A 170,645-nucleotide genomic window follows, 5' to 3' on the forward strand; every position below is an offset into this window, starting at 1 on the left:
ACCGCGGCAAGTTTCACTGGGCTGAATCCTGGCGCGCCCCGCAACTGACGCTCAGCGATGAGCAGCTCAGTGCGCTGGTTCAGGGTCTGCCCTGGCAGCGAGTCGGTGAAGCAGGCGTCATCAGTCTCCTGTAAGTTGTATCGAATCATAACCTTGCGGTAAATGCTATCACCCATTAAGCGTATCAAAGTCAGCGCGGGTCAGTGGCATACTGACGGCATGACTCAAGTTGATCTGAACAAACTCGATGCCGAACAGCTGCGCAACCTGGTTGCCCAACTGATGGGCAGTGCGGCGGACCAGAAGCAGCAGTTGCAGACATTTCAGCAGCGCACTGTGACCGCCGAGCAGCGCAACCGACACCTGGAAGCGGTCAACGCCAAGCTCTCGCACGAGTTGTTGCTGCTGCGTCGTTTGAAGTTCGGCAAACACAGCGAGAAGCTCAGCCCTCTGCAGCAAAGCCTGTTAGAAGACATCATCGATGCCGATACCAGTGCCATCGAGCAGGAGTGGGCTGATCAGATAGAAGATGAACCCATCAGCAACAAACCCAAAGCGCAGCCCAAGCGTGTGGCATTGCCGGCGGAGCTGCCTCGTACAAAGATACGGCATGAACCGGACAACACCCAATGCCAGTGCGGCTGCCAGTTAAAGCGCATCGGTGAAGACGTCAGCGAGAAACTGGACTACACCCCGGGCGTGTTCAGTGTTGAGCAGCACATCCGTGGCAAGTGGGTGTGCACCGAGTGTGAAACACTGACCCAGGCGGCGATACCGGCGCATGTGATCGACAAAGGCCTGCCCACCACCGGCCTGCTGGCTCATGTACTGGTAGCCAAGTACGCCGATCATCTGCCGCTGTACCGCCAGGAGCAGATCTTTGGTCGGGCCGGTTACCCGTTGGCTCGTTCCACATTGGCTGACTGGGTCGGCCGCTGCGGCCAGGCCTTACAACCGTTGGCTGATGCACTGCGAGACACCATCCTGAGTCACCCGGTGGTGCACGCCGATGAAACACCGGTACCGGTGCTGGAGCCGGGCAAGAAAAAGACTCACCGTGCGTACATCTGGGCCTACTGCACCACCCCTTATGCCGATACCAAAGCGGTGGTCTATGACTTTGCACCCGGACGCGCCGGTGAACATGCTCGGCGCTTCCTTGATGGCTGGCAGGGCAAACTGATCTGCGACGACTACAGTGGTTACAAAGCCAGCTTCGGTCAGGGCATCACCGAGATCGGTTGTATGGCTCATGCCCGTCGCAAGTTCTTTGAACTGCACGAAACGAACAAAAGTACATTGGCAGCCACTGCGTTGGAGCAGATCGGCAGGCTCTATGAGGTCGAGCGTCAGGCCAAACCCCTGGATCCCCAGCAGCGGTACTTACTACGACAACAAAAAGGTAAACCCCTGGCCGATGATTTGCACACCTGGCTGATCGCCCATCGGCAGAAGGTGCCCGATGGCACTGCTACAGCCAAGGCCATCGATTACAGTTTAAAACGCTGGAGCGCGCTGACCCGTTATCTGGATGATGGGGCCGTGCCCATCGACAACAATCAGGTTGAGAACCAGATCCGCCCCTGGGCGCTGGGTCGCAGCAACTGGCTGTTTGCCGGCTCGCTTCGCAGTGGGCGACGCGCCGCTGCGGTGATGAGCCTGATACAATCAGCCAGACTGAATGGGCAAGATCCGTACGCCTATCTCAAAGATGTATTGGCCAGGCTGCCAACACACAAGGCCAGTGCCATTAGTGAACTACTGCCACACAACTGGCAGCCGGAAGCCGCTGTTAAATTTTGATGGCCGGAGTGTTACGAAAACGGACTCCATGATTAAGGTCAAATTGACACACGTCGGTAGCTCGTTGGGTATTGAGTTGCCCAGGGAAGTGCTTGACAAGCTCATTGTTGGTCGTGGAGACATCCTTTATCTGGTTGAAGGTCCGCATAGCTACACCCTAACCGCTTCCGACCCTGCCTGCTTACCATATCAATTCCCCGGAAATAAATACCCTTACGAGATTTTCATTCAAGAGTTAAGGCAACAATTCTGGATGAGCTGCCGGGCGTGCTAATAGCCATCACCAGATACTGCTTGCCATTGTGCATGTACGTCATAGGGACACCTGTTACGGTGCCGGGCATTTCTATTTCGGCTACAATAGACCCCGTAGTTTTGTCCAACGCCCAAAGGACCGGGCTCCCGCCTACACCTTCGCCGGCAAACAAGAGTGATTTGGTCAACACCAGACCTGACCGGGTGGGTTTGCCGGTACGTCCAATGTCGATGCCTTGAAGCAAGGGATGATTTGCGATTTCATCTGGCGTGTCGCCATTCGCAACCTGCCAAACATGTTCACCCGTGACCATATTAATTGCAGTGATCCGCCCATAAGGTGGTTTCACCAGTGGGATTCCTTCGACGTTGGGGGGCGTGCCACCACCATGGATATACGCCACGCTGGAGGCTGCAGGATCGTTGACCAGTGCCATCACGCTTGTTGCCGTTCTGGATGGAACATAGATTATGCCCGTATCTGGGTCATAGGCAGCGCCCTCCCAATTCGATCCCCCAGTAGCAGAGGGCAGGAGCAAGGTTCCAAGCGTGCCATCTGGCCCTTTAAAAACAGAGGGCGGCGTGAATGGAGACTCGCTCATTCGATAATCAGACGCTATCTCCATCGCTTTCGCGTGTATCTCTGGGGTGAAATCGACAAGGTCGTCTTCTTGAAAGCCCTGACGGTCGTAAGGAGCAGGAAGTAAGGGGAATGGCTGTGTTGCGGCGGTCCACTCGCCTGGCACATCAGTTTGTGGTACTGGGCGCTCTTCGACAGGAAACAGTGGCTCACCGGTTTTTCGATCGAACATGAACAGGTGCGATTGTTTTAGCGTCTGGATTGCCGCGCGAGTGCCATCCGGCAAATCGACCAGCAGTGGCGCCGAAGGCGTATCCCAGTCCCAGATGTCGTGATGGGTAGTTTGGAAGTACCACTTCATTTCGCCCGTCTTGTAATCTACTGCGACCGTCGAGCTGGAGAAAAGATTATTGCCAGGCCGGTCTCCGCCATATCGATCGCCCGTTGCAGATTCTACGGGCAAGTAGACCAGCCCCAGCTCTTTATCGGCAGACATGGGCGCCCACACTCCGGCGTTACCTGTAAAATCTGCACCGGAAATCCAGGACTCATAGCCAATATCGCCAGGCTCGGGAATGGTTTTGAATGTCCACAAAAGCTCCCCGGTCGAGACATCAAATCCACGGATATCTCCCTTTACGTTCTCGCGGGCAATTGGGCGCATGCCCACAAGATGTGCTGCGCCAGTGATCACAACCCCATCTATTGCCAGTGGCATAAAGGACATACCGATATCTATATCGTCACGACCTGGGCCAAGACGCAGGCCCTGCTGCAAATCCACCCACCCATCGGAGCCGAACGATTCTATTGGGCGGCCCGTCTGAGCGTCCAAAGCAACAAGAAAATACCCTGGTGTAATAGTAAAAATAATTTCTTGGCCATTATTATTGTAATAGGTCAGACCTTTGCCAGACCCTTTGCGAGGAGCATCTTCAAAGCGTTGTCCTTCCTGCGGATTCCACGTCCATTTGATTTGCCCGGAACCTGCATCCAACGCAACCACATTTCGAGTTGCGCCTGCCGTCGCGTAAAGCGTCCCATTAACCATCAGCGGCGTCGTGACACTAACTGTCTCTGGCCGTGGGCCGAAGGGACCGGTGTCAAATGTCCACGCGATCTTCAATGAGTCTACATTGGAAGAGTTAATCTGGTCCAGCGGAGAGTAGCGAATTGAGCGTTCATCACCATTGTAATGAGTCCACGGCTGGCTGCCAGTTTGAGCCACCTCAGCCGCTCCAGGGTTAATTCGAAGTTCCGCTAGAGCATTGGCCGAAATCTGGCCATTAGGGATCTGGATATTGCCCGACTGGAGAATAAATGCGGTCAGATCAAGATACTGAGTATTGGTCAATGAGCCCGGGGTCTCTGCTGGCATGGTCGTTCGGATTTGATTGAACAACTCGTCACCCGTACGACCTATCCAGCGTGCTCGAAGCCGGCCATCCATCTCGGCGGGAACATGGCACCTGGAACATTCCGACTCGAATATTGTTTGGCCGCGCTCGACATTCCCATCCTGTCCCTGAGCTGCGCTGATCGCGAAGAGGCTGACAAGCAGCGCTGCTGATAATCTAAACATACATAATCCTCGTAACGAGTTAGGCTTAAAGTAAGACTTTTCCAGATTGAATCATAGATATTATTGGCACACGACCCCTAATACGCCATACTGATTTTTGCCTGAACATTGCGGTCACGACGCTCCACGCAGGAGGTCAGATTTCTCTTCATGTCTTCTCGGCATCGATACCATATATCGAAGACTGCGTTTCGGCCAAATGATCATTCGTATCACGCCCCATAGCTGGGAGTTGGAAGTTAAAGGTCCGGGCGGCGGCTGTTTGACGAAAGGTCGATGCGCAGATCCGTCGCATATTGCACTCCGCCTTGAATCTCTTCGGTCGCAACAACCCCCGTGGAAAACAGGAGGCAGATCACTAAAGCTACAGGGCAATGGTAGAATCTCGGGCTGTACTGGGTCTTCGGGATCGTCTCCGCATGCAAGCATTTATCTTCACATGCTACTGCACATTCACCAGGTCTAGGGCCGACTTAAGCCCCCTTGCCAGCGCTTCCGGTGCGCCCACTCCCCAGAAATGCATAAAAAACAGCCGGGGTTCCTCCTCAAGCATGTGATTATGCAGCGCGGTAACCTCGATATCGTTGTCACGCAAAGCTCGCAGAACTGGATTGACTTCGTCCGCTGTCAGAACAAAGTCGCCGGTAGTTGCAGCCTCGTCGCCGCCGGCAGACTGGAAATTTATAGCAATCTCAGCACCCATTCCTGCGGGCAGGGCCATGCCATCCTCACTGATAGGCGCTGCACGGGGAATGCTGACTTTATAAACACCGCCGTCGGCACTTCCTTCATGCTCCAGCACCTGTGCGATGATTTCGCTGTTGAAATCCAGGCCTTGCTCTGCGCTGTTTGCTGTAGGACTGTTCATGGGCGTTTCACTAAGGGCAATGGCATCCCTGAAGGTTTTGGCCAGTTCTATGGGATCACCATGTGCCTCCACATGCATGTACATCGGGAATGGCTGGGCGCGCAGCAAATGGTTATGGATAGCTGTCACTTCCACCCCCCCTTCGGCGAGCCGCTTCATCACAGGGTTTACCTCCTCCTCAAGCAGAACAAGATCTCCCATCACCATGACCTGATCATCATCGGTGGGGTGGAAAGCGAGCCATGTGCCCAGTGCGAGTCCCGGCATGACATTAGTGCCGTCTAAAACCACCTCGAGATCCGTGCGTGGGAAACCGAAACGGTGGACTTCCCCAGCCTGGCCGCTCACAGGCCGAGCCAAGATTTCGCCCACCTCAGGCCAGTCAACCTGTGCGCTTGCAGGATTGGTGGCAAGTCCTAGAACTGAAATGAGAGCTGTAGTGCATAGCGTTCGCATTGGATTGCTCCTTACATATGCTTATGAGATCTTGGAGGATAAACTCATCATTTCGATGATACAAGTGTTGCTTACGGCCATGACTGAAGATACATTCTACATATGAGCGAAAAAATCTCCGAAAATCAGGCGGCCAGCCGTGAAAAATGGCTTTTATTGATATTCCAGCTACCTTCGAAACCGGCTTATTTGAGGGTCAAAATCTGGCGAAGACTGCAGGGCATAGGTGCGATTGCTGTCAAAAGCTCCGTCTATGCCCTGCCCGCGAACGAAGAGTCTTTGGAGGACTATGAGTGGTTACTGCGCGAGATCGAGGAAGGCAGCGGTGAAGGCCTGATTTGTGAAACGCAGTTTGTGGATGGTTTGACTGATGCCCAGGTTCGTCAACTGTTTGATCAGGCCAGAGATGCGGACTACGACGCTGTGGCAACAGAGGCTCGCGCGCTTGACGAAGCAATCAAGAACGATAAAGAGCAGGAAACGGGGGATGTGCGCAATCAAATTGTTCGCCTTCGCAAGAAACTAATAGAAATTGAGGCAATCGACTTCTTTGGGGCAAATGGCCGTGAAGCGGCCGAGGGGTTGCTTTCGGCTCTCGAAGATAATCTCAAGAATGCCACTGAGAAAGTAGATAACGAGGTTAAAAAAACCGCGTCTTCAGCCATTCCACAAGGTAGCGTTTGGGTGACACGCAAAGGCGTACATGTAGACCGAATTGCATCTGCTTGGTTAATACGACGCTTTATCGATCCGGAGATGCAACTCAAATTCGTGGCGGCCACAGGATACATCCCTGAGGATGGCGAGTTGCGATTCGATATGTTTGAAGCCGAATTCACTCATGAAGGTGATAACTGCACATTTGAGGTACTCCTGTTGCGAGCCGGCTTGGAGGTGCCTGCCCTGCAGAAAATCGCTGAAATTGTTCATGATATAGACATTAAGGACGGCAAGTTCGCCCGAGAAGAAGTCGCCGGCATAAGAACCTTGATCACCAGCATCTGCCTGTCGACTTCTGATGACGACGAGCGTATTCGACGGGGCTCAGTCGTGTTCGCCGATCTCTATAGGTATTTCAAAAGGAAGGGTTTGCAATGACGGACACTCGCAACGTGAAAGCCGAAGATAACGCTCCGGAAACCGGCGGGCATAACATACCTTTTTCGGAAGCATTGTGGGTTTGGATGCGGGTCGCTGCACTGTCCTTTGGCGGCCCCGCCGGTCAGATCGCCGTGATGCACCGGATTCTGGTGGAGGAGAAAAAATGGATCGGCGAAAACCGATTCCTGCATGCGCTGAACTACTGCATGCTCCTGCCGGGACCAGAGGCGCAGCAGCTCGCGATATATATCGGCTGGTTGCTGCACAAGACAAAAGGGGGGCTCGCTGCCGGCATTCTGTTCGTGCTGCCAGGATTCCTTTCAATTATGGCGCTCAGTTATATCTATGTGCTCTATGGCAACATCAGCGCAGTTGAAGGCTTATTCTTTGGCCTCAAGACCGCCGTGTTGGCCATTGTACTGCAGGCCGTCGTGCGAATCGGCTCCCGTGCACTGAAGAATAATGTCATGCTGGGTCTGGCAGCTGCCGCGTTCGTGGCTATTTTCTTCCTCGGCATACCGTTCCCACTCATTATTCTCTCGGCAGCGCTAATAGGTTACTTCGGTGGCCGTACCGGAATGCCTGCCTTTGTCATTGATACCAGCCATGGCAAGCAGGGAGAGGGTCTGTCCGATGAGGACTCAGCATTAGGCGCCACCATACCGGCGCATGCCAAACCCACCGTCTCTTGGTCCATCCGAATATCACTGATTCTGCTGATTCTATGGTTCGGACCGATTGTGTTATTAATCCAGACGGTGGGGATGGAAAATGTCTTTTCCCAGATAGCCATATTCTTCAGCAAGATGGCGATGGCGACCTTTGGGGGCGCGTACGCTGTTCTCGCTTACGTGAGCCAGGCGGCCGTGGAAAACTTTGGATGGCTGACCCCAGAAGAGATGCTTGACGGTCTGGGCATGGCGGAAACAACCCCCGGACCGCTGATTCAGGTGGTCCAGTTTGTCGGTTTTTTGGCGGCTTTCCGGGATCCAGGGACTATGAACCCCTATACAGTTGCGACATTCGCCGCTGTACTGACTACCTGGGTAACATTTGTGCCCTGTTTCTTATGGATTTTTCTGGGCGCCCCCTTCATTGAAACCTTACGCGGCCATAAGGCACTCTCAGCAGCCCTCGCGGCAATCACGGCGGCAGTGGCGGGTGTCATCCTTAATCTTGCACTCTGGTTCGCGATGCACGTGCTATTCGAAGTGCGTGAAATCCATGCCTATGGGTTGACGGTAGATGTGCCTGTGCTGAACACGATCGATATACCCTCTTTACTAATGACTATCGCTGCGCTACTGGCGGTATTCTACCTCAAGATTGGGATGATAAAGGTTCTCGGGCTTAGCGCTTTGGTTGGGATGGCTTTCTATTCTTTATGACGTCATTGCGGCCTCGGTAGGGGTGGCAGTTATCCGCCACCCTCCGCACAGGGCCGTGAGTGCGAAACTATCGCATTCAGATATGTGTGGAAGAATAGGTAAATGAATACGCGACGCAACTGAAACTTTGGGCGCGCAGACCCACTACTTGGATGACGGGGCTGTATCTATCGGCAACAACCAAGCGTAATAGCAGATCCTCTGCCTCTCGAAGATTCTTCGCATTAATTGGCACACATAAACAGCTTACAGGTTGCTATGACCGTACTGTTACAATCCGGCGCACCTCAGATCAAGATGTGATGGCCGGACGCTTACGTCGAACACATCAGCACGCGCCATTTCTCGTGTTTTGTAGATGCGCTTCTTTATGCGCTCCTTTTTCAGGCTGCTAAAAAAGGATTCGGCAACTGCGTTGTCCCAGCAATTGGCACGCCTGCTCATGCTCGGCTCAAGCTTGTTTGATTTGCAAAACCTTACCCAATCATCACTACCATACTGTGAGCCCTGGTCTGAGTGGATGATCACCGGCTTTACCGGCTTTCGTCGCCACACGGCCATCATCAACGCGTCAAGCACCAGCTCTCTATGAATCGTGGGCTTCATCGACCAACCGATGACTTTGCGGGAGAACAGATCCAGCACAACGGCCAGATAAAGCCACCCCTGCCAAGTACGTATATAGGTAATGTCGGTTACCCAGGCCGTATCCGGTGCTGCGACCGTAAACTCCCGGTTCAGCGCATTGGCAGCAATAAGAGCGGGCCTGCCGCCTTGCGCCCTGGGTGCCTTGTAGCCTCTAAGGGCCTTGATCTTGTTGCACTTCATGATTCGGGCGACACGATTTTTACCGCAACCCTCGCCAACCTCTCGCAGATCCTGGTACACGCGTGGCGCGCCATATACGCCACCGCTGCCCTCGTAGGACGCACGGATCAGCCCCAGTAATCGCTGATCCTCGATTGTCCGATCCGATAAGGGCTTGTGCAGCCATTGGTAGTATCCGGCTCGGGCCACTTTCAGCACACGACACATGGTCTGTATGCCAAACTCGTTGCGATGCTCGAGCATGAAACGGTACTTTACTCGGGCTCCTTGGCAAAGTACCGCGCGGCCTTTTTTAGAATATCACGCTCCTCCTCGGTGCGACGAAGTTGCGCTTTAAGAGTGAGAACTTCACTTTTTGCTGCCACCAATTCGGCAGCCTGCTGATCGGATTTGTCTGGCTTGATCGCTTTGATCCACTTGTACAGGCTGTGCGCAGAGACACCCAATCGTTCTGAAACTTCGGCCACGGTATAACCACGTTCGACTATTTGACGAACGGCTTCTTGTTTGAATTCCGGGGTAAATCGTGCATTGCTCATATGACTTCCTCCTATGCTAATATCATAGCCCGGAAGTGTCTACGGGACTGGGGTAAGTCCAATCATAGCCCGGAAGTGTCTACGGGACTGGGGTAAGTCCAACAGACTGCGTTTTCAGTACAGCAAATCAGGCCCCCAATTATGGCTCATCAACTAACGCCGGCAGGTGTAACCCATGGACACTAAACAACTACAGCAGGGTCTGCATCAGGCATTTTTCACCGAACAGCACCGTATCGTGTTCTGGTACGATGCCGAGCAAAGTTTCCGTGAAGAACTCGACCAGCTTGAACTGCCGGGCATCCAGGTGCTGGACATGGCGCAGGAGGCCAGCCTGGCACTGAAGTTTCGTTTAGAGCTGGACGATCCGAAAGGCAAGTACCTGCTCTATTACCCCAGTGCAGAACCCGACATCAAAGAAGACTGGCTACTGGACATCAAACTCTATTCTCGCAGCTTCTACGCCGACCGTATTTCGTTGATATTTAACGAGCTGGGCCTAAGTCAACAAAGCTTGCGTAAACATCTGGCGAACCGGCAGCGCTTTCTAGCCAACAAAAATCGAATTGCGGCGCTTAAGAGAGTGGTCGCCGTCGATGCTGACTCGGAACAGCTTGACCTGACAATGATTGCCGTCACGCTCAGCGCACCTGGCTCTGACATTGCCACCTTGTTGTTTACGCTAGGTGAACAAGCTGCTGCTCATGATCTGGGTTTGGAAACGAACCCGCCCGCTATTGAGGACTTGATTAAATACGACCTGCTCCCGGCTCTGCTCAGAGCGCTGCAAAATGAAGTAGGGTATCCAGTGAGCGCAGAAGAGCTCAGTGGAGAGCATACCTTCAGTCTGGGGCAACTGATGATTCGCCTTCTCACCACCGGGTTTTGTGAAAGTGTTGGTGATATACCTGCCTGGGCGAAGAGCATCGCCATTCCCTCTGCGGGAGCACGAGCAACATCACGTGCTTTGCTCTCCAGGTGGAGAGACAGCTCACGGTTTTATCCCGCTTACGACGCGATTTCACACTGGGTGGGGAGCGCCCTGCGTATACAGCAGAAGCTCAGCGAACTACCCCTGCCGACATTATCGAACATTGCCACCTTTGAGGCTGCAGAAAAGCAGATTGTGGTTGAGCTGTGTCATGCGATCCCGCAAGCCGGCGCAATCGACCTGGCGACCCTGGAGCAAATCATCAGAAATCGCCTGGACGGTTACTGGGCTTCGCGCCACAAAGACGATCAAACCCGGAAAAAATATCGACTTATTTATGCCGCTCTAAGCGCGGCGATCGATCTGTTTGGCCTACGCCACAGTCACGCTGCAGGGTTTCACTATCCCAGTTGCGAAGCTATCTATAAGGCGTACGAGAAAGAGCTGTATCGCTTTGATACTGCTTACCGGCATTATATGACAGCCGCACGTAAAGCGCATATCGATTTGCTACGTGAGCTCGATTCTGCAGTGGAAGCGTGTTACGCGGATTGGTACATTGCTCAGTTATCGCGTAGTTGGAGCGATAAACTTGAAGCAGAGAATCGTCTGGCCCACTGGCACATGCCTGGCACTCCCGGCCAGCAGCAATTTTACCGCCACTGGGTGCAACCGCAGTTTGATGGCTCGCGCAATAAACGTGTCGCCGTCATCATCAGTGATGCCTTTCGTTATGAAGCCGCCGTTGAGCTGCGCGAGCGCATTGACGCTAAAAGGTACAGCCAGGCCAAACTGTCCAGCCAGTTAGGTGTATTGCCCAGCTATACGACGCTGGGCATGGCGTCACTGCTGCCACACAAGAGCTTGGATTACCGGGAAGGCGCAGGAGACGAGGTATTGGCCGACGGTCAGTCCACGAAAGGCACGGCTGCACGGAATAAGGTCCTGACTGCTCATGGTGGCATAGCAGTCAGCGCTGAAGATGTAAAAACCTGGTCTCGCGAAGCTGGCCGGGAGGCTTTAAAGGACCAACAACTGGTTTATGTCTACCACAACATAGTTGACGCTCGTGGCGACAGCGCCGCCACAGAGGCAGAGACCTTTGACGCAGTAGAACAAGCCATAGAAGAATTGGACGAGATGGCTCGTAAAATACTGATGCATTTTAACACCAGCACAGTGATCATCACCGCGGATCACGGTTTCCTGTTTCAACAAAGTAAGCCCAACAGCGTAGACAAAACCGAGCTTACCGATGTACCGGGGAATATTATCAAGAGCAAAAAACGCTATGTGATTGGTCCTTCATTGCCCCACAACAAGGAAGTATGGCACGGCAATACAAAACACACGGCCAGCACCAGCAGTGACACTGAGTTCTGGATCCCTAAGGGAGCCAACCGCTTTCATTTTGTTGGCGGAGCCCGTTTTGTGCACGGCGGCGCCATGCCTCAAGAAATTGTGGTGCCGGTGCTGACAGTGAACCAGCTCCGCGGTGAAAAGGCCGAGCGACGCTCGATGCGCAAAGTGGAAGTTATCTCTGCCCGCTCTAGCCTCAAGATGGTAAACAACATCCAACGCTTTGATTTGCTGCAAACCGAGGCAGTCAGTGACAGAGTCATGCCCGTAACGCTGTCAGTGGGTATCTACGACGGCGACCAGTTGATCTCCAGTGAGGAGACCGTGACATTCGATTGCAGTACCGACTCCATGAGCGAGCGCACTAAGCAGGTACGGCTGTCGCTGCAAGGCAGCGACTTTGATCGCAAACGCGATTACTTCCTGGTGCTGAAGGACAAAGATCTGAAAACCGAAACCGAGCGCTACCGGGTCATTATTGATCTAGCCATTACCAACGACTTTTAAGATGAGATTGACACCATGGACAACTTGCCCACAAAAGACCTGGACCAACTGCTTAACGAGCATTTCGCCGGACGTGTGGTTCGCAAAGACCTGACCAAGCTGATCAAGGAAGGGGCTAACGTACCGGTATACGTACTCGAGTATCTGTTAGGTATGTATTGTGCTACCGACGATCAGGAAGTGATCGACGAAGGGCTCAGGAATGTTAAAACCATTCTGGCAGAGAACTATGTCCGCCCCGATGAGGCCGAGAAGATCAAATCGCTGGCCAGAGAGCGCGGCACGTATAGGGTGATTGACCGAGTCACAGTCCGCCTGAATGAAAAGAAAGACCGTTATGAAGCGGCGTTCAGCAATCTGGGCATTAAAGACGCTGAAATATCAGCAGGTATCGTAAAGGAGAATGAAAAGCTGCTGGTAGGCGGAATCTGGGTCATTGCGACACTAAGTTACTTCCACGATGAAGGGCAACCGGGCTCTCCGTTCAGTGTCACTTTGTTAAAGCCTATACAGATGCCCAACATGAATATGGCCGAGCTGTTTGACGGCAGACGACAGTTGAACACCGATCAATGGCGCGAAACGCTTATGCGCTCTATTGGCATGGAGCCTTCCACACTGGAAACAGACGTTCAGTGGCACCTGCTGGCCCGAATGATTCCGTTTGTGGAAAACAACTATAATGTCTGCGAACTCGGCCCTCGTGGCACCGGTAAAAGTCATATCTACAAGGAGTGTTCTCCCAACAGCATATTGGTGTCTGGCGGCCAGACAACGGTCGCTAACCTGTTCTACAACATGAGCACCCGGCGCATAGGGCTGGTAGGTTTATGGGATGTTGTCGCCTTTGATGAGGTGGCTGGCATCAAGTTCTCCGACCGCGATGGTGTGCAGATCATGAAGGACTTTATGGCTTCAGGATCCTTCGCGCGTGGCCGGGAGCAAATGGAAGCCTCAGCCTCCATGGTATTTGTCGGCAATATCAATCACAGCGTCGAGAGTCTGGTCAAAACCAGTCACCTACTGGCCCCCTTCCCTGACGCCATGATCGATTCAGCATTCTTTGACCGCTTTCACGCTTACATACCCGGCTGGGAAATACCCAAAATGCGGCCCGAGTTTTTTACCAACCGCTACGGCCTGATTACGGACTATCTTGCAGAGTTTTTTAGGGAGATGCGGAAGCGTGGATTTGCCGACGCTATTGATAAATACTTCAAGCTTGGAAACAATCTCAACCAGCGCGATGTGATAGCAGTACGCAAGACTGTCTCTGGCCTTTTAAAACTTCTTCATCCCCATGGTGAGTTCGAAAAAGACGATGTACGCCCGTGCCTGGAGTACGCATTACAAGTTCGTCGGCGTGTCAAAGAACAGCTCAAAAAAATTGGCGGCATGGAGTTTTACGATGTGCATTTTAGCTACATCGATAATGAAACCATGGAAGAGCATTTTGTTTCTGTCAAAGAACAGGGAGGCGGGAAACTGATACCAGAAGGCCCAGGGAAACCGGGAATCGTGCACACGATTGGGCTTGGTTACAGGGATATGCCCGGCGTCTACAGAATAGAGCTGCAGGTTACCAAAGGTTCTGGGAAACTGGCGACTTCGGGCCTTTGGAATCTGAATCCGGCGAAGGAGCAGGTACGGATAGCCTTTGATTACTTCAAGGCGAATGCGACAAGGATCAGCGGCAGCGCCAAGGTTATGGATCATGACTTTCATTTGCATGTTGTTGACCTGCAAAGCACTGGCCCCTTGATACCACTTGCGCTATCCAGCCTGGTTGCATTCTCTTCCGGACTGCTTGGCCGCCCCGTGCAGAACCAACTTGTGGTATTGGGCGAGATGTCTCTGGGCGGCTCTGTCACACCCGTGGAAAGCCTCGCCGAGTGTATGCAGGTAGCATTTGATGCCGGCGCCAAGCGGGTCGCCATGCCAATGGCTAGCGCCAAGGATTTGCCAACTATACCTGCAGAGCTTTTTACCAAGTTCCAGACCAGTTTCTATGGGGACCCGGTCGAGGCTGTGTTTAAGGCGCTGGGGGTAGATTGAGAGACGTGAGCAGATCTCCAGTTAGGTAGCATACCTTTTTACTGCTACGGCGAAGGCCATCGATTACAGTTTAAAACGCTGGAGCGCTCTGATGTCAACGGCAATCTAATTTTGACCCACCAGGCGGCAATGTAAAATGTATGCGTCCGGCCATGAAGCTAGGTGATAAACATTCAAACTTAATACTCTCCGTCATTGGTAAATCTCTTGCAACCCATAAACACCATTGACACCTAATGACTGAATCATAAAAGCGAAAAATAAAAGAAAGAATAGCCCCAAAATAAACATTAAACCACAGCATTTCGCCTGTGCAATTGGAATTCAGATAAGCTAAACGACATTATTTGCAGGAGAACTAATGACAGCCAATACATAGCTACTGGATTTATGAAGCTAAAAAATGTATCTGAGTCGACTATTCTATTGCTTTTGATGTTGTTCGGGACAATGCTTTGGTTGTGAAAAAATCGATTGCGTATATGAATAATAAAACTACCCATATCACAATAATTTATAGATATTTTTTCGAATTCAGTTGTATCCTCGTGCAGTATTCCCAGATCTATAGCTTCCTTTACAGACCTAAACATTTGCTGCCTCACTAAATCATTAGCTACGTCAAATTTTATATCGACGGAAGTCTGAGCGATACTATCCCCTTCGTATAACGTTACTGCAAATTTTTTAAAGAACCCAAGCTCTTTCTTTTCACTGTCTCCGGTCATGAGATTCCTTAATTGGTTGAATGAACGCATGAAATCTTGGGTTTTAGATGCGTATATTAGCGGAAAAGCGTAAGATACTTTTTCTAGTATCCGATACAAAAATATAAATGCAGAAGTATGAGATGCTTTTCTTTCCTGCAGCAAAAAATGCGATATTTCTGACAATATCGCTTCATAGAATTTATTGTTGGTAAACTTAGTATTATTAATGAATATTGCAAGATCTTCGGCGGTTGTATCCTCGGACAGCAGCCTGGGGAAATCTCTTCCCCAATTTCTAAAGCGAGATAAATCACTATGAAAGTAATTCTTCCTGCTTTTAATTATCGTGTCCGAGTAGTTATGAGTAAGTATTACGTTGCCAGATAAAAGACGCAGTATTAGTAGTAATTCTGGATTTCTACTTTCTTTAATCTTAAGAAATTCCGGAATCCTTTCCTTTATTCTGCTGGGGAGATTGTCTGAGTAGCTGAAAGTTAGATAATCAGCCATTAAGAGGTAGTCTCCATAAATACCTCAGTCAGTTCCAGCTCATCTAGATTTGAATACTTGAAATAGTTCTCTATGTAAACCTGGGATAGCTCTCGTCTATATTTACCTAAATTAACTTTTGAAGGATTAATATTCCTAAACGCTGACTCGAATAAATCAATGGACCTTTCAAAGTCTTCGATCGTTGATTCAGATATTTCGCGATATGAACTTTTAATTCCTACTGAAAAACCAATTAGGTTATTTCCCACTTTCAGCCACTTTTTAACTCTTTGGCTTTCGCTCAAGCGGTCTATTTCACGGACTACGTCTTTGAAGTCAATGTCATCGAACTTAGGTTGCTTATCCATGATTCGACCAACGATAATCTGGTCCATTTTCTCACCGATAATTTTATTGTTATCGTTGTTAACTGTCCCAGTCAGAAATGCGAGGTATGCCTTAGACAAATCGCCCAAATCAAAGGATCCCTTAACTAGATTTTCGGCACGCTCTCTCTCTGACTGAACCGTTATACTGACATCCGAGAAATCGAATAACTCATGAGTTAATATCTCGATCTGATGTCGTGGAGTCATAGGCTTTTGGCCATTGTTAAGTGTTATCATCCTATATAGAAGCTTATCCTCCGAAGGCGATATGATTACATTAATATACAAAGGCTGAGTGCCATCAAATCTCGCATCCTCGCTTGCCCGCCGCAGGGTGTTGAGTCTTTGAATTCCATCAAGGATATAGCCCGAATCGATATTGTCCATTATATATTTTGAGATTTCTGCATTTTCTGTAAGTGAGAATCCTTTCTCAACAAACGCAATTGTGATTGGTGGCATTAGACAGTGATCTAAGATGTCCCGTTCAAGACGTGCGTAGAATTTTCTATCTTGAATTTTACGCTGTCCTGAAAATCGATCAATGAGTGGGAAAAGGTTCTCTATTGCATACTGATAGGTAGTTTTACCAGTCGCAACAACGCTGCCTATAACGTTATCATTGGCCGTATCGAAAATTATTACGCTCAAGAATATTTCCTCTGTATTCCCAACATAGAATACTTATATAATATTTCTATTAAATGAACTTTACTTACACGCTTACAAAACGAGCTTATTGCAATTTTCATTCGCCAATCGAGGGCTCAGTAAAGCGCTAATTCTTCCAGACATCTTAGACAAGCGATATTTCGCGGTTTTTCTACCCGCCCCACCATCGCCAATGCACGAATTCTACGAGAATAGTAAAATTCTATCTAGCCTGACAGATACTAGCGGAACTGTTTAGCAAAGCCAGAATTGACCATTACTCCCTGTACTGAAAAGAGGATAATTCGACGTGCAATCTTCGCTAAGCGCACTATAGGGTTCCTTCCAAGCTTGCTTGATATTCGTTAACCAACTGAAATACATTACCAAAAACCTTCGCCTATCCAACTGGTCGGATTGAGCGGGTAGAAACGTTTAATCTAATTGATAAATAAAGAAAATGCCACTAAACACATCAAAAGTCTGTATCGCAAGCCACGGCGGGGGATGGCCTGATATGGCCTCACGATTGGGCTTAATATAATCTTGTCCACGCTACGCACTTCAATCTCTAAAATTTATAGACCTTTTTTTGTATATGCCGTTCACGATTTAGGATCGAGCTTATGTATCGCTTGTTTCCCGCACATCTAGGTGCACAGGTGTGAGAGAAACTTTTTGAAGCAAATCGTATCAGTTTTGTGATACGATTTGCTTCGTTTTGTTACGGTTTGTGGGGTGGGTGTGGATAGGAAAATTCGAGTTAGGCTCAGTGCTTTTGCTGAGCGATTGTCTGGCCCTCTAGGCAATGTGCCTCTGGATCGGGCAATCAGAGCTGATTTGGGGCTATTTCGGGATTTGCGCGAATCTGGCGCAACATGGCCGCAGATCGCCAATGCGTTGGCGGCAGCAGGTGCCCGGCGTCCCGACGGCAGTGCCATCCCCACCGACCATGTGCGGAGCGCGGTGAGCCGTCAGCTAAAGCGTAACCCACCACCGACTGAAACACGGCAGGAACGCCCCACACCATCAAACAGGCAGCGATCCCCGCGCGTATCGCAGATATCACCTAAAGTTGTCGGGATAAGCTCTCGGCATCGCGTGGAAGGAACGAAACCAACTATTCGGCCAGAGAACAATGACCAACCTGGAAAAGACAGCGTCACAGAAGCCTCAGCACTTTCATCTGGCCGAAGCAATCAGTCGATCTTGGATAAATTGGCGAGGACTCGCAAACTGCGCGAGTCCTGACGCATCCTTGTGAGCGGATTAGATGTTGTGAAATACATGAGCTTTTTCGAAACCAACCTCGATTACTAATAGATCTCCGTTCATTCTCATATCCCGTCCCATTGCTTCATAATCTATATATGGTGCTAAATGCTCAGGAACATCACCGCACTGCTCTGTCAATTCCTGTGCGTAGTCAGCCAAGGATGCATAAAAACCGCAATAACCCTCCTCAGCGATTAGCCGCGCTTGCTCTAAATCTCCAATTACGTTTAGCAGCTGACCGCCGAACTCTGAAAAATCAGACATAAATTCAGCAACCTCGCACAAAATCTCAATACTTTCATACTCAGCCACGGTATATCCGTTAAAACCCTCGTAATCGTGAATTGCATGTTCTTCAGCCCCTGGCATTGGTGACGCTCTAAGCATTTCCTGAATTTGATCTCGAATGCACCCTGCACCTTCTAAAACCTCAATCCACCGACCGTGCAATACACCACTGTTGTAGGCGGATAGGTCTGCGACATAGATTCGGGGAGTGTTAGTCATTGTCAAATCCTCATTAGGCCTTATGGGTATGTGTTCGCGGTTGCGCACATACCCTCTGCCGACAGAGGGCGACTCGGGCGGGGGTGAAAAAATCAACAAAAATCGCGGAGGCTCCGCCGCGTGGATACCGTCTATTTTTGTTGATTTTGAGGGGTGAAGGACCCCTGCATGAAAATAGCGCTGAAAAATAGAGGCTTGTGACCTCTGACAGTATTTCGACCGCTTTCGTAATTTAAATCTTGGAGTAGAATATACGGGCGACTCCAATTTATGCGTAAGCACGTCTTATCCTGCGATCCGCTAAACAAGCAAAAGGCCGGATGCTACGCGCCGCTGTTTTGAGCATTATGAGCGCGACGTTGCCAAGCAATGAGGAGAGAAGGAATGCATTTTTTCAAGATAACCTATTGTTTGATCGCCGGATTAATGATGGCTGGCTGCGAAACAGCTCGACCAATACACGTCGAGCGATACGTTTCTAACCCATCAACGCTACAAGCGCTCCTAAAAAGTCCGGCCACAAGCGTCTCAGTTGGTAAAATAGAAAATGGTGTAGGTATTGAAACAACACTTGACTGTCTCAACGAGGGCATTCCCTTCCCTGACTTGGCCACAGCTGGGGACTATATCCGATCTGGCCTGATCGCTGAGCTTAGCAATGCAGATCAATTCGAAGTCAATGCAACCAATTCGATAGCAGGTAGTGTGGTCGTGGCAGAGTTGACTTTCGAAAGAAAGATCATGTTAGCTGCTCATGGTGGCACTTGGAATTTTGAAGTAAACCTGACTTCAACAAATGGCCAATCTATGACCGTCAAGTCCAGTCATAGCTACCATACAGGCTATGCCCCTATCAGGTGCAACATAGCAGCAGATTACCTGATGCCAGCTATCCAAACTCTTATTTATGACATCGTTAGAACTCCAGATTTCCAAAAACTATTCTGAAGCCGCTGTTCAATGGTACACCCGGTCACAGTTACGCTCCCAATTCCAGATCCTGGCGTTTATCGAGTGGTCTCAGTTGAAGCGCCGCTCGCTTGCAGGCCTCGTACTCCAGCAAATCTACAGTCGACTCTTTTATGTTTGATCGGGACAGACGTGCTGCCAGCCATCGTATTCGCTCCGCTTGTGACGGCTCTGTATCGCGATCGATAAACGGAGCAGACTGCCCGAGGCGGATGCTTTTGTTGACGATATTTTTATTAACCACAAGTTGTGTGCTGTCACGCGCGCGACTGGCCGCTACGTATGTATCATGTTTGTCATAGGCAGGGCTAAGCAGCACAATCGCGTTATCGACAGTCAGGCCTTGCGCTCCGTAAATAGTCGATGCGTAGGCGTGGCTGATTGGCAATCGATTTTTATCATCAGCCAGTGTGGACAGTGGGAAACTTAAGCGGCGGCCGTGGATGCTGACATCTACGACTTGAGTCTCTAGATCAGCATTCTCCGTTCGACCCGCAACGTGCAAGACAGTTGCTGTCGTGCCGTTGATTACACCCAACCCGTCGTCCCGTTTCAGGAACCGTATCTCATCTCCGGCGGCCAAATTAATTTTGGCCGTGTGACCCGAAGGTGTAATCGTACTCAGTGGTATTTCCGGGCCGTAAACGACTCCTTCGGCTTTTAATCGAGACCTGATTTGCTCATTAATGGCTCGAACTTCCGCATTCGTTTTGGCTATGAGCAGCATAGATTTAGCAGGATTTGACCGACGGAGTTGTGCCCAGCGATCACCAATCTCTCTGATTGATGCAGCGTCTCCTTCAGCTTCTATGAGGAGGCCGCGCTCGGCAAAAGCCCCGAGCGCGGCCCCAGCATCTCCGTTTCCAAGCGCTGTCACTGCGTCGCGTGCCCACGCCTCGTGCTGTCTAACAATAGTGGATACACTACTGTTTTCTACTGCCCTGGCTACCAATGGGAGCCCACCAGCTCCCCCTATGGCCTGCAGCTGATCCCGATCACCAACAAGTACAACTTTGGCTCCAGATTTCTCGACAGCCTGGAGCAGCTTGTGGGTATCCTCCGAGCTCATGAGTCCAGCTTCATCAACGATCAACAAAGTGCGATGATCGAGGAATCGATGGTTATGATGAGCGACCTCGAGCCACGACGCCAGCGCGCGGGTTTCTATCTGAAGGTCGACTTTCAATTCATTGGCAATGCGCCAGGCTGATGCGGCGCCAATTACTCGCAACCCAGCGTTTTTATACGCCTCAACGATCGGTGCCAGTGTAGTAGTTTTTCCAGACCCTGGACTGCCTTCAATACAAGCGATTCGAGCGGTGCTGCAAGCGGCGAGAGCTGCTGCTGATTGTTCCACACTTAATCCGTGCTGCTGGAAGCGCTCCGTTATGTCTGCTGGATCAATCTCGTGCCAGTTCTCCTGGGCCATGTTGGATGCGATGTGGACCACATTCTTTTCAATCTTGATGCGATCTGGCGTTGAGTATCGAAGCGCACCTATAACGTCGGTACCCAGAGCTACAAAATCATCGTCTTTGACGAGACCCTCAATTCGATTGGCAATCTGCTCAGGTGTCAGCCCTGAGCCGACCAGTTCAGCTGTTCCCGCTCGAATCAGGTCGCGCCGATCAACTACACTGCGTGTTTCCATCAACTCGCAGATTACGTCCGATCGGTAATCTGGAAGGATATCAGCGGATAGCGTCGCTAGGTCTCGACCATTTGCAGCCTCCAATGCCAGCCTATGGAGGTCAGAAATGTCGAAACCGTTGGCAAGTGCTGCTTCTCTCCAGATCTGGTCGCTATCAAGATCGTGGCTCGGCAGCTTTGCAGATCGGGTTGATTTGGATACAGATGCAGCCAGTTCTGGAGATTCTTTACCTGTTGTACCTGCTTCAGATAGCTCGTCGACAATCTCATTGTGTCTCGCACTGAAGTATCCGATAATCTCGTCATCAATTCCCGCAATCTCGAAAGTACCATTGTGACCAATTCGATCTATCGTGTATCCCAGTTTTTGTAGTTCGAAGGCAAGTGCAGCGTGATATGTGGCGCCTGCCGCCATTTTCCAGTCGCGTAGTACAGTGGAATGAAGCGCACCGATAGTGCCATCTGCTCGAACTGCCAAGTTCGGTATCACACAGTGGGTGTGAAGGTTTGGGTCACCAAACTCCCGCCCATCACTATGTCGTGCAGGGCGGCTGTCTCCGTGCTGAAAACACGCGGCTGTCAGGGCGACCTTTTCGTAAAAAAGACCGCCTTTACCTCGCCGGCCGTAACTAGCCTCCCGCTCCAAGACACTCAGAGCTGCGCGGACTGCTTTGGCCTGCGCGTGCTCAATCGCTAATTTAGTTTCAGGGCCTCCGCCGGCCCACAGGAGCGACACGGACCGAGAGGCTGACATTGTGTAATCGAAAGCCGGTATACGGTCAGTACGCCTACCGGAAGCAGGCAAAAGAGACTCGCCATTAGTATCAATACCGGCGAATAGGTTTTCAAATTCTCTAATATCAACTTGACTACCGTCATAAATGTCGAGTTGACCCGAAGGACAGTACCAGACCGAAGGAATATGATTGCCCTCCAAGTAATACTGAGTTTGAGTTGTGTAGTAACTGCTGCTTGCTGCGGGATTCCACGTGGCCACCATTTCTAACTACCTCAATCGATTAGTTGACGGGTACTTTTCTCATGGATCCACATGTCAAAATTAGATTTTGAATAAAAATAGGAAAAAATGGCCGTTTTAGTTACAAACGGCCTTCGCAATAGCTGCTGGCGGACTAAGAAAGAGGTTTGTGTCGATTGACGTTCCTTTTCTTGCGATGTATTTTTTGAACAGGGACATGTGACGGCCTTCGTTCAATCCAAGATGTGAAAGGAATGTTTACTATAGCTGGCACACCCAGCCCAAAAATTGCTGTTCTGACCTGAAGCTGACCATTGATTTTTCGAACGCCTAAATCATCTGATAGTTGATGAGCCTCAATGACTGATATTTTCGACTCTCGGCGCGTCGAAGGGTGATCTTTTCTGGCCGGATCCCATGTAACAACCGTACGACTACCAGCATACTTTTCCACGACACGGCCCCGAGTTTCACTTATACCAAGCTGACAAACGACTTTTATTCTGAAGCGAGCTTCAAGTGTCTTAGCATCTTCGTCTCCATAATTCTTTATAACTTGCTCCCAATCCTGTGCTGCGGCAATGCATCGCACGCCTTTTTCGCGGCCCACATTGAGTAACTCTGGCAATCGGTGCAGTTTTTTTAGCACAGGAAGCTCATCTAAAATCATGTATAACCACGGCGACGAACGCTTGGGCATCTTTGCTGAAAGAATTTTTCCGGCAATGACCTCAACCAATAGTCCATTTATAGCTGTTGACAGATTCGGGTGTTCCGAGGAGTTTTGGAGGACCAATTTGCCTGGTAGGTTAGAGTCTACTGACAGCCACTCTGAAATGCTGAACCGTCGTGATTTTGGTGTGCGTCTAGAGAGCTCTACAAACGGTAGGATATTTGTTAGCGCCGCGATCCACAAGGTCAAGAGAATGGATTGAGTTGTCCGATTTATTTGCCCATCGGTCTCCACAACGATCAGCACCGAATCTGGAGAACCGTTCTTTTCCAAGGTTTCCTTTAGATCCTTAGCAGATTGAAATATCTGCCCGTTTAAGTGCTCCCAGGTCCAATTGACGCCATGCTGCTTTCGTAGGCATTCGATTAGGCCGGTTAGCACTCTCCTGGCCGAATTCGGCCAGACGCTATCTCCGGTATCTGCAGATTGAATAAATTTTGCGGAGAACTCCGCTGAATCCTGGCTGTTTCTAATATCACGACCGGGCTCCCAACACCAACTTCGTCCGTCATTGATGGCACTGAGTATGAAATTATCCTCAGGTAACTCGGCTGTGAAGTCGCCTTTGGCGCAATGAATTACGAGACGATAGTCGTGTTGAAGGATTTGTTCTAGCCACCCTCTAAGAATTCCTGTTTTGCCAGATCCATGATCGCCCAATAGGATCGTATAAAACGACTCTGCTGCGCGCGTCAGTTGCACATACGGCATCAACCATAGGCAATCCTTGTCAGGCTTCCCGTCACGCTTAAGTTTTGCTCTGATTGATCCTCTGCCATCGGAGTCATATAGGAGTCGGGTGCCCTGAATCGTTTGTGCAGTTTCTCGTAGGGGTATGTGCCTGATTTTATAAAAAAACGCAACTGATCCTCCGGTAACGCCTGCGAGCACGATCACAATCAGCTGCCATTTTATGGCAGGAATCTCCAATAGTGATTTCGTGTTTTGTAGGCGGCAACCAATATCGATGCCGCAGCCACTCCCCTGAGCTATGAAGCCGACAGACCAAACGTATTCCCAAACATCTGACAGGTTAACCTGCAGGCTTGTAAAATCCCTGTCCCACCAGTGTATAGTTGCCACACCAAAAACGAGTGTCATTGTCAAAAGGGCAATTGTGACTGACGTCAATAGCGGTTTCCGTGTATACATTTCAATAGCTCCCCAAATTGATCATTTTTAATGCGGTGTTGCATAGAGCCAGCATTATTAAACCCGCTGACAGGCCATAGATTAATGCTCGGATTGTCCACAAAGGCTCGGATCGACGCTGTTTCTTCCAGCCAAACGATTCCCCAATCTGCTTTGATGGTTCGATCGTTTCTTTGGACCGCTTTTTGATGCTGCACTCAGCTAATAAAGATGTCTGATCAATGGAGGACAAGAAATGCCGTAAACCAGAGCTGCCAAGTTTTTGCAGGACACGGGGATCGAAATCTCCACTTTTGGTTAGGAATTCCTTAGCTTGTGATCTTGCTATGTCAGCACGGGCCTCCGATCCATCGTAAATTGCAGACTGAGCCTGCTTACGGAACTGTTCCTTATTCATGTTCGGGCCTCGTTGATGGTAAACGTTTTATCGAGTTGATCGAACACAGACACCAGCCACTGGCTGATGTCGCCACGGGCGATTTTGGATTCCGCACGTGGAAGCCCAGTCAATGCCATGGTCTCAGCTGTGGTCATGTCGACAACGTCTATGAACCGGCAATTAGCGGATTCGAATGAGCGCCAGGATCCGGCTGGTATTGCGGGCAGTGTTATCCTCCCTGATTTTTTAAACCACGGATTAAGGTACTTCTTGGCCGCTTCAGCGGCGGAAGACTGAGAGTTTTTCTGGGATAGCATGCCATCTCGGCGATTCTCCACGAGATAGAATGATGCGCTGGGAAGCGTTTTTTGTAGTCGTTCGGCGGTCCATGCGGCTTGCCGGATCGACTCGGCTTCAGCGAGGAAAGGGATAAGGATGTGGCATTGGATATCCCAATCCAAAAGATCTTCCTCAAGATCAACCAGGGAGGCCCAAGTGGCGAACCTGTCACACTCGCCCGCACCGACATCGATTAGAACTGGGGATGTTGAATGTGTTTGTTCAATTCTTTCAAGCAACGGGCTGAATCTCTGGACCTCAATTTCAGGATTAACCCTGGCAGCCGCTGGGTCAGACGCAATGGTTAACACATCCCCACCCAGAGCATCTGCCAGGCGACGCTGACGGTCTATCTGTATGACTGATGGTGGGTTGCCTGCGAGAGACAGCCAGTCGCACACGCCCAGCGATAGTAGGGATTTTCCGACACCTCCCTTTTCGCTAGCGGCTAGGATTAGATGGTGTTGTGGTAGAGCTAATTGTGCAGTCATGATTTCCTCCTGCGTGGCTAATCTGAGGCTTCAATCTAGCCCCGCAAGAGGCTCATAAACTGGATTTCGAATCAATTTAGCTTCATATACTTCCGGTTACTCGGTGCGTGTAATTGCTTGTACCATAATGGCAGAGGCATAGAGGCTGTAAGCGCTTTGTGCCAGAATGCAGCCTCCTTAGTTTGATTTGTATCTCCTTCCCAACTCGGCTGCCGGTAACGCTCAACGATATCCAGCATATCGTCTAGGATTTGAAATTCATTTATGGTGAATTTAACGCTTTTCCTACCTCTGGCTAATTGCCCGAGTTTTTGCAGGATTTCAAAGTGACCACTGTTTCCACCATGAACCTGAAATATTTCCATCGGATTGAAATCACCGGCGAATGCGGCGGGGAGCAGATCTAGCACATCTAAATGAATGTCGTCGCGGGTGCCAGCTATTTCGATTAGTTTCGATGGGCTTACGGCTTCACCTTTAGAGACAGCTTTCGCTTCATCACCTCTAGCAAGTCTGAGCTGCTTTGCACGTTTTTTACAACGTAAGAGGCTGATTATTTGCAAGATCTCAAAATCTATTTTTCCCTGTTGCTCAACTTTCGATAAGTTCAGAAAATCGGAGGCTAAACCTTCAATCGCAGCTTCCAAGTTCTCTGTATTGTAATAAGCATTAGGGCCAATTTTAGACGCATCTGAGTGGAAGGTAGTCAGTAAGGAAATGCAGTCTTTCGATTCTGAAGATACGTCAGAATACGATTCTATCAATTTATCAGCGAGATACTTGACGACGTTTTCTCTTCGGACCTCAGCAGTGAGCTTTTTCCTTCCTTCTCGAGCTTTCTCACATTCGAACAGTTGCTCAGTTATCGAATAAATGACATTTTCCAGGACTGATCGAATATGTACCTCTATCATTCCAAGTTCCTGCCCACCCCGAGTTCTCTTGTCTATGGTTAGATACGCCTTGGCCGAGAAAAGAATCGGCTTCCCGCGCTGGAAATCTTTTTTTTGCGAATCGATAGCTACAAAATTAAGTGGCAACGTTAGCAGTGAGTCACATATGATGATGTCATAAGCAAGACCATTTCTTTTGAGATAGGCTAATAATTCCGGCGGAATCTCCAGGCTATCCGGGCTATTGAAGGCTGAGTTGAAAACGATTACGGCTACCTCATCATCAGGCAGATTATTCTGTTTGCAGTAAGCTCTTAATTCGTAAATTCTCTCTGCCAGTCTTGGGTCATTAAACATTATGGTTTATCTCCTATTACAGTTTTACAATGAACTTTTTTTGTCCGATGTCTTGATATTGCACTTGGTGTTGTAAATACAGGGTCTTTAGACCTTGCCCCTTGAAAGTGAGTATGTTGGTCGAACTGTGCACATTGATCATATTGGTCAAACTCAGTACCGGCGTGGCTTTCAGGACTTTCACGCCTCAGTATTTCAAGCTGTCCCCATCCTAAAAGTGTCAAAAAACACAGTTTCCCGGGGACTAGCTTTTTCACGCCAAGTGATAGAACTTTGTATTGCGCTCGAGCCCTCTTTCGACCTTCCAAAGCGGTGTTTCACCCCCTGCGTAATGCTTCAGGCACGCCACTACCTTGCGTTTCGAAACACCATGCTCCGCACAAAACTCGATGATGTCGCACTGCTTAATCCGATTGGCCTCTATCGCCTCGGTGATGCGTTCAATGGCCTCCTGGTCCAACTCCATACGAAGTCGTAACGCTCTGCGCTGTGCAACGTCCTCGAACTCCTCCAGGCGGGTCACTTGTCGATCAGGGGAAATGCGAAATGTCATCCTCTCGATCTGGGCCCGAGTTTTGTCAGGCTCAACTGAAACGGTCATGCTTCCGTCCGGATGCTTTTCAGGGATCAGGTAGATCAATTCATCAACATCACTGCGAAGATCACCTGTGCCCTCGTAGATCGGCTTACCGTCAGAGTCATTATATTTGTTGGTGTGAGCCAGCAGGATAACGGTGCCGCCCTTCGCGGTCATACTACGCAACAGACCCAACAGCGATTTCGCTGACCGCTTGTTGATAACGTCACACATCTTTTTGAACGTATCGAATACGAAAACATGTTTAGACAGATCCACGGCTGTGTTATTCATCCTCTCCAAATTTGAGACAATGTCCCTCATCGATTTACCGACCTTCATATCAGGCAGAAGCAGTTTGATGCCCGCCTCGTCTGCAGTTTCTATGAAGCCCTTGGCATCGCCTGCCGATATGTCTGCGTTGATGTAAATCACCTGATATTTGCGCTTTACCATATCCGCGCTGAGATCGAGAAAGATGGTGGTTTTCCCGCCGTTTGGCGGTGCGGGAACGACAATCAGATGACCGGCGACAATCAGGCCAGGAATAATAAATTCAGGGTCAGATAACTCACTGGCCTCTTCAAGCGACATTGTGAAATCTTCCATCCAGTCAAAAGGGTTTGTTGGTTCAGGGGCTGCAAACTGGCGCTCAACGAGGGTATTCAGATTGATCGGCATATCATCCATGCTGTTGTAACCTCGCCAATCCATGTACGCGGCGAGCTACTGCCAGCATCATGGCTTTATCCGCTGGCGTCAGGGGCTTGCCCGCAGACAGAGCGGATATGCAAGCAACACACTGATACAGATCGGCGTCAAGTTCGCGGAGTATTTCCCCTAGAGCCTCTGTGAGAATCTCGATTTGCAGATCTTTTTGGGATGAGTCCTGATTTGCTTTGGCGGCGTTTGGGGTATTTTCTCGCTTGTTCATGCCTCCTCCATACACTGAATAAGCACAAAGGCTGAATCAACGATTTGCCAGGGTTCGCAATCTAGACCAACAGCCTGGGGCTGGCTACGAATCTTTATCAGTGCATCTATACCGTCAACCTCGACGGCAGCGATGTATAGAGCGTGGTGGATGGTCGCTTCACTGGGAATGCCCTCCCTCCCGATCGAATGCTGGCTATTGTTACGGGTAGTCACCTCACACCCCCTGCTTAGACTTGGTTTCTAGCCATGCATCGAGATCATTTTTGATCCATCCGACACAACGGGCGCTTAAGCGGATTTTCCGGGGGAAATCAGGGTCATGCTCAGAGAGGAAGTGGAGCTTCGTTCGACCGATGCCAAGATAATGCATTGCATCGGAAGGGCGCAAAAAAGCCTGATTCAGCTTTTTCCGCTGATTGTTGTTTTGCGTTGTTTCTATAGACACTTTGAACACCTACGTTGTTTGTCGGTGTTTCAAATACTATGGCAGATGATACTGCTTAGGTGGGAAAAGCTCGGCGCTCAGTTTTTCCTACGGGTGTGTTTGGACTGAATCCTGTAAAGAAGCCTCCGCTCATCCCAGATCTTTCTGACGCCCTCATAGCTCGGCAAACCATACCGTGTGTATTCAGGTAAGGACGCCATGGCCTCTTGCACAATGTCGCAGCCGCTATTGTTGTTCCTGCCGTTACGAGTTGGACTTATCTTTCCTTCCTGGCAAACCGTATAAACACTTATTTGAATGGCTTCGTCCCTGAGAGCCAACTTACGGTTACCCTTCCTCGGTCGGGAAGGCTTTTGTAGGTGGTTTCGCAGCATCTCGGCCAGCTCTGGTGTTAATCCGCGCTCCAGATTCGAGGTAGCGATGTACAAGCACGCGTCGTAAGCTGCGCTATCGTACTTTGCAAGATCCACCAATTGTGAAAAATCCGTGCCAACAAATTCCAGCAGCCCAAGTTGTAGGGCCAACAAACAGTCAGAGAAATTATTGGTCCCATAGTTAAAGTCATCCCCCGACAACGGCCACGGCCGATCTTCTTCGTCTCGTAATTCCACCCCGGTGGAAAAAGCAAATGACAACATAGCAACAGCGTTACCATCATTATATCCAATGGTTGTATCTATGTTTTGAATGAGAAGAGTGCGTGCCAACTCCAACAATTCGCCTCTGTCCATCATCGCAAAACCGCCCCGCCTGGGATTGATGAGCCGCACGCAATCGTGCTTGCCACAATATCCAAAGCCTCAACTGCCTGATCAGGACAAAGGTGTCCGTAGTGCTGCAGGATCATTTCGACGCCCTTATGGCCGGCCAGCTTCGCCACGGTGAAGACCGGGACACCGGCAGCGAGCATCGCGCTGATAAAATGGTGCCTGAATGCATAGAAGTTAAGTTCGTCGGCCAATCCGCCCAATAGTTTAACGTGGGTCCATGGCCTTCTGTGAGCCTGCACGTCCAATTGCCTGCCCGTTTTCGGCGATGGAAATACCAGACCTGTGCTCGGCTTGCCCTGATCCGCCCACCACGCTACCAAGACCGCCTTAATCGTTGTGTTCAGTCTCATATCGACCACTGCCGGCTTCTTCTCCCGGCGGATTGCATGAGAGGTTTTTTCACACACCTTTGTCAACCTGCTGGAGCTCAGATTTAACTCCTGCCAGGTAATGGAATACAGATCGCCCGGGCGCAGCCCAGTATGGAGTCCCAAATGGCAAAAAGGGATAAACCAGTGAGGGTAGTTCACGTCATCAAGATCGGACAGTTCAGGTTTACCGTGAGCACGACTGCTTCGCCTTTGCCGACGCAACTCCTCCGCGAAGGCGTCAAGACCAGTCAATACACCGTGAATCTCCTCGTTGCTCAGCAGGCGCCGCTCAGACTTGCCCGGATCAGCCCGAGTGCTGTGCTGGTCTTTCAGGGTGGGTTCCAGCAATTTATGATTTGCCAAGGGGTCTGAATCGAGGACGCCATCTTTCACTGCTCGGCGGATCATTGTTTTCAGAGCCCCGAAATTGCGTCGGACAGTGCTGTATGCTCTGCCATTCTTTTCAGTTTCAAGCTGCCATTTGTTGATATCGATCTTGTCGATCGTGGCCATATCCCGATCAAGCAAGTCAGCGAAGTGACCGGCGATCCTGTTATAGTTGGCTTTCGCGTTATCAGCCTTCCAGCTTCGCTCCATGTGCGGGCGATAGTAGTTATCCAGGTAATGACGCAGCGTTCTGGCTTCTGCTTCCCTGGCGGCGTCTTGAGCCTTTATTCGACGCACTTGTTTGTTCTGCAGCGGGTCCACATCGTTGCTTTGCAGGTCCAGCACGGTTTGTGCAGCCGCCACTGGTTTCATGTTGTTATAACTGCCCAATGTCGCTACCCGGCGCTTTCCTGTCGGATCAGTATAACGCCAGCGCCATGATCCGCCCTTCTTCAGTTTGATCAGGCTCAGACCGGGAATTCGCTTGCATGACAAAACATCGCGTTCCCCGGCCTCTTTCAGGAACTGGTGAGCAGCAGCGTCAGAAATGGACGTGATTTTTGCTTGCGCCTTAGCCATCATTCTCTCCTAGGCAGAGGACAGAGGTTCAATTTTGTGCGACCAATATGTAACCATAATGGCAACACAAACACAAACAATAAGACACATCAAAAAACATATATTGTTTTTATTCATATGCTTAAGAAAGTATAGACACGTGATGCAAGGGGTATTTTTGCCCTCCTAAGGGGCAGGTCGCAGGTTCGAATCCTGCCCGGGGCACCACTACAAATAAACTGCCCCCCGATTCAAGGGGTGGGCAATACCCCCAACACCGGCTAATCTATAGTCCAAATCAATAACACGGGGGCTGACACGTGCGCTACGGACTGATTGTCGAGGATCTGCCCGAGGCCCGTGCCTGGCTGACGACAGCACTGGGTGAAGCATTTCCCGGAATACAGATCGCCACCGCCGGTTCGCTGGCCGACGCCCGCCACGCCCTGACCTCGCAACTGCCCGATATAGCCCTGATTGATATTGGTCTGCCCGACGGTTCCGGCATCGACCTGATCAATGAACTGAACATCAAACACCGCAGTGTCATGTCGATCGTGACCAGCGTATTTGATGACGATACCCACCTGTTTTCGGCGCTGGGCGCCGGCGCTTCCGGTTATCTTTTGAAGGATCAGAGCCGTGACGAGCTGACCGGTATGCTCAAACACATTGTCGACGGGCAGCCGCCGCTGTCACCTGCCATCGCACGGCGCCTGCTGGGTTTCTTCAATCCACGCGAAGACGTCGCCCCCGCTCACCTGACTGCGCGCGAAAAAGAAGTGCTGATCCTGATCGCAAAGGGTTACAGCACACCCAAAGTCGCCGGCCTGTTGGGCATCACCAGTAATACGGCAGCCGGTTACGTCAAATCCATCTACGCCAAACTCAACATATCCAGTCGCGCCGAAGCCACCATGGAAGCCTCCCGCCGCGGCCTGGTGACGCAGAGCATGTTTTAACCGGACAGCGACTGTTGTGCAGAATCCGGTGGCGTCGCCGCCGTGACAGGTAACGGTATACATACACTCATGCCTTGGCCAGCGCCGGTGTGCACTTGACTGACGGCATCCAGGGCACGCAGCCGTTTGTGCAGCAGCGGAGGCACACCAGCCGGATCATCCGCCGCACTCCCCTCGATAGTCACCTCAACCTGCAATACCCTGCCGTCAATACCCACGCTGTTGTCGTCCACCAGACTGACCGTCAGAGTCAGGGAGCGGGTTTCCGGCATCCGCAACCAGAAACCACTGAGCTCCCGAAGCAGCAGGCGCAGCTTCAGCATTCTGCGATTGCTACACGAGATACCGTCAAGCATGTCATTGACATGCCAGCTAAACGTTTTTTGCAGGGACGAGGCCCGGCTTTCGTTTTCGGCCATGCAATCTGCCAGCACCGCGGCAAGCTGATGTTCTTCATGCATAACCAACCTGACAATATCCCGCAGGTCCTGCAGTGCACTTCGTGCCAGATCCCGCGCCTTGCCCTGCTCTACTTTAAACACCAGCGACAGCAGGCGCGCCCCCATATCATCATGCAGATCGCGATACACCTGCTCGCGCTCCGATGCCAGATGATTGTCGCGCTGCAATTTCACCTGCTGACTGAACACCTCGCGCAGGTTCTTTTCCGCTTCCGCCAGACGATGCAGCAACTGTCTGTTGATATCGTCAAGCCTGGTCACACTGTCCAGGTAAGCCCTGACACCGTGCCAGGTAACAATAATCATCATCACCGGCTGGGTGATATATGACACAAACATGTCCCAGCGCCAACGTTCCATGCTGTTGCTGATCGCCAGTGAAACATCATGACCTGCCGCCATCAGCATGATCACAAGGCCTGCGATGATGCTATAGACTTCAGTGTTACGCAGAGACCTGACCCTTAATAGCTGAATGATCAGTATGACAAAAAGCAGTTGCGCAAAAAGCTGACCGATGCTGCCGGCAAAAACGACCTGCCGATCAGGCACCGCCAGCAGGATCACGCCGTGTACCAGCGACACCGCCAGCAGCCAGCGCAGTCTGTTCACTGCCACCCGCAAATAGTACGAATAGATAAAAGCAAGCAAACACAAAGCGCCGGCCACTGTTCCCCAGTGGGAAAGGCGCAGGAAATCAAACTCGCCCGGCAGCACCGTTGGCACCGTCGGCAACAGAATATAGAGCAGCGGAAACGACCAGCTGATGCTCATCAAAGCAATCAGCAGCCAGTGTCCCTGCCGGATTCGCGCCCACACAAACGCACCCAGGCAGGCAATGAACACCATCGCCAACAAGCTGATTTTGACCAGGTCGATCTGCAAAAAGTAGTTGAGCCGGTAACGGTTGGTAACTGTTGCCTCATCGCCCAGAATCATCGGGCTCATGACACCAAAATTTGGCGCCGAATGTAGCCGGACATACAGCATCTGCGGCGCACCGGTAACCAGTGCTTCGGGTAACGTCCATGTCACCGGTCGGTTCCAGTTGCGTTGTAGCTGACCCGAAGCGAGAGGACCGGCGCTGCCCAGATAATGCTCATCCAGCCACACTTCCATGTTCATCATGTGGCGCAGCAGCAACAGGTGTCGCCAATTGTTGTCATGCGCCTGTGGTGGCAGCGGCAGCCGGTACCAGGCCTGGGTCTCTGTTGCCGGCTGCAGACTGTCCGCAGACCAGGAACGGGGCAAGGGGGTTGGCCGCCAGGCATCATCGCCGAGATACCACGGCGGGCTGGATTGCTGCGGCGACACAAGGCCACTGCTTGCTGCCTGCGCCGAAGTCAGGAACAGTGAGCCGCGAGCAGAATCGGGCTGTCCACCCGACAACATCGTCACCAGTGCCAGCGCGGCCATGACCAGCACGACCACAACACCCACGATTATCTGCCACAGGCGCAAGCTCATACTGTGTTCCCGGCCAGCTCACCATCAGCCGCTGGCGCGCCCTCTGCCGCCGCACGCAACGGCAGCATGAATTCGAGTGTCGTACCCCCCTCCGGAGCAGACGACTGCCTCAGCGTACCGCCCAGTTCTTTAACCCGGCTATGCATGTTGATCAGGCCACGTCCCGGCGAAAATTGCGCCGCGATGCCCTTGCCATTGTCACCGATACTGTAAAACAGGCGACTATCTGATACCCGCACGCTGACAGTCGCGGTGCTGGCCCGGGCATGTTTTAACAGGTTACTGAACGCTTCCCGCACCGTTCGGCCAAGTGCCGAGTGCTGGCGGGCATTAAGCGAGGCCTCAGCCAGCGCTCCATCCTGCTGCCAGTTCAAGGCAATGCCTGCCTGATCACAACGACTCTGGGCTTCGCTGCGAATATCCGCCAGCACCTCAGTCAGTGGCCGGCAGTGATCCGGCAGCAGACTGCGCGAGTCGCGTAACTCGGCCAGTGCAGAGCGAGCAAGATCCATCGTGTCACGGTCGCCGGCGGAATACATCAGCTGCAATAACTTGTCGCCGAGATCTTCGTGGATGGATTGGTAAATAACGCTTCGCTCGTTCATGCGCGCGGCCTCCAGCGCATCGCGTGTGAGCTGTCGGTAACGCTGCTGCAGCTCGGCAGTGGCCTCGGCCACCCTTTGATCCAGCGACGCGTTGAGTATCGTCAGTTCGGCTCGCATCTCAGCGTGTCGGCTGGTCAGAAAATACAATGCCGCCAGCACCCCGGCCAATTGACCGACCGGTACCAGCTGCGGTGTCATACCGGGATGATTTGCCAGCTCGAGGCCTGCAATCAATACTACGCTGTCGACACCAATAAGCAGCAGGAGGCTCAACACCGCCACCCTGAACACTGCCTGCGGCAGCCGGGTGCCACTTCCTGACAGCGCTGACACGGATGTTTGCAGCATGCGCAAAAAGATCAGTATGGCAATAAAATACAGTACGTTGACAGTGAGCTGCACTGCCGCCGGCAGCGACAACAGCATGGGCAGATAATACAGGTTGCCCGCAAACGCCAGACTGAACAGCCACCTGAGCAGCGGCAGCGCGGTTTTTCTCAGTAACACCAGCAGCAGTATCAGTGCGACCAGCAGATTGACGACACCCGTCCACACCGGAATCTGCCAGAACAATAAATCACGTTGCTGCAGGATTTGTTGCAAATGAGCATAGGTACCCGGGAGGACCGGCACCCCGTCAGCCTGTAACTCACGGATCAGGCCGACAGCCGCGCGCCCGCCGGCGACATCCGATTCAGCAACAACCGGTCCGGGCAACAGAATCAGACTGCCGGTGCGACCGGATTGCACCGGCAAATCCGCCACTGTGACCGGTGTGGAGGTCAGCAATGCAGGACGCGCAGGTGCTTGAGCCAGCAAAGACGTTGACAGCAACACCAGGCAAATGCCCGACAATATCCTGATGAATAATTTCAGTAAGAAACTCATGCACCTGCAGTCTTCAGATGGACCCGGAACAGTCTAGCACACTGTCTGGCCGGGCCAGCAACCAAGTGTCGGTTTACTGAAAGGCACGTATCAGGGTATTTGTGCTAGGCTTCCCCGATGGATTCCCAGCCGCTAACCCGACGATGCATCGCATTCAATGACCCAGATAACTGAACAGAAGCCCCTGCAAACCGAACTGACGCGAATTGTGCTGTCCGGTGGTGCCGGGTTGCTGCTTTTTGCAGGGCTGCTCTGCGCGTTGACCACCGTCAATGCAGCACTGCTGTTTCTGACCGCCGCTGTTGCCTTGTGGCTGCTGGGCTGGCAACAGACCCGCAAGCGTCTGCCGCTCAACCGCGCCAACCCATCCGCCCCGCTCTACCCGACACTGGGCTGGGCCAACCGGATGACACTCGGGCGCGGCTGGCTGATTGCGGTTACCGGCGGTTTCCTGCTCATTCCCGGGGTACTGATCACGCACCCTGTACTGCTGTGGACGGCGGCCGCGCTGTATTCGATTGCGGCAATCCTGGATCGCGCCGATGGTTTTGTCGCCCGCCGCAGCAAACAGACCAGCCTGCTGGGCGGCGAACTTGATACTGTGTTTGACGCCCTGGGTTTGCTGGTGGCGCCACTGCTGGCCCTGCAGCATGGCAAAATTCACGCCGCTTATCTGCTGGTAAGCGTTGCCTATTATCTGTTTGTCATCGGCATCAGGATCCGTCAACAGCACAACAAACCGGTTTACCCGCTGCCACCCAGTCCTCTGCGCCGAACTCTGGCGGGTTTCCAGATGGGCTATGTCGCCGTGGTGTTGTGGCCGCCTTTCCAGGCCCAGATCACGGTGCTGGCCGGGTTTGGTTTCATGGTGCCGCTGCTGACCGGTTTCTGGGTGGACTGGCTACTGGTCAGTGGTCGGCTCCGGCCCCAAGCGCATGGCACGGGCAACCGCTTCCGGCAACTGCACCAGCTCACCCAACGCTGGCTGCTGCCAGCCATGCGTGTGGCGGTGGTGCTCAGCGCGTATCTGATTTTCGTCCGGCCGGCCATGACGCTGACACCTGCGGAAATTGTGGTCGCCGCATTGATCGCACTGGCCGTCCTGCTGATGGCACTGGGATTGGCCGGACGCGCCGGCGCCGTCCTGTTATTGATGCTGCTGGCCTGGACCGTGCCTGCACCCATTGACTCTGGCCCACTGCTTGTCTGCCTGTTCGCCACCGTCGCCATTCTGCTGCTGGGCTGCGGCCGGTTCAGTCTGTGGCAGGCCGACGACGACTGGGTTAATCGACAGGATGGTGCCTGATGCCACAATCACGCTGGATTGCCCTGCTGTTATGGCCCGTTGCACTGGTACTGGTGACATGGACGCTCAGTCAAATGCCTCTGGCCGGCATCGGCGACACTCTGGGTAAGCTGAGCTGGCAGCAGTGGCTGGTGTGGACGCTGGTCAACCTGCTGGTGATCATGGTCAGCACCGAACGCTGGCGCCGCCTGGGCTGCATGCTGGGCAAAGCGCCCGGGTTCCTGCAAATGCTGCTGATCCGCCAGGCCGGGCAAACCGTCAGTTTCATCACCCCGGCGCCGCATTTTGGTGGCGAACCATTTCAGATCTACTGGCTGTACAAACGCGCGGGCATGGCGGTTCATCGTGCGGTGCTGTCGCTGGCACTGGACCGGTTCTATGAGCTGTGGATCAATTTCATGATGTTACTGCTGGGTGTCAGCCTGTTGCTGCTCGCGCCACAGTCGGGCATGCAGGCAGGCAGTCAAAACAGCGACTGGCAAATGATCCTGCTGTTGATGATGACCCTGCTGGCGGTGTTGTCCGCCATCGCCTGGCTCCTGGTACGGCAGCCGGCCCTGCTGTCCGCGCGGCTGGAAAAAGCCGGTGCCCGCTGGCTCAGCAGTCCGCGACTGAAAACATTGGGTGAGCACTGGCATTTGATGGGCAGCGACCTGAAAGCCGTGGTCAGGTCGCAAAAGCCGGCGTTGCTCACTGCGCTGGTTCTATCATTGCTGGGGTGGGCGTTGATGATTTTTGAAGTGTGGCTGGTGCTGGCCTTCTTTGACATCAGGCTCAATGCTGTTGAACTGGCGCTGATTCTGGTTGCCATGCGGCTGGCGCTACTGCTGCCTCTGCCGGGCGGCATCGGTACGCTTGAAGCCGCCGTATTCTGGACGTTCCAAAGTCTGGCCCTGCCAGTGGAATCAGCACTGGGGCTGATTGCCCTGATGCGCCTGCGCGATGTGGTGGTGCTGCTCTCTGGCCTGTTATGCCTGCGCGCGCTGCAAACCGCCCGTCCCGCACCGACTCAACCGGCCTGATCCTGACACATAGGTCAGAATGCTTTTTTATACGCCGCCCAGCAGGTCGCGTTTTCCCACAGCTTGACGTTCAATGAACCTGCACCTGGCGGCTTTATTGTGTCCAGCATGCGCTCACAAATAATGCGGCTGAAATGTTCGATGCTGGGATTGAGTCCGGCAAACTCGGGCTTTTCATTGAGCATGCTGTCGCGGAAATCATCAACGATACTGTCAAGCGCGGCTTCAATCTCCACGATATCCACCAGATAGCCGTGTTTATCGAGCTCGGCTGCCTCGATGCTGATCTCGGCAACATAGTGATGGGCGTGGGGGAAATTTTCACTGCCCCAGTCACCACCGATCAGAAAATGGTTGGCAATAAAGTCTTTGGTCACGGCAACGGTATACATGTTTCTTCCTTTCAGATTGGGTTTGGCAAAATTTACGCCATGCTAGTCATAAACAAAAACGGCCTGCAGCACATCGGCGTGGCCTTCGTGCAGCAGTTGATAAAGTGACCCGGCATCGTTCAACGCCCTGCGGTGGCTGATCAGTGTTTGAGGCTGCAGGCGTCGGATCATCTGCCAGGCCAGCTCAAAGCGACGCGTTTTGTCCCAGCGACCGGACAGCGCTGATGCCAGTGTACTGACCTGACTGGTAGTGATCTTCAAACGGTTGCGATGCGCCTGCGCACCCAGCGCGATGGCAGCGGACTTGTTACCGTACCAGCTGCCAATGACAATGCGACTGTCGAAACCACTGAGCGTGATCGCCAGATTGAGCGCATCGGGCACACCACTGACTTCATAGATCAGATCGGCGCCTTTGCCTTGCAGGGACTGCGATTGCAGCTCGCTCAGATCAGCCAGCGGACTCAGGCTGGCGCGGGCACCCAGGGCAAGTGACTGCTGCTGACGTTTCTCCAGAGTGTCAAAGGTGTATAGCGCCGACAGAGGATGCAGCGCCAGCACACCGGTCAGCAGCAGGCCCACAACGCCCTGCCCGACAACAATCACCTGTTCACCGAGCATCGGCGCGCCGTCCTGCACCAGGTTGACGGCGGTTTCCATATTGGGCAAAAACACCGCCGATTCGGTGGCCACGTCATCAGGCACCGGGGTCAGCTGCTCTGCTGTGGCCACAAAGTGCGACGCATGCGGTTGAAACGAAAACACCCGCTGACCCACCCAGGCCGAGTCGACACCCTCGCCCGTATCAACAACTTCACCGACACAGGCATAACCGTATTGCAGCGGATAGGTAGCCGCCGATTGCAGTGTCTGCAAACTGGCGTCAAGTGACATTTCTTCAGGAAGCTGACCACGGTACACAAGCATTTCGGAGCCGGCACTGATCGCCGAACACAGGGTTTTCACCCGCAGCTGCCCCGGCCCGGGCGGCGCCAGCGGCACAGACCTGACTTCCAGTTGTTCCGGCCCGGTGAACCACAGCTGCTGTGCCGTGATGCTGTCAACATTTTTTATCGGGCCGTTCATCTGGCGTGTCCTTCGCTGGTCGCTTCTGTCTGTTTATATTGCACCTGCCCCCACATGATAAGATCGGTACCCAGGGTGTCGGTAAATAGCGGAGCAATGTGCGGCAACGACGAGCGCTCAGCAAACGCCAGGTCGCCCACCGCCTTGTAGCCCCCCACCAGTCTGGGCGCTACGGTCAACACAATCGCATCGACCAGCTTCTGCTTCAGAAAGCCGGTGATCACATTGGCGCCACCTTCCACCATCAGGCTATTGATGCCGCGTCGCTTCAGCTCACGCAAGGCTTCGTGCAGGCATACCTGTCCGTCTTCATTTCCCGGCAAACGGATAATTTCCAACGCCGAGTCCTCCGGACATGTTGCATCAGCACTGGTCAACACCCAGCAGCGTTTCTCTGACAGGTGACACAAACGGGCGGCAGGTGGCATTCGAAAGCGCGCGTCCAGCACAATCGGCTGTGGGTCGGGTCCGTCCCACTGGCGCACATTAAGCCTGGGGTCATCCGATAATACCGTGCCGATGCCCACCAGTATGCCATCATGCAGACTGCGCAGGTGATGCGTCAACTGCATGGCCGGGTCCCCGCTCAAAGCCAGGGGTTCACCTGATTGCAAGGTAATACTGCCATCCCAGCTCTGCGCATAACTCAAGGTAACGAACGGGCGGTCGCCGACATCGGACTGCTCACGCTGAGACAGCAACCAGTCCTCAATTTGCTGATTGAGGTTCATTCTCTTCCTGGCTGGTTTCTCTGGCCCTGGCAGGCATCACCAACATGTGATCCATACGCTTGGCCTTGGTCAGCAGATAGGCTTCATTGTCAGTGTTGACCGGCGCTTCCAGCGACACCCGCGAACTGACATTGATACCGGACGCCTGCAATGCGGAAATTTTTAACGGGTTGTTTGTCATCAATTGCACAGACGCCACACCAAGGTCTTCCAGTATACAGGAGGCCAGCGAGTATTCGCGCTCATCGGCACCATGACCCAACATCAGGTTGGCATCAACGGTATCATAACCCTGATCCTGCAGATTGTAGGCGTCCAGCTTGGCCATCAGACCAATACCCCGGCCCTCCTGGCGCAGATAGACAATCACGCCCCTGCCTTTGGCGGCCACCATGGCCATGGAGCGCTGCAGTTGCTCGCCGCAGTCACAACGGCGCGAACCCATGACATCGCCGGTGAAACACTCCGAGTGCACACGGGTCAGTATATCCTCACCTGACACATCGCCCATGCAAAATGCCAGGTGCTCTTTGTTATCCACTGAATTGGTGTAATAAACCAGCTGGAAGTCACCGTGTTCAGTCGGTATACGTCCGGAGGTGATCCGGGTCACCGTGGGTTTGGCGCTGCCTGCTTTAACTGCCCTGAGGTTCATCATAATTGGAAATACTACGGTGCGGCCATGCATTAGGCAAGCTACCGCCTTCAGTTGGTTGAACTGCGTTGTTCTGTAGTCTACGCTCGCCGACACGATCCGGTTTTCTGCCCCCGCGTATTGGCAATACGAATGCTGTTTGGTAAGCGTGCGGCATTTGCATACAATGGAGCCCCGATTACGCTGGACGGATGTCTTTTGAAGCCAGAACTGTATTTTGTCATTCCCGGAGAGTTGCAGACGCTGACCGGCGGTTATGCCTACGATCGCGAATTGATCCGGGCCCTGCAAGCCGCCGGCATCAGGGTTCACCACGTTGTCCTGTCATCCCGCTTTCCCGCGCCTGACGCTGCGGCGCTGACCGATGCGGGCGCAAAAATGGCCGCCATTCCCGATCATGCCCTGGTAATGATCGACGGACTGGCCTATGGCGTCATGGATGCGATTGCTGAACAAGAGCACCAACGCCTCAATATCATCGCCCTGTGCCATCATCCGCTGGCCCTTGAGTCCGGGCTTGACGCCGATCTGGCGAACACATTGTTCCGGTCGGAGAAAAAAGCACTGGCGCTGGCGTGCGCTGTGGTAGTCACCAGCCCGGCCACTGCGGCCCTGTTAAAAAACCGCTTTGACATTGCTCCGGAAAACATTACCGTTGCCCTGCCCGGCACCCGCAAACGCAGCTTTGCGCCGTGCCGGGGCAATCCGCCGCGCCTGCTGACGGTGGCCACACTGACCCGGCGCAAGGCCCATGATGTGTTGATAACGGCATTGTCGCAGATACAGGACCTGGCCTGGAGCGCACGTATCGTTGGCGGCGATCACTTTGACCCGGCCTGGTCGGGTTTTGTTAAAAACAAAAGCATTACTCTGGGTCTGGATCATCGTGTTCACTTTACTGGTAGCATCGACGACCTGAATGCGGAGTATACGGCAGCCGATATTTTCGTGTTGCCGTCCCGGTTTGAAGGTTATGGCATGGTGTTCGCCGAAGCACTGTCGTTTGGCCTGCCGGTGGTGGCGGCACATGCCGGTGCCGTTCCCGATGTTGTGCCGGCCAGCGCGGGCATGCTGGTGCCTGTCGACGATGCCGACGCACTGGCAGCCGCGCTACGCAGCATTCTTAGCCAACCGGAGCGCTTGCAGGCGTTACGGCAAGGCGCCCAGGCGGCAGCGGCCGAGCTGCCAGACTGGCAGGACACCGCTGCCCGGGTCATCCGTGTATTGCAGACAGTGGCAAGTACCACAGAACATCAACACAGACATTATGAGGCATAACCCATGAGCGGATTTTCCGTCAACTGGCTCGATCTGCGCGAACCGGCCGACCAGGCCGCACGCCATAAAGGACTGGCCACGACCCTGGTCAACTTTCTGCAGGCCGACGCAGACATTTCCCCGATCATCGTTGACCTGGGCTCTGGCACCGGTTCCACCCTGCGCGCGCTGACCGGGCTGGGAGCACAGCAATGCGTCTGGCGGCTCGTCGATCACGACCCGGCCCTGCTCAACGAAGCTCTGCGCCGACACAGCCAGGGCGAGATTGTGGAAGACTATCAGGCCGATCTGCAGGAGGTTGATGCCTTGCCTCTGGGAGGCGCCGCACTGCTGTCGGCGTCCGCGTTATTCGACCTGGTATCTGAGGAGCTGGTTGATGCCCTGATCGCCAGATTGCGCACACAACCTACCGCCATTTATGCCGCACTGAACTACGATGGCCGGACTGAATGGACGCCGGTGCATCCGCTGGATGAAGCCGTGCTCATGGCATTCAATCAGGATCAGCGCCGGGACAAAGGCATGGGGCCAGCACTGGGGCCGGACGCAGCCGGGTATATGCAATCGATGCTGGAAAACGCCGGCTATCGCGTGCTTACCGGTGACAGTGCCTGGCTGCTGGGGCCAGATCAACAGGCGCTGGTTGCAGATCTGATCCGGGGTATTCGTACTGCGGTCGCCGACGATGACGCTCTGTCTGCGGCAGCGCTCGACGAGTGGCAGGCGTTCCGCTTGTCCCATGCCGCCAGCGGCCATGGCCTGATCGGCCACATTGACGTACTGGCGTTTCCGCCGACAGACTGACGCCGCCTGTCACGACATGGACAGGACTTGCCTGCAAGCGTCATTCAAGTGATCATGACGTAATTGCTGCTTCCGTTACTCTGGCTGACATTATGGCTTTTTTGCCGCACTCACATCACCGACCCGCCAACGTCGGCCCCGTTCACCATCAGACGCGCCTGGTGTATGCGATCCTGATTATCATGGCGCTGTACTTTACGGTGATCGGCAGCATTAACGTTTTCGTTTTTGCCAGCTACAAAGTGGCCGCCCTGGATTACACCGGTACTGTCGGGGTTGCCCTGGCGCTGCTGTATTTTCACCGCTCCGGTCACTTGCTGATAGCATCGTGGCTGGTCGTGGTCGTTCTGATTGGCGTGCTTTTGAGTTTTATTCATATGGCAGAGGGACGCAATTATTCCATCATCTGGGTCACCATCCTGCCGCCGGTGGCATTTTTCCTGCTGGGCCGACGCGCCGGCGCCTGGCTCACCGGACTGGTGTTCAGCTATGTCATCGGCTTTGTTTATCTGCGCCTGCCCGACTGGCCACAGACGGCGGTAACACTAGGTGCGTGGTTGAACATTGTTGAAGTGTTGCTGGCTCACTGGTTTCTGTTTCGCCTGTATGAGCGATCGCGGGCGGAGGCGTTTGCGGAATTGGAACATCTGTCGGTGACAGACAAGTTGACGGGGTTGTCCAATAGAAGCCATCTGGACACGTTGTTACAGCAGGAAATCGAGCGCCATCGCCGCAGCGGCAAACCCATGACGCTGGTCTTGTGCGACATCGACTTTTTCAAACGCATCAATGACGAACATGGCCACCTGACCGGGGACAAAATATTGCAGGAAGTTGCTGAGGTGCTGACCCGTAATATGCGCGCCAGCGATCTCTGCGGACGCTGGGGCGGTGAAGAGTTCCTCATCATCTGCCCTGACACCGCCAGTGATTCGGCAGCAGCCATCACCACCAAGTTGGGCGCTGCGCTGGCAAAGGCCCCCTTCAGCCTGGGGCTGCGTGTCAGTCTCAGTTTCGGCATTGCCTGCCAGGACAACAGCGAGCAACAATCGGATCAACTGCTGCGGCGCGCTGACGACGCCCTGTATGAAGCCAAGCGGCGTGGCCGCGACCGTGCCGTCATTGCCACGAGCAATTCCACTTATGAACCGGCACTAACACCACAGGGGTTTTGTCCATGACGATCGAGTACGGCATAGACCGCTTTGACGTTCATGTGCAACTGGTCAGCTGGCAAGAGATACCTGTCGACCCCTTTCAATAGATACACAGACCGAATCCACTGCTGAGCGGATAGCCAGCAAATGTGCCCACTATTTGATTGAAGAATGGTCCAAATGGATCCCGACCTTCTGAACAGTATCGGCCTGCCCCCATCCGGCCCTGTTTCTGAAAACTCCACAGGGCAATGCACGCCCGGATTTCCAGATTATTTTATTTGTGTGGTATCGCACTGAGTACACCGGGAGACCTGCCAGGCTGTTTGCCAGTGTTAGAACTGCCGAGTCTCACCGCACCCACATCATGCAGCGACAGAATATTCACAATGTTGCCAATCTCGTGCGTTACGCGATTCGCCGTGGCATGATCAACGCCTGACTCGTTGCCTGATTGGCTAGCGGCATAGCCACTCCGGTGACAAGGCCATACGATAACCCACGTGACGGATGATGATAAGGGACACGATAGTTCGATATCAGCAAATAAGCACCCCATTTTCGCTCGTTCAGAGATATGCATTGATATGATCAGACTAAGCTTTTCAATCACACTGGGCTATCAGGTGTTAAGTTCACCCTGCGATTTCATTTTCAATTTTCACCCGGCAATCACTGACAGGCAACGCGTGCTTGAGGAGTCATTAACGATCAGACAGGATGTCATTGCAAAAAAATTGAGCCAGGATAGCCATGGCAGCCGTTACCTCAGACTGCAGGCATGGCCTGGTGAATTGACGTTAGACTACCAGGGTATAGTCGAAATCAACCATCTTCATGCAAACCCTGACACGCTACATGAAATGCCAGTGTCTGAATTGCCGCTGGATGTGTTGACGTATATTTATCCCAGCCGCTACTGCCAGTCAGATAAGTTTGCATCACTGGCCAATTACGAGTTCGGTTCCATGACACCCGGTTATCATCGTGTCATGGCCATTCGTGACTGGGTGACACGACGGACACGTTTCGTCAGCGGCAGCTCGGGCAGCGCCACCTCAGCCCTGGAAACACTGCTTGATCATAAGGGGGTTTGTCGCGATTTTGCACACCTGATGATTGCCATGTGTCGGGCGCTGAATATTCCGGCCAGATTTGCCTCGGGTATTGATTACGGCGCCGATCCCAGCCTGGGGCCCACCGACTTTCATGCCTACGTCGAAGTCATGCTCAGCGGGCGCTGGTACCTGTTCGATCCCAGCGGAGTAACTGAGCCGATGGGACTGGTCAGACTGGGGACAGGACGCGATGCGGCTGATGTCGCTTTTGCCAACGTGTTTGGTAACGTCTCGGCAACGGCGCCACTTATCGCTATTACCGCTATCGTGGATTCAGCACAGGGGTTGGATCTGCCGGCATATACACGTGATGCCTTGTCCAGTACAGATCAGCATTGCACTGCCTGATTGTGTCCGTCCTCTCCAGCGAGTGCCTGATCAGCTCAACGGCTGCGGCTCAGAAACGGTCCCGGTCAGCGGCCATGATGGCGTAGCACGCGCATGACTCTGCCTCCAGCCCTGTTCTGTCCAGTATCGTGATCAGGCCACGGGAATAACTGATCAGTTTTTTATTCTGCAGAAAACTGGCTGCGATACTGATGGCACTGCGCTGAACGCCCAGGATTTCCGACAGGTGTTGCTGGGTCAGTAACCAAGTGGCAGTCATTGGTCAACAATAACCAGCGCGCCAGGCGGCTGCTGACCCGGTGAAACTGATTACAGCCCGTTGTTCTGTTGGCTTGCGACATCAACCCGAACAGATAGCGTTTGACGGTCACCTGCAGAGGCGAACTGTTCTGCAGCAAGTCCCTGAATGTCGGCCGGGTCAGTTTTATGGCATAACCTTCTTCTCGCACAATCTCACGCATGGCTGCTTCATTGACGTCCAGAACCTCATGGGCGCCCAGCATGCCGTCAGCGCCGATCATGGCCAATTTGAATGGCGCATGATCGTCAATGCAGATCACCAGAGATAGCTGGCAGCTCAGGGGAAAATAGACATGCTGAGGTTCTTCACCGTATTCGCACAACAGCTCGCCAAAGTTGAGTTTAACGTTATCGCTGTTATCCAGAATCCGCTGCTTTACCGCAGCGGGCAGTGAGTCCAGCAAACGATTGACTGAGACAGCGGAGCGCTTTGCAGACATAATTGCATCCGGCAACTGCAGCGCGCCACTTCCGGGCGCGGATAAATACGCTGCAATATCTTAACCGCACTGGAGTGTATGCAACCCTCCCCTGGCCTGTCTGTTCGGCAGCGTATATAACAGCGCCGACAATTAGCGTGCCGCTGAGAGTCCCGCTGCATGCTTCAGTTCTACGAACAGCCGGTCGGTCTCTTTTTTTAACACCGTGTAACATTCACAAGTCAAGCGTTCCAGTTGTGGTCTGTCCAGCACTGCTATCTTACCGCGGCTATAGGTAATGACGCCCAGCCTCTGCAGTTTACCGGCAGCAAATGCCGACCAGGCCTTCATTACCCACCACCGAAATTTCCGCGGACGAACCATTCTCCATGACATACAACAGCGACACGATGCAATTTGTCGGAAAATACACATAACCCATTTTGTCGCCCGACTCGGACAGCACCTGCCCCAGTTTAAGTTCAACCAGTGACAGCTCCCCTGTCAACCGTGCTTTAGCCTCCGCGTCCAGAAGCGATAGCAGCACATTCTGTCCCGGGGCCGACTCAGCCGGGTCGACTTGTATTGCCGCGCTGGTGGCTAATCTTGTAGTCAAAATTTATCTCCTTGGCGAACGCAGGACAGTGACCAAACCCAATATTGGGCAGAACCAACGTCCGGACGGCGTAACCCATTCTACAGGGATTGCACACAACCGTATGTTCGGTACGTAACATATGGCATAAGTCTCAAACCACTGAATGACCACCACTTTACCGTCGGCCTGCGATATGTTTACCTGTAGTCTTCGACCAATATGAGGAGTAAAAACCATGAAAAAGCATGCTTCGGCCCACTGGGAAGGCAATCTGAAACAGGGTAAAGGCACCATCAGCAGCGAAAGCGGGGCGCTGAAAGACAATCCCTATGGCTTTAACACACGCTTTGAAGACACGCCTGGCACCAACCCCGAAGAATTGATCGGGGCAGCGCATGCCGGCTGTTTCTCGATGGCGTTTTCCATGCTGCTGGGCGAGGCCGGCTTCACGCCCGACAGCATTGACACCAAAGCCACGGTGACACTGGATAAAGTCGATGACGGTTTTGCGGTGACGGCGGTGCATCTGGTCATGCGAGCGAAGATCGCAAAAATTGACCAGGCCGGCTTCGAGTCCATCGCCAACAAGGCCAAAGCCGGCTGTCCTGTCTCCAAACTGCTGAAGGCTGATATCACGATGGATGCCACGCTCGACGCGTAACCAGCCAGTCGATTGTGCACAAGGTGCTGAATCGGGGTGTTTGGCTATCACGGGCAAGCCGTGAGAGAATTAAATGCCTGAAAAAGCCAATGCAGGAGGCAACATCATGAAATTCGACGATATGTTACTTGATCCGGCCAGCGCCTTTGATTCACCTGACCAGGTCGTGAGCGACGCCCAGCTCAGTGCGCAACAGAAAATTCAGCTTCTGCGCCGCTGGGACGACGACGCCCGGCAATTGCTGACCGCACAGTCGGAAGGCATGAATTCAGGTGACAGTGCTTCAGATATCCTGAAACAGGTTCAGGAGGCACTGGCTACGCTGGGCGCCGGGGCCTCGGATACCTGATGCCCCGGGCCGAACCTTGCCAATATCAGCACCAGCAGCGCCGGTAAAAACGTCACTGTCACGATTGCTGCGCCAACCAGACCAAACAGGACAATGGCGCCGACACCACGATAAAGTTCGGTGCCCTCCCCCGGCAGCAGCACCAGCGGTGCCAGACCACAAAGCGTGGTCAGTGTAGTCATGGCAATCGGGCGCAGACGCGAGTCGACCGCTGCCGCCACCGCATCAACAACCGCCACATGCTTTTCTGCCAGATTTCTGCGTGCCTGGTCTACCACCAGAATCGGGTTGTTCACCACCGTTCCCATCAGGATCAGGAAACCCAGCATGGTAATCATGTCGAAGGGCTGGCTGATCGGCTGTAGCCCCATCAGGGGGAGCAGGCCACCGACCAGGTTCATCAGCGCAAGCCCGACGATGCCGCCGGCCACACCCAGCGGAATCGTGGTCATGATCAACAACGGATAACCCCAATGGGAAAAGATTGCGACCAGCAACAGATAAACAATCAGCACCGCAATCAGGAAATTGCCCATCAGGGCATCACGCGTTGCGTTAAGCTGATCACTGGCGCCTGACAGACTGACATCTACCCCTGTCGGCCAGTGCCCCTCATTCTGCAAGGCCTGAATCAACTCTGTACGCACCATCTCCACGCCCGTCTCCAGCGCAATATCATCGGGCGGGATGATATTCAGGGTTACCGTTCGGCGCCCGTTGACCCGGCGCACGGTACTGGTATCGACGGTTTCCTCGATGGTGGCCAGTGACGACAATGGCAGGCTGCGGCCGTCGCCCGTGCGCAGCAACAGCCCGGGCAGATCGGCCAGCATTGCTGCCTGATCGGCGCCGCGATCGCCGTAAAGGTAGAGATCTACCTTGTCATCATCGAGGAAAAAATCATCGACGTAAGCCCCTTCGGTCAGCGCAGCCACGGTGAAACCGATGGCATCGCCGGACAATCCCAGTTCGGCAACACGCTGCCAGTCAGGCCGGATCTGCACCAGAGGTTGCGCCAGATTCAGGGCTGACGGCTGGGACTGGATTCTGGGGTTGTCAAATACCTCGCGCGCCCGGTCATATGCCAGGTTGGCAGCGGTGTAGACAGATACCAGGTCGGGGCCGGAAATATCCATGTTGATGCTGCGGGTTCCGCCATCATTACTGGAAATAATCGAGCCTTTGGCAGCAAATGCACGCATGCCGGGAAAGGTCTCGTAGTAATCGGTCAGGGCCGTCATCAGCGCCTCGATATGGCGTGGATTAACCGTCTCCGCAATAATGCGGATACCGGTGGCCGTTATCGACAGATTCAGTGAGGTGATGGGCGGGATTTCGGTTTCACCGCGCTCGAATGCACCCGGATCAGCATTGACGTGCGGCAGCATGTGTTGGCGAACCTGCTCACCGATCTCGGCCATGGCTGCCAGGTTATAACCCGGCGGTGCACTCATGGAGGCAAACGTCTTCGCCTCCTCGCCTTCGGGCAAATACTCTGCCGGCGGTGTCAGTACCAGAATAATAAAGCCGCAGGCAAACACCGTGCTGCCAATGACCAGCAATCGCCGCACCGGTCGCTCTATCAGGCCGCGTATGGCGTTGCTGGCAAACGATAGTGTGGCCCCCGGCGCAGATCTGTCGGTAGCCCCTGTCTGCTGCCGGCGACGGAAAGACGTGGGAGAGAAATCCAGCCGTGCACTCAAGGTCGGAATCACGAAGATGGCAACAGCCATCGACACCAGGATGGCACTGGAGATTGCAATGGCCACATCGGAATACAGTTGCCCCGCCTCCTCCTCAATGAACAGAATCGGCAGAAACACCAGCACGGTGGTCATGGTGGATGCCAGCACCGCGGGCCACACTTCACGGACACCTTCGATAGCCGACGCAAATCTGTCCAGCCCCTTGCGTCGAAACCTTTCAATATTTTCCAGCACCACAATACTGTTATCAATGGTCATGCCGATGGCAAACGCAATGCCTGCCAGCGAAATCACGTTGATGGTGCGCCCCGTCAACATCAACCCCAGAAACGCCGCCACCGCGCACAACGGTATGCCAATGACACCAACAAACGTGGCATTGACCGAGCGCAAAAACAGAAACATGACCAGCGTCGCGAATATTGCGCCGATACCAAGATTGGTCCACACATTGCCGATTGATGCCTCGACATATCGGGTATCATCTGTGCTCAGTTGCAGTATCAGGCCCGCCGGTGCCAGGACGTCCCGATTTATCAACTCAACCTCGTCCATCATGGCACGCTTGATCGCCAGCACATTGGAACCGCTTTGACGACGCACCTGCATACCCAGCACCGGTTCGCCATCGTAAGTCGATATTTCCCTGCGTCGCGCCTGTCCCTGACTGATGCTGGCGACATCTGCCAGGCGCACAACTGCATCGCCCTGCCGCAAAAGCACCACGTCACCCAATTCATCCCGGGACTCGAAGCGACCAACTGTGCGCAGCAGATAACGCCGCTTGCCGGCCGTCAGTTCGCCACCGGAAATATCCTGATTACGGGCCAGAATTGCATCACGCACATCCAGTACACTCAATCCTCGCTGCGCCAGCGCAGAGCCATCCACATCCACCTGTATCTGACGATCCGTACCACCGCCCACCGACACTTCCGAGACACCCGCCACGCTTTCCATCAGAGGACGCACCCGATCTTCGATAAAATCCTGCATCCGTTCGATATCAATGTCTGCCGGGTTGCCGGGCAAGGTCCCGACGCGGAAGTACATGAAAGCATTGGACGAGAATGACGCCGCCACGATACGTGGCTGGTCAACATTGCGGGGATAGGAGGAAACCTGACTCAGGGCGTTATTGACCTGAATCATGGACTCGACAACATCGGTGCCAAAGGGGAATTCCAGCTCAATCTGTGCCGAGCCACTGCCCGCCGAGGCCACCAGCCGGCTCAGATTGGGCACATTGCGCAGAAACCGCTCCTGCTCGATCAGGATATCTTTTTCGATATCCTGCGGCGTGGCGCCGGGCCAGCGCGTTTCCACGCTGATGGTGCGCAGTTCCACATCGGGAATCATCTGCACCGGGATACGGGTCGCAGCAACGACGCCGATGACAGTGATGATCAAGGTGATGACGGTCACCAGGATGGCACGATTGACAACGCTGACAAACATCAGCGCTGCGCCCCGCCGACGCGCTCCACATCGATCCCCTGGCGCAACGACTCGTTGCCACGCGATACAATCAATTCATCGCCGCCCAGGCCCGATTCGATGTACACGCGGTTACCGGCGGTACCGGCCAACATCACGCGTTGCTCGCTGACGCTGTAGGTGTCACCGTCACCCCCGGATTCCGCTACCCAGACGGTCACCCGACCATCGGGATAACGATTAAGCGCATCACGGGGTACCGACAGCGCGTCGCTGTCCCGCTGAACAGTCAGCGTACCCTCCAGGCTCATGCCCGGATTCAGGTTGAACCCCGGTTCCGGCCGGGCTCGCAGCAGGAAGGTTCTCGCCTCGCCGCTGTTCACCGGCAGCCAATTGACAATAGCAGCCGGCCTGGCGTTGTCGCGTGTCGCACCAGCAGCGCTGACATGGAGTACGCTGCTGTCATTCAGCTTGGGGAATGCCTGTTGTGGAACCTGAAAGTCCAACGCCAGCGTATCGGTATCAATCAGCGTAAACACCGGCGTGCCTGGTTGCACCCACTCACCAGCATCTGCCCGGCGACTGCTGATGACGCCGGCGAAAGGTGCGGTAATGCGATGTCGGCGCAACCGCGCCTGCTCAATGGCCAGCGCGGCCTGTGCGCCAGCCAGCGCGGCTTCAGCAGTTGCCACTTCGCTCTGGCGACGGTTGACTTCGGTGGTAGCGATATTGGTGCCTGCGCCTACCGATCGGGCTTCATCAAGCACACGACGCGCTTCGGACAGCTCGCTTTCTGCCTGCTGTTGCTGCGCCCGCGCCTGCATCAGTGCCAGCTCTGACAGCTCCGCGTCGAGGGTCAGCAAGGTATCACCGGCAGCGACACGGTCACCCACATCAACCTGGCGCGTAAGCACCAGTCCGGCAATGGAGACCGAAATATCTGATCGGCGAAGGGCCGTGACGGAACCGGTTAGCGGTACTTCTTCAAGCATCGGGCCCCGAGTCACAGCCGAGAGTTCAACCCGGGGCAGATTCTGGGCGCTGGCCTGGCTCGCCATTGCCCATATAAGCAATGGCACCAGCCAGCGCCCGACAACTGAATGCATTTCATGCTCCTGTATCGAGTAAAGCAGGCTTGGCTGCGTTTATCGAGTCTACGAACCTGAAGCGCAATCGGACTAGTCAGTCATGGTCAGCCATCCAGCGTTCTGGCACCACCAAAGACATCAAACAAAGCGCTGAACAAGCCGGACAGGGTCAGCGTCATGACGGCAAAATCCTGGTCAAACTGCTGTGCCGCTGTTTCTGCATCCGCTTCCTGTGCTTTCTCCAGTACCATGTCTTCAAAGCGCAACCGACTGATCGTCAGATCGTCAGCAATGACGCAGCTGAGACTCTGATTCCACACCACACCGAGTTTCTTGACCTGCTTGCCCGCCTCCAGATGCACCCTGATCTCATCAGAGGTGAGATCCTGACCGGAACAGCGTATCGAGTTGCCATCTTCCGCCGGATTGAACAGCTCGCAGTTCTCGCTGATGTCGAACTGTCCCTCAGCCACCTGCGCCTCTAACCATCGTGTCATCACGGAGCCCGGTGCCTGCTGCACATCGGCGGGCACCACCGGCATCGAACCCAGGCTCTCGCGCAGCCCGGAGATCAGCTCCTCAGCGGCACTGGCACTACTGGTATTGATAACCAGCAATCCGGCCTGGCTATCGATATAGGCAAACACTTTGCGGGTGCGGGAGAACGCCTGCGGCAACAGCGCGGCAGTGACGTCATCCTTGATCTGCAATTTCTCCTTGCGATAAACCTTGCGGCTTTGCCGGGCTTCCAGTTCTTCGACTTTTTCATTGACGACATCGTTCACCACCGAGGCCGGCAGCAATTTCTCATCCTTGCGGGCACACACCATTATGAAGTGTCCCATACTGTGGGTCAGCGCCTCTTCCTCTTTGCCCAGCGGACTGATCCAGCCAAAGCGGCTGCGCTCAAAACTGCTACAGGGTTGAAACACAAACCCGGACAGTTTCTTGTCCAGCTCGTCGGCAGACAACTCAAACGGCCGGGTAAATTGATACAGGCGGACATTCTTAAACCACATGAAACTACTCCCTTCGATATATCAGCGCTGCATTGTACCGAATCAAATCGAATGACGAAGCGGTAATTTTCATATTTTTTTTATTACCCATATTGACTTTCAGAATAATAGGCATAAAATTCCCCTCCCTCGCGACTGACCAAACGTCAGGTTGCGAAGATAAATCTTTTTTCAGGCACGGTCTCATGATTATTTCACCAGACACAATGCGACATCGCTATGCGCTGTCCACCACCAAACCGGTTTCCACACCGGTGGTGCTGTGCTGGGCGTCATTCACAGGTATGCCTGTGCGTAGCCAGCGCATTGCGCGCAACGGTGAAATGGAGCAGGAGGTCTGCCAAACGTAGTTTGTAATTAGTGTCAGCTTTACAAATAAAGTTTAACGAAGGCCTCTGAGTTTCCAAAAATTCAGAGGCCTTTTTCTTTGTCTGAAAAAAGCCATAGCCAGACCCGGCGGTAACGCCGGGAACAACAAAAAGGGATAGTAGTGCGGGCCTCAGGGGCCAGCGAAGGAGTGTATTGTGGTTAATAAACTGCAAAGAAATATCAATATTGTTTACGCATTGGCGTTCTTTCACATGTTTTTGCTAATTGTGCCGGTGCTGGTGCCATTTTTTCAGTCCAAAGGCCTGAGTCTGTCGGAGATCTTCTACCTGCAGGCGATTTACGCAGGTGCGATTGTGGTACTGGAAGCCCCGTCGGGCTATTTCGCCGACATCATGGGACGCCGGCTGGCGCTGCTGATCGGGGCACTGGCGCACGGCCTGGGGTTTTTATGGCTGAACTTTGCTGACGGCTTCTGGGGCCTGGTGATTTTCGAGCTGATACTGGGCCTTGCTGTCAGTATGCTGTCAGGCGCTGATCTGGCGTTGCTGTATGACAGTGAACGAGCGTTGGCCAATGACGAGGGCGAACACGCGCAAAGCCTGTCGCAACTTGGCTTTACCAAGTCGCTGGCGGAAGGACTTGGCGCCCTGTTCGGCGGTTTGTTGGCGATGTGGTCGTTCGACGCCATGGTGTTGATACAGTCATTGACTGCCTGGGTCTGTCTGTGGATGGCATTTCTTGTTGTTGAACCCCCGGTTGACAACGCCGCCGAGCCCGGCGATCGTGTCGTCAGCCTGAGGGATATTTACCAGCATGTCGCCAAAGGTGATCGTATCCTGCGCATGGTATTCATCGCACTGCCGGTATACAACCTCGCCACGGTGCATGTGGCATGGCTGATACAGCCATACTGGGACAACATGGGGTTGTCGCTCGCCCTGTTCGGAGCGTTGTGGTTCGCGCAAAGCCTGACCGTAGCATTGGCCAGCAAATGCGGGTATGTTCTGGAGAAAACCAGAGGCGCGGTATTTGCTCTGGTGGTGATCGGGGTACTACCGGTGATCGGCATCTTCGGCATGGCCTGGCTGGGTGGCTGGGCCGGCGTGGCACTGTGTTTTATGCTGTTCTTTTGCCGCGGTCTGTACCAGGTGATTCTGGCCAACGCTTTGAACCGGCGGATTCCCGGGCGTTTCCGCGCCACCGTGAATTCGCTGAACAGCCTGTTGTTCCGATTCGGGTTTATCCTGACCGGCCCGTTTGTCGGCTATCTCGCCGACATGCATGGCATCAGTACCGCGCTGAACCTGTTGGGAGTCTGGTCAGTGCTTGCCTTCGCTGTGATCATGTGGCCGCTGATTCGTGCGGTCAAGTTGCTGGAGGCGAACAAGGTCGGCGTTCAGCGCAGCTAACGCGTTTAGCTGCTTGCAAACCACATTTAAGCCCGGGGTTGTCCTGGCTTCAGTGTGGTTTGCGGGATGCCATAACTATGAATACTGTTCAAGTGGATTGACTATAACAGTGGGTTGACTACAACAGAGGGTTGACTAACCCGCCAAGGTGACAAAATGATGCGTGTTCTGAGACCAAGCATGGCGGATCCGCGGCTGTCGAAAATTCGCGGGCACCAGCCGTGAGCCATCGCATTCACAGTTTCGCGCCGGTTGCTGGTGATGATGCCCGGGTGTTGATTCTGGGCTCCATGCCGGGCGTGGCATCATTGCGTGCGCAGCAATACTATGCGCATCCACGCAACGGCTTCTGGACAATTCTCAGTCGGCTATTGAATCTACCGGACAACTTACCCTACGCATCCAGGCTGGTGGCGTTGCAGGAAAATCATATCGCGTTGTGGGATGTGTTGCAGACCTGTACCCGATCCGGGAGCCTGGATTCTGACATAATTACATCATCCATCGTTGCAAACGATTTTGCCGGCTTCCTCAGCCAACATGACAGGGTCAAAAGAATATATTTCAATGGCGCCAAAGCGGAAACGGTGTTTTTGCGATATGTTCTGCCCACCCTGCCAGCAGAACGAGAGCACATACAGCTGCAACGGTTGCCCTCAACCAGCCCGGCGCATGCGGCCATGTCGCTTGCCGACAAAACCGACGCCTGGTCCGACATCATAAAGTAGCGTGGTTAACACAGCACCGCAGAGTTTTCAGCTGGCAGGTGGTTTTCCGGTCGGGCCCGGCTTAACGGGTTTTGCCGACTGCCCCAGTCCCGATCGGGTCATTTCGCCCCAGTTTTTTTTCTTGCGGATGAATTCCCACCAGCCCTGTGCGCGCCAGATATTATTGAGCTGGCGATAACCAAAGTTCTCAATAAGAACAATGGCTATCAATTTAAGCAGGTCTTTGGCCCTCGGAATCCGATGCAAGGCCACCTCTTCCAGTATCAGCGCGCCGGCGCTGACAAAAATGCCGAAGAAAAATGTCAATGCCAAAAAGGCGAGTGCGAACGCCGGGTTCAGCATGCCGCTGAACCACAACAATGGTACCAGCACATAACCCAGCACCTCGACCAGCGGCGCAATCACATCAATCAGCAATGAGAACGGCATACCGATGACACCAATCCGACCATAACGTGGATTCATCAGTAGTTTGCGGTGTTTGAAAAACGTCTCCAACGCTCCGCGCTGCCAACGCCTGCGTTGTCGCGACAGAATTGTCAGGTTCTCGGGCACTTCAGTCCAGCATACGGGTTCTGCTACCGATACCACTTCGTAAGGGATCCTGTTTTCCCGGTGGTAACGATGCAGGCGCAGCACCAGCTCGTAATCTTCACCGACAGTATTGACATCATAGCCGCCGGCAGCGAGCGTGGATGAGCGGCGGAAAATACCGAAAGCTCCGGAGATCATGATCAGCACTTTCAGCTCACTCATGGCAACCCGGGCAACCAGAAATGCGCGGGTATACTCCACGGTCTGCAGCAATGGAATCAGCTTATTGGACAACCCTACCCGGGTCACCCTGCCACCACGGATATCACAGCCATTGGCAACACGAATGGTGCCGCCCACCGCAATCACCTCCGTCGGGTTACTCAGGAAAGGCTGCACAGCATGCAACAACGCGTCGGATTCAAGCATGGAGTCAGCATCGACGGCACAAAACAGTGGGCTGCGCGAGACATTGATGCCTACGTTAAGCGCATCGGCCTTGCCGCCGTTTTCCTTGTCAACAACAACCAGGTTGTTATACCGGCCCGACTGATAAACGCGACGGATGGGTTGGTGCGGTGCCAGATTATCGTATGCCCGAAGGCTCGGCCGGAGATCAAAATTATCGATGAGTTTCTGCAGCGTATCATCCTTCGAGCCATCGTTGACCACAATGACCTCAAAATGCGGGTAACGGATACTGAGCAGTGATCGGGTACTTTCAACAATATTCATGCTCTCGTTGTACGCCGGCGCAATCAGCGATATCGGAGGCGCCCCCGGTGCCCGTTGTTGCCACAAGGTTTCACGGTTTTGCGTCTGATCCTCGCGGCGCATGCTACCACTGGCTATCAGTAACTGAATCAGTACTACCAGGTTTTGTGCCAGACCGACCGCAATAACAAAACCCACCACCCATTCGGCGCTGCCGTTAAGTGCACGCAGAAACAGCGTCGTGATCTGTTCAAGCATTCAACACCTCCTGCGCCTCAGTGTACTGGCGCAGTCCGTTTTCATCCAGAATCAGCGCCGCCATTCTTGCACCGCGACCGAATCCGCCACAGCCGGTATAGGTGGCCCGTACCTGCAGCACGACGATGCCGTCGTCACCCAGTTTGAACAATGCTTCAGCGGCACGAAAACGAACCCACCAGTTGCGATCATCCACCAGAAAATTCAGCGCCGACAGACACTCCTGCATACCAATGCGGCCAGCCGCCTTGGCTGCGACCGCGCGCACCTGCCAGCTCATATCAGACAGGCCGCGCCGGACTGCGTCGCCAGCGGCAGGATGCTGCAGGGCAGACAATGCGCGCAAGGCGGCTGCTCTCACTTCTGCATCTGCATCCCCGGCATAACGCAACAGCACGCCCAGCACCTGGTAATCGCGGGCGTCGACCATGGCTTCTGCAATAAGCAACTTTTCGGTAATGCCAAGGTTACTGTGCGCAGCCAGAGATATCAGGTGAGCAGGCGAGACCCTGGCAATGTCACGGAACAACGTGCGCACATCACGTGATTTTGCCGCGATGGAGAATTTGAGTTTCTCCATCAGAACATCCAGATCTGGCAGTGCATCAATGACCAGCAAGGAATCGGCTGCGGCGATGCGGGTTTCTTCATCCGGGTCATTCAGCGCTTTCAACAAGGCTTTTTCAGTTTTTTTATCGGGGAACATTTGCAGGGCGGCAGCGGCCAGGTGGCGCTGGCGACTGCGGCCCCGGGCCAGATCCTTTACGCACTCTTTTCTGAAGCTGATTCTGCGCAACAACTCCGCCAATCGGGTGCGCTCTTTACCGCGCACCAGATGAAACAGGTCAATTGCAAGTTTGCGCAATACCGGCTTGTCACGACGGCGAAAGTCGAGCAGATTCTGCAGGTCAGCCTGATCCGGCTCGCTGTCATCCAGCATGTAACGAAACAGGATCTGCTGAATAGCTTTCCTGACCTCACTGTAACGTTTGGTCCTGTACTCATCTATGGCACGTCGAGCCACCAGCACCAGCAATATCAGCAGAGAAGCGCCAGCCAGCGCCCATGTCGCCAGCCATATCAGCTCCAGCAGGTACATAACACCTCCCGCCTGCTGCTTACGGCAGCCCAGGTGAGCCCATCAGACCAAAGGCGAACATGCATGTTATTAATACCGGTAGGAGACACTGAGCCCGTAGTTTTCGCGGGAATACGAATTGCGCCTGTCATAACGGCCAGCGTTAAAGCGCAGCGCGACACCCGGCGTCGCTTGCCAAAGTACATAGGCATTGCGCGAGCGGGTGTCAGTGGTAATACGATTTTCGGTCTCTGCACCGTCGGCAATACTGGCACCAACCCTGAAACGGCCGCTGAGTTGCCAGTTGAGGCCCAGCATCCAGCTGACGCTGGTGTCGCTGTCTTCGTCACGCACCAGGCCCAACCCGGGTGTCAGCCAAAGCGCAGTGCCGGCGACGTAGTGCTCCAGATCAACACCCAGCCGCGACACCGTCCCGGTCCTGTAATCAGCTACTTGCAGCGATGGGGTGAGCAAAGTGGGTCCTACGTAGTCATTGCCTTCATTCAGGCGAACAGATACAGCACCGCGAAGCCGGTAGCGGGCAGAAAATTCACTGTCACCACTGATTGCTGCGGAGAGTTGCCAGGGCAGCGCACCCTGCTGGTTACCCAGCCATCCCGCCTCGAATACGGTATCCCGGTTATCAAACCGGCGGTTGTTTTCCGCCCTGAGATAATACGTACTGTTGAGACTGCGCTGACGTCGGTACTCAATGAACTGATCCCGCCAGTGACTCAGCGCAACATCCCGAAAGCGGCTATTGTCAAAACCAACAATCAATTCGTTAACCGGACCGGGCGGGCTCAGCGTACGTTCAACCCGCAGCCTGACATCAACATGGTCCGGTGCCAGCTGCGCCGCAGCCGCCAGCGCCTGCCGGGCCAGCTCATCCTGGCCCTGAGCGGCCCTGGCATCATAAAGCCCGATCCACGACTCCAGATCATTGTCATCAAGCATTCCTGCACGCTCAAAATACGTCACTGCCTGCCCCGGCCGCTGTTGATACAGCGCAATCCGGCCGGCCAGGTTCAAGGCCTCTATATTGTCCGGATGCTGCTGCAGTACCTCTGCCGTCTGCTCTGCGCCTTCGGCGAACAGGCCTTGAAAAGCACGCACCCTGGCACGGGCCAGGCGCAAACCTGTATCTTCGGGGTTTTGCGCCAGGGCCTCTTCCAGCAAGTCCAGCGCTTCGCTGTAGCGCGCCTGAAACGCGATCACCATGGCCAGCAGTGTCGCCACTTCGGTTTTATCCGGCGGAATCGGGTAAGCGACACGCAGAGTTTGTTCGGCGGCCTCAAGCTCTCCGGCGTTGCGTTGCGTGACAGCCTGCTGAATGAGTTGGTCATAGTCCTGCGCCTGCAGGCTTGCTGACCCCAGACAGGCAAGCACAATGAGTAGCCATCGCGCCACAGGCACCGATACCTTGCTTTGGCAGCAGGTGCCCGCAGGCGTGGCGGCCAATTCTGATTGCATGGTCATTTCTTCAGTGCCCGTTCAATACGAAATAATAATTCATCTGGCGAAAATGGCTTGATCACGTAGTCGGTGATGCCCTGTTGCAAGGCCTCGATAACATCCTCCTCGCTCCATTGCGAAGCCAATACCAGAATGGGGATATCGCGACAGACGGCATCCTGCTTCAGGACTTTCACGATTTCATGAGCATTACGCCCCGGCATCTGATAATCCAGAATCACAAGGTCGGGCGGTGACGCCAGGATCTGCTCCAGCGCCTCTTCGCCATCGTTAGTGCTGCGCACGAGGTAAGACTTCCGCTCCAGACGGAACCGCAACAAATCAATCAGCAAAGGATCGTCATCGGCAATATAAACGTTAACCATCAAGCTGCTCCTGAACACTCAAATCCCTGACTGTTTATTGTAACCGCCAGCGTCAGTCGATGATACCGCCCGGGTCTGCTAAACTCGATCGTACCGTCGTCCCAATCGCACAGTGACCCTAGTCGAGAGTAGCGCCCATTGTCCACTCCTGCCCCCGAAGCAAGCAGTATCCCGCATGCGCTGCCCTCCCGCCCATCAATTTTGCTGCTCAGTGGCCTGGGCATACTTTGCACGATGGTCACCGTGGTTTTTGCCCGCCTCGCCTACGGCCTGGTATTGCCTGCCATGCGCGAGGATCTGGGGCTAAGCTACACACAGGCTGCCAACCTTGGCACGGTAACAGCCATGGGGTACCTGACACTGCTACTGTACGCCGGCGTTTTTGCCGGGCGTTTCGGCGGCAAGCGGGCGATAATGACCGGGCTGAGCCTGGCCGCCACCGGTTTTTTGCTGTTAAGTCTGGTATCGGCCTATGGCTGGCTACTGTTAGCCATGACCCTGCTGGGTTTTGGCACCGCCTTTGCGTTTACCCCGCTGATATCGCTGCTGGGCAGCTGGTACCCTGACCGGCGCGGCACCGTTATCGGCTTCGCCAACAGTGGCGTAGGGCTGGGCATTCTGATCAGCGGAGCGCTGGTTCCCGCGTTGACCAATGCCGCCGGCCCCACAGCATGGCGCCTCGTCTGGGGCATCTTCTTTATCAGCGCCATGCTGACGCTGGCGTTGACTGCCACTCTGCTACGTGAGCCGCCGCGGCACGCTGAAGCCGTTAGCGTCCGACATGGCCTGGCCAGCGTATACCGTAATCGACATGTTGTGGTGATTGGCGCGGTTTACGGTATCCTCGGCGCTACCTATATCGTACAAACCCTGTTCATGTTCAGCTTCGCACTGGAATCGGGCGTTACTCCGATCACCGCGGGCAGACTGGTTGCGCTGATGGGCCTGCTTTCGGTAGTCGCCGGCCCGGCCTGGGGCTGGGCCGCCGACCATATCGGCCATGCCAATGCCTTGCTGATTTGCATGCTGTTATCTTGCGTGGCTACAATAATGCCTGTCCTGCACGCTGAGACACCCGTCTTTGTATTGCACTATGTGTTGATGGGGGCATCGGTCAGTGGTTTGTTCACTTCGATACTGGCCGCCTCAACCAGCACCGTGAAGCAGCAGCATGCCGCCATGGCAGTCAGCTTCGTGACGGTGTTCTTTGCCCTCGGCCAATTGCTGGGACCGGCCATTGCAGGATTGCTGATCGACTGGCAACAGGATTTCAGACTGACCTTCAGCCTGAGCAGTATGCTGCTGATTTTTGGCGCCATACTGGGCCGTTACAGCCGGAAATTTGTCACGCGGTAACTTGAACGTAATATTAGCTATGGCAGTTCTGCAGTAAAGTTTCAACGTGATATGCTCTTTTTAACAAATAGAGACAATGTGGATATGCGAGGTTGTATTGCAAACCATCAAATTACATAACGCTGAGCCGCAGGAGCTGGGATGCAGCGGATGCCGGGACAACGATGATAACCAGTTTGACCTGAGCTTTGCCTTTCAGCCCATCGTTCGCGCCAGTACCCGCGAAGTTGTATCGTATGAAGCCCTTGCCCGTGGCCCTGAAGGTCAGGGTTTTGCTTATGTGCGCGACCAGATCAACAACGACAATCTGTATAACTTCGACCAGACCTGCCGGGTCAGGGCGATTGAGCTGGCGACCAAACTCAACATCAAAGTAGCCCTCAATATCAATTTCACGCCCAATGCCGTTTATCGCCCAGAGCTTTGCATTCGCACCACATTGGCAGCCGCCAGGGAATTCGGCTTTCCTGCGGAGAAGATTCACTTTGAAGTGACCGAAAGCGAGGAAGTCAGGGAAAAAATGCACCTGGTCAACATTTTTGAAACCTACAAAAAGCTGGGCTTCACTACCGTGATCGACGACTTTGGTGCCGGGTTCTCGGGTCTGAACCTGTTAGCCGAATTTCAGCCCGATTACATCAAGATCGACCGCGTACTGATTGACTATGTTGACCAGCGACCCGCACGCCAGGCCATTATTCAGGGCGTGGTGCTGACCTGTCGGAAACTGAATATCGATGTGCTTGCGGAGGGCGTGGAGCGCGAAGAAGAGTATCGCTGGCTGGCCGGAGAAGGCATTGATCTGTTCCAGGGGTATTACTTTGCTTATCCGGGTTTCGAAACACTGCCGGAAGTGCCTGACGACTTATTTTAATTCGACAAAGCCATCGAATAAAAACACTGGATAGAAAGCATTAAATAAAAGCAAGAGGGGGCAGGTTGCCAGCAACCTGCCCCCTCTTGCTTTTGTGAAGCGAGTGCTCCGCTCGATCAGAACTGCATCAGAACACGAGCATACAAACGGCGACCACGACCATCAAACTGATATGCATCGTAGTTTAACGCACCGCTGTAATGGAACGGAAGTTCGGCATTAAAGGCATCGTGCGCCCCTACCGTAAACAGGGTCGTACCCAGATTCCGGTTAGCCCACTCGTGCACGTAGTTGTACTGCAGATCGATACTGTGGTAGCTATCAATCTCTCGATTCACAATCGAACGCACATAGTCATTACCGTTCTCAAAGGTGTCTTCGTACGCCAGGTTATCATACGAGCCGACAAAACGGTTGATCATGGTTACGGTATGTTTCATGCTGGGGGCGGTCCAGCTTAGCGTCAGGTTGCCCTTTTTGTCAGGCAGCGAACGCACCAGCAAACCATCACCGGTGGTCCCTGCCGCATCAAACAGACCGGTTTCACGTAGCCCCAGCTCCAACCCGGGCACATCACTCAGCTTGTACTGGTTAACGAATGTGAAATCAGAGGCGATACGGAAACGACCCATATCAGTATCCCAGGCGTAAGACGCCTTCAGGTCAACACCATCAGCAGTCACCTCGCCAGCGTTGATCGTGGCTGAACTGATGGTAATCAGGCTGCCGGTGGTGCTGCCAGCCGAGCGCACAACACCATCAACGACGTAGGTGCGCGGATCAACCACACAATCCAGACGCGACAATGGTATTACCTGACCAGAGGATGTTTTGGAAGCCTCCGGATCGTCACCCCACTGCGCTGACAGCGCCGCCGGATCACATGACTGATAGGGATCCAGACCAGCATAAGCCGCACTGGGACTGCTGGCAATGGTGCCATTAACGACATAATTATCCGGATTGGCGGCAGCAACCTCAAACGCAGAAATTTCACCACCAATGGCAGAAATAGCCGGCTGTGGCATCACCCGGTCCTTGACCTCGAAACGCCAGAAATCCGCATTAAAGCTGAACCCCTGCAGGCGCCCCTGCGGTGTCCAGATGAATCCGGCACTGTAGGTGTTGGCGTATTCATTGCCAATATCCGGTGCCGGTGTCCCCACCGTATAGGTGGTTTCAGGCTCTGCATTGGCATTGGTCGGTGCGGCCATGCCGGCGCGGACAGCCTGGGCACTGATAGGGTCACGGAAAGTCACCTGGCCGGCTTCCAGCCCTTCCAGCTGAACCCCGATATTAGGCGCCCGGAAAGACTGCGAGAAGGAGCCTCGCACCAGCAGGGAATCGGTGGGCCGCCAGCTCAAGGCCACTTTGGGTGTTACCTCGCTACCGATCCGACCGCCGTAATCTTCGTAACGCAGGGCTACCTGGGACTCAACGCCGTTGAGAAATGGCAAGGACACTTCCATGAACGCAGCGTTGGTGGTACGGGTATGATCGTAGTTAAAGATACACTCCGAGCACTCAAAGTTGTTGGACACATACTGGAATTCATTCGGCGTGCCATCCGCGCCGTAACCGGCAATTGCGTTAAGTCCCGGCTGATTCATCGCCGGTGCTATGGACGCAGTGCTCTGTTCACGGTACTGAGCGCCCACCGCAAACTGGGCGACACCACCCGCCATTTCAAACATCTCGCCGGACAGCACTGCATCAAACACACCCAGTTTATTGCGCTTGTCCGAGCGTCGTATGGTGGGTAGCATCCAGTCGACCAGCTCCTGTGAGTTGGCCAGATTGGGATCCGACTGGCGAGTCAGGAAGGGGTTATAGAACTCACATCCGCCCTGCCCCTGATTATTACTGGTCAGTGCCAACGATAACGACTCCCTGGTATTGAAGACAAAACCGGGAAAAAACAGCTGCGTCATACTGGCACCGACAAAATCCCAGCCCGTTGGAATAGCGGGTGATATATGCCCACGTGCGCTGAGGAAGTCAAAGTCCGGGACCCCATTGGGTGTACAGTTGGGGCCACCCAGGCCATTGGCCGCCAGGTGTGCACGATCACGCTGGAAGGTCTTGTACTCAAGCTCAAAGCTGGTACCACTCCACGAATAGCTGACGTCGTAGTTGAAACGGCGGTTGTTGAAAGCAATAAATTCGCCTTTGAGCCCGGTCTGGACGCTCACCGCCTCCGTGCGGCTAACCTGGTTGCCACCGCCCATACGCGGCGAGCTACCGATATTGGGAGCGCCGTAAGACGGTACATTAATGCCGCCATTGCGGATATCGGTCGGGGCATTGGTGATGTCGGCTGCCGTGGGTCGCGCCAGCCCGATTGACGGCGCGAAATAACCCAGCTCCATGGGCTGACCAATCGAATAACCACCCCAGGCCGGATTACCCACATGCGCACCGGGCTGAGCCAGGAACATGGTTGGGCCACGGGCGGAATAAGCCCCGGCGTCGGAGCGTTCAATGTCGCTGCTGGAGTATTGCGCAAAGGAATAGAACTCCACCGTGTCATTGAAGGCATGATTAAAGGCGCCTGCAACGCTGTCGCGCTCCATGCCGACATTGAGCAATGACCATTGATAGGTATCTTCCCGACAACTGGCGCTGGGTTCACCCCGGTCTGCAGTCCGGGTACCGGTAAAATAAGGCGCGCCGTCTGCCGACGAGAGCTCGAAACACAACGGGTCAGTGTACCTGGGGTCCGCGTTACCACCTTCCGCCACCGCCTGCGCCATCACCTCCTGATTCAGATATGCAGAGTTGACGTTGGAACCAAACGCCGCATTTGCCAACGGTGTTCCAAAACCACCCACGGTGCCGGTAAACTCAGACCGCTCATCAAAATACCGTGCCGCACTGATAGGAACAGGGTCCCGACGGAACATTTCACCAGACAACACAAAATGCGTAGAACCGGAATCATTGGCCCAGCCCCAGATGGCACTGAGGGTGCGATCCTGGTTGCCCATGTCTTTTTCAATAGCCTGAATATCACCATACAGTTCCAGTCCTTCAAACTGGGTACGCATGATGACGTTGACCACACCGGCCACCGCATCAGCGCCGTAGAGCGCCGAGCCGCCATCGGTCAGCACCTCCAGGCGCTCAACCATGACCAGGGGAATGGTGTTGATATCAACAAACTCACCGCCGGTTGGCGTGACCGTCGCAGCCGGCGCCATGCGTTTACCATTGATCAGCGTCAACGTAGAGTTCTCACCGAGGTTTCTCAGGTTGATATTGGCCATACCGGAGGTCGCGCCCATTTCTGCGATGCCACCGTCCGAGCCTTCGTTGCTGATAGAGCCAGAGTTAACTTCGAGGTTTTTGATAACGTCCCAGATCTGGGCCGCGCCCTGCGCTTCGATGGACGCTCTGTCCACCACCTGCACCGGTGATGGCGCATCCAGCGGGCTGCCACGAATGTAGGAACCGGTGACAATGACTTCTTCGACTTCGGATTCTGCGTTGTCCTGTGCTTGAACAAGACCAGGCAGGCAGGCTGCACTCGACATGACCCCGGTAAGCACCAGAGCTTTTCTTCGGAAACCAGGCCACTTAGACATGGATATTCCCCCTGTGATTATTATTTTAGGAACGTACTGCTCTACTCGTCATTAGCTAAAGCAACTCGCTACTTCACCGGCGTGCCTTCCGTGTTTTACCGGTACATCAGGGAATCAGGGAAAACTGTATCCAATTGACACGGGCAATGCAATCATATTTGAACTCGTTCACAATTTGAGACAGAGAACGCTGCAGCCATAAAAAAAGCCCGCCAGAGGCGGGCTTTTTTTATGCGGGGTTAAAGGAGACGGAGGGCGGGTATGGGGGCGGAGGGGTTTGCGTTGCAAATCCTGTCTCCGTCGCCTTTCTCCTCCGCCCCCTTTAACCTCTATCAGAACTGCAACAACGCTCTGGCATACAGGCGACGACCACGACCATCAAACACGACCGCATCGTAGTTGATGGCGCCCGCTTCCCGATACGGCAGGTCAGCATTGAATGCGTCCAGTACACCGACGGTAAAGACGGATGTGCCGAATGCCTGATTGGCCCACTGATGCGTGTAGTTGTACTGAAGATCAACACTCTGGTAGCTGTCAATCTTCCGGCTCAACAGCGCGCGGACTTCATCATTGGCGTTGGCAAAGGTGTTTTCGTAAGCCAGATCGCTGTACGAACCGATGAAGCGCGTAATGATGGAAGCCCCATGATTGCCATTGCTCATCCAGCTCAGGCTGATATTGCCTTTGTTGTCGGGCAGTGAACGCACCAGGTTGCCATCGCCGGTGGTACCGGCAGCATCAAACACACCAGTTTCCAGCAGACCCAGTTCCAGACCGGGTACATTTTTCAATGTGTACTGGTTAACGTGTGTGTAATCAGCACTCAGACGGAAACGACCCAGGTCATTGGTCCACCCGTAGCTGGCCTTCACGTCAATACCATCAGCAATGATGGTACCGGCGTTGATGGTGCTCAGCTGTGTTGTGGTCAAGGCTCCTGTGCTCACACCAAAGGTACGAACCACACCTTCGATCTGGTAGGCGGCCGGATTAACCACGCAGTCCAGGCGCGAGCCGGCCTGCACATCACGGAAGCCGGTGTCACCACCCGGGGTGCCCTGGGTGCTGGGATCAGTACCAAACTGAGCTGCCAGTGCATTGGGGTCACAAGGCGTCAACTGTTCATAGTTGGCCCATTCACCGGTGCGGCTGGATGGAATGGTACCGTTCAGAACATAGTTCGACGGGTCGGCTGCTGCTTGCTGGAACAGCGCCAGCTCGTCAGCGATCGCTGAAATACCCGGCTGTGGCAGCACCTTGTCGGTCAGCTCAAAGCGCCATGCATCAGCGGTCAGACTCAGGCCTTCAAGCCGGCCAGCTGGTGTCCAGACAAAACCGGCACTGAAAGTATCGGCGTATTCATTGCCCACATCCGGAGCCGGACCGCCCAGGGTATAGGTAAAGTTCGGCAAGGCATTGTCATTGTTGACTTCAGCCAGACCGGCACGGACCGCCTGGTTACGCAGCGGATCGCGGAAGGTATTGCTGGATGACTCCAGCCCCTCTTCCACAATGCCCACGTTAGGTGCGCGGAATGACTGCGAGAAGGAGCCACGCAGCAACAGGGTATCGGTCGGGCGCCAGCTCAGCGCCACCTTCGGTGTCACTTCACTGCCGATATTACCGCCGTAATCCTCATAACGCAGCGCTATCTGGGTTTCCACATTCTCGATCAGCGGCAATGACAGCTCACCAAACACAGCAGAGATGTTGCGGTCGTTGCTGTAATTGAAAATACACTCCGAACACTCGAAGTTGTTGCTGACATAATGCGTGGTATTGGGTTCACCGTTGGTACCCCATTCCAGAATGGCATTGGCCAGGCCCGGCTGGTTCATTGCCGGTGCAATGGACTTGTTGTTCTGCATACGGTACTGGGCACCCACTGCAAACTGGGCCATACCACCACGCAGTTCCAGTAATTCACCGGACACAACGGCGTCGATGACACCCAGCTTGTTACGCTTGTCGGCACGTTTCACCGTTGGCGCCATCCACGCCATCAGCTCATCGCTGTTGGCCAGATCCGGGTTGGTCATTTGTGTCAGGAAGGGGTTGTAGAACTCACACCCGTCCTGGCCCTGGTTGTTACTGGTTAAAGCCAGAGACAGACTTTCGCGGGTAGTGAACACAAAACCCGGGAAGAACGTTTGGGTATACCCTTTATAATAGGCCTGATTACTCACGTTCCACATCGTGGGAAGAGCACCACCAAAGGGGCCCGGCTCATCACGGAAGTTGAAATCGCTGATGCCGTTGGGCGTACAGTTAGCACCACCCAGGCCATTTACCGCCAGTTCTGCGCGGTCGCGCTGGAAAGTCTGGTATTCCTGCTCAAAGCTGGTACCACTCCAGGAGTAACCCACGTCATAGTTGAAACGGCGATCGTTAAAGGCATAGAACTCGCCTTTAACACCGGCCTGCACACCCAGGGTTGCCGACTCGGTGATGTTGGTGTTGCCACCCATCCGCGGTGTGTTGGAATCCTGCACACTGGCATAAAACGGCACATTCATACCGCCATTGGCCAGCGTATTGGGCGCATTGGGAATACTGGTCGGGCGCGTCAGCCCGGCTTTGCCAGCGTAATACCCCAGCTCTGCAGTCATGCCGATGCCGTACCCGCCAAAGGCAGGATTACCCGCATGCGAACCAGGCGCAGCCAGGAACACAGTAGGACCACGTGAACCGTGGGCACCTGAGTCAGAGCGCTCGATTGTGGTATCGGAATACTGGAAGAACGAATAGAACTCGGCATTTTCGTTAAACGTGTGATTAAACGCACCGGCGATGCTGTCACGCTCCATGCCCACGCTCATGAAATTCCACTCTTCAGTGAATTCACGGCAGGTGCCACTGTTGGCGCCACGATTATCGGTACGGGTACCCGTAAAGAACGGACGACCATCGGCAGCGGTCAGGTCATCACACAAGGGATCCGTCAAAACTGTGTTAGCGGTACCACCCTCAGCGATGTTGCGCTGGGTAATGTCGGTATTGATATAAGCCTGGTTAATTCGCGAACCAAAGGCCGGGTTGGCCATGGTGGCGCTGATATTGCCGGCAATGCCGCCAACAACACCGGTGTATTGCGCGTTCTCATCGTAGAAATTGCCGAACTCGACGGGAACGGGATCACGACGGAAGATTTCCCCTGACAGTACAAAATGGGTGTCGCCGCTGTCGTTGGCCCAGCCGTAGATGACGCTGCCGGTTTTGTCCTGGCGGCTGGTGGCATTTTCCAGCGCCTGTACATCACCGTAAACTTCCAGACCTTCAAACTGGGTACGCATGATGACGTTGACCACGCCTGCCACGGCGTCTGAACCGTACAGTGCAGAACCGCCGTCAGTCAGCACTTCAACGCGCTCAACCATAACCAGCGGAATGGTGTTGATATCGACGAATTCGCCGCCGCTGCGGGTTACAGTTGCAGCAGATACCTGACGCTTGCCGTTGATCAGCGTCAGTGTGGAGTTCTCACCCAGGTTACGCAGGTTGACGTTCGCGGTACCTGACAGTGCCTGGCCTTCGCCTGCACCTTCGTTGGTGAATGAACCGGAATTGATTTCGAGGTTTTTGATCACGTCCCAGATTTGGGCCGCGCCCTGGGCTTCTATTGACGCTCTGTCAACAGTGGTCACTGGAGATGGGGCGTCCAGAGGGCTGCCACGGATATAAGAACCGGTAACAACTACTTCTTCGACATCTACTTCAGAGTCCTGGGCAAATACTGGCAGACAGGCTGCACCTGACATCACACTGGTTAACACCAGAGTCTTATTTCGGAAACCAAGCCATTTGGACATGGGTCTTCCCCCGTGATTATTATTTTTGGAAACGTATGCACTGCTTAGATGCTATTTTTTATGTTTTACAACGCAAGCAACTCAATACTACTCTGGCCTCGCGTCCATACAGGTAGACCAGAACTACAGGGAATCGACACAAACTGTATCCAATTGAAACGGCCAATGCAACGGAAATTGAACCAGTTCACACTTTTTATCGGGAACGGGCAACCAAACCGGCACGGCATCGCTGGAGCCAGCATAAATACTGGAAATAATTCACATTTACGAGATTGATAAAAGCCATGCGCGCCTATGAAATCATGCCGCAAAATTTCGCTTCGTCGCAAAAAGGTGCCGGGTGGTCGCCAGAATGACAAAAGCCCCGGGCCTGAATTCAGGCCCGGGGCTTATGTGCAGGCAAAACTTGCCGTCAGACACTAGAACTGTAACAGAGCCCGGGCATACAGGCGGCGACCACGACCGTCAAACACCGTGGCATCATAGTTCAGCGCCCCGGCATAACGGAACGGCAGGGTTGCATTAAACGCATCCAGCGCCCCCACTGTAAAGATGCTGGTACCCAGACGGCTATCAGCCCATTCGTGGGTGTAGCTGTACTGCAGGTCAATGGAGTTGTAACTATCAACCTTGTCCCGCACCACCGAGCGCACATAATCATTACCGTTTTCAAAGGTATTGCGGTACGCCAGATCATCGTAAGACCCGATGAACCGGTTGATCAGGGTGATACTGTGGCTCAGGTCATGACTGGACCAGTTCAGGGTCAGATTGCCCTTTTTGTCCGGCAGCGAACGTACCAGAATGCCATCGCCAGTGGTGCCGGCGGCATCAAACACACCACTTTCCAGCAGCCCCAGCTCCAGACCCGGTACGTCTTTCAGTGTGTACTGATTGACATAGGTAAAGTCCATGCTGGCACGGAATCGACCGATATCCATTTCCCAGCCATAACCGAGCTTCAGGTCAAAACCATCGGATATCACTTCGCCGGCATTGATCGTGGAGCTGACAATGGTCACCAGTGCACCTTCTGTGCTGCCCTGGGTGCGGACCACATTGGGTACCACGTACTCACGCGGATCAACCACACAGTCCAGGCGGGAGCCTTCGATGACCTGACCTGCATCATTCTGCGACGCTTGCGGGTCGCTGCCCCATTGCGCTTCCAGCGCATTGGGATCACAGGCAACGTATGGCTGGGCGGCGTCATTGGCCAGCGACGAGTTCAACACATAGTTGGCCGGGTTTGTCGCTGCAGACGAAAACGCATCGAGTTCGCCGGAGATCGATGAAATCGCCGGTTGCGGCATCACCCGGTCCTTGACCTCGAAGCGCCAGAAGTCAGTCGTCACGCTCAGGCCATCCAATACCCCATAGGGAGTCCAGATAAACCCGGCACTGAAGGTGTTGGCTGACTCATTGCCAACATCAGGCGCAGGTGCACCCACACTGTAGGTCGTGTTGGGCTCAGCATTGGCATTGTTGACAGCGGCCAGGCCGGCACGGACTGCCTGGTTACGCAGTGGATCGCGGAAAGTCACCTGGCCTGCTTCCAGACCTTCTTCTATCACAGCAAGATTGGGAGCCCGGAACGACTGCGAGAACGATCCGCGGAACAGCAATTCCTCGATGGGGCGCCAGCTGGCAGCAACTTTTGGCGTCAACTCGCCACCGATTGAACCGCCGTAATCCTCATAGCGCAGTGCAAATTGCGTCTCAACGTTATTCAGCAACGGCAACGAAAATTCAGAGAAAATCGCCCGCACGTTGCGATCGAGGTCATAGTTGAAGATACACTGCGAACACTCGTAGTTGTTGCTGATGTAGTGGGTCTCGTCGACCTGGCCGCTGGCATCCCAGCCCAGGATGGCATTTGGCAAGCCGGGGTCATTCAGGTAGGGCGCTATCGACTTGTTGTTTTGCTGGCGATACTGCACACCAAGCGCAAATTGCGACATACCACCGGCCATTTCAAACATTTCACCGGCAATAACGGCGTCAAACACTGCCAGTTGGTTGCGTTTGTCTGCCCTCAGCACTGTGGGGGTCATCCAGTCCAGCAAGGCCTGGGAGTTCCCCAGATCAGGGTTGGTCACCGAGGTCAGGAAGGGATTGTAGAATTCACATCCACCCTGCCCCTGGTTGTTACTGGTCAGGGCCAGTGACAGGCTTTCCCGTGTGGTATGGACAAAGCCGGGGAAGTATTCCTGGGTAAAGGTATCGCCGAGGAAATCCCAGAACGTGGGCAGCGCTGGTGAAACCGCACCGCGCGCACTTCGGAAATCAAAATCGCTGACACCATTGGGCGTACAGTTGGGACCACCCAGGCCATTCACGGCCAGCTCGGCGCGGTCACGCTGGAAGGTCTGATACTCCAGCTCAAAACTGGTGCCGCTCCAGGAGACGCCCACATCGTAGTTAAACCGACGATCATTAAGCGCGTAAAAGTCACCTTTGATGCCAGCCTGAAGACCCATGGTCTCCGTGGTATTCATGTTGGTGTTGCCACCGCTGCGAGGGAAATTGCCGGTTTGCACGGTGCCGGACATGGGCACATTGGGCCCGCCATTGGCCAGTGCAATCGGTGCATTTGAAATATCACTCGCGGTAGGGCGACTCAGACCCACTGCCGGGGCAAAATAACCCAGCTCGGCGGTCTGACCAATCCCGTAACCACCCCAGGCCGGAACACCCGCGTGGGCACCAGGCTGCGCCAGGAAGAAACTTGGGCCGCGAGCGGTGACATAACCCGAATCGGAGCGCTCAATGTCGCTTTGCGACCATTGCGCAAATGAATAGAATTCGGCTGCCTCATTAAAACTATGGCTGAATGCCGCAGACAGACTGTCCCGCTCCATGCCAACTGTCAGCAGACGCCACTGCGCATCGTCTTCGCGACAGCTGCTGCTGGGTTCGCCACGCTGGGCGGTGCGCGTGCCGGTAAACAGTGGAGAACCATCGGCCGAGGTCAACTGGGAACACAGGGGATCAGTGTAGCGCAGTGAGTTTGTGCCACCTTCAGCTACTGCCTGATCAATTGCAGCCTGATTGATGTAAGCCTGATTCAGACGTGCACCAAACGAGCTCTGATTGATCAGTGTGCCCAGGCCCCCGACCACACCGGTGAACTCGGAGCGCTCATCATAGAAACGCGCCGCCGTAATCGGCACCGGGTCGCGACGAAAAATTTCTCCGGCCAGGACAAGGTTGGTGCTGCCGCTGTCGTTGGCCCAACCCCAGATAACGCTGCCGGTTTTATCAAAACGACTGCCGGCGCTCTCAATGTTCTGCACATCGCCGTAGACTTCCAGACCCTCAAAGTCGGTGCGCATGATGATATTAACGGCGCCGGCCACAGCGTCAGAGCCATACAAAGCCGAGCCGCCATCAGTCAGCACCTCAACACGATCCACCATGACCAGGGGGATGGTGTTTATGTCAACAAACTCACCGCCAGACGGCGTGGTAGTGGCAGCAGCGACCTGGCGCTTGCCGTTGATCAACGTCAACGTCGAGTTCTCACCCAGATTGCGCAAATTGATATTGGCGGTACCGGACAGGTTGCCGAGAGCGGCATTGCTGCCATCGGCGCCTTCATTGGAAATGGAGCCAGAATTGATTTCCAGGTTTTTAATCACGTCCCAGATTTGTGACGCGCCCTGGGCTTCCATTGATGCTCTGTCAACTGACTGCACCGGCGACGGCGCATCCAGCGGGCTACCTCGCAGATAGGAGCCGGTGACCACAACTTCTTCCACTTCTGACTGTGGCGCTGCCTGATCACTGTTTTGCGCACTCTGCTGCGCGTACAGGGGCAAACAGGCAACGCTTGATATGACGCCTGTCATAACACGCGCTTTAGTAAAACTTCCAAGCCATTTGGACATGCAAAACCTCACTTAATTTTTCTTATGTAAAATGCCAAAATACGGTTACATGTTGCTTATTTTTCCAACCAGTCATGACTACTTCGTGTGTCCGGCCAGCAACGGGCAGAATAAGACACACGGGACCTCTATGAAAAGCGGGTAAACCATAGCCAATAGACCATGGCATTGCAAACCAAATAACGCTGCCCAGACTCGCCTCAACGGTTATTAAAAAAGCATATGCGGCATATCATCCCGGCTAATGGCGACACGCTGCCGCAGCGGCAATACCCATGCCGGTGCTACCAATCTGTTATAGTGCGCGCTACACCAAATCAAATGATCACGGGCGTCTCCATCCTCATGTTGAAAAAGCTGGTCACCTTGACACTGATTCTGGTGCTGGTCCCCGTGCTGTTGGTCACCACGGTGATACCGGCGCTGATCGGCGTTGTCATCCGCCCTCCGTTGCTGCAGGCACTGGAGCGGGCGCAGGCGCTCAACGTCGAGATAACCAGCGTCCGCGCGGGCTGGTTCAGCAGTGATATTCATGTCAGCGCGGAAAGCAGCATTTTTTCGCCCGATGGCCTGTCATCGGTAACCCGGCAGGCGATTTTGCATCTGAACCATGGCCCCATCATGTGGCATCTGTACGACACAATGTTTGCAGTGGCAGATATCCGCCTGCTGCCGGCGTCACCCGGACTCGAACCCGTGACGACGGACGCGGACCTGAGCAATTTTTCCGGTGCCGGCCTGCTTCGTCTCGATGGTCAGGGAATGCTGCGCTTTGATGCGATAACCGGCTTCACTGCCTTTGCCGGTGATCATTGGCTGGAAACCCGCGCCAGCTGGCCCGCCAGCAGTTCATGGCAGGGCTGGCAAGCCGTTTTGCGGGACATGCAGCTGACGTTATCGATTGACGCCAATGCCACTGCCCTGCGGCAAAGTCCCGCCGCGGAGGCGCTTGCCGTCTACCAGCGGCAAGGCTGGACCCGCATCAGCAACGGCCGCGCGCGCACGGCAATCCATGTGCAGGACGAACTGCTGGACATCAACGGCATCATGATACCCATGGGTTTGTTTCTAGACAGCCAATAAATGCTGTAGAATAGCGTCCGACTCCCAATTTACACCCAATTTCCAAGCACCGGCCCGCCGCCGGAAGGCCCTCGCCTGATGCCAACACCTGCCCAGCCTTCATCCACAGACACCAAAGCCCGCTCACGACCGGAGACCGGACCTGACAGCAAACAGGCTATCAAGCCCAAGCACCTGTTCTCCTATCAACCCTATTGGGCGGAATGTTTTGGCACCGCGCCTTACCTGCCCATGTCCCGCGCAGAAATGGATGACCTGGGCTGGGATAGCTGTGACATCATCATTGTCACTGCCGACGCTTATGTCGATCACCCCAGCTTTGGCATGGCTGTGATCGGCCGCCTGCTGGAGGCACAGGGGTTTCGGGTTGGCATTATTGCGCAACCGGCATGGGACAGCGCGGAACCATTCAAGGCGCTGGGTGAGCCGAACCTGTTTTTTGGTGTCACCGGCGGCAATATGGATTCGCTGATCAATCGCTATACGGCGGATCTGCGCATACGCAACGACGATGCCTATACGCCCAATGCCGAGGCTGGCAAGCGCCCTGACCGTTCCGTGATTGTGTACAGCCAGCGCTGTCGCGAGGCCTATCACAAGACCCCGATTGTCATTGGTGGCATTGAGGCCAGTCTGCGCCGTATTGCCCAGTATGACTACTGGAGCGATCAGGTGCGCAAATCAGTACTGATCGACGCCAATGCCGACATTCTGCTGTATGGCAATGCCGAACGCGCGCTGGTTGAGATCGCCCACGGCGTTGCCAACGGCCGCACCATCAAGGAGCTTAGCGATTTGCGCGGCACCGCCGTGCTGCGACGCGAAGCACCGCCGGGCTGGACCGAAATCGACTCTACCCGCATCGACTGGCCGGGGCGCATTGATGACATCCCCAATCCCTACGATGTGCCGCATGATCAGATTACCGAGCCCGATGCTCGCAAGATCAGGGAAGCGACCGAGGCCAAAGAGGCTAAAACAGATGATGATGTGGCACCTGTGCGCATTATCCCGTTGCCGCTGCAGCGCAAATATGACACAGATCCGGACAAGACCTATATCCGTCTGCCGTCCTACAACAAGGTGAAAAACGATCCGGCGCTGTATGCCCATGCCTCGCGGGTACTGCACCAGGAAGCCAATCCTTACAACGCCAAGACCCTGGTGCAGAAACACGACACACTGGATATCTGGGTCAATCCGCCGCCCATTCCGCTGGAAACGGATGAGCTGGACGGCGTCTTTGATCTGTCCTACCAGCGCCGCCCGCACCCGTCCTACGGAGATGCGCGCATTCCGGCCTATGACATGATCAAGACCTCGGTCAACATCATGCGCGGCTGCTTTGGCGGCTGCACTTTCTGTTCCATCACCGAACACGAAGGTCGTATCATCCAGAGCCGCTCGGAAGAATCGATTCTGAAAGAGATAGAGAAGATTCGCGACATGGTACCCGGCTTTACCGGTACCATTTCTGACCTGGGCGGCCCCACCGCCAACATGTATAAACTGAACTGCAAGTCGCATGACATCCAGAAAAATTGCAAGCGCCTGTCATGCGTGTACCCGACCATCTGTCAGCATCTGGAAACCGACCACAAACCCACCACCCAGCTCTATCGCAAAGCGCGCGCAATTCCGGGCGTCAAGCGCGTAGCCATTGCGTCGGGTCTGCGTTATGACCTGGCGTTAAAAGATCCGGAGTATGTGGAAGAACTGGTGACGCACCACGTTGGCGGCTACCTGAAGATTGCGCCGGAACACAGCGAAGACAAAACGCTGTCCAAAATGATGAAACCGAGCATCAGTTCCTACGATCAATTCAAGAACATGTTTGATCACTTCTCGGCCAAGGCGGGCAAGAAGCAATATCTGATTCCCTACTTTATTGCCGCGCATCCGGGCTCGGATAATGAAGACATGATGAACCTGGGACTATGGCTGAAGAAACACAAATTCAAACCGGATCAGGTGCAGACGTTTTATCCGTCCCCGATGGCGCTGGCCACAGCCATGTATTATTCGGGCAAGAATCCGCTGAAAAAAGTGACCTACAAAAGTGAAGCGGTAGGCAGTATCAAGAACATCGAGGATCGTCGTGTGCAGAAGGCCTTTCTGCGTTATCACGATGAGAAGAACTGGCCGATCCTGCGCACTACATTGCGTAAAATGGGCCGCGCCGATCTGATCGGTGATGCGCTTCATCAACTGGTGCCCGACGACAAACCCGGCCGTGCCTCGCGCCCGTCCAAGGCGCGAAGAAGCGCCCGGCCGAAACGCACCAGAAGCCTCTGAGGACAAGCTGACAAACACTGAAAACGACTTCGACGCAGGCAGTGCGAAGCAATACCCACGATGATAGTTTTCAGCGTTTGTTTTTCAGGGCCTGCTCGAATAGAGCCGCCATGGTGCCGGTTTGCCGCTTGTTCTGGGCGGCCGCAGCAAAGTCCTTCTTGCGCTTGTTCGACTCCGCCGACGTCGGTCCGGAACGGGATGATTTGGCGCCGGTTTCTGTCGGCAAGGGATCATCCAGCCTCATCGTCAACGCGATGCGCTTGCGCTCCTTGTCCACTTCCAGCACCTTGACCTTGACGATCTGACCGGCACTGACCACCTCGTGCGGATCCTTGACGAACTTGTCCGACAGCGCCGAGATATGCACCAGACCGTCCTGATGCACCCCGATATCGACAAAGGCACCAAAATTGGTGACGTTAGTTACCGTACCTTCCAGAATCATGGCCGGCACCAGATCTGACAGTGTCTCGACACCCTCTTTCAGGGCAGCCGTTTTGAACTCACCTCGCGGATCACGGCCGGGTTTTTCCAGCTCGCGCAAAATATCCTCCACAGTCGGCAAGCCATACACATCGGTGACATAGTCCTTTGCTTTCAGTGAACGCAAAAATGTACTGTCACCGACCAGGGACCTGACTTCACGGCCGTGACGTTGCGCAATTGCCTCCACCAGCGGATACGATTCCGGATGCACGGAGGAGGCATCAAGCGGGTTTTTGCTTTCGTGCACGCGCAAAAAGCCAGCCGCCTGCTCAAAGGTTTTATCACCAAACCGGGGCACTTTCTTCAGGTCGTCACGGCTGAGGAACTGGCCGTTTTTGTCGCGGAACTCAAGAATGTTGCCAACCAGTGACTGGGTCAGACCCGACACCCGTTTCAGCAAGGGCGCTGAGGCGGAATTGACATCAACGCCCACCGCGTTCACGCAGTCTTCCACAACACCGTCGAGGCTGCGCGACAGTTTTACCTGGCTGACATCGTGTTGATACTGCCCGACACCAATGGATTTGGGTTCAATCTTCACCAACTCTGCCAGCGGATCCTGCAAACGCCGGGCAATCGACACTGCCCCACGAATGGTAACGTCCAGGTCCGGTAATTCCTGCGAGGCAAACTCGGAGGCGGAGTACACCGAAGCACCGGCCTCATTAACCAGAATGCGATTAAGCTTGAACTCGGGATGATCCTTGCAGAAATCCGCGACAAACTGGTCGGTTTCGCGCGAGGCGGTGCCGTTGCCGATGGCAATAAGCTGAACATTGTATTTCTGACACATGGTGCGCAACACTGCTGCCGCTTCGCGTGTCTTGTTCTGCGGCGCAGTGGGAAATATCGCGCCATGATCGAGCACCCGACCGGTGGCATCCACCACACACATCTTGACGCCGGTACGCAGACCCGGGTCCAGACCAATGGTAACCTTTTTGCCGGCCGGAGCGGCCAGCAGCAGATCCTTGATGTTACGTGCAAACACGTTGATGGCATCTTCTTCGGCCTGGTCGCGCAACTGCGTCAGAAAGTCGGTCTGCAGATGCGTATGAATCTTCACACGCCAGGTCCAACGCACCACTTCCTGCAACCAGGCGTCGCCGGCGCGCCCTTCATCATGCACCTGCCAGTGCGCGGCGATCATCGCCTCACAACTGTGCTTCACCGGCGGCGCGGCGGGGTCAACCGGAATATCAATCTTTAGATTGAGGATGCCTTCATTGCGGGCACGAAACAGAGCCATCACGCGATGTGACGGAATTTTGCTGACCGCTTCGGAGAATTCAAAATAATCGCGATACTTGGCACCTTCCTGCTCTTTGCCGGGAATCAACTCCGATGACAGGTGTGACCGCGCCCAGAAAAAATCACGCAACTTGCCCAGCAGTGCCGCGTCCTCGCCAAACTGTTCAATCAGGATATGTTTGGCCCCATCCAGTGCGGCCTTGCCATCGGCAACGCCTGCGTCAGCGTTAATAAAGGCCTCTGCCTCCTGTTCCGGCGAGCGCGACGGGTCGGCGAACAACATGTCGGCCAACGGCTGCAGGCCCGCTTCCCGGGCTATCTGGGCGCGGGTACGGCGCTTGGGTTTATAGGGCAGGTACAGATCTTCCAGTGTGGTTTTGGTGTCCGCGGCGCGAATCTGTCGCTCCAGCTCCGGCGTCAGCTTCTCTTGCTCGCTGATACTCTTGATGATGGCATCGCGGCGGTCATCCAGCTCACGCAGATAAATCAGCCGTTCCTGCAAGCGGCGCAGCTGAATATCATCCAGGCCACCGGTGACCTCTTTCCGGTAACGCGCAATAAACGGCACGGTGGCGCCGTCATCCAGCATGGTGACGGTGGCAGCGACCTGCTCCGGGCGGGCTGCGATTTCTTCAGCAATCTTCTCAAACATGATGCTCATACTACTTCGTATCCTTGGGGGTCTTGTTCCCTGTATTGTCAGCGTCCGGCAAGTCGCCGGCGTTGGCGCGGCGGACATGCTCTTCGACGTAAGTCAGTACGCCACGCAATATGTTTATCTCCATGGAATCCGGGCGAATACGCCCGAACAGCCGCCGCATGCGCGGCATCAATAGCCTGGGATTTTCCGGGTCATGGAAATCCATCGCCACCAGGGCTTTTTCCAGGTGTTCGTAAAACAGCTCCATCTGATGACCATCTGCCTTCGGCACATCCCAGTACTCATCTTCGGATGCCGGGTCATACATGGGCGCATCCGCACCCAATCGCGTCTCACCGGCATGTTCGAGCATGGCAACTCGCACTTCGTAGCAGACCACCATCACCGCGGCGGCCAGATTCAGTGAACTGTAGTCCTCATTGGCAGGAATCTGCACATGGTAGTGACACTGTTGCAACTCATCATTGGTGAGGCCGGTGTCTTCGCGACCAAACACCAGCGCGATCTGACCACTGTCTTCCGCCGTGGCCCGCTGGATCTCCTCCAGTACATGCCGGGCACACTGGCGGGGCGACAGCATGGGCCAGGGCATCCGACGCGAGCGCGCACTGGCACCAATGACCATCGAACAGTCTGCGACAGCCTCAACCAGTGTCGGGAATACCTTGGCGCGCTCCAGCACATCGGTGGCGGACACCGCCCGCCACATGGCAACATCACTGGGGTAATCGCGCGGATCAACCAGACGAAGATTAGGAATTCCCATGTTTTTCAGGGCCCTGGCGGTAGCGCCAATGTTGCCCGGATGAGAGGTGTTGACCAGTACGACGTGAACCCGGCTCAGATCGGGTGCAATGGACTGCGACGGTTTGCCTTTGGACAATGGACTGCTCCAGCGGTTGGTTTTAGTCAGGGGCGGGATTATAACAACTAGTTAAGGACTGACTGCCAGCATTTTGCTATCATTCTCCGTCTTTTGAACCAAGGGAGACTCTGAATCAGAGGCTCCAACGACAATAAACCGTCCCGATTCAACCCGGGCAACAAGTTAAGCGAAAATCATGCATCCCGTAATCAATATCGCCCTCCGGGCCGCGCGCAGCGCTGCCGAACAAATCATCCACGTCAGTGACCGTCTGGATCGTGTCAGCATTATCGAAGACAAAGACGGTGAGCTGATTACCAGCATGGATGTGGACGCTGAGCGTACCATTCTGTATCACCTGCGCAAAGCCTATCCCGATTTCAGTGTGGAATCACGCTTGAGCGGGTACACGGCAGGTGCCGACACAGACAACACCTGGTTGATTGATCCGCTGGCCGGCAATCGCAATTTTCAGCGCGGCTTCGGCTCGTTTTGCATCTCCATTGCCTTGAAAACCAGCAAGGGTATTACTCACGGTGTAGTGCTGAACCCGGCTGCGAACCAGGAATTCAGCGCCAGTCGCGGCGCCGGTGGACAGCTGAACGACAGCCGCATGCGTACCGGTAAACTGACCTCGCTGGAAAACGCCTTTGTCGGACTGGATCCGCAACCCGCTGAAGACACGTTTCTTGCCCAGTTACAGGATCAGTTGCTGGCCCTGCCCTGCCATATTCGTATGAGTGGTTGCGCACCGCTGGACATGGTCTATGTGGCTGCCGGACGTCTTGACGCGGGCTGGTGCCGCCCGCAACATCAGACATCACTGGCCGCTGCGCAATTGATTCTGCTGGAATCAGGCGCGCTGCTGAGTGACCCTCAGGGTAACCCGCAAACACAGGGCAGCAAAGAACTGTTGTTTGCCAATCCCAAGTGCTTCAAACATCTGTTGCAAATCAGACAGTCACTGAAGGCGCAGTCGTAAGCAGCGAAGTCACTACAACATTAATCCGACAGTAAACCGCGATGGCCTGATATGGCAGAAAAAAGGGCAAACAAGCGTTACCAACTGACCGACGGTCCCATCGCGTCGACATTGATCAGCATGACCATCCCGATGATCCTGGGCATGCTGATGATGTTCAGTTTCAACCTGGTTGATACCTTTTTCATCAGCATGTTGGGCACGGAAGCCCTGTCTGCGATCAGTTTTACCTTTCCTGTTACCTTCACCATCATGAGCCTGGCCATTGGCCTCAGCATCGGCACCTCGGCCGTGGTTGCCAAATACATCGGCCGCGGCGAAACCGAGAAGGCCAAAGAAGCATCCACTGTCACCAACTACGTCGCCATGGCCCTGGCCGGCGTACTGGCCCTGATCGGCTATCTGTTGATGGATCAGATCTTTTTACTCCTGGGTGCCTCGGCAAGCATGCTGCCTGCCATCCGTGACTACATGGATATCTGGCTACCCACCAGTATCCTGCTGGTGGCGTTGATCTGCGCCAACTCAGTGCTGCGCGCCAACGGCGATACCCGCACGCCCAGCATCGTTATGGCCAGCGCCGGACTGATCAACGCCGTGCTGGATCCTCTGCTCATCTTTGGCTGGGGCCCGATACCGGCCATGGGCATTCAGGGCGCCGCACTGGCGACGCTGTTCTCCTGGGTAGGCGCCTGCATTTTCCTGTTCTACTTCCTGGCTATCCGCCACGAACTGATTCACAAGGGCCTGCCGTCAATGCAGGTTTTCAGAACCTCGGCGCGCGAGATGTTGCGTATCGGTATCCCGGCATCGGGCGCCAATATGATGACACCGATTGCAGCTGGCGTGATGACGGCCATTATTGCCGGTTATGGTGACACCGCGGTGGCGGCCTTTGGTGTTGGGTCCCGGCTGGAATCCATGGCATGCATGGTGATCCTGGCTCTGTCCAGCACCCTGCCCCCCTTTGTCAGCCAGAATCTCGGGGCCGGCAAACTCGAGCGCATCGAGGAAGCCTGCCGGTTGTCACTGCGTTTTGTGCTGGGCTGGCAACTGATGGTCTATCTGCTGATGGCGGCCGGCGCCTCACTCATTGCCTGGGTGTTTACCCGTGACGAAGAAGTCGCCGGTATTATCCGCCTTTACATCTGGATCATGCCGCTGAGCTACGGCATGCAGGGCGTCATTATCTTGTGCAACTCGGCCCTGAATGCGATTCATCGCCCGATGGTGGCGCTGTATCTGAGCATGGCGCGCTTCTTTGTATTCTACGTTCCCCTGGCCTGGATTGGCAGCATGCTGTTTGGCCTGCCCGGATTTTTTGGCGGCGCCGTTGTTGGCAATATATTGATGGCAGCCCTGTCTTGGCTGACCTTTCGCCGGGTCATGGACAGAGAGCGCGCCCAGCTCGATGTTGTCGGCGCAGTCTGACCCTGCCTGCCGCAAAACTCTGGCCAGCCCGATGCAGTTGATTTATCCTTCGGAACAGCCGCGCAGAAACCGGCGGCCACACCCGTTTTCTGCCCGCCCGGGATGTCGAGTCCTGATCGGGCGCCCAATGACAACAGGCAGACATTGATGGATGCTTTAACCGCTCTGCACAGTCGGGTCTCAGTGTCCCGACTGAAAGAACCGGCTCCCGACCAGGAGGCTGTCGACAACATGTTCAGGGCCGCGATGCGTGCACCGGACCATGGCCTGTTGCGCCCCTGGCGCTTTCTGATCCTGCGCGGGGCAGCGCTTGAACGTCTGGGAGAACTGTTTGTGCAGGCAACGCTGCTGGATGAGCCCGGTCTGGCCCCGGCGAAGCTGGACAAATTGCGCGGCAAACCGTTACGCGCACCGATGATCATTGTCGGTATCTGCAGCCCCAGGGATCACCCCAAAGTACCGGTATTTGAACAACAGCTGGCCGCTGGTGCCGCCATTGATAACCTGCTGATCGCCGCTCATGCGCAAGACATCGGCGCTATCTGGCGTACCGGCCCCATGGCGACACATGACACAGTAACCAGCGGCCTGGGGCTGAGCGCAGAGGAGAGTATCCTCGGGTTCATTTACCTGGGTACCCCGGATGGCCCGCGCCGGCCGCTTAAACAGGAAGACTTCACGCCCTACATCCAGGATTGGTAAATGCCCGATTCAACACCCAAAAAAATAACAATAATGCGCACCACTGTTTTTAACACCCCTCTGCTGACTCCCCTGTTGCGGGGTATTTCAGGCGGCATTCTGGCGCTGCTGGGATGGCAGGCGATCGGCAAACCGATCCAGGATCAACGCTTTGTCCTGATCGGCGCGCCACACACCAGCAATTGGGATTTCCCCTTGATGCTGATGGTCGTCCTGAAACTGCAACTGAAGCTGCACTGGATGGGCAAACACAGTCTGTTCATGTTCCCGTTTGGCGGTCTGATGCGCTGGCTTGGCGGCATACCCATTGACCGGCGCAGCCACCATGGCATCGTTGACCAGGTTGCCGCTCAGTATCAGGAGAACCCGCAACTGGTAGTGCTCGTGCCTCCGGAAGGCACCCGAAAAAAGGTGCAGGAATGGAAAACCGGCTTTTATCACATCGCCAACAAGGCCGGCATCCCGATTCTGATGGGGTATCTGGATGTGAGCAGAAAAGAGGCGGGACTGGCAGATTTTTTTTACCCGACGGGCGATGCCGACGCGGACATCGTCAACATCCGCGCCTTCTATGCGACCAAAAAAGGTATCAGGCCTGAGAACGCAGACTGAGCGGATCGCTGACCTGCGACTGGTAGTTCAGGCTGGTCAGTACATGCTGAAAAACGAAGGCGGCGTAGTCTGTGATACCGACTTTCAGATGCTGGAATTTCCAACGCTTCAGATACCACTGCTGGAGCATGGCGGTTGTACTTGACGCCAGCAATGCCGTATCACCGTCATAACGAAACACACCTGACTTGATTCCTTGCTGGCATATCTCTTCCAGTCGCTGGTCGAACTTCAATTCCATTTCGATCGCCGCTTCACGCTGCGCCTTGTCCAGACCTTTGGCCTCGATAAAACAGAAATAGTACCAGGGGTGCATGATGTGATTCATGTAAAGATCTGCACTGATGACGGCCTTCAGGCGTTGATAGGGATCCAGTTGATATTGCTCAAGGTCGGACATCACATCATCAATGGTTTGCCGGACCACAGCCTCAATGGCTGATGCCAGGTCACTTTTGCTGCCGATATAGGCATACAGGCCGCCCATACTGATTTGGGTTTCCCGGCTGAGATCACGCAAACTCATGGAGTGGAAGCCCTGGCTGTTCGCCAGACGGAAGGTACAGGTAAATATCTTCTGCAAGTTGCGTAACGCGGTTTTGCCGTTTTTGATTTGCATGCGCTCATGGTGCACAGCAAAGACCCGCTCCCATAACGGTTCGCCTTCAAGGATCCAGGTACGACGGAACGCTTCAATGCTTGTATCCTGCGGCCATGTATTTGTTATTTGTTCCACGACGTTGTTGTCCACCCTCAAAATCTCCCTGTAACAACCTTTAGCCCGCTACATTGGGCTTCAGCCAATAAAATCAGACCCTGGCGGCGCCGTAAAGTCTTAATCCACAAAGCAGTTTACAGCAACACCCGGCGCTTAGACAGCGCCCTACCCAGGGCCCTTACAGCAACGCTGTCGCGACCGCATAGAGCCCGGATATTGCACACAGTGTCAGTGAGCCGTAGCGAATAGCCCGGGCGGGCAGGCGATGCATGGTCCGGCGTGCGACCCAGTAGCCCAGGACTGTTGCCGGCAACAGTGGCAGTGAGAGCCAGACATGGATCATGCCAAAATGCCCGATGGGTGCAAGGATAACCAATGAAATCAAACAACTAACCACGAAGAATGCGGCCAGATTGGCCCGGATAAGCGCCAGGTCCTGATGCTGCCATAACAGGGCCATTGGTGGCCCTCCTATGGACGTGCTGGTGCCCATGAAGCCGGACAGAAAACCCGCGGTCATCATCCTGCCCGGCGTCGGATGCCAGCGCAACGAGGACAGGCTCACGACTACCGCGAACAGTACGGACAGACCAATCCATAACGCCAACATGTCCTTGTCGATCAACAACAACAGACCCGCCCCGGCCAGTGATCCGGGCACCCGCCCAATGATCGCGGCCTTCAGTCCCTGCAATGACACACCATCGCGAAACGCCCAGGCGTTGATCAGGGACAGTACCAGGGCGCAGACTGTGACCGGTGCCGGAACAAAATCAGGGTTGATGAAAAACAGCACGGGCGCGGCAATGACAGCCAGACCAAAACCAACGGCGGTCTGCACAAATGCCCCGACAAACACCAAACTCATTGCTATGACTAAATCCATGCAAGCGGTCCGCAGTGAGAAAACCCGGTATTTTACGCCAAGCGGGCGCCAAGGTCGCGTCCAGTTGTTATACTGCGCCCTATGTATCCACTATCCTATATCGAACCGGTCTTTCGCCCACCCAGTGAGTGGAAGTCCCTGATCCTGCAGGTCACCAATGGCTGTTCGTGGAACAATTGCACGTTCTGCGATATGTACACCGCCGAGCAGAAGCGCTTCCAGCCGGCTCCGTTGGCTCAGATCGAAGCACAGTTAAAGAGCATTATCGAGGCCGGCTATCCGGTGTACCGTGTGTTTCTGGCCGACGGTGATGCCATGACGCTGTCTGTGCGCCGATTGCACGGGATCATGGATCTGCTGAACCGCTGGTTGCCGCACAAGCCACGGGTCAGTGCCTACTGCCTGCCCCGCAACCTGAAAAACAAATCCGTAGCAGACCTGCGTGCGTTGCGCGAAAAAGGTCTGAGCCTGATGTATGTCGGCTGCGAAACCGGCGACAACGAATTACTGAGATTGATCGAGAAAGGTGAGAACTTTGACAGCTCTCTGTCGGCACTGGAAAAAATGAAAGCCGCCGGCATCAAAAGTTCAGTGATGGTGCTCAATGGCCTGGGTGGCCCCGAGCTTAGTGAACGGCATGCCATCGAAAGCGCGCGCCTGATGAACGCGGCACAGCCCGAGTATCTGTCGACGCTGGTGGTGGATTTCCCGCACGGCAGCGAGCGCTTTGCCAAAAACTTCAACGGACGCTGGCGTCAACTCAACCAGTCAGAACTGTTTCGTGAAATGGAGGTGTTCCTCGAGCATCTGGAGCTGGACACTACAATTTTTCGCAGCGATCATGCGTCAAATTATCTGGTCCTGAAAGGCGTCCTGGGCAAAGACAAAGCACAGATGCTGGATACGGTTCGTACTGCGATCCACCAACCCGGTCGCATTGCGCTGAGGGAGGAATGGCAACGCGGGCTGTAATACCAGCGCTGCCATCCATCCTGTCATTAACAAATCCTCAGTACAGAATCACACTGCGGATGGATTTACCCTCGTGCATCAGATCAAACGCGTCGTTGATTTTTTCCAACGGCATGGTGTGGGTAATCAGATCATCAATGTTGAGCTTACCCTCCATATACCAGTCGACAATCGTCGGCACATCGGTTCGACCTCGGGCACCGCCAAAGGCACTGCCACGCCACACGCGACCGGTCACCAGTTGGAACGGCCGTGTCGAAATCTCCTGCCCGGCGCCGGCCACGCCGATAATGATCGATTCACCCCACCCTTTGTGACAGGCCTCCAGTGCCTGACGCATGGTATTCACATTGCCGATACATTCAAAGGTGTAGTCCGCACCACCTTTGGTGGTTTCAACAATGGCTTCCACAACATCATGAACTTCTTTCGGATTAATAAAGTCGGTCATGCCGAATTTACGGGCTAACTCAACCTTGGCCGGATTGATATCCACACCAACGATCTGGCGCGCGCCGACCATGCGTGCCGCCTGTATCACATTCAGGCCAATGCCTCCCAGACCGAATACCACCACACGCGAACCGGGCTCCACTTTGGCATCGAATACGACTGCGCCCACACCTGTAGTGACACCACAGCCGATATAACAAACCTTGTCGACCGGCGCATCATTGCGAATCTTCGCCACTGCGATTTCAGGCAGCACTGTGTAATTGGAGAAGGTGGAGCAACCCATGTAGTGCATCAGGGGTTTGCCATCCAGAGAGAAACGGCTGCTGCCATCGGGCATGACGCCTTTGCCCTGAGTGCTGCGGATAGCCTGACAAAGGTTGGTTTTCGGATGCAGACAATAATCGCACTCACGACATTCCGGCGTGTACAACGGAATCACGGTATCACCAACCGACACCGACTTGACCCCGGCACCCACTTCTACCACTACCCCTGCGCCCTCGTGACCCAGAATGGTCGGGAATACACCCTCGGGGTCATCGCCTGACAGCGTAAATGCATCGGTATGACACACCCCGGTCGCCTTCAATTCTATCAATACTTCGCCCGCCTTCGGGCCTTCCAGATCGACTTCCAGTACTTCCAGCGGTTTACCGGCACCAAATGCTACCGCGGCTCGTGTTTTCATCTATTCAATCCTCTGTCGCTGTGTCTTACGCGAATAAAAATTTCGCGTGGAACCGTAAATGTTCTGCAATAAATGTCGCAATGAAATAATAGCTGTGGTCGTACCCTTCCTGATAACGGATACGGGCATCGGCCTGGTCACGGGTGACCGCCGACAGGTTGTCGGTCAACAACTGTTCGGCGAGAAAATCATCAGCCGTACCCTGATCTACCAGCAATGGCAATGGCAGGCCCCGCTCCCTGATCAGTTCAACGCTATCGTATTGCGCCCATTCACTGCGGTCGTCACCCAGATACTGTGTCAGCGCTTTTTGTCCCCAGGCGCAGGCCATGGGGTTCACGATGGGGGCGAACGCTGACACCGAGGTGTACTGCGTCGGGTTTTTCACTGCTATCGACAACGCCCCATGCCCGCCCATCGAATGTCCGCTGATCGCTTTCCGGTCACTGACAGGAAAATGTGCGGTCACAAACTGTGGCAATTCCTGCGTGATGTAATCATACATGCGGTAATGCGCTTTCCACGGTGCCTGCGTGGCATTGACATAAAAACCTGCTCCATGCCCCATGTCGTAACTGTCGTCATCCGGCACCGCAGCACCGCGCGGACTGGTGTCGGGAATCACCAGCGCCATACCCAGCTCGGCAGCAACGCGCTGCGCACCGGCCTTGGTAGTGAAGTTTTCATCAGTGCAGGTCAGGCCCGATAACCAGTACAGCACCGGCACCTTTTTTGTTGCCGCCATACCATGCGGCAGATACAGGGAGAAACGCATAATACACTGCAGCGTCTCTGAAGGATGTTCAATGCGGATCTGTTCTCCGTCGAACAGACGTTGATTGCTGATGACTTTCATAAGATGTCCTGCTGATGTTGTACGTCAGACCGTGACGATAAACCACGGCGCTGCAAAAAACCAATGCAATTGGCTCCACCTTGTTCCCCGGCAGCGCCACGCTGGCTTGAGTGCTATAATCCTGTCCCTGTATCGCCCGCGATATTGCTGCGGGCGGCGATTTCCCGGAGGTATTGCGTTTGTTTGAGGTTGCCGGCCCTTTGGCCTTGTCAGTTGAACGCCTGCTGGTGCTTGCCGGTGTTGCCATCGCATTGCTGGTCGGTTGGCTTGTCAGCCGTCGTCACGGTCATCACCCGGCACCAACGCTTGGCATCATGCTGGTGCTGGGCTTCGTCAGTGCGCGCCTGGTGTTTGTGTTGATATACCTTGACGACTATCTGGTCGAGCCGCTCAGCGTGTTTGATATAGGTGATGGCGGTATGCATTTCATGGCCGGCATAACAGCGGCGGCCGCCTTTGCTCTCTATCGTGGCTGGCAGCAGCCTGACTTGCGCCGGCCACTGACATTGGCTGTGTTAAGCGGCGGCACCGCCTGGGCCATAGGCACGCTGAGCATCACGCAACAGCAGGAACCGCTTCCTGCGTTGCCACCGGTGGCGCTGACTACGCTGGCCGGTGACAGTCTCAACTTGCAGGCGCTGAATGACCGGCCGCTGGTGGTGAACCTTTGGGCCACCTGGTGCGTGCCCTGTCGGCGCGAAATGCCGGTACTGGCCGCAGCCCAGCAGCGCCACACCGAGGTCAGGTTCGTGTTCATCAACCAGGCCGAGTCTGCCGGACAGATTACCGACTACCTGGCCGATGAGGACCTGGAACTGGACAATGTTCTGCTCGACGCCAGCGCGGTATCTGGCAGACTGCTGAACACGCGCGGCCTGCCCAGCACCTACTTTTTTGATGCCAATGGCAACATGATTGATTTTCACGTCGGCGAGCTGTCCGGGCCAGGGCTCAGCCAGCAATTACGCAGACTGCGCTAGGGCGCCGGCCAGCGTCTGATGAATCTGGCAATAACCTTCTGCCATGATAGAATTCGGTAACCCAGGTAAACGAAACGTCTGAATCAGGAGCAAGACCCGCATGAACGAGCACAAGCAGGCCAGCTTTACCAGTTTTCAGCAAAGCACACAGGAAGACTGGCAGATCATCGGCTCTGCCTTCAAATCGTTTGCCGGCGACCTGCCGGCGCGTGTCATCAGGCACCTGCAACTACTCGAGGGTGACTGCGGTGGTTTCCCGGTGGATCGCCTGGAGCACTGCCTGCAAACCGCTACGCGTGCCTGGGAGGCTGGTGAGGACGAGGAATACGTGGTGGTGGCTCTGCTGCATGATATCGGCGACACCCTGGGCACCTATGACCATGGCGAAATCGCCGCCGCCATTCTGAAACCTTTTGTATCCGAGGCGAATCACTGGTTACTTCGCCACCATCAGATATTTCAGGGTTATGACTATTTCCATCACCTGGGCGGTGACCGGCATATGCGCGATCAGTACAAGGACTCCCCGCACTACGAATACACCCGGCATTTTTGCGAAATTTACGACGGCAAGGCCTTCGATCCGGCCTTTGAGTCCAAACCACTGGCGTTTTTTGTGCCCATGGTGGAGCGGGTCATGGCCCGGCCCCGCAAGACCATCTTTAACGGCATCAAAGACGCCTGAAGGTCACCAGGCCTTGCCTGCTAGCGACGTCCGAAGGTGTAAAACGCACCCACGACCAGTGCAATGGCACCACCAATCAGTAACCACATGGTTTCATCAGTGAAACGCCCGGTCATCGCTTCAGTCAGTTGATCACCGACCGATTGCGTCGATTGCCAGCCGAAGTACAACAATATTGCGCCGACTACCAGCAGAATCAATCCTAACAGCTGTTTGCTTGGCATAATCCGACTCCCTTCCAGTTTTAGATTTAGTTTTGTTTTGTTTGTTGCTCGGTTACTTTGGCACCGTTTGCGATACTAGCATACTCGCTGCTAGCATTATGACGGAAGGTATTTTTGCCCACTCCTGGCACAATGCTGATGCCACTTGACTATCAGCACTGAGTGGTAGTTAATGGAGAATGGGTAGCGTAGTATGCGAAAGTGCAGTGTACACCGAAGCTTCGCCCGGATGACCGAGCCTGCGCCAGCCCCAGCTCTTATTCAAGATGCTGATCATGTTCAACCCAAAAAAGGATGTCCCCCATGATAAATACTTTTAAAAAGCCGGTAGTGGTTACGATGATGGCCGCGTTTCTTGTCGGCGGCATTGCTGCACCTGCATCTGCCGACATGGTAAACAACAAGCAATTGTCGATGCAGTCAGAGCTGCAAATGCAGCGGGACAGCGTGATAAACCTGATGGCACGTGACGATGTTCAGAGCACCATGATGGCCTATGGCATCAGCGCCAGTGACATCGAAAACCGTATCAATAACCTGACCGAAGCTGAGCTGCTGCAGATTCAGGGACAACTGGACCAGCTGCCGGCAGGCGAAGGTGCTCTGGGCGCGGTACTGACTATTCTGTTGATTTTCATCCTGCTTGATCTTGCCGGCGTGACCGACATTTTCCCGGGAGTCTGAGTATTCGGGCACGAACTGCATGAAACAGCTGTTATTAAGTCTGTTTACCCTGATCGTGCTGGCATCCTGTGTGTCACCGCCGCAGTCTGCGGCGCTGCTCAACGAGACGCCGGTACAATTCAGTGATGCTGTTCTTGTGCCCGATGTTCCCTTTTTTCCGCAGGAAGATTACCAGTGCGGCCCGGCTGCACTGGCCACTGTGTTAGGCGCAAGCCAATTGCAGGTAAGCCCGGAAGAACTGGTGCCACTGGTCTATGTACCGGAGCGTCGGGGCTCCTTCCAGGTCGAAATGGTGGCAGCCGCCCGCAGTTACGGGCGTCTCGCCTACCAGTTGCCACCCACGCTACAGGCAATGTTCAGCGAGGTCAGTCGCGGCTACCCGGTACTGGTTATGCAAAACCTGGGACTGGACTGGTATCCGCAATGGCATTTTGCCGTCGTCAAGGGCTTTGATCTGCAACAAGGCCACATCATTCTGAATTCCGCTATCACCGAAAACTACCGTGTGCCGCTGGCGACATTCGAACGCACCTGGGCACGTGCCGGACACTGGTCGGTGCTGGTCGTTGAACCCGGTGTCATGCCGATAAGCGCGACACCTGAACGCTACTTCAATGCCGTTGTCGCACTGGAGGGCAACAACCCTGCCGAGCTGACCCGCCAGGCATATCAAGCTGGCCTCACGCGATGGCCTGAGGATAACAATCTGCTGATGGGTTATGGCAATCTGCTGTATGCCCAGGACAACATTGGCGGCGCAGCAGAGCACTATCAAAAAACCATTGACGCTCACCCCGACTACGCTCCCGCCTACAACAACCTGGCACAGATACGCTTACAACAAAGCAGGCTGATACAGGCGTTAACGCTGGCCGAAAAAGCCGTTGAGCTGGGCGGCGACTTCAGTGACAATTATGCCCGAACCCGGCAGCAAATACAGTCAGCGATGGATTCGCAAAGCCACTCATCTCCCTGAACACGTGCCTGATTTGACATTCCTATGACACAGAAAAAAAACTCCGCTGTAATCGAATCCATCATTGTTCGTGGCGCCCGCCAGAACAACCTGAAAAACCTGACGCTTGAGCTACCGGTTAATCAGCTCATCGTCATTACCGGTGTCAGTGGCTCGGGTAAATCAACACTCGCCTTTGATACCATTTACGCTGAAGGTCAACGCCGTTACGTGGAAACTTTTTCTGCCTACGCACGGCAGTTTCTCGATCGCATGGACAAACCGGCAGTCGACAGCATAGAAGGTATCCCGCCGGCCATAGCCATCGACCAGACCAACCCGGTGAGAACCTCGCGCTCTACCGTGGGCACGATGACCGAGCTGAATGATTACCTGAAACTGGTTTATGCCCGCCTGTCACACCTGCACTGTCCGGATTGTCAGCGCGAGGTCAAACGCGACACCACGCAAAGTATTGTCGATGCACTCTATGAAACTGTGGCGCCCGAGACACGACTGCATATCTGCCTGCCGGTCACGGTGCCACACAACTTCAGCGACGAAGAAGTTTTACAATGGCTGACGCAACAGGGCTACACTCGTATCCAGAGCAAAACAGGCAACCAGGTCCATGCCATACAGGATCGTCTGCGCCTGACGCAGGAAAACCGCGACCGACTGGCCGAAGCCATCGAAACCGCACTGCACCATGGCAGCGGCCATGCTGTCATCTACGCCGCACCGGCGTCCGATTCAGAGCAGGTGTTGCGCTACTCCAGCCGCCTGCACTGCGCGCACTGTGACCGCGAATTCAATGACCCGACGCCCAGTCTGTTCTCCTTTAACTCGCCTATCGGCGCCTGCGAAAGCTGCAAGGGTTTCGGTCGGATTATTGGTGTTGATTTTGACCTGGTGATTCCCGATCAAAGCAAGTCACTGCGCCAAGGGGCGATAAAACCCTGGCAGAGCCCCAGTTATCATGAATGTCAGCTCGACATGGAAATAGCTGCCAGGAAAAGTAACATACCACTGGATATTCCCTGGCGGGATCTCAGCAAAAAACAGCAACAATGGGTGCTGGAAGGTGAAGGCGATTGGGACGACGGTGTCTGGTATGGTGTGCGCCGGTTCTTCAACTGGCTGGAAGGCCGTGCTTACAAAATGCATATCCGCGTACTGCTGTCACGTTACCGTGCTTACACCGAATGCAGCGCCTGCCACGGCGCGCGCCTCAAACCGGAAGCACTGTGGTGGAAGCTGGCACAAACCTCGACCCGCGACAGGAAACGATCCGGGCAACAGTATGCCATCCATGAGCTGATGCAATTGCCACTGTCGCACTGTGCCGATTTTTTTGCCCGGCTGGAATTGCCGTCGAACCTGGACGCAGCCACCGACCTGCTGATGGGCGAAATTCGTTCCCGCCTGGGTTATCTGCTGGATGTCGGACTGGGTTACCTGACCCTGGACCGGCAATCGAGAACCCTGAGTGGCGGCGAGGTGCAGCGCATCAACCTGACCACTGCGCTGGGCACATCACTGGTCAACACCCTGTTTGTGCTGGATGAGCCCAGTATCGGCCTGCATACCCGCGACATGCAGCGTATGGTCAATATCCTGCATCGCCTGCGCGACGCCGGCAATTCCCTGATTGTTGTCGAGCACGACCCGCAAGTGATGCTGGCAGCGGACCTGATCATCGACATTGGCCCGGGACCCGGAAAAAACGGCGGTGAGGTCCGTTTCATGGGTACGCCGGCACAGTTGCTGCGTGATAAAAACTCATTGACCGGGCAGTACCTTCGCGGCGAGCGCAGTGTGCAGGATTTGATCACAGTCAACGCCGATGACGTCAGCTCAAAGCCGCGACAGATTACCATCAAGGGCGCCAGTGAACACAATTTACAGGCAATCGATATCAGTATTCCGCTCGGTGGACTGTGCTGCCTGACCGGCGTCAGCGGATCGGGCAAATCCACGCTGATGCGCGACGTACTGTACCGCGGTTTGTGCCGCGAATATGGCATTACCACTGAAGCGCCCGGCCAGCATCAGAGCATCCGTGGCCACGAACACCTGGAAACAGTCGTCCTGGTGGACCAGAGCCCACTGGGTAAAACCACCCGCTCGATTCCGGCCACCTATGTCGGCGCCTTTGATGTCATCCGCAAGCGTTTCGTCAACCAGCCTCTGGCCAAAGAACGCGCATACACACCGGGTATCTTCAGTTTCAATTCCGGCAATGGGCGTTGCCCGGTTTGTGCCGGCAATGGTTTTGAACATGTGGAAATGCAGTTTCTCAGCGACATCTACCTGCGCTGCAGTGAATGCAACGGGCGTCGCTATCGGCGCGAGATACTGGACATAACGCTGCTTGACCCGCGCGATGACAGTCGCGCGCTGTCCATCGCGGATATTCTCGAACTCACCGTCAGTGAAGCGCTGGAATTTTTCGCCGACGATGGCGACGTTGTCAGCTGCCTGCAACCACTGGTCGATGTCGGGCTACACTACCTGCAACTGGGACAGGCCGTGCCGACCCTCAGCGGTGGCGAATCGCAACGCCTGAAGCTTGCAGGTCATCTGGCTGAGGTTTCGCGCCAGCGTGCCAGACGCAAACGGGCACAACAGAAAGGCATCCTGTTCCTGTTCGACGAACCCACCACCGGGCTGCATTTTCATGACATCAGTGTGCTGTTGGCAGCGTTTCACAAACTCATCGATGCCGGCCACTCGCTGCTCGTCATCGAACACAACCTAGACATTATCCGTAATGCTGACTGGGTCATTGATATTGGCCCTGAAGGCGGTGACGGCGGCGGTCAACTGGTCGCCGAAGGTCGCCCCGACGACTTTCTCGCCGACAAGCCCGGGCATACCGCGGCTGCGCTGGTGCAGTACGAGCAGGAGCAAAACGCCAACCGCCGGCAGTCCGGTAAAAACGTACTAAAATCTGCTCCCCGGAGAACCCGGTCGGTCAAAACTGTGCGCGCCATTCAGATACATCATGCGCGTGAACACAACCTGAAGAATGTCGATGTCAGCATCCCCTGGAACCAGTTCACGGTGGTGACCGGTGTCAGCGGCAGCGGCAAAAGCACATTGGCTTTTGATATTGTGTTTGCCGAGGGTCAGCGCCGCTACCTGGAATCACTGAATGCCTATGCCAGACAATTTGTGCAGCCGGCCACCCGTCCCGATGTCGATGCTATCCATGGCATTCCTCCCACGGTGGCGATTGAACAGCGCACCAGTCGCGGTGGCCGCAAAAGCACGGTCGCCACGCTCACTGAAATCTACCATTTTCTGCGCCTGATTTTTGTCAAACTGGGCACCCAGTATTGCCCGCGCTGCGAAGTCGCCATTGAGCCGCAGAGCCGGGAAATGATTCTGGCGCGATTGATGAAAGACTGGAAAGGCGTCAATATCAATGTGCTGGCGCCTGCCGTGGTGGCGCGCAAAGGCATCTACAAGGAGCTGGCGGCGTGGGCAGTCAGCAAAGGTTTTACCGAGCTGCGGGTGGATGGTAATTATCTGCCTGCCAACAACTGGCCGGTACTGGACCGCTATAAAGAACACAATATTGAAGTCCTGATTGGCAGTTGCCAGGTCGCCGCACAGCAGGAAAAGGCCCTCACCACATTGGTCGACAGAGCGCTGGCCGTGGGCAATGGTCTGCTGATGGTTACGGCAAGCACATCCGGGAAAAAGCCACGCCAGGACAGCCTGTTCTCGACACGACGGGCCTGCCCTTCCTGTGGCGACAGTTTTGATGATCTGGATCCGCGACTGTTCTCCTTCAACTCGCGTCACGGTTGGTGCAAAAGCTGTTTTGGCACTGGCGAAGTGATTGCACAATTTGATGAAGAACAAACCGGCGAAGAAACCACATGGCTTGAGAGCGCACAGGAACATGCGGGCAAAACCTGTCAGAAATGCAAAGGTAGCCGCCTGAACCCGACGGCACTGGCAGTGCGCTTCCAGCAATGGAATATCGCCGACCTGACGGCACTGTCAGTGGACAAGGCAGACAAGACGCTGGCGCAGATCAAACTTGATAAAAAACAGGAATCCATCGCCCGTGATATTGTTGTCGAGCTGAACAGTCGCCTGAAGTTTCTGCAGAAAGTGGGCCTGGGATATCTCAGCCTGAACCGGGCCGCACCGACGCTGAGTGGTGGCGAGGCGCAGCGTATTCGCCTGGCCTCGCAACTGGGATCCAATCTGCAGGGCGTGTGTTATATCCTGGATGAACCGACCATTGGTTTGCATGCACGCGACAATCAGTTATTGATCCAGACCCTGCGTGAGCTGCAACAACACGGCAACACTGTGGTCGTAGTGGAGCATGATGACGCTACCATGGCCGAGGCGGACTATCTGATAGATGTGGGACCCGGCGCCGGCATCCTGGGCGGCGAGATCGTGGCTGCCGGTACGTTTTCCCAGCTCAAGAAAAACAAACGTTCACTGACCGGCCGCTTTCTGGCCAACCCGCTGCGTCATCCCGTAACAGCGTTGCGTGATCAGCAGGCGCGGGACGCGCTTGAACCGCAGGCACTGGAGATCTCCGGGGCACGCCTTAACAACCTGAAGAATCTGTCCTTGAGTATTCCCCTGCGACGGCTGGTGACGGTCAGTGGCGTCAGCGGCAGTGGCAAAAGCACACTGATCCGCTCGGTACTGTATGACAATCTGCGCCAGGTACTGGTACAGAAAGGCAAAAAACGTAAAGCCATCAAGTGGCACGGCTGCGATGACATCACCGGCTGGCAGGACATCGACTCCATTCTGCAGGTGGACCAGACCCCAATCGGTAAAACCCCGCGCTCGTGCCCGGCCAGTTATATCGGCATCTGGGATATCATTCGCAAACTGTTCGCCGACACCGTTGATGCCCGCTTGCGTGGTTATCTGCCCGGGCGCTTCTCCTTTAACGTGTCCGGCGGACGCTGCGAAACCTGCGCCGGCAATGGCATGCAGAAAATTGAAATGAATTTTTTGCCCGACGTCAGGGTGGATTGCGAGGACTGCGGTGGCTGGCGCTTCAACGCCGAAACCCTGTCCGTCGAATACAAGGGCAAACATATTGGCGAAGTGCTGGCCATGAACATTGATCAGGCCGTCGAATTCTTTGAACCAGTACCGTCGGTGTATCACCCGCTGCGTCTGTTACAGGATGTGGGGCTGGGCTACCTGACCCTGGGCCAACAAAGCCCGACCCTGAGCGGCGGCGAAGCTCAGCGCATCAAGCTGGTAGCGGAGCTGGCCAAGGCCAAACCGCACCTGAGTCTGCGCGGCAGTAAACCGCCGCATAAACTTTATGTACTGGACGAACCCACCGTCGGCCTGCACATGGCTGATGTCGAGAAATTACTGCGTGTGCTGCACCGGCTGGTCGACACCGGCAACACGGTGATTGTCATCGAGCACAATCTGGATGTCATTGCCGAGGCCGACTGGGTCATTGATGTGGGCCCCGAAGGCGGCGATGCCGGCGGCAAACTGGTGGTTCAGGGGCCGCCGGCCAAAGTCGCCAAAAGCAAAAAATCCCACACCGCCAGGTTCCTCGCGCCTTTGTTGACTACATGATCTTGTCCCGGTCTGCGACTGGTGATACTGGCTCTACGGAGAGCCAATATCCTTAGCGCCAGGCCGGATTTCGAGCGCGACGCCCGAACTGGAACGGAACCGACGACAGAAAAAGCAGTCAAACGAGCATAATTGCCAACAACAAAGCCCACCCATGGCCTCCTCCCAGCTGCCCGACACAACTCCGGAAAAACGCATCGAACCCGGTATCCTGACCGACCTGAGGCTTGATGACGACTCCCGGGCCCCTGCAGAACCGGCGGCACACCGTATGCTCTCAGTAACGCTGTTGATCAGCGTGTTTGCCCACGTAATCATTCTTGCGCTGGCGGCTTATGCCGCCAAACGTGACACCCTAAGACCAGAGGCGATTGTTGCACAGCCCAGTATTCAGATACGCTTTCGGCAAAACCCGCAGCCCCCGGCGCCCCGAGCAGAACAGCAGACCACGACAGAACCGGTTATGCCTTCCGGTGAGTCCGCGGCGCCGGTTGAAGAAACCGCTGCAGCACAGGCGATCCTTCCCGCCGAGACCATCACCGCCGAACCCGACGCCGCGCCCGCCGAAAGCATTGCAGAAATACCGGCGCCGACACCACCGCGCATACAGGCCCCCTCCTTGACGGACCTGCGCACCGCCGCCCGCAATCGCGCCGAGCAGGACCGTCGAAGCCGTTCCACCCACCCGGACTGCCTGACCCGTGAGCGCCGCAATGCATACCTGGACTGTGGCGACGAACAGGCATATGACTATACCAGTGCCGGCCAGAATGACACCGTGGCATTTTTTACGCCTACGCTGCCTGCCGAACCCGACAATGGCGTCGAAGAGATTACCGCCACCGGTGCCCGCGTCAAAGCCGCCATCGACATGTTCGACAACCAGCTCGGCACCACGCAGACCAAAAAGCGCATCATGAACTTCCCCTGAACCAGAGCAATACCCGCCACGGGAAATGCTTGACACCAGGTCTGCTGACAGTAAAAGTGAACCACTTGAAAACCATTTATCAGTAGTTTGAGCCATGACCCTGACGAAACATTCGAAGCACCGTCCGACCCGACACACGAACCAGTTCAGCGCAATCCTGATATGGTTCATGCTAGCGCCCTGTCTTGCGTTCGCACAAACCATCGGCGAGATTCCGCCCGAAGTCAGGGTCGTCACCAACGGCCACAACTTCCCGGCAGATGCCTATACCCTCCTGGTACAGGAAGTGGGCAACCCGACGCCCCTGCTGGCGGTCAATACCGGCCTGCCGATGAACCCTGCATCCACCATCAAAACCCTGACCACACTGGCCGGGCTGGAGGTGCTTGGACCGGATTACCGCTGGCAAACCGAAATTTATGCACTGGGGCCCGTGGTCAGTGGCACACTGCAGGGCGACCTGCTTATCCGCGGTGGCGCCGACCCGTTTCTGGTGGAAGAACACGTGCGCAGTATGTTGAAAATTCTGCAGCGCCGCGGCGTGCAACGGATCACCGGCGATCTGATACTGGACAATAGTCTTTTTGACGCGTCAGTGCGCGCCGGCAGGCCCGTGGACAATCAGTCAGGGCGCGCCTACAACGTTCTGCCGGAAGCCCTGCTGTTCAATTTCCAGGTCGTCAATTTCCACTTTTACCCCCATACCAACGGCCGCGACGTCATCATTCACAGCGACCCGGCACTGCCAAATCTGACCATCAACAATCGATTGCAACTGAGCGATACCGCCTGTACCGGTTTCCAGCGTGGCATCAGTTTCAGTGAGGATAAAACCACCAACACGGTCACCTTTAGCGGCCAGCATCCTGCAAGCTGTGGTGAGTACAGCATGACTCGGGCAGTGCTGGATGCTGCGCAATACAATTACGGGCTGTTTCAGTCCCTGTGGCAAGAGCTGGGCGGCGAGTTTGAGGGACAACTACGCGAACAATCTCTCAGCGCCATAACAAACAGCACGATGATTAACACTGAAACCACATCGCCTCTGGTTACCTGGCAGTCGCCGCCCCTGGCGGACATTATCAAATCCATCAACAAATACAGCAACAACATGATGACGCGCCAACTGCTGCTGACACTGGGTATGCAAAACAGCAACGAGCCTGCCAGCATAGACTCAGGTATTGCGGCGGTGCGTGCCTATCTTACCCGGGTCGGTATTGATGATGGCGAACTGGAGATGGCAAACGGCTCGGGGCTGAGCCGCGACACCCGCCTGACGGCCGACCTGTTGGGCAACGTTCTGCAGCGGGGCTTTCAGATACCCACCATGCCTGAGTTCGTCGCCTCGCTGCCGCTGGCCGGGCTGGACGGCACCATGCAGGACAGACTGACTACCGGCGACGGTGCCGGCAGCAGCCATATCAAAACCGGTTCGCTGAATGGCGTGGCCGGGATTGCAGGTTATGTTCACGCCCGGTCAGGCAGGCATTACATTGTCGTGGCACTGGTTAATCACGCACAGGCACACACCGGTCCCGGACAGGAACTCGGTGATGCCTTGTTGAGATGGGTGTGGCGACAATGACAGGCCAGCAGCGCTAACCATGGAACGCTGGCGATCTAGCCGTAGCGACCGGTGATGTAGTCTTCAGTCTGTTTTTTGGATGGATTGGTGAACAATGTATCGGTATCACCATACTCCACCATATTACCCATATACATAAAAGCCGTGTAATCCGATACACGGGCGGCCTGCTGCATATTATGGGTAACGATGATAATGGTGTAGTCACGCTTCAGCTCGTTGATCAGCTCTTCAATTTTCAGGGTAGAAATTGGATCAAGCGCCGAGGCCGGCTCGTCCAGCAGAATAACTTCCGGCTCAATGGCAATGGCACGAGCAATCACCAGACGTTGCTGCTGACCACCTGACATGCCAAAGGCATTGTCCTGTAAACGATCCTTGACCTCGTCCCAGAGTGCTGCCGCACGCAGAGACTTTTCTACCACTTCATCCAGAATACGTCGCGAGCTGATTCCCTGCAGCCGCAAACCGTAAGCCACATTTTCGTAAATACTTTTGGGGAAAGGGTTCGGTTTCTGAAACACCATGCCCACACTGCGGCGAAGCTCTGCGACATCAACGTCACGGTCATAAATGTTTTTACCGTCCATGATGATTTCGCCATCAATCCGGCAAATATCCACCAGGTCGTTCATGCGATTGAAGCAGCGCAACAATGTTGACTTGCCACAACCGGAAGGACCAATAAATGCAGTCACGCGCTTTTCCGGCACGATCAGATTAATGCCCATGAGAGCCTGGTCTTTGCCGTAATACAGATTGAGGTCATTCACCTCGATCTTGGATTTCTCGTCGGCCAGGGAGAGTGCTTCACGCTCTGACACTTTGCGTGCACCGGCAGCTGAAATGGCGGGTCGCTCGCGGACATCGGCGGGTGCGGAACTATTATTGGCAGTCTGAGTTGTCATCGTGCGTTGCTCTTCCTTTAATGATTTAATCACCGGCGCTGCGATAGCGTTCGCGCAAATGGTTACGGATGCTGATGGCTGTCAGGTTCAGAATCACAATCAACATGACCAGTACCAGCGCGGTAGCGTAAACCAGCGGGCGCGCAGCTTCAACGTTGGGGCTCTGGAAGCCGACGTCGTAAATGTGAAAGCCCAGGTGCATGATTTTTCTTTCCAGGTGAATGTAGGGGAACGTACCGTCGACAGGCAGCGTCGGCGCCAGCTTGACCACACCTACCAGCATCAGCGGCGCAACTTCACCGGCAGCGCGGGCGATCGCCAGAATCAGTCCGGTCATCATCGCCGGTGTGGCCAGGGGCACAATCACCTTCCACAAGGTTTCAGATTTGGTCGCGCCCAGTGCCAGGCTGCCCTGCCGGATGGTACTGGGAATACGTGCCAGGCCCTCTTCCGTGGACACTATCACAATGGGCAGCGTTAACAGCGCCAGTGTCAGCGATGCCCAGAACAGACCGGGCGTGCCGAATGTCGGCGCGGGCAGAGATGCCTCGTAGAATAGCTCGTCAATATTGCCACCGAGAAAGTAAACAAAAAAGCCCAGACCAAACACACCGTAAACAATGGACGGCACACCGGCCAGATTGTAGACCGAGATTCGGATAATACGGGTCATGGTGCCTTGCCTGGCGTACTCACGCAGGTAAATCGCCGCCAGAATACCAAACGGCGTCACCATGATGGACATGACCAGCACCATGGTCACCGTACCAAAAATAGCCGGGAAAATACCGCCTTCGGTATTGGCTTCCCGCGGCTCATCGGTAAGAAATTCCCACAGGCGCTCGACATACTGCACCAGCTTGCCGAACACCGACATGGCATTGGGCGCGGTAACGCGGACGATGGTAGCCAGTGTGATATCAACTTCGTTGCCAGCAGCGGTTTGCATACGCAGCGTGTCGCGCTGCGTGCTCTGATAAATGGCGTCAAGCTCTTCACGCAGCACCGCGTAATCCGCATCGAACCGCGCGGCTGCAGCTGCTATACGTGCGCGCTCCTGGGCCTCAACCTCGGGCGGCGGCGGATTCAGCTCGAGACTACGCTCATCCAGACGCAATTGTTCGATGCCGGTATTGATGCGCCCGATCTCACCGCGCTCCAGCCGTCGTATTTCCCTGAACAGGGCCAGACTGCGATCCACCGATTCCTGCAGTTGCGGCCAGAAATTGGCGTCATCCGGCGTGCTGATCACATTACCTTCGCGCAGCAATGCCACGGGTTGACCGTAGAAGTTGCCCCACTCACGGCGCTCAATAACAAACACATCGTCAGGATACTGCCAGGGCGCCATGCCCAGCTCCAGGAACCAGACAAAATCACGCCCGGTCTGATCGCGATTACCCAGTTTAAACAGGTGACGGGTGACCAGCTCGACATCATCCGGCACGCTTTCGCCAGAGTCCCGCGCCACGGCAGCAGAGATGACCTCACTGCGCACCAGTTCGCCCATGATCGTAATCTGCTCGCCGTCGGCCTGATTAATATCAACAACCGCGACATCTGCAGGCCAGAAATGGCCGAATCCCCTGACCGCAATCAGACCGATCAGACCGATCACCATGATCATGCACATGGCGACTGCGCCGCCATTCAGCCAGATCCAGGGAGTGCCACTTTTAAACCATTGTCTCATGCCATTTTCTCTCTACATTCGGGAGCTGCAGGCTTCGCCCGCAGCTGTGGCCAGGCGTGTTACAGATTGCTGTAACGTAAACGCAGGCGTTGTCTGATGATTTCGGCGATGGTGTTAACGACAAAGGTCAGCGCCAGCAACACCAGCGCGGCCAGGAACAGCACCCGGAAATGGGAAGAGCCCACCGCCGTTTCAGGCAATTCCACGGCAATGTTGGCTGACAGTGTGCGCATGCCTTCAAAAATATTGAAATTGACAACAGGGCTGTTGCCGGTCGCCATCAACACGATCATGGTTTCACCCACGGCGCGACCGAAACCCATCATCACGGCAGAAAATATACCCGGGCTGGCGGTTGGCAGCACCACGCCCATGACCGTCTGCCAGCGCGTTGCGCCCAATGCCAGTGAACCCTGGGTCAGGTGTCGGGGTACGGTGAACACCGCATCTTCAGCGATCGAAAAGATGGTCGGGATAACCGCGAAACCCATGGCGATACCGACAATCAGGGCATTTCGCTGGTCATAGGTAATACCGATATCGGTGAACCATTGGCGCATGCTGCCATCAAAGAACCAGATTTCCACCCAGGGGCTGAGCTGAATACACACAGTGCCAAACACCAGGATAAGCGGCACCATCAACGCGGCCTCCCAACCATCGGGCACACGGTTACGGAACTGGGCCGGCAGCTGTCCCCACAGATAGGCGAACAGTAACATCATCACCGGCATCAGGATAAAGAAACTGAAAATCGCCGGCAGATGGCTTTCGACAAACGGCGCCAGCCACAAACCGGCGAGAAAACCGAGAATGACAGTCGGCAGGGCTTCCATGATTTCAATGCTGGGTTTGACCACGCCACGCAGCTTGGGTGTCATAAAGTAGGCCGTGTAGATTGCGCCGGCGATTGCCAGCGGCATGGCAAACAGCATGGCGTAAAACGCTGCTTTCAGAGTACCAATGGTCAACGGCATCAGACTGAACTTTGACTCGAACTCGTCTGAGCCCGACGATGACTGCCAGATGTACTCGGGGTCGGCCCGGCCTTCGTACCAGACTTTGTTCCACAGCGCATCCCATGACAGCTGAGGGTGTTCATTCCACATATCGGCGCTGACTACGTCTCCCTGCGCATCAAGCCATAACAGGCCGGTATTGATTTGGGAAATGGCGACCTGCTGCAGGGGGTCGTCGGAGACGGTGTCGAGAAACAGGGTCCGCGCCGAGGTGGCATAATGCACACCCAGTTGCCCGGCGGCATCGACCGCGACAAAACCTTTGCGGGTGTACTCTGGCGCTATCGAGGTAATGGCAGCGCCGTGAGAGTTGAACTGACGCACTTCTTCCAGGCTGTATTGATTTTGCTCGTCCCGGACCAGAAACCACTGACTCAGCTCACCCTGTTCAGTACCAAATACGATGGAAACCGCACCCACCAGAAATTCGGCTGCCGTCACCCGGCTGCCACCACCCACATCAACCGACTGCACCAGCCTGGCCTGCGCCGGAGTGGAGATGTCGTAGTAGTGCACCATGCCGCTGTCATCCAGCACAAACAGGTTGCTAAGTGACTTGTCGATCAACAGTTTCTGCGCGCGCCCCGGAATCGCCGGCAAGGTATTCACGGTGCGACTGACCTGTGTCGCGCCGGTCAGCAGATTGGTACGCGTGGTCATATTGGCGAGCAGCAAACGCCCGTCTTCGGTGACGGCGGCGACAGCCATGCCAGCGCCGCGCTGCATGTTTTCTACCGCGATGACGCGCAAGGCGCTCCCCTGTTCGTCGATAACAAGGGGCTCTTCACCCAACGGATATTCCATCCGGGGCAGAATTTGCCTGACATTGTCGGGAAAGGTTATCTGATAGGCATGCCGCGTAACCACGGCCTCGCCATTGCTGAAGCCAAACGCTGACGTGTTGGAAATAGCTTCTGCCGCGCCAAAACTGGTGACATCGGCGCTGCCGGTAACCGGCATGGTGAAACGCCGCAATTCTACACCGGTATTGGCGTCAAAAAACACCGCCTGACCGCGGTTTGTGTATTGAATACCCAGCTCTTCGTATCGATCCAGTAACAGGCGATAGGTCTGTGCATCGGGATCGGGAAGGGTGTAACTGTCCTGTGGCGTCACCGTTGCGCCGCGCAGAATGGGGGCAACTTCGTAAAACAGATAAATAAAGATGGTGGCCAGCGCCAGCACCACACCATAACCTGCCGCCGTAATGCCCCAGCGGGACATTTTGTCGCGCCGCATACGCTTTTTGCGCAGGGCCTGGCGCCTCTTGTGGTCAGGCAACAGACTTTTACTGCTCTTGCCCGGGGCCGGTAAATCTGGGGTGGTGTCGGTCATCGGTAAGCTCTGTCCTGGCTTTTGTTGTGGGCTGAGTTCAGGAACCCGGGTCTGATTCCAATGTCAGCGATCAATGTCGAGCCGAATCATATCAACTTTAAATGACGGTTTTGTGACAATACTGTCTTATTCCCGAAAAAAGTCGACATCCATGTCATTCTATCTTCCCAGGGGAGAGTCTGCAGACTAGATCATCTGCATGACATGATGATGACAACTGTCATTCAATCCCCAGCTCACCCATAATTCGTGCACCCAGTACCGCTGGCAGGGTCACGAAACCATCCCGGTTGACCACTTCCTGGCCTTGTTTGCTGTACATCATCTTGACAAATTCACGCACCATCGGGTCAAGCGGACGGTTGGGGTGCTTGTTGATGTAAACAAACAGGTAACGCGACAGTGGATAATCACCGCTGGCCGCATTTTCGGCCGTGGCTTCAAACACTTCACTACCTTCGGTTGCCGCCAACGGGACCACACGCACACCGGATGTGCGGTAGCCTATACCCGAGTAGCCGATACCATTGATGGATTCAGTGACGCCCTGCACCACAGAGGATGAACCGGGCTGCTCGTTGATGCTGGATTTGAAGTCACCGCCACACATGGCGTTGTCCTTGAAAAAACCGTAGGTGCCGGACACCGCGTTACGGCTGTAAAGCGCAAAATCACGGTTCTGCCAGTCGCCGGTCAAACCCAGCTGGCCCCAACGCGTGACATCCTGGGGGAAACCGCAGCGACGGGTCGCTGAAAAAATCGCGTCAACCTGGGGCAGGCTCAGGCTTTCGATGGGATTGTCGCGGTTCACATACACCGCCAGCATATCCACAGCCACCGGCAGCTCGGTCGGCGGGTAGCCAAAACGCTCTTCGAATTCACGGATCTCGGACTGACGCATACCACGGCTCATGGGCGCCAGCACTGCCGTGCCTTCGGTCAATGCGGGCGGTGCGGTGGATGAGCCCGCGCCCTGAATCTGAACATTGACGTTCGGGTAGAATTTGTTGAACTCTTCCGCCCACAACGTCATCAGGTTGTTGAGTGTGTCAGAGCCAATACTGGACAGGTTGCCGGAAATACCGGATACACGATTGTAGTCGGGCAAATTCGGGTCTACGTCGGCCGCTACATGGGCTGACAGTGCGAGGGAACCAGCTACCGCGATGGCAGCAAAAGCGTGTTTACATTTCAACATCGTTCGATCTCCTTCAGGGCAATGAAAGTGAATCATTGATTCTGAGCGCCACTGTAATGCTTATGTGTGACAACTATATGACAAAGCTGTAATACAGCGTCAGTCAGAACCGATGGCTGTCTCTGCCCCCTGGTCGCTGCTGCCCGCCGGCCGATCGGGCACGGATTTGCCCGCCAGCGGAACCCCGCGTCCCAGTTCGGCCAGACGGATGGCGATGCGGGTAGCACGTTCTGCAACACGCAGCATCATGCGCAAACTATCAATCGCCGGGTTAAGGCGCTGAACCGGAATCCGCCCCCCGACACTGGCGTCCAGCAAGTCGGTTTTCAGGTCTCGCCAGGTCACACGCAAGGCCTGATAGGCTTGATTTACCTCATCCGCGCTGAAATCGTGCCGATCCGGGTTGCAGAATGCCAGATGCTTCAGCACGGCGGCCCGATACAACAAAATACGCTCGCTTTCATCAGTCTGCAGCAGATACTCAACATCGGAATCGGTTTCAGCGCAGGCCTGCGCATGTGCGACAGCCTCATCAATATAGTTTGCGATGCGCAAAATCATAGGCAATTGCTGTGCTACATCGCTGCCCAGACGATCCTTCTCCAGGTCGGTAACCGATTTTTCCACGTAGCGCACCAGCTGGCGCAGGCCATCATGCTCTGCCTTCAGCCTGGCGTCCGGCGAACCTTCGTTGTTCAGCGCTGCGACTGCGTGGTCGCGGGCAAGTTCAGCCATGCGCTTGAGTTCAAGAAAAAAAGCATCCATGGCCAGCGCCGGCGATACCATGACATTGCTGTCCAGATATTGCGGTCGCCCCAGCTTTTCCGACAAACCGACAAACCGACGCTCCAGCCAGGCACTGACCCGTTTCATGAAAGGGATCAGCAGCAACACGCCGAGCACATTAAAGCTGGTGTGGAACAGGGCCAGGCTTAAAGCAGGATATTGCTGCATGTCGGCATTGATTGATGCCAGCCAGATCACGCCGGGCAACAGCGCAATCCCCAGGACCGCATTGAAGCCATTAATAATAACGTGACCGGCCGCCACCCGCCGCGCATTGGAAGTGGCACCAATAACAGCAAGTGCGGATGTTGATGTGGTGCCAACGGTGGCGCCGATCGCCGCCGCTGCAGCGGCCGGAAAACTGATCACACCACCTGTCAGTGCCGTCAGGGTTATGGCAATGGCGGCACTGGATGATTGCGTTAGCAGTGTCATCACAAAACCAACGCCGACGAATATGATTGCGCCGGCGAAACCCTCCGGCGCCAGACTGGCCAAATCCATATTCTGCGCAAAGCCTTCAAACGCCCCGCGCAGGAAATCGATACCAATAAAAAACAGACCAAACCCTGCGATGGCTTCGCCCAGTGCTCCCAGACGCCGGGAAGGCCCGACCAGTCGCATTGTCATGCCCGCCCCCACCATGGGCAGGGCAAACGCAGTGATGCTGAAATTAAAGCCCACTATCGCCACCAGCCAGCCTGTCATGGTAGTGCCAATCGTCGCGCCCAGCACCACACCCAGCGCCTGATGAATGCCCAGCAAGCCAGCGTTGACAAAGCCGATGGTGGCCACCGTAACCGCGCTGGAAGACTGCACCAGACTGGTCAGAAAAGCCCCCGACACAATGCCGCGCCAGACCGTAGCTGTCGAGCGTCCGAGAATATCGCGTAGCGACCCGCCTGCAGCCAGCTTAAGGCCATCGGTTATCATTGATACGGACAACAGGAACAGACCGAGTCCACCGGCCAGCGTACCCAGTGCAATCAACATTTATTTTCCCCTGGTGGCCGCGCCGTAGCTTTTACAGCACCATCAACGTGACATGAAACGGCACGGGTGTTACTTGAACACAACTGTTTTATTGCCATTGACGATAATGCGGTGCTCGCAATGCCATTTCAGGGCACGCGCAAACGCGGCACACTCCGCATCACGACCAATCTGCATCAGTTCATCGATATCAAAATTATGATCAATACGTTCAACTGCCTGTTCAATAATCGGCCCCTCATCCAGATCCGTAGTGACATAGTGCGCCGTTGCACCGATGATTTTGACGCCACGCATATAGGCCTGCCGGTAAGGGTTGGCGCCCTTGAAGCCGGGCAGGAAGGAGTGGTGAATATTAATCGCACGGCCCGCCATGACTTCACACATGCGAGGTGACAAAATCTGCATGTAACGCGCCAGCGCCAGCACATCCACCTGTTTGCTGGTGACGATATCCAGCATGGCTGCTTCCTGTGCTGTTTTGGTCTCCGGTGTCAGTGGCAGATAGAAATAATCCAGCCCATACCATTCGGTGATACCCCGCATGTCCTCATGATTGGACACCACGCCGACCACATCCGCCGGCAACGCGCCGCTGCTCCAGCGGTGTAAAATATCATTCAGGCAATGCCCGTGTCGCGATACCGCCAGCAGCAGCTTTGGCCGTATGGCCAAATCGAAAAAGCTCCACTGCATATCAAACTGGCCGGCAACGGCGCCGAAATCTTCGTCGAGTTTCTCCGTGGCTGGCAAGTGTGCCTCCACCTCTTCGAATTCAACCCGCATAAAGAACCGGTCAATGACCGGATCGCGGTGCTGTGCCGCCTCACTGATAGTCGCCCCGCGCTGATACAGGAAGTCGCTGACGGCGCGAACAATGCCGTTAGCCTCGGGACAGGACACTGTCAGTACATATTTGCTTCTATTCTCGCTTGTCATAAATCTGTTTTCACCCAGGGTGTATGAGACACCGGTTTGCCGGACGCGAATAATAGCATTTTTCCGCGTCCGGTTAACCCTGCCCCCTGATCGGGGGGTGCCCGTAACAGGAGGTATAGCCTAATCTTCAGCTCTGCAATGAACCTCAACGATTCACGATGGCAATGGAGCAAGAGTGATGGCAATTTTAAACAACAAGCTGCGGCGGGTACTGGCACCCTGCCTGGCAACCGCCCTGATGCTGGGCAGCAGCGCCGTGCTGGCACAGTCAACATCAATTCCGGCATCCCTGGAAGGAACCTATTCGTTGACTTTTGGGTCGGCTCAAACCGGCGCGCCACTGGCCAATGGCACCACAGTCGACATGGTGATTGCAGCCGGCGGCACCGTCTGTATCGCTGATCTGGTTCTCAGTAACCCGACCGTGTCGGGGGCAGAAGCAACCTGGGGCATCCCGGCACTGGGTGTCAAGCTGGCAGTCTCCAACGTGACCACAGGCACGTTTAATGAAGCCAATGTGTTATCCACATCAGGTAATTTACTGGGCCAGTTCACCGGCTCCAAGACCAGCAATTCCACCAGCTGTGCACTGCTGGGTGGTACACCGCCGGACATGAGCCAGGTCAGTAACCTGATAGCCAAAGCCGAGGAGCTGTACGCCGATCTGTTCCCGAGTACCGCAACGAACACGGCCTTCAGTGTCCTGGATGGGTATGTTTACCGTTTCTACGACAGCACCGGCATCTATATCGGCATCAAGAACAACACCGTGTACGTGCAGGGCGGCGCATTCGGCGACGGAGCGCCGGTCACCATCGGTACGGTTGCCAATACTCTGGCTGAGCTGACCGGCCAGCCAGTTGATCCCGTTGACGAGCCCGTAGTCGAAGTCCCGGACGGCGACTACACGCTGACCATCGCCGGCACGGTTTCTACCAGCGGCGTCAGCACACCGTTCACCTTCGAAATTGACAGCATACCGGCACCCGGCAACACCGAAATCGACAGTCTGGAAGATGACGTCAGGAAGGCACTGGACGATGCTGAAGGGGTTGATGCCAGTACGTTCAGCAGTTTCCAGATCAGCGAAGTCAGCGTCACTGATGACAGGGTTTTCTACCGCGCCCGGTTCTCTGCGACCACCACCACACAAACCGTGATCGGACCAATCACGACCAACGTGGCCTACAACCTGACGTTTGAATACCGGAAGAAGTAAACCCGCCCGGATTCCGCGTCTGGACATTCGTGACAGAGGTTGTTGCCGGTCGGCAACAACCTCTTTTTTTATCTGCCAGCGCGCGTTATGCTGTCGCCATGACAAAACTCACACGCCGCCTCCTGTTTCTCGCCGCCTGCACCTGCGCCTCATTGCTGGTCAGTGTTAACACACTGGCTCAGGATCTGAGCGGACAATGGCAGGGCACACTGGTAGCCGCACAGTACAACCCGATTGACGTGGTGTTTAATTTTCAAAAAGCAGATAGCGACACGCCTCATACCGGCACTCTCGACATCCCCAGTCAGTTTCGCAGCGGGCTGCCCATCGACAGCATCAGTATCCGCGACCAACAGATCACCATCAGACTCAGCAGCATTCAGGTGGAATACTACGGCAGCCTGGTACTGGCAGAAAACGGCGAAGTGATTGCCATTGAAGGCGACTGGAACCAGTCCGGCGAATATGTTCCATTGCGCCTGACCGCCGGTACGCAGTCGCCGTAGCAGGACCGCCACCTCCGGTCACAGACCAGACTCACCAGCCTCGGGAGACCCTTATGAAATACCTGCACACCATGGTGCGTGTCAGCGACCTTGATGCATCGCTGGATTTTTATTGCAATAAACTGGGGCTCAGACAACTGAGCCGTCGTGACAACGACAAAGGGCGTTTCACGCTGGTTTTTCTGGCCGCGGAAGGCGACGAAACAGCACAGATCGAGCTGACCCATAACTGGGATCCGGAAACCTATGGTGAAGGCCGCAACTTTGGTCACATCGCGTACCGCGTCGACAATATTTATGATCTGTGCGCCGAACTGCAAAAAAAAGGTGTGACCATCAACCGCCCTCCCCGGGACGGTCGCATGGCGTTTATCCGCTCGCCGGACAACATCTCCATTGAGCTGCTGCAGGCGGGTGATCCCCTGCCGGCGCAGGAACCCTGGCTGAGCATGCCCAACACCGGCAAATGGTAGCTTGAGCCACCGCCAGCGCTCGTTTATGATTGCCTCCTTTATGCAACAGGGGCTTTCAGCATGCAATTACTCGACGGCAAACAGACAGCGGAAACGATCAAGGCGCAGATCGCTGAACAGGTTGATCAACTCCGCGCCCAGGGGGGCAAAATCCCTCATTTGGCGGCTGTCCTGGTGGGGAGTGATGGCGCCAGCGAAACCTATGTCAACAACAAGGTGCTGGCCTGCGAGCGCGTAGGGTTCAAAAGCACGCTGGTGCGGCTGGACAGCGATGTCAGCGAAGACGTCCTGCTCGCCGAAATCGACAAGCTTAACAATAATGCTGATATTGATGGCTTTATCGTTCAGCTACCGCTGCCGCCACATATTAACGAAACCCGCGTTACCCTGGCCATTGATCCGGCCAAGGATGTTGATGGCTTTTGTCCGGAAAACGTTGGCCGCCTGTGCCTGGGCCTGCCGACCTTCATTTCAGCAACGCCAAACGGCATCATGGAGCTGCTGCGCCATCACAGCATTGAGACCGAAGGCAAACACTGCGTCGTGATCGGCCGCAGCAACATCGTAGGGACGCCGATGTCGCTGTTGATGTCACGCAACACCAATCCGGGCAACAGCACCGTGACCCTGGTGCACAGCCGCACCAAAGATATGGCAGCGATCTGTCGCACCGCCGACATTCTGATTGTCGCTATCGGTAAAGCTGAATTTGTCGGCGCCGACATGGTCAAGGACGGTGCCGTGGTGATTGATGTCGGCATTACCCGATTGCCCGACACCAGCAAAAAATCCGGCTATCGGCTGGCCGGCGATGTCGACTTTGCTGCCGTTAAAGACAAATGCAGCTGGATAACACCGGTACCCGGCGGCGTTGGCCCGATGACGATCGTATCTTTGCTGCAGAATACGCTGAAGGCGCAGAGTCTGCGTGAGCACTTTTGACTGACAATTGGCACTATGCAAACCCATTGCTCCCCGACTACACCTGAACAGGAACTACCGCATGTTTGACAGCCTGAGCCCCCTGCCTGCTGACCCCATACTGGGCCTGTCGGCGGCACACCGCAGTGACAGCAATCCACGCAAGATTGATCTGGGCGTGGGAGTCTATAAAGATGAGCAGGGCCATACTCCGGTCATGCGGGCAGTGAAAACAGCCGAAGCCCGGTTATTGCAAAACCAGGTCACGAAAACCTATGTCTCACCGGCCGGGTCAGCGACCTTCAACTCGCTGATTGCCGATCTGGTGCTGGGCGACAGCCTGAACAAAATGCTGGGCGATCGCCGCGTCACATTTCAGACCCCCGGTGGCTGCGGCGGCCTGCGACTGGCAGCTGAGTTTATCCAGAAGGTCAAACCCGGCAGCAAAATCCTGGTCAGCGATCCCACCTGGGCCAATCATGTTCCGTTGTTGGGTGAGGCCGGTCTGCAGATCGAGACTTACCCCTACTACGACTACAATAACCACGGTATTCGCTTTGATGACATGATGACTCGCATCAGCAAAGCCGGGGTCGGCGATCTGGTGCTGTTGCACGGATGTTGCCACAACCCCTGTGGCGCCGATCTGAACCAGGATCAATGGCAGGCGGTGGCCGCACTGGCACAGAAAAACGGCTTCACGCCGTTCATCGATCTGGCTTACCAGGGGCTGGGCGATGGCCTGGCGGACGACAGTTATGGCGTACGCCTGCTGGCGGAAACCTTGCCGGAGCTGATTGTGGTGAGTTCATGTTCGAAGAATTTTGGCCTGTATCGCGAGCGCACCGGTGCGCTAACAGTCATTGCAGACAATGCCAACGCTGTGCAGGCAGCCGCCAGCCAGATTGCCTCAACTGCACGCGGCATGTATTCGATGCCACCGGATCACGGTGCCAGTGTGGTTGCCGAGATTCTTGCCGACAGTGAACTGAACAGTGACTGGGAGCAGGAGTTGACTGAAGTTCGCGAGCGCATAAACAGCCTGCGCTCGGCGCTGGTTACTGAGCTCAACAAACAGGGTATTGATCGCGACTTTGGGTTTATTGAACAGGAAAAAGGCATGTTTTCCTTTCTCGGGCTGAGCGTTGACCAGGTACAGACCTTGATCAACGATTACAGTATCTATCTGGTGAATTCGAGTCGTATCAATATTGCCGGTATTAACAGCAGTAATATTGGCTACCTGGCGCAGAGTATTGCGGCAGTGCTTAAGTCCAGCTAGCCAGCCCTTGCAATGACAAGGGAGCCTTAAACCTCAGGGGGGGGTACCGGAGCCGGCTCCGGTACCCCCCCTGAGGTTTAAGGCATTTGGCTGGATGCCCCGAAGGGCGGGGCCTGGCGCAGAGTCACCTGGACTTGTTCAGAGGTTCCTAGACCCTGATGGTCAGCACGTCGCAATGGATGCCGTGCAATACGGCATTGGCAGTGGAACCGAGGACGGCACGGACCGGGTTGTGGCCATGACTGCCGATAACCAGCAGATCGGAGCCCAGTTCTTCGCACAGCTTCTTGATTTCGGTTGCCGGTTTGCCACGCTGGAAATGCACCTGTTGCGCCGGCACCGATGGCGACACGGCCGCCAATTTTGCGCGCATTTTGCTGGCAACCTGCTCCTGATGCTCTTTCTGGACTTTCTCAAAGTCTGCCATGTTCAACTCAAATGAATAACTACCCAGCAACGGCTCGAACACCATCACTACATCCAGTTGCGCATTGCTGTCACCGGCAATCGCCAGCGCTTTGGTGATGATCTTGTCTGACTCATCAGAACCATCTACCGCAACCAGAACTTTCTTGTAATCCGTCATAAGCTGACTCTCCGTTTATTTCGTTAAACTCATTTAACTGACAATTGTTTTAGCTGTTTTTGTTGTTGTGAACCTGCTTGCATCATAGTTAATTAGTCACACACGGGCAATGGCTGCCGTCAGACAACGACCGGAGCCGGCAAATCAAAACAGGTGCAGTTGATGCAGATCAACAAGCAACCCGCAGCAATGCCGGATCATAGCCATAACAAGAGGGAAAAATCCCCGGCACCACGCTTGCAATAGCTCATAAACCTACTGTCGTCAATCTCTACTACGGGAGCAACACAATGGAAGATCGTCTGGTAGCACGCAACATCAGCGTTACTGTTGGCACTATCGCACTGGTAGCCATCGGCCTGGTTATTATCTCCATGACTATTGGTGGATAAGCGCCGGATCACGACGCATTATCAGCCACGTTTTCTGGCGGGCAGCACCGGGCGCAATCGTGTCGCCATCTCACGCAAAGCCGCCTCGGTCGCCGGCCAGTCAATGCAGGCATCGGTTATTGACACGCCGTACCGGATCTCCTCAAGGTCATCCGGTATCGGCTGATTGCCTGCGTTGATATTACTTTCCAGCATTACCCCGATGATAGACTGGTTGCCGGCTTCAATCTGCGCAGTCACATCCTGCAGAACGTTCAGTTGTTTTTCATACTGTTTACGCGAATTGCCGTGGCTGCAATCAATCATGATGTTTTCCGCGATTGCTGCCTTGCGCAGTTCCTGCTCACACCCGGCGACAAAAGCAGCCTCATAATTCGGTTCTTTGCCACCGCGCAGAATGACATGGCAATGCGGGTTACCCGAGGTACGGAATGCAGCAACCTTGCCGTCTTCGGTCACACTGATGAAGGTGTTGATCGCAGAGGCTGCGCGAATGGCATTGACCGCCACTGACAGGCCGCCATCTACATTGTTCTTGAAACCCACGGCTGACGAGATACCACTGGCCAGTTTGCGGTGCGTCGGTGACTCCGTGGTGCGGGCACCGACCGCTGTCCAGCTTACCAGGTCCTGCAGGTATTGCGGAGAAATCAGATCCAGTGCTTCAACGGCAATCGGCAGGCCGAGTTCATTGATGTCCAGCATCAACTGCCGGCCAATTCGCAAACCGTGCTCTATGCGGTGACTGCCGTCCAGGTGCGGATCATAGATCAGCCCTTCCCAGCCCACCGTGGTGCGCGGCTTTTCGAAATACACGCGCATGACTATCAACAGGGTCTCTTTCAACTCCTCCGCCAGCGCCTGCAGCTTGCGCGCATAGTCCATCGCCAGTGTCGTATCGTGAATCGAACAGGGCCCGACGACAACGATCAGCCGGTTGTCCTTGCCGTCGAGAATGCCCTTGACGCTGCGATGACCACCCAGCACCGTCTCCAACGCCTTGCCGGCCAGAGGCATCTCCTGCTTCAGCTGAGCCGGCTGAGGCAGCTCCTCAGCCGAGATAATATGAAAATTGTCCACTTCGTCTTTTGTCTTTGGCATCGTCTGTTACTCACCTGGCTGTCAAATTCTGTGCCCTGTTATACCTGTTATACGCCGACAGTTAAAGCGATCCGAATATTTACAGTCTGCTACGGATACAGTACATTTCGATCCCGGCGCGCACAGAGCATGCGTCTGATTCCGAGGATTATAGCGTCATGAAAGCAAACGAACTGAAGCGTGGCATGATTGTGGATATCGAGGGTGTTCCTCACCTGATTCGCCAGCTGGAAGGCAAAAGCCCCTCCTCGCGCGGCGGCGTGACCATGTACAAAGTGCGTTATATCAATCTGCAAACCCAACAGAAGCTTGATGAAGCCTACAAAGGCGACGACGTGGTGAAAATCGCTGACTGTATGCGCATGAACGTGCAGTTCTCCTACCGCGAAGACGACACGCTGTACTTCATGAGCACCGACGACTACAGTCAGTATGGCATCAATGCAGAACAGGTCGAAGATGACATTCCCTACATAACCGATCAGCTCGACGGCATCACTGCCCTGATCATGGACGATAATCTGCTGGGAATAGAATTGCCACAAACAGTGGTCATGGAGATTGTCAGCACGCCGTCCAGTGGCGGCAGTGCATCGGCAACAGCCCGCCCGAAACCGGCGACACTGGACACGGGCCTGGAAATCCAGGTACCCGAATATCTCACCACCGGTGAAAAAATAAAGGTCAACACGGTAACCGGCAAGTTTGTATCCCGCGCCTGAGCGCATTAATGGCCTTCCAGCCAATCATATTGTGGAGATTCAGCATGATCAAACACTTCAGCGGCAAGACCGGAACAGCATTTCTGGCGAGCCTGGCCATGTCCCTGGTCGTGACAGCACCCTCAGCATGGGCGCAGGCTGCCGACTTTGACAGCACACGCAACAAGCTCGAAATGGCCATGCAGGGTGCAACCCGTACGCCGGCCGAAACGGCCCGTGACGAGATAGAACGCCAACCGGTGGCAACCCTTGAGTTTTTCGGCTTTCGCGAGGACATGCGGGTACTGGAACTGGTACCGGGTGCCGGCTGGTACACCAAAATTCTGGCGCCGACACTGCGTGGCAGCGGCAAACTTTATGTTGCCATTGGCACCGACACGGTTGCCGAGCGTGTTCTCAATCAGCCCGGTTTTGATGAAGTTGAGGTCCTGAATCTGCCTGAAGGCATGACACTGCGCGAGCTGGAACCTTTCAACTTTGAGGTCGAAGACCTGGATATGGTGCTGACCTTCCGCAATCTGCATAACATGAACGCAGAAAGCCGGATGCACCTCAATGACGCTATCTTTGATAGCCTGCGCCCGGGTGGTTTGTACGGTGTTATCGACCATACACGACGTCACCTGGAACCGGGCAACCGTGAAAACGGCCGGCGCCTGGACCCGGTACTGGTCATCAAGGAGACTCAGGCAGCCGGATTTGAGCTGGTGGATTTCAGCGACCTGCACGCCAGTGTGGCCGATGACCTGACCCTGGAAGTCGGCAATGAAATGGTCACCGGACGCACGGACCGATTTACCCTGCTGTTCCGCAAACCCTGAGCAGCAACCAGGCCTGTCGATGCCAATCAGGCCTGCCGACGAAAGTCGGCGGGCCTCATGCCGGACACCAGCAACGCCAGCATATACAAAGCCATACCGCCGAAACACAATACAGCCATTTGCCACACGCGCTGCCAGATATCCCATTGCAACCACAGGCGCCAGTCACCTGCGACCAGCACCAGAAACACACACATCACGGCATTGGCACACAGCAGCCTGACCAGAAACACTGTCCAGCCAGGCTGGAAATCAAACACGCCTTCGCGCCGCAGCCCCATAAACAATAGGCCCGCATTCAGGTAAGCCGACAATGAGGTGGCCAGCGCGAGGCCGGTATGAGCCATATCAAGCACAAACACCAACAGGATATTCATCACCATATTGGCCACCATGGCAATGATGCCAATGCGTACCGGTGTTCGTGTGTCCTGCCGCGAATAAAAACCGGGGGCAAAAATCTTGATACTCATGAACGCCAGCAGGCCCAGGGAATAAGCCTGCAGACTGTAGGTCACCATCATCACATCGTTGGCAGTGAAATTGTCATTCTGAAACAGGGTAATAATCATGGGCTGCGCCAGCAGCACCAGAGCCAGGCTGGCCGGCACGGCAATCAGCAGAATCAGGCGCAACGCCCAGTCCAGCAGGGCGGAAAATTCCTCTTTGGAGCGTTCGGCGTGACGCCGCGACAGACTGGGCAGCACGACGGTTGCCACGGCCACGGCGAAAATACCCAGCGGCAGGTCCATCAACCGCTCTGAGAAATACAGCCAGGACACACTGCCGGCAACCAGCAGAGAGGCAATGAATGTATCGAGCAACAGATTTATCTGGCTGACCGAGACTCCGAACAGTGCCGGAATCATTAATTTGATTATCCGACGCACCCCTTCATGATTTTTCACCAGCCGCGGCCGGGGCAGCAACTGCAAACGCACCAGAAACGGCAACTGAAACAGCAACTGAGCGATGCCGGCGATCAGCACGCCCCAGGCCAGAGCGATTTCGGGCTGGGCAAAATAGGGACTGAGCAACAAGGCAGAAGCGATCAGTGACAGGTTCAACAGCGCCGGTGTTAATGCCGGGATCGCAAAACGATCATAGCTGTTGAGGATGGACCCGGCGAATGCGGTCAGCGAGATCAACAATAAATACGGAAAGGTAATGCGCAACATGTCAACAAACAGCGCAAACTTGGCCGGATCCGCGGTGAAACCATAGGCGATGGGAATCGAGATCCAGGGGGCCGCCAGCACCACCACGGCAGTGATAAGCAACAGCACCGCGCCCAGGTAGCCTGCTACTGCGTTGACCAGTTCCTGCACCAGCGCCAGACTGCGCGTGCTGCGATACTCCGACAATACCGGCACAAAGGCCTGGTTAAAAGCGCCTTCGGCAAACAGTCGGCGCAGAAAATTGGGAATTTTGAAAGCAAGGAAGAACGCATCGGCGCCGTCACCCGGACCGAACACCCGCGCCAGCACCACATCTCTGACCAGGCCCAGAATACGCGAGACAAAGGTCATGCTGCCGGTCACGGCGCTGGAGCGCAGGAGTCCGCGGCGCCTGGGTGTTTCGGGTCCCTGATTATCTGTCGATTGGCTAGTCAAAAGTCGCTCTCGAATCCGGGGTCTGTACCGGTGGCGTGCATTCCATTATGCTGCGCAGGGCGTATTATCGCACCATCGCGGAAAAATACGATATCAGAAGACACGTTAAGAAAAAAAATACTATGGAAAAATCAAGACTTATAGAACGCTGGCGGGCCACCGGGCCCGGCCTGGTAATGGCCGCTGCCGCCGTTGGCGCCTCCCATCTGGTCGCTTCCACGCAAGCAGGTGCCTTATTCGGCTGGCAGCTGCTGTGGCTGATTGTACTGGTCAATGTCCTGAAGTATCCGTTTTTCCGTTTCGGCGTGCAGTACACCCTTTGGCACAACAAAAGCCTGGTTGAGGGGTATCAGGGCAAAGGCCGCGGCTGGCTGATTGCGTTTACCGCACTGAACCTGATTGCTGCTGTCGTCAATACCGCCGGCGTCCTGCTGCTCACCGCGAGCCTGCTGCAGTATTTCATTCCCGGCAATTTGTCACTGACCTTGCTCTGCCTGCTACTGCTGGCCGTGTGCCTGCTGATTCTGCTGGCCGGGCATTATCGTGTGCTGGACGGCCTGTCACGGGCACTGATGCTGGTATTGACCATTTGCACACTGATTGCAGTCGCCATCGCCTGGCAAAACGGGCCGATGGCGCCGGCTGATTACGTCAGCCCTTCTCCCTGGCAGCTGTCGGCACTGGCCTTTATTGTCGCCACCATGGGCTGGATGCCAGTGCCTATCGAATTATCGGCCATCAACTCCATGTGGCTTCGCTCCAAACAAAAGCTGACCCGGGTGTCGTTGTCCGATGGATTGTTTGATTTCAATCTGGGCTATGCGGTCGCCGTCATCCTGGCCGTGGTTTTTGTGGCCCTGGGCGCCTTGCTGCAACATGGCACCGAACAGGAGATTGCCATGGCCGGCGCGGCGTTCGCGCAGCAACTCGTCGCCATGTACGCCACCACTATTGGCGACTGGGCACGGCTGTTCATCGCCTTTATCGCGTTCATGTGCATGTTTGGCACCACACTGGCCGTCCTGGACGGATATGCCCGGACACTGGACGAATCGTTTCACCTGCTGCGCAACAGGGACGGGGAGCGTCGCAGCTGGACGCTGACGGCGTGGATTGTCGCTCAGGCAGCTGCGGGCATGGCCATCATTCTGTTCTTCCAGAGCGCGCTGAGCCCCATGCTGACCTTTGCCATGACGCTGGCGTTTCTGACCACACCATTTTTCGCCTGGCTCAACTTCAGCCTGGTGCGGGGCAAAGGCATCTCCGCGGGAATGAATATACTGGCGTGGATCGGGATGGTTTACCTGACGGCGTTCAGCCTGGGTTTCCTGGTGTGGTATTTGATGAACTGACCTGCCGGGCAGGAGAAACAGCCAGCCCGGTCACTGTCAGTGCAGCCTCTACCTTAAGGGGGTACCCGGAGCCGGGTCCGGGTACCCCCTTAAGGTAGAGGCATCAGCGTGATCACTTCGACGGGCTGGCTGCCCCCCTTGGCTGTGCAATTACTTGTTTATAGCACGGAGCATCCAGGCGGTTTTCTCGTGGATACGCATGCGATCGGAAGCCATGGCAGCAGTTGATTCGTCATCCGACTCGTTAGCCACCTTCAGCACATCACGGCAGGTTTTAACTACCTGCTCATGACCATGCGTCAGCAGATCAACCATCTTCCTGGCATCCGGTACACCGTCTACTTCTGCAATAGAGCTCAGTTTGGCGAACTCTTTGTACGTACCTGGCGCCGGCACATCCAGCGTGCGAATACGTTCGGCTATATCGTCCACCGCCACAGCCAGCTCGGTGTAATGCTCTTCGAACATCAGGTGCAACTCGCGAAACCTGGGGCCTTCAACATTCCAGTGAAAATTGTGCGTCTGCAGATACAGCGTGTAGGAATCGGCCAGCAGTCGTTTCAGCCCTTCCGCGACTTCGGTACGATCTGCTTTTTTGATACCAATATCGATCTTGCTCATGGTTCAATACTCCTTTGGTTTCACCACAATGTGGCGTAGAGCTTAACACACGTAGCAGTCTGCCACAGGAAACCGGGACAGGATTGAGGTAACAGCCATGCGGCGGCGGCTTGTGCGGATCACGGCTTTCGGAACAGCATAACTTGTGTCATAGTAGCTTGACATGGGGCGCGAATATCGGCATAGTACCGCGTCTTGAATTTTGCCACACGTTGACAGTATCGTAAGGAGCATCAGTTGGCCAACACCGTACAAGCCCGTAAGCGCGCACGTCAGAATGAAGTCGCTCGCCGCCACAACGCCAGTTTCCGTTCCATGGTTCGCACCTACATCAAAAAAGTAGTGACTGCGGTTCAGGAAGGCAACTATGACAACGCCACCGCCGCTTACAACCGCGCGGTACCGGTCATCGACCGTATGGCTGACAAGGGCATTATTCACAAGAATAAAGCTGCCCGTCACAAGAGCCGCCTGAACGCTGCCATTCTGGCGCTGAAAGCGTAAGATGATACAATGGACAGGCTGCTGATTGCGCCCTGTCCTTCTCGCGAATGCCGCTAATTAAGGTTTTCGCATGCATAAAAAAGCCGGTTAAGACCGGCTTTTTTTGTGTCTGATGGTTTCTGCCCGGGACTCATCCGATGCCCCGGCAGGTTACTCAGTGACCACCAGGTTATCACGGTGAATCATCTCGGCATCTCCGACGTAACCCAATACGGTTGCAATCTGCCGGCTTGACTGGCGCTTGATCCGGGCGGCCTCGCCACTATCGTAGTTGACCAGTCCCCGCGCAATTTCCTGGCCCGACTCGTCAACACAGACCACCATTTCACCACGATCGAACTGACCACTGACCGCGATCACACCGACCGGCAGCAGGCTGCGCCCTGACTCACGCAATACCTTGACGGCACCGGCATCAATGACCAACTCACCCTTGGCTTTCAGGTGTCCGGCAAGCCATTGTTTGCGCGCCGCCATCGGCTGCTTTTCCGGCAACAGACGGGTGCCGATTGCTTCGCCCTGCGCCAGCCTGATCAACACATCAGGTTCCCTGCCATTGGCGATCACGGTGCGGGCTCCGGAGCGAGCCGCCAGGCGGGCAGCGGTGATCTTGGTAATCATGCCGCCGCGCCCCAGACTGCCGCTGCCGCCGGCCATGGCCAGCAATCGACTGTCTTCTGCCATCGCCTCGGCGATCAGCGGCGCATCGGCCTGCGTGCGCGGATCGGCTTCATGCAGGCCCTTTTGGTCGGTCAGTATGATCAGCGTGTCGGCACCCAGCAGATTCGCCACCAGGGCGCCCAGGGTGTCGTTGTCACCAAAACATAATTCCGCTGTCGCGACCGTGTCATTTTCATTGATCACCGGCACCACACGCATATCCACAAGCCCGGCCAGAGTGCTGCGGGCATTCAGATAGCGACGGCGATTGGACAGGTCATCGTGGGTCAACAACACCTGAGCGGTGTGTACGCCATATTGCTGGAAACAACTTTCATAGGTCTGGATCAGTCCCATCTGGCCTACAGCCGCGGCAGCCTGCTGCAGGTGTATTTCCCGGGGGCGCTTTTTCAGACCCAGGCGCTTGACGCCTTCGGCAACTGCACCGGAGGATACCAGCACCACTTCGATGCCGCCCTGCTGCAAGCTGACCAGTTGTCTTACCCAGTTTGCAATTGCCTCACGATCAAGGCCGGTACCATTATTGGTAATCAGTGAGCTGCCAATTTTAACAACCCAGCGTCGCGCGCCGGAGCCGTCTTTGTGTTTACTCATAAACGACTGTCACACCATCTTCATCGTCATCATCAAAATCATCAAAATCATCAAAATCGTCGTCATCGTCCTCAACGGCTCGGCGCTTGCGGGTCTTTTCAATACTGCGACGGATTTCGAATTCCATTTGCTGGTCGCGGGCACGCTCTGTTTCACGGTAGTCTTCGTCGTCAGCCAACAGACGTCGGTGCTCTTCCACTGACCGCATAATGTCGTGACACAACTGCTTGCAACCTTCGCCGTTAATGGCGGCGATATGGTAAACCGGAATATCCCAGCCCAGCTCGTCAACAAAACGCTGCTTCAACTCAGCCAGCGTGTCCGGATCAGCCATGTCGGTCTTGTTCAGTACCAGCCAACGCTCTTTTTTTGCCAGCGTGGCGCTGAAACCGGCCAACTCCTCAACGATGCCTTGCGCCTGCGCCACCGGATCGGATTCATCCAGCGGCACCGCATCCACGACGTGCAGCAACAAACGTGTGCGCGACAGATGCTTAAGGAAGCGGAAGCCAAGTCCGGCACCTTCGGAAGCACCCTCAATAACGCCGGGGATATCAGCCATGACAAAGCTGCGCTCCATCTCGATGCGTACCACACCAAGACCGGGCACCAGCGTAGTAAAGGGGTAATCCGCCACTTTCGGCCGGGCTGCCGACACTGCCCGCAACAGTGTGGACTTGCCGGCATTGGGCAGGCCCAGCAGACCGGCATCAGCAATCACCTTGAGCTGCAGCTGCAGGGTACGCACTTCGCCGTCGGTGCCTTTGGTGTGTTTGGTTGGCGAGCGGTTGGTGCTGGATTTGAAGCGGGTATTGCCCAGGCCGTGGAAACCACCTTTGGCAACAATGACCTTCTGACCATGTTCGGCGATGTCAGCAATCAGCTCTTCGGTGTATTTATCCACGACACTGGTACCGATTGGCACCCGCACTTCAAGATCCTCACCCGCACGGCCCGTGCAGTTGGCACCCATGCCACCCTGGCCGGCCTGTGCGATGTAGCGGCGCTGGAAGCGAAAGTCGACCAGCGTATTAAGGTTGCTGTCGCCGACCAGATAGACATTGCCGCCATCACCACCGTCACCGCCATCGGGCCCGCCTTTGGGGATGAATTTTTCACGGCGGAAACTCAGGCAGCCATTACCGCCCCTACCCGCTTCGACTGTGATTTCAGCTTCGTCTACAAACTTCACTTTGCTTACCACCCATACAAAAAAGCCCCGTCGACTGACAGGGCTTTACTGATCACATTACCGCATTGACAACCCTGCTCGCAGGAGCCGGGCTTGCCGGGTCAGCAGACCCTCAGGCCTCTACGATGCTGACGAACTTGCGGTTATTCGGACCTTTGACTTCAAACAGTACACGGCCGTGTGCTTTGGCAAACAGCGTGTGGTCTTTACCAATACCGACATTGGTGCCGGGGTGGAAACGTGTACCACGCTGACGAACAATGATGTTACCCGCCAGAACCTGCTCGCCGCCGAATCGTTTTACACCCAGTCGTTTGGATATCGAATCGCGACCGTTACTGGTACTACCGCCTGCTTTTTTATGTGCCATGATCTACTCCCGGACTGAATTAGCCCTTGATACCTGTGATGCGAACTTCCGTAAACCACTGACGGTGGCCCTGACGCTTACGGTAGTGCTTACGACGGTTGAATTTGATGATTGTCACTTTCGGCGCACGGCCCTGTGCAATCACTTCAGCGGTCACGGTGCTGCCGTCAACGTAAGGCGCGCCAATCTTGACGGACTCGCCCTCACCTACCATCAGCACTTTGTCAAAATTGATACTCTCGCCAGTCGGAACTTCAATCTTTTCCAACTTCAAGGTTTCGCCTTCAACAACCCGGTGCTGCTTGCCACCACTCTCAATAACCGCGTACATATGAAACTCCAGTATTTGGGAACCTGGCCTGCCTCCCTGACAACTGAACGGGACCGCAAACCTGTAGCACCCCGGCCATGGCCGTTGCGCTCTAATCTATAAGGGCGGGCATTTTACGAGAAGCGGGGCCTACTGGCAAGCATTTCTCACTGATTTATGCATAGATTTGCAGAGCCTCAGCCATTTTGAGGACAAGTTACCAACAGCGATGTTTACTGTCAGCGACCAAAGCTCGCCCGCGTAAGGGCAGGGGGTGCTGGGAACCGGCTCCCACACACCCTGCCCTTATGCGGGCTGACGGAGTGCCAGCGGCAAAATATTCCGGTGCCCCTGTCCTCAAGATGGCGGCATGCCGGCACCCTGCATGTCAGTGCGGCTTGACAGCTTCGCGCTTCGCCCCTAGCATGACCGCGCATTCCCAAGTCCAGCGTATCCGAACGACGGTATACCCATGCATAATACAATCCGCGCCGCCGTTGCGACCGATTTTGAGGCCGTCAACGAATTTATTGTCGAACAATTGCACTCCAATGTCGACCTGGTCGAGAACATCGGCCATTACATCATCAATGCTGGTGGCAAACGCATGCGCCCGATGCTGGTGCTGCTCAGTGCCCGCAGCTGCGACGCTACCGGCAATGATGCCGTCAAGCTGGCCGCAGTGATCGAGTTCATTCACACCGCAACCCTGTTGCACGACGATGTGGTGGACATGTCCGCCATGCGCCGCGGACGCCCGACCGCCAATGAGCAGTGGAACAACCCCTCCAGTGTATTGGTAGGCGACTTTATTTATTCGCGTGCATTTCAGGTGCTGGTCAAGATCGGCAATATTGACGTCATGCAGGTCATCGCCGATACCACCAACGTCATCGCAGAAGGTGAAGTGCTGCAACTGTTGAACAAGCACCGTACCGACATCTCTGAAGCCGACTATATGCGAGTCATCCGCGACAAGACTGCGGTACTGTTCGAAGCCGCCGCCTATTGCGGCGCCATCATCGCGGGTGCGCCGACCGAAACGCAACAGGCCCTGAAAGCCGCCGGCATGCATCTGGGGCTGGCTTTTCAGCTCGTGGATGATGTGCTGGACTACGACGGTGATGCCGGCGAAATGGGCAAGAATATCGGTGATGATCTGGCTGAAGGCAAGCCGACCCTGCCCCTGATTCACGCCCTGCAACAAAGCAGCGGTGCCGACCACGAACTGTTGCGACAAAGCATCATCAATGGCGGCCCGGAAAACCTGGACCAGGTCATCAGCATCATTCGCAGTACCGGAGCACTGGATTACACGCGCCGGAAAGCCCGCGAACAGGCTGATCTGGCCACCGCGCATGTCAGCTCCCTGCCGCCATCTGACTTCCGCACAGCCTTGCTACAGATGTGCGAAATGGCTGTCGCACGGGTTAGCTGATCGTGATATAACTCGGTGCATCATTCTAGCGGAGGAGAGGCACCGAACAATGAGCAAACCCGTACTCGACACACTGCCAGACATCGAGGCCTTTGAACAAACTCCGCTGCCAGAGCAATTCCCTGCACAAACCGCGTTTGAACTGATCGAGCAAAGTGCTGACCGCTACGGTGATGATCCGGCGCTGGATTTCCTGCTCAGCGGGCGTCGCGACGAGATACCACAGACCCTGAGCTTCAAGGGCCTGGCCAGAATGATCCGGCAAACCGCCAACCTGCTGAACACCCTGGGACTACAAGGCAATGAAGCTGTTTCGCTGCTGTTACCAACGCTGCCGCAATCGCATCCGCTTATTCTGGGCAGTCAGCTTGCCGGCATCGCCAACCCGATTAATCCCTTGCTTGAACCCGGCCACATGTCCGAAATCATTCAGGCCGCAGACGCCCGCATTGTTGCCTGCCTGGCCCCTTCGGATCACGTGCCGCTGTGGGACAAACTGCTGCATATCCTGCCGTCGCTGCCTGACGTGCATACCATTCTGGTAGTACACCAGGCGGGACTGACAGATCCGTGCCGTATGCCGGAAATCCCCGGTCGCGACATCAAGCTGGTTGACTACAATGTAGCCGTCGCCGATCAGGACAGTGACACGCTGACGCATCCAAGGCAGTTGACAGCTGATACCATTGCCGCCTGTTTCCACACCGGTGGTACTACCGGCAAACCCAAACTGGCGCAGTTGACGCATGGCAATATGGCTTACCTGGGCCAGTTATCGCAGGTTCTCAACTCCCACCTCGGCCGACAGACCGTGCTTTGCGGGTTACCCCTGTTTCATATCTTTGGCGTCATCATTCTGGGCATTGGTGCATTCGCTGCCGGCAATCGTATAGTGCTGATGACACCCGCCGGTTTTCGCAATCCGGAAGTCATCAAAAACCTTTGGCACCACGTCGCACGCTTTCGGGCCAACAGCTTTGCCGCAGTACCCACCGTACTGACAGCACTGGCCCAGGTACCGGTGGGTGACGAAGACATCAGCAGCCTGCAACGCATCAATTCAGGCGCGGCACCGTTGTCGCCCGCATTCGAAAAGCGTTTCGAAGAAAAGTACCAGCTCGCCGTGACCAATGGTTATGGCATGACCGAAACGACTTCATTGATTACCCGCCCGCCCGAACAACAGCCTTCCGGCAGCGTGGGCCTGCGCCTGCCTTACTCGCGGGTCAGAATTGTCCAGCTCAGCGGCACCACGGTCAGCAAAGAGTGCAGCACTGGCGAAAGCGGTGTGGTACTGGTCAAAGGTCCGCAAGTGTTTGCCGGCTACAAAGCCGAGTCGGACAATGCGCAGGCCTGGATAGAACAGGAGTGGTTCAATACCGGCGACCTGGGTTTTATGGACGAACAGGGCTTTCTGTATCTGACCGGGCGGGCAAAAGACCTGATTATCCGCAGCGGCCACAACATTGACCCCGAGCTGATTGAGGAGCCACTGAACCGGCATGCGGACGTCATCAGTGCAACGGCGGTTGGCATGCCGGACCCGTACGCCGGTGAGCTGCCGATGGCGTTTGTCGTTGTCAGGCCCGGCAGCACCGTTACTCCGCAGGCTCTGTTGAGCTACTGCGAAAGTAATGTGTCCGAGCGCGCGGCAGTGCCAAAACGCATTGAAATCATTGATGCCATGCCAATGACAGCCGTCGGCAAAATATTCCGGCCCGCGCTACGGCAACAGATCAGTGCATCGGTTCTTCAGGAACACCTGGAGCGGGAACATATCAATGCCATCGTGGAGACACGCTTTGACAGCAAGAAGGGCATGACAGCAACCGTAGTGCTGCAGGATTCAGCGCGACAGCAGGAAACGGAAACCTTGCTGAGTCCCTACAACATCGTCTCAACAGTGACAGTCGGCTGACCATCACTCAATAAAACGGACACTGAAGCCGGCGCTGCTCGCGCGCAGGACGGAGCGAGTCTCCACCCTCCTGACGCGCGACTGACTGGCGCGATAGGTCTGATCACCCAGCTCGCGCAGGGCTACTGCCAGGTCAGCGGCTTCCTGAAACTGCTCGTCCTGTCCCAACTCACGGTAGGTCAATCCCAGGGCGAGATAAAAATCCGGCTCCAAACGGTTGCGCTGGATTGCCCGCTGGTAATGCTCCTGTGCTGTCTCGTAGTCCTGCTCGTTGTAGGCAATATTGCCCAGCATATAGTGGTAATAGGGATTGCGATTATTGTAGCGCTGCACGGCACGACGATAGCGGGCAGCTTCCGCCTCATTGCCTCGTATTGAGTAGAACCTGGCCAGATTGTTGACCGCCGTCGGGTAGTTTTTATCCAGCCATGCCGCTTTCATATAGCTGTATTCCGCAAGCTCGTCGTCTCCTGCGGAATTCCAGGCACTGCCCATATTGTTCCAGGCAATGGCGAGCTCAGGATCAGCGGTCAACGCGTATTGAAACCAGTCCAGGGCCTGTTCCAGACGCTCATTGACCAGATGATCAACGGCAATATTGTTGAAGTAGAGCGCCAGTGCCTGCTGGTCGGTGATCACCTTTGCGCTTTGCTGTTGTAGTTGCACATCAGGCGTGAAGTCGACGATATACTGATTGCTGCCACCCAGACTGCCCAGCGCGTTAATATGCTCGCTCAGCACCAGCATTTCGCCACGCCGGTCCCACTGCGGCCGCACCTGAGCTGTCTGGTATTGAGCCTGCAGCCCCTGATGCCGGGCCATGGCTATATAAAGATTAACCAGTGACAGACAATTGGCACGACCCTGGGCGAACGTCTCGGCTGCGGTCAGGTTGGCAGCAGCATCATACTGGATATTAAGGAATTCGGGCGAGAACAACACCTCCTGCAGGCGAACCACCAGGTCCCATCCGCTCAGGTCGGCATCAATGTGCACGTCCATGTAATCCGCCATCGCCTGATCGACAACCAGCAGATCAATGGGCGGCACGGTGCCGGTGTCACCCAGCATACGCTGCTCCAGCCCGGCGTCGGGCTCAAACCCGGGATTGAGGCTGAGCAATTGGCATGCGGCCAGCGACATCACAATGGCCACCGCCGACATGCTGCGAATCAGAGCTCGCATCAAGCTGTTTCGAACCAACGTTTGCACTGACCTGCCCTACCCCCGCACTATTCTGTCTTATGGGTAACCAGACCGTAATCGGCGGCGGAATATTCCAGCCATGTGGCAGGAAGCCAGACGGATAAATGTCATCCGCCTGGCATCAGGCCGCCTTACATATTGGGGTAGTTCGGGCCGCCACTGCCTTCCGGTACGACCCATTCGATGTTCTGCGCCGGATCCTTGATATCACAGGTTTTGCAATGCACACAGTTTTGCGCATTGATCTGGAATCGCTTGCCGCCGTCTCCATCATCCAGCACCTCATAGACACCGGCCGGACAGTAACGCTGCGCAGGCTCATCGTAAACCGGCAGGTTGTGCTGTATCGGGATATCGGGGTCAACCAACTGCAAGTGGCAAGGCTGATCCTCTGCGTGATTGGTATTGGACAGAAACACCGATGACAGCTTGTCGAAGGTGATTTTGCCATCAGGTTTCGGATAATCGATCTTCGGACAGTCAGCAGCCGGTTTCAGTTGCGCGTAGTCATGCGACTTGTCGTGGAAGGTCAACGGGAAGCGACCGGCAAAAATATTGTGCTCGATAAAGCTCAGACTGCTGCCAATCCAGAAGCCAAACTTGTGGAAACCGGCACTGAAGTTACGGGTTTTGTGCAATTCATCATACAACGCAGACGACTTCACACGGTCACCGTATTCAATCAGATCGGTACCCGGTTTTACGGCTTCCTGCTGCAATGACTCAAACAGCGACTCCGCCGCCAGCATGCCCGAACGCATCGCAGTATGGCTACCTTTAATCTTGGCAGCGTTCAGGGTGCCGGCATCACAACCGATCATCAGTCCACCCGGAAAACTCATTTTGGGCAGTGAATTCAAACCGCCTTTATTCAGCGCCCGCGCGCCGTAGCTCAGGCGTTTGCCACCTTCAATATACTGACGGATAACCGGATGCTGTTTGAATTTCTGGAATTCATCAAACGGGCTGATATGCGGATTTTTGTACCCAAGGTCAACAATCAGCCCCAGGTAAACCTGGTTGTTCTCGGCATGATACAGAAAGCCGCCACTGGAGCCGGCATAACTTGCACCGATCATTGGATAGCCAGCGGTATGCACTACCAGGCCTTCCTTATGCAATTCAGGCGGAATCTCCCAGACTTCTTTCAGGCCGATGCCGTAGTGTTGCGGATCACTGTCTTTGTCCAGCTCAAAGCGGGAAATCAGCTCCTTGCCCAGGTGACCACGGCAACCTTCTGCCAGGATGGTGTATTTGGCGTGAAACTCAAAACCGGGTTCGTAGGCGTCTTTTTTCTCGCCTTTGGCGTCCACACCCATATCACCTGTCGCCACACCCTTCACGGTGCCATCTTCGTGGTACAGAATTTCAGCGGCGGCAAAACCGGGGAAAACTTCCGCGCCCAGCTCCATTGCCTGCTCAGCCAGCCAGCGGCACAGATTGCCCAAGGAAATAATATAATTGCCATGGTTGCGCATGGGCTTGGGCACCAGCATGTCGGGGAAGCGCACGGATTTTTCATCGCCGGGCAGATAATAAACATCATCACCCGTTACCGCCGTGTGTAAGGGTGCACCCTTTTCTTTCCAGTCGGGAAACAGTTCGTTCAGTGCTGACGGCTCAAACACAGCACCGGACAGGATGTGCGCTCCCACTTCCGAACCTTTCTCAAGCACGCAGACGGAAATCTCTTTTTCTGCCTCCTGCGCCAGCTGTAATAGACGGCAGGCAGTCGCCAGGCCTGCTGGTCCGGCCCCAACGATTACGACATCGACTTCCATTGACTCGCGTTGCATAGTCTGGTTTCCCCCTCACGTGCGTTTGCGAAATGCTAGTTTGACAACAAACCTCCACCGACGGACATCAGCAGTGGTGTGCCCGCCGCGCGGGCTCCGTATTATCCTCAATTCGACTCTGAATCGCAAAGGCAGGCTGACAGCGCCGAACCCAGATCAGGATATTTGAACTCAAAGCCCAGTGCTTGCAGGCGCGCAGGTTTGACATTCTGTCCATGCAGCAGCAAGCGATCACCCATTTCCCCGAACATGAGCTGCACCATTGGCGCCGGCAGAGGCAGCACGGCAGGTCTCCTCACCGCGGCCGCCAGCTCACGGGTAAACCCGCGATTATTCACCGCATTGGGCGCCGTGACATTAAACACGCCGGACTCGGTTTCGCTGGTCAACAGGAACCGCATGGCGCTGATGACATCAGCGCGGTGCACCCAGGACATCATCTGCTCGCCATCACCGATACGTCCGCCCAGGCCCAGCTTGAACATCGGTACCAGGCGACCGAGCATACCGCCGCCGGACCCGAGCACAATACCCAGGCGCAGAATACAGACACGGATGCCCAGAGACTCTGCTTTGCGGGCCTCCTCCTCCCAGCGCTTACACAGTTCGTGACTGAATTCATCATGCACCGGTGCCGTTTCGGTCAACGCCTCGGTGCCGTGCGCACCGTAAAACCCTACCGCCGAGGCACTGATCAGCACAGCGGGAGGTTGTTGCAAGCGCTGGCATAGCTGCACCAATGCTTTGGTGGTCTGCAAGCGGCTGCTGAGCAGCAGTCGCTTGCGCGCGCGCGTCCAGCGCTTGTCAGCAATACCGGCGCCGGCCAGATTGATGATGGCTCCGAACTGCCGATCCTGAGCAAGCTCATCCAGGCTGCGCACCAGTTCCGGACCGGTGCCCAGGATCAGGCGGGCCCGGGCATAATCACGCACCAGCACCGTCAACTCGTGACCGGCAGTCTGTAACTCATCCAGCAGGCGCGATCCGATAAAACCGGTGCCACCAGTGATCAATATTCGCATTTCATTAGACCTTTTGCGTCAGTATTCGGCCACAATTATGGCAATTCGCCCCCAGATCCTCACAAATTGTCACAACAGTGAGCGCCACTTTTTTGATAACATTAGATTTATTCAAAAATGATCTGGCGATCGTATTTTTACTGCAAGAAACCAAGGACCCTTCCCATAATGACCCGAAGTAGCATTATCTCGCCCATTTTCCGTGTCAGCGCCCAATTTTGTCGAGTAAGCGCAGGTTTCTTCCGCACGAGCGCCCAAGGCCTCCTGCTCATCAGCTTAACAAATACCAGCTTACTGGCAAGCGCCGACGAGATCGCCGCCACGGGCGTGGAAGACTCAACCATTATCTACCCGGCATCTTTCTTTCAGCCCTACAACCCGGTCTCTGTTAACGACATGATCGATCGTATCCCCGGCGTCAGTATCAGTGACGGCGGTGGCGGGCGCGGCCTGGGCAGCGGCGGCGACCTGCTGATCAATGGCCAGCGTCTGGCCGGCAAGGACAATTCACCACGTGACCAGCTGCGCCGAATTGCCGCGCGCGAAGTGGACCGTATTGAAATTATCCGGGGCACTTCCAGCGAACTGGCCGTGCGTGGCTCGGGCCAGGTTGTCAATGTTGTGTTGCAGGATGCCGATACCCGCGCCAGCACATCCGTCGAAATCAGTACTGATCGTCATGCTGATGGCACCCTGCAGCCGGGCGCGAGCATTTCCCATAGCCGCCAAAGCGGCAACCTGACAGCCATCGTGAGTTTGCAGGCTGACCCCCAGTACGGTCACGAACAACGCCTGGAAACCAGTTACTCGCCCGACCTGACTGCAACCGAGATCATGACCCAGAGCCAGGTCCGGGATCGCATGGCCTACCAGGCCAGCACCGTCCTGGGTTATCGCACGGGCCAGCATCGTATGCAGTTAAACGCCCTTTATGGCACCTCGGATCACCCCGTGGATATCTCCCGCCAATACCGCAATCCTGAATCCAGCGGTGTCATTGCCAGCATTGAACGCGAACCCATCGATAACGTGAAAAACAATTGGGAGCTGGGCGGTGACTATGAATACGAGTTTGATGCCGGCGGCAACCTGCTGGTCCTGTTCATTGTCAATGACGAGACCGATAACAGTGTTCGCGAACGCTTTCTGAACGATGACCCGCAGTCAGGCGCTGCCGACCGTAAATCGTTGTACATCCAGTCCAATAGCCGAACCCGCGAAAGGATCGCACAAGGCACCTACAGCTGGTCGCTGGCGCAGGATCAGGACTTGCAGCTGGGCGCCGAACGCGCCCAGACCATCCTCGACTCCAGCCTGCTTATCGGGCGTGACTCCGATGAGGCTGCACCCTCCCCCCTATTCGGCAACCTCGCGCCGGCGCTGAACCTGTCGAACCTGGGCTCAAGTGTTGAAGAAATGCGCTATGAGGGGTTTGCCGTGCACAACTGGACTCTCAACGACCGCATGACACTGGAGAGCAGCCTGGTTTATGAAACCTCGGAAATCAGCCAGAGCGGCGCATTGAACCAAAGCCGGGATTTCCAGTTCTGGCGACCGTCCGTGGATTACCGCTTTAACATCACCAACTCCCTGCAGTTGCGCGCAACAGTGGCGCGCCAGGTCCAGCAATTGAGCTTTGCCAATTTTACCGCAACAGCCAACACCGATGACAACGACAAAGACGCCGATGCCGGCAATCCGAATCTTGTACCTACCAAAGAAGTCCGCTACGAACTGACCATGGAGTATCGTCTACCCAACGATGCAGGCGTCGTCAGCTCCCGTTTTTTCCTGCGCGACCTGGAAGATCAGATCGGCCGCATCAATGCCTCTGCCAATCCTGATCAGCCCGTTTCCGCTGCCGGCAACATCGGTGACGCCAAGCGATGGGGCGTCTATCTGGACGGAAGCACACGACTGGGCGCATTGGGATTGCCTGATGCTATTGTGTCGTCGAGCCTGTATCTGTTCGACTCCGAGGTTACCAACCCGATACTGGGCACCACTGAGCGCATCAACGGGCGCGGCCGCGCCCAAATGGGTTTCCGCCATGATGTTGTTGACTGGAACCTGAACTATGGCTTTGATTACAACCACCCGCTTAATGGTGGCGAGCGCAATATCGAAGTCAACACCATTGACAGAACCAATGGCGGTCCCAATCTGACCATGTTCGTGTCAACGGTGTTGTTTGATGACGTTACCTTCAGGCTCGAATCCAACAATACACTGGATGAAGAGTATTGCCGCAACCGCGTGCGCTACAGTGGCTCCGCGGCATCGGGAAACATCAGCGAACTGGAAGACGCCTGCTGGGGCTACGGTCGGAAACTGGCACTCAAAGTACGCAAGACCTTCTGACACACGCCGTCAAACGGCTACGACCGGGACGACCTACTCTGGCTTGCTGAAAATCATCATATGCTGCCAGGGCAGGAAGTCCAGAGTGTCGTCCCAATGCAGGCCGAACACACTCATTTCACGCACCACCTGCTCCTCACTCATCTTGTGTAGTGGCCTGATCGGCACACTGTCATCTTCTGCCCGGTATTCCAGCAGGATAACGCGCCCACCCGGCTTAAGTGCATCATTGATACCATCCATCATTTCAAACGGATGGGAGAACTCATGGTAGGCATCCACCAGCAATACCACATCAACGGCGTTCTCCGGCAGCCCCGGGTCATCGATTTGCCCTAACACCGGCTCGACATTGCCGATGCCCAGCTCGGCCTTGCGCTGCTCCAGCAGCGCCAGCATTTCCGGCTGAATGTCCGTTGCCAGCACCTTGCCATCCGGCACCAAAGGCGCCATCCGGAAACTGAAGTAACCGGTGCCGGCACCAATATCTGCCACCACGTGATCGGGCTCCAGACCCATATTGGCGACCACCTCGTCTGGCATCTCCTCATGCGTGCGCTGTTCCCGCTCCAACCAGCCAGCGGCCTGGTGACCCATAACGCCGGAAATTTCACGACCCATGTAAAACTTGCCGGTGCCGCCCTGACTGCGCCCGGGATCAAATTCATAACCTGGATTCTCTGCTGCCTGTGAGGCGCCGGCACACATCACTGTGGCAACAATGACGGCAAGCTGTTTTAACAATTTCATGGTATCCACCTTGGGTAACGTCGGATTTACAGGCAAAAGAGTAACAGAACGGGAGCCTCTAGTGTAATTCAGACACAATGCCAGCGTCAGCCGCATCCGCGTGCCAGAGCTGTGCTAGAATCCGATCGACGTTAAATTTCGGGGGAAGCTGACACAGATGAGCAACGTTCTAGAGGGTATTCGGGTACTGGATTTTGGTCGTTACATAGCCGGGCCTTTTTGCGCCAGCCTGTTAAGCGACATGGGGGCGGAAGTCATACGAATTGAAAAGGTACAGGGCAGCGAAGACCGCTTTCTGTCCCCGGTCAGTGATACCGGTGACGGCGCCCTGTTCATGCAGATGGGCCGCAACAAACTGGGCATGACTCTGAACCCGATGAAGCCCGAAGGCCGTGAGGTGGTGAAAAAGCTGGTGGCCAGCGCCGATGTTGTGGTCGCCAATCTGCCACCGGACACCCTGCACGCGATGGGTCTGGACTACGACAGCCTGAAAGCGATCAAACCCGACATCATCCTGACCATGATCTCCGCCTTCGGCACCGGCGGCCCTTACAGTAACAGGGTCGGCTTTGATGGCCTGGGGCAGGCCATGTCCGGCGCCATGTACATGACCGGCACCCCGGAACAACCCGTCAAATCCTATGCCCCCTTTATCGATTTTGGCACCGCCAGTCTCAGCGCTGTCGGCACCATGGCGGCTCTTTTCGAGCGCCAGAAAACCGGGAAGGGACAGGTGGTTGAAGCGTCACTGTTCAACACAGCACTGACCATGATGAACGGCACCCTGATTGAACAGGCCATGATTGAGCGCAACCGGACCGCCACCCTGAACCGCTCACAGACTTCCGGCCCCGCCGACACCTTCAAAACCCGCGATGGCTGGGTTCTGATCCAGTCTGTGGGTGGCCCTTTGTTCGCGCGCTGGGTGGAGCTGATGGGCGAGCCGGAATGGCTCGATGACCCGCGCTTCAAGGATGACATTACCCGTGGTGACAACGGCGAACTGATCAGCGAACGTCTGGCGCGCTGGTGCGCCGAACGCAGTTCTGCCGAGGTTCTGGCCGACATGGAAGCGGCGCGCATTCCTGCGGGCCCGGTAATGTCACCGCAACAGGTGCTGGACGATCCGCATGTGGCCGCACGAGGCATGTTCAGGCACCTGGAATATCCCGGCGCCGGCAAGGCTGCCCCGGTGATGACCACGCCGTTCAGCCTGTCCGCCAACCCGACGGCAGTGAAGCATCGGGCACCTTTGCTGGGCGAACATACCGATCAGATCATGCAGGAGCTGGGATACTCAGCAGCACAAATTGAGCAATTGCGCTCGATACGGGTTATCTGACGAGGCTTTTAGCCAGGGCGCCAGCAACGGCCGCCCGGGGTTTACTTCATGTCAAAGCCCTGCTCGGCCAGAAAGCCCCGCATATGCGGCCGCGCTTTCTCGCTGAGCAAGGCTGCCACCTGCTCGCTCCAGCTCACACCATGACCACCCCCGGTGCGGGTGCGGTAATATTCGCGGACACGCTCGTCATACTCTTCAATGACCGCGACATCCTGACTGTCGTCGTACACTTCTTCTTTGACGATGACGGACAGCGGCAAGCGCGGCTTCACTTCAGGATCCTGATCCGGATAACCCAGACACAACCCAAACACCGGATACACGCCTGTCGGTAATTGCAGTAAATCAGACACCTGGCGCGGATTATTACGCAAGCCGCCGATATAACAGATACCCAGACCCGCCGCTTCGGCAGCAACCACAGTATTCTGTGCCATCAGCGCCGCGTCGACGGTAGCAATGATAAAGTGCTCGGTGTAATCACCCGAGAAAGGTTTATCGTACCTGACACAGCAGTTGCCGGCACGGCGCACATCGGCACAAAACACCAAAAATTCAGCCGCTTTTTCCACGTAAGGCTGATTGCCGGCAAAGGCAGCCAGTTGTGCCCTACTCTCCGGCTTGCTCACGCGAATCACAGTGGCGCCTTGCAGGAAGCTGGAGGTTGCCGCGCTTTGGCCGGCGCTCAGGATCTCTGCCAACAGCCCGTCAGGCAATGCCTGCTCTTTGAACTTGCGGATACTGCGGTGTGACTTCAATAACTCAATAGTGTCGTTCATAACAATCTCTGTAGCTTAAAGAAATGAAGGCAACCGGCTGGCGCATTACAGTGCGTTGATATTGGCCTGCAGGTTGTCCAGAAAATGCGGCACCACCTCATTGGCCAACCGCGTTTCAGCGTTAAACATCACCACCAGCGCGATGTCATAGGCGGGCACCAACACAATTTCCGAGCGATAACCACGAACGCCGCCACCATGATGGATGACGCGCATCCCGTCGTAGTCCAGTATGCGCCATCCCAGACCGTACCAGGCAGCTTCCACCTTTGGCCAGCGGTTAAAATAGTTGCCGTGCGGCGTTTCCACAACCGGCGTGTGCTGCAAGTCGAGCAGCGAGCGAGGCATCACCTCCGGGTACCCACCCAGATTGGCCTGTGCCCAGCGCACCATATCGAGGATCGTTGCGTTGACACCGGCAGCCGGCCCCGTGGTGTAATACGCGGAGTTGACCGAACTCAAACGCCACCCACCGCGTCTGTACTGATGCGGCGCACTGGCATTGGGGTTGTCGCGAAAAGCTTCGTACCCCATGGACGCCCGGGTCATGCCCAATGGCAGAAAAATGTTTTCGACAACAAAATCATCGTAAGTGGTCCGCAAACTGGCCTGCACAACATCGGCGACCAGCGAAAACACCACATTCTGGTAACCGTAACACTGACCTGGCGGGCAGACAGTCGGGATCTCATGAAATTTTTCCTGAATTTTGTCATACGCCACGCCGGCATCCAGCATATTGGAAAACGCATGCGGCATCAGCCCGGTGGTATGACTGACCACATGTCTCAGTGTCATCTGTTGGGTCGCGATATCGGTGCCGATGTTGTAAGGCAGAGTCGCTGAAATGGGTTCATCCCAGGTGGAAACATTGCTGTTCACCAACTGTGAGGCAACGGTACCGGCAAAGGTTTTGGACACCGAGGCAATTCGAAACACAGTATCGTTGTCCACCGCAACACCATCCTGCACATTACGGACACCGTATGTCTGCAGCTCAAGAATGTCTGATGAGGAGACAATCGCTACCGCGACACCGGGAATGTTCTGTTCCGACACTTCCTGTTGCAGCCAGCGTTTATAGTCACTGAAGTCAGCAATGTCGGCCTGTGCAATAGGGGCCGGCAATTGTCCGGGTAACTGGTGAAACACAGGCTGGACGCCTGGTTCCGGCACAGAGGTGGGGAAGGCAGCGTCATCAGCCAGCAACGGCATCGACGACAGCACAAGGGACATGAAAACCAGAGGAGGCAGGCTGAGCACAATTGATGACAGGCGGGGTTTTGCGGTAGTTGGCAAAATACGACGTTCCGTGGGCGCGCGGTGATTTGCCATGAAAAATACCATGTCATGGGGAATTTGCAAGTATCGCGCAGAGAAGGCAGCCTGACAGAGGCGCTCACGTCCGCATAAAAAAACCGACCTGCCGGGGCGACAGGTCGGCACAAGAGGGCTTAAGACACAATCAAAAGCAACTGCTGTCCATCCCTCACTACACCCAGAGCAACAACTCTGGCCTCCTCACTTAACAGCTGATTGAATTCACGCAGTGATTGCGCGGGCTGCCGGTTGACCTGTGCAATGATATCGCCCGGGCGCAGACCCGCGGCCCAGGCCGGGCTGCGCTGGGCAACGTCTGCCACGACAACACCATTGCCGGCACCGGCGACATCCTGCAGCTGCGCACCCAGAAAGCGCGATTCGTCTGCCCGACGGCCATTATTGTTATCGGCACTGGCGGCTACTGCATCAGCGCCACTGGCGATGATCATTGCGTTGACCGACACTTGTTCACCGTCACGCAGCAGGCCGAGTTCAAGCACCTGGTCAACACCCGCCAGACCCACGGCATTGCGCAATTCGCGACTACTGGTGATTGACTCACCATTGACGGCGATGACGAGGTCAGACACCTGCAGGCCCACCTGGTCAGCAACCGAATCCGGCATCACCTGGGTGATCAGCGCGCCATGCTCAGCGCCCAGATGCAGGGTGTCTTCAACCAACGGCGTATGATCGCGAATAATGACCCCGAGCTGGCCACGACGCACCACGCCATCACGCTCAAGATGGGAAATAACAGCATCCATCATATCAACCGGCACCGCAAAGCCGACCCCGGAGCTGGTGCCCGAGCCAGAGATGATGGCGGTATTGATACCGACCAGACGCCCCTGAAGATCAACCAGTGCGCCGCCGGAATTGCCGACGTTGATCGCAGCATCAGTCTGAATGAAGTCCTCATAATTATCGTTGTTGATGCCCGCTCGTCCCAGCGCACTGATAATGCCGGAAGTCACGGTCTGGCCAATACCAAACGGATTTCCGATCGCCACCACATAGTCCCCGATGCGCATGCGACCGGCGTCGGCCAGCTCAATTGCCGTCAGCCGTTCAGCTTCGACCCGCAACAGCGCAATATCGGTCTGCTCGTCGCTACCAATCAATTCAGCTTCAAGCACGCGCCCGTCGAGCAAAGCCACGTTGATGGTGTCAGCACCCGTCACCACATGATGATTGGTGACGATGTAGCCCTCTTCACTGTCAATGACCACACCCGAACCGGCGCCTCGCGAACGCCGCACCGGGGGCTGCTGGCCATTGCCCCGGAATCCGAATACGTCAGGCATCTGCTGTACCCGGGTTACCGAAATATTCACCACCGCAGGCGTGACATCCTCCAGCATGGGCGCCAGAGAAGGCATAGTGTTGTCGTATACCATGGCGGTTTCTGCCGGTGCTGCCAGTACTGCCGGTGTTGACAGGACGGACGTCACACCTGCCGCCAATACGGCGGCGGTCAACACCGTTTTGTTCAGGGATTTATACGCATATCGTTTAAACTCACTCATCAGTCTCATCGCCACTACTCCTTATCGGTTGATTTGCCAGGCTGTGCCGGGCGTGGTCTGGCTACGGACTTGAAGATAGGACTTGCGGACGCCATATACCTGAAGGAAAGCGGAAAAAAACATCCGGAAATTGTGAAGTTGGCACTTTTTTGCCTTTAAACGGTCTCAGTTAACGATAACCAGCAAAGTTTTGGGTTGGCGCGATATGATCGAGGAAACTGCCTCTATGAATACCACAATGGATACAACGCTCGCAGACAATGATTCGCTGTCATATTCAACATTGATGAACAGCCATGTTTTTGTGCTGGATTGCTGGCTTGTTTATCCAACACGCAATCTGATAGAGCACAAATTTAATGCAGACGACAGCCGGCTATTGGAACCCAGGCTGATGCGCCTGCTTTGCCTGCTGGCAGCATCAGCAGATGCTGTGGTGGCCCGCGAGGACATAATTACCGTGCTTTGGCCCAGAGTGGTGGTCAATGAAAACTCCCTGACCAGGGCGGTTTCGGATTTGCGACGAGCACTGACCGCCGCGGGCGACAAACGCTCCGCATTGATACAGACAATCCCCAAGCGGGGCTACCGCCTGACACTGCCACCGGTTGTCTCCGGGCCGCCAGCCCGTCCGGTATCAACCGGCCCTGCAAACGCCGGCAACAGCACGACGCGCCACTGGGCCAGACGCTGGACGCCAAGTATCGCCGCCGGCTTCATTCTGGCGCTGGCCCTTGCTGTGCGCGTAGGCGACGATGGCCAGCGCACGCCCCTGGTGGCACAGCTGCCAACATCAGCCACAGCGACTGAGGTGGGCAGGCAACAACCGCTGCCGCACTACGACCGTGTTATTGGTAAATCTGCCGCGTCAACAACTGCACAAGAGGCCGAGGCAATGCCTGCCGGTCTGTTCAGGGACAGCGATACGTCCTATCCGATCGCCAGACTGGGCAACGCGCCGTCATGGCAAAACACCCCGGCAACGATGCCGGGTATGACCCAGCCTGGCCTTGAAGAAAAATCGGGGGTTGGCAAACTTCAGGGGCAGTCCATGCTGACGCCGGACGGCCAGTTACTGGCTTATGTCGATTACCATGAGGGCATTGCCAGCCTCAACCTGCGCCCGGTCATGGCCGAGGCAGAGCCCTGGGTCGCGTTCACCACCGATGAGCGCATCTTCCAGCTGCAATGGTCGCCACTGGACGCCGGCATTCTGCTCACCGTTGGCCAGACTGCCGTCGACACCGACACCGCATCCTATCTGCGCCTGATGCTGCTGGATCTGGAGACCCTGACGGTGCAGGAGTTATACCGGAGGGAGCTGCCCGCCGAGCAAGCCCGCACGCAGGGTATCGGCAACCTGACTTAGGCGGCTGGATCAGGGCTGCACCGTCAGTGCCTCTGACACGCGCAGCGCACTGACCACGCCGTCTTCGTGAAACCCTTTGCCCCACCAGGCGCCGCAGAACCAGGTGCGCTGCACGCCATTGATGCGTGACCATTGGGTCTGTGCATGCGCCGCGTCCCGGGTGAAGACGGGATGCGCATAATTAAACTGTCCCAGTATCTGGGCCGGATCGATACGATCAGTGTCATTCAGACTGACCAGGAACCGGGTACTGCCGGCAATGCCCATCAGCCGGTTCATGTCGTATGTCACTCGTGGCAAGCCGCTGCGATCTTCGGTCAGAAAATAATTCCAGCTGGCCCATGCGCGCCTGTTGTCGGGCATCACGGCAACATCGGTATGCAGCACTACATCATTGGCCTGGTAGCGCACGGCGGACAGGACGTCGTGCTCATCGGTGCTGGCGTCGCGTAACAGGCTGAGGCTCTGGTCACTGTGGCAAGCCAGCACTACCTGATCAAACTGCTCAACATTGTCGTGGGTGACCACGTTCACATGATCAGCCTGACGCTCGATACCGGTCACCGGTGTCGACAGGCGGATGCGATCGGCAAACCCCCGACTCATGGGTTTCAGATAAGCGCCCGAACCTCCCGCCAGCGTACGCCACTGGGGTCGGTCATGCACATTAAGCAAGCCGTGGCGCACCATGAACGGCACCATAAAACGAACCGGAAACTCAAGCATGCGCTGAAACGGTGTCGACCAGATGGCCGAGGCCATCGGCACCAGATAATAGTCCCTGAACCTGTTACTCAGGCCCAGGCTTTTGACATAGTCCTGCAACTGCAGATCAGGTATCCGGTTATTGTCAAAATCGCTGATCGCCTGCTTGTTGAAGCGCAGGATATCGAGCAGCATGCTGATGTATGAGGGCGACAGCAAATTGCGGCGTTGTGCGAACAAACCGTTATACAAGGCAAAACGGCCATTGACACCGGCGTATTCCAGACCCGTGGCCTGGCAGCTGACGCCGAAGCTCATGTCGGAATCCCGCCACTGGACACCCAGCTCGTTCATCAGCTCGATGAAATTGGGATAGGTCCAGTCATTGAAGACGATGAAACCGGTGTCAATCGCGTGCTGTCGGCCATCGACCGATACCTCGACGGTGGCGGTGTGGCCGCCAATACGGTCGTCAGCCTCGAACACAGTAATATCGTGCTGACGATGCAATTTATAGGCAGCAGTCAAGCCGGCGATGCCGGATCCTACGATGGCTATTTTCACGGCGGGAATCTCTGACTTGGGTGGTGCATATACGCGAAGGGGCCCGCGCCGGATCAGCCGGTGCAGGCCCCTTAAGTACTACTACCGGCTACAGTCACCGGCTCAGGCGAATTTTGCCAGTTCCTTGCGAGCCACCACGCGACGGTGGACTTCGTCGGGACCGTCGGCCAGACGCAGTGTCCGTTGCGACGTCCACAATGCAGCCAGCGGGGTATCCTGTGATACACCGGTGGCGCCATACATCTGAATGGCACGATCGATGACACGCAACGCCATGTTGGGCACTGCTACCTTGATCTGCGAAATGGCATCACGTGCCGCCTTGTTGCCGATGGTATCCATCAGGTAGGCAGCCTTGAACACCAGCAGTCGACACATTTCAATTTCGATACGGCTGTCAGCAATCACGTCGTAGTTGCCGCCCAGTTCCGCCAGTGGTTTACCGAATGCTTCACGACTCAGCGCACGCGTGCACATCAGATCCAGTGCACGTTCAGCGGCTCCGATCGAGCGCATGCAATGATGAATGCGACCTGGCCCCAGACGGCCCTGCGAGATTTCAAAACCGCGACCCCGGCCCAGAATGATATTTTCTTTCGGCACCCGGACATTGCTGAACCGTATATGCATATGGCCGTGCGGTGCATCATCCTTGCCGAACACTTCCATCGGGCGCAGCACGTCAACACCGGGGGCGTCCATCGGTACCAGAATCTGCGACTGACGGTTGTGCTTGGGCGCTTCGGGATCGGTGACCACCATGACGATCATGATTTTGCAGCGCGCATCACCGGCACCGGAGATATAAAACTTTTCACCATTGATCACCCATTCATCACCGTCAAGCACAGCCCGGGTGGCAATATTGGTGGCGTCTGACGAAGCCACATCGGGCTCGGTCATGGCAAATGCGGAACGGATCTCGCCCGCCAGCAATGGCTTCAGCCATTGTTCTTTTTGCTCTTCCGAACCGTATCGCTCGAGTACTTCCATGTTGCCAGTGTCCGGTGCACTGCAGTTGAATGCTTCAGACGCCAGCCGGCTGCGACCCATGATCTCGGCCAGATGGGCGTATTCCAGGTTGCTGATACCGGCGCCGCCCTGGCTTTTCGGCAAAAAGAAGTTCCACAATCCCAGGGTTTTGGCCTTGGCCTTGAGGCTCCCCATGATTTCTTCCTGCCTTGGCGTGTGAGACCAGCGGTCACCTACACTGACTTCATCGTGATATTCCTTTTCCACGGCAGCCACGTCCACTTCGACGAATTCGCGAATTTTTTCGCGCACTTTTTGCATTTCTTCAGACAGTCCCAGATTCATTCCCGATACCTCATGATGGTTTTTTTGTTGTGATCCGCTTGACGGTCACGCGATTTTGATCGACTTGCAATGGCTTCAACCCGTAATAGTGCCACCGCCGTCAACGACCAGCGTTTGCCCGGTCGTGAAACTGCCGGCGTCAGATGCCAGATAGATCGCCGCACCGGCAATCTCGTCCGGCTCACCAATGCGACGCAATGGATACTTGGAGACCGTCGCTTTATAGGTTTCCGGATTTTCCCACAGCGCCTTGGCAAAATCGGTCCTGATCAGACCCGGGGCGATACAGTTAACGCGGATGTTTTTCGGCCCCCATTCGACTGCGAGATTGCGTGCAATCTGCATGTCTGCCGCTTTCGATATGCCGTAGGCACCCAACACGTCTGTGCCTTTCAGACCAGCGATGGATGACACGATAATGGTGGCACCGCCACCGTTTTCAGCCATGCCCGGCAGCACCAGTTGGCACAACCGATGGGCACTGCCAATATTGGAGTGCATGATCTTGTCGAAGGCCTCATCAGGGATATCCTGTGACGGGCCGTAAAACGGGTTCAGCGCAGCATTGATGACCAGAATATCGATCTTGCCGTAATGCTTGATAGTCGCATCAACGAGGGTCTTGAGCTGCTCCTTGTAGTTGATATTGCAGGCAACCGGTAACGCCTCGCCGCCGTTGGCATTGATGCTGGCCGCGACTTCGTCACAGGCATCCTGATTACGGCTGGAAATCACCACTTTGGCACCCGCAGCGGCCATATGCGTTGCAATTGCCAGCCCGATACCCTTGGTCGAGCCGGTGATCAGGGCCACTTTTCCGCTCAGATCGAATAAGTTCATCTCTGCTCCCTCTTCCGCATCGCATTCGTCTCGCACGATGCCCGTTGTTGTCGGACCCTCAAGCAACACACGCTTATAAGTCCTGTGAATTTTGCTTCCCAGCATTATAACAGCGAAGCAGGGCAACGAAAACGTCTTATGTCAGGCAATCACATGACACGCGGCTCATCGCAGTCAGGCGTCCGTCATCCAGGGCCTCGTACCTTTGCTGACATGGGTGCCACCATCGACCGGAATCACTGCGCCATTGGTGTAGGCACCCGCCCGCGAGGCCAGATAAACCAGCACCCCGGCAATCTCTTCCGGCTCGCCGGCTCTGCCCATCGGACTATCGGCGGCAATATCATCACCAAACTCACGTAATACGTAATCCGTCATGCGGGACTGGAAAAAACCGGGCGCCACAGCATTCACCGTAATCTGACGTGGCCCCAAATCAACCGCCAGTGTATGTGTCAGGTGATGCAGAGCTGCCTTGCTGGCGGAATAGGCGAACGTGGGCACGCGCTGCACGATGGGAACCTGCAATCCATCCATGGAACCGATGTTAATCACCCGTGCCGGGTCTGCCGCGGAGGCCGCCTGCTCCAACAATGGCAACAAATCCCGGGTCAGTGAAAACACTGCATTCACATTGGTCGCCATGACTTTGGCAAACGCATCGTCGGGATACTCTTCAATTCTGGCACCCCAGTTGGCGCCGGCGTTGTTGACCAGTATGGACAGCCCGAGACCCTCAAAGTGCTGCCGCAAATCGTCGCACAAACGTTGCCTGTCATCAGCCCGGGTGACATCTGCGGCAATCGCCCGGCAGTCACCCAGAGGCTGCAACTGCGCCAGCGCCTGGTCACATTTCTCCTGTTTGCGCGAGGCAATCACGACACGCACACCCGCACGCAACAGGGTTTCGGCCATGATAAAACCGAGACCACTGCTGCCACCGGTCACCAGTGCCGTCTTGCCAGCCAACCCGAAAAGTTGGCCAACAGACAGCGACGATTGTTGTGCTGTTGACATGAATTATTCGTCCGCTATCTTGACCAGTTGCTTGCCGAAGTTGCGACCACGCAACAGTCCCCGGAACAGCTCGGGTGCATTTTCCAGGCCCTCACCTACCGATTCGCGGTATTTGATTTTATCCGCGTTAACCCAGGCGCCAAGCTTCTCGGTCGCCTCCGGCCAGCGATCCTGCCATTCGGTGACCACAAAGAAACGATGCTCAGGCACATCGTCCAGTGTTTTCAGAATATGGAAAGGCGTTTCCGCTTTGGTAATGTCAGTGTCGTTGTAGTTAGAGATATAGCCGCATATAGGGACTCGTGCGCCCTTGTTGAGTAATGGGGCAACCGCCCTGGTCACATCACCGCCGACATTCTCAAAATAGATATCAATACCATCAGGGCAAGCTGCTTTCAGCTTCTCTGCCAGATTTCCGCTCTTGTAGTCCAGGCAGTCATCAAAGCCAAGTTCTTCTTTCACATAACGACATTTCTCGTCACCGCCGGCAATCCCGATGGCGCGCAGACCCAGTATTTTGGCAAGCTGCCCGACGACCGAACCCACCGCACCAGAGGCGGCGGCAACCACGAGCGTTTCGCCGGCTTTGGGTTTGCCGACTTCCGTCAACCCGAAAAAGGCCGTGCGGCCCGGCATGCCAACAACACCCAGGTGGGCCGACAATGTGCCGTTTTTCAGATCCACTTTCATCAACCGGGGCTCATCATCGTCTGCCACGATCATGCTCTGCCAGCCCATATGCGCCGTCACGTGATCACCCACCTGAAAGCGCGAAGATTTGGAGGCAACAACCACGCCGGCGGATTCACCCGTGATGACATCACCTATCTGCAGCGGCTGCGCATAGGATTTGACGTCATTCATACGACCCCGCATATAGGGGTCAAGCGACAGCCAGATAACTTTGATCAGTATTTGTCCCGATTGCAATTCAGGCACATCTTCCTGAACCAGACTGAAGCAATCGTCACCGGGCTCGCCAACCGGACGCTTAGCCAATAACATCTTGTTATTCTTCATATTAACTCCTTTATTCGACAAAAATCGCACACTAAGATGACCTGCATACTAGCTCACCCACAACCCGACTCACAACCAGTCATATCGCCATCACCCGCTGGCGCAGCAAAACGCCGCCGCACGCGCACGGCCTGCAGCTGCTGCAGGTGCAGGCCGTACCTGAGCAGACAGATTGAAAGCGGAATAAGTCATCAAAATGCTGCAACATTTGATCGAATGCGCAATCTAAGTAATTAACAACAATAGGCCGGGCGGTCGCCAGCGTGCTACCAATTGCCGCAGAATCGCTTTTCTGATGCCGGTTTTTGTATATACTCAAAGAGTGCCCATCCGGGCGATAGGCAACGATAACAAGGGCAAATACAAGCCTGCAGCCATCGCCAGAGAAGGTATCCGTGGGGAGGGAAAATTATGCCACTAACACACCTGAACGGCATGCGACGACCAGGCCGCCAGTTCTTGCACGTCTTTTGTCTTGCCGCTGGCATGTTGTTGCCGGCGGCAGCCACAGCGTCGGTGGACTCACCGTTCACTGACGACCGGTCGCCGGCGGAACCCGGTTTGACGACATCATCACTCGCGACACAGGTCGAACACCTGAATATCCTTCGTGAGCGGGTCGCAATGCTACAGAGTCGGCAAGGGCTGTACCACCCGGGATTACTGAATGCCATGAATGGCCTGAGCGAAGCTCTTATTTCAGTCGGTGAGCTCAGAGAAGCCAACAACATTGTCGAGCAGCAGATCCAGATTCTGCGCGTGAATGACGGGCTGTATACTGACGGTCAGATCGCACTGGTACATCGTCAGCTGTCCATCATGGCAGCGCAGCAGAACTGGGTGGGCATGCAGGATCGACTCGTGTATCTGTCATGGCTGCTGGAGCGCTCCAACACCCTGTCAGACAGTGAAAAAATAAATAATATCAAAGTAATGCGCGACTGGACGCGCTTGCTGCTGAGTCGTGGACCACGCCAGCAGGAAGCCGCCTACCTGTTTCAGCTCCGCGATATGGAGGAGTCTGCGCTGGCACTGGCGCGACAAACAACAACAGAGCCAGCGGTCATGCAGGGCCTGATTTACGATCATGCCCTGGCAGAGCTCAACATTGCCCTGGGCATAATCGATGGCTCCGACACCAGTCAGCAGCTGATCAATCGCACACAAGGTCTGCAAACCAACAATCTGCGCGCCCCCCAACGCATGACCAGCGTCCAGGACATTGAGGCAACTTATGGCGCTCGCACCAGCACCGTCGTGGAGCGCGCCCATCGCACGGCCATGATGCGGCACTTCGTATTGATCAAGGAGCTGGAATCCACCTTGCTGCCGCCGACAGACCAGGAAGCTGGCGATCTGACCAGTACCGACCCGGAAGCTGCGGCCATGCTTCAGCTGTATCTGGGTGATTCAGTCCTGTTACGTCAGCAATACGAATTGCGCATCGGCGCTATGGCAGGACCCGACCGCGGGCAAAGCAGCACGGGGTCGGCACACAGCTATTATCAGAGTGCCTGGGAACTATTTCTGCAGGCAGGGTATTCGTCGGAGCAATTAAACGCGCGGTTTTCCTGCCCCGCGCTGTTGCCGCTGCCGACATTCTCCAGTCGACTCGAAGACAGTAGCAATGATTGTGAGATTGTGGCCGGAAACCGCGTAGAGCTGCCAGCAACAGCGCTGGTTCAGGATGGCATACCGGGCCTGCGCTATCAGGCGATGCCGGGGAACTCATTGATGAGTCAGGCAGCCGGCATCAGTGCCACCATCAACTTCAACATCGGGGTCAATGGCCAGGCTGCGCGCACACGGGTGATGTCGGCTGAACCTGACAGTACTTCTGCCCGGATACGCGGCCGGGATGGCTTGCACGACCTTCAGTTCCGCCCGGCCCTGCGCGATGGCAAAGCCGTCAGTACGGAAAATGCATCCATGACCGTGTTCTGCCTGGAGCCGGGTTAACTGCGTTTGTCAGGAACAACCCCTCTGGCCACCAGATCGTCAAATGCATCGCCGCGAATCCCCATTTCCGCGAGAATTTCGCGGTTATGTTCGGCAAATTTGGGCGGCAATCGTTCCAGGCGCCCGGGTGTTCGCGAGAACTTGATGGGAATGCCGGTCATTTTGTACCAGTCCTGTGCCAGGTTCATCTCACGATGGATGGTATGCGGATGCTCAACAACCTGTGCCGTGTTATAGATCGGTCCTGCCGGCAATCCGGCGGAAAGTAACCGCTGGCACAAATCACTACCGTCGATTTTCATCAATCGTGACTCGATCTCTGCCTTCAGGCTTTCGCGGTTTTTGACGCGATCGGCGTTAGTGACAAAACGCGCGTCAGCCGCAAGCTCCGACGCGTCGATCTCATCACACAATTTGCCAAACGCACGATTGTTGCCCGCGCCAATGAAAATATCCACGGTCCGCGTTCTGAAGGTTTCATAAGGACTGATATTGGGATGAGCGTTGCCAGTGGCAACCGGCACCTGCCCGGACATATTGTAGTTCACTACATGCGGATGCATCAGCGACACGGCACAATCATACAGCGTCATGTCAATGTACTGACCCTGGCCGGAACGCTGACGCTCATGCACTGCCATCAATACGGCAATGGCAGAGTACAACCCGGTGCCCATATCCACCATCGCTACCCCCAGGCGGGTAGGATTGCCTCCGGGCTCGCCATTAACACTGAACCAGCCAGCCATGGCTTGCACGATGGCATCATACCCGGGAAAACCGCCCAGCGGACCATCGGCACCGAAACCACTGATACGGCAATGGATCAACCGGGGGAACTGCTTGTGCAGCACATCGAAACCGAGGCCCCACTTCTCCATGGTGCCCGGCTTGTAGTTCTCCAACAGGATGTCGGCATCTTCCAGCAGCCGCAGGAGCAGATCCCTGCCTTCCTGCTGGCGCAGGTCGAGCGCCATCGCCCTTTTATTTCGATTGACGCCAATAAAGTACGCCGCATCGCCTTCGTGAAAGGGAGGCCCCCAATCGCGCACTTCATCGCCCTGCGGCGGTTCGATTTTCACAATCTCGGCACCATGGTCACCCAGTACCTGGGTGCAATAAGGTCCGCCCAGCACGCGCGTAAGATCGATAACACGCAGGCCATCAAGAGCCCTTTTAATAGTTTCTTCAGCCATGATCCGGATCCTGTGTTGTTATTTGCGGTGTTGTTGACGCTGAATTTGCGCAATGAGCTCTGGCAGGAAAAACTCGGCAACCAGCAATGACTTGCCCTGCAGATGGAAAACCGAACGACGCCCCCAGTGATCGGACAAACGCACCAGCTCCGGTTCGTCCCGATGCAGTTGCGGATGGCGGAACAGAAAGCCGCCCAGCGGACGGTCACGCAGACGGACCAACTGCCGCAATGAGCCTTGCACGCTGCTGCATGGGATCAGCGAATGCGCGGCAACCCAGGGCTGGCCGTGTCCGCACAGCAAAACCCGACGCGACCACATGATCTGTGTTGCCTTGCGTTTGCCGAAAATAGCAATGCTACGCGAGCTACCGTGTACCCAGCCCTCGTCCAGCACCTCTACCTTGAACGTGCCATCACTCAGCGCCTGTAAGCGATGTGTCAGGGAGCCGGGGGCCAGCAGGCATTGCTGCCAGACGGGTGGCGGGCGAGGCCAGTGTTGCCCGGCCCGGCGCCATGGCAAATCAGCATCAGCACGGTAGCTGGAATAATTTTTGACAGTCAACTCAAGTCCTCTGCCCGGCAGTTAAGCATTAACAGAATGTGCGTGACAATAAAAAACTCCCTGCCGCCCGGAGGGCCACAGGGAGTTCTGTTTACAGAACAAGCGTTACATCAATTACGCAGTTGCGGGCGCTGCACAGTTGACGACAGCACGCTCTCAACACGACGGTTACGTTCGCGACCTGTTGCCGTTGCGTTGCTGGCAACCGGCTGCGATTCACCGTAACCGGTTGCGGTAATGCGTGCCGGGCTGATGTCAAACCGATCGATCAGTACCTGACGCACCGCAGCAGCACGACGCTCGGACAGATCCTGATTGTATTGCTCAGCACCAATGCTATCGGTGTGACCACCCAGGGCGGCAACCGTGTCTGGATTGGCTTCCATGAAGTCAGACACACGCTGGATCTCATCGAAGTAAGCTGCCGGCACTACTGCACTGTCGAAAGCAAATTCAACCTGCAGCTCAATTCGTGCCACTTCCTCGATCATGATCGGGCAGCCGCGCTCGTCCACCGCGTAGTTGCGCGGCGTGTCAGGACAGGCATCCCGATTATCAGGCACACCATCACGGTCACTATCAACGACTACCGGCGCTGCCGGCGCTGGCGTTGGCTGGACTACGGGGGCAGTGGATCGCGCCTCACCCAAATGGAACACCAGTCCGGTGTCGATACCGAAATCATAGGTACCATCATCAAAGCCGTAGAAAGTGCGTGCTGATGCACGCCATTCGACACGATCATTGAAACGGTACGTCAGACCGGCACCCGCATTCACGGTGGTGTCGTCGTTAGAGTAAAAGTGCGTGTGGCCCAGACCCGCTGCAAAGTATGGCGACAGGACACCGATGGAGTTATCCAGTTTGTAGATCGCGTCCAGACGGATGCTGCGCAGACGCTCCATACCCGCCAGCGTATTCATTTTGAGATTGGCGTGATTCAGTTCCAGAGCGAGATTGTCGCTCAGGCCGTAACCCAACCCGACAGTGTAGCCAAATTCATCATCTGACTGGCGAGCACTGTCAAAGTCCATCCACTGTACACCGGGCGCAATGTAGAATCGGTCTTCATCTGCGACGGCCGACTGCGCTGACATGCCAAGCGCTCCAAGCGCAATGACAAGGCCTAAAACTTTAAATGACTTGTTGTCCATGGTCTCTCCTTAACTTCTTGTTTACTGCAGCTAGAGTAACCTGCACTGGTGGATGGTGTTTCAATCTTGTGGGTTTTGCAGGGCGCAGTATACATCAGTCGCCCCCCCCTTTAACACAAGACTCTCTATCAACTCCCGTTGGTTACGCACAAATCGGCGCTTTGGCTCAATGCTGGCAGTCTTTTGCTGCTAATATGTCATGAAAATGTAACATTTCATTGATTTAATACGCTACAGCACTCATCGCCAAGGTAGCAAGGTATGACGAACGAACAGACCATCCTGATTGTCGACGACGAAGCCGCGATACGCGACATGATCGGGATTGCACTGGACACTGCCGGGTTCTCCAGTATGACCGCTGAAACCGCGCTGGAAGCGCATGTCAATATCGTTGATCGTCGCCCCGACCTGGTGCTGCTGGACTGGATGCTGCCCGGGGGCAGCGGCATCGAACTGGCCCGTCGACTGAAGCGCGAAGAGCTCACCGCCGATATACCGATCATCATGCTGACCGCAAAAACCAGCGAGGACAACAAAGTCCAGGGCCTGGATGTTGGCGTCGACGATTATGTAACCAAACCATTCTCACCCCGGGAACTTGTGGCACGAATCAAGGCGGTACTGCGGCGCAGCACCGGAAACCTGAGAGACAAGCCCATTCGTGTATTTGACCTGGAGCTGGATCCGGCCAGCCATCGCGTCACCCTGGATGATCACGCGGTAGACATGGGGCCGACCGAATACAGATTACTGAATTTTTTCATGACCCATCCCGAAAAAGTATTCTCCAGGGACCACATTCAGGATCAGGTCTGGGGCGCCAATGTTTATCTTGAGGAGCGCACCGTGGATGTCCATATCGGACGCCTGCGTAAAGCACTGACCTCTGCGTCCGGCCCTGGTATCAACTACGCTGGCCTCATCCAGACTGTGCGCGGCGCGGGCTACCGGTTTTCTACCCGGCCCGACTGAGACGAGCGCACTGGTCTGGTGTGCCCGTTTTCGCTATAGTCGCGCCAGACCCAACTATTGAAAGGCTTGACCTTTGTTATCCGACTGGCATTCCGCACTGAAACGACTGACGCTAATCTTTCTGGCACTGCTGCTGGCGGGCTGGCTGGTTGGCGCTCCTGCCCTGGTTGTCCTGGCCGGCACCATCGTTTATCTGATTTATCACCTGCGCCAGCTTCGGCGCCTGTACAACTGGCTGCGCGACAACCAGAACTCCGAGCCAAGCCCGCCTCCGGAAGGCAGAGGTATCTGGGGTTTCATTTTTGACGGCATCTACCTGTTGCAGCGGCGCGAGCGCGATGCCCTGACACATCTGCGCAGCATCATTGACAAGGCACAGGAATCGACCGGTGCACTGGAAATGGCCGTGGTCATGATCAGCAGCAAGAACGGCCTGGAGTGGTGGAATCCGGCGGCCTCGCGCCTGCTGGGATTTCAAAGCCCCAAAGATCGCAATCAGCCGGTTACCAATCTGGTGCGCGAGCCTCAATTCATCACCTACTATAATACGGGGCATTTCAACAGCCCGCTCAAGCTCAGCTCGCCGGTCAACCCGACCCTGATGCTGGAGTTTCAGATCACCAGCTTCGGCGAAGGTGAGCGGCTGATGCTGGTGCGCGACATATCTCAACTGCACCGGCTGGAGATGATGAGAAAGGACTTTGTCGGTAACGTCTCACACGAGCTACGCACACCGATTACGGTTATCACCGGCTATCTGGAAACCATGCTGGACGATCGTCAGAACATTCCCCCGCGCTGGGGTCGTCCGCTGGAGCAGATGTATCAGCAATCGCAACGCATGGAACATATCATTCGCGACCTGTTGACCCTGTCACAACTGGAAACGCGCTCCGCCTCCAAACAGCTTTCCGCCGTACAACTGCAATCGTTGCTACGTGACATCAAGCAGGACGCCGAACAAATCTCACAGGCCAAAAAACAGATTTTCAAACTGGACTGCGACCCGGACCTGTACATCCGCGGCAATATCAATGAGCTCTACAGCGCCATTTCCAACCTGGCCATCAATGCGGCCAAATACACACAGCCCGGTGGCAGTATCGAGCTTTCTGCCGTCAGGAACGCGAATGGATTAAGAATAACAGTTTCCGACAATGGCCCTGGTATCGATGCGCATCATATCCCCAGGCTGACGGAGCGCTTCTACCGGGTCGATGAAAGCCGGTCAACCGATACCGGTGGCACCGGACTGGGGCTGGCGATTGTGAAACACGTGCTTGCCCGACACGGTGGTTTTCTTGACATCAGCAGCAAGGTAGGAAAAGGCAGCCAGTTTAGCTGCCAGTTGCCTGCAGACCGGGTGCTGACAGCAGAGCAGGCAACTGCACGGGCGAAAACGGACTGACGTCAGCAGACAAGAACTGCCTGCCTGAGCGCAGCCCTAGAGCTCAGACTTTACCTGCTCTTCCATACCGGACAGACCAACGTGCCGCACATCCGCGCCCATCACCATGTACACCACATGTTCGGCGATGTTCTTCGCATGATCGCCGACACGCTCCAGCGAACGCAGCGCCCAGATCACATTCAGCACACGGGTAATACTACGCGGGTCTTCGATCATGAAGGTGATCATTTCACGCATCGCGGTGCCGTACTCAAGATCGACACTGACGTCCTCTCTGGCAACAGCCAGCGCTGCCTCCGCGTCATAGCGGGCAAATGCATCCAGCGCCATGTTGACCATGTGGCGCACGCGCTCACCGATGTGCCGGATTTCCACATAACCTTTTGATGAATCACCCTGATCGGCCAGCTCGATTGCCAGGCGGGCTATTTTGGCGGCTTCGTCGCCGATACGCTCAAGATCATTGGTCGCTTTGATAATACCCAGCACCAGGCGCAGATCACTCGCCGCCGGCTGGCGACGCGCAAGAATGCGATTGCAGGCCTCATCGATATTGATTTCCATATCATTGACGGCATCATCATTGGCACGAACAGTCCGTCCCAGTTCACTGTCAGCCGATATCAGGGCGGACAATGCATCACCGAGTTGATGTTCGACCAAACCACCCATTTCCAGCATACTGCTTTTTATCTCTTCCAGCTCCTGGTTGAACTGTTGCGAAATATGGTGGCCGTGAACACCTGCATCTGTTTTCATATCAAAAGGTTCCTTGCGGGCTGGTTGCGGAGCTTACTCTCCGGCACCTGTACAATACAGATTTTATATGACAAAAGTGTGACAATCCATAGCGGTGCTGCGGGCCTGACCACAGTCCAAAACTGGCTTCAAGAAACTGTCACATTGAAAGCCATGTAATCATCCCCGAGCTGATATAGAATACCGGATCGCGCTAGTCAAGGTAAGAGCAATGAGCAGCAGTAAGCCATCCGTGGTCACACTTGCAGACGCAAGTTCCAACCCTGAGTCATCCGGATGCCCGGCTGTGGCCCCCGATATCGACCTGAGTGACAGTCAGTATTACCTGAACCGGGAACTGAGTTACATGCAGTTCAATTTGCGTGTACTTGAACAGGCGAAAAATCAGCAACATCCCTTGCTGGAACGATTGATGTTTTTGCTTATTTTCAGCTCCAACCTGGATGAATTCTATGAAATCCGGGTATCCGGCCTGAAGAAACAATTGGGTTTTGGCCGTCAACGCCCAGGTGCTGACGGCAAGTACCCACAGGAGATACTTAGCGAACTGCACCAACAAGTGAGACTCGCCCTGCAGGAACAGTACCGGATCCTCAATGAGGAGTTGCTGCCGGCCATGGCTGAGCAGGATATCCGCTTTTTGTACCGCCATGAATGGGACGACAATCTGGTGGCCTGGACCCAGGATTATTTCCGCAATGAAGTGCTGCCGGTCATCAGCCCGCTGGGGCTGGATCCGGCCCACCCTTTTCCGCGCCTGGTCAATAAAAGTCTGAACTTCATCCTGTCACTTGAAGGCAAGGATGCGTTTGGCCGTGACAGCGGACTTGCCATCGTACCAGCACCCAGAGCGCTGCCACGACTGATCAAGATACCGACGCACATCATATCTGAAGGCGACAATTTTATATTTCTGTCCTCTGTTATCCACGCACATGTTGAGGAATTCTTTCCCGGCATGCGGGTCAAGGAGTGCCACCAGTTCCGCGTTACCCGAAATTCGGACCTGGAAATGAGCAATGTTGAGGTTGAAGACGTGGCCAGCGCCCTGCAGGGTGAGTTGCACCTGCGCCGCTTCGGTGCTGCCGCCAAGCTGGAAGTGGGTGCCGGCTGCCCCCCGGAGCTGACCGACTTTTTGCTTGAACGGTTCAATTTAACTGAGGAAGAGCTTTTTCGCCTGGACGGTCCGGTCAACCTGCAGCGCCTGATGGCTCTGACAGCGATGGTCAATCGACCGGAATTGCGCTTCCCGCCGTTCTCACCGGGTACGCCGCCGGCACTGGAGGAAGGCAATTGCATTTTTACCGCCGTGACACGCGAGGACCAGCTTCTGCTGCACCCCTTCCAGTCATTTATACCGATCATTGACTGGGCACGGCAAGCGGCAAAAGACCCCGGTGTCATCTCGATCAAACAGACACTGTATCGCACTAACGAATCCTCGGAACTGGTCGAAGCACTGGCCGAGGCCGCCCGCAGTGGCAAGGAAGTGACTGTCGTCATTGAGCTGCGCGCACGTTTCGACGAAGAGGAAAACATTCAGTTCGCCAGCATCCTGCAGGAGGCCGGTGCCGTTGTCGTTTATGGTGTCATGGGCTACAAGACTCACGCCAAAATGCTGCTGATCGTGCGCCGCGAAAACGGACGCCTGAAACGATATGCCCATATGGGCACCGGTAACTACCACCGCAAGAATTCGCTGCTGTATACCGACTACAGCCTGATGACCTGCGACGAAGTCGTGTGCTCAGACGTACACAAGGTGTTTCAGCAGATTACCGGCATGGGGAAAAAGATATCGCCGGAAGTCATTCTGCACGCCCCCTTCCGCTTGATGAAAGGGCTGGTTCAGCTCATACAGCAGGAAAAGCAGGCGGCACTGGCGGGCAAACCCGCCAGAATAATCGCAAAAATAAACTCGCTGACAGAGCCCACGATTATTCGTGAGTTGTATTGCGCGTCTCAGTCCGGTGTCAAAATTGATCTGATCGTGCGCGGCATCTGCTGTCTGAAACCCGGCGTGCCAGGGGTATCCGACAATATTCGTGTGGTGTCAGTCATCGGCCGATTCCTGGAGCACTCGCGCGTGTATTATTTTGCCAACAGTGCTACGTCCATGTATTGCTCGAGTGCCGACCTGATGGAACGCAACCTGCACCAACGTATTGAGATAGCATTCCCGATTCTGAAAAAGAAGGCCGCGACACGCATCCTGGAGGAACTGGAAATGTACCTGGCAGACCGGCAGCAGAGCTGGGAGCTGCTGGCAGACGGAACCTACCACAAACACGAAGCAGGTCCGGATGACCCGTCGGACGGTGTGCAGTCGCTGTTACTCAGTGCCCTCGCAACGCATGCAACGGCGACCCGCCTGTGAGCGACGCCTGCGTCAGATAATGCAACATCCCTTCACGCAGTGCAGACGGACTGAAGTTAATGTCTGTCACCTGACACGCAGTCATGAACCCGTTCAGCACCGCCCAGCCGGGCAGTATTAACTCGCGACGACCGTTTTTCAGGCCTGGAAGTGAAAAACCGGGTTCCAGCACTGTTTTCATGATGTCCGTTTTCAGCGACTGCAGAGTCTCCAGCGTCACTCCCGGTGCAGATCGTTTCTGCTGGCGTTTATGTGCGCATACCGCGCTCAGCATCTTTGCCGTACCGGACGAAGCATAGGCTTCCTGCCAGGGCGTTGTTGCCAGCTCACGCGCCACGGCAGAAAAAACCTCCGCTGCCGCGAGCACGGCATCGTCCAGACATTGCGATAATGCGGACTCGGTGCGTGGAGGATTGGTGAACCAGGAATCACGCCAGCTGATGCAGCCAATCGCCATACTGTGTGACTGCAGACGATGCTGACCGGCGCCAATCACCAACTCCGTACTGCCACCGCCGATATCGATCACCAGGCGCGGCGTATCATCGGCGGGTAAAGCCGAGATTACCCCGGCATACACCAGTGCTGCCTCTTCCAGGCCAGGCACCACATCAATGACAAAACCTTTCTCGCTGGCTCGGCGCAGAAATTGATCGGCATTACTCGCCGTCCGCAGAGCATTTGTGCCGACCGCCCAGCATCGCTCTATCGGGTAACGCGCCAACGCCTGCCGGAACGTGTCCAGACAAGCCAGACCGCGATCGAAAGCGCGCTGCGTGATAGCACCGCCCTCAACCAGACCTTCGCCGAGCTGTACTTTCTCACTGAAACGTTCAACGATATCGTAGCTGCCCTGGTGCCAACGGGCGATCAGGAGGTGGAAACTGTTGGAGCCTAGATCTATACAAGCGTACATGCGTTAATCACAGAAAACCGGTTGCAAGGATTAGAACACGGATACGCGCCATACCTCCACCCCTTGTGTAAGCCTTTTTGTTTTACTTCCTGACAGTGATTCATATAATGCCGCTCATCGAATACAGTCGCATTGAGCAAACTAATGCCCAACAATAATTCCAGAGCACTCAACAGGTCCGTGATTTTTCTATGTCTGCTGGGCCTGCTGACAACCGCCATCAAGATCTTTCTCGCCTTGCGCCTTGAACTGTACAGCGATGAGATATTTTACTGGCAGGCATCACAGTTCCCGGCACTGGCATACAGCGATTTGCCGTTCATGGCGGCATTGTTGGCGGGCCTGGGTGCGGAGCTTTTCGGCCACCAGGCAGTCGCGGTGCGCTCGTTGTTCCTGCTTATGGGATGCAGTGTGCCAGTTCTGGTTTACTGGCTGGCTCGCCCCCTTACCAGTCATAAACAGGCGTTAATATCGGCCATACTGACATTCTGCCTGCCCATGGCTGCATTTCTGGGTCTGCTCGCCGTACCCGATGTACCACTTATCTTCTGGGGTTTGCTGCTGATCGGCAGCCTTGAACGGGCCACCCGCGAAGGCCGCTGGCGCTGGTGGCTGCTGGCGGGCACCTTTGCTGCACTGGGACTGAGTACACACTACCGTTTCTCCCTGTATGTGCTCGCGGCCCTGATTTTCATGATTGTCAGTCGCAGTCACTGGCACTACTGGCGCAGCGGCCGGCTCTGGCTGGCAGCACTGATCGCGATGACCGGCCTGTACCCGGCATTGAGTTTCAACCTGGTGCATGATCTCAGCGGCATCGACTACCATCTGCTCAGCAGACACCCCTGGCAGTTTCAGCTTGAAGGACTGCTACACCCGCTTATCCAGGGCACTGTCGTCACACCACTGTTGTACGGTTTACTGTGGCTGACGCTGTGGATGCTGATAAAAAAAGCCCGTGCAGGCGATACCCGGGCCGGATTGATCGCCGCTTTCGCCGCCACCAATCTTGGCGTATACCTGATTCTGGCACCCTGGAGTGACACTACACGGACGACGCTACACTGGCCCCTGTCCGGTTATGTGCCACTGCTGGTTTACGCCCCGCAGGCCATGTCATCGCTACAGGCATGGCTCAGCGCGCGATACAACGAACATCGTGGCAGAGTACTGGTGCGCGTGATTCCGGTGACCGGACTTATCGGCACCCTGCTGCTGTTTGTTGGCATCGGCTCACAAGGCTTTAACCAGCAGTTGCAGGCAATTACCGGCAGTGGCGTGCTGTCCAACAAGATGGCTGGCTGGCAACCCCTGACAGCGCACATCCGGGCATTACAGCGCACCTATGACCTGCCGGACGACGGACTGATCGTCACCGACAATTACTACACCAGTGCACAAATTGGTTTTGCCATGGAAGCCGCCAGGCCCTACACCATTGACCGGGATAAAACCGTGCGCGACGGACGCTATGCGCAGTACGCGATCTGGCAGAGAAATGAAGAAGGATTGCGCCAGCTGGCTGGAGAGCAGGCGTTATTTATTACCGAAGACAGCACACTCGATATCAACGAAAAACTTGCCGTCATGGATCGGGCCTGCACGTTGTTCAGTGAACTCAACTTACTGGATCAACTGTTCCTGTATCAGGGCGACAAGATCTTCAGCTTTTATCTGGGCAAAAATATTCAGGCATCTGCCACCAGCACCGCAGCAGCTTGCCCGAAACCCAGTCACATGTGGCTGGACCAGCCCGCCGCCGGCGAAACCATCAACGGTCAGTATGCCATCAGCGGATGGGCTATCAATGACGGGCTGGGTGTCAGCAGAATACGAATTCTTTTGAACGCAGAGGTCGTCGGTGACACACAGCGCTCAATCGCCCGTGAAGACGTTGTCGAGATACGCAACGCCCAGAATGACCCGGGGGCACCGACGCTTGGTTTTGAGTTTGTTCTGGATACCAGGAATCTGGCCAATGGCAGATACCAATTGGCCCTGGAAGTGATCAGCGGCGCCGGTGAACGCCAGCGCGGCGCTACCCGACAGATCACCATAGCAAACCCGGAATAAACGCGGTGCGCTAGCGCCGGGTCGCATCTCCCAGCTTGAACTGATTGACCAGAGCGTCCAGCGCACTCAACAACATGTCGATTTCTTCATGGTATTGTTTGCACTTTAAATAGTCATCTGTATTCAGGCGTCCGTCAGCAGCAATCTTGACACTGCTCTTGGCGATACCATCAGTCACTTCCGACTGCTGCTTGACCGCACTGGCAATGTCCCGACTGCGCTCGGAAATCAATGACACCGATGCCAGCACTGAGCCCAGCAATTCGTTGGCAGAATTGGCAGACCCCACGCATTCCCTGGACAGATCCACACCCTGGTCCATCGCGGTCACGATTTGCGCAGTGTTGTCCTGCAAATTCTGGATGATGGTATTGATCTCCAGCGTGGATGCCTGGGTTTTCTGTGCCAGACTGCGAACCTCGTCAGCCACAACGGCGAACCCGCGGCCCTGCTCGCCCGCACGAGCAGCCTCAATGGCTGCGTTCAGTGCCAACAGGTTGGTCTGCTCGGCAATTCCTTCGATGACTTCCAGAACCGAATGTACTTTGTCATTGTGATCCCGCATGTCGTGCACTTTCTGTTGAATCGAGGTCAGTGAGCCGGACAGTTTTTCCACAGATGATCGGGTATCGGATACTGCAGCAGTCGCCTTCTGGGTCGCTCCGTTAGCTTCGCTGGCGGCAGAAACACTGGTCTTCGCACCTTCGGCAACATCAGCCAGCGACGATGACAGCTCGGTGGTGGATGAAGCCAGCAGTTCGGTTTCTTCCAGCTGCGACGCCGACCTGCCCGCCGTACGTTGAATCATATCCGAGAATTGTGCCGACTTGCCGGTCACTTCGGCATTGGTCGACAATACCTGCCGGATGATGTCAGCCAGTTTGCCAACAAAGGTATTAAAGCTTCCTCCCAGCTGCGACAACTCATCGCCGCCATCGTCGGCCAGTCGTCGGCTGAGGTCACCCGAGCCCTGGGCAATATCCTGCATGTATGCCTGCGCTTTGCTCAGGGGCTGGGTAATCGACGCTGACAGGAAGTAGGCAATGACAATCAGTACCAGCAATATCACTAAAATAATGGCCGCCGAGCTCATCGCCCAGGCATTGAATGCAGCCTGCACATCGTCTTCATACAGACCATGAATGATCACCCAGCCCCAGGGTTCGAACTGCTCCGCATATACCGTTTTAACTTCGGCTTCAGGGTGCGCCAGCGGATCGTCGGTAAAGGTCAGAAAACGGTGCCCGAACAAAGGCTCCGGGAAATAGAGGTACTCCGCGAACCCGGTGTAGTCACTGCCGGTATAGCGCTCGATTATTTGTGTCATGGTTGGCGTCGGATCACTGTAACCCAGATCCCGCATGCGCTCTGCCTCAGTGGTGCTGGCAGCTGCCATCGCCTGCCTGACCTGTGTATCGGTATCCAGGGCACTGTCCACATTACGCAACGGATGGGCAAGAATCTGACCCAGGCGGTGATACAACAGCAGGTAGTTGCGCTCATCGACCATGGTATTGTTGATCATAAAGCGACCCAGCCGTTTCGCTTCAGCATCCGTCATGGTGCCGGCACGAACCTGGTCATTGAGGCCACTCAGGGCTTCATGGATCATCTGTACCTGGTTGACACTGCCTTCACGCAGCTGATCCATGAAGCGCTCACGCGCCTGCATCAGCAGCGTCACGCTCAGGCCAATGATGGCAACTACACTCACGAAAACAATTAGCCCGATACGGGTACGGATAGTAAATTTGCTGAACATGGCAGGTCCCTACATTGAATTGCTTTCGCCTACTGACTGCGCAGGCATTATCTTATTATGCAATAGCTAACGGCGGTAATCGGTAAAACATTAGCCTCGGGCTTCACGTTCAGCGCTTGAAAAGCGCGCGCGCCTGAAGTAGCCTGATATGTAATCTGTCGAGTCTCAGAGACCACGATGAAACACGATCCGCTCAAGTTTGATATAGCCCCTTTCAGTGACACGCCGGATCAGCGTCTGTTCTGGGACGGGCATGGCTGTCAGCAGATATTTAACGCATTACTAAGTGTCATTGTTGACGGATCGCCACTACAGACGGTTATCGCCGAGCCCGGTCTGGGCAAAACCATTTTATGTCGTAAGCTATTGAATAGCCTGAAATCCCACAAAAGCAGGTACCGGGCTTTATATCTACCCTATCCACACCAGGACTTCGATGACAGCCTCGAATCAGAACTGTTTGCGGCAGCGCCGGACCAGCGCAGAACCGTGCTACTGCTGGACGAAGCGCAAGCCCTCCCCGATGAGTTTCTCTGTCGGCTGACGCAATCGTTGTTACCTGGCGGTTCCGGGGCAGGCTCTATGCAGGCGGTCCTGTTCGGACAGCCCGAGCTGGAGCAGCATCTGCAGTCAATCGCGCTAAAACCATTGGCAGACCTGCGAACTGCCAACTATCAGATACAGCCCTTTACCCGCCACCAGATTCAGAACTACCTGAACGAACGCCTGCTCAAAGCGGGCACTGATCCGCAAGCGCTGCTAGACAAGAAAATTGTTGATACCGTCTGGCGCGCCAGCGGCGGCATCCCCAGAATCGCCAACACCATCATGCGCAAGGCATTGCACGCGGCGCGTGATGACAATACCGATACCCTGCAGTACAGCCATGTCCTGGCAGCAACCGCAAGCACGGACGCCACCGTGCCATAAGTGTTGTCCTGCGATATAATCCGGTTCTCGTCCGCAGTGCAGATGGTCAGATCCGCAAGTTTGACCACAAACGGAGAATCAGGATGCCGGAAAATATTTGGGAACAATTGCAGCAGGAAGCCCGTGAACTGATCAGCCGCGAGCCCCTGATGGCCAGTTATGTTTATGCCTGTGTGCTGAACCACAAAAGCCTGAGTTCCGCACTGAGCTACCTGTTGGCACACAAACTGGCGAATTACGTGATGTCCGCAGTGGCCATCCGCGAGCTCATCGACACCGCATTCAAGGAATCACCCGGCATCGTGGACTACGCAGCCTGCGATATCCAGGCCGTCTATGACCGCGACGCCGCCACCAGCGCCTTTTTGCCTGTCATCCTGTATTTGAAGGGTTATCAATCTATTCAGGTCCATCGCGTGGCACATTTTATGTGGAACAAGGGCAGACGAGACCTGGCACTTTACCTGCAAAGCCGCAACTCGGAAGTGTTCGGTGTCGATATTCATCCGGCCTGCGTCATGGGCAAAGGCATCATGTTCGATCATGCCACCGGTATCGTCATCGGGGAAACCACTGTAATTGAGGACGATGTTTCCATCATGCAGTCTGTGACCCTGGGCGGAACCGGCAATGAACAAGGCGATCGTCACCCGAAAATCCGCTCAGGCGTGCTGATTTCCGCCGGCGCAAAAGTGCTGGGCAATATCGAAGTGGGTCGAAGTGCCAAAGTCGGTGCCGGCAGCGTTGTGCTCAGGGACGTACCGGCTCACACTACCGTGGTAGGGGTTCCGGCACACCAGATTGGCAAACCCTGCCCGGACAATCCATCCCACACCATGAACCAGTTAGTGGACAGCGACTGATCAGAGATGCTCTTCAGCGTAGGCCGCCAGCTCAGATCGTGGCACGCCCTGCAATTGCAGGTTGCCACCCAGTGCGAAATTTTTGAACCGCTCTGTCAGATAGGTCAGACCTGAGCTGATCGGACTCAGGTACGGTGTATCGATCTGCGCCAGATTACCCAGGCAAACGACTTTGGAACCAGTGCCGGCACGCGTGACGATAGTCTTGATCTGATGCGGTGTCAGGTTCTGTGATTCATCAATTAGGATCAGGCTATGCTGAAAACTGCGGCCACGGATATAATTCAATGACTTGAATTGCAAGGGCACTTTTGCCAGCACGTAGTCGATACTGCCGGCGGCATTTTCATCATCCCAGTGCAGAGCTTCCAGATTGTCTGTTATCGCACCCAGCCATGGCTCCATTTTTTCTGCTTCGGTCCCGGGCAGGAAGCCGATATCTTCGTCCAGTCCCTGCGTGCTGCGGGTAGCGATAATACGGCGAAAAAGTTTGGTATCAAGCGTCATCTCGATGGCCGCCGCCAGCGCCAGAATAGTTTTACCTGATCCGGCCGAGCCGGTCAGATTGACCAGATGGACATCCGGATCCAGCAACAGATCCATCGCCATGGCCTGGAAAATATCCCTGGGCGTCAAGCCCCAGGTCTCTCGCTGCATCATTCGCTCCCTGTCCAGGTGGCGAAGAATAATGTGGGTATCGGTCAGGCGTGACACCCTGCCCAGAAAACCTGCCGCATCAAAGAAAAACTGGTTCGGGTAGACTTCCTGCGCAATCGCGCTGCGCGGAATCTGGTGAAAGGTTTCACCGCTATGAGTCTGCTCGGTCTCCACATCACTGATGCGATCCCAGAAACTGTCTCCAAAATCGATATAGCCCTGATTGAGTTCGGCAATATCACTCAGCAATTGGTCGGTCTGATAATCCTCGGCATCAATACCACAGGCGCGGGCTTTCAGCCGCATGTTGATATCTTTGGTTACCAGAGCGACATGATGAGCAGGATGCTGCTGTTTGAGCAGCGCCACCGCATTGAGAATTTTATTGTCGTTAAGATGCTCGGGCAGCATGCGATGAATTTGCGGAGTTTCAGTCATCAGCACTGACAACGTACCCAGACTGGGCAACTGCTTGCCGCGATCTATGGGCACACCCTGCTCAACATCAACGGGAGTTGCCTTACCCAGTATTCGGTCGATTTCGCGAATTGCCTGTCGTGAATCAGCAGCAACGGCGCCACGTCCACTTTTCAGGTTGTCCAGCTCCTCAAGCACGGTCATGGGGATAACGACCTGATGCTCGTCAAAATTCCAGATAGCCGAGGGATCGTGGATTAGTACGTTGGTATCGAGGACATAGAATATAGGACTTAATGGCACAGATGGCGGCTCTGTTTTAGTTGTTACAACAAAGTTGACACTAAACTTTAAACATGACTGCAGTGTGACATGAGCACGCGAACCTGCGCAAGAGTCTATCCTGCACAGGTTTGCTGCGGAGGTCAGCCAACCAGCTGGATAAGTACACCGGCGGCGACGGCCGAACCAATAACACCCGCCACATTGGGCCCCATGGCGTGCATCAACAGGAAGTTGTGGGGATTGGCCTCAGTACCCAGACGATTGGCAACACGTGCCGCCATGGGTACGGCGGATACGCCGGCCGCCCCGATCAACGGGTTGATCTGACTGGAGGAAACAAAGTTCATCAGCTTGGCCATCAGCACGCCCGCTGCAGTACCAATGGAGAAGGCAACGATCCCCAAAGCCAGGACACCCAGGGTACTGGGCACCAGAAACTGGTCGGCGATAAGCTTGGAACCGACGGCCAGCCCCAGCATGATAGTCACAATATTGATCAGCGCGTTTTGTGCGGTCTTGGTCAGACGATCGACCACACCACACTCTTTCATCAGGTTACCGAAGCAGAACATGCCCAAAAGCGGCGCCGCACTCGGTATCACCAGTGCGACCAGTATCAGCAATACCAGCGGAAACAGGATTTTCTCACGCTGCGACACCACACGAAGCTGGGACATTTCGATACGACGCTCTTTCTCTGTCGTCAACGCCCGCATGATGGGAGGCTGAATCAATGGTACCAGAGCCATATAGGAATACGCCGAGACCGCGATCGCCCCCAGTAGTTCCGGCGCCAGAATGCCGGCAACATAAATTGCCGTCGGCCCGTCAGCACCTCCGATAATCCCGATAGCTGCAGCCTGCTGCAAGCTGAAGTCGAACCAGCCCAGATCAGTGAAAAACAGCGCTCCAAGGACGGTAGCAAAAATGCCGAACTGGGCCGCTGCTCCCAACAACAGGGTTTTCGGGTTTGCGAGCAATGGACCGAAATCGGTCATGGACCCAACACCGAGGAAGATCAGTAACGGGAAAATGCCTGTTTCCAGGCCAATCGAGTAAAACTGCGCCAGTACCCCCTGGCCTACTGCGATGTCGACCCCCGGGATATTGGCCAGCATGCCACCGAAGCCTATCGGCAGCAGCAACAAAGGCTCAAACTTTTTTGCAATCGCCAGATAGATCAGGCCGATGCTGACCAGAATCATGACGAATTGCTTGGGTTCGATCTGATACACACCGGTCGCGTGCCAGAGCTCAATCAATTGATCCATGCTGTTTACTCCAGAGTCACCAGGGCATCGCCTGCGTTGACGCTTTCTCCCTCATCCACATGGACTGTTCGTACGACACCTGCGCGGTTGCTACGTATCTCTGTTTCCATTTTCATGGCTTCGAGAACCAGCAACACATCACCATCTGCTACGTCCGAACCTTCGGTAGCAACGATGCGGTACACACTGCCTGACAACGGCGCCTTGATGTCGTGACCTTCTCCCCTCGTTTGCGCGGATGGCGAGTCGGGCTGCCCGGCTTTGGCGGTTTCTTTCATCTCGGTAACGTCACCGCCAGCGCTGACCTTGACCACGTAGCTCTTGCCATCCACTTCCACCGTGTAAACACCATCCTGCGACTGACCGGACTGCGCCTTGGCTGGCAGTGCACTGGACGGCGATTGCGGTTGAGCAGATTCCGCCTCCGGCGCCGGTTCGAAGGCATCCGGATTGTTGCGGTTCTGGAAGAACTTCAGTGCTGGCTGCGGAAACAAGGCGTAAGTCAGCGTGTCATCAATATCATTCTCCAGCGCAAAACCCTTTTCGCTGGCGATGCCGGACAATTCTTCCTTCAGTCGATCAAACTCGGGGGTCAACAGATCGGCCGGTCGACAGGTTATCGGCTCTTTTCCTGCCAGCACTCTCGTCCGCAGCTCGGCATTGACCGGGGCCGGCGTGGCACCATATTCACCTTTCAACACGCCTTCGGTTTCCCTGGTGATGTTCTTGTATCGCTCACCACCCAGAACATTCAGCACTGCCTGTGTGCCGACAATTTGTGAGGTAGGCGTCACCAAAGGAATGAAACCCAGATCCTCGCGTACCTTGGGGATCTCTTCCAGCACCTCGTCCAGCCGGTCGGTGGCCTTCTGTTCACGCAACTGGTTTTCCAGATTTGTCAGCATGCCACCAGGGACCTGCGCAACCAGAATGCGTGAATCGATACCTTTCAGTGCTCCTTCAAAACGCGCGTATTTTTTGCGGATTTCCCGGAAATAAGACGCTATTTCTTCCAGCAGTTGAATATCAAGACCGGTGGCACGCTCAGTCCCGTCGAGCATCGCCACCATGGTTTCTGTTGGCGTGTGGCCATAGGTGAGACTCATTGAAGAAATGGCAGTGTCCAGGTTATCGATACCCGCCTCCACGGCCTTGATGTACGTTGCCGTAGACAGGCCCGTCGTCGCATGACACTGCATGTGCACGGGTATGGAAATCGTTTTCTTCAGCCCGGTGATAAGCTCGTATGCGGTATACGGCGCGAGCAGCCCGGCCATATCCTTGATGCAAAGCGAGTCCGCGCCCATATCTTCGATTTCACGCGCCATACTCAGCCAGGAGTCGATGGTATGAACCGGACTGATCGTGTAGGCCATGGTGCCTTGAGCGTGGCGCTCCTGCTTTTTTACCGCCTTGATGGCGCGTCCGAGATTGCGGGTATCATTCATCGCGTCAAACACGCGGAACACATCAACACCGTTGACCGCGGCCCGTTCAACGAAGCGGTCTACGATGTCATCGGCATAATGTCGGTAACCGAGAATATTCTGGCCGCGGAACAGCATCTGCTGAGGCGTATTAGGCATGGCCTCCTTCAGCTTGCGAATCCGCTCCCAGGGATCCTCACCGAGATACCGTATGCAGGCATCAAAAGTAGCCCCACCCCATGACTCCACAGCCCAAAAGCCGACCTTGTCGAGTTTCTCAGCAATGGGCAACATATCATCCAGCCGGAACCTTGTTGCCAGCAATGATTGGTGTGCGTCTCGCAGAATTACATCGGTTATGCCTAGCGGCTTTTTAATATCACTCATGGACACTCGCCCTTCTTGTTATTTCGTTGCGCAGCATAAAGCCCGGCGCAACATGATTCCCCAAAAAACGCATGCCGCAAAAATCGAACGGCCGCAGTGTATTAATCGTCAGCGCCAGAACGGTGCTGTCGTATCGCCGCGCTGATAACGGCAACCAGTTTCGTCTGTTCCGTGTCGGCAGAAGGCGAACGTTGCGCCGGCTTTTTGCCGGCACTGCGCCTGGGTAGCACAGGCGCCGGCGCAGGCAGGTAGCGCCGCACCAGGCTTGACATAAAAGTGGTCAATATGACCAGTAAAATCAGGAAGATAAAAACAAAGCCCATACCATAGAGGGCAAGGTTGAAACCAGAAATAATCAGTTCAGACATGCGATCTATCCATCTTTCTCACGATGCAGCATCATACTAAATATCACCGCCCTGTGCTAACGGCTTGTCACATGCCGGATCTAACACGACAGGGCAAACGCTGCTTGCCCCACCCTGCCTGACTTGAGTATGCTGCTGGCTACAATAATCGGACTTACGGAAACACATGTTATGGCGCTGCTAATTGCGGGACTTTTATTATTTCTGGGCATGCATACAACGGGTATATTAGCTGACGACTGGCGTCAGGGCATTATCAGGAAACGGGGCGCGGGCACCTGGAAATTACTGTATTCAGCCGTGTCCATTGCTGGCTTCATCCTTATTGTTATCGGTTATGGCGCCGCCCGCACAGATCCTGTTTTTCTGTGGGCAGCACCGGTTTGGGCCCGTCACCTGGCGATGCCACTGACGTTGATCGCGTTTATTCTGCTGGCCGCAACCTATGTGCCGAATAATCGCATCAAAGCGAAGCTCGGTCATCCCATGCTGGCTGCAGTCAAAATATGGGCATTCGCGCATTTGCTGGCCAACGGTACTCTGGCTGATGTGCTTTTGTTTGGCAGCTTCCTGGCATGGGCTATCGTCGGCTTTGTTGTACTGCGCCGCAGAGACCGGAGTAATGGTGTTACCAGAACCGGTGCCCTGAAAGGCGATGCGATAACACTGGTGGCCGGTGTCATAGCCTGGGCCGTTTTTGCCATGGCTCTGCATACGGCCCTGATCGGCGTCAGCCCCTTGCCATAAGACAGCTACAGCACAACGGGCAACATCCGTATTTGCTGGAGATTGGTCCGGCAGCCATGCCTGGCTGCCGGATCGCTCTCTCTGCGGTCACATAGAGTAGCCTTTCTCATCATGATCGCTGATATCCAGGCCCGTTTGCTCCTGCTCTTTGGTAACACGATTCCCGGAAGTGATTGCCCCCACAACCTTCATCAGAATAATAGTGACAACAGCCGTGTACACGCCTGTGGCCAAAATTCCAATAACCTGAACACCAAGCTGCGAACCCATGGCCATGCCCTCTGCATAGCCATTGCCGCTGAACACACCCAGCTCCTGTGATACAAACACTGCTGCCAGCAGCGTGCCCAGCATACCGCCGACACCGTGAACCGGGAACACATCGAGCGAGTCATCGATCCTGAGTTTATGCTTGAGGAAATTGGTGGCAAAGAAGCACAAAAACCCGCCCATGACACCAATCACCATACCACCTGCCGGTCCTACAGAGCCCGCTGCCGGTGTGATGGTTGCCAAACCGGCAATCAGACCGGTTACCGCGCCAAGACCACTGGGCTTGCCATGACGGACCCATTCGATACACATCCAGGTTAATGCACCGGCGGCAGCGGACATATGCGTTGCGAGCAAGGCCATGCCGGCGCTACCGTTTGCCGCTAACGCGCTGCCAGCATTAAAACCGTACCAGCCGACCCACAACATACCGGCCCCGGTAATCGTCATGGTCAGATTGTGAGGGATCATCGCAGTGGTCAAAAAATCCTTGCGCTGCCCCAGCATGACGGCCATAACGACCGCGGCCACACCAGCTGTCACGTGAACCACTGTGCCACCGGCAAAATCAATCAGGCCCATCTGGTATAACCAGCCGTTGCTGTTCCAAACCCAGTGACAAACCGGAAAATAAACCAGCGTCGACCATAAAATAACAAAGAGCATGAGCGAGGAGAATTTCATGCGTTCGGCAAATGCACCGACAATCAGCGCGGGTGTAATAATCGCAAACGTCATCTGAAAAGCAGCGAACAGGGGCTCGGGGATATCACCCCACAGTGAGTCCACGGTAATGCCGGCAAAGAATGCCTTGCTCAATCCCCCCCACCAACCACCTTCGGCAGGCCCAAAGGCGATACTATAACCATACAAAAGCCAGAGTATGGAAATGACTGCAGCAATGGAGAAACACTGCATCAGCACCGACAGCACGTTTTTGCTACGCACCAGGCCAGCATAAAATAATGATAGACCCGGCACGGTCATAAAGAGGACCAGGGCAGTAGCAGTCAGGATCCAGGCCGTGTTGGCACCATTAAGGTCATCCTGAGCAAAAGTCAACGCAGGAAACAGACTCAAAGCAAGCGCGACGAACATAGTTGATTTTATTGTTTTGAACTTAAACATAATTAGTATTTTCCGTATCAGAAGCCAAGATTAGAGGGTCGATGCTTATACCGCGGCGTCGCCGGTTTCTCCGGTACGAATACGCACCACCTGTTCCAGCGCTACGACAAAAATCTTGCCATCACCAATCTTGCCGGTGCCGGCAGCCTTACAAATAGCCTCTACCGCCTGTTCGACCCGTTCGTCGGAAACAGCGACTTCAATTTTGGTTTTAGGCAAAAAATCTACGACGTATTCAGCGCCCCGATAGAGCTCTGTATGGCCCTTCTGTCGCCCAAAGCCTTTCACCTCAGTCAATGTCATACCACTAACGCCCAGCTCATTAAGCGCCTCACGGACATCGTCAGCTTTGAAAGGTTTAATAATTGCTGTAATCAATTTCATGGCAATTCTCCCGAAAGATCATTTAACCCCGTTCGGCCAAATGTCATTCTTTTAGTTATTGTGCACAGTCCGCTGCCCGGTGGTGCGATTTGGCAGGGTGAATACCAAAACGCACGATCGACGCACCAGATGCGGTCGCTTTTCGCGTTACAAGCACTTTTTTAGTGCATTTGGCGGACCAAATACGTCATTTTGCGTATATAACCGATCGCCGACATATAGCAGCAAAATTCGGGCCTGATTCAAAAACCAGAAGATTTAAACCTTATTTTATTGTTTTACATAGCTTTGTTTTAGCAGCAGGCGACTTGGAGGGAATTCTTACAGCCGACAGGAATGTGCTTTTATGGTGCAATCACATGAACTGCCAAAGCACAAATTTAAGGCACAAAAAAAGGGCCATCCCAATGGGGATGGCCCTTTTCGCTTTTTGATGCCTGACAAAACGGCAGGACAGCCGTTTTGCACAGCCCCCGGGCTGCCCGCAGGGCGAGGGCCAGGGAAGGCCCGAGTTCCTAAACGGCAGGACTGACGTTTTGGACAGCCGCAGGCTGCCCCGTAGGGGCGAGGGGCAGGACCGGTTTTTGCTCCTGCAAAACCGGCACTTCCGCCATCCCTGGCGGTCGGACGGGCCGAGTTCCTATGTCCGTCGGACTTTGGCAGGCTTTCCAGTGGCGCAAAAAAAATCCCCGGCCTCTTTCGAGACCGGGGATTTTCCCATTTAAATGCCTGACAATGTCCTACTCTCACATGGGGAGACCCCACACTACCATCGGCGCTGAGTACTTTCACTTCTGAGTTCGGGATGGGATCAGGTGGTTC

134 protein-coding genes, 1 rRNA gene and 3 pseudogenes (1 of these 138 only partly in view) are annotated in these 170,645 nt (G+C 55.2%); 57 read left to right on the top strand and 81 right to left on the bottom strand.

Annotated elements, in window-relative coordinates; genetic code table 11:
• A protein-coding gene (gene tnpB, locus ENH71_RS08945) for an IS66 family insertion sequence element accessory protein TnpB (protein ID WP_294137697.1) crosses the window boundary here: on the top strand, positions 1-134 show its 3' portion. The gene continues 202 nt to the left of window position 1, outside the view; 134 of the gene's 336 nt are visible here — the last part of the coding sequence; the start codon falls outside the window, past its left edge; its stop codon occupies positions 132-134.
• Positions 135-219: 85 nt separating this feature from the next.
• Positions 220-1,803: an IS66 family transposase gene (gene tnpC / locus ENH71_RS08950; RefSeq protein WP_294137698.1), complete on the top strand. Its 1,584-nt coding sequence runs from the start codon at positions 220-222 to the stop codon at positions 1,801-1,803.
• Between the two features lie 224 nt (positions 1,804-2,027).
• Here tnpC and ENH71_RS08955 read toward each other — a convergent pair whose 3' ends face one another.
• Positions 2,028-4,016, bottom strand: coding sequence for a PQQ-binding-like beta-propeller repeat protein (locus ENH71_RS08955; protein ID WP_294137700.1), 1,989 nt, complete (start codon positions 4,014-4,016; stop codon positions 2,028-2,030).
• Positions 4,017-4,662: 646 nt separating this feature from the next.
• Positions 4,663-5,544, bottom strand: coding sequence for a DUF1259 domain-containing protein (locus ENH71_RS08960; protein WP_294137702.1), 882 nt, complete (start codon positions 5,542-5,544; stop codon positions 4,663-4,665).
• A gap of 102 nt (positions 5,545-5,646) precedes the next feature.
• Between ENH71_RS08960 and ENH71_RS08965 the strand changes: the two genes are divergently transcribed.
• Both ENH71_RS08965 and chrA read left to right on the top strand, forming a co-directional pair.
• Positions 5,647-6,642 carry a chromate resistance protein ChrB domain-containing protein gene (locus tag ENH71_RS08965; protein WP_294137704.1) on the top strand — a complete coding sequence of 332 codons (996 nt, stop codon included), beginning with the start codon at positions 5,647-5,649 and terminating at the stop codon, positions 6,640-6,642.
• On the top strand, positions 6,639-8,033 hold the full coding sequence (gene chrA, locus ENH71_RS08970) for a chromate efflux transporter (RefSeq protein WP_317622745.1): 1,395 nt from the start codon (positions 6,639-6,641) through the stop codon (positions 8,031-8,033). The genes ENH71_RS08965 and chrA overlap by 4 nt, the downstream gene beginning before the upstream one ends.
• 318 nt (positions 8,034-8,351) lie before the next feature.
• On the opposite strand, the pseudogene ENH71_RS08975 reads toward chrA, so the two are convergent.
• A pseudogene (locus ENH71_RS08975) lies at positions 8,352-9,400 on the bottom strand (IS3 family transposase); the annotation flags it as partial.
• 175 nt (positions 9,401-9,575) lie between these two features.
• Here ENH71_RS08975 and pglZ point away from each other — a divergent pair.
• Positions 9,576-12,197, top strand: a complete 2,622-nt coding sequence (gene pglZ, locus ENH71_RS08980) for a BREX-1 system phosphatase PglZ type A (protein ID WP_294137708.1) — start codon at positions 9,576-9,578, stop codon at positions 12,195-12,197.
• Between the two features lie 15 nt (positions 12,198-12,212).
• Positions 12,213-14,252: a protease Lon-related BREX system protein BrxL gene (gene brxL, locus ENH71_RS08985; protein WP_294137710.1), complete on the top strand. Its 2,040-nt coding sequence runs from the start codon at positions 12,213-12,215 to the stop codon at positions 14,250-14,252.
• Between the two features lie 290 nt (positions 14,253-14,542).
• Here brxL and ENH71_RS08990 read toward each other — a convergent pair whose 3' ends face one another.
• From ENH71_RS08990 to ENH71_RS09000, 3 genes are all read right to left on the bottom strand, one after another.
• Positions 14,543-15,472 (bottom strand): hypothetical protein, encoded by a 930-nt coding sequence (locus ENH71_RS08990; RefSeq protein ID WP_294137713.1) that lies wholly within the window; start codon positions 15,470-15,472, stop codon positions 14,543-14,545.
• Positions 15,472-16,494, bottom strand: coding sequence for a hypothetical protein (locus tag ENH71_RS08995; RefSeq protein WP_294137716.1), 1,023 nt, complete (start codon positions 16,492-16,494; stop codon positions 15,472-15,474). The genes ENH71_RS08990 and ENH71_RS08995 overlap by 1 nt, the downstream gene beginning before the upstream one ends.
• Before the next feature lie 1,269 nt (positions 16,495-17,763).
• The gene (locus tag ENH71_RS09000; RefSeq protein WP_294137719.1) at positions 17,764-18,276 is read right to left on the bottom strand and encodes an antirestriction protein ArdA; all 513 of its coding nucleotides are present in this window, start codon (positions 18,274-18,276) and stop codon (positions 17,764-17,766) included.
• A gap of 384 nt (positions 18,277-18,660) precedes the next feature.
• Here ENH71_RS09000 and ENH71_RS09005 point away from each other — a divergent pair, with 384 nt between their 5' ends.
• Complete coding sequence (locus ENH71_RS09005) at positions 18,661-19,224, top strand: hypothetical protein (protein WP_294137724.1); 564 nt, start codon at positions 18,661-18,663, stop codon at positions 19,222-19,224.
• A gap of 31 nt (positions 19,225-19,255) precedes the next feature.
• Here the strand turns inward: ENH71_RS09005 and mobF are convergent, their stop codons facing one another.
• From mobF to ENH71_RS09055, 10 genes are all read right to left on the bottom strand, one after another.
• Positions 19,256-21,895 (bottom strand): MobF family relaxase, encoded by a 2,640-nt coding sequence (gene mobF, locus ENH71_RS09010; RefSeq protein ID WP_294137727.1) that lies wholly within the window; start codon positions 21,893-21,895, stop codon positions 19,256-19,258.
• Between the two features lie 133 nt (positions 21,896-22,028).
• Positions 22,029-23,759, bottom strand: a complete 1,731-nt coding sequence (locus tag ENH71_RS09015; protein ID WP_294137729.1) for a type IV secretion system DNA-binding domain-containing protein — start codon at positions 23,757-23,759, stop codon at positions 22,029-22,031.
• A gap of 1 nt (position 23,760) precedes the next feature.
• Entirely contained in the window at positions 23,761-24,156 is a 396-nt protein-coding gene (locus tag ENH71_RS09020) for a hypothetical protein (RefSeq protein WP_294137732.1), read from the bottom strand.
• The gene (locus tag ENH71_RS09025; RefSeq protein WP_294137734.1) at positions 24,153-24,968 is read right to left on the bottom strand and encodes a P-loop NTPase family protein; all 816 of its coding nucleotides are present in this window, start codon (positions 24,966-24,968) and stop codon (positions 24,153-24,155) included. Before ENH71_RS09025 ends, ENH71_RS09020 begins: the two co-directional genes overlap by 4 nt.
• 71 nt (positions 24,969-25,039) lie before the next feature.
• The gene (locus ENH71_RS09030) at positions 25,040-26,218 is read right to left on the bottom strand and encodes a hypothetical protein (protein ID WP_294137735.1); all 1,179 of its coding nucleotides are present in this window, start codon (positions 26,216-26,218) and stop codon (positions 25,040-25,042) included.
• Between the two features lie 253 nt (positions 26,219-26,471).
• A complete protein-coding gene (locus tag ENH71_RS09035; RefSeq protein WP_294137738.1) occupies positions 26,472-27,485 on the bottom strand; it encodes an AAA family ATPase in 1,014 nt (337 codons plus the stop codon).
• Positions 27,478-27,729, bottom strand: coding sequence for a hypothetical protein (locus tag ENH71_RS09040; RefSeq protein WP_294137742.1), 252 nt, complete (start codon positions 27,727-27,729; stop codon positions 27,478-27,480). The genes ENH71_RS09035 and ENH71_RS09040 overlap by 8 nt, the downstream gene beginning before the upstream one ends.
• Before the next feature lie 216 nt (positions 27,730-27,945).
• Positions 27,946-28,176, bottom strand: coding sequence for a helix-turn-helix transcriptional regulator (locus ENH71_RS09045; protein WP_294137743.1), 231 nt, complete (start codon positions 28,174-28,176; stop codon positions 27,946-27,948).
• Between the two features lie 77 nt (positions 28,177-28,253).
• Positions 28,254-28,910 carry a hypothetical protein gene (locus ENH71_RS09050; RefSeq protein WP_294137749.1) on the bottom strand — a complete coding sequence of 219 codons (657 nt, stop codon included), beginning with the start codon at positions 28,908-28,910 and terminating at the stop codon, positions 28,254-28,256.
• The gene (locus ENH71_RS09055; RefSeq protein ID WP_294137752.1) at positions 28,907-30,283 is read right to left on the bottom strand and encodes a tyrosine-type recombinase/integrase; all 1,377 of its coding nucleotides are present in this window, start codon (positions 30,281-30,283) and stop codon (positions 28,907-28,909) included. Before ENH71_RS09055 ends, ENH71_RS09050 begins: the two co-directional genes overlap by 4 nt.
• A gap of 299 nt (positions 30,284-30,582) precedes the next feature.
• Here ENH71_RS09055 and ENH71_RS09060 point away from each other — a divergent pair, with 299 nt between their 5' ends.
• Positions 30,583-31,224, top strand: a complete 642-nt coding sequence (locus ENH71_RS09060) for a response regulator (RefSeq protein WP_294137754.1) — start codon at positions 30,583-30,585, stop codon at positions 31,222-31,224.
• On the opposite strand, the gene ENH71_RS09065 is transcribed toward ENH71_RS09060, so the two are convergent.
• On the bottom strand, positions 31,221-33,152 hold the full coding sequence (locus ENH71_RS09065) for a sensor histidine kinase (protein WP_294134016.1): 1,932 nt from the start codon (positions 33,150-33,152) through the stop codon (positions 31,221-31,223). The two genes, ENH71_RS09060 and ENH71_RS09065, sit on opposite strands and share 4 nt — an antisense overlap.
• Positions 33,149-34,645 (bottom strand): sensor histidine kinase, encoded by a 1,497-nt coding sequence (locus ENH71_RS09070; RefSeq protein ID WP_294134012.1) that lies wholly within the window; start codon positions 34,643-34,645, stop codon positions 33,149-33,151. The genes ENH71_RS09065 and ENH71_RS09070 overlap by 4 nt, the downstream gene beginning before the upstream one ends.
• A 157-nt stretch (positions 34,646-34,802) precedes the next feature.
• Here ENH71_RS09070 and ENH71_RS09075 point away from each other — a divergent pair, with 157 nt between their 5' ends.
• Complete coding sequence (locus ENH71_RS09075; protein WP_294134008.1) at positions 34,803-35,951, top strand: CDP-alcohol phosphatidyltransferase family protein; 1,149 nt, start codon at positions 34,803-34,805, stop codon at positions 35,949-35,951.
• Entirely contained in the window at positions 35,951-36,973 is a 1,023-nt protein-coding gene (locus ENH71_RS09080; RefSeq protein WP_294134000.1) for a lysylphosphatidylglycerol synthase transmembrane domain-containing protein, read from the top strand. Before ENH71_RS09075 ends, ENH71_RS09080 begins: the two co-directional genes overlap by 1 nt.
• Positions 36,974-36,987: 14 nt before the next feature.
• Here ENH71_RS09080 and ENH71_RS09085 read toward each other — a convergent pair whose 3' ends face one another.
• Genes ENH71_RS09085 through ribA form a run of 4 tightly spaced genes read right to left on the bottom strand, consistent with a single transcriptional unit; the run spans position 36,988 to position 39,840 of the window.
• Complete coding sequence (locus tag ENH71_RS09085; protein ID WP_294133999.1) at positions 36,988-37,365, bottom strand: 6-pyruvoyl trahydropterin synthase family protein; 378 nt, start codon at positions 37,363-37,365, stop codon at positions 36,988-36,990.
• Between the two features lie 42 nt (positions 37,366-37,407).
• Positions 37,408-38,451: an MDR/zinc-dependent alcohol dehydrogenase-like family protein gene (locus ENH71_RS09090; protein WP_294133998.1), complete on the bottom strand. Its 1,044-nt coding sequence runs from the start codon at positions 38,449-38,451 to the stop codon at positions 37,408-37,410.
• Positions 38,448-39,182 (bottom strand): RibD family protein, encoded by a 735-nt coding sequence (locus ENH71_RS09095; RefSeq protein WP_294133996.1) that lies wholly within the window; start codon positions 39,180-39,182, stop codon positions 38,448-38,450. The genes ENH71_RS09090 and ENH71_RS09095 overlap by 4 nt, the downstream gene beginning before the upstream one ends.
• The gene (ribA, locus tag ENH71_RS09100) at positions 39,160-39,840 is read right to left on the bottom strand and encodes a GTP cyclohydrolase II (protein ID WP_294133994.1); all 681 of its coding nucleotides are present in this window, start codon (positions 39,838-39,840) and stop codon (positions 39,160-39,162) included. Before ribA ends, ENH71_RS09095 begins: the two co-directional genes overlap by 23 nt.
• Positions 39,841-40,035: 195 nt before the next feature.
• Between ribA and ENH71_RS09105 the strand changes: the two genes are divergently transcribed.
• From ENH71_RS09105 to ENH71_RS09120, 4 genes are all read left to right on the top strand, one after another.
• Entirely contained in the window at positions 40,036-41,115 is a 1,080-nt protein-coding gene (locus ENH71_RS09105; protein WP_294133991.1) for a glycosyltransferase family 4 protein, read from the top strand.
• Positions 41,116-41,118: 3 nt separating this feature from the next.
• Positions 41,119-41,919, top strand: a complete 801-nt coding sequence (locus tag ENH71_RS09110; RefSeq protein WP_294133988.1) for a class I SAM-dependent methyltransferase — start codon at positions 41,119-41,121, stop codon at positions 41,917-41,919.
• Between the two features lie 92 nt (positions 41,920-42,011).
• Complete coding sequence (locus ENH71_RS09115) at positions 42,012-43,100, top strand: GGDEF domain-containing protein (protein ID WP_294133985.1); 1,089 nt, start codon at positions 42,012-42,014, stop codon at positions 43,098-43,100.
• A gap of 563 nt (positions 43,101-43,663) precedes the next feature.
• A complete protein-coding gene (locus ENH71_RS09120; protein ID WP_294133983.1) occupies positions 43,664-44,542 on the top strand; it encodes a transglutaminase-like domain-containing protein in 879 nt (292 codons plus the stop codon).
• Positions 44,543-44,591: 49 nt separating this feature from the next.
• Here ENH71_RS09120 and ENH71_RS16170 read toward each other — a convergent pair whose 3' ends face one another.
• The 3 genes and pseudogenes from ENH71_RS16170 to ENH71_RS09130 all read right to left on the bottom strand — a co-directional run bounded on the left by ENH71_RS16170 (position 44,592) and on the right by ENH71_RS09130 (position 45,703).
• The gene (locus ENH71_RS16170) at positions 44,592-44,801 is read right to left on the bottom strand and encodes a helix-turn-helix domain-containing protein (RefSeq protein WP_414704703.1); all 210 of its coding nucleotides are present in this window, start codon (positions 44,799-44,801) and stop codon (positions 44,592-44,594) included.
• A complete protein-coding gene (locus ENH71_RS09125; protein ID WP_294133981.1) occupies positions 44,704-45,282 on the bottom strand; it encodes a Crp/Fnr family transcriptional regulator in 579 nt (192 codons plus the stop codon). The genes ENH71_RS16170 and ENH71_RS09125 overlap by 98 nt, the downstream gene beginning before the upstream one ends.
• A 132-nt stretch (positions 45,283-45,414) precedes the next feature.
• Positions 45,415-45,703: pseudogene (locus ENH71_RS09130) on the bottom strand (hypothetical protein).
• 391 nt (positions 45,704-46,094) lie between these two features.
• On the opposite strand from ENH71_RS09130, the gene ENH71_RS09135 reads away from it, so the two are divergent.
• Entirely contained in the window at positions 46,095-46,520 is a 426-nt protein-coding gene (locus ENH71_RS09135; RefSeq protein ID WP_294133979.1) for an OsmC family protein, read from the top strand.
• A 106-nt stretch (positions 46,521-46,626) separates the two neighbouring features.
• The gene (locus ENH71_RS09140) at positions 46,627-46,869 is read left to right on the top strand and encodes a hypothetical protein (RefSeq protein ID WP_294133977.1); all 243 of its coding nucleotides are present in this window, start codon (positions 46,627-46,629) and stop codon (positions 46,867-46,869) included.
• Here ENH71_RS09140 and ENH71_RS09145 read toward each other — a convergent pair.
• The 3 genes from ENH71_RS09145 to rdgC form a co-directional block, all read right to left on the bottom strand.
• Positions 46,824-50,033, bottom strand: coding sequence for an efflux RND transporter permease subunit (locus ENH71_RS09145; protein WP_294133970.1), 3,210 nt, complete (start codon positions 50,031-50,033; stop codon positions 46,824-46,826). The genes ENH71_RS09140 and ENH71_RS09145 overlap by 46 nt on opposite strands.
• Entirely contained in the window at positions 50,033-51,118 is a 1,086-nt protein-coding gene (locus tag ENH71_RS09150) for an efflux RND transporter periplasmic adaptor subunit (RefSeq protein WP_294133967.1), read from the bottom strand. Before ENH71_RS09150 ends, ENH71_RS09145 begins: the two co-directional genes overlap by 1 nt.
• 86 nt (positions 51,119-51,204) lie before the next feature.
• The gene (rdgC, locus tag ENH71_RS09155) at positions 51,205-52,119 is read right to left on the bottom strand and encodes a recombination-associated protein RdgC (RefSeq protein WP_294133966.1); all 915 of its coding nucleotides are present in this window, start codon (positions 52,117-52,119) and stop codon (positions 51,205-51,207) included.
• A 185-nt stretch (positions 52,120-52,304) separates the two neighbouring features.
• Between rdgC and ENH71_RS09160 the strand changes: the two genes are divergently transcribed.
• From ENH71_RS09160 to ENH71_RS09170, 3 genes are all read left to right on the top strand, one after another.
• Positions 52,305-52,469: a hypothetical protein gene (locus tag ENH71_RS09160; protein ID WP_294133965.1), complete on the top strand. Its 165-nt coding sequence runs from the start codon at positions 52,305-52,307 to the stop codon at positions 52,467-52,469.
• Positions 52,470-52,643: 174 nt separating this feature from the next.
• A complete protein-coding gene (locus tag ENH71_RS09165) occupies positions 52,644-53,858 on the top strand; it encodes an MFS transporter (protein ID WP_294133963.1) in 1,215 nt (404 codons plus the stop codon).
• A 221-nt stretch (positions 53,859-54,079) separates the two neighbouring features.
• Entirely contained in the window at positions 54,080-54,586 is a 507-nt protein-coding gene (locus tag ENH71_RS09170) for a DNA-deoxyinosine glycosylase (RefSeq protein WP_294133961.1), read from the top strand.
• A gap of 27 nt (positions 54,587-54,613) precedes the next feature.
• Here ENH71_RS09170 and ENH71_RS09175 read toward each other — a convergent pair whose 3' ends face one another.
• The 4 genes from ENH71_RS09175 to ENH71_RS09190 all read right to left on the bottom strand — a co-directional run bounded on the left by ENH71_RS09175 (position 54,614) and on the right by ENH71_RS09190 (position 59,011).
• On the bottom strand, positions 54,614-56,092 hold the full coding sequence (locus ENH71_RS09175; RefSeq protein WP_294133958.1) for a glycosyltransferase family 2 protein: 1,479 nt from the start codon (positions 56,090-56,092) through the stop codon (positions 54,614-54,616).
• Entirely contained in the window at positions 56,085-57,191 is a 1,107-nt protein-coding gene (locus ENH71_RS09180) for a HEAT repeat domain-containing protein (protein WP_294133956.1), read from the bottom strand. The genes ENH71_RS09175 and ENH71_RS09180 overlap by 8 nt, the downstream gene beginning before the upstream one ends.
• Before the next feature lie 69 nt (positions 57,192-57,260).
• Positions 57,261-58,643 (bottom strand): YaiO family outer membrane beta-barrel protein, encoded by a 1,383-nt coding sequence (locus ENH71_RS09185; protein ID WP_294133954.1) that lies wholly within the window; start codon positions 58,641-58,643, stop codon positions 57,261-57,263.
• A 2-nt stretch (positions 58,644-58,645) separates the two neighbouring features.
• Positions 58,646-59,011: a response regulator gene (locus ENH71_RS09190; protein WP_294133953.1), complete on the bottom strand. Its 366-nt coding sequence runs from the start codon at positions 59,009-59,011 to the stop codon at positions 58,646-58,648.
• Positions 59,012-59,149: 138 nt separating this feature from the next.
• On the opposite strand from ENH71_RS09190, the gene ENH71_RS09195 reads away from it, so the two are divergent.
• Both ENH71_RS09195 and ENH71_RS09200 read left to right on the top strand, forming a co-directional pair.
• Positions 59,150-60,367 (top strand): MFS transporter, encoded by a 1,218-nt coding sequence (locus ENH71_RS09195; RefSeq protein ID WP_294133952.1) that lies wholly within the window; start codon positions 59,150-59,152, stop codon positions 60,365-60,367.
• Positions 60,368-60,464: 97 nt separating this feature from the next.
• Positions 60,465-61,241, top strand: a complete 777-nt coding sequence (locus tag ENH71_RS09200; protein WP_294133948.1) for an EAL domain-containing protein — start codon at positions 60,465-60,467, stop codon at positions 61,239-61,241.
• A 116-nt stretch (positions 61,242-61,357) separates the two neighbouring features.
• Here the strand turns inward: ENH71_RS09200 and ENH71_RS09205 are convergent, their stop codons facing one another.
• The 3 genes from ENH71_RS09205 to ENH71_RS09215 all read right to left on the bottom strand — a co-directional run bounded on the left by ENH71_RS09205 (position 61,358) and on the right by ENH71_RS09215 (position 72,491).
• Positions 61,358-64,825, bottom strand: a complete 3,468-nt coding sequence (locus ENH71_RS09205; protein ID WP_294133943.1) for a TonB-dependent receptor — start codon at positions 64,823-64,825, stop codon at positions 61,358-61,360.
• 332 nt (positions 64,826-65,157) lie between these two features.
• Positions 65,158-68,637, bottom strand: coding sequence for a TonB-dependent receptor domain-containing protein (locus tag ENH71_RS09210; RefSeq protein ID WP_294133940.1), 3,480 nt, complete (start codon positions 68,635-68,637; stop codon positions 65,158-65,160).
• Between the two features lie 422 nt (positions 68,638-69,059).
• Positions 69,060-72,491: a TonB-dependent receptor gene (locus ENH71_RS09215; protein ID WP_294133937.1), complete on the bottom strand. Its 3,432-nt coding sequence runs from the start codon at positions 72,489-72,491 to the stop codon at positions 69,060-69,062.
• A gap of 384 nt (positions 72,492-72,875) precedes the next feature.
• On the opposite strand from ENH71_RS09215, the gene ENH71_RS09220 reads away from it, so the two are divergent.
• Positions 72,876-73,613 carry a hypothetical protein gene (locus ENH71_RS09220; RefSeq protein ID WP_294137758.1) on the top strand — a complete coding sequence of 246 codons (738 nt, stop codon included), beginning with the start codon at positions 72,876-72,878 and terminating at the stop codon, positions 73,611-73,613.
• A 78-nt stretch (positions 73,614-73,691) separates the two neighbouring features.
• Positions 73,692-75,834 (top strand): annotated as a pseudogene (locus ENH71_RS09225) (YgiQ family radical SAM protein); the annotation flags it as partial.
• A gap of 144 nt (positions 75,835-75,978) precedes the next feature.
• On the opposite strand, the gene ENH71_RS09230 reads toward ENH71_RS09225, so the two are convergent.
• Together ENH71_RS09230 and ENH71_RS09235 are read right to left on the bottom strand one after the other, a co-directional pair.
• Positions 75,979-78,306 carry a Tex family protein gene (locus ENH71_RS09230; protein WP_294130830.1) on the bottom strand — a complete coding sequence of 776 codons (2,328 nt, stop codon included), beginning with the start codon at positions 78,304-78,306 and terminating at the stop codon, positions 75,979-75,981.
• Between the two features lies 1 nt (position 78,307).
• Positions 78,308-79,189 carry an RNA methyltransferase gene (locus ENH71_RS09235; protein WP_294130832.1) on the bottom strand — a complete coding sequence of 294 codons (882 nt, stop codon included), beginning with the start codon at positions 79,187-79,189 and terminating at the stop codon, positions 78,308-78,310.
• Between the two features lie 178 nt (positions 79,190-79,367).
• Here ENH71_RS09235 and ENH71_RS09240 point away from each other — a divergent pair, with 178 nt between their 5' ends.
• The 4 genes from ENH71_RS09240 to ENH71_RS09255 all read left to right on the top strand — a co-directional run bounded on the left by ENH71_RS09240 (position 79,368) and on the right by ENH71_RS09255 (position 82,898).
• A complete protein-coding gene (locus ENH71_RS09240; RefSeq protein ID WP_294130834.1) occupies positions 79,368-80,153 on the top strand; it encodes an inositol monophosphatase family protein in 786 nt (261 codons plus the stop codon).
• A 51-nt stretch (positions 80,154-80,204) separates the two neighbouring features.
• Positions 80,205-81,584: an MATE family efflux transporter gene (locus ENH71_RS09245; protein ID WP_294130836.1), complete on the top strand. Its 1,380-nt coding sequence runs from the start codon at positions 80,205-80,207 to the stop codon at positions 81,582-81,584.
• Between the two features lie 147 nt (positions 81,585-81,731).
• Positions 81,732-82,286, top strand: a complete 555-nt coding sequence (locus ENH71_RS09250) for a nitroreductase family protein (RefSeq protein ID WP_294130838.1) — start codon at positions 81,732-81,734, stop codon at positions 82,284-82,286.
• On the top strand, positions 82,287-82,898 hold the full coding sequence (locus tag ENH71_RS09255) for a lysophospholipid acyltransferase family protein (RefSeq protein ID WP_294130840.1): 612 nt from the start codon (positions 82,287-82,289) through the stop codon (positions 82,896-82,898).
• On the opposite strand, the gene ENH71_RS09260 is transcribed toward ENH71_RS09255, so the two are convergent.
• Entirely contained in the window at positions 82,876-83,649 is a 774-nt protein-coding gene (locus ENH71_RS09260) for a TetR/AcrR family transcriptional regulator (RefSeq protein WP_294130842.1), read from the bottom strand. The genes ENH71_RS09255 and ENH71_RS09260 overlap by 23 nt on opposite strands.
• Before the next feature lie 145 nt (positions 83,650-83,794).
• Positions 83,795-84,484: a sulfite exporter TauE/SafE family protein gene (locus ENH71_RS09265; protein ID WP_294130844.1), complete on the bottom strand. Its 690-nt coding sequence runs from the start codon at positions 84,482-84,484 to the stop codon at positions 83,795-83,797.
• 99 nt (positions 84,485-84,583) lie between these two features.
• On the opposite strand from ENH71_RS09265, the gene ENH71_RS09270 reads away from it, so the two are divergent.
• The gene (locus ENH71_RS09270) at positions 84,584-85,474 is read left to right on the top strand and encodes a radical SAM protein (RefSeq protein WP_294130846.1); all 891 of its coding nucleotides are present in this window, start codon (positions 84,584-84,586) and stop codon (positions 85,472-85,474) included.
• A 37-nt stretch (positions 85,475-85,511) separates the two neighbouring features.
• Here ENH71_RS09270 and ENH71_RS09275 read toward each other — a convergent pair whose 3' ends face one another.
• Complete coding sequence (locus tag ENH71_RS09275) at positions 85,512-86,618, bottom strand: S-(hydroxymethyl)glutathione dehydrogenase/class III alcohol dehydrogenase (protein WP_294130848.1); 1,107 nt, start codon at positions 86,616-86,618, stop codon at positions 85,512-85,514.
• 25 nt (positions 86,619-86,643) lie between these two features.
• Positions 86,644-87,474: an S-formylglutathione hydrolase gene (gene fghA, locus ENH71_RS09280; protein WP_294130859.1), complete on the bottom strand. Its 831-nt coding sequence runs from the start codon at positions 87,472-87,474 to the stop codon at positions 86,644-86,646.
• Positions 87,475-87,653: 179 nt separating this feature from the next.
• Between fghA and ENH71_RS09285 the strand changes: the two genes are divergently transcribed.
• Positions 87,654-88,454, top strand: coding sequence for a TlpA disulfide reductase family protein (locus ENH71_RS09285; protein ID WP_294130861.1), 801 nt, complete (start codon positions 87,654-87,656; stop codon positions 88,452-88,454).
• 100 nt (positions 88,455-88,554) lie between these two features.
• The gene (locus ENH71_RS09290; RefSeq protein ID WP_294130863.1) at positions 88,555-89,139 is read left to right on the top strand and encodes an HD domain-containing protein; all 585 of its coding nucleotides are present in this window, start codon (positions 88,555-88,557) and stop codon (positions 89,137-89,139) included.
• Positions 89,140-89,159: 20 nt separating this feature from the next.
• Here the strand turns inward: ENH71_RS09290 and ENH71_RS09295 are convergent, their stop codons facing one another.
• Positions 89,160-89,363 carry a DUF3185 family protein gene (locus tag ENH71_RS09295; RefSeq protein ID WP_294130865.1) on the bottom strand — a complete coding sequence of 68 codons (204 nt, stop codon included), beginning with the start codon at positions 89,361-89,363 and terminating at the stop codon, positions 89,160-89,162.
• 303 nt (positions 89,364-89,666) lie between these two features.
• Between ENH71_RS09295 and ENH71_RS09300 the strand changes: the two genes are divergently transcribed.
• The 5 genes from ENH71_RS09300 (at position 89,667) to dacB (ending at position 99,113) form a co-directional block, all read left to right on the top strand.
• Positions 89,667-90,047, top strand: coding sequence for a PA2779 family protein (locus ENH71_RS09300; RefSeq protein WP_294130868.1), 381 nt, complete (start codon positions 89,667-89,669; stop codon positions 90,045-90,047).
• A gap of 19 nt (positions 90,048-90,066) precedes the next feature.
• Complete coding sequence (locus tag ENH71_RS09305) at positions 90,067-91,023, top strand: PA2778 family cysteine peptidase (protein WP_294130871.1); 957 nt, start codon at positions 90,067-90,069, stop codon at positions 91,021-91,023.
• 24 nt (positions 91,024-91,047) lie between these two features.
• A complete protein-coding gene (gene uvrA, locus ENH71_RS09310; protein ID WP_294130874.1) occupies positions 91,048-96,594 on the top strand; it encodes an excinuclease ABC subunit UvrA in 5,547 nt (1,848 codons plus the stop codon).
• Positions 96,595-96,748: 154 nt separating this feature from the next.
• Positions 96,749-97,525, top strand: coding sequence for a hypothetical protein (locus ENH71_RS09315; protein ID WP_294130877.1), 777 nt, complete (start codon positions 96,749-96,751; stop codon positions 97,523-97,525).
• Positions 97,526-97,619: 94 nt separating this feature from the next.
• Entirely contained in the window at positions 97,620-99,113 is a 1,494-nt protein-coding gene (gene dacB, locus ENH71_RS09320) for a D-alanyl-D-alanine carboxypeptidase/D-alanyl-D-alanine endopeptidase (RefSeq protein ID WP_294130880.1), read from the top strand.
• A 35-nt stretch (positions 99,114-99,148) separates the two neighbouring features.
• Here dacB and pstB read toward each other — a convergent pair whose 3' ends face one another.
• The 6 genes from pstB to purU all read right to left on the bottom strand — a co-directional run bounded on the left by pstB (position 99,149) and on the right by purU (position 107,984).
• A complete protein-coding gene (gene pstB / locus ENH71_RS09325) occupies positions 99,149-100,021 on the bottom strand; it encodes a phosphate ABC transporter ATP-binding protein PstB (protein ID WP_294130883.1) in 873 nt (290 codons plus the stop codon).
• A 25-nt stretch (positions 100,022-100,046) separates the two neighbouring features.
• A complete protein-coding gene (gene pstA, locus ENH71_RS09330) occupies positions 100,047-101,714 on the bottom strand; it encodes a phosphate ABC transporter permease PstA (protein WP_294130885.1) in 1,668 nt (555 codons plus the stop codon).
• A 59-nt stretch (positions 101,715-101,773) separates the two neighbouring features.
• Positions 101,774-104,068, bottom strand: coding sequence for an ABC transporter permease subunit (locus ENH71_RS09335; RefSeq protein WP_294130887.1), 2,295 nt, complete (start codon positions 104,066-104,068; stop codon positions 101,774-101,776).
• Between the two features lie 220 nt (positions 104,069-104,288).
• Entirely contained in the window at positions 104,289-105,263 is a 975-nt protein-coding gene (locus ENH71_RS09340; RefSeq protein WP_414704684.1) for a PstS family phosphate ABC transporter substrate-binding protein, read from the bottom strand.
• Positions 105,264-105,365: 102 nt separating this feature from the next.
• Positions 105,366-107,045, bottom strand: coding sequence for a Na/Pi cotransporter family protein (locus ENH71_RS09345; RefSeq protein ID WP_294130891.1), 1,680 nt, complete (start codon positions 107,043-107,045; stop codon positions 105,366-105,368).
• Positions 107,046-107,114: 69 nt separating this feature from the next.
• Entirely contained in the window at positions 107,115-107,984 is an 870-nt protein-coding gene (purU, locus tag ENH71_RS09350) for a formyltetrahydrofolate deformylase (protein ID WP_294130894.1), read from the bottom strand.
• Between the two features lie 178 nt (positions 107,985-108,162).
• Here purU and ENH71_RS09355 point away from each other — a divergent pair, with 178 nt between their 5' ends.
• The 5 genes from ENH71_RS09355 to ENH71_RS09375 all read left to right on the top strand — a co-directional run bounded on the left by ENH71_RS09355 (position 108,163) and on the right by ENH71_RS09375 (position 112,385).
• A complete protein-coding gene (locus ENH71_RS09355; protein WP_294130897.1) occupies positions 108,163-109,203 on the top strand; it encodes a hypothetical protein in 1,041 nt (346 codons plus the stop codon).
• Positions 109,204-109,301: 98 nt separating this feature from the next.
• Positions 109,302-109,709 (top strand): hypothetical protein, encoded by a 408-nt coding sequence (locus ENH71_RS09360; RefSeq protein ID WP_294130900.1) that lies wholly within the window; start codon positions 109,302-109,304, stop codon positions 109,707-109,709.
• Positions 109,710-109,762: 53 nt separating this feature from the next.
• On the top strand, positions 109,763-110,182 hold the full coding sequence (locus tag ENH71_RS09365) for a VOC family protein (RefSeq protein WP_294130903.1): 420 nt from the start codon (positions 109,763-109,765) through the stop codon (positions 110,180-110,182).
• A 60-nt stretch (positions 110,183-110,242) separates the two neighbouring features.
• A complete protein-coding gene (locus tag ENH71_RS09370; protein WP_294130906.1) occupies positions 110,243-111,124 on the top strand; it encodes a bifunctional 5,10-methylenetetrahydrofolate dehydrogenase/5,10-methenyltetrahydrofolate cyclohydrolase in 882 nt (293 codons plus the stop codon).
• A 61-nt stretch (positions 111,125-111,185) separates the two neighbouring features.
• A complete protein-coding gene (locus ENH71_RS09375; RefSeq protein WP_294130908.1) occupies positions 111,186-112,385 on the top strand; it encodes an amino acid aminotransferase in 1,200 nt (399 codons plus the stop codon).
• Positions 112,386-112,533: 148 nt separating this feature from the next.
• On the opposite strand, the gene ENH71_RS09380 is transcribed toward ENH71_RS09375, so the two are convergent.
• The gene (locus ENH71_RS09380) at positions 112,534-112,971 is read right to left on the bottom strand and encodes a universal stress protein (protein WP_294130914.1); all 438 of its coding nucleotides are present in this window, start codon (positions 112,969-112,971) and stop codon (positions 112,534-112,536) included.
• A gap of 413 nt (positions 112,972-113,384) precedes the next feature.
• Positions 113,385-114,464, bottom strand: a complete 1,080-nt coding sequence (locus ENH71_RS09385; RefSeq protein WP_294130917.1) for a 3-deoxy-7-phosphoheptulonate synthase — start codon at positions 114,462-114,464, stop codon at positions 113,385-113,387.
• A 158-nt stretch (positions 114,465-114,622) separates the two neighbouring features.
• Here ENH71_RS09385 and efpL point away from each other — a divergent pair, with 158 nt between their 5' ends.
• Complete coding sequence (gene efpL, locus ENH71_RS09390; protein ID WP_294130918.1) at positions 114,623-115,186, top strand: elongation factor P-like protein EfpL; 564 nt, start codon at positions 114,623-114,625, stop codon at positions 115,184-115,186.
• A gap of 44 nt (positions 115,187-115,230) precedes the next feature.
• Positions 115,231-116,007: a class I SAM-dependent methyltransferase gene (locus tag ENH71_RS09395; protein WP_294130920.1), complete on the top strand. Its 777-nt coding sequence runs from the start codon at positions 115,231-115,233 to the stop codon at positions 116,005-116,007.
• Positions 116,008-116,033: 26 nt separating this feature from the next.
• On the opposite strand, the gene murJ is transcribed toward ENH71_RS09395, so the two are convergent.
• Entirely contained in the window at positions 116,034-117,620 is a 1,587-nt protein-coding gene (murJ, locus tag ENH71_RS09400) for a murein biosynthesis integral membrane protein MurJ (protein ID WP_294130922.1), read from the bottom strand.
• 122 nt (positions 117,621-117,742) lie between these two features.
• Between murJ and ENH71_RS09405 the strand changes: the two genes are divergently transcribed.
• Positions 117,743-118,972, top strand: a complete 1,230-nt coding sequence (locus ENH71_RS09405; RefSeq protein ID WP_294130923.1) for an NRAMP family divalent metal transporter — start codon at positions 117,743-117,745, stop codon at positions 118,970-118,972.
• Between the two features lie 150 nt (positions 118,973-119,122).
• On the opposite strand, the gene ENH71_RS09410 is transcribed toward ENH71_RS09405, so the two are convergent.
• Positions 119,123-119,593 (bottom strand): Dps family protein, encoded by a 471-nt coding sequence (locus ENH71_RS09410; protein WP_294130925.1) that lies wholly within the window; start codon positions 119,591-119,593, stop codon positions 119,123-119,125.
• Positions 119,594-119,830: 237 nt separating this feature from the next.
• Between ENH71_RS09410 and rpsT the strand changes: the two genes are divergently transcribed.
• On the top strand, positions 119,831-120,097 hold the full coding sequence (rpsT, locus tag ENH71_RS09415) for a 30S ribosomal protein S20 (RefSeq protein ID WP_070118870.1): 267 nt from the start codon (positions 119,831-119,833) through the stop codon (positions 120,095-120,097).
• Between the two features lie 150 nt (positions 120,098-120,247).
• On the opposite strand, the gene proB is transcribed toward rpsT, so the two are convergent.
• The 4 genes from proB to rplU all read right to left on the bottom strand — a co-directional run bounded on the left by proB (position 120,248) and on the right by rplU (position 123,265).
• Positions 120,248-121,372 carry a glutamate 5-kinase gene (gene proB, locus ENH71_RS09420; RefSeq protein WP_294130939.1) on the bottom strand — a complete coding sequence of 375 codons (1,125 nt, stop codon included), beginning with the start codon at positions 121,370-121,372 and terminating at the stop codon, positions 120,248-120,250.
• Positions 121,365-122,564, bottom strand: a complete 1,200-nt coding sequence (gene cgtA / locus ENH71_RS09425; RefSeq protein WP_294130941.1) for an Obg family GTPase CgtA — start codon at positions 122,562-122,564, stop codon at positions 121,365-121,367. Before cgtA ends, proB begins: the two co-directional genes overlap by 8 nt.
• A gap of 112 nt (positions 122,565-122,676) precedes the next feature.
• Complete coding sequence (gene rpmA / locus ENH71_RS09430) at positions 122,677-122,934, bottom strand: 50S ribosomal protein L27 (protein ID WP_294130943.1); 258 nt, start codon at positions 122,932-122,934, stop codon at positions 122,677-122,679.
• A gap of 19 nt (positions 122,935-122,953) precedes the next feature.
• Positions 122,954-123,265, bottom strand: coding sequence for a 50S ribosomal protein L21 (rplU, locus tag ENH71_RS09435; protein WP_294130946.1), 312 nt, complete (start codon positions 123,263-123,265; stop codon positions 122,954-122,956).
• 451 nt (positions 123,266-123,716) lie between these two features.
• Here rplU and ENH71_RS09440 point away from each other — a divergent pair, with 451 nt between their 5' ends.
• Together ENH71_RS09440 and ENH71_RS09445 are read left to right on the top strand one after the other, a co-directional pair.
• A complete protein-coding gene (locus ENH71_RS09440) occupies positions 123,717-124,682 on the top strand; it encodes a polyprenyl synthetase family protein (RefSeq protein ID WP_294130948.1) in 966 nt (321 codons plus the stop codon).
• Positions 124,683-124,731: 49 nt separating this feature from the next.
• Positions 124,732-126,600: an acyl-CoA synthetase gene (locus ENH71_RS09445; RefSeq protein ID WP_294130949.1), complete on the top strand. Its 1,869-nt coding sequence runs from the start codon at positions 124,732-124,734 to the stop codon at positions 126,598-126,600.
• Between the two features lie 3 nt (positions 126,601-126,603).
• Here ENH71_RS09445 and ENH71_RS09450 read toward each other — a convergent pair whose 3' ends face one another.
• From ENH71_RS09450 to ENH71_RS09460, 3 genes are all read right to left on the bottom strand, one after another.
• On the bottom strand, positions 126,604-127,785 hold the full coding sequence (locus ENH71_RS09450; RefSeq protein ID WP_294130951.1) for a tetratricopeptide repeat protein: 1,182 nt from the start codon (positions 127,783-127,785) through the stop codon (positions 126,604-126,606).
• A 152-nt stretch (positions 127,786-127,937) separates the two neighbouring features.
• The gene (locus tag ENH71_RS09455; RefSeq protein ID WP_294130953.1) at positions 127,938-129,602 is read right to left on the bottom strand and encodes an electron transfer flavoprotein-ubiquinone oxidoreductase; all 1,665 of its coding nucleotides are present in this window, start codon (positions 129,600-129,602) and stop codon (positions 127,938-127,940) included.
• A gap of 107 nt (positions 129,603-129,709) precedes the next feature.
• Positions 129,710-130,624, bottom strand: coding sequence for a TIGR01777 family oxidoreductase (locus tag ENH71_RS09460; protein WP_294130955.1), 915 nt, complete (start codon positions 130,622-130,624; stop codon positions 129,710-129,712).
• A 168-nt stretch (positions 130,625-130,792) separates the two neighbouring features.
• On the opposite strand from ENH71_RS09460, the gene ENH71_RS09465 reads away from it, so the two are divergent.
• A complete protein-coding gene (locus ENH71_RS09465; RefSeq protein ID WP_294130956.1) occupies positions 130,793-132,985 on the top strand; it encodes a TonB-dependent receptor plug domain-containing protein in 2,193 nt (730 codons plus the stop codon).
• 33 nt (positions 132,986-133,018) lie between these two features.
• Here the strand turns inward: ENH71_RS09465 and ENH71_RS09470 are convergent, their stop codons facing one another.
• Positions 133,019-133,735 (bottom strand): class I SAM-dependent methyltransferase, encoded by a 717-nt coding sequence (locus ENH71_RS09470; protein ID WP_294130958.1) that lies wholly within the window; start codon positions 133,733-133,735, stop codon positions 133,019-133,021.
• Between the two features lie 157 nt (positions 133,736-133,892).
• Between ENH71_RS09470 and ENH71_RS09475 the strand changes: the two genes are divergently transcribed.
• Positions 133,893-135,077, top strand: a complete 1,185-nt coding sequence (locus ENH71_RS09475; RefSeq protein WP_294130960.1) for a CaiB/BaiF CoA transferase family protein — start codon at positions 133,893-133,895, stop codon at positions 135,075-135,077.
• Between the two features lie 41 nt (positions 135,078-135,118).
• On the opposite strand, the gene nfsA is transcribed toward ENH71_RS09475, so the two are convergent.
• The 3 genes from nfsA to ENH71_RS09490 all read right to left on the bottom strand — a co-directional run bounded on the left by nfsA (position 135,119) and on the right by ENH71_RS09490 (position 138,717).
• Positions 135,119-135,856, bottom strand: coding sequence for an oxygen-insensitive NADPH nitroreductase (gene nfsA, locus ENH71_RS09480; protein WP_294130963.1), 738 nt, complete (start codon positions 135,854-135,856; stop codon positions 135,119-135,121).
• 45 nt (positions 135,857-135,901) lie between these two features.
• Positions 135,902-137,191, bottom strand: a complete 1,290-nt coding sequence (locus tag ENH71_RS09485; protein ID WP_294130965.1) for a serine hydrolase domain-containing protein — start codon at positions 137,189-137,191, stop codon at positions 135,902-135,904.
• Between the two features lie 119 nt (positions 137,192-137,310).
• Entirely contained in the window at positions 137,311-138,717 is a 1,407-nt protein-coding gene (locus ENH71_RS09490) for a Do family serine endopeptidase (RefSeq protein WP_294137763.1), read from the bottom strand.
• A gap of 217 nt (positions 138,718-138,934) precedes the next feature.
• On the opposite strand from ENH71_RS09490, the gene ENH71_RS09495 reads away from it, so the two are divergent.
• The gene (locus ENH71_RS09495; RefSeq protein ID WP_294130967.1) at positions 138,935-140,077 is read left to right on the top strand and encodes a winged helix-turn-helix domain-containing protein; all 1,143 of its coding nucleotides are present in this window, start codon (positions 138,935-138,937) and stop codon (positions 140,075-140,077) included.
• 9 nt (positions 140,078-140,086) lie between these two features.
• Here the strand turns inward: ENH71_RS09495 and ENH71_RS09500 are convergent, their stop codons facing one another.
• The 5 genes from ENH71_RS09500 to ENH71_RS09520 all read right to left on the bottom strand — a co-directional run bounded on the left by ENH71_RS09500 (position 140,087) and on the right by ENH71_RS09520 (position 145,540).
• Positions 140,087-141,346: an NAD(P)/FAD-dependent oxidoreductase gene (locus ENH71_RS09500; RefSeq protein WP_294130969.1), complete on the bottom strand. Its 1,260-nt coding sequence runs from the start codon at positions 141,344-141,346 to the stop codon at positions 140,087-140,089.
• 102 nt (positions 141,347-141,448) lie between these two features.
• On the bottom strand, positions 141,449-142,663 hold the full coding sequence (locus tag ENH71_RS09505) for an acyl-CoA dehydrogenase family protein (RefSeq protein WP_294130971.1): 1,215 nt from the start codon (positions 142,661-142,663) through the stop codon (positions 141,449-141,451).
• 75 nt (positions 142,664-142,738) lie between these two features.
• Positions 142,739-143,503, bottom strand: coding sequence for an SDR family NAD(P)-dependent oxidoreductase (locus ENH71_RS09510; protein WP_294130973.1), 765 nt, complete (start codon positions 143,501-143,503; stop codon positions 142,739-142,741).
• A 174-nt stretch (positions 143,504-143,677) separates the two neighbouring features.
• Complete coding sequence (locus tag ENH71_RS09515; RefSeq protein WP_294130975.1) at positions 143,678-144,520, bottom strand: SDR family oxidoreductase; 843 nt, start codon at positions 144,518-144,520, stop codon at positions 143,678-143,680.
• 3 nt (positions 144,521-144,523) lie between these two features.
• Positions 144,524-145,540, bottom strand: coding sequence for an NADP-dependent oxidoreductase (locus tag ENH71_RS09520; RefSeq protein WP_294130977.1), 1,017 nt, complete (start codon positions 145,538-145,540; stop codon positions 144,524-144,526).
• Between the two features lie 411 nt (positions 145,541-145,951).
• Here ENH71_RS09520 and ENH71_RS09525 point away from each other — a divergent pair, with 411 nt between their 5' ends.
• A complete protein-coding gene (locus tag ENH71_RS09525; RefSeq protein ID WP_294130978.1) occupies positions 145,952-147,499 on the top strand; it encodes a hypothetical protein in 1,548 nt (515 codons plus the stop codon).
• On the opposite strand, the gene ENH71_RS09530 is transcribed toward ENH71_RS09525, so the two are convergent.
• The 3 genes from ENH71_RS09530 to ENH71_RS09540 all read right to left on the bottom strand — a co-directional run bounded on the left by ENH71_RS09530 (position 147,496) and on the right by ENH71_RS09540 (position 150,413).
• A complete protein-coding gene (locus ENH71_RS09530) occupies positions 147,496-148,695 on the bottom strand; it encodes a CaiB/BaiF CoA transferase family protein (protein ID WP_294130979.1) in 1,200 nt (399 codons plus the stop codon). The two genes, ENH71_RS09525 and ENH71_RS09530, sit on opposite strands and share 4 nt — an antisense overlap.
• 18 nt (positions 148,696-148,713) lie before the next feature.
• Positions 148,714-149,259 (bottom strand): chorismate--pyruvate lyase family protein, encoded by a 546-nt coding sequence (locus tag ENH71_RS09535; RefSeq protein ID WP_294130981.1) that lies wholly within the window; start codon positions 149,257-149,259, stop codon positions 148,714-148,716.
• Positions 149,260-149,369: 110 nt separating this feature from the next.
• Positions 149,370-150,413: an OmpA family protein gene (locus tag ENH71_RS09540; protein WP_294130984.1), complete on the bottom strand. Its 1,044-nt coding sequence runs from the start codon at positions 150,411-150,413 to the stop codon at positions 149,370-149,372.
• Between the two features lie 261 nt (positions 150,414-150,674).
• Between ENH71_RS09540 and phoB the strand changes: the two genes are divergently transcribed.
• On the top strand, positions 150,675-151,388 hold the full coding sequence (gene phoB, locus ENH71_RS09545) for a phosphate regulon transcriptional regulator PhoB (protein ID WP_294130986.1): 714 nt from the start codon (positions 150,675-150,677) through the stop codon (positions 151,386-151,388).
• A gap of 73 nt (positions 151,389-151,461) precedes the next feature.
• The gene (gene phoR, locus ENH71_RS09550; protein ID WP_294130988.1) at positions 151,462-152,796 is read left to right on the top strand and encodes a phosphate regulon sensor histidine kinase PhoR; all 1,335 of its coding nucleotides are present in this window, start codon (positions 151,462-151,464) and stop codon (positions 152,794-152,796) included.
• Positions 152,797-152,832: 36 nt separating this feature from the next.
• Here the strand turns inward: phoR and phoU are convergent, their stop codons facing one another.
• A complete protein-coding gene (gene phoU / locus ENH71_RS09555) occupies positions 152,833-153,558 on the bottom strand; it encodes a phosphate signaling complex protein PhoU (protein ID WP_294130990.1) in 726 nt (241 codons plus the stop codon).
• A 211-nt stretch (positions 153,559-153,769) separates the two neighbouring features.
• On the opposite strand from phoU, the gene ppk1 reads away from it, so the two are divergent.
• Entirely contained in the window at positions 153,770-155,935 is a 2,166-nt protein-coding gene (gene ppk1, locus ENH71_RS09560) for a polyphosphate kinase 1 (RefSeq protein ID WP_294130992.1), read from the top strand.
• On the opposite strand, the gene ENH71_RS09565 is transcribed toward ppk1, so the two are convergent.
• A complete protein-coding gene (locus tag ENH71_RS09565; protein ID WP_294130994.1) occupies positions 155,895-156,851 on the bottom strand; it encodes a Ppx/GppA phosphatase family protein in 957 nt (318 codons plus the stop codon). The two genes, ppk1 and ENH71_RS09565, sit on opposite strands and share 41 nt — an antisense overlap.
• Positions 156,852-157,031: 180 nt before the next feature.
• Here ENH71_RS09565 and ENH71_RS09570 point away from each other — a divergent pair, with 180 nt between their 5' ends.
• On the top strand, positions 157,032-158,924 hold the full coding sequence (locus ENH71_RS09570; protein ID WP_294130996.1) for an ArnT family glycosyltransferase: 1,893 nt from the start codon (positions 157,032-157,034) through the stop codon (positions 158,922-158,924).
• A 10-nt stretch (positions 158,925-158,934) separates the two neighbouring features.
• Here the strand turns inward: ENH71_RS09570 and ENH71_RS09575 are convergent, their stop codons facing one another.
• Entirely contained in the window at positions 158,935-160,686 is a 1,752-nt protein-coding gene (locus ENH71_RS09575) for a methyl-accepting chemotaxis protein (protein WP_294131001.1), read from the bottom strand.
• Between the two features lie 177 nt (positions 160,687-160,863).
• Between ENH71_RS09575 and ENH71_RS09580 the strand changes: the two genes are divergently transcribed.
• Entirely contained in the window at positions 160,864-161,616 is a 753-nt protein-coding gene (locus tag ENH71_RS09580; RefSeq protein WP_294131003.1) for an ExeA family protein, read from the top strand.
• Positions 161,617-161,699: 83 nt separating this feature from the next.
• Complete coding sequence (cysE, locus tag ENH71_RS09585) at positions 161,700-162,479, top strand: serine O-acetyltransferase (protein ID WP_294131007.1); 780 nt, start codon at positions 161,700-161,702, stop codon at positions 162,477-162,479.
• Here the strand turns inward: cysE and ENH71_RS09590 are convergent, their stop codons facing one another.
• From ENH71_RS09590 to ENH71_RS09605, 4 genes are all read right to left on the bottom strand, one after another.
• Entirely contained in the window at positions 162,480-163,856 is a 1,377-nt protein-coding gene (locus ENH71_RS09590) for a PhoH family protein (RefSeq protein WP_294131010.1), read from the bottom strand.
• 122 nt (positions 163,857-163,978) lie between these two features.
• Positions 163,979-165,109 carry a sodium ion-translocating decarboxylase subunit beta gene (locus tag ENH71_RS09595; RefSeq protein ID WP_294131013.1) on the bottom strand — a complete coding sequence of 377 codons (1,131 nt, stop codon included), beginning with the start codon at positions 165,107-165,109 and terminating at the stop codon, positions 163,979-163,981.
• 5 nt (positions 165,110-165,114) lie between these two features.
• Positions 165,115-166,923, bottom strand: a complete 1,809-nt coding sequence (oadA, locus tag ENH71_RS09600; protein WP_294131016.1) for a sodium-extruding oxaloacetate decarboxylase subunit alpha — start codon at positions 166,921-166,923, stop codon at positions 165,115-165,117.
• Positions 166,924-167,024: 101 nt separating this feature from the next.
• The gene (locus tag ENH71_RS09605; RefSeq protein WP_294131018.1) at positions 167,025-167,291 is read right to left on the bottom strand and encodes an OadG family protein; all 267 of its coding nucleotides are present in this window, start codon (positions 167,289-167,291) and stop codon (positions 167,025-167,027) included.
• A gap of 171 nt (positions 167,292-167,462) precedes the next feature.
• Between ENH71_RS09605 and ENH71_RS09610 the strand changes: the two genes are divergently transcribed.
• Positions 167,463-168,038: an NnrU family protein gene (locus ENH71_RS09610; protein WP_294131020.1), complete on the top strand. Its 576-nt coding sequence runs from the start codon at positions 167,463-167,465 to the stop codon at positions 168,036-168,038.
• Between the two features lie 87 nt (positions 168,039-168,125).
• Here the strand turns inward: ENH71_RS09610 and ENH71_RS09615 are convergent, their stop codons facing one another.
• The 3 genes from ENH71_RS09615 to rrf all read right to left on the bottom strand — a co-directional run.
• Positions 168,126-169,439: an ammonium transporter gene (locus ENH71_RS09615; protein ID WP_317622352.1), complete on the bottom strand. Its 1,314-nt coding sequence runs from the start codon at positions 169,437-169,439 to the stop codon at positions 168,126-168,128.
• A 45-nt stretch (positions 169,440-169,484) separates the two neighbouring features.
• Positions 169,485-169,823 carry a P-II family nitrogen regulator gene (locus ENH71_RS09620; protein WP_294131023.1) on the bottom strand — a complete coding sequence of 113 codons (339 nt, stop codon included), beginning with the start codon at positions 169,821-169,823 and terminating at the stop codon, positions 169,485-169,487.
• 727 nt (positions 169,824-170,550) lie between these two features.
• Positions 170,551-170,645 (bottom strand): 5S ribosomal RNA (rrf, locus tag ENH71_RS09625); the annotation flags it as partial.

The sequence above is a fragment of the Pseudohongiella sp. genome, from assembly GCF_011050365.1.
GTDB lineage: Bacteria > Pseudomonadota > Gammaproteobacteria > Pseudomonadales > Pseudohongiellaceae > Pseudohongiella.

Bases quoted from the DNA above. Each gene is read 5' to 3' on its own strand.
- ENH71_RS09000 (WP_294137719.1), bottom strand. From the start codon at position 18,276: ATGACTAACACTCCCCGAATCTATGTCGCAGACCTATCCGCCTACAAC.
- tnpC (WP_294137698.1), top strand. From the start codon at position 220: ATGACTCAAGTTGATCTGAACAAACTCGATGCCGAACAGCTGCGCAAC.
- ENH71_RS09255 (WP_294130840.1), top strand. From the start codon at position 82,287: ATGCCCGATTCAACACCCAAAAAAATAACAATAATGCGCACCACTGTT.
- ENH71_RS09620 (WP_294131023.1), bottom strand. From the start codon at position 169,823: ATGAAATTGATTACAGCAATTATTAAACCTTTCAAAGCTGACGATGTC.
- purU (WP_294130894.1), bottom strand. From the start codon at position 107,984: ATGACAAGCGAGAATAGAAGCAAATATGTACTGACAGTGTCCTGTCCC.
- ENH71_RS09050 (WP_294137749.1), bottom strand. From the start codon at position 28,910: ATGATGGACAGAGGCGAATTGTTGGAGTTGGCACGCACTCTTCTCATT.
- ENH71_RS09055 (WP_294137752.1), bottom strand. From the start codon at position 30,283: ATGGCTAAGGCGCAAGCAAAAATCACGTCCATTTCTGACGCTGCTGCT.
- ENH71_RS09205 (WP_294133943.1), bottom strand. From the start codon at position 64,825: ATGTCTAAGTGGCCTGGTTTCCGAAGAAAAGCTCTGGTGCTTACCGGG.
- ENH71_RS09335 (WP_294130887.1), bottom strand. From the start codon at position 104,068: ATGACCGACACCACCCCAGATTTACCGGCCCCGGGCAAGAGCAGTAAA.
- ENH71_RS09375 (WP_294130908.1), top strand. From the start codon at position 111,186: ATGTTTGACAGCCTGAGCCCCCTGCCTGCTGACCCCATACTGGGCCTG.
- fghA (WP_294130859.1), bottom strand. From the start codon at position 87,474: ATGAAAGTCATCAGCAATCAACGTCTGTTCGACGGAGAACAGATCCGC.
- ENH71_RS09410 (WP_294130925.1), bottom strand. From the start codon at position 119,593: ATGAGCAAGATCGATATTGGTATCAAAAAAGCAGATCGTACCGAAGTC.
- ENH71_RS09120 (WP_294133983.1), top strand. From the start codon at position 43,664: ATGATCAGACTAAGCTTTTCAATCACACTGGGCTATCAGGTGTTAAGT.
- ENH71_RS09075 (WP_294134008.1), top strand. From the start codon at position 34,803: ATGACCCAGATAACTGAACAGAAGCCCCTGCAAACCGAACTGACGCGA.
- ENH71_RS09080 (WP_294134000.1), top strand. From the start codon at position 35,951: ATGCCACAATCACGCTGGATTGCCCTGCTGTTATGGCCCGTTGCACTG.
- ENH71_RS09180 (WP_294133956.1), bottom strand. From the start codon at position 57,191: ATGTACCTGCTGGAGCTGATATGGCTGGCGACATGGGCGCTGGCTGGC.
- ENH71_RS09610 (WP_294131020.1), top strand. From the start codon at position 167,463: ATGGCGCTGCTAATTGCGGGACTTTTATTATTTCTGGGCATGCATACA.
- ENH71_RS09405 (WP_294130923.1), top strand. From the start codon at position 117,743: ATGGAAAAATCAAGACTTATAGAACGCTGGCGGGCCACCGGGCCCGGC.
- ENH71_RS09580 (WP_294131003.1), top strand. From the start codon at position 160,864: ATGAAACACGATCCGCTCAAGTTTGATATAGCCCCTTTCAGTGACACG.
- ENH71_RS09030 (WP_294137735.1), bottom strand. From the start codon at position 26,218: ATGTTTAATGACCCAAGACTGGCAGAGAGAATTTACGAATTAAGAGCT.
- rpmA (WP_294130943.1), bottom strand. From the start codon at position 122,934: ATGGCACATAAAAAAGCAGGCGGTAGTACCAGTAACGGTCGCGATTCG.
- ENH71_RS09025 (WP_294137734.1), bottom strand. From the start codon at position 24,968: ATGACTGCACAATTAGCTCTACCACAACACCATCTAATCCTAGCCGCT.
- ENH71_RS09230 (WP_294130830.1), bottom strand. From the start codon at position 78,306: ATGAGCATCATGTTTGAGAAGATTGCTGAAGAAATCGCAGCCCGCCCG.
- dacB (WP_294130880.1), top strand. From the start codon at position 97,620: ATGACCCTGACGAAACATTCGAAGCACCGTCCGACCCGACACACGAAC.
- ENH71_RS09365 (WP_294130903.1), top strand. From the start codon at position 109,763: ATGAAATACCTGCACACCATGGTGCGTGTCAGCGACCTTGATGCATCG.
- ENH71_RS09355 (WP_294130897.1), top strand. From the start codon at position 108,163: ATGGCAATTTTAAACAACAAGCTGCGGCGGGTACTGGCACCCTGCCTG.
- rdgC (WP_294133966.1), bottom strand. From the start codon at position 52,119: ATGTGGTTTAAGAATGTCCGCCTGTATCAATTTACCCGGCCGTTTGAG.
- ENH71_RS09115 (WP_294133985.1), top strand. From the start codon at position 42,012: ATGGCTTTTTTGCCGCACTCACATCACCGACCCGCCAACGTCGGCCCC.
- ENH71_RS09530 (WP_294130979.1), bottom strand. From the start codon at position 148,695: ATGGCTGAAGAAACTATTAAAAGGGCTCTTGATGGCCTGCGTGTTATC.
- phoB (WP_294130986.1), top strand. From the start codon at position 150,675: ATGACGAACGAACAGACCATCCTGATTGTCGACGACGAAGCCGCGATA.
- pstB (WP_294130883.1), bottom strand. From the start codon at position 100,021: ATGACAACTCAGACTGCCAATAATAGTTCCGCACCCGCCGATGTCCGC.
- ENH71_RS09020 (WP_294137732.1), bottom strand. From the start codon at position 24,156: ATGAATAAGGAACAGTTCCGTAAGCAGGCTCAGTCTGCAATTTACGAT.
- ENH71_RS09245 (WP_294130836.1), top strand. From the start codon at position 80,205: ATGGCAGAAAAAAGGGCAAACAAGCGTTACCAACTGACCGACGGTCCC.
- ppk1 (WP_294130992.1), top strand. From the start codon at position 153,770: ATGAGCAGCAGTAAGCCATCCGTGGTCACACTTGCAGACGCAAGTTCC.
- ENH71_RS09305 (WP_294130871.1), top strand. From the start codon at position 90,067: ATGAAACAGCTGTTATTAAGTCTGTTTACCCTGATCGTGCTGGCATCC.
- ENH71_RS09525 (WP_294130978.1), top strand. From the start codon at position 145,952: ATGCCACTAACACACCTGAACGGCATGCGACGACCAGGCCGCCAGTTC.
- ENH71_RS09035 (WP_294137738.1), bottom strand. From the start codon at position 27,485: ATGGATGATATGCCGATCAATCTGAATACCCTCGTTGAGCGCCAGTTT.
- uvrA (WP_294130874.1), top strand. From the start codon at position 91,048: ATGACACAGAAAAAAAACTCCGCTGTAATCGAATCCATCATTGTTCGT.
- ENH71_RS09150 (WP_294133967.1), bottom strand. From the start codon at position 51,118: ATGCATTCAGTTGTCGGGCGCTGGCTGGTGCCATTGCTTATATGGGCA.
- ENH71_RS09250 (WP_294130838.1), top strand. From the start codon at position 81,732: ATGGATGCTTTAACCGCTCTGCACAGTCGGGTCTCAGTGTCCCGACTG.
- ENH71_RS09270 (WP_294130846.1), top strand. From the start codon at position 84,584: ATGTATCCACTATCCTATATCGAACCGGTCTTTCGCCCACCCAGTGAG.
- ENH71_RS09040 (WP_294137742.1), bottom strand. From the start codon at position 27,729: ATGAACAAGCGAGAAAATACCCCAAACGCCGCCAAAGCAAATCAGGAC.
- ENH71_RS16170 (WP_414704703.1), bottom strand. From the start codon at position 44,801: ATGACTGCCACTTGGTTACTGACCCAGCAACACCTGTCGGAAATCCTG.
- ENH71_RS09575 (WP_294131001.1), bottom strand. From the start codon at position 160,686: ATGTTCAGCAAATTTACTATCCGTACCCGTATCGGGCTAATTGTTTTC.
- ENH71_RS09175 (WP_294133958.1), bottom strand. From the start codon at position 56,092: ATGCTTGAACAGATCACGACGCTGTTTCTGCGTGCACTTAACGGCAGC.
- ENH71_RS09475 (WP_294130960.1), top strand. From the start codon at position 133,893: ATGAGCAACGTTCTAGAGGGTATTCGGGTACTGGATTTTGGTCGTTAC.
- ENH71_RS09095 (WP_294133996.1), bottom strand. From the start codon at position 39,182: ATGAACCTCAATCAGCAAATTGAGGACTGGTTGCTGTCTCAGCGTGAG.
- brxL (WP_294137710.1), top strand. From the start codon at position 12,213: ATGGACAACTTGCCCACAAAAGACCTGGACCAACTGCTTAACGAGCAT.
- ENH71_RS09460 (WP_294130955.1), bottom strand. From the start codon at position 130,624: ATGCGAATATTGATCACTGGTGGCACCGGTTTTATCGGATCGCGCCTG.
- pglZ (WP_294137708.1), top strand. From the start codon at position 9,576: ATGGACACTAAACAACTACAGCAGGGTCTGCATCAGGCATTTTTCACC.
- ENH71_RS09370 (WP_294130906.1), top strand. From the start codon at position 110,243: ATGCAATTACTCGACGGCAAACAGACAGCGGAAACGATCAAGGCGCAG.
- ENH71_RS08960 (WP_294137702.1), bottom strand. From the start codon at position 5,544: ATGCGAACGCTATGCACTACAGCTCTCATTTCAGTTCTAGGACTTGCC.
- ENH71_RS09125 (WP_294133981.1), bottom strand. From the start codon at position 45,282: ATGTCTGCAAAGCGCTCCGCTGTCTCAGTCAATCGTTTGCTGGACTCA.
- ENH71_RS09110 (WP_294133988.1), top strand. From the start codon at position 41,119: ATGAGCGGATTTTCCGTCAACTGGCTCGATCTGCGCGAACCGGCCGAC.
- ENH71_RS09540 (WP_294130984.1), bottom strand. From the start codon at position 150,413: ATGGACAACAAGTCATTTAAAGTTTTAGGCCTTGTCATTGCGCTTGGA.
- ENH71_RS09290 (WP_294130863.1), top strand. From the start codon at position 88,555: ATGAACGAGCACAAGCAGGCCAGCTTTACCAGTTTTCAGCAAAGCACA.
- ENH71_RS09300 (WP_294130868.1), top strand. From the start codon at position 89,667: ATGATAAATACTTTTAAAAAGCCGGTAGTGGTTACGATGATGGCCGCG.
- ENH71_RS09265 (WP_294130844.1), bottom strand. From the start codon at position 84,484: ATGAGTTTGGTGTTTGTCGGGGCATTTGTGCAGACCGCCGTTGGTTTT.
- ENH71_RS09505 (WP_294130971.1), bottom strand. From the start codon at position 142,663: ATGAATCTGGGACTGTCTGAAGAAATGCAAAAAGTGCGCGAAAAAATT.
- phoU (WP_294130990.1), bottom strand. From the start codon at position 153,558: ATGAAAACAGATGCAGGTGTTCACGGCCACCATATTTCGCAACAGTTC.
- efpL (WP_294130918.1), top strand. From the start codon at position 114,623: ATGAAAGCAAACGAACTGAAGCGTGGCATGATTGTGGATATCGAGGGT.
- ENH71_RS08965 (WP_294137704.1), top strand. From the start codon at position 5,647: ATGAGCGAAAAAATCTCCGAAAATCAGGCGGCCAGCCGTGAAAAATGG.
- ENH71_RS09450 (WP_294130951.1), bottom strand. From the start codon at position 127,785: ATGCGAGCTCTGATTCGCAGCATGTCGGCGGTGGCCATTGTGATGTCG.
- ENH71_RS09455 (WP_294130953.1), bottom strand. From the start codon at position 129,602: ATGCAACGCGAGTCAATGGAAGTCGATGTCGTAATCGTTGGGGCCGGA.
- ENH71_RS08990 (WP_294137713.1), bottom strand. From the start codon at position 15,472: ATGGCTGATTATCTAACTTTCAGCTACTCAGACAATCTCCCCAGCAGA.
- ENH71_RS09220 (WP_294137758.1), top strand. From the start codon at position 72,876: ATGTTGAAAAAGCTGGTCACCTTGACACTGATTCTGGTGCTGGTCCCC.
- ENH71_RS09135 (WP_294133979.1), top strand. From the start codon at position 46,095: ATGAAAAAGCATGCTTCGGCCCACTGGGAAGGCAATCTGAAACAGGGT.
- ENH71_RS09395 (WP_294130920.1), top strand. From the start codon at position 115,231: ATGATCAAACACTTCAGCGGCAAGACCGGAACAGCATTTCTGGCGAGC.
- ENH71_RS09015 (WP_294137729.1), bottom strand. From the start codon at position 23,759: ATGTATACACGGAAACCGCTATTGACGTCAGTCACAATTGCCCTTTTG.
- ENH71_RS09065 (WP_294134016.1), bottom strand. From the start codon at position 33,152: ATGAGCTTGCGCCTGTGGCAGATAATCGTGGGTGTTGTGGTCGTGCTG.
- ENH71_RS09145 (WP_294133970.1), bottom strand. From the start codon at position 50,033: ATGTTTGTCAGCGTTGTCAATCGTGCCATCCTGGTGACCGTCATCACC.
- rplU (WP_294130946.1), bottom strand. From the start codon at position 123,265: ATGTACGCGGTTATTGAGAGTGGTGGCAAGCAGCACCGGGTTGTTGAA.
- cysE (WP_294131007.1), top strand. From the start codon at position 161,700: ATGCCGGAAAATATTTGGGAACAATTGCAGCAGGAAGCCCGTGAACTG.
- ENH71_RS09160 (WP_294133965.1), top strand. From the start codon at position 52,305: ATGATTATTTCACCAGACACAATGCGACATCGCTATGCGCTGTCCACC.
- ENH71_RS09385 (WP_294130917.1), bottom strand. From the start codon at position 114,464: ATGCCAAAGACAAAAGACGAAGTGGACAATTTTCATATTATCTCGGCT.
- ENH71_RS09485 (WP_294130965.1), bottom strand. From the start codon at position 137,191: ATGGCAAATCACCGCGCGCCCACGGAACGTCGTATTTTGCCAACTACC.
- ENH71_RS09190 (WP_294133953.1), bottom strand. From the start codon at position 59,011: ATGGTTAACGTTTATATTGCCGATGACGATCCTTTGCTGATTGATTTG.
- ENH71_RS09615 (WP_317622352.1), bottom strand. From the start codon at position 169,439: ATGTTTAAGTTCAAAACAATAAAATCAACTATGTTCGTCGCGCTTGCT.
- ENH71_RS09465 (WP_294130956.1), top strand. From the start codon at position 130,793: ATGACCCGAAGTAGCATTATCTCGCCCATTTTCCGTGTCAGCGCCCAA.
- proB (WP_294130939.1), bottom strand. From the start codon at position 121,372: ATGAGTAAACACAAAGACGGCTCCGGCGCGCGACGCTGGGTTGTTAAA.
- ENH71_RS09215 (WP_294133937.1), bottom strand. From the start codon at position 72,491: ATGACAGGCGTCATATCAAGCGTTGCCTGTTTGCCCCTGTACGCGCAG.
- ENH71_RS09495 (WP_294130967.1), top strand. From the start codon at position 138,935: ATGAATACCACAATGGATACAACGCTCGCAGACAATGATTCGCTGTCA.
- ENH71_RS09185 (WP_294133954.1), bottom strand. From the start codon at position 58,643: ATGCAATCAGAATTGGCCGCCACGCCTGCGGGCACCTGCTGCCAAAGC.
- ENH71_RS09515 (WP_294130975.1), bottom strand. From the start codon at position 144,520: ATGTCAACAGCACAACAATCGTCGCTGTCTGTTGGCCAACTTTTCGGG.
- ENH71_RS09295 (WP_294130865.1), bottom strand. From the start codon at position 89,363: ATGCCAAGCAAACAGCTGTTAGGATTGATTCTGCTGGTAGTCGGCGCA.
- ENH71_RS09005 (WP_294137724.1), top strand. From the start codon at position 18,661: ATGCATTTTTTCAAGATAACCTATTGTTTGATCGCCGGATTAATGATG.
- ENH71_RS09240 (WP_294130834.1), top strand. From the start codon at position 79,368: ATGCATCCCGTAATCAATATCGCCCTCCGGGCCGCGCGCAGCGCTGCC.
- chrA (WP_317622745.1), top strand. From the start codon at position 6,639: ATGACGGACACTCGCAACGTGAAAGCCGAAGATAACGCTCCGGAAACC.
- ENH71_RS09360 (WP_294130900.1), top strand. From the start codon at position 109,302: ATGACAAAACTCACACGCCGCCTCCTGTTTCTCGCCGCCTGCACCTGC.
- nfsA (WP_294130963.1), bottom strand. From the start codon at position 135,856: ATGAACGACACTATTGAGTTATTGAAGTCACACCGCAGTATCCGCAAG.
- ENH71_RS09605 (WP_294131018.1), bottom strand. From the start codon at position 167,291: ATGTCTGAACTGATTATTTCTGGTTTCAACCTTGCCCTCTATGGTATG.
- ribA (WP_294133994.1), bottom strand. From the start codon at position 39,840: ATGATGAACCTCAGGGCAGTTAAAGCAGGCAGCGCCAAACCCACGGTG.
- pstA (WP_294130885.1), bottom strand. From the start codon at position 101,714: ATGAGACAATGGTTTAAAAGTGGCACTCCCTGGATCTGGCTGAATGGC.
- ENH71_RS09090 (WP_294133998.1), bottom strand. From the start codon at position 38,451: ATGAACGGCCCGATAAAAAATGTTGACAGCATCACGGCACAGCAGCTG.
- ENH71_RS09070 (WP_294134012.1), bottom strand. From the start codon at position 34,645: ATGAGTTTCTTACTGAAATTATTCATCAGGATATTGTCGGGCATTTGC.
- ENH71_RS09510 (WP_294130973.1), bottom strand. From the start codon at position 143,503: ATGAACTTATTCGATCTGAGCGGAAAAGTGGCCCTGATCACCGGCTCG.
- ENH71_RS09315 (WP_294130877.1), top strand. From the start codon at position 96,749: ATGGCCTCCTCCCAGCTGCCCGACACAACTCCGGAAAAACGCATCGAA.
- ENH71_RS09085 (WP_294133999.1), bottom strand. From the start codon at position 37,365: ATGTATACCGTTGCCGTGACCAAAGACTTTATTGCCAACCATTTTCTG.
- ENH71_RS08955 (WP_294137700.1), bottom strand. From the start codon at position 4,016: ATGCCAGCAGAGACCCCGGGCTCATTGACCAATACTCAGTATCTTGAT.
- ENH71_RS09595 (WP_294131013.1), bottom strand. From the start codon at position 165,109: ATGGATCAATTGATTGAGCTCTGGCACGCGACCGGTGTGTATCAGATC.
- oadA (WP_294131016.1), bottom strand. From the start codon at position 166,923: ATGAGTGATATTAAAAAGCCGCTAGGCATAACCGATGTAATTCTGCGA.
- ENH71_RS09490 (WP_294137763.1), bottom strand. From the start codon at position 138,717: ATGAGACTGATGAGTGAGTTTAAACGATATGCGTATAAATCCCTGAAC.
- ENH71_RS09380 (WP_294130914.1), bottom strand. From the start codon at position 112,971: ATGACGGATTACAAGAAAGTTCTGGTTGCGGTAGATGGTTCTGATGAG.
- ENH71_RS09345 (WP_294130891.1), bottom strand. From the start codon at position 107,045: ATGTTGATTGCACTGGGTACGCTGGCCGGTGGACTCGGTCTGTTCCTG.
- mobF (WP_294137727.1), bottom strand. From the start codon at position 21,895: ATGGTGGCCACGTGGAATCCCGCAGCAAGCAGCAGTTACTACACAACT.
- ENH71_RS09140 (WP_294133977.1), top strand. From the start codon at position 46,627: ATGAAATTCGACGATATGTTACTTGATCCGGCCAGCGCCTTTGATTCA.
- ENH71_RS09565 (WP_294130994.1), bottom strand. From the start codon at position 156,851: ATGTACGCTTGTATAGATCTAGGCTCCAACAGTTTCCACCTCCTGATC.
- ENH71_RS09210 (WP_294133940.1), bottom strand. From the start codon at position 68,637: ATGTCCAAATGGCTTGGTTTCCGAAATAAGACTCTGGTGTTAACCAGT.
- ENH71_RS09440 (WP_294130948.1), top strand. From the start codon at position 123,717: ATGCATAATACAATCCGCGCCGCCGTTGCGACCGATTTTGAGGCCGTC.
- ENH71_RS09275 (WP_294130848.1), bottom strand. From the start codon at position 86,618: ATGAAAACACGAGCCGCGGTAGCATTTGGTGCCGGTAAACCGCTGGAA.
- ENH71_RS09470 (WP_294130958.1), bottom strand. From the start codon at position 133,735: ATGAAATTGTTAAAACAGCTTGCCGTCATTGTTGCCACAGTGATGTGT.
- ENH71_RS09520 (WP_294130977.1), bottom strand. From the start codon at position 145,540: ATGAAGAATAACAAGATGTTATTGGCTAAGCGTCCGGTTGGCGAGCCC.
- ENH71_RS09445 (WP_294130949.1), top strand. From the start codon at position 124,732: ATGAGCAAACCCGTACTCGACACACTGCCAGACATCGAGGCCTTTGAA.